This is a genomic window from Sulfobacillus thermosulfidooxidans DSM 9293, from assembly GCF_900176145.1.
Lineage (GTDB): Bacteria > Bacillota > Sulfobacillia > Sulfobacillales > Sulfobacillaceae > Sulfobacillus > Sulfobacillus thermosulfidooxidans.
In genome coordinates this window covers 1,026,707-1,257,392 of the sequence record NZ_FWWY01000001.1, presented here as the reverse complement: position 1 = coordinate 1,257,392, position 230,686 = coordinate 1,026,707, and the positions used below count along the sequence as shown (strand labels likewise).

The window sequence follows — 230,686 nt, the reverse complement described above, 5'->3', positions numbered from 1 at the left end:
TTTTGGCAAGAGCCAAAACAAGTGTGAGAAAACGAAGCGAATTACGAGCCACCAAACCGATATGCTCGCCACTACAGATTCCTATAGAAGTTAAGCCAAAGGCTAGACGATTCACTTCGCGATTCCACTGCGCATAACTCCGCATCTCGTCGCCAAAGTAAACTGCAGTTTTGTCAGGAGAACGACCAGCAACCCGGCGTAATAAATCGCCGAGCGTATTCCGACGAATCTGATTCTGCCACCTCATCATATCATCGAACATCATTAGCTAACCTTCTTTCCCTGCTCTTGCTCACGAAAACGAACGTCAAAATCCTGGAAAGTTTGCAAAAGCAAAATGTTCTCTACCATGTTTTGTACAAATTTTCCAATCATTTAACAACTCTTTTTAGGAATTTTTTATTAAATTGAGATCATCTCACACGACATACCCGTGATGAGGAGACACTGAACAAGTGCAAAACATCTCCTTATCACGTCCACGCTATTCTTTAGAAGGATCAATCGGGGCCACAACAATGCGAGCCTTTCCTGCCGCTTTAGCATCCAACACAGCTAAGTCCGCTTGGTGCATGACTTGAGAGACGTTCGTTCCGTGTACAGGAGCCCAGGCAATTCCAATACTGGTTGAGCCCTGAATTGTCGCGGAATCAAATATCATCGGCTGCGATGTGACAAGAGCGATCCGTTCCGCAATAGACCACAAATATTGGTAAATATCTTTAGAGTCGAGATGAGGGAGAACGACCACAAACTCGTCGCCCCCCAGGCGAATAATATACCGGGGTTCGGGGACAGTGATAGAAATCCGGCGAGCAAGCTCACAAATTGTCAAATCACCAATTCGGTGACCCCATTCATCATTAATTTGCTTCATGTTATCGCCATCAATAAAGACAATCCCCCATGTACTCCCTAGTTCAATCGCATCAAAATGCAGATATTGATCGTAAAACACCCGGTGATAGACACCGGTGAGGGAATCCATGAGCGCAGATTGCTCAATACCTAGCAATACGCCTAACAAATGCGCGACCATCACAATGGTGCGATATTGCTGGTCGCTGAAAACATAAGGCGCATCGTGCACGGCACAGACGGTGCCAAAAATCGTGCCATCGGGGCTCATAATGGGGCTGCCCAGATAAGCTAAGACGGATGAATCTTGCGCTGCACTAAAAAGCGCATGTTCCCGCGTATCGGAAATCATCAAGGTTTGTCCTGTGCGCTGAACTTCTTGGCAATAAATCTGGGCCATCAGCCTCGGATAGCGGTCATCTTTTGTTTTCTCTTTGGCAATATGGGTGGAAAGCATGGTAAAGGGACTCGATGGCGCTAACACAATGAACACATCGCGCGTGGGAACCAAATCATGAAGTTCCATTAACACCTGACGTAGCGCTTGTTGTGTCTTCTCCCATGTTGCTGTCATTGTCCCGGTCCCTTCATTAAACTTCCTGCTTCTCGGCACGATATCTCTTATCTTACCTACTCGGCTTCCGTACGTTCATATTAAGACAATTGTAGCGAAGAAGTGTCAGATGAAATATGCGTAACCCATCTATTCCGCACCTAGGGAAATGATACAACTTTACTGAGTAAACAATATCGCTTGTTAGTTCAAATGTTTACCACCCGTTGCATCATTGAATCCACAACTTTGACAGAAATTTTGTCAATCCCCACAAAACATGTTGACATCTTTTGTCAAGAAATCAATAATTCCTATTAGCTTGATATGAATTATAGGAGTTGAACACCGTGGCTACTATGGCATTTGAAATCAAAACCCAGGGGAAAGGGGCAACAGGCTTTCACCGTACTCACACCGCGGAATTTTGGTCGGTTGAGCAACGTATGGGTGGCGAGCCCGAAAAGCCCAACCCACTGGAATTGCTATTAGGTTCCCTCACCGGGTGTATGAATGTTGTTCTCCAAATGGTTGCTCACGAAAAGGGTTGGACCGAAGTTCGTTCCGAATTTCATGCCCGCGGGGAACTCGATCCCCGTGGATTACGCGGAGATGCGACTGTTCCCCCATATTTTCACACCGTGATATTAGATGTTAGCGTCTTAGGAATTCCGCGTGACGACTTAGATTTTGTCCGCAAGGAAGTGGGAAGACGCTGCCCGGTTCACCGACTTATCGAGCAAGCCGGCATTCCGATACAAGAAACCTGGCATGTTCAATAACCCTCTCTATTCGGGGATAGAAAAACGCCAGATCGTGTGGAACACAATAACATCCTGTTCAGTCTCGAACATCATCGCCTGCCAACGGTATTTCCCGTTGTAAAAACTCAGGGTTCATCAGCAAATTTGCATAAATCTTTGGGACCTTTTTGTAAACGCCTATCCGTAAAGGATTAGGCGTTTATGTTATTGAGATTGCATTCTCAAGAGAAAGAACTGGCCTCAAAGAGTCGTGGCATGCTCTTTAGCATAACAAAAATATTCACGCACCGCATACTCTCAAAACCCATCACACTTGGTCGATCACAACATCCGTCATAGCTGTAGTGAAATCTTCCGTATAGGTGCCAATTTGCACTACGGTCTGCGGGTATATCACATGACTGCGAATCCACCCATTAGGATTTACAACCGAAACCAAGGTATCAATCCCTTCTTCTGAGCCCAAAATACGCGCGGTTATGCTCTCTTGCGCCGTGATATTGCCCCCAATCATTTGCCCACTGATATCCACGGACTCACCCGATTCAATGTCGCATAAGCGCGCGTCTTGCAGCGTGACAGATCCTAAACTGCGAATCATCGTGTGAACAGCGACTTTCAAATATACCCCGGATAGCTGTTCACCTTGCTCCGAGTGCTGAGCTGCATCCATATAGTGCTGAATGCCTTCATGAATACGCTCGAGCAGGGTAACATCCTGAATGTGAAACAATTGCTCTCGCTCAATCAAAGGCAAAATGTCTTCGACCAACAGGCGGAGATCCGGATTTTTTCGGTAGGGAGAACGCGACCGCATTTTCTCTAACCACTGGACCAATGAGCGCCATTCCGGAAATTTTGTTTGAACCAGCCATGCAAAAATTTTACCCGGCACAACCGGGGTCTCAGGCATCCGTTCACACACTTGGTGGTAACCGTGCTCCAATATCCATAAAACTTCATTTAATCGGCGCAATTGTTGCTGGACATCCTGATCACCCACCGCCTTATGACCTGAATAGATGACGGTTCCTTGCGTTTCGCCAAAAATCCAGACTTGTTCCTTGGCCACAATTTCCGCATTCATCACCGATCCCGTGACGATGATCTGTCCAGAAGCCACAACCGTAACTTTTCCTTGGACGTCTCCTGTGAAAAATAGATTCCGGTGAGCACCGCCGGTAGTGTTAGCCCGCCTGCGAGGTCGGCTCCACCCGCACCCGATAACCCAAGGCTTCGAGCCGGCGAATTTCCCGGCGGACCAGGGCCTGCCGATCCCGCTGATCAAAATAGGTAGCGCCCAAATCTTCGTAGACAGCCCCCGGGGTCCGCAAGATCGCATACACCGCGATCAAGATGTGGCGTCCCGTCGCCACAGCCGCGCGTTGCTTCCCGCGGCGGCCGGCGAGGCGGTGATACACCGCCCCCAGATAGGTCCGGGTCTTGCCGGCGGCGTGGCCACTTTGGGTCAAGGCGGCCCGCAGCGCTTTACTGCCCTTGCGGGTGCGCGTCGGTCGGGCTTTCCCCGCACTCTCGTGCTGTCCGGGGCTGAAGCCGGCCCAGGAGACCAGATGCCCGGCGGACGGGAACCGTTGCAAATCGGTCCCAATCTCGGCGATAATGATCTCGGCGGTACGACGCTCGACCCCAGGGATGGTTTGCAAGCGGGCGAGGGCGTCGTCAAAATTTTCGAGGCGCGTGGCGATTTCCTCCGACAGCGCCGCAATCTGGCGATCCAAAAAGGCCACATGCTGGAGCTGTACGCGGAGCATCAAGCGCTGATGGGCCGTCACCAAGCCGGTCAAGGCCTGGATCAGGGTGTCCCGGGAGGCGCGGATCCGGGGATCGGCCAAATCGGCCAGAGCCGTCGGGTCGGTCTCGCCGTCCGCCAAGGCGGCGAGAATCCGCTGGCCGGTAACGCCCAACACATCGCTGATGACGCTCCCGAGTTTGACATTAGCCCCTTCCAACACCTTTTGGATCCGGTTGGCTTCCGTGGCGCGGGCTTGCTGTAGGCTCGTCCGATAGCGCACGATCTCCCGCAGCTCCCGCTGCGGACGCGGCGGAATATAGCTGGCCTTCAACGCGCCAATCCGGAGCAACCCGGCAATCCACTGCGAGTCCTGCACGTCGGTCTTCCGCCCCGGCATGCCCTTAATGTGCTGGGGATTGACGACCATTACGGCCTCAAAGGGATACGCCTCCAACAAGTTGACCACGGGCTTCCAATACACTCCGGTCGCTTCCATCGCCACGTGCGTGACCCCACAGGATTGGAGCCAATCCGCTAACGCCAAGAGATCGGGGGTGAGGGTGCCAAACGACCGCGTCTCGTTCACCGTCGGCGTCAACACCGTGGCGACAATGACCTTCTTGTGGACGTCCAACCCGGCGCCATGAGTGACCACAACCTCTAAGTCCATGCGACTCACCTCAACGCGTGTAGAATAATCAGGCCTCCGGCAGCCTCGGAGCGCTGACGAATTCTCCTGTGCGTGCTACCCGTCGGCGCAAGCCGACGGAGCGCAACAATCGGGGGTGCTCAACGAGGCCGGACTCCGTCTCCTTCGCGAGCTCGCAGCATCAGAGAGAAACCGATCTCGGCCGAAGGCTGTCTTCAGCATAGCGCAACTCACTCCCTTTTTTCATATCCGTGGGTGCCCCGAATTCGGGGCATGGGTGTCTCCTTCAATGATTAAATCCCCATCGTAGGTCAATGTCTTTCGCACAGGGCCTACATGGATTTTTTCAGGAATCACCCGCACACTGCCAGGTTCCCACCGAACCCGACCGCTACGGGTCGCCACCAAGTGCATCCCACGTTCCATCATCTCGACACCATCACCAAGTTTAAACATATTGGGAGGAGGAGGAGTGGGGAGAATAGGCGTACCCCACACGGTAATCCCGGGATGGGAAGCCTCACCCGGAACCAAAATCCCGATAATTTCGCCAATTTCTACAAATTCTGGGCGATCAACAGCCACTCCCCGGTAATACCGAGTCTTTGTCTCTAGCGGCAAGGGTTGATAGGATTCACTGGTGCCGGAAACGGCCGGAATGCCTAGAGCCACAGTGACCGAACCTGACTTTTGTCGATTGACAAAATCCAGGAGTGCTGCATAATCCACACGATCGTTGTGAATGCCTATACGATTTAACTCGCTAAGGACCTCCTCTACGGTGATAGGTCGAGGAGATTCCATCTGAGTTTTTACCGGAATAACCAGACGGGTTGCGGGCTCCGTGGATTCAATCAGACGAGTCAGTCCCATACGATATTCTACGGTCAATACGGCGGACATGCCCGCGTCATCGACATGGACGTCGAAACGGGAAAGGGGTGGCTGGGGAATGGTGTCAATCACAATCTGATCTGAGGCTTGCACAACGATTTCATTCCCTCTGGCCTTTTGTCCATTGACTTCGACAGTAATCCCACTTTCCGCGGGCGGAACCAGGATGACAGGATATAGTCCATGGAGTGCGCGGGGATTTTGCACGTGGACATGACCATCGTCATCAATCCAAATCCGTCCCGATGCCTCGTGGCGCCCAGGCAAAAATCCGGCGAGATGACTCACCTGGTGTAATGACGTATGAAATCCCCGGACCATATTTTTCACCGTGTCCCGAATTCGTGCTATCCATGCTGGCACATAACCCACCTCATTAGCGATACGTCTTCCATTAATCTCCTTAAATCATGTAATCATCATCTAATAGATAAATGCTTCCACGTTCCCAAACGCGCCATTTGTCGATGGCCACCATAATCGCTGGCAAAAATCAAAAGCCTCCTCCATGCCCTTTTTACCGTTTTCTTTCCCCATGCATGTTCTTTGTAATTCTCACGCTGGACACTCCTGACCATAAGCGACTGGTTGATACTCCTCTTCATGGTTCATCCTGCACTCCCCGTTGATGGTCTCTCATTGTACTTGCGAGCGTTGTCCCATTTCATCCCACAACGGTTCTAGGTCCCGAGCCGGTTTCGGAGGGCTAATGAAGTACCCCTGTGCCATGTCACAGCCTTCATCTTGTAAGAAGTCAAGTTGCGCTGCAGTCTCTACTCCTTCCGCAATCACGTATAGATTGAGAACCTTGGCCATCTTAAGAATCGCGATCACAATCGCTCTATCGGTGGCACTATGGGGAAGTTGTTGAATAAAGCTCAGATCGATTTTTAAACCATCCAAGGGGAGATTTTTTAAATAGGCTAGCGATGAGAATCCCGTCCCGAAATCATCCAGGACCACATTGATCCCAACATTTTTCAAATCTCGTAGTACAGCTCGCGTTCGCTCAATATCTTGCATGGCTGTACCTTCTGTAATTTCGAGCTCAATCCACTGCGGATCTAATCCACTCACAGCCAATGCTTCTTCAACCGCCGCCATCAACTGATTGTCGGAAAACTGTTGGGCTGAGACATTCACAGCCATTTTAATGGCCCTTAATCCGGCATTTTGCCAGGTTTTGTTTTGGACACAGGCGGTTTTCATAACCCATGTGCCAAATGCGCCAATCAATCCCATTTGTTCCATAATGGGAATAAACTGACCAGGCGGCACCATCGTGCCTCTTTGCATTTCCCAGCGGGCCAGCGCTTCCATACCAATCAATGTTTTCGTCTGGATGTCAATCTGGGGTTGATAAACCAAGCGAAATTCCTGATTTTCAAGAGCCTTGGGAATTTGACTCTTCAAGCTGACCCGCAGCAAATTGTCTTGATGATATTGCGCATCAAACGAACAAATGGTGTTCCCCACAACCTCTTTGGCCTGGCACAAGGCTTCTAACGCATGGCTGAACAAGGCGTCAACATGGACGCCATCTTCAGGATAGCGCACAACCCCCATAGACACGGTTAAACGGAGAAAATCATCATCGACGAGGTAAGGACGGGTCACCGCATGAAGGATGGTGTGGGCGACCATCAATGCGTCCCGGTCATAAGGGGACCATAACGCAAATTCATCATCGGCAATCCGTGCCATTATGGCGTCACCTTGGAGACTATGTTGCAGCCGCTCGGCGAACATTTTCAGGATGCTATCCCCCATTAAAAAGCCGTGATCCTTGTTGATATCCACAAAATGGGAAATGTCCAACCAAAATAAGGTTCCCTGGGTTGTAGTGCCTAGGCTTTCTTGGATTTTTTGTTGAAAAGCCCAGCGTGTCATCAAGCCAGTTAATGGATCTCGGTCGTATTCCCCTGCCTTTTGAAAAGAAGAGGGAGTACTAGATGCATCCACATTGCCTGTCACTTCTCTAACGAGCACGAACAACAATGATTGATCATGTCCCCAACATGGAGTGGCGTGAATTTCCAGTTTCTTTAACGTTCCGATTTTATGGCGGAACACTCCCTCGCGAATATGCAGGCGACATTTCTTAAAGGCCCGCTGCAGGTAAGAATCAATCCGATCCTTGTCACTCACAATCAGATCGTAGATGGTTAATTCCTTCAGTTCATCCTTTCCATAACCCAGCATTGTTAAAAGGACAGGATTGCCAAAAACCAGACGCTTTGACTCTGGATCTACTAGATAGACACCATCGGTCATATTCATGAGTATTGTCATGGTAAAATCTTCTATCATTGTCAAACTCCTTATCATGTGCCGCTTGGGAATTGTCACCTTAAGACTTCTTCGTCTCCGTCACCGTAATTGGCTCAAATAAAAGAGAGCCAAAATGTGCTGGGTACACCACCTCTTTTCATTCACGTATCTCTAATTCATCTGGTAAATTGCCTAGAGGAAACCTCTTCACAACAAGGTCCGACAACCTCACAAAAAACCCTTTAGGGAGATAACGTTGATAACGAGGACGGAACCGTAGCCTGTTCTAATTCGTCCCATAAAGCGCGGTCGGCATGGGTAAATAAATCTTCGGGAACGTTACCATGATCGGGTGCCAAAGCCATGCCTGTGAGCAAAGACCCAAGCCCCATGTCGGTCTCAGTACGAATTTGTTGTTGTATCATTTTCGTTCGCTCGGATATCACCCGGCGATTAGCCTCGAAAAGCACTAAATAAAATCGCCCCATCCCGTCGTACGCGACGACATCTGAACGCCGAATCTGAGACTGTAAATACTCGGCCAGACGCCGGATAATCAGATAGGTTCGACCAGGTTCCTCATCCATCGTATGGACACTTCGCGGATCCCACGTGAGAGCAATAATGCCTAAGCGTGTTGGTTGCCGTTGCTGCCGCAGTATTTCTTCTTCTAACCGTTCTCGCAAATACGCCAGAGAATAAAGATCCGTATACGGATCCCAAATACTTGATTCCCGGCGTTGATTGACCCGCGCCAAGATCCCAAGAATCTGGGCAGCCATGGACTCAGAACGTTCGTAATCGGTGATAAGTCCATCAATATGACGCAAGAGTTTCGCGGGCAGTTCGCTTTGTTCCGCACGCACATAGAGATAGACTGCGGTTCCGTCTAACCGGCGGTCGTCACGTAAAACAGCACACAATGACTCGAGTTCACGCACAGGGCTGGCAGCGTTTAATAGAATCATGTGAGGACGCATGATTCGTGCTGTGCGCAATACCTGGGTTGGAGAAAACGGCATCGTGAAAATAGAAACCGCATGTTGACGGAGAGCCTTTTCCCACAACAGCGTAGGCTTATTATCCACAACGACAAGGCGATCTCCCCACACCACCTGAGCGGAAGACTCCGGTGCCATTTCTTGACCCGCAATCAGGTGACGGGGTATCTCAAGAAATTGATCCAAGCGTTGTTGAAATTCCTCTCCTCTCATGCTGCCTTGCCTAACGGTTTCTTGAACCCACTCTAAAAATCCGCGGGCTCCTGGAATAATGTCAGAATAGTCTAAGGCCACTCCCGTTCCCGCGAGTTGAAATAAATAAAACCATAATGTTCGGACTTCGCGTTCGGTCATAGGGCCCAAGGTCCAAAGATTTTTCAGTAGGGTTAAATGGTGTAGCAAGATGCGTGCACGCGTTTGAAATCGTGCGCGACTTGGATCCCATAATTTATCGTTCATGACGAGATCACCTCCTGGGATGTCACAAACCGTACCCGCAAGACGTCCGATCGATACCGATAGCCCGTGCCGATAACGGTTTCAATCGGATTAATAGAAAAATGGTCTTGAAGTTTTTTTCGCAAACGGGCAATGGCGACATCAACCGTGCGCACTTCCAAATCTAACGATTCCAAACCCCAGACTTGATCTAAGAGACTCTCCCGGGTCAGAATGACTTTGGGGGCCTTAAAGAGCACTTCCAATAACTTGGTTTCCCGGGCCGACAACGTCAATTCGTGTCCTTTAAATGACACAATTTGTTGGTCCAGATAAACCAGGAACTCATCCGCATCACGTGCCGCATCGGCAATGTGCGGCCCTGCCCGTGCAAGCCGGTAAATGCGCGATAGTAAGCGTCCAATAGCCACAGGTTTGGTCAGATAGTCACTAGCACCCATCCGAAAAGCCGCCACTTCATCCCATTCGTCGAAAGTATCGGCAATCATCACAATCGGTGTAGCAGAATGGCGCCGCATTTCCTGACAGACAATCAGCCCATGCGGATCAGAAATGCGGCGTTCCAAGATGACGACATCAATCCCACCTTGGCGTAATTCGCGAATGCCGTCGTGCCCTGTGGCAACATGGATCACCGTCAGTCCAAAATGCTCCAACGCGGCAGACCAGGTGAGACGGTCACGTTCTCTTTCTGCCACAACTAAAATGTTGATACTTTGTTGTCCCGCCATCTCAACATTCTCCTAACATTCTTGCTTCCTCAAAATAACAAGGAATGATTTCCTCTGTGCTACGGGGGAATGACACACATTTGACAACATGAGTTCGCTAGAAAAAGGGTGAGCCTTATGAATGACGATTTGTCCTTGCGGAAATCGTCGAACCCTGTCACCTATAGGGTAAACGATGGAACAAGATCATCCTCCATGACTGCGTCAAATCCCATGATTTTGAACGCATAAATCTTTGAGTTTTCACTAAAAGAGCTTATCGACTGAGAAAGTTCGCCAGTCACAATACAGAGGCGAATCACGAAATCACATCGTGTGGACTGTCCAGCTGTCTTTTATTCCTTTTCGGCTCACGTAACCTGGGTCTTTGAGACAAACACTGGGTTTTTGCAAAAGACTTCCAAAGGGATATTAATGTCTCTCTTCCCGGGGATTCGGTAGTAAGTCGTTTCCGCACGATAACTGAATGGCTTTTTGGTATCACCATCCACCATGGTGTAACATCTCGCTCAATTATTGTCATAACCATGTAACAAACCCGACATACCCACCGATTATGGTGACAGTAGTGGGAATCATAGCGGAGAGAAATTTTACGAAACGTAGTAAAGAGAAGATCATAGAGAATATGTGAGAACAAAAAATTTCTTGATGTTACAAGCACCCACATAAAAGGGAAGAAACTTATAATTTCACCCATTGTTTCGGGCAATGTCACATACAACAGGGATGTCTTATGAGCGTATATCCGATGCCGTTACAAACGTTATTACTTGAATCCATTGAACAGGTCGAAGAGATTTTAGACCGGATGAAGAGGGAACTAACGACAGCTGCCATGGATCTTTTTACCCATTGTGAAGATAGCCCAGCTTTGGTCAACCATGTAGAAGACCATCACGGTCCAAATCCTACGAATTTATGGGATATGTGGAATGGTCATTTGAGGGACCAATATATTCATGAGGCGGTCGAATTTTGTTACAACACTATCCAAATCGATCATGCAATCAATGCCATGGGCCATGATTTGACACCGTCCGATTTTGAATTCCTTAAAAATCGTCACCGGGACTACTTGCAGCACCTTTTGTCATCCCCATTTCCTTCTTCACCAGGACAAGCTGTAGGACTTCAGCGTGGAAAAGCCTTATTCGTAGAAGGATGGCCTGCACACATTATGCTGAAATTCTTTCAGCTGGAATGGCAAACGTTGCAGCGCATCTTGCCTGACAACTCATGGGAACATCACAGTCTTCGCTTGTTAATCACTAAGCGGTTAATTAGAGGCTTGCATCTTCAGTGGCAAGCCTATCAAGGGATGGACACTTGGCGCTGGGATGTCCTAGCCAGAACTCTTGCCCACATCACCTCTTTTAGTCCGGCGCCAGGGATATCCACAGATCTTCGCGAGATATTCCGTGAACTCCAGCAGCGTGAACAGCTTACTGGCATCGTGTTAGTGGATGAACAAGATTCCTACCACACGGGGCACGTCCTTGCTGGCGCTATACCCCGCCGTGTCCCGGAGTCTTTAGACATTGATTCCCTAATTCACCAAACCCGAAGCGAAGGACAGGTTATATTCCGCAACCTCCCATCTGCCAGTCCCGACAGCGTTCATCGCCCCCCCTTTGTATCCCCCCGTGCGGTGGGGCTATGGCCGATAAATCCTCATCACGTTCTGCATTCCCCTGTGCTCGTGGTCTTTAGTCCCTGGCCCGGCTATTTTTCCGGCGAAAAGACAAAGAATTTCTGGAACATGCTGCGCCTCATACTTAGTCATTATGTGTAAAGACTTCGGCGCTAGAGTTGCGCCACGCGTTTTCGGTCACCCTATTTTTCTAATAAGAGTCTGGGTTAGAATTGCGGTCCATAGCTCCATGTCGAATCCAACAATCGGCATTGCCGCATGGGTTTAAAGAAACTTTCATGGATCATCTGTACATCATCGGATGGCCCCTGAGCGAATATGCTCACACCCCGCCTAATCAATACTAACGTAGTCAAGTTCAAGTGCGGGGAATCGATTACGACAAGGAATTTCCAAGAAAAATAACCTTTTCCTCCTTATTGATTAGAAACGGGTCGTATGAGGTGCCTATAATAGGGCATATACCAATCAAGGGACGGGATATGATGAGCATTTCGTGGAATGAATTCATGGATCGACATGCCGATAAATTTCGCGGGTCAGTGGAGTCTATCAAACAAGTTCAAGAACGCCGCTATAAGGGTAAAGTTCAGGCAATTTATGACTCGTTGCAAAAACCGGTTTTGGATATCGGTTCTGGTCGAGGAGAATGGTTGACAATATTGCATGAAGCCCATATTCCGGCCATTGGCATCGAATTAAACCCTTTGCAAGCTCAACGCCTCATCGAACAAGGCCTTACCGTTCATTGTGAAGACGCGATAAAATATCTTCGAAATCGGCCCGCCGATTCATTATCGGTAGTCACAGCGTTCCAAGTAGTAGAACACTGGTCTGCTCCTTTAGTCTGGGAAGCTATCAATCTCGCGTACAATGCATTAAGTACCGGAGGGCTGTTGATTCTTGAGACGGTCAACGTATCGTCCGTATGGGCATGGAACCATTTTGCATATGACCCAACTCATACATTGCCATTGCCTCCAGATTTATTGAAATTTATGGTTGAGCAAGCGGGTTTTGAACCAGTAACAGTAGAATTCTTCGCGTCTGTTCCTGAGCACATGCAATTGCCCGTGAATTCTCCTCAGGTGCACGCCCTCAATCAATGGCTCTACGGTCCACAAGATTACGCTGTATTTGGAATGAAATAAATGGAATGTCGCAAGAGTCTTAATACGATCTACTCGGTATATCATCTAAAAATCGAAAGAATTCATCCCATTCACAGACGCCAGCTGCAAAAAGGACGAACGGGGAGTGAACACCGTGCCATGAATCCGAACGACATCAGCCCACCTGAGTGCATGGCCTTCTTGATCGTGAGCGAGATGAAAAAGACAGCCGCATGCAGCAAATCCTTGAGGCCCCACAGACTGTAAATGCCGGTCCCCAAACATCGCGTAAACCCGTCGTCAGCCATTGTGTTTCCTCACCATAAAGTTTTAGCTGGTCTCCGCAATGGGTTGATCAACATCGTGAGAAGCTTGAACGATGTTAAATAATTCCTTTTTCCCGGGCAATCGCAATCGCTTCGACGCGATTTTTAGCGGAAAGCTTACTGAAGATTTCCGTCCATAGATTTTTTACCGAGCCTTCCGCTAAAAATAAAGCGGCTGCGATCTGACGATTTGTCGCGCCATTTTGGGCGAGTTGGAGCACCTTCCGTTCCCTTTCAGTCAAGGCGTCTTGCTGAAATAATTCCGACAGGCGGGCTTGCATACTGGGTGTAATCCACATCTTCCCCTCTAAAACCGCTTCGATGGCCCGAACCACTTCGTCAGTGGGCGTGTCCTTTAACACATAACCGGATGCTCCTGCGGCCAGGCCCTGGCGTAAGTACTCATCTTTAGCAAACGTGGTCAAGAGTAAACAGCGGACATCAGGACACAGGCGGCGGATTTCGCGTGTCGCCCAAATCCCGTCTCCGCGTGGCATTTGAATATCCAAGAGCACTACATCGGGCTTGAGGTTTCGGACCAGCTCCACCCCTTCTTGCCCGGAGGCCGCATATCCAATGACCTCAATGGCGGGCTGCAAGGACAGCAAGGCCACCAAGGCGTCACGCACCAGAGATTGGTCTTCGATAATCATAATCCGAATCATAGATGTCTTCGCACGCTCCTTTTGAGACCTCAACAAATTCTCCTGTGATCACAAGGGATGTGCCCTGCTCCGGAAAGCTTATAATATCCACTTTTCCATTCCATTTTGCGGCCCGACTTTTTATTCCTTGAAGTCCGTGCCCATGGGCTTGACTGAACCCTTTCCCATTATCTTCAATGACCAATGTCCAGCCGTTATCATCGCCCCTGAGTTGAATACGAACGGTGCTGGCGTGGGCATGACGCAGAATATTTGTAATCCCTTCTCGCAAAATCAAATCCCAATCCGCCTGAAGTCGAGGACTCGCTGTCACAGGGGGATTCCAATCTAACGTGGTCTCAATCTTAGCCCGCTTCAGTTCATTAACCATATCGAAGACAGGAGTATAACTTGGCAATGTCTCAACCACCTGCCGCACTTCATCCAAAGAACGGCGGGCGATCCCTAATAACGACTCGGTTTCTTCCTGGCCCTTATTCCATTGGGTCCGTTTCAAATCTTACCTTCCGCACGTGGTGAGAACAAAAAATTATTTTTTTGGGGCTGATCGCAAAGGAGATAGTGCCTTGCATGGCGAAGTAATCTCTTATGAACACACCAATGCCTACACCGCTCGTTGTGGGAGCCGGACCGGTCATCCGGGCCCTCTGTGAGGAAATCGGATTAGTCGAGGCCGTGAATCAGACCGTGGCGTGGGATGCGCAGCGTTGCCATCTGTCGCCCGGTGAACGGATTTTCGCGCTTATCGTCAATTTGCTCACCGCTCGTCAACCGCTGTATCGCGTTCACGAGCAATTTCAGTTGACCGATGTGCCCTTATTATTTGGATCCGGCCGCACCGCGGCCGATTTTACCGATGACGCGCTCGGACGCGCTTTGGACAAAGTCGCCGCGGCCGGCGGTGCCACCGTTTTCAGTGCCGTCGCAACGCGAGCCCTCGTGCACGACCACGTGTGGACGCCCGATCATCCGGTGTTTGTCCACTGGGATAGTACGACTCGCTCGGTCTATGGCACGTATCCGGACCCTGACTCGGCAAGCGGAGTGCATCCCACCTATGGCCATTCCAAGGATCATCGTCCCGATCTCCGCCAAATTCTTCTGACGCTATTGGGGACCCGGGAAGGCATTCCCGTGGTGGGCACGGTGCAAGACGGGAATCTGAGTGATAAAACCCTCAATGCCGAGATGATTGCGGCCTTAGACGATTACTTTTCGCCCCAGCAACTCCAACAACTCGTCTATGTGGCCGATTCCGCTCTCGTCACGGGCCCCAACTTAAAGGCGATGGCTGATCGTTCGCTCCGCTTTCTCTCGCGTTGTCCGGATACCTTTCGGGCGGCGCAAGAGGCGAAAACGGCCGCCTTGGCGGCCAACGCCTGGGTTCCCCTCGGCAAAATCGGGGAGCGTACCGATGCCACTTCCTATGCGGCCGCAGAACAGACCGGCCACATTGAGGGTCGATCCTATCGCCTTGTGGTTTATCGTTCCGATCATCTGGCTGAGCGAAAAGCTCACACCATCGCCCGCCAGATCGACCGGGCCTATGATCAGTTAACCCGGGCAGCGACTCGCCTCGCGGGGACCGTGTTTGCCTGTGCTCATGATGCCGAAGCGGCCGTGGCCGCTTGGCAGGCTACCGCGCAATGGCATCATGTCGAAGCGACGGTCGTCGCGGAAACACAAGTCACCCAACGCGCGACTCGCGGGCGTCCTCGCCACGATGCGCCCGATCCGGCCACCACCACGGTATACCGGGTCCGTCCCACCATCGGGGCGGTCGATGCGCAACGCGTGCAGGCCGCACAGGACCGCGCAGCGACCTTTGTGCTCATCACGAATCTGCCCTCCACGCCTTTTGATGCCCGCCGATTGCTCGAAGAATACAAAGGGCAGACGGTCATTGAACAACGCTTTCGCTTTTTAAAAGATCCGACCTTTGTGGATGCGCTCTATGTGCAAAAGCCGGAACGGGTCGAGGCCTTAGGCTATGTGCTCTTGCTCGCCGCATTGGTGCTCAGCCTCATCGAACGCCGGGCTCGGCAGGCCCCGCCCCTTCCCACGCCAACCCGTGGTCTATTGGCGCGGCCCACCGGGCAGGAAGTGTTACATCATCTGCGTGGACTCATTGTCATGCCCCTCGATGCTCAGACCCGTCAACTCTTTGTCCCGGCGGTTCACACCCAGCCGGTAGCGGCCATTTTGGCCGCCTTGGGTTTCACAGACACGATTTACACGCAGGTGCCATCGAGACCCTCGGGATAAATTCCTCTGCTTTCACCCATCACGTGCGGAAGAGGAGTCAAATGTTCCCGGATTAATTCGGCTTTGAGTACGATAAGGGTCAAAGAATGGCCCAAGACATCGTGCAAGTTTTGCGCAATGCGTTCGCGTTCTTGTAATTTAATGAGTTCCTTTTCTTGCTCCCTGGCACGTTGTAAGGCCGTATAGGCTTTGTGCAAAGCACGCGTCTGACGCGTGCTTTGGCTATTGCTCCACATGGCCAAAATAAACACAAGACCAAAGACCGTATCAATCATGAGAGCATCGCGGCTGGGTGAACCCACAGCACTATAGGTAGCGGCAATGCCCAGATACGTATCCACAATGCCCAACACCTTATTGGGCCAAACACTAAAGCCCAGATCACTGGAGATGACAAACGGGGCAAATACGCCAGCTCCTTGCAGATTATAGGAGACGAACGAACCCATAATCACTTCGATGATTAACCACCAGCTCGTATAAGGTTCGTGATCCCAAATGTTAAGAAAGGGTGCCATCGCCATGGCCACACTAAACACCAGGTCCACAACGCCAAAGGGCCAAAAATGGGGCTGACCCATGATTAATGACGCAGACAACGGTAATAATAAGATGGCTAAGCGCATAATCCGCAAGACGGTCAAATTGCCTCTAAACATGTGGCGTTTCCCACCGGAAGAACTTCACCGCCAAAGCCCCTGCTAATAATCCTGTTAAGGCCAGTGCCATCAGATCACTCCCTAAATGACTCAAAGACGTCCCGTGAACCACAACCCCCCGTAAGCCACTCGTTAAAAATCTTAGGGGTAACACATTAGCCAGGGGCCGCACAAAGGACGGCAATTGGCTTACCGGATAAAAGACTCCCGCTAAGAACATCATCGGCAAGCTAATGATATTCGTCAATGCTGTAGCCAGCTCCATGGTATTGGCAACCCCGGCAATCAAGAAACCCACCGTCATAAACGCCAACTCACCTAAAATTAGAAAGGGAATCATGGCCAAGAGATGGCCTGCTGGCTTAAAGTGATATAACCCTTCGGCCACACTCAGAATCAAAAACGCTTGCGCCAGAGCCATGATCATCTGGGTGGTCATCCTCGCCGCAATAAAGGTTGAGGTAGGCAAGGGGGTACCGCGAATCCGCCGCAATATCCCTTGGCTTCGGTAGGTAATGAGGCTGGTACCGGAAAACAGGCCGGTATTCATTAACGTCATCCCTAAAATACCCGGCGCTAAAAAGTCGATATAGGACGTCCCGTGGACGTGGATGTGACGAATCGTCGTGTGAAACATGATAGGAGCGTGTAGAGCCTTAAGATTCATCGTCGTAATCACGCCTTGCAAAACGGATAACGCCGTTTGCGAAGTCGGATCATTGGTAGTCACCAAGGTGAGATGGCGTCGTGAAATCTCCACCAATAAAGCGATTTGTCCCGATTTTAACGCCGCGAGACCTGAGGTCATTAGGCTTACTTTCATTCCTGGCACATGATGCAAAGCAGAAATCAAAGCCCCACGGGCCATGCCCTGCCCTTCAATACCGATATGTGCAGAAAAACTAGGATTTTGACCAAAAGCTGTGCCAATTAACACCATAAACACGATGGGAAATGCAAACGTCCAAAACAATGCATCTCGGGCCCTAAGTAACATCATCGTATTCGCCCACACTAACGCTCCATAGGCTTTCATACCGCAAGTCGCCTCCCCGTCAGCCGCAAAAACACATCCTCAAGTGTCGCTTCACGAATACTGAGGCGGTGAATCACGCCACCCTGCCTTCGAATCAGGTCAAGTAAAGTCCCCATCTGGTCAGCCGCATTCACAACATGCGCGATAAGTTGATCATGATCGTGGTGAAAGTTCCAGGGTGCTTGCATTAAATAATCGAGCCCCTCGCCTTCTAACACCACGGTTTGTTCCGGCGCATAATCGCGCAACAATTGATCAACCGTCCCTTGTACCAAAATCTTGCCATGATCCATAATCACCACCGTATCGGCCAAATAAGCGGCTTCCTCCATGTAATGGGTGGTTAAGAGCACGGTCCGCCCCTCTTGGCGCATAGATTCCACTAGTGTCCAAATATCGCGGCGTGCCGCCGGATCAAGACCTGTAGTGGGCTCATCTAAAAAGACCAGTTCGGGATCATTAATCAACGCTAACGCCAAGGCAACCCGCTGCTGTTGTCCACCGGAAAGTTGGGAAATCCGTTGATGCCGCTTTTCAAACAATCCGACGTGTTTTAACAAACCCTCCACAGACCGGTGATAGGAGAAAAACGCTCCAAACAAGTGCAGTGTTTCCTCAACGGAAAGCCGATCAAAAAACGACGTATTCTGTAAACTGATCCCGATGCGGTTCTTTACATCGCGGGTGTTTTTTCGAATATCTGTGTCCAATACATGAATCTCACCCGCATCAGCTCGCTGTAATCCCTCTAAAATTTCTAGCAAGGTGGTTTTCCCCGCGCCATTGGGCCCTAAAATCGCCACAATTTGACCGCGGGGAATAGACATCGAGACATGATCTAAGGCTAGTACAGACCCGTATTGTTTCACCACACCGGTCATCTCAATCACGTTCATGAGCGAGATAAGCCTCCCTTGCTGCCCACCAAAGTGAAGTATTTGATCCGATCATGACGGAAAGGCAAAAACTCAGCGAGAATCAAAGGTCATAACTTGTGATGACTTTCGTCACCGGAACCGAAATTTGCCCATAAATCAAACTCAGTGGATATGGTATTAGGAAACAGCCCACAAGCAGTATAATAAGCGCTATGAAAACTGATCGCGTCCTATCACCAAAAACACTACGCATGACGGACAAGGCACATGGGTCCGCAGATGACGCTATTCGGCAGTTCGTTTTAGACTTCTACGGCCATTTGCGAGAGCATCGTGCAGTCCAAAGCTTGTGGAACCGGGCAAGTGAAGCCCAAAAAATCGACCTGTTGCACATTCATGAGCGGTATGTAGAAGCTGTTGTGCAAAATTCTACTCTGAAAACCCGGATGATGCGGGCAAAACAATTGGCCTTGCGTTATGAGCGCATGGGACTTCCCTTATGGTGTCTATCGCAGGCTTCATCGCACTTAGCGCAGTGGCTTGCTAAATCCCCAGAGTCTTTAGTGGACACCAAAGAGAACGCTCTGCAATCTCTTCCGGTTATCATGGAAGATTTATCATTTCAGTATGCCGAACTATCCAAAAGACGGGACCATGAATGGAAAATTCTCATGGACGTAACCGCTTTATTGGAGCGGCATGAGGCTTCCATGGGATTACCTGAAGTCTTAGCCTTATTCACCCAGTCTCAAGCCGTAACTGGAATTTGGATCGGATCATGGTCTGAAACAGACGATCAGCTCATTACCCAACACCTTATGGGTATCAAAGAGATATCACCAGACGATCTTCGAAAATGGTTGCAACACTTGCGTAGTCAAGGACAATGGATCATTGGCCGGGGTATTGCTTGTGACAAAGAAAACCGAGCGTGCCATACACGCCACACGCCGGTTTCTCCGCACTGGTGGCAATCTGCTTTTGTTCTTCCCTTGCATACCGAGTCCACAGGATCAAGAGATACCTATACGATTTGTATTTTTTTTAGCCCGATCCCGCGCTACTTTATGCAACAACCGCAAAAAGACCTATGGCAACAAATTGCCCATAAAATCCATACGGTCATGACATCGACAATTAAAACCGCAGTGCCTGCTGAAGCTACGTTACCAGCTGAACGCCTGTATCATGCCTTGCTAAACGCGGTCCAGGCCCTATTTCGCCCGCGCAGCGACCTGGCTCTCTTGCAAGCCGTGTGTGATCACCTGATTTCGAGTGGTCTTTTCTTGGCGGCTTGGATTGCCCGCCCTGATGCCTCAGGAACCTTTCAACTGGTCGCCGCAGCCGGCTGGGGAACTGAACAATTATCGCATTACCCTGTCAGTATTTATGATGATGGACCGTTAATAGCCAAGGTGTGGAAGCAGGGCACCATCCAACTTCATCAGCACCATCACCAGTTGCCGGGAACCGATGACTGGCATGCCTTTTTAAAGGCCCAAGGCTGGGCCGCCGGTGCCGCCGTACCGATTGACCGCGGCAATGAGCGCTATGCGGTATTGTCCTTAACCACCTCAAAACCGCATGTGTTCAACGAAACCGTGGTGGACCTCATTGTGCATATCGGCCGCCTTATCACCCTAAGTTTGGATGCATGGGATAATACCCGCAAGATCCAACAAGAAAAACAACATCATCAATGGTTAGCGCAGCACGATACCCTCACGCAATTATTCAACCGCTCCGCGGTTTATGATCAGTTGCCAGCGTTATTAGCCACGGCTTCAGACACAAAATGGGTCGGCATTGCCTTACTCGATTTGGACAATTTTAAAACCATTAACGACACCTGGGGACATGCCGCAGGCGACGCTGTCTTGCGCATATTGGGACAACGCCTGCAAAAAAGTCTGCGTCCAACCGATCTCGTAGCGCGCTGGGGTGGGGATGAATTTCTCGGATGAATTTCTCATCGTGTTGAGCGACATCCATTCCTATGCGGAGCTCCGTCACCGTCTCAATCGCTTTAAGTTAACTGTGCTCTCCCCTGTCCAAGTCCCTCCTTTGCCCTCTCCCTTTCCCCTTAAAGGAAGCCTAGGATTAACCCTCTATCCCCTCGACGCAGGTCATGCCGAGCCTGAACGCCTCATTTCTCACGCTGATGAAGCCCTTTATATTGCTAAACGGCATAAGCAAGAACGTCGCCCTTGGTGGCACATCTACTCTATGCCATCATCTCCGGCACCATAAGCATGCCAGGCGGCATGTCAGGAGAAACGGGGCAAGGTCAACGTCGTGAAATCGTGTTGTTCCCACGTTTCGGCCTCTTCCGGACGCCCGAGCGCAAAGCCCTGCACCGCATGGACACCCTCATCTTGGAGTTTGTGTATCCATTCGCGGGCTTCAATCCCTTCAGCAATAATCAAGGCGCCATGCAGTTTCGCCCACTTGACCCACTGTCTTAAGCTATCAGGTAAGCCATTAGCCCATTCATGGACAATAGACAAACTAAGTTTAACAATTTGCGGTCGTAGAGCTTCTAAGCGCTGTTTGGTCGAAAACTGTATGCCGGCATCATCAAGGGCTAACACATGTCCATGCTCTTTGAGCCACGAGATGGCCTTTATCCCGTCTTCGGTAAGAGGATGCGTTTCGGTGATTTCCCAGATAATCCGCTCATTTTCAGTATACCGGCTCCATAGAGGAATTTGAGCTGTAGATAACGCGCTGATGTTAACGAATAATTTACCCGGTAGGCGGCTGGCACGCTCAATCGCTTGCGTAATGGCAATGGCATCCAATGCCTCAAGCTCTTTTGCATCTGTCACGGCGGAAAAAACTTGATCGGGAGGACATCCATTCCAAAATCGTGTGAGGGCCTCAAACCCTAACCACTGGCCATCCACATTCCATATGGGCTGAAAAACGGAACGAACCTTATGCGTCGTTAAGGCATGGTTCAATGCTTCGCGGGCACAAGCACTCATGATATGTCCTCCACAAATTTCGACATCCAGTACTACAAAATGTTATTCGCTCATTCGACCAAAAATCCTTTTATCCGACAATTAATTCTTGTGCTAAGAAATTCTGTGGATAACATTCCTGAGAAATCCAGATAGTAGTAGAAGTTATCACTCCATATAGGCGTTCGAGAGCATACATTGTCGGACGTATTTCCCATTCTTGATATCCCTACGGTCTTCTTCCCGCAAAATCTGAACAACAAAAACAGGAAACCCCACCCAGGTGTCGAATTTAATCCCTTGTTACCAAGGCCTAAAAATACGTGACGGGAACGTGAGGAGGGTTTATTGGTGAAAAAATCACTGGGAGTCATGACAGCAGGAGCCATGGTCAGTGTGCTCGCCTTATCCGGAGCCGCTTTTGCACAAAAACATCACGATCAGAAAGATCATCCTAAGCATATGGAAACGATTCACGGAGTTTTTGAATCGGGTAGCTTTACGGGATCAGAAATTACTGTCAAAACATCTTCAGGCAAATTAGTGACCATCGATCTAACAGGATCAACGCGCATCTCATTAGAAGCGCAAGGATCGGTCAGTGCTATTATGACCGCCTTACAAAAACATCAATTGCGGATTACTGCGGAAGTCAAACCGGGAACAAAGGCCTTTATGGCCAGTAAAATTGAGGCCCATTTAAATGTGGAAAAAGATTCCCATCATCAAGACCATAAAGATGCTGCGAAAAAAGAGGCCCACCACAAAGATCATTAAGAACAATCCTGCTGATCTCTAAATGATGATTCACATCTCTAACCCCAAAGATCTTAAGGGGCTTAGAGATGTTTTTGGTTTGGGGTATTTTCTCATTCTGCGTATGATAACCGGGTCCAAACAAATCTCTTGGTTTGGTGATTCCCTGATATTCGTGTACTCTCCTTCTATCTCACCCCTAAGGGTGAATGAGGTGTTTGCCACAAAATTCACCGTTCGCGGTGATAGTCCTATCCCAATTTCTCCTCTACCTTTAAGCATGCGAACATAATCCTGTTGCCTGATTCCTTGGGATTACTCGCACAAAGGGCTCCTCTAGCCGGAGCTTTCCATCCTGATCTCATAAGAAAGAAGGAGTTGTAAAGATGACAGCCAAGACCAAATTGATTGGTGCAGGTGCCGCAATCGCCGCCATGCTCGCTGCGATGGGCGCCTCCAGTTTTGCACAGTTTACCTCAACCTCTACGAGCACCTCACAAAGCTTTACGGCAGGCACAGTAAAAATTACCGTCAGTCAAGGCGCTTTAAAATACATGGAAAGTGAGCACGCCATGGGTCCAAATAGCATCAATATGAACATTGACAGTCCCGCGAACATGGCTCCTGGAGATACCTGGTCTGCTCCTTTGACTGTGACAAATAACGGAAGTCTGACGGAACTGTTTACGATTAGTTCTAGCGGGATGTCCGGGGCATTATTTAGTGGCTCAACGCCTGCTGACGTCACATACAATCTTGCTGGGCCAGGACCCGAAACTCCCCTAACCTCTAGCGACTACGTCGTCTTAGCACCCGGTAAGTCCATCACCGTGATGGTCAATGTTCATCTTCCCTATGGAGTGGGCAACGGCTATCAAGGAGCCCAAGGTGCTTTCACTATCACAGCTTCGGCAGAACAGGCGGACAACACCTCTCTAGCTCCGGGCGATCAGCTCATCAATCCAGGTTCTTCACAACCCAATCCGCCAGCAGGTACCAACAATCCGCCGCCTCAGGCATAAAAAACCATCCTATTTTTGGGAGTAAATAGGATGGCTGAGAATTTCTTCCTCTCTATGGCTATTGTACTGGGTGGCTTATCAAGAAACAAGGGCTAAAGGGGCAAGGGACCATGCCAACCAAATGCACTAAACGTATTTCATTCTCATCCTGGCTTGGGTGGCACCGGTCCCGCACCGCCCTCAAAATCGGTTTCGTAGCGGGTTATTGGGGCATGTGGCTAATTCTCACACGCCAACTTGTCGTCAAACGACCTGAAGTGCTCATAATCACCGGGATCTTACCCATTATTTGGGGCTATGAGATGTACCGGGAAGTGAGACATTTCGATCAAGGCATCATTACGCCAGTAACCGGTATTGTGTGGAGCACGTGGATTCTCCTCGCCCTACTTTTTCTGGTTTATAGCCTCATGCATAAACCTTTGCATTTGCTGTGATATAAAGATTTCTCACCATTGATGTTTGCTACACCATTTAGTTCCAAGAAATCATTGAGTCAACACTCAAATCGGCATACTTGTAAATTTAAAGGAGGCAGGAATATGCAAGCTCTTGATCCATCGAAATTAGGACCCCGACAAAAATTATCGAATAGACATAGGCGGTGGCGTAAGTTAGGAACCTGGTCCCTTGTTGGGGTGTTTTTGATGATATTTGCCTTCTTTCTTGTTCTTGATCTGGGAGACATGGGAGTCAAATCATTCCCCATCACTTATATTGTGCGCTCAGGCAGTATGGCTCCTGCCTTTAATACCGGATCTTTGATCGTCGATACCCGGTTTACCTCCCAAATGCCTTTAAAACCTGGAGAAATTGTGACCTTCGCCAATCCGGTTCAGCAAGGTGTGCTCTTAACTCACCAAATTGTGGGCATCGTCCACAAAAATCATAAGGTTTTCATCAAAACCAAAGGGGAAGCGAATAAATATCCCGATGCCTTCCTCACCCCCGAATCGAACATCGTCGGCGTGTATCATTTTGCCATTCCTCTCTTGGGCTATGTGATTGTCTTCATTAAAACCCGCTGGCTGTGGCTTGCCGAAATGGTCGCCGGATTCGTCGCCATTTATGTCGTCTTAACCAAGGTCATTCGTCCCGCGCGAAAGGAAATTAAGTCATGAAATGGGGAACGGCACTCGGAACTCTAGGCCTACTGACTGCGGCAACCTGCGTTGCACTGCCCCTCATCAGCACTTATGCCTCATTTACGGCACAAGCATCGACACCAAGTTTTGATTTTCAGGCGCTCTCAATGCCCACAGCCCTACCGCTCAGTGGCCACAGTGGGCCCATTTCGCCCCATGGCCTTATCGTATATGGCAGCTTAGCCAATCACACCAGTCGCGTCCTCGCATGCACTGTGGATATCTCCCTTATGTTATCCACAGCTTTTCACCAACCGAAGACCCATTCCCACGGAAAGTCTCCGAAAGATTCTCCTAAAGGTGCCGTGGCCAAGGCGCCTGCTCCCTCGTTTCAGCCCATGCATTGGAACATCCCTCTGACCTTGGGACCAGGCGTGGTCGACACCCTGTCACTCACTGCGCCAGCAAATCTCATTCCGGGGCGATATCAGGCCGCAATCACCGTCTATTTAGGAGGATTTAGCGAGCAAACGACCGATATCTTGACAGTCCCCTTACCTTCGCCACCATCCAAGACGTCTAGCCAATCCTCTTCTTCGTCGTCTTCGTCTACATCGGCCCCATCGTCTTCTTCCTCGACGTCATCGGCATCAACACCGCCGCCCTCATCATCGTCTAATGATTCGCCCTCACCGGGTCCATCAAAAAAGACCCCAGGACACTCGCCATCGACAACGACAAGTTCCCACTCCTCGTCTTCCACCCCATCAAAATCGGGAGCCTCTTCGGCACCAGGGTCCTCATCGGTTACGCCGTCTGATCCCCCAGGCTCATCGTCTTCATCGTCTTCATTACCTCCCCCAGTACTCACCATGCCAAGTCATTCAGCCACTATACCGTCATCTTAGAAAGGCTGGAAATTAGGGTGAGAGGTTAAACCTCAATCATTTGATGATAAGGAGGCGATGACATAAAATGAAAAATTTCCCTCTGACCGAATTTCGCTCGAAAAGACGCCGTTCATCCAGTACAAGTCCTTTAATGTTAAAAGTACTCATCGGTACTCTTCTGATTATGAGCGTGATAATGGGGACGTTACCGAGTTGGCGATCGTCTTTGCATCCCTTCTTTGAACCCGGAACTATTAATTTATTCGTGAAAAGTCCTCAAATGGTCCACGTCATGACCACCCGTAATGGGACCATTGTGGTGACTTTGCGTAAAAACTCCTACCCGTTTACGGCCCATCTGCAATTAATCAATCCCACGGCCATTAATGAACTGGTCAGTATCCATAGCACGGATTATGCGAATACGGTACGCATTGATCGCCACCATCAAAAATGGATAGCTATCCCAGTCGGAAGTAGCCGTGACTTAGTTATCCGCATTCAATACCAGTTAAGTGCCTGATTGTTAACGGTCTTGGCTTTTCCACAAGACGCCGTTTTAAGGCCTCGATATGAATTTCTAAGGAATCTATACTCCTGGCTCACCATGCCCTCAGAAACCCTAGAGGGTTTGCTCCATCTGTACGACCTATCTGGATATAGGTCTTACGAGCCAAGGGCGCAAGCATATCTCAAGATAGGGCACACGACGGATAACCAACAATTCCTGATTATGGCAATATGAATGAACAATCCTAGCACTTAATCGTAGGAAAAGGTAAAAATGTAGGGTCAGAAAGGATGGTACATCGTGACAACCTCTTTGGGATCTCTCGCGATGTATTGGAAGCCATTGTGGCAAAATCACCGCCGTTTTATGTTCTATTCTTGTGCATTGACGGCCTGGTTAAGCGGAACTATCACAGCTTTCACCAAAATTTCGGCCCCTTCCTTATACGCCGGAATTCCCTTCGCCATCACCGCAGCCTTCTTATTCCTCTACCGTCACCGTCTTTTGTCCCCTATTACACGGTTTTTCGGATCTCGGGGTTATTTGATCATCTGGAATCTCTTTCTTGTGGGTGGCTTTTGGCAAGCTCAACATTTATGGTGGCAGCTTCTTTTAGGAATTCTGTCCGTTCCCATCATTAGCCAATGGTTTGACCAGCTGCTCGTTCGCGCTGATGGGCATATGGGAGTCTTGGCTGCAACATGGGCATTTGCCGCGCTATTTGGCCGTGCATTGAGCCTGCCTGAAGCCGCCCTTTGGCAACTGACCCATATGCTGTGGCTACCATTCATCCTGTCCGTGGCGGTAACTGCCCTCTATCATCCCACCATGGTCGCACCTGTTGATGAGGCGAGCACATCCCGAGAAAATCCGGTGCCCATGCACGTTGTTCCCTTTGTGGTTGTTGGGGTCGTGTTAATCATTTCTCAAGCTTTTTCCGAGATTTTGAACCATTCTATCTGGACAAGCCAGGCTCATGTCTACGGACTCAGTGCCCTCATTATTCTGGTAACCTTACTCATTTTGCCGCTGGTATCAGAACCTCTCGATGCCCTCTTACTATATTTCAGCATCACCCTCATTGGGGTTGCTATTATGCTCCTTGAAGCCAAATCGGCGATTTGGTTAAGTTTCCCGTTCTTTCGCCTGGCCAAGGAATTTATCATCTTTTGGTGGACAGCCGAACTCATCCGGCTTCGGCGCACGCATGGCCAATATATTCCCCTAATTTTGAGCGTATCGGTGTTGTTGGCTGTGATGGGCCGAGAAATTGGGGTTTGGTGGCTCAATTCCTCTGGACAATTTCCGATCGAAGAAATTTCCGGAATTGCCCTGTTTATGATCATTCCCACCACCATTCATTTTGTTTTTGGAAAAAGCTCGACACGAAAATTGGTGCCTGAACCTTCTCAAGAATCCCCAACTCCCAAGACATTAGTTGACACGACAACGGTTCAGATGCCGCCCTCACTGTCAGAACAGGACCTGGAAATGTGGGCTGAATCGCTATCTGTCCATCTGACTCCCCAAGAACTCCGCATTTGTCACTACTTGTTATCGGGACTCAGCCATCCCCAAATTGCCGAGCAGTTATATATTTCCCCCAACACACTCAAAACCCATTTACGCAATATCTATCGCAAAACCGCCGTCAAGAACCGGTTCGAGCTGGTCACCTTAATTACCCAGGGCAAGCGTGCTTCACGTCCTCATTCGCTCCCCCAATAACTACTCACACGAAAGACGATAACCGTAGGGGCAGGCCCTTTAGTATTTAGGGGGCTTAATATCCTAACACGACGCGTCTTAAAAATATTAAATAATTATCTTGTAATACTTAATCCTATCTGATATCATGTTTACCAAGGGGGAATGAGATATGGTACAGTTATACAGCACCACCATTAACTTATCACCAACGGTTCGGGACAACGTGAGCACGTTATTAAATCAGCGGGTAGGACTATTCACCGATCTCTTTGTGCAAACCAAACTCGCTCACTGGAATGTTCGGGGTCCTCATTTTATCGCTTACCATGAACTTTTTGATTCCATCGCTAGCCACCTTTTAAACGCGCAAGACATGATGGCCGAACGGGCCGCAACGTTAGGCGGATCGGCTGGCATGACGGTACAAGATGTGAGCGAAAAGAGTACATTGCCCGCATGGCCTATGACGATCCGGCAGGACACGCAGATCATTCGTTTGCTTCAAGAACGCCTTGGACAGGTCGCTAATGAAATTCGTCATGATATCGAAAAGGCCGCCGAGTGGGGTGATGCCGACACGGCCGATTTATTCACCGAAGTATCGCGCCAACTGGATAAGGATTTATGGTTCATTGAGGCCCATTTAGACGTCTAAGTCGCCGCCAAGATTTGGGGAATAATCTTGGGTTAAAGCGTTGACGAGGTTAACTAGAAGGATGCATCAGCCAGTAAGTCATCAAAGTAGGGAAGATAATCGAAACTTGGCAGGCTGTGGGTTTTTTCAGCCTGCCTTACCAGTTTCACCACCAGGTTATTGAAGGGCGTTGGAATCCCTTGTTCCTGTCCAAGACGCGTGACAACACCATTGATATAAGCAATTTCCGTGGGCCGATTCTTTTCTAAATCTTGTAATATGCTCGATTTGACGGCCCGGCCTGGACTTATCACACGCCGAAACATGTCCCTGTATGTGATGACGTCATTCATCTGGTGAATTTCACACGATCCAACGTCGAAGCCAAATAGTGGTGCAAATTGCACGCCACAGGCATGCCCTACTTTCAGAGTTTCATGGGAGAGAAAGACAGCACTTCGAATCACCACCTCATCATCAATAACCTCTCCAAAGGTGGCACCAAGAGCGGCAGATAACCCGCCAAATGTCGCATTCAGCCATAATTTGGACCATTTAGTGCCGACCAGGTTTTGAGAAATATGGGTCCCTCCGACGTGAGCAAGAATTGACGCAACGACGTAAATCCTATCGGTCATTTGACCATTTAATTCACCAATTTGAAAGGCATACTGGCGAAGATGCTCTAAGGAGGTGGTTAAACACGATACACCGGGCTTAGTGCCTGTGGCACCAAATTCAATACTCCCGCCGATAACGCGTTGGGGGCCAACAATAGCTGCTACCTCAGCCTCGGGGATACCATTTTGCAAGGAGCACACGATGCTGTGCGGTCCCAGATATCCTAAAAGATGTGTTAACACCTCACGATTCTGCAATTGTTTCGTCAATAACAAAACCAAATCGTAGGTTCCCAACATGTGTTCGGGTGTTAGTGCGCGGACAGGTACGGTCCATTGGATAGCCCCTGTGATTCTCGCCCCAAATTGGTTTAAGGCATCAACATGGGCCTGATTACGCGTAATGAGTTCGACATCCAAGCCATGGGCACTGAGATAGGCTCCGACAATCGTGCCGATAGATCCCGCACCCATCACCGCAATTCTCATCGTGCACCTCTCCCGTCTTAAAAAACCGAGCAATGTTTCCGTTCTATTGTTTCTTGGTGGTGCCTATGTGGTCATGCCCTCATCCTTCTAAGGCCACGATGAGGATATCCGAGACGGTAAACAGGGTTTCGCACTGATTACCCTCAATCATATTACATCTATTGTATCTCGCATTAGCGTGACGAGTGAGGAATTGTCTTCCATAACTGATTAAATTTATGCAGCACGTACCCGTAGCCCAAATGTGATGGGTGCCTCGTCAGTATAGCGGAAATGGATGTCGACTATGGAATACATCCCCATCGATTTGCAAGACCCCTCCATCATAATCCGCCGCAACATGAGTCGCAACCGGTACGATATGGTTATCATCGTAGGCGGCCAGACAGATCAATCGGCCTATCCCATAGCACCCATTGCCGCACCTGCCGTGTCAATTCCTTCCGCGAATTGATATCCACATCCAGGCACGCTACCATACCCGTTAAACAATGCTGGATGGGATAGACCAGTTACGCCGGTCCCGACTCTCGACTCCCGCGTCGGGTGGCCAGAAGAAATTGGCGCGACTGTATCGGGAAACTTTGAAAGCTCTGATGGATCAGTGCGTTTGATTCGCTACAACTGGCGATTATGCTCGGATATTATACCTTGCCCCTCGATGCCGGCGGGCTCATGAAAGATGAGAGTGTCCAGAGTGCGACACCGTCTTGGGGTTCAAGGATGAGGGAAGATGGGATTTGAGAGGATATGGCAGGAGGCGTTGGGAACAAGACGAAGACAAGACAGAAGCCAAACCACATGCTCAGGACGAGAGTCAGGCATCTCAGGAGATTTGTCATGCGGATATGGATTGCCTTCGACGCCGAAACGTGGTAGACATTGTCTATCTCACAATCACAGAATGCGAATACCCAAAAAATTCCGTAAACGATGTTTTTGCTGAATGCCAATGAGGACTTCCTAATCCTCACCATCCTTCGTCATTTTATTAGGCTTGTTGCAGCCGGCATTCCCTTTGAGCAAGGCGAGTCCTCATTGGCATCAATTTGGCCCTATAAGTCGTCAAGAATGTCTACGTAACGCAAATTTCCTCGCTTTCTTTTGAGGTAAAGCTGATCATAGGGGATGGGCGAAGGATGAATAGCTTAACTATTGTTGATGTCGTCGATGGACACTTCCGTGAAGTCGAGGATATGTTTCACTGTACCGGGTGGGATGATCCGTTAGCTATGGAATGACCGCATAACGTTCATGGAGAATTAAAAGATGACTACCGGTTTGTCGCACACGCACAAAGCCTAATCGTTCGAGTTTCTGCAATAGCTCATGGGCCGTAATGCGGGGCAACGGAGGCCTGGTGTTAATGCACCTCGACTTCCGCAATGGTTTCGATCTGATCAGGAATTGGAAGATGCTGTTCGGTAAGATAGGATTGTGTGAGGCTAATGGCTTCGATGATGTGGTCGAGGGCTTGCCCCGGCGTTTGTCCGGAACTCGTACAGCCTGGTAATGCGGGGACGTACGCAAAATATTCATCATCACTTTTTTCAACAATCACGATATAGCGCGCCATGAGCCATCACTTCTTTTGGAGTATTATACGCTTTGAGAAACATTTTATCCAGCTGCCGCCAGACGCGCAGCGACGTAAATCCTATCGGTCATTTAACCATTTCATTCGCCAATTTGAAAGGCATATTGGCGAAGATGCTCTAGGGAGGTGGTTAAACGCGATACACCGGGCTTAGTGCCTGTGGCACCAAATTCAATACTCCCGCCGATAACGCATTGGGGGCCAACAATAGCTGCTACCTCAGCCTCCGGAATACCATTTTGCAAGGAGCACACGATGGTTTGTGCTCCCAGATATCCTAAAAGATGTGTTAACACCTCACGATTCCGCAATTGTTTCGTCAATAACAAAACCAAATCGTAGGTTCCCGACATGTGATCGGGTGGTAACGCCGGGACAGGTACGGTCCGGATAGCCTCTGTGATTCTCGCCCCAAATTGGTTTAAAGCATCAACCTGGGCCTGATTACGCGTAATGAGTTCGACATCCACGCCATGGGCACTGAGATAGGCTCCGACAATCGTGCCGATAGATCCCGCACCCCTCACCGCAATTCTCATCGTGCACCTCTCCCGTCTTAAAAAACCGAGCAATGTTTCCGTTCTATTGTTTCTTGGTGGTGCCTATGTGGTCATGCCCTCATCCTTCTAAGAATCTAAAATCGTCTGGGCCACGATGAGGAGATCCGACACGGTAAACAGGGGTTCGCATTGATTTCCCTCAATCACATTAGATCTAGTGTATCTCTCGTTATCGTGATGAGTGAGGGATCGTTTTCCATAACTGATTAAATTTATGCAGCAACGGATCCGTGTCAGGGCGGTAGCCGCGAATGCCTTGCCATGTCACGCCAATCACGAGTTCAGCATCATGGTAAACCCGTAAAACAGCCTTGCGCCGCGCCTCAGGACTCGCGCCGAGTTCGCGAATGAGGGTTTGTTTGATGGGATGATTACTGGCAATAAAATGCTCATTACGGGCAATCAGTTTCTCGATATAGACGGCATCAGGTAAGGCATCATTTTTTTGCAAGTTACAGAAACGGTGCGCTAACACGAGATTCCACAGTTCATCATGTTGAACAAGTTGACGGGGAATAACATGATCCACGTGCACTTCATCATTGTCCATGACATCACCGCAATAAAAGCATCGTCCGTGCTGATACCCATTGAGAACGGGGCGCGTATGCGTAATATCCGTTCGCGCATATCCCTTTTCCAGGTAAAATTGCCGGATATCATTAGAGGATTTTTCATAACTCGACGAAGCACGACTGTGGATAACTGTCCCTTCCAATGATGACACCCTTCTCAACGTTCTGACACGGGTTCGGAAAGGATGATTCTCGCGCCATGGCAATACGATGCCCGGCGAACGACCCCGGATCGCTCGCCTCACCGCCGAGGCGTGATAGGAGCGGAATGCTATGAAACGGTGGAAGCCAGCACCGTCGCGGCCAAGGCAATGACTGCGAAGAGATGATGGGTATGCACCTTTCGTCGTCCGCGCACGCGGACGGTGCGGAGATTCAGTTGTTCCTTCAGGTAGCTGAAGGCCCGTTCCACGCTCGTCCGCAAGTTATAGAGGGCATCCCATGTCGCCGTTCCGCGCACGATGCGCCCCACTTCGCGGGGATTGTCAGCAATCGCCATTTTCTGGACATAGCCATAGTTCGAGGGGGAACACCATGCCATGCCCATGGGACACTCGACATGTCCTGTCGCATGGGGACATCGAAACTTTTGGGTCTCCGTGGTCGCATCATAGCCCGCTAACGTCAGCGGGTAACCCATGGAACAGGTTGGACGCCCCAGGGTGTTGCGACCCTCGGGTGCCTCACCCCCGTGGCGATTGAGCGGGATAATGGGAATCAGTCCTTGCGCATGGAGATCCTGATACAGGGTCGCCTGATCGTACCCGGCATCGAAAATCGCCACCTGCTGCCCCATGTTCCGGTCGGTGGTGATCTGGACCAGCGGTCGGGCCATGTTCACGTCATGCACCATGGCTGTCGTGGTCAGCGCAGCCAACGGAAAGAGGCTCCCGGCCGCCACCGACAGATGCAACTTGTAGCCGAACCACCGATATTTCTGGCCCTTGGGCCCGGTCTTCATCCCCCAACTAGCCCGCTCGAGATCTTGCGCGTCGGCATGCCGACGCGTTTTCTCATAGGCGGGGATGTCGGACGCATCATACGCCGCCACGTCATCCGGTACGAGATGGCGTTCCCGTGCCGTCTCAACGAGTTGGGCATGGATGACTTGAAGGCTCGTACAGCGACTCAATTGGTTAAACAGACGCGAGAAGGTCGCCGCCGAGGGGACATCGGATTTCCCGCGATAGCCGACAATCCAGCGGAACACGGGATCGCGGCGCAGGCGAGCCCGTAAGGCTTCGGTGGTGGGAATTTGCTCCACCGCTTTCGCTATATAAGCGCGGATCATGGTCGGTCGATCATGCTGTTCCGGGCGGCCCGTGCGGGCCGGTGGTGGTAATGCCGCCAATGCGGGGCTGAGGGGTACCTGATCTAAAATTCGCTGCAACTGGTCATCCCATTCGGTATCTTTTATCCAATCCTGCAGGGAAAAGAACGATGCTTGGCGAATAGAGTACATGGTGAGTTCCTCCTCTTGGCTTGTTTGGTTGGGTAACTAAAACTTCGCCAGGGATGGTAGGAACTCCTTTTTGCGTCCGATTCAGGGGGAAATATTTTCTCTCAGGCTACAGACCCCTTGGGAGTCGCGGGTTTTGAGTTATGAAAAACCCTCATTAGTTAAGCTCCAACGTTCCCGGCGTAGGCTAAACGCCGCCTCGAGAAGATCCCAACGCGATCCCGTTTCGTCTTTTAAATGTTCACGTTTCGGCCCATTACCAAAGAGCTCAAACAATTCGTCTGTTAAATGCAAGGTACGCCCATCAAAATGATAGAACGAGATGGGTAATGCTTTATCAGACACCGTGTGAAACCGGGGCAAAACATCTCCGAAAGCTTCCCGGGCAACACGTTCGATTGCCTGGGCCTCGTTAATTTTTCCTAATCGTTCGAGTCGAACAATCCGTTCCATGACCGTCAGTCGATCGGGCAATACCAATTGAGGACGGTCCGCTTCTAGCCGTTTTCGATAGAGAACAAAGAAATCTCGCGCCAACACGTCCAAGGGGATATCGGTTTGGTGACCCTCGCCGTAGCTAATCAGGCACTGGGCTAACGCAATTTTATATGTGGCGGTATTTAAACCATAGAGAATGATAGCTCGCCAAAAGTCTTCTGGTTCAAACGGTTCCACCCCGATCACTCCCGGACAATGAGGTTGTAAGAGTCCGCAATATTCCTGTGTTTTTAATCATATCATTTCACGGTTATTGCCGAACACGCAAAAGATGGCCCGAGTCCGTTAGCCGATGCCAAAGACTTGGGTCCTGGTATGAAAAGAGCCAAAGTGTGCTATCATAACAATGATAAGGTAGGGCTAAGCATTTTTACCGGAAAGCGAGAATGTGGCCAAAATGACCGGAGATTGTACATGAGGGTATTAAAGACGGCTGACACCGGGTCTTCTTTAATACCTTCGCCATTTTCTTACCGTATCTCCCCAGCGAAAACTCTGATGTTGGTCACGATGAAAGAAGGTGAGGCCCATGAAAGAAATCATCACGGCAGAATCGTTGCTTCGTGATCGGGGTTTACGGGTCACGCCACAACGTCAAGGGATTTTACAAATCTTTTTGAACGATCCGGGATATCACTGGAGTGCCGATCAAATCCGGGACCGGCTTCTTGGACAAATGCCGGGTCTTGCCCGGGGTACCACCTATAAAGTCCTGAACGAGCTGGTCAATGCCGGCATTTGTGAAGAATTAGCGACGCAAGATGGGATTGCCTTATATGGTCTCCGTTTAAAACCCCATCATCACTTTTTTTGCACCGTGTGCCATGAATGGTCTGATATTGAAATTAGCGGTATCAGCTCGCTCACGATTCAAGGCCATTCTCCTGCGGCTTCCATCGACCACATCGATGTGGTCATCCGCGGCGTCTGCGTTAAGTGTAGCACTCAAGCTTCCAAGCCGTAGACGAAAGATTGTTCTCCTTCCATTATGCGGATCTCAAACATGCTTGTTATCTGCTACACCTGGAAACGCCGGGGGAAGGAGAGGGTCACCGCACCCGTGAATTTTCTTCCGTCCGGACAACGGCAAGCCATTACTATGCGTGCGCGTCATCATGAGTTGGCTCACAATGCTGACCGCCACTTCTTTAGGTGTCTCGGCGCCCAAATCAAGGCCGACTGGCGCATAAAGGGGTCCATCCAAAAAGGTGTGTCCAATATGCGCTAACATCTCGCATGTTCGGTCATAGGGTCCTAATACCCCAACAAATTGGGGATGAGAGTGTAAAGCCAGCTGCAAGGCCTCTTCATCGAGAGCCTGATGGTGATTCATGATCAACCAAAATTGCCAATCTTTCATGTGCCCCAGTAATTCTCGCGGACGCTTCACAAGCCGCGTCAAAGAATCGATGGTCTTGGTGTTCCACTGCGATTTAGGGTCTAAAACCGTGATCTCAAAACCCACCTGGTCTGCTAATTCGGCCACACACCTTGCATCATAGCCAGCACCACAAATCACTAGGGATGCTTCCTGACCTAAAGGATCAATAATGTATTCTCCTGACGCTTCAGCTAGGGAATAAACCTTAGGATCTTTCAGGGCAGCTCGTGCCTGCTCGATAATCTCTGCAGAAAGAGGATGGCCAAAAACATGCGTGTTTGATACCGCCGACAGATTCATCCGGGTTTTTTCATAAACCAGGGCAAAGGGCTGATGATCATGAACAGCCGCGAGAATATCTTGCCAAAAGGCATTGGCGTCGACTGGCACCAGCAACACCTCAATCACCCCTTTGCACCCCACGCCAAGCCCCCATGGGTCATCATTCGCTAAATCGTAAACGACCATCTTCGGCTTCTTAGAGGTCATCACCTCCCTGGACCACTGCCATAAATCACCTTCCAGGCAACCGCCACTTAACGTACCGACCATCTTGCCTGTTTGGTCCATCATCATTTTGGCCCCGGGTCTTTGGTAGGCTGAACCCTGCACCCGAAGAATAGTAGCCAAAACCGTGGCGTGTCCTTGTTGCCACGACTGTTCAATGGCTTCAAACACTTGCTGGGTTTCTTTCCATCGGGAACCTGAGGAAACACTGGAGATTAAAGTCATCAGCATAAACTCCTTTTCGCAAGAGGGGATAGCACTTTGATACGGAGCATGGTCCTGGATAAAAGCAAACCCTCACAGGCTTGAAGCCTCAGAAAACGATGACAATTGCTTTGTAATCAGCGCTTCAATGACCCACCGCCGGTATTCACTGGAAACCTCAACATCGGAAAGCGGATCACAGGCATTTTTCACATATTCCGCAATATCCTTGATGACGGGATCCGTCAGAGTTTGGCCTAACACGCGCTCTGAAATCCTGGGGATTTGAATGGGCACCACCGATACCCCACTTAAGGCAATCTCTAAATCCGCAATCTGATGGGCGGGTGTCATCTGAAGCCGCATTGCCATGCCGACAATCGCTAAATCCCCATCATCGCGTAACGTATATTTATCGTAAGCACTGAAAGTGCCAGGAGGCGTGGGCGGAATAATAAAGCCCGTAATCAGTTCCCCTTCCCGAATATCGGTGGTGAGGTAATCGAGAAAGAAGTCTTTTATCGCCACGAGCCGGGATCTTCCTCCTTCTCCCATCAATTCAACTTGAGCGGAAGACACCATGAGCGCCGCAGGCGGGTCTGCACCGGGTTCCCCGTGGGCAATATTGCCGCCCCATGTTCCAAGATTGCGAATTTGTACCGATGCGACTTTTCTTGCCGTCTCAGCTAATAACGGAGCATGGCGTCCAATCAGAGGATGTGTCGCAATTTGATGATGGGTCAGCATGCTGCCAATAAATAACGAGCCATCCTCTTGGAGTGCTACCCGGTGCAAGTCCTTGACGTGTTTTAAACTGATAATCGCCTCGGGTTCGATGACCTTCTGTCGCATCATGGCCAAAAGTGACTGGCCACCCGCCATCAATTTGCTGTTGGGGCCAAGTCGTGATTGCCATTCTAAAACCTCATCCACCGTTTGTGGCTGCACAAATTGCACCGATCATCCCTCCCTTTACGGCTCGTTTCTTTACGTTGTCGGCTCCGTGACGAGCCCTTTCAGATTCTTGGCAAAATCTTTCATCAAGCTCTTCGCTTTGGGTTGGATCATGCCCCAGCCCAGGGATGCCGCTTTCCCCCGCACATCCACTTGGGCATCGACCACAATGAGACTGCCGTCGCCATCTTCTTTGAGCTGAATGGTCAAATTCATCGTGGTAGACGAGGCCATTTTCGGATCACGGGCCGTACTTTCCATCTGCAAGATTTTGTTTGCGGCATCAATCTGCTTTAACAGGAGTTCGCCGACAAAATTCATGGCCACAGGCCCCACTTTAACGCTCATTTGCATGTGATAACGGTTGTCCTCTTCCCAAGTAAATTCCCAAAGACCGGGCAAACATTGGGCAACCTGTTCAAAGTCTTTGGTTAACATCTCCCAAAGGGCATCAGGCTCTAGGGGAACAGAAATGTGCTCCATAATGTTCATGAGATCGTCTCCTTTGATTGGGCCTTTGATGGGAATTGCCGTTGCGATCTGAGTGCGCGCAAAATCTTTTCCGGAGTTATCGGCAAATCGGTAATGCGGACCCCTATGGCATCATAGACCGCGTTAGCCACAGCTGGGGCAGTGGGGACCATTCCCATTTCAGCGAGTCCTTTCGACCCGTAAAGACCATGGGGATCGTCGGTTTCGACCCATAATGTCTGGATAGGAGGCACGGTCATGACCGTCGGAATCTTGTATTGGCCAAACCGGGTCGAAAGGGGCTGTCCATCGACCACTTAAAATCTTCATACAAGGCGTAACCTAGTCCCTGCATAATACCACCGTGCACTTGCCCTTCAGCACCTAAAGGATTAATGATACGGCCACAGTCCGTTGCGGCCACCACCTTTAAAATTGTGATTTTCCCGGTATCCGGATCCACTTGCAGGACAACTCCATGGGTTCCAAATGAATAACTCATGGCAAAATCTCCGACACCGGTTTCCGGATCCGGTAAAGAACAGGGAGCATCAAAGTGCGCACTAGCCATCACATGAGTGCCCCCACCATCGCGAAAGAGCATGGTATGCACGAGTTCCCCTAAATCGATGCCATGTTCTGGGTCCGAGGCTGCAAAAACCTGCTTGTTGTGAAACTTGACATCTTGTGGGGAACAGCCAAGACGTCCGGCGGCTTCCTTGGTCAATTGGACCTTAATCTTGCGGCACGCTTCTTGTACGGCACGCCCGCCCAAGGTGGTGGCTCGTGACCCAAAAGTGCCCAGGTCCGGCGGTGTCATTTCCGAATCACTTAGGGTAATTTCAATATCACGGAGATCAATCCCCAGTTCTTCAGCCGCAACTTGCGATAACGTGGTGGCACATCCTGTTCCCATTTCCACCACGCCAGCCAAAATGTTTACCGAGCCATCATCATTCACCTTAACCGTCGCTCCGCAAAAATCCGCATTGGCTTCAGGGTGAAACTTCCCGCTGGTAAAATGTGTCCCCACGGCAAAGCCGATTCCCACATAGGGCGGTTTCTTTAACCGGTTATTCGAATCCGGGAAATCATATCCGAGTTCTCGAACCACCCGCTCCAACGTTTCGCGCGCGCCATTGGTGCGCAACACCGGTCCTGAAATCGCCCGATCGCCAGTCTCCGTTAAATTGATTCGGCGAAAGGTTAACGGGTCCATCCCTAAACGGGCGGCGATCATATCAGCTTGACTTTCCGCCGCATAAGTAAATTGTGGGCTGCCAAATCCCCTAAAAGCTCCCCCAATAGGCGTATTGGTATAGACCACATAGCCGTCATAACGGTAATGAGGAATTTTATAAACGGCCCCACCTAACATCGATTGAGTGAGGGACACGCCCGGTCCATAACTGGTATATGCCCCATTATCCACAATCACCCGCGCTTGTCTGGCGGTAATGCGGCCATCTTTTTTAACCCCAGTCTTGAGATAGATGATTTCTTTATGGCGTGTCCGGCTGGCAATAAATTCTTCATCTCGGTCATGCGCCATCTTGACGGGTTTTCCCGTCATTTTGGACAGGATTAAGGCACAGACGTGAATCGCCTGGACCTCACTCTTGCTACCAAATCCGCCGCCAACATAGGGCGCAATGACCCGAATTTTACTGGTTGGCAGATCAAAAATATTGGCCAGATGATAGCGCATGAAATAAGGGGTTTGAGTCGAGTCATACAACGTGATTTTGCCTGACAAATCCCAGTCAGCAATACACACATGGGGTTCTAAACAGGTATGGGCTTGTTTTGAGGTGACAAAACGGTCTTCAAAAATAAAGTCAGCCTCTTTAAACCCTTGCTGGACATCTCCGCCCACGACTTGATTATGGGCGACGATATTGCGCTCCACATCATGAATTTTGGGAGCATTTTCCGCTAAGGCTTCTTCGGGATCCGTCACATACGGTAATTCCTCATATTCTACTTCAATCAAAGATAACGCTCTTCTGGCCGTCTCTTCATCGGTAGCACAGACAGCCGCCACCCCATCTCCCACATAACGCACTTTGTCTACCGCGAGTCCCGTTTCGTCCGCCACAAAAGCGCCAAATCCTTTGGACGGCATATCTTGGCCCGTAATTACGGCCATCACACCCTCTAAGGCTAAACAGGCTTCCGTCTTAATGGACAGGATTCGGCCGTGGGGAATGGGACTGCGCAATATCGCGCCATAGAGCATGCCCGGTAGTGTCATATCGATGACGTAAGAGGCTTGTCCACTGACCTTTTCTTGTCCATCCACCCGCAGCACCCCATGTCCCACTACCTCTTTACCGGCTTCTTCTAAGGCCAGGGGCGAACTGTGGGCCAGGGAAGATGGGGACGAGGTCTCGGCCAGAGCCTTTATCGCTTCGACAATTTTGACATATCCTGTGCAGCGGCATAAATTCCCTTTAATGGCCTCTTTAATGTCATCTTCTGTGGGGTGAGGCTGGTGCAACAATAACGCCTTCGCCGATAAGATCATGCCCGGCGTGCACATCCCGCACTGGGTCGCCCCATGGTCAATAAAGGCTTGTTGCAGGGGATCTAAACGGTGATTGGCGCTTAACCCTTCAATGGTCACAATGTCTTCCCCGTTGACATTAAGCGCCAGAACCAAACAGCTCTTGACCGCTTGTTGATTGAGAAGAACCGTGCAAGCCCCGCAATACCCGTCATTACAGACCTTTTTGGTCCCCGTCATTCCTAAATCCTCACGCAAAACATCTTGCAGTGTGCGCATTTCAGGGATAAGAAGATGATGATGCTTCCCGTTGACAGTGAGGGTCAATTCTTGCAAAGAGATGACCTCCTTTTGTAGATAATCGAAGCAATTCTTGGTGGTCTCGTCATCCGCCAAGGCGATCTAAAGCCACGTATCTCGACCCGAAAGCAATCCCAGGAACGTGCTGATATCCCTTAGGCTCGTCACAGAACAAAACCGTTTAGCGCCGACCCAAGACAGACCCCATAGACCATAGAGATCGAGATTCTCAGCATGATGATCAATCGTTTTAGAAAACACCCTCTCACCAGCCTTGGGGACATGGCAGATATAAAGATGGGGGATTTTTTGAATTCTTTGACGTAAAGCCCCAAAGGTCTTTTCCCCGCGGGTTGGCATCAAATCGCTGACCAAAATCACTTCCAGGTCAGGATCCCGATCGCCTAATTGTGCGGCATAGCGAAGCGCCAGGGATAGATCGGTACTGCGTCCTTCTTCCAGATGTAATAAATGCTCAACCACCTCATCCAGCGTCCGGTAATCGTTCGTGCGTTTAATCTCATGGACCTGTTGATCAAAGACGTATACCCCATAGGCCATCTTTAGCGTATGCGAATAATACGCTAAGACACTAGAAATCGCTAAGGCTACCGCCAATTTCTCCCCGGCCATCGATCCCGAATGATCAACGAGCAAGGCAAAATGACGGGTACCTGGCCTGAGTGCACGCATCATCATCGACGAGAGCCGGTCCCTGGTAGGATCCCGGGCCAAATTGTCCAATGTGGCGGCAACATCTAGTTCTCCAAAAATTCCCTCCCGGAAAGGAACCACGTGATGGCCTTGATATCGCCGGCCATAAGACGTCGAAATGGTGGGCAATAGCGGCGCATAATGGGACGAGCGCAGCTGTTTTAGCATGGCCTCATCCACCCAGGGGGTAGACGGCTTATCCCCCCTTCGTTCTTCTTGCTGGGTGAGGCCAAAATGCAAAGAAGGTGGCAAATCCGGGGATTCGTGCAAAAGAGAGCGTCCCCGGATTCCTCCTGTCTCCCCTTGCCATGCCATGTCAATGCGGGTGGACGAAGACGGGGATTCTTTGCCGTCAAAAGGTGCCTCCGGTAGGGACTCTTGGGTTGTGCTATCACCCGCGTTCTTGCGCCTGGCTTCGCTTCCTAACATGCCCGGTCCATTTGCCGTTTCAGGCGGTTTTGGAAAAGAGGGCCAGTGGGAAAAAGGAGGGGGATTAGGTAAAGGCTGACTTTTCATGATCTCAAGAAGAATGTCCTGCACACGGCGCCCTGCCGAAGGACGCGCGGCTACCTTGCTCGAGAACGCGGTAATCCCCACATCCCAAATGACCGTATCCCCATCCGACGCCACGTGTTCTAAGATTTTAAGGAAGTCAATCGCTCCCCGAACGGAGGAACCATAGAGCAAGTCTTGATGTTGTCTAGTCCGCCGCATCACCTCAACACTGTAATCAATCCACTCAGGGTTAGCTCTTGGCACATGCTGACGCACAATATCTTGTTCTTCGTCCCGGGTTTGATAATCGAGATAGATGGTCACAAAGCGGTCAAGCAGTCCCCGTGACAAACGTTCCGTTCCCACATCATCTAGCGGATTACTTGCTGCCACCACCCCAAAGGACTCCAGGGCCCAGATGCGCCCGCGCCGGGGAATGTCCAAATAGCCATCTGACAAGACGGTTAGTAAAGCATTTAATGTCGAACTTTGAGTCCGGTTAAGCTCTTCAATGTAAAGAATCCCGCCTTGTTCCATGGCCTGGGTTAAGGGGCCTGGGATAAAATATTCGGGCTTGTAGCCATCTTTCATCACCCCCGCCGGATCATAGGTTCCCACCAATGCGGTAATGGATAATTGATCATCCCCCGTGACGGGGTAGACGCCACCAAAATGCGTCATAGTGTGCACGATCCCTTGCAATAGCGTCGTTTTAGAAGTTCCCGGAGCCCCAACCAATAAAACGGGACGCTTCGCCATTAACGCCGCCACAATCAATTGTCTCTCTTTATCTCGCCCAATGACGGTGAATGCCAAATGGTTCTCATCAAAACGCATCAGATTGTCACCCCCTTTTCCCGTAACCCCGTAAGGAGATTTACTCCTGGCTCACCGAAGAAAGTTCACGCCAAATTTTCTCCGCCGTCATGGGTAGGGAGCGCACACGCAAGGATGATCCTAAGGCATTGGCAATCGCATTGGCTACGGCGGGAGCCACCGGGGAAATCGCGGGCTCCCCAATTCCTCTTGCATGAAATGGCCCTTTGCCCTCGTGCGACTCGAGAATAATGGCGGTGATATCAGGCATTTCCTTGGCGGTTGGCACCATATATTGACTGAACAATGTGGTCACACATTGCCCTTCTTGATAGATCACCTCTTCAGACAAGGCATAACCCAGCCCTTGCACGACACCGCCATGAATTTGCCCTTCTACGCTTAAAGGGTTAATGGCTACTCCGACATCGTGACTGGCGACATAGCGCAGGACCTTCACCGCGCCGGTTTCTTCATCGACTTCCACTACTGCACCATGACACCCAAAGGTAAAGTCGGGAAATGTTTTAAACGCCCGGCCCTTGCGGTTGTCATAGCCCTCACCGGTTTCCGCATGAAAAGTGGTATGCACACTAAGAGGGGAATGTAAGGCATTTGCCGCTTCATAAATAGCGGACCGGGATATTTTAAGCCCAGAAGCCGAATGAGCAAACCCATCTTGCCATTGCCATTGGTGTTCGCCCCATGTCATGGTCAGCACCTGTTCGATTTTCTCTTGAAGTGCTAAAGCGGCTTTTACCACGGCATTGCCCGACATATAGAGTTGACGGGTGGCGAATGTTCCCCCAGCCAAAGGCGTCAGCGCACTGTCTCCGTAATAGGGCCGCACATCCTCTAGAGGTACGTGGAGAATTTCAGCAGCAATTTGACACAAAGACGCGGCTTGGCCCCCACCAATATCCGGAACGCCAATTCTTAAGACCACGCTACCATCGGACTCGAGATTGAGCCAGCAAGAAGCATGATCATGAAACCACACCGTACGGCCATAAGGTTGCATGGTGCAGGCAATGCCCCGCCCAATGCGTTTAGAAGAATCTGCCGGAACCGGTGCATCTCCTAGCTCTTCTAAAACTTTATCCAAGGTTTGATTGAGCCACACCGCCGTGTCCTGGATTTCTCCTGTTGCTAACTTGTCGCCTTTGCGGATAAAACAGGTTTTCCGCACCTAAATTTTTCCATTTAGTATTAATTATAGACGGAATGTTCTCGCAAAGGATTTGGCGGTCGCGTGTCGAATATTCTCTTTATGAAACTTGTCGAGTTGCCCAGTCGGGTTGTCGGCGCCGCGCCCGTAATTCGCGGGATCGCGGATGCTATCGGATTCGTGGATCTCTTAAATACCTTATTGGTTTGGGATGCGCAGCAATGTCGGACATCGCCGGGTGAACGCATTTTGGCGATGGTGCTCGACATTTTGACGGGCAAATCCCCTCTGTATCGCGTCCCGGATCGTCTCGCAGAAACGGATGTGCCCTTGTTGCTCGGGCGCGGCCGTACGGCCGCGGATTTTACCGATGATGCGCTGGGGCGGGCGTTGGATAAACTGTTTCAGGCCGGGCCCGCCGCGGTGTTTACGGCGGTAGCCGCGCAGGCTTATGCTCGAGAAGCGATTGAACTGCGTTCGGGGCATTGGGACAGTACCTCCCGATCGTTGCAGGGGGCCTATCGGTCCGCCGAAGACGACACAGAGCCCTGCGACCCCACGGCGGTCGACGATGCCGCCGTCCCTCCCCGTGCGATGCCCCGGCGCGGCCATTCGAAAGATCGGCGCCCCGATCTCAAACAAGTGCTCTTAACGGTGTTTGTGAATGGGGAAGGGGTCTTGCGCTTTGGGTCGGTGGCCTCGGGCAATACCTCGGACAAAACCCTCAATCGCCGGATGATTGAGGAGTTAGTGGCCGCCTTTTCGCCCCAAGAGCTTCACGATGTGATCTATGTCGCCGACTCGTCCTTAGTCACGAAGCCCAATCTCGCCGGCCTGCGTCAGGCCAACCTCCGCTTCATCTCGCGGTGTCCTTCGACATTTGCCGTGGCGCAGACCGCGAAAGAGACGGCGTGGGCTCAAGATGCCTGGACCTTCCTCGGGTCGGTCGCCGCCCGCCGCGACGCGGCGGAGTATTGGGCCTCCGAGCAACAGGCTATGATCGATGACGTGCCCTATCGGCTGGTCGTCTACCGATCTTCCCGGCTGGAGACCCACAAAGAAAAAACCCTGGATCAGCAAATCGCCAACGCCCGCAAAGCCTTGGCCGACGCCGCCCACGTCCTGTCCCAGACGCTCTATGACTGTCGCGAGGACGCCGCTCAGGCGGCCCGCCAGTGGCAAGCCCGCCGCGAAACTGCGTGGTTTGCGGTGGAGACGACCCTCCATGAAGAAGTGCAGCGCCTCCCCCGTAGCCGCCGGGGCCGACCGCCGAAAACGGAGGAACCCCAGACCAAAATCGGGTGGCGCGTCACGGCCACCATCGGCGCGGTGAACGCCGCCCAACGGCAACGCGAATGGGAACGCCAGGCCACCTTCGTGTTGATCACCCCGTTAGATCGCCGCGACTGGGACGCGCGTGCCCTCTTGCAGGAATATAAAGGGCAAGTGCACTGTGAACGCCATTTCCACTTTTTGAAAGATCCGTTGTTTGTGGATGCCTTGTTTGTGAAAAAGCCCGAACGGGTGGAAGCGTTAGGCTATGTGCTCCTGATGGCGTGCTTGTTATATAGTGTGATGGAGCGGCGCGCGCGCCGCAGTGCCGTGTCCATTCCCTCGCCGGCGCGGCGGGTGCTCACGCACCCGACGGGCCACGAAATCATCCGACACCTCCATTCCGTCCAGGTGATTCCGTTGCCGTCAGGGGCGCGGCAAGTCGCCGTACCGCAACGCTTTCAGGCGACATTTTTGGCCATTTTGGAGGCCTTAGCGTTACCCGAGACCGTGTATACGGAGCCCCCCAACCCTCCGAAACGGGAATAAAAAAAATGCCCAAACCACGTACCAAAGGGTGCGAAATACGTGATAAAATGACGCCGCCTGAACTCGACGGCATCAATGCCCAGTTCCTGGGCTATCTCCTCCATAATTTGTTCATAACCAAAAGCCATTTGCATCGCGCCAAACCCGCGAAAAGCACTTGTTGGCACGTTGTGGGTATACACCGCTCGGGATTTGACATCAACATGATCGATCCGGTAAGGACCCGTGGCCACAACCGCCGCAGCAAATAAGACGCGGGGGGATAACATGGCATAGGCCCCCGCATCCCCAGTAATATCGACTTTCATAGCCACAAGCTCCCCCTGTGGCTTGGCCCACACATCATAAGTCATGATAAAGGGATGTCGTTTAGGTCTGGCTAGAAGAGATTCTTGCCGGGACCACACCATTTTGACCGGTTTTTGCGTAATCCATGTTGCAATGGCCAAATACGGTTCGACCGTCATGTCTTCTTTGCCGCCAAATCCGCCACCGACATAGGGACAAATGACCCGGACCCGGTTCTCGGGCAGATTTAACATGCGGGCAATATCCCGGTAATGTTCCAACACTTGTGTGGCACAGCGTAAGGTCACAATCCCATCGTTATCAATCCACCCCACGCCGGATTCCGGTTCCAGATACAGATGATCCACGAACCCGGTACGGTAAGTGCGCTGAATATGAACTAAACCAGGATCTTGAATGACGGCATCCACATCGCCCTTATGCACGTTCCACTCAACCACGGTATTACCGTGGGGATGCACTAAAGGAGCATCTTCTTTTAACGCCTCCAACGGATCATGCACGGAAGGTAATATATCGTAATCGACCCAAATGGCCTCAGCGCCCTTTTCCGCTGCTTCGGGGGTCTTAGCAACGACCAAACAAATGGGTTCGCCCACATACCTCACTTCATCGTCTTGAAACACTTTGTGTTGGGCAATCTTTTCGCCCAATCCGCTCGGATCATCATAAAACTGGTTGACGGGAACATCTTTGGCTTCAATGACCCGCACCACCCCAGGGACCTGGTAAGCACCCTGGCTATCGATTTTCGTGATTTTGGCATGGGGGTATAATGCGCGCACCAATTTTGCATAGAGCATGCCCGGCATCACCCAATCTGCACTATAAAGCACCTCTCCCGCAACCTTCTTGCGAACATCCTCCCGGATCACCTTTTGGCCAATGATCGATGGGGTTGGGGTCAGGACATGACTGGCCATAATGTCATCACCTCCTCGACGGCATCGACAATATGGTGGTAGCCCGTGCACCGGCAAATGTGACCAGACAACGCTTCCCGGATTTGTTGGCGGGTAAGCTTTTCCCCGCGTTGAATTAACGCAAAACAACTTGCCAACAAACCCGGAGAACAAAACCCGCATTGAGCCGCTTCATGAGCAGCAAACCGGTCTTGTAACAAGGCCCACAAGCCCGAAGGATCGGGGGCTTTCACGGTCATAATGTCGGCATTTTCCACACTGGCACACAAAGTTAGGCACGATGCCAACGGTTTGCCGTCCACCAACACCACACAGGCCCCGCATGCGCCTTCTCCACACCCGTATTTGACTTCCGTCACTCCGAGTTGATCGCGCAACACAGCCAGCAACGTTTCATGTCCTGCAATGTGACTCTCCACTGGCTCATCATTGAGTCGGAATTGCACGTGCATCATATCTCCTCCCGGCCGAACGTTCTCCCTCATTTGGCCATCAGCCTTTGCCCTTGAACTCTGTCATCAAAGGCTTGATAAAGAGCTCTTCCCACAAGCGTTGCTGCCAAATGCCGCCTATAGGATGCATCCGCCAAGATATCGGAAGGCGGATCTACCTCGGCTTCAATCGCCCGTTTGACGTCATCGATCAGTCCTAGCGATGGGTATTCATCAGATAGGTTCCTGGTGATAACGGGAAAGGTGACGGGAACGTCTGATATGCCGCTTACAGCAATAGACGCCTTGGCAATCCGGTCCTGATCCCACAGGACAGACACACCGGCGGCTACCAAGGCATAATCCCCTGGTCGTCTTGACATCTCAACGAACCCATAACTGGCCGCCTCCGGTAGGGAAATGTCCACGGCCACAATCAGTTCACCCGGATCCAGTACGGTCATCATCGGTCCCAACAAGTACTCTTGAAAGGGAATTTGGCGTTCCCCTTGGGAAGAGGTGAGAATAACCTTCCCCTCTAGAAGAGTCATCACCAAAAGCCATTCGGCCAACGGATCGGCATGGGCGAGGCTGCCGCCTAAGGTTCCTCTTTGACGAATACGGGGATGGCCAATACAAGCCGCAGCCATGGGAAATAAGGGGCAACGCCGCCCCAACAAGCTCGCATGATGAAGTTCCTCGTGCGTTAAAAACGAACCGAGGACAACGTGATCTTGTTCCCATTCAATAAACTTTAAACGGGGAGCGACCTGTTGGAGATCAATGACTCCTTTAATCTCGGCCACATGCAAGTTCAATAACGGCAACAAACTCTGCCCGCCCGCTAAATACTTCATGCCATCCTCTTGAGCCAAAACCAATGCCTCTTCGAGGGTGTCAGGACGGACATAATCAAAAGGGTAGGGATACACAAAAATCACCTCAAAACGCGATCAGATTTTTTCATGAACAACCCATACACTCGGTCCTCTTTGGCTGATAAATTGCTGCCACACTTTTTCGAATTCCCAGGGCTCTTTGGGAAGTTCCGACTCAAAAACGGGACAGGATAAACCCGCCAAAAGCGGTTGCCAACGAATCGTGGGTCCGCGAATATCGAGCAAGCTATGAGCCCTCGGGTTATCGGGCAACTGATCTTTAAGAATCTGGTATCCGTGGTTATCGTAAATTAACACCCGCACCGGCAACTGGTATTGAGCCGCAGTCCATAAAGCATAAAGTCCAAATAGCGCACTGCCGTCGCCCACAATCGCAATCACCGGCTTTCCCTGGTCAAAGCACATCCCCACCGCTGCACCGATGCCCCAACCCAGTGAACCGCCGGCCTGCGCGTAATAGGTTTTCGGCTCTTGGCGCTGAAGATGGCGCAAAAGCGCATTTTGCCCGGAGATACTTTCATCCACCACAATCATGTCGGGCGAAATCCACGATGCTAAAGAGGACCAGAATTGTTCTGTTCCGTCACGTGTCTCCCATTCCTCAGCTCGTGGACGGGTAAGGTCTTGAATGCCTGAAACCGCACGGGGTTCACATGGTATGCCATCAGGAAGATCATTCGCCACGCCGATAATGAAAGCGTCTAACGAAGAAAGAATACTCGTGGTGCCGGGAGCATAGTGAAAATAGCGCACATCGCTGTCCACTTGTGTGACCTGAGCTTGATCCCACCATGGCAGGTGATCCTCGTCCCGGGTAAAGACCCGAAACATTTCAGTCCCTAGTCCAATAACATGACGATAGGGCGCCAAACGCCTGGCCAAATCCTTTTCCTGCCGGGGAAGACGTCCGTAATAACAACCGTCATTCCAGGGTAAGAACGTCAATTGCGTGGCAAAGGGTTCGCTAAACACATCACAATGTCCATAGTGCGCCACCCGAAAAAGAGCCGGCAACACTTCGGGATTGGTTACCGCCCGGTCTCCTATCACCAGCGCCTTGGGTATCGGTCGGGCTAAGAGGGAGACAAACTCCTCAATAATCTCTTGACTGGGCTGATTGGTGGTCCTCACAGGGACAACAGGAGCTTGCCATAACGGGTCTTCATTGTTCTCAACGGATTGTGACAAAATATTCATGGGAAGAATCAAGGCAACCGGTCCTGAGGGTTCTACCTGTAAACGTGCCCAGGCCTGTCGCAAAGAGCGAAGAAGATGATCCGGGTCGGTAATATCCCACACATCTAAGACTAAGGGCTTTATCCTATCTTTCAAATCGGCTCCAAGAAAAGGGCGCTCATAGGAGAGACGGGTATCTTGCTGCCCAATCAGTAACAGTAACGGACTATGGCTAAAAGCGGCATTGTAAATCATGGCTTCCGCATTGGCTAGGCCCGGAGCAGCATGGAGTGACACCACTTGAATATGGCGGGTCAGTCTTGCTAATCCATCAGCCATGGCACACACGGCTGTTTCATGAAGTCCTAAGACATATTCAATTTGCGACTGCCGTGCTAACGCCTCAATGAGCGGGAGTTCTGTCGTTCCGGGATTTCCGAAAATCCGGGTTACGCCTTGCCTTGTTAACCACATCAATAGATAGTCAGCGTAATTAGCCATAACATTCATCCCGCTTCGATCGGTACCAGGAACTCCCGTCCACGCGGCCTGCTCCTAAAAATCCTCCTTCGATGCCCACACACGCCGTATCAAAGGCCATATGGGGCAAATCCGACGGACACGCTCCACCACGCAAGGGCATCTCTTCACCTGCTAAAACAACGGGGAGATTTTGAGCACACAAAGCCGACCGACCAAATTCTGATGGAGAAAGAGGCGGAACATAGCCTATGTCTTGCCAAAGACCTGGCGCATTGTGAATAATCTGTCCCCCAAATCCCATTACCTCGCACACAAAACTATCGCCGATAATGGGAAGAAAAGATCGCGCCACCTGCCGTCCTGGTACGGCCAATGGGGCGGGAACAAGCTGCCAATGAGCCGGGTCGTCGTGACAGCGGTAGCCCCAAGCAAATCCATTGGCGCCGATGGCTGTAATCATGTTGGCGGGAAACTTTTGCTCTGCCCAGTACTGAAAATAAATTTGGCTCATGGCCATGACAATGTTTAAAAAGGCAAGCGGGTTCCCCCATAAAACCTGAAAGAACATCATTTGATCGGTCAGGCTTAATGCGCCAAACCGTCCCGACGTCAACAAAGGACGCATTAAGAGATTTTGAAACACAAAAGATGCCGCGACAGAGCGCATGTGCAGTTCATCGCCCATATACAGAGCTTGTTGAATAATCGGCCAGAGTTGAATATCGAGAACATGCAATAGTTCTGTCATCACCGGGGCAAAAACCTGGTTGAGCCACTCTTGGCGGTCTAAGATTGCCTTAGACACCTCACCCATTCGAAGACTCGGACCCGTGCCTTCGTTTATTGGCGCATACCCCTTAAAATGGGTGATTGGATCTTCGACAACCCACAACAACATTGATGGCGAAACCCATCCCACTAATGGCGCAGCAATATGAAAATCTTGCGTTGGAAACAACCTGAGAGACTGTTTCAACTCCTTATCATCATCGGACCAATGTTCCCATAAGGCCAAGGCTTTCAGTGTTTTCCGTTGTGCAGGATAAAGGGTATCCAAGGCACGTGATAAAGGGGGACCCGGATGGAGCAGCCAAGGACTCTCATAGGACACGACGTCTTTCGCCTGGATCACACCCACAAGCCGCGGGGACAAATCCTGACTTTTAATCACGCGCATTCCCCCTTTACACCTCCGATTCCTCCATGACCTGAACCGGATAGCGAACCCCTTGGCGTATCGTCAATTCTGGCACCAGCCTCGTCTGGGCGGACACACTGACCCCGAAACGGTCGCGAAACGTGAATGATCCCGATTCCAGACGAAATAAGGTCAAATCGGCTTGATACCCTGGCTCAATCCGGCCTAGTTCCTGATCGAGCCCTAAAATCTTGGCTGGGTGGTCCGTAACCATGGCAATCAAATCGTTTAAAGGAATTCCTAATGCCATCAAGTGCGATAAGGCGCTAAAAAGGCCATAGGTGGCTTGTAAACTGTGCGGTCGATTAAACAATGCGTGAACATCGCTACTGACGAGGTAGGGCATCACGCCCTGGTCTAACACCTTTTGGGCAATGTCAAAGGAGAAATGTTCCCCGTAGCCCACATCGAGATACACACCATTTTGAGTCGCATGTCGCACCGCTTCGTGTACCTCGCCCGTCGTTTTCACAATGCCGCCCGGATGTCCTGTAAAACAGTGGGTTAAAATATCCCCGGGTTCGAGGTATTCCAAAGCCTGGGGCAAAATGGTATCGGGATCGGGCAATTGAAATCCCTCAGCAGGGATCAATTTCCCCGTATGAACATAACAGGGTACGCCAGCTCGCTTTGCCGCCTCTTTGGCTTTTTGGAGAACACGAAAACCCCACCGGGCAACCCCGCCCATTTCGGCATGCGTTTTGATGCCTTTAATAATTTGGGGATATTTTGCAATCAATTCGACCACAGCCCCAACATCCACGGTATCTGGTCCGTGTAAGGCGGGTAGCATGCTGCCTTTGATCGTACCAACTGCCCCAATATTCAAATAGGACAAAACCCGGGTCGCACTGTGTTTTACCATAAATTCGTGGAAGGCGGGAAAGGTTAAATATCCCGCACTTCCTTGATCAACTACGGTCGTCACCCCTGAGCGCACACCAACATCGTCCGGGTAGGTACCATAATCGGTGAAATAAGCAAAACCATGAACATGAAAATCGATAAAACCGGGGCTTAATAGATATCCTCTGCCATCAATTTCTTGTCTGGCGGTTTTCCCTGGCTCAAAGGGACCGACATCATCAATTTGCGTGCCCGTAACACTGACATCTGTCACCACATCAAGCCCATTTGCCGGAGAGAGAACCCGAGCCCCACGGATCACTAAATCAACCATTATGCTTCGCCTTCTTCCTTAATAGCCGCCCACGGTTCGATCGAAACATGGTGAGTAGATAGACGCGTCTGGTACCACTGCCAATACAAAACAAATCCCAAAATGGGCCCCACAAACGCACTCAAATCCATGCCGCCCAACCAGTTTTTCGACACGGGACTCACCCACAAGGTCGAATCCACAAACCAAAAGGCCATGAACGCCGACACCAGAAAAATGATAATAGCCGGCCAGTTCGTCCCCCCCTGAAACCAGTAGCGGCTCTGGGGAGTCTCCATGACCAAACTGGGCGCATCATAGTTCCCTTTTGTCGCAAAGTAATGCGCCAAAAACATACCCGTCCATGGCCCGATCACCAAGACCGCTAAATCTAAAAAGTTTTGGAAAAACGTCAGGAAAGCCGGAGCTAAAAACAGGGCATATAACGTAATGGCCACCGCAATCCCACTGTCGAGCAGGGCGGAGGCTAACCGGTGAATTTTCGCGCCCATAGCTAAAAAGCTCATGGAGGAACTGTAAGAATTAAGGTAGTTGCCGGTCACGAGACCCGCAATCACCACCAGTAAAAAGGGAATGTCATACCATCCCGGCAAGATTTTCACAATCGCTGTCACCGGATTGGCAGCATAGGCCTGGGAGTTCACCAGGGTGCCCACAATACTTCCGAGCCCCAGCATCACAATGGCCGCAATCCCTGATCCTAGCCAGGTGTAGCCCACCACCGCTTTCGCCGACACGTTTTTCGGCAGATAGCGGGAATAGTCGGATCCATAATTGGTCCACGACAGCACCGTGGACATCAGTCCCACTGACAAGCCGAAAATAAAGGTTAAGGTATTATTGGCCGCCCAAGGATGGGCCGAGGCAGCGAAATTCCACGGCACATGCGGCAACACCACGAAGAATAAGCCAAGAGACAACAGGGCCAGCCCGTACGCTAAAATCCGCTGCATGACCACGACAGTTTGGTGACCTAAAATCGGCACAATATAGGTCAACAAGAGACTAATCACGAGGGCGGCAATCGTCACGCCGACACCTTGATGGGGTAATCCGATAAGACCAAAGAGTTCCACCAGGGCAAACACCGTCAGCACCGTGTTCACCGCTTCCCATCCCACCGTATCAATCCAACTAAATAAGGCGGGGAGGCGGTTGCCTTTAATCCCAAAAATCGCCCGCGAAATCGTTAGGGTCGCCGTGCCCGCTTTGGGTCCGGCCAAGCTCATCCATCCTAAAATGACATAGGCCACGGCACAAAAGAGATCAATCGCCAGCGCTTCCCATAAACTGAGACCCATTTGAATAAAGAGATCCCCGATAACAAATTCCCCAAAGGTGAGATTCCCCGCAATCCACACCCAAAATAAATCTTTCGGCGACCCGTGGCGTTGATTTTCGGGAATAATATCAATACCATGGGTCTCCACATGAAACGCTTTATCTTGTTCCACGACCATTTCCTCAACGGCCATTGTCGTCACTCCTTTCATCATGTTAGGAATTGGTGATGAACCGACAAAATATCACGAATGACACAAATACTATTGACATCACACAAAAAACTTTTGGCGGATTACGAGATTTACCCGAGGAATTATGTCGTCTTTCACGTTGATCATAACAGATACCTTACACAAACCATTTGTATTCTGACATAGAAATTGCCGAAAAAATTGTCCTGCTAAACGAAAATAGACAATCTCCTTTTGTGACCGCTCCCGAGATGATTGAAGCTTTTTATCCTGGCAAAATGCCGTAACGAGCTCGCTCTTGTTGTCGCCATGCCAATGCAATAAGAAATGATAAGGCGGGAATGTTATTGGTTTGCCAAGAAGTTATTTGATGGATTTTGATCTGATTCGTGGATGCGCTCGTAAGACCACTGCGGCGCATGGTCGTTATGATGAGTAGGCATAACTTGAGACATCGGTACCCATTTTCATGTACGAGTTTCTTTATTATTTTCTAAAATTTCTGCTTGTTGTATTGATTTTTATTCCTCCCCTTCATATAATTTATTTGTCCGGAATATGGAGGTAAGTGTCCACAATGCGAACAGATTCAAGTCGAATTGCTGTCCTCTCCAAAATGGCGGAAATTCTCGATGTTTTAACCGAGGATTCCTCGATCACACTGCAGGCACTTAGCCAGCAATTAAACTTGCCGCGGCCAACGATTTACCGCATTGTCCAAACCCTTATTGACCTAGGAATTTTAACTCCGTCCAATCAACCTGGTCGCCGGTTAATCCACTGGGCATCTTCATCACGGAACACTCACGCCTTAGAAAATGCCAGTCAGGAAAGTTTACAGCGCCTAGTCAGCAAGTTTCGAGACACTGCTAGTATTTACACCCGTGTTGGCTCTGCCCGGGTCTGCATTGCGCGGGTCGAAGGGGTTGAATCCTTACGTCATACGATTCAAGTAGGGACGCCACTTCCTTTACATGTGGGTTCAGCAGGACGGATTTTACTAGCATGGCTCGACGATGAGACTCGTGACCGTCTCATTCATGAGTCTGTAACCTTCTTTCCCGGACAATCGCCGCCGAGCTTCTCCGGCTGGCAAGAAATTCGTGAAAAACAATGGGCCATATCTTTAGGAGAACGAGAATCGGCTCTCGGCTCCATCAGTGTACCGATTTTCACGGGGACCAACCAGGTTCTCGCGGCGTTAAGTATTTCGGGTCCCAAAGAACGGTTTGTGACAGATCGTCAAGACGCCATCATTTCCGCCTTACAGCAAGAAGCGCACAAGATTACGCAACTTCTCTGTTCGGCAAAAAATGAACACGCCTTGTCCGCGACACCGCAACCACCACAGTCCATAGTAAATAAGGAAGACTAAACCATGGATACCATGAGCTTACAAGGCATTCGCGTATTGGAAATCGGCCAATTGGTAGCCGCCCCATCAGCGGCCCGTATTCTCGCGGATTTTGGAGCCGACGTCATCAAAGTCGAACCCTTAGATGGAGATCCGCTGCGTCATTGGGGTGCTATGAGTCCTTTAGGGCATTCTTGGTGGTGGTCTATGCAATCTCGCAACAAGCGATTAATTGCCGTCAACTTAAAACACCCCACCGGTCAGCACATCATTCGCGAGTTAGCAAAACAAAGCGACGTCCTCATTGCGAACCTACGGCCAGGACGTCTGGCCCAATGGGAATTGGGTTATGAGCATCTCCATTCCCTTAATCCGAAACTCATCTATGTGGACATTTCGGGTTTTGGACTGACAGGTCCATACCGCGACCGCCCGGGTTTTGGGAATATTGCGGAAGCGATGGGAGGTATCCGCTACATTACGGGTTTTCCTGATCGTCCTCCCGTTCGCACGGGGGTCTCGCTCGGCGATGAATTGGCCGCCCTCTATGCTGTAATTGGGATCCTCATCGCTCTGGTTCAACGCGGTCGTGATGGATTAGGGGAGCACATTGATGTTTCGTTGGTCGAATCGGTTTTGGCCATTACGGAGGCGTTGATTCCCGATTATGTCAATGCCGGCATTATTCAAGAACGCACTGGCAATCAACTCCTTCGAGCCGCTCCTTCGAACACGTATCCCACACGTGATCAACAATGGATTGCCATTGGAGCCAATAGTTCGGCGACATTTGAGGCGCTCACCACGGTCATGCAACAACCCCAACTTGTTAACGATCCTCGCTTCAGCTCCAATGAGCAACGGGTTCGTCATGCAACCGAACTCGATACACTGATTGCCGCATGGACCATCGAACACGACTTATCAGATTTGATGCAGCGCTTATTACAGGCAGGCATTCCAGCCGGTCCTGTCATGAGTGCACGAGATATTGCCGAGGATGTCCAAATTCAATTCCGACAAATGATTGCCTATGCTCCCCAGGACAACGGTGAACCCACGGGCATGCTGGGAATTGTTCCCAAGCTCACCCGTCATCCCGGAAAAGTGCGTTGGGCAGGCGGCTCAATAGGACAACACACCGAAGACGTTCTTACAACGCTTCTCCACATTTCCCCAACAGAGCTGGCAGTTTGGCGTGAACAAGGAATCATTCGCTAAAGTACGGGAGGAGGAGAACACAAATGGGTACATGGCAATTTGAGGGCGGACTGAAATTTGACCGCAACGGCTCCCTTGTCATGAACACCCGGTGGACTATTACTACCCAAGACGACGATCAAGAGTTTTCCTTACGTAATACCGATCTTCTGTTGCCCGGTCTAGCTGATTTCCATGATCATATTCACAGGAGTACCCATACTCTTGGGGTATCTCCGCATGCTTTACTGCGTTCGGGGGTATTGGTAGGAGGCGATGCGGGGACCATTGGATGGCGTGACCCGGTTCCCACACGGAAATCCCTGCCCAACCTTAAACTATGGATCTCGCTTCTCCCCCATGGTCTTAAACATCATCCCACCATTGTGGCATTTCCCGGGTTAAACACTTCTGATACACAGCATATTGAACACGTCATTGAACAACATCGCCACGATATCGCCGGGATTAAGATTCGATTAGGGCAGATTGACGCCGCCGACGACCCTCGACTACTTAAAACAGGTATTCTTATTGCCGAGCAGGTTCATGTTCCTTTGATGGTTCATGTCAGTGGATCATTTTTGCCTCCTGAGTCCATCGTCGAATCCTTAAGACCCGGCGATGTGATCACTCATGCCTTTCATGGCTTACGAGGCCACTTTGCACAGAGTTCCTCTGCCATTAAAAGCTTGGAAGATGGCGTAAAACGAGGCATTTGGCTGGATGTTGGACAGGGATCCCGGCATTTTTCATGGCGGACATTTCACCGTCTAACTGCCGCAGGCATCGCTCCTCATAAATAAGCACCGACATAACCCAAGCCACATGGCATCAGCCGCCTGTTTATGACCTCAGTTATGTTTGCTCAAAACTTTACGCCGGAGGATTGCCACTATCGACGATTTATCATGGAGTAGTAACCCATCCCACGCAGTATCTAGAAAGACCACTGCCTCCTCATTCCCTGGTCATTTGGCGCTACCGCTCCTCTTACACGAGATTTCCAGATGCTGAAGGCATGGTTGAAGTGGGACCGGGATACTGGCGTCCCATCGTGGTTGTGGCCCATGGCCACATCGTCAGAAACCTTTTAAAGAAGGGGGTGAAGATTAGATGACTCTGGTCAAGATTGTTGATGTTACGCCCCGCGATGGTCTTCAGGATGCAACGGGTTACGTTCCTGTTGCCGACAAAGTCGCCCTGACCCGTGATCTATTCCAGGCAGGTATTCACGCAATTGAAGTCGCCTCATTTGTACATCCCCGTTGGGTGCCCTTGTTAGCAGATGGCGAGGCCGTTCTCTCCCAGCTGCAAGATCTTCCAGGTGAATTGATCGCCTTGGCTCCCAATCTCAAAGGAGTGGAACGTGCCATTGCCGCAGGTGCAAACACGGTGACGTTGGTCGTATCCGCATCAGAAAGTCACAATAAAGCCAACCTTAATCGTTCTCGCGATGAGACTCTGTCCCAACTCACAGAAGCTACAAGGCGGGCGCACGAAGCTGGTCTAAAAGTCCGGGGGGCAATCAGCACCGCCTTCGAATGTCCTTTTGAAGGGGTTGTGCCCATCAATTCGGTAGCCTTTATTGCGGAGCGGTATTGTGACATGGGGGTTGATGAACTAGGGATTGCAGACACACTAGGAACCGCCACGCCCATTCAGGTCAAAGAACGGGTCTGTGTGGTTCAGTCCATTGCGCCAAAAATCCCCTTAGCCCTCCATCTTCACGACCGTCTGGGGTGGGGATTGGCCAACGTAGCTATGGCCTATGAGCACGGGGTTCGCATTTTTGAATCCGCCGTAGGAGGGCTCGGTGGGTGTCCTTATGCACCAGGAGCGGCTGGGAATCTTGATACCGAAAAACTTGTCACATTCTTTCAGGCTCAAGGCCTTGCCAGCCACATTGACATCAGCCAATTGCCTGGGATTCGGCAGCGCCTGTTGAACGTGATTGCGCAACAACTAGCTCCTCCGAACTAATCGTAATGGACTTTACGGAAGCAGTGACGCATAAAATTATCAGATAAATCTAAATCATGAGAGGAGTGGATGAAGTATGGCAACGCCAGCAAATACCCGCATCACCATAGCTGATCGGATGAATCGCTTGCCACCGGCCCCCTATTTTCAACGCTTGGTCGCAAGAGTATCAACGGGAGGTCTCTTTGAATTTTATGAATTGTTCATGGCCGGTGCCGTAGGGGCAGCTCTCGTTCATGCAAAGGTCATGCCCGTCTCCGGCTTAGCCTATTTTGTTGGAGCGGGATTTTTGGGGATGTTTTTTGGAACATCGATCTTTGGCAATATCAGTGACAAAATTGGTCGCCGCAATGGTTATGTTTATTCGTTGCTCATTTATTCGTTTTTCACGATCCTCATGGCCTTTTCACCCAATGCCGTCTGGATTGATGTGTTTCGTCTTCTTGCTGGGTTTGGGGTCGGCGCTCAGTTAGTTGTCATAGATACCTATGTCAGTGAAATGACTCCCGCCTCACGGCGCGGCTACTATATTGCCTTCAGTCAATTTATCACCTATTGGGCGGTGCCTGTCGTGGCGTTTTTAGCCTATACCCTCGTCCCCACACACGTACTTATGGCTGGATGGCGCTGGGTGGTCTTAATAGGCGCCTTAGGTTCGGTCGCCGTCTGGTGGATCCGCCAGGGGTTACCCGAATCTCCGCGATGGTACGAAAATCATGGCGACATCACTCAAGCCAATGCGGTGATGCAACAAATTGAAACGACGGTAGCAAAAGAAGTCGGATCGCTGCCGCCCGTTCGCCCGGGCACTGAAGAACATGAATCTCGGGGTCACTTTCGTGAAATTTGGGTACCTCCATACCGTTCGCGTACCATCATGTTGCTGATTTTCAATCTATTTCAAACCATTGGTTTTTACGGGTTCGCAGCGTGGGTTCCGACTTTACTGGTTAGTGAAGGCATTACGTTAATTCATTCGTTGCTTTACACGTTTTTAATCGCGTTAGTTAATCCCCTGGGACCAATCATTGGCATGGTGATGTCAGACCGCTGGCAGAGAAAGTGGCAAATTGTTGTCGTGTCCCTTAGCATCGGCATTGCGGGTTTAGTTTTTTCCCAGATGCGCACTCCTGTCGGCATCATTACCATGGGTATCGTAATTACACTCCTCAATAATTGGTTCAGCACGCTGTTTCATTCCTATCAAGCCGAATTGTATCCAACTCGGATTCGGGCTACAGGTGTGGGATTTACGTACAGTTGGAGTCGGTTAAGTTCTGCGCTCGTAGGATTTATCATCGTGGCATTATTGAAATCCTTTGGAGTCCTTGGGGTGTTTGCATTCATCTCTCTTGCGATGGCCATTGTGGCATCTGTAATTGGTATTATGGGTCCACGGACCAACGGACGGAGTTTGGAAGACATCTCATCCGTATGAATCGATCCCTCTCTTTGCCTTGCCGCCACTTCGAAACCCCCAGCATCCTGGGGGTTTCTGTGTCGATGTTTCTTATGGATGTAGAAGGATATTATACCCCGAGCGACAAGGCTTCTTGATAAATGCCGTCATACATGGCAGCTTCCGACCCAGCAATATATTGACCAATCTCCAAAATATGTTGATAGGACTCTGGTGGCGTATGTTCGAGGAGGACAGCCCGGCATAATGCATAATGACGGGGTTCGTCATGGCGGGCATGCACATCCCAAAACGTGGTATTCACGGGAGATTTCGCTTGGTAGTAGGGATGGCGTAATCCTTGACCAATCGTGCCCATAATTTGATCGGCAAAAAATTCCGATCCTAATCCCACAGCAGCCATCGCTTCAAGAGGCGATGCATTGTAAAAGAAATCAATAAAGCTTTTAACCGCTTGAGCGACACTGTATCCGATGGCCGGCCATTTTTGTCGGTCCTCATAAACTATATGGGCACTCGGATCAAGACTTTCTAAAAAGGTACGATATAAGACGGCATGCGAATGTCCTGGGATTCCCCGTCCCGCTTCATCCCATAAATTGTCCGCGAGAGGAATCCACCAATCATCTAGAGGAGCCATGGCGGAGATAGCGGCTCCTAAAACCCTCGGAAAATTGGCGCTATAATGCGCATATTGCCAGGCAAAATAGTGCAACATGCTAGCCGTCCACTCGCCTTTAAGCAGTGTCTTAAAGAAAGGTTGTCCTAAAAACCTTTCGTCAATGAAGTGTTGCATCGATTTTTCAACGTCTTCTAAAGACCGCAATTGCTGTTCATTATTCATACGCGTGTTCTCCCTCATTTTTCGCGAACTCAGTTGAAACCATAACCCAAATCGGTATTTGCTGAAGCCGGTTCATGAGTTCCGCTGTATCCTCGTCTTCCTCAACAAAATAAATGCGCCCGCCTAAATTCACGCCTGCCTCTTTGATTCCTTCGAACCGCCAATAAGTTCCCTTTGTGGCCACAAAGCCCGTCGTATAATCAGGGTCATCTGACCAGCCTAATTCGGCAATGACTCCGGCCCATAAGGTCTTGGTGGCTAAAATCAAGGCATCTTGCGTTCGGGGATGAGGAAATCCCTGCTGAACCAAGGCCCTATGTAGACGGTCCCGGTCTTTGGGATGAACATCTACACGCACTGTCCTGACACCCCGGTCCTTGTCGGGTTCTAAACGCCGTCCGCTATGCTTAGTTAATAAGACAGCCCCACGCATATTGCCACCACTTGCTGCTGGCCCCCGGTCCAAAAGAGAAAAAGCATAATCAATGACATCTGATTGAATTTGAGCGTCCAGCAAAATTTGCCGTGCTTGGGTTCGCACCAAAGACTTGGGAGACTTATTAGGGATCCCGCTGCGAATGCGTAGGACAGGAACCTGGGTAATCTCCTGGTCTATTTTCTCAATGGTGATATGGACATCATGTGGATGATTATGCCAAGCCCGTTGGTACAATTCTTGAACTGTCTTCGCGATGTCATCGTCTAAGACTAAACGCTCCATTCCCGAAAGGTGATGTCCTGTCTCATCGGCCGCTCGCATCCGAACACTATAGATATTCATGCTGTGTTCCTTCATCCGTTCCATCAAAACCGACAAGGTCACTTTTGATGCGGCGAAATGCTGCTAACGTTCTTTCGATATCATCCTCATGATGCGCAGCACTGATGGCTAGACGCAAGCGACTAGTACCAGGCGGCACGGTCGGCGGCTTGATGGCTGGGGCATAAATATCCTGGTGCCATAAAGCCTGAGCCACCTTCAGCGCCTGAGTATTGGACCCGATAAGCACAGGGACAATCGGCGTTCTAAGAATACCGGGGGCCAGAACATGATAGCCCAAGTCCTTAAGCCCTTGGCGCAAGAACTCGGCCTGTCGCGCAATGTGCTCCCGCCGCCATTCTTCGTCTTGAGCAATCTTAATCGCTTCTAAAGCCGCTCCCGCAGCAGCAGGATTGAGACCCGTCGAAAAAATAAAGGCGCGGGCCTTATTGATCAGATAATCGATCAAGGCTCGGGGTCCGGCAACAAATCCCCCTTGGGCCGCTAAGGCCTTACTTAATGTCCCAATTTGCCACACATTATCACTGTGCAGCTGAAAAGCTGACAGCGTTCCCCGGCCTTTGTCCCCCATAACGCCTGTGCCGTGCGCATCATCAAGCACGACAACCGCCTCAAACTCTTCGGCTAAATGAAGCAATTCCGGAAGCGGCGAGACATCACCGTCCATGCTAAATACCCCTTCCGTCACAATAAACCGCCGGTCCGCCCCGACCGATGCGTCTAATAACTGCCGCAAATGATCAAGATCATTGTGCCGGTAAATAAATGTTTTAGCCCGGCTCAAGCGACATCCGTCGATAATACTGGCATGATTGGCGGCATCAGAAAAGATATGGCTCGATTCGGTGGTCACAGCGGCCAACACACTAATATTGACGTGATAGCCGCTAGGAAAGACCAAAGCCGCTTCCGTTCCTTTCCAAGCCGCCAAAGCGCGTTCCAATTCCGCAAGAATCGTTGAATTCCCAGTTAACAGCCTAGAACCCGTCGATCCCGTGCCATGTGTCCTCAGGGCCTCTTCTGCCTGCTCAATCATGGCGGGATGATGGGCTAAGCCCAGGTAGTCATTGCTGGCAAAACTCAATACTGCATGATGAGCATCCCGTATAATGTGTCCAGGCGCCGTACCTTGGCTTGAAGGGAGCGTCCGCCAATTGTCCTTTTCCCGCAATAATTTTTCTTCTTTCGCTACCCACTCTTTCCAATAACTCATGGTCTCTTCCCTTCATGGTATGGATTGTGTAGCGCCTCTCTATGTCTTGTGCACCATTAACCTGTCATGCGCTAAAAGCCTTCTCATTATAAAACCAGTCAAAACGCAGAGGAAAGGATTCGCCTCAAGGGCGGGCACCGCGTCCATTCCCTTTGTTCGCAAAATGCATAGAACCGCCAAATTCACACATCTTAAGAAACAATCGCCTTTAGGGTCGTGATTTTTTTATCCGTGTCTTGTGTTCAGCTTTTTTCTCGCAATGATTTATTTGAGGGTTGACAAATCAAAAATAGTGGTTCACACTGTAAACAAGTACCCCACCGGGGGTGGGGAGGGAGGTAAGCTAATGGACCCGGAATTGAAAAAGGATGCGGCTTTACGGTTGAAAGTTGCCGCCGGGCATTTGGAAAGCATCCGGCGCATGGTGGATCAAGACATCTACTGCGTGAACATCATGAAACAAGTCTCTGCGGTTCAGGCTAGTCTTGAGCAAGTCCAGCGCATTTTATTACGCAATCATCTTTTGACCTGTGTGGCGGATGCGATGCGTGAAGGCATGGGCACACCCATAGTCGATGAACTCATCGGGGCGATGAAATACATGCCATTTACCGCAGGAGAAGCCATTGGACCGGACCACGCCTTGTCCCCATTAATTGAACACCCGCTGTGTCATTGTCACAGTGATCAAACGCCTGAGACGGTCCAAAAAATTATGAAAGAAGGTGAAGAGTGATGGCCACTCATCCGATTGATCAAGACCAATCTGCTCAATCCATCAATTTAGATATTGGCGGCATGACATGTGCGACTTGTGTTAACAGTATTGAAAAAGCGTTGCACCAGTTAGACGGGGTTGATGCCCATGTGAATTTAGCCTTGGAACGTGCCAACATTACCTTTGATCCCAGCCTAGTTACCATGCCACGACTTGTTGAAACCATCACGGAATTAGGTTACAGCGTGCGCAAAGATCATGTGTCGTGGATATTAGCAGGTATGGATGAAGAACCCTTGCGCAAACGCGCGATCGAAGCGGCAGAGTCTGTGACCGGAGTCGAAAATGTTCAAGTGAATGCCGTAACCGGCGTGCTCTCCCTTGACCTTATTCGCGGCGTTGCCGATGCTCAGCAAGTCACAGATGCTCTACAGGCCGCGGGCTTTGCCCCCAAACAGCAAAGCACAGATGAACCTAATCCCCGCTCACATGAAATGCAAGTGGCAAGACGCCGTTTATCCTGGTCAATATTGTTCTCTATCCCGATATGGGTAGATATGGTGCATGTGCTGTTTCATGTCGGACCCTCGTGGCTCGACAACGGCATCATGCTCGCGCTATTTGCCACTGTCGTCGAATGGGGACCCGGATGGGGATTCATTCACCGGGCGTGGATGAATTTGCGTCACAAAAATGCCAACATGGATGTTTTGGTCGCGACGGGTACACTCGCGGCTTGGGGATTGTCCATGTACGATTTAGCCGTTCATGGTCCCTTATATTTCGACTCCTCGGCCACCGTCATCACCCTTGTCCTGGTCGGAAAGTATCTGGAAGCCGTCGCTAAAGGACGCACCAGTCAAGCCATTGAAGAATTGTTAGCCCTGCGTCCACAAGAAACCCGCCGGAAGACGGCCCAAGGAGACTGGGAAACTGTCGCGGTTGACGCAATTCACCCGGGAGACATTTTGCAGGTTTTGGCCGGCGAGCGCTTTCCGGTCGATGGAAAAGTGGTTGCTGGGCAAGGGACGGCCGATGAATCCATGCTAACCGGAGAACCTTTGCCCCAGGATAAAAAGCCTGGTGACATGGTCACAGCCGGAACACTGAATGGTTCCACGACACTCGAGATCGAAGCAGAACGGGTCGGGCATGATACCACATTGGCCCAAATCGTCAAAACTGTCGAGGAGGCGCAAGCCACTAAAGCTCCTGTGCAGCGATTTGCTGATACGATTGCCAATGTGTTCGTTCCCGTGGTCATTGGTATCGCCATTATCACCTTTATCGTCTGGGGAGTGATTACCGGTCACTGGCGAATGGCTGCATTAGATGGGGTGGCTGTTTTGGTGGTCGCGTGTCCCTGCGCTTTAGGATTAGCGACGCCTACTGCGGTGATGGTGGGATCAGGCATTGGAGCCAAGCGGGGTATTCTTTTCCGCAATGGCGCAGCCTTAGAAACCGCAAGCCGCATCAATTTGGTCGCCTTTGACAAAACCGGAACCTTAACCCGCGGAAAGCCTGACATGCAACACGTCATAGCCTATGGTGATTTTACCGAGGAGAACGTGTTAGCCTTGGCGTGGGCCATTGAGCGCGAATCGACCCATCCTCTCGCCCAAGCCGTAGTGCGCGGGGCGAAACTGCAAGGCGTCCCTGAATTCCAGGCCGAAGATGTTTATACCGAAGCCGGCTTGGGAATGGTTGGGTATATCAATGATCAAGAAATCGTCGTCGGGAACTTACGTCTGATGGAACAATATCATGTCAACGTTCCCGAGGATATCCAAAACACTGTCAATACCTGGCAAGAACAAGGAGCCAGCGTGATATGGGTTGGTCAGTCAGAACAATTAGCCGGCGCGATTATTGTGGCGGATACGATTCGCGATGATGCTCCGGCCACAATCAAAGCATTGCACGAACGCGGTATTCAAGTCGCGATGCTGACGGGTGACCAAGAGCGCGCAGCTGAGGCTATTGGCAAAAAGTTAAACGTCGATCGGATCTATGGCGGCCTTCTCCCGGCTGATAAATCCAAGATTGTGAGCAAACTCAAAGAAGAAGGATTTCGGGTACTCATGGTTGGTGACGGGATCAATGATGCCCCGGCATTAGCCACCGCCGATCTCGGTCTCGCTGTGGGCTCAGGTACTGACGCCGCGTTGGAAACTGCAGAGGTCGCCTTATTATCCCCAGAAATCTTCGGGGTGGTTCGGGCGTTAACGTTAGGACGAAAGACGCTCGGAAAAATTCACCAAAACCTGTTCTGGTCTCTCATCTACAATGTGATGATGATTCCCTTGGCTGCTTTTGGCATCATTTCGCCTGTCCTTGCCGGCGCAGCCATGGCGATGAGTTCCGTGTCTGTCGTCTCCAACTCCCTGTTATTAAAGACGGCGAAACTCCCAGCCACACCCCTACCAACGGAAGGAGGTGAAATCACATGGCCCAAGCCGTAGACGTTGTCTGTCAAATGACTGTGGATGTCACTGATACAACGCCCCATGTTGACTATGAGGGTACCCGCTATTACTTTTGCTGTGCCGGATGCGCCAAGAGCTTTCAAGAAAATCCGGCTCAGTATGTGAACCAGAAGTAGGCCTAGATCCACTGCAACATCTTTCCGGGTATGTCTTTCTTAAGCGCATACCCGGAATTCTTAAAGACGACAAATGATAAAAGACCAAAGGAGGACGAATTATGGTTGACCGTTCTGTAGCTGCGCGTAACCCTGTCCAGGCTATTTCTGGGGTCATGGTCGGACTACTCCTTGTTCAATTTGTCTTAGGTATGTACACAAATCTTTATGTCACCCTGCCCTCCATGAATCCGAGATACCTCGGAATCCCAATGGGATTTCACACAATGATTTCCCGAGGTTTTGCTTCTCCCATTTTCATGATTCATATGATGCTCGGTGTGTTTTTAGTCGTGTTATCTCTCATTACCGCATTAAAATCTTTATCCAGCACCAAATCATCTACCAAGCTATGGTCAGGCATTGGATTGGTGGCCGTAGTCGTCGCGGGATATAGCGGGCTGACCTTTTTTATGGATGGGCAACATAATAGTGATTCTTTCACCATGGCTATTGCTTGGCTTATTGCATTGAGTGCTTATCTTCTTACCATGCTTCAAAAGGAAATTTAGTTCGGAGTGCTCCGAAAACGTTTCTTACGATTCCTAAAAGATTTTTACAGTTTATGAGCGAAAAGGAGGGATATGAATTGGGAAGTGTCGTTATACTTTGGGGGATTCTTTCCTTGCTATCCGTCTCGTTTATAATTTTTGACTGGCCCCAGGCCCCGATTGATACGACTATGCACATGGCTTTTCTCCTCGTCACCATATTTATGGGACCTTTAGGGCTCGTACTCTATATATTGACCGTGCGAGAACCTTTACCGGGTACGCACCGGCAATATATTGCACCTTTGTGGAAACAAGCGGTGGGATCCACTTTGCATTGCGTCGCCGGAGACAGCGTTGGTATTATCGGAGCGGCCGTCATCATTGGCCTTTTTCATTCTCAACACATATCGATGATACTTAATCTCTTCATTGAATATGTCGCCGGATTTCTTGTCGGCTGGCTGATTTTTCAATCGCTTTTTATGAAGGATATGGTGGGCGGCAGCTACCTTGTGGCCCTTCGAAAAATGTTTCTACCTGAATGGTTATCGATGAATGGTGTGATGGCCGGAATGATTGCGGTCATGGTTCCTTGGATCCGACTTCATCCGGCAGCGGCATCACCCCATCAGGGTGAGTTTTGGTTTATGATGTCCCTGGCCCTCATAGCGGGCGCCATTCTCGCTTATCCTTTAAATTGGTGGATGGTCGCAGCTCATTTAAAACACGGTTTAATGAGTACAGAACCTCAGACAACATCCTATGAAGAGCACGTTAGCAACCATTCTCAACAACATCAACATCTAGCGCATAATCATGACGCCTCGATGTCACACAACATGAACGGACATCAAACGCAACACCGAAAAATCTGGTATATCACGATGTGGAGCGTAGGAATATTAGCAGCATCTCTGGGTGCTGTTTTCATCTGATTACGTGCAGCACATCCACTCACTTGGGCGCTTAAGGCATTCTACCGCTTCTTTTCCACATGACATCGTTCATCTCTTATTTCCTGAAAATCTTTGATATCTGAGATCAAAATATCCGAGCATTGAATCACCCATCCAAATATGGCGACGGACTCTTTTTTCTGTGACACGAAGGTTATCTCATTAATTATGGCTGACCGACAGGAGTCCGACATCCCCGACAGTGAAATCGAAAAAACCTCTTGACATTCCAGCTAACGGGAGAGTTTACGATCTTCCTGCAATAGACGAAAGGAGTGTTATCCATGATTAAAGTGCAAACATCTTGTATCGTGGGCAGTAAAAAACTCCATCGCACAAGCGGTGCTCAGAGTAGGAAAGGCTTTAAAGCGCATTCCAAATGATCCTATCGAAAACCTCTTCCCAAACAGAAAAAGTGAAAAAGTCGCCACTTGCTGTTCGAAATGCATCTTGTTAAATTTCCTTGTCGCTTGGTTAGGATGAACATAAGAAAGGACGAAAGCCTGATGAAAATCGGTTTAATTGTGCCGCCTGATACCCCCGTTACGGGGGGGAATTTTGTGTCGGCTGAACGCCTGCAACGTGGTCTCAACCACTTAGGTCTTAACGCACACGTCGAACGTTTTCATCCCCATCTCAGGGGACTATGACGTGTATCATGCCTGGAATGCGGTGCAAGTGGGACAACGATTACTCCACCAGGGCATTGACCCTGAAAAAATCGTGGTCACGTGGACCGGAACCGACTTATGGGGAGATTGGGCGAAAGATCCCGGGCCGATTCGCCACACCCTGTCATCCTTGCACCATCAGGTGGTGTTTACGCCCAATGCCCGTAAACGGTTGTTGGCGGATGCTCCCGCGTGGGAGCACCGCGTGCAGGTGATCCCGCCGTCGGTGGATGAAACGATGTTCTGCCCCGCGGATTCGTCTCAAACGCGGGATTGGCCCCCCTTAGTCGTGATGGCTGGCGGTATTCGCCCGGTGAAACGCAGTGCCTGGGCGATCGACCTCGTACAATCCGCCCGTAAGACCCTGGGGATCGATTTTCAGCTCGCCATATTAGGACCGGTGCGTGATGGGGAAGAATGGGAACGGGTAGTGCAAGCCGCCCAGGATAAACCGTGGGTGCAGGTGATGGGCGAAGTGCCGAAGGAGCAGATGGGGACATGGTACCAACGGGCCACCATTGTTTTGAATACGAGCCGGATCGAAGGCGTCTCTAACGCGCTCATGGAGGCCATGAGTTGTGGTGCTTTGATCGTCGCCAGCAATATTCATGGGAACCGGTATCTCATCGAGGATGGGAAAACGGGGTTGTTGTTCGACACCCCGGAAGAATTGATTGCGGCATTCCGTTTGACCCTCGATCATCCCCAAGAGGCCGATGAGATGCGGAAAAATGCGCGTCTGCGGATTTTATCGAGGCATTTGCCCTCTCACGAGGCCCAGGCTTATGCCATGATTTATCATCAAATCGCCTGGTCACTGTGCTCGAAAGGATGTGGCTAGTCGACCAGGCCATTAAGATATCTGTTGGTGTGGGATAGACGTAAAGTTTCTATTGATCGGATTCTTGGAGGGCAACGTCATCTGCGTTGCCTTTCCATACCGCGTTATATCACTCCACTGGCCAATATGCCTGACGGACTCATAATCCTTTGTATCAACGTTCGATGTGGCTATAGTAACCCTATCTAATCTCCTGCCTTACAATCACTTAGCCTCCCGTATTTTTGAGGTAAAACAATCCTACGGTCGTCCGCTCTTTCAGTTATTGTCCAAGAACAGGGTATACCTCCTACCAACGGCTAGACCAAAAGAGTCCGACATACCAAAGAAAACAAAAAGTCCCTTGACATTCCTGTTAACGGGAAGGTTTACGATGTTCCTGCGGTAGAGAAGTCCGACACATCACCGCAAAAATTTAAAGGAGTGATATCCATGGTCAAAGTACAAACCTTTACCGTCGTGGGAGACGAAAAACTTCATTGCGCAAGCTGCGAGGCCCGAGTAGGAAAGGCTTTAAGGCGCATCCCGGGTGTTCATTCCGTCATAGCCGATCACCAAACACAAAAAATTGAAGTGACATTTTCCTTGAATGAGACCGCCGAAGAGGTGATTCAAGACCGTTTAGAAGCTTTAGGTTACCAGGTAAAAGTGGAGGTGTCATCATGACAGAAGACACGCAGCAAGTACAATACAAAGTCGGAGGGATGGCCTGCTCATTTTGTGCAACCAGTATTACCAAAGGCCTTGCTCGCATGCCTGGCATCATCAACGCCAGTGTATCACTCGCCCATGAAGAAGCCCTGATTGAGTTCAATCCCAAAATACTGACAGATGATCAGATTCGGCAAACTTTATTGGATTTAGGTTATACTATCCGCGATCCCCGGCGTGTCAAAGCGTATGAGGAACAGCAAAAAGAAATTGATTGGGAACGCCGACGTTTATGGTTTGCTGGAACCATGACCGCGCTCTCTCTGATCTTAATGAGTGTTTTATGGTTACACCTCGTGTCCCTAAACATCATTCGCCCATTCATGACCATAGTCATGCCTCTTTTCGCTTTAATAACCATATTAGGCCCAGGTTATTATATTCTCAAAATGGCTTGGCATTCGCTGAAACGGGGAATTCTTAACCAGCATGTACTTTTGGAATTTGGAGCATTCAGTGGATTTTTGGGGGGGATATTGGGACTCATTGGACACGCTGCCCATATCCCAGCCCTAGAATTTCCCGCTCCGGACTTCTTTGCCGTCGCGACGTTTATCACGACATACCACATCCTTTCAGGATATGCCTCCCTGTTGGTAAGAACTAAGGCGTCTCGTTCGGTCATGAAACTTCTTGAGTTACAACCCGCAATGGCAACGGTTATCCGTAACGGTCTCGAACAAACCGTACCGATCGACGACATAGCGGTTGGAGAGATTATCCGCATTCGACCGGGGGAGGCAATTCCTTTGGATGGGCGCGTTATTGATGGTTCTTCTACCGTCAATGAAAGTCTTGTCACAGGGGAATCATTGCCCGTAGACAAAACCGTCGGGACTGAGGTGATTGGAGGATCCCTCAATCTTACCGGATCTTTGATGGTCTTGGTGACCCGTGTCGGCGAGGAAAGCTTTCTTCAACAGATCGCACATCAAATTGAAGAAGCACGAGCCAAAAAACCGGGAATTTTGCAACTCGTTGACCGCGTTCTTGCGGTCTATGTCCCCGGCGTGTTGGCGGCTGCCGCATTAGCAATTCTTATCTGGACGCTCGGAGACTATATGGTATCAGGACATATGGATATAACCCGAGGCATCTTTGCCATGCTAGCCGTCTTCGTGATGGGATATCCTTGTGCCTTAGGAATGGCAACACCTTTAGCCATGATCCGAGGAGGAGGCATGGCGGCAGAACACGGGATATTGATTCGCGGCGGCGAAGCTTTCCAAGTCCTTAAAGATATTCAGTGGGTAGCCCTCGACAAAACGGGAACACTGACCGAAGGGCGCCCCTCGGTGACCCAAGTTATTCCTCTTGAAGGAACGTCTGAGCCGTATCTCCTAAAAATTGCCGCTATCGCTGAAAACCCCTCTGAACATCCGTTATCTCGTGCCGTTGTTCAATACGCTGAGCAAGAAGGTCTGGATATTCCCACTGTGGATGATTTCCAATCGTTTCCGGGTAAAGGGTTACAGGCAACATGGGAGGGCCGACACCTCAAAGTCGGATCCCCTCGATTTTTGGAAGACGAGGGGATTAAACTTGATGGTCACGAAAGCCAGATTAAATCGTTGCAAGCACAGGGAAATACCGTGGTAGGCGTCGCCGAAAATGATACCTTGCTAGGTTTTATCGCTATCGCCGACACGATCAAACCTGATGCTCTAGAAGCGGTGAATCATCTTAAGAAACTTGGCATCAAACCGATCATGTTGACAGGCGATAATCAATACACAGCCCGAGCCGTAGCCCAAGCAGTGGGCATCAATGATTTTCGTGCCGAAATATTACCTAGCGAAAAGGCCCATGCGGTTCGAGAACTGCAACAATTCGGCCACCGCGTCATGATGGTAGGAGACGGAATTAATGATGCGCCAGCACTCACGCAAGCTGATGTAGGAGTGGCGATCGGAGCCGGTACCGATATCGCGATGGAATCAGCAGATGTCATTATCATGGGAGATCGTCTCAGCGCAGTGCCGCAAGCCATTATGATTGGCCGCAATTCGTATCACAAAACCGTACAAAATATCGCATTGGCATTTTCTTTTAATGGGATAGGCATTCCTTTGGCGATGACCGGATTAATCGGCCCCTCATGGGCGATGTTGGCAATGGTCATGAGCGTCAGCACGGTGTTGACTAACTCTTTTCTAGGCGGAAAACTCGCGTCCCCTCCTCAGCACCTGATTTCCTCCGTAACCTCTTATCCTATTAAGGCAAAAGGTTAACGACATGATGAAGAATATATCACCAAAAGTCTTAAGGTGTGATCCTTAGCAATATGATCCCTATTCTATTAATCCTTCCTGCTTAAGGGCTTAATGGAAAACCCCTAAGCAGGAAGGATTGGCACATTATCAAAAAACATCCTGTTGACTCTTGTTGTCATGATGCTCAATAATCTCGCAGACGCAGGCTTCACACGACGGCAGTGCTTCGGCTTCTTGTTGCATCACGCGTAGTTCGTCAGCTAACTCTTTCAAATTTTGGATTTGAGAATGAACTTCTTCCAACTTCTGATTAATCAATGCCTTCACATGATCGCACGGTACCTCGCCGTGATTACGTAAAGCCATAATCGAACGAATCTCGCTCAACGAAAATCCGACTGCTTTGGCTTTTTGGATAAACCGCAGTCGATCCAAATCGTTCCACGAATATAAGCGGTATCCCGATTCACTGCGTTGACTGGCCGGCAATAACCCAAAATCTTCGTAATATCGAAGAGTTTTGGGAGTAATTTTGGCTAATTTGGCCAGTTCGCCAATGCGCATGGTGTCGAGACGTTGGCTCATTCTCTCTCCTCCTTTGCTAAAATCCCTATGACCGCATGAATCACGCCCGAATATCCCCATCAATTCTCTTTGTCGGAATATGATATCAAAGTACCGCCATAGGTTGCTGTTTCTAAGAGCTTGAGGGCTTTTTTGACCCGATTCATTTGCTCGTTGGTATCGTGGGGATTTCCCACTAGTTTTCCGAGCGCGGCCCGAATCCACAAGACCCGCGGAGGTTTTACCGTTTCCAACATCGGTTTAAGAGCGCCTATAACAACGGTGGCAATGCCTTCACTTTCCAAATAACGCGCATACAGTCCCACGGACTGATGACACACGGGTCATCCAGGGATTAACAGCACCGCATCCACTCCTTGTGCCCGTAACCCCTCTAAAATCTTCCCAGCCGACTTCTCATAAAACGGACGGGGATCAGGCTGGTATCCCATGAACGTATAATTTTCTGCTGCAAGCGAGCCGATATATCCGTTTTGTGCTAATTGGGTCAGAATATCCAGCGGAAATACGGTATTATAATCGACTTGCGCCGAAGTCGTATCATAGTGTCCATGATTGACCTGCCAGCTTGGCAAGGGAGTTTTTGTATCGATGCCGCGAAAACTATGATCCCCAAAGGGATCCTCGGCATCATAAGGAGGTTGTGTGGTTAACGACACGCCGGCGGAACTAATTAAAGCGATCCGAGACTGGTTTAGTGGTTTAGAAAGAGCAACAAAAGGGCTATCGAAAAAAGAAATCCATGGGTAATCACTAAATGCCGTCTTCCAGTCCTTTTCTAACAAAGAGGGGTAACGACTTTGTTTCCACTGCTCGTATGATGCCTCCCACGATAACGGGATTGGTGAACTAGTCATATGGAATGACCTCTTTTCATCACTTGCATTTTTATAGTTTTTATTATTATGAACTAACGACAATCCCGTTTCAATCATCGAGGTTATCGTTTCTTCAGTCTAAATTTTCTTATTTTATCAAGGATTAAAGGACGAAAATAACCGAGTTGACCAGGTTTTTATCAGAAAGATTCGGCATTGGGAGCAAGCTAATGGGCCGGTGGCAATGGCACCCAAATAATCCATGGATGCCCAGTCTGAGCGTCCACAAAAACAAAGACATGAGAATAGGTTCCAGCGGGTTCTGATAACTTTATCGCCCCTGTTAAACCCACTTTCCAGAAATAGTCGGGGAACAATGGCGACACCGAGCCAATTTCAGCTTCGGCCGTAGTTTTCGACACAAGCACGGCACTGATGACTGTCGGCGAGCCCGAGGGATCTTGCTGCATGACCTGAGTCAAGGCATCGTGAATCGCCTGAGTCTTCGTAACGGCCATTGTAAGTCCCGCAGGGACAGGTTGTCCTGACTTTGGAATCGGCACAGTGATATGCGGAAACGTTCTAGGCGCTGGCTCACCAGCGTGAGGCGGGTAGGGATTTGTAAAATTTGAGGCTGCAAAAACGGCACTGCCACCCGCAAGAACCAATGCAATGCCCGTCACAATTCCCACTTTGGTTGTGAAAAAATTTCGTAGCACGAGTTATCTGCCTCCCATTTACCCTCGTCCACTGCCCTTCCTCAAAAGGATTATGGCCCAGCATAGTACTGATTGACTTACGCGACAGAAGAATTAGACGCCTGCTCAGCGTATCCATCAGATCCATCATACCAACTTCCGTTTGTATAAGGGAAAGTTACAAATCGTTGGTTTTTTTGCTAACCATGGTGTAATCGCCTGAAGCGCTCCCACCATCAATTCCCGCAATTGGACAATAGGGCACCCTTAATGCCATCCGCAATCTGTTTTCTTGTAAGGCACAATAAAGACAGTCCTCTTACCAGATGAGTTGTCAATAGAACGAAAACACTCCCGGAATCTGGCGCCCCGTTAATATAACCATCTTACACCAACGCTTTCCCCCTGACGTTAACGCCAATAAAAGGACCATATCTACCCGAATAAGAAGGGGTGTTGGAATAACGATACCTTCCTTTGATGGTCGTGGTTGAGTCCTCTATGTCCCCGTGTTCGGCCAAGACAAACGTAGGGAACGTTGATAGTCTACCGACAAGGAGTAGACCTATCCCTCACACCAGGACCAAAAGGCCTATATCCATTTTCGTCATTTGGGTCCCCAGTTATGGACCATATGCCCTCTGTTGTCCCGGCACCAAGATGATAGCATTATAAGTGAAATGATTCACAAATAAGAAAGGATGTGCTGCCTTATGAGTAGTCGATTGGAAACGGTTGCTGACGAACGTCTAAACATAGACTCGAAACATCTTCGGATAATCCATACACTGCGTTTGTCACTGGTGTTCTTTGCATTATTAGACGTAGCAGCCCACCTCTTTGCCAGCCCCGGATCGACACCGATTGTCTCGTACTGGATTGACATCGAAACCGCATCGTATGGACTGATTGCGGTCATTTATCTACTCGGACTGCGCTCATATTACGGACCTCCCATTATTTTCACCGCCTATAATATGACGATGTTCTTTATCTCCGGCATCACCGCTTTACCATTCGGCATTAATAAAGCTCCGTTGGTGGGGCACATTCAATTTCTCCAATATTCTTTCGGCCGTGGATTTTCTCTAGCAGCTTGGCTTTATCTTCTTATTGTCGGTATTATGATGCTTAAGCTTGACAAAGGAAGTCGGCTGAATGACTTGCTCAAAAACAGCTAGTCCCCTAAAGTATCAACACAACCACTCATTATTTCTATGCTGTTAACGGTATTTGGCGAGGCTATTCACCACCAAATACCGTCTTCATGCTTTCCATAGCACCTAATAGGTGAGTTTTTTGTGTGAATGCATAGGTGTAAGGCGTGGTAATCGCCATAAAATAGGTCTATTGATTAGTTGAGCGAAACGTTTGAACTCTGTACAATTTTAATAGAATGAATTTATTCGGTGACAAAAAGAGGAGAGCCGCATGTTTTTCACGACAAGTCAGACCCAACACGAAGATTTGTTGGCTTCATTTTGGCAAGCCCTGAGCCATCCCATTCGCCTCCGGATTTTAGAGAGTCTGCGCGAAGAGGGGTCGTTAAATGTCGGTGAGCTCGTCAAACGTCTGGATATCGGTCAGGGCCATTTATCAAACCACCTGGCCTGTCTAAAGAGTTGCGGCTTGGTTCAAGCCCAGTCACAAGGGCGATTCGTCTATTACCGAATTAGCGACGAACGGGTTATCACCTTATTAGATTTGGGCAGTGCCGTCTTGCAAGACCATATTGCCGGCGTTGCTTCTTGTAGTGTCGTTCGGCCCAAAAATAGGTCTGAACAAAACACTCCGTCATAAATCACCAACATAGCGCATAGCCCAGGAATAACTGGCCTAACCGATTATTGGGCCAGTTTATTTTTGTTGCCATGATCCGACAGCAAAAAAGTCTATAAATTTATTTATTCTCTGCCATCCTCCAGGAGTAGAGTCCGATATTGTGTGTAAAAGGGGCTTAAAAATTTCAAAGCCATTGCGTTTCCTTGGTAGATTTGAAAGCGACACAACTCACAAATCTTAGGAGGATCACGCAATGGCTCATTATCAGATTACACTGGATGATCAAACAATCCAAGTCCCTAGTCGGACAAAAGGATCAGGCCTTCGCGCTTTTGTTGCAACAGGTCTTAAATCAGGTGTTAGAAGCCGAAGTGACGGAACATCTTCAAGCCGACCGGTACGAGCGGACCGAAGACCGGCGCGGATATCGCAACGGCTCACGGAGCCGGCAACTCACGACGCGCGTCGGCACGTTGACGCTGGAGGTCCCGCGGACGCGGGACGGGGAGTTCAGTCCCACACTCTTTGAGCGGTACCAGCGGCATGAAAAAGCTCTCGTCCTCACTCTGATGGAAATGGTGGTGAATGGGGTGTCAACCCGCAAAATCCGGCGCGTGACCGAAGAGCTCTGTGGCACCGAATTTTCGAAGTCTACGGTGTCGGACCTGGCGAAAGGCTTAGAGGCGGCCGTCCAGCAATGGCGAACCCGATCCCTCGCGGAGACGCAGTACCCGTTCCTGATTGTGGATGCCTTGGTCTTGAAAATCCGTGAGAACGGGGCCGTGCGGCCCCGGAGCGGGTGTGTGGTGACCGGCATTAATGCGGCGGGGTACCGAGAAATTCTCGGGTTTTGGATCGGGGATAGCGAATCGAAGCAGACGTGGACGGCCGTGTTTACCGACCTCAAGGATCGGGGCTTAACGGGCGTCGACCTGGTGGTGTCGGATGACCACCGCGGGCTGCGGCAGGCTATCGAACAGCAATTCCAAGGGGCGAGTTGGCAGCGCTGCCAAACGCACCTCACGCGGAATATCCTCGATGCCGCGCCCAAAGCGGTGCAGGAGGAGCTGCACGGTCGTCTCCGCGCACTCTTCGAAGCCCCCGACCGGGCCACCGTCGACACCTTGTGGACCAAACTGCTCGAGGACTTTGCCGAGCGGGCTCCCCGCGCCGTGGCGATTCTGGAGAACGGGCTCGAGGACGCGCTGGCGGTGTTGCAACTCCCCGAGTCGCTGCGCCAGCGATTACGCACCACGAATGGCGTCGAGCGGCTCAATGCCGAGATCCGGCGCCGAGAACGGGTGATTCGGATTTTTCCGAACCGGGAGTCGGCGATCCGCCTGGTGGGCGCGCTGTTGCTCGAGCAGCATGAGGTGTGGACCACTGGTAAGCGGTATCTGAATCTCGAGCCTTACTGGCAAGCGAAACGATCTCAAGCGGCGGCGGATGGGCCGCCTCATGCGGGACCAGCGGTTGTCGCCTAACGACTCGCCAACCAAGGGAACGCTTTTACACACAAATTAGGACTTGACCTCCTCCAGGTTTTGGTATAAAATGGACCATTAATAACTGAGACAAAGCTGAGACGGATCACGAAGTTCGAGGTTGTATGCTAAAAAGGGAAAAATATCCACATAATTTTTCGAAATCTATGAAAAAAGGAGGCCTCGTCCGTGAATGTCATGACAATCGGAATTGTTAGCCATTCTCCTATTTTTGCAGCCGGCATTCGCGCGGTATTAGAAAGGGAAGCCGATACCGAGGTCGTTATGCTGGACGAAACGACGAATCACTCAACGGTTCACGCCGTGCTGATAGAGTCGGATAATCTTCTTCATATCCAACATACCCTGAACACATGGAAAAGTATCAATCCCGCAGTGAAATCGGCCGTGTTTTTGTCCCCCATGACGTTTCATTTAACGGGTCCGGTCATGAAATTAGGCATTGATATGCTACTCGATAAAACCCAATGCTGCGATCAGTTAGTGGACTTAATCCGTACGGTCGTATCGTCTCAATGCGTCTTGATTAGTCAATCATTTTGGCAGGGCATTATGAAAGGGAATCTGTCCCAAGCAGAAACAAATCCGCCCGGCTTAACACCGCGGGAACGCGAGGTGTTATGGCTGCTCGATCAAAATTATTCCAATGCTCAAATCGCGGACGCATTACAAATTTCTGTCCATACCGTCAAGCGACATGTGGAACATCTCTTACACAAATTAAATGCTTCGAACCGGCATGATTGCGCTCGTCTCGGTCACCAAATGGGTCTATTACGCATGCCGCGGACAAGTCGGCTCGCGTAAAATACGTCAAATAATATCCCGTAAGATATTAAGGTGCGGCCTAGAATGCCCATAGCTTTTTCCTATAACCAATCCATGAGACTATAGACGCCAGCAAACCGGAAGGTAAAGCTTCTCAAATGGAGACAGCCTTTCGCCGGATTCGCAATAGGGCGAGCCCGGCAAATCTCGCTTGCCACTGACATGGCTTATTGCGGCACTACGAATTATGGTCCTCATGCACTCTTCGTATGGTCATCTGATGATGAGTCATGACCTCCTTCTTCAAATTCATCAAAAACCTTATCGCGATGACATATTGGGCTACCGATCTTTTTCCGCGTATTGAATAGATCGATAGTTTCAGAATCACAGCTTATGATATCATGGATAATAATTCCTTTATCGTGGCAGTTCCGCATGACATGAATGGCTATCCCTGAGTGTATATCTGTCACTGTGCTTCACCGTAATAATGTAGCACCATTCACATTAAAAAATTCAAGAACCACAAGGCATCAAGCTCAACAGATGCATATCCCAGTGGCAGGGAGCGAAAGGGATGAGCCAACTATGGATCAATTAGTCATTTCTCAAGTCCTCTTAGAAGCCAGTCACAAATATCCTCAGCAAGGCATTTGGTATGAGAATCAATTCACGAGCTACGCCAATCTCTTAGAACGCGTATTAAAGCTAGCAAACAGTTTGCAGGAAATGGGTATCGACCAGGGAACAGTGGTGGGCATTTTAGATGCCAACTCGCAAAATTTTCTTGAACTTCATTATGCGCTCGCCTTTGTGGGCGCCATTATGCACCCCTTAAATTTCCGGTTATCCTTAAATGACCTCGAATACACCATCCGGCAAGCTCGGGATACCTGGCTCTTTGTCGGAGCTGAATTTTTATCATTAGCCGACACCTTAAAAAGCTTAATTCCCCAGCAAATTGCCATGCCTACCCAATATGATGGCTTAATACGGCACGGGAAGCCGCATTTTCCGCGTGTAACGATCCACGAGACCGATCCGTTTTCTATAGGATTTACGACGGGCACAACCGGAAGGCCCCATGGTGTCCTGTACCGTCACCGGGATCTCTTGTTAAGTTCATGGCAAATCGTTCACCATCTCGCGTTACAAGATACCCCCGCCCGGTTAGGACCCGATGAAACCTTATTACCCCTCATCCCTTTTTTTCACATTCACGGTTGGGGAATTCCCTTTATTGCACCGTATATTGGCGCATCGTTGGTGTTATCACCGAAACTGAGCCCAAGAGACCAAGTCGAGTTAATCGCTCAACACCATGTGACTTGGGCCAATATGGTTCCCACTCAGCTTTATAGACTCTTAGAGGTCTTATCCGGTCCCTTGGATGATCCCTTAAAAGTCTTGACCGGGGGCAGCGCATTAACCTATGGCTTAGCCAAAAAGGCATCCCATTTCCATGTGGAAATTTCCGTCATTTATGGTGGGACCGATCAACTAGCTTCGGCCATCTCATCCATTCCTCCCCACTCGGTACTATCCTCCCCCGAACGTGAAAAAATCCTAAGTGGCCGTGTCATGCCGCTGCCCATGGTCGAAATCTCCCTTCACGATGACCAAGGTCAAATCCTGGACGCCAATGGCCTCAACATTGGAGAAATTTGGATAAAAAGCCCATGGCTTCCCACAGAATATGTAGGCGATCCCCAAGCCTCAAAACAAGCCTTTCGGGACGGATATTTCGCCAGTGGCGATCTCGGGATTTTATACCCAGATGGTACGTTAGCCATTGTGGACCGCTTAAAAGACGCCATCAAAAGCGGAGGAGAATGGATCGCCGTCAATGTCCTTGAAACCATCCTCTCCGAAATTGACGGCATTGACCAGGTGGCCATCTTAACGGCACCCGATCCCAAGTGGGGAGAGCGGCCCGTGGCCGTTATTCAAACCCGCCAAGCCATTGATCCCGATATGATCCTCGATTACCTGGCCCATCAGGTCAATGCCGGACGAATCCCCAAGTTTTGGATTCCTGACCATATTTTTTACATTAAAGAAATGCCCTTAACGAGCGCTGGCAAAATTCATAAACAGAATCTCGCCGCCAAACTGGATATGCTTCCTCAAGATCCTCACAACTAGGTATCAAAGATCCTCACGCAACAGGTTTTGCTCCGCTAAAAACGCTTTGACCTGATCACGAATTCCATCCCGCACCCGGCGAAACACCGCCATAATTTCCTCTTCAGAGCCTTCAGCTCGGGCGGGATCCTCAAAACCCCAGTGAAGCCGTGTCACCTCTGGGGGAGTGATCGGACAACGATCCCTGGCATCCCCACATAAAGTAATCGCAAAATCCGCTTGGTGCAATAACTCGTTATCAATCAATTTGGAGTGGTGCGTCGAGATATCGATGCCGACTTCTTTCATCACCTGAACGGCACGAGGATTTAAACCATGGGCCTCGATCCCAGCGCTTTCAACCCGAACCCCGTCTTTGGCCATCAGCCGCGCAAATCCCTCCGCAATCTGGGAACGACAGGAATTGCCGGTACACAAAAAGTAGATGAACACGTTTGCTTCGCTCCTTCACTCTCGTCAAATATACTCCCTTAAGGTATCTGCCAAACCTCTCGATAAAACGGCTCAACCGGTCCTTCTATCACATAAGGGGCCAACGCCTTCGCCGCTTCCAAAAATCTCGGATCCGCATGAGAATTTTCGTGATCCCACTCAGAGTGCCACACTCCATGCATTAAGTAGGCTCTCACGCCATCTATGGGGGTTAGGGCGCGAAGAATCTCCGTAGAGAGGGCCTTGCGATAAAATGCGTTATCCGGTCCCCCAGGCAGCCCATCCTGAAAAGAGGACGAAGAGGGCTGAAAGGTTACTTGAGCCACCTTGAGTAATTGACCCACGAGTTGATCAAATACCGTGGTGTCTTTATCGGCCACCAACACGTGATTTAAAACCGTTACTCGTTCGTCCCCATCAATATCATGACCGTCGTCAACGCCTTCGGATATGATCCCGTCGCCCTGGCTCAGAGCATCAATCCCGGCGTGAATGGTCGTAAACAAACCCCGGTAAAAATCCTGGACATGGCACGTCTCTTTGACCAAGGTTTGTACCGACTGATCAATGGTGGATAAGACGCCTGGGTTTACCGGCGATATGAACCGGACCAGCACCAAAAAGAACGCGGGGGTATTGAGAAGGTTCGTCGAAGGAAAATTGTCATAGGCGTGAGCCAGCACCCCTTTATATGGGAGTGGCAAATTTTTGACCATCGTCGAAAGACCGATGAGTCGCTTGACACGGATTTCGCGAATAAAAGATTGCTCTACCCATGGATGTGCCAGAGCATACAGTTTCGCCGTAAACTTTTTTGCGCATAACGCATTTACCTGTAATTCATATACCCGTGTCAAGTTCGAAGCATCGGGAAAGTGGGTTTGCGTTATCCCATCCATTTTCTCGTTCGGAATCTCATCATGCACTAAAGAGCTGAGAAACCCCATATCGCCTAGTCCTAGTCGTATCGGTAACCCTCCTCAGGTAACATCTTCTCTTTCCATTATCATATCACTATATAGTTATGTTATTAAGATGCTGTGGAAATTTACCACGAACATGAGGCCTCTTGCTTCTGTCATTTCCTCAAATCCCTGGTCGTTATGGGGAGATGTCTTATTAGGCACTTTCTCTCATCAAAAACTACCCGCTTGATTGATGGTATGCCACGATTCTTCCGTCTATTGTAGATATTCATGGTGTAGATATTCATGGACCGTCCCATACTTCGATAGGAACGGCTCTATTTTGACATGATCTGTCTTATTTTCTGCCGTGTGAGCAAAAGAGGTCGAACGATTTTTCTATGAAAACTCCAAATATACTAAATAACCAGAAGGATTATTCTTTTTTATTGTGGAATAAAGCGGGACCACACAACTTAGTGCTGGTAAATACATTTTGATTGGAGAAATCGGCATGTCAGTCAAAAAGTATATAGCCCTTGTGGCTATATCTAGTCTTCTGACCTTGGCCGTCCCGCCTTCGGTCCAGGCCCAGTCTTCCAATACCGCATCGTTGGGTCCCAGTATTTTTCAGACACCAACAGAACTGCAATTAGCACACAAACCCAAACATTTTGGCCGAGCGCCCCAGCATATGCAGACACTCTTTCCCACCTCATGGAACCAGCTGCAAGCCAATCAACAGCACGATCCCGTATTTCAAGGTCCAGCAGGATCTCATCTGCCGTCGATTTTAGCGCATGGAGGATTCTGGGTCGCACCACTCACGGGCGACGAGTTTTTGCGCCTTGGCCGTGCTTTTGACCGCTATCCTCAAGACGGGGGACAAGCCTGGGGTGCCGAAGCGGCTCAGTGGTTAGGCAATGTCACGGGAGTCAGTTTGGTGGACGGAATTGTTTATATCGAGGAAAGTAATAACCAAATATTTGCTGTGAACGCGTTAACTGGTGTGCCGATTTGGCGAACCCAGAGTGTCAATTCGGATATGGGGGATGCCATCGCTACCTCCATCAATGGCCGACCCATATTATTTGTCGGTGCGGGGGATGTGGGTTTTACCCTGCAACATGCCGTAGATTTTGCCAACAATGGCAATCCCCCTGGACCTACCGTACGGGGAGCTAACTTCTCGGCGGTCTATGCCATCGACGGTCTCACAGGAAAAGTCCTGTGGCGTTTTGATACGGCCGGTGAAGCCATGCCCACGCCCGTCTACCATAACGGTGTCGTCTTTTTCAATACGGGAGATGGCCATTTATATGCGGTGAATGCCCAAAATGGTCAATTATTATCGGCTTTTAGCAACCCGGGCTTTAGCAGCATGTCTTCTGGTAATTGGTATATTCCGACTCAAGGGCCTTATAAAGGCCAGTTCTTGATGATCTACGGAACCCAAGATCCGAATTATTTAATGGCCGTCGATGAAACAAATCCTCAAGATCCCCACTTGGCTTGGGAATATCAAGTCCCGAACTCGATTAATACCGGACTAGGAGATGTTCCTCCTGTTGTCGATCCCAAACGGGGCATCGTATTAACTGATGCCTTAGTCAATGATGTCGCCGCTGGTGGCACCACCAGCCATCCCATTTTAAACTTGGATATTTTTGCCTTGAACGCCAACACCGGGCAACTTCTGTGGAGCCACTTGGGCGGGAATGGACTCGTAGCAAAACCTGTCGCCTTTAAAGGGAGTGTGCCCATGGTGCATGGGGGAAACCTTTATGTCGGCGATTTGCTCAATGAAACCTACCAGTCTTACAACGAAAAAACAGGGCGCCTCCGCTGGGAGACGTCTATCGCCCAAAGTGGTGAAGTCAATGAACCGCGGGCGGGTGGCGTTTATTATAACCACCGCGTCCTATTTGCTGAAGGGCAGCATATTTACACGCTCAATCCGAAAACAGGGGCGATTGTTAACAAGTTCTCTAGCCATGGCTACTTCTTTGGCGTCTGGGGCATATCAAGCCCTGTCATCGTCGACAATGAATTGTATATTGGCTCCATTTCCGGATGGATTTTTGCCGCCCCCGCCCATTATATTATGACCCACCGAGGGGGCGTTCCCGCCATTCCGAATAATTTTCCGAGCAACCTCTCTGTCCCTGACAAAGCGGCACGTTATGACAACCCACTCGCTTTGCCCACGCCTAATCAGGCTGCCAATTTCCCCTCAGTCTGGGAATATTATGCGGGCGGAACGGATCATGAGGGATATTCATCCATAGGTCCAAGTGGCGTAAAATGGGCGACACCGCTCAATGACGCTTTACCCCTCAATAGTCCTCCCCGAGACACCGCTATTTTCGGACCACAAGTCGCATCAGAAATGACATCGCTCGCTTTTGGCGTCGGCAGTGGAGTTAGTCCCGCTCAGGGCATTGTATACGCAGGCAGTAGCCGCTATTCGGTCAATGCGCTCAATGCCACCACCGGTCAACTCATTTGGCGTTTTGACACGATTAATGCCAATCCCCAATGCCGTTATCGAAAGTTCTGGCGATCCCTGGTTTAATTTTGCTGCGGTCCAGGATTTTGCCAAAAATAGTCCGGCCGTGCATATTGGGGCAAGTTTTCAAAACATCCACGCCTTAAATCCCAAAACCGGCCGGGAAATGTGGACCTTCTATACGCGCGGCACCGATGCCATGACTCCGTTATATTATCAAGGAACTCTGTATTGGGTGGATGGATCGGGCAATGTGTGGGCCATTAACGCACAAAATGGCACGCCAGTGAAACCCTTTGTCGATAGTAGCGGAAATCCGGTGCTCCACTTAACTGGATTCAATACCCAAGATTCTGCAACCTTAGCATTGACACCACAAGGTCCTATCATGGTGGTCGGCACATCGACTCCTGATGTGTTGTACGGAATTAACCTCGACACCGCACAAATTCTCTGGAAACAGACGTTTTCCTCAACCCCCTTGCAGTATTCAGGTTTTGCTTTTGCGACTCCCGTCTATGACGCGGTGGATCACTTGGTGATCTCCGATGTTCTGGTGAATCCCCAAGGTAACCAGGCGACCCTAGAAGCATTTGCCGTGAATCCCTTAACGGGTCACGTGGTATGGAGCCAAACGCTTGGCACCGGCTCAGTACCCGATGGATTTGGGGGATCGACACCGGTTTTTGATCCCCAAACCGATTCGGTCTTTTTCGGCAATCCTCTCACTCACAGTGAAATCGCACTCAATGCCGTAAATGGCCATATTTTGTGGAATACACGCATTGGACAGGACATTTCAGCTCCTGGGGCTGTGGTATCTCGTCATTTAATTGTCGCAGGAGGCCCCGATATCTTTAGCCTTAATCCCCGCACCGGTCGTATTCAACACACGACCGTGATTGGCGGTGACTTCTTGAACAATAATCCGACCATTGAAGGCCAAACCGTGTACATTGGTAATGCCTGGGGTTGGGTGCTCGCTTTACCGCTTAACGAAATTACCGGATAAGCCTTCGTTCGTCTCGCCGTCGAGCTCGGCTCTTCATCTTATAATGAGGAGCCGAGACCACGGCTTCTAACCCAGGGCCATATTCGGGTTCCCATTCATTTATTCACCCGAACGACCCTAGTTTTTGTTCCTTGCTGGGTGGTGAAAATCCACTGCTGGGCATTTCCACTCACCTGAGTAATCATCCCGCCACCAGCCTTTGCCAGGGCCTGTTCCCGAGCAAAGAGAAGCTGCTCCGATAAAGACATTTGAGGCTTTGAGTTTGGAACCTCATGCTGTAGCGGTTCCACGCGTAAAGGTGTTGTCACCTGAACCGGTTTGGCCGGCATTTTCGTACCTGCCACCATGGGCTTGGATGTTGCCAATAAACTTAAAGCTGATACAATAACGACAGCTGATCCGAGTAATTTGAATTTTAATGGGTGATGGGTGATAAACATCCGGATTAACCTCCCTAGGTCAAGAGTAATTTATCGTCGGTAGGTTCAGATTACGTGGTGATTATGATCGCTTCGTGATCACCTCACACTCTAGGAGGTTAATTTCGTGAAAATTTTATTGGTGGAAGACGACAAAAAGCTGGGTAAGCTTTTGCGTCTTGCGTTAATGCGTCATACCCATATTGTCGAATGGAGCCAAAGTGGCCACGACAGTACCCAAAAAATTCACGACAATACCTATGACGCCGTAATTTTAGACGTCTCACTGCCCGATACCGATGGCTTTTCCCTGTGCCGTCTTTGGCGTCAAGAGGACATCAACACCCCGGTTTTATTTCTCACGGCCCGTAATACCGTCAATGATAAGGTTGAAGGCTTGTATAGTGGGGGAGACGATTACGTCACCAAGCCCTTTGCCCTAGAAGAAGTGTTGGCACGCCTTCATTCCCTAACCCGTCGTGGAGAGTTAGCCATTCGTCCTGACAGCTATCAGATCGGCAATTTACGGATTGACCTGACCACCAAATCCTTATTCTGTGGGACGCGTCCGATGTCTTTAGCGCCCAAAGAATGGGCGGTCCTTGAAATTCTTCTCCGCCACCACCGTCAAGTCGTCACCCGCGAGGACCTCTTGGACGGAGCCTGGCCTTCTGAAGTAGATTTTAAAGCGAATGTTGTGGATGCCGTGATCGCACGCCTTCGCAAGCAACTCCATAGCTGCCGAGGCGGGCCAAAACTCCAAACACTTAGGGGACAGGGGTTCATGCTGTCATGACGATCAAAAATCCCCATGTTCTTCCCGAACAGCCGCTGTTAGCCCGGTTACAACGCAATCTTATTGGAATTTTTCTCATCAGTTTTCTGTTGCTTGATGGGTTAACGTTTGCCGTCACCGAAACATTATTTCGCCATGATTTGCTGGTCCATGCCCAAAACAACATGAGCCAGATATGGCACAAACAACAAGATGACGAAACCCAGGAAATTCTCCACAACGATTTCTCATTTCGTCAGACCTCTGACAATTTCATCACAACCTGGGATATCGCTGCCTCCAAGCACATCGTCCAATCAGTCGCCTATGGTCCCGGCATTCCGTTTCCCCTCAAAAACATTTTGCCCTTTTATGCCCATTTAAAACCGACGCACCACGCATCCTTCGTGATTATTAAACGGGGTTCGCTGCAGATTTTAGTGGGTACGGATCCCTTATGGCATAATGGTCAGTTCGTCGGCTGGATCCAATCGGTGTATTCCCTGGGGGAAATGCAAATAGCGACACGGGTGCTGGCAAAAACGTCTCTCATTGTCGCTGGCTTTATGGGTGTTTTAGCCCTCGTCTTGGCTTATGGATTATCGAAAAGAAACATTGTGCCGATTAAACACGCGTTGCAACGCCAGCGTGATTTTGTGCACAATGCCTCCCATGAACTGCGAACCCCTTTGTCAATCATCCAAACCAGCCTGGAATTGGCCCAAGAAGATGCCCAAGGCGAATTAAAAGGCTTTATTGATAGCAGTCTCTCAGAAGTTCATTATCTGACCCGGTTGTTAACCCACCTACAGCGTCTAGCACAACAAGATTCGGGCATCCTGGCCCTTGATTACCAATGGTTTGATTGTGCCCCCATCATTGAAGATGTCATCGACGCCTTCCAGGAACCAGCCAAACAAGCTCAGATGGCAATCAAGTCACAACTCACGAATCCTTTGATGATATATGCCGACCCTACGTTGTTTAAAGAACTGTTGATTATTCTTATCGATAACGCTATCAAATATGGCCAGCATGGGGGTAACCAAATCACGGTGCAATCTCTGTTGTCCGGGCGTACTGTCAGCATCCGCATTACGGATAATGGAAAAGGCATTCCTCCTGCAGTTCAAACCCGGATTTTTGAACGATTCTTCCGGGCTTCCCCGCAAAACGGTCACGGGTTTGGCTTAGGATTAGCGATGGCCGCCTGGATTGTGCACATGCATCAAGCCCATATTCATGTCCAAAGCGAGCCCTATTATCACACCACGTTTACGGTAGACTTCCCGCTTCCTCGCCGGGGATCACCGTAATCCCAATCTGCCCGTTTCGTTTTTCACTTCCTCGCAATGAGAAATCTCGTGTCTTGCAGGTGCCACAGCCCTCATCGCCAACACATGATACCCACTATAGGTCATGACGGCAGAAAAAGTTATGCCAAGAAGCTTTCCCCATAACGCGCCGAAATGGCCCATATTTGCGGTTCCCACGGCCACGCACATCATCTGGGTGACAATGCCCATTATGGTGATGGCATAAAATTCCACCCAAGGTAGTTTTTGACGGTAGGTGATGTGGGAGTGAAGGACGTAACCTATAAGACTAGCCACTCCCCAAGCGAATAAGGATTCTAAGGCAGCCAGTATGCCGTTATGTCCCGGAGTCCAAAAATGAATGAGCACGCCGAATACGCTCACATCCACCAGAGTATTCATAGCGCCCACGACAAAAAATCGCAGCAATTGCGGATAACGGCCTAATAACTGTGTCACAATTCCATATCCCTTCACAAATCAAGACATGACATTCTGGGTCAATGGCAATCACCAGGGTAATTACAGGTTTAAGGGGACCATATCATCCAATGTTCCTTCCTGACAGTTTCATCGCCGGTCGCACATAAGGTCTCACCATTCCATCAGGTTGGCTGCAAAATGGACACGTTCGAGGCCATTGTCTTAGATGTCACAAGAATCTGAGACGCGATTTAAGACGCAATCAGAAACTGTCGATGGCGATGAATCCCGGTACAGTAAACTCAAGCATTCAGCACAGATCCAGCAAACCAGGACAAAGAGGAGAATACCGTGAGTAGTATGACCCGCCTAGCACCAACACCAAAACCTGTCCATCCCATGGTTCCTGATATTGAGCCTAAGACGCGTAGTTGGACCCCCATGCATCTTCTCGCAATAGCGCTATGGCTGATCTACGTGTCTTTAGGGTTTTATCTGACCCTCCATCTCCATTATTATGCGGGAGACGCCGTATCTCGCGTGGCCAATGCCTATTACGTGTTATATGGCCGTAATCCCCATTTAGGAGCCATCGGCTTTATTTGGAATCCCTTACCGAGTTTGTTGGAACTACCTATTGTCAGTCTCTATCCCCTTGTTCCGGCCGTGGTCACTAAAGGTCTTGCCGGTATTTTTGTCAGTGCGCTCTTTGGTGCCTGGGGGGCCGTCCATCTGCACCGCATTCTCACCAATTTTTCCGTGCCCAAGCCGTGGAGTTATATCATTACCCTGATTTTTGCGCTAAATCCTCTCATCGCTCTCTATGGAGCGAATGGCATGTCCGATATCATGCTATTAAGTTGTCTATTAGGCACTTACAGTGGGGTGTTGGATTACCTGACCACTCATGCGCTGCGCCGCCTTGTCAGTGCAGGAATTTGGATGGCATTAGGCCTCGGCATGCGCTATGAGGCGGTGCCTTTTGGTGCCCTGGTGATCATTGGCCTGATGGTCGCGCAGTGGAAAACAACCAAACCCGAAATATGGGCCGGTTCGGCGATGATACTCGGGGCTCCCATTGTCTTTGCGGGAGGGTTATGGATTTACTTTAACTGGGCCATTATGAAAAATCCGGTGTACTTTTTAAATTCGAACTACGGTAATTTAGCGCAAACGCGAACCGGTGCCTATCTCACACCCGCCTTGGATCATGCCTATCACAGTCTTCCGGGCACAATCGAATATGTCGCCCATTTTCTCTTATTAAGTTGGCCGTTAGCTCTCGCCTTAGGAATCATGTTCTTTTTCTTGTGGGGGAGACACTTGGATAATCGGGCTGTGATTTTACTCAGTGGGGCCTTAGGCGCTATCCTTCTCGAGATAGGTTTTGCTTACGTCGGACATTTAGGATCATGGGACCGGTATTTTATCAGTTTCATTGCCGATGGCGTGCTGATGGTCTCCTTTATTGCCTCAAAAATCGGAAAGCGGTTTGCGCACCGTAAACTGCCGGCAATCCTTTGGTGGACGACGATGAGTGTTTTACTCCTTTCAGCAGATGTGGGCACATTCATTGCTGCACAAAATCCCACGATAGGTCATCCCGATGGCATCGTTATGGATTATGCATGGCAAAATCGTTCTATGCAGTATCTCAGCGACACATTTACCCGGGCCGCCCCGGTGATTCAATATCTCGATCACCATCCCCACTTAACGGTTTTGGCGGATGCCTTTAATGCGTGGCCCATCATTATTCGATCGAAAAACTTTAACCGTTTCATTATCACCTCCGATTATGATTTTGCTTCGATTTTGCATAACCCTAAAGGCCGAGTGGCGGCCATTTTAGTTCCAGAACCAACAGGTGTCGCTTCCTTAGATGCCGTCAACCGGGTCTGGCCTCAAATGTGGGCAGGACACGTGCCCTGGGCCACCTTACTCAAATCATTTCCGGGAGGAGCAAACTGGCGACTGTATGAAGTCACCCCGCAAGCTCCGTAGAATCAGAACGGGTATCGTAAGCCGCATGCCAGAAGCCAGGAGGAACGACCATGAGAGGATGGACAAAGCTCATCAAGGGACTCGGTATCACAGCGCTCGCACTGCTTGTGATGTTGGGGCAGTTTTGGATCTTATACCTGGCCCCTTTGTTAATCTTCGTGGGAATGGGAATTACGTATGGATTTTTGTCGTCCAAACAATCCACAAGTCGTCCTTCCATCACACCCGATTCTCACTCCCTGGACCAAACTCCTCATCAGGTTCCCTTTCCTGATTAGAAAAAGAGAGAAGGACACAATCTGACGAGAGATAAACCTCGCCGATGACCACCCTATTCCACCTCTAACGAAAGGCGTATGCGTATTTACCGCAACCCGTCCGCATTGACATGAGAATCAGGTGTGCACCTTTTGTTACTTTTCTAAGAAACCATCAGATCTACCGCGCGTAGTTGTCCCCATTTCTTAAATTCTTTTCATTGGCATGCTTCCCCAATATAACGGGGTTCTGGCTTTTTTCTTTATCCTCTGTCTATTATTCCAAAATTCTTCAAATAAATAGATTTCGCCGGATCGCCAGCATATACTGGAAGTAAAGGTTTAGGCTTGTAAAGGACTTTTGTCCTTCAATCAACCGGAGCTTGGTTGAATAGAGGGCACATCGATAAAGGCAAAACTACCTAAAGGTAGTGACGCAAAACTATAGGGGCTTCCCGTTTAAACGGTTGCCAGCCAGTTGCCGAAGTGGGACTGTCTTGTTGTAAAAGGAGCAGTTTCCCGATTCGGGAATTACTGCTCTTTTTCAACGTCTCCGACAGTCAAAGGATGAGATCAATGACAATAAGACGAACCCTCTCGTCATGGGCCATGACTCTCGGAATCATCATAATGATCTCCGTATGGATGGCCCCATTTCTTATCGCGGCCAATAAGCCGCAGATGACCTTATCCCGGTTTACTTCCGCGCCAATCGTCACACCCGTTAGCCGTACTGATTACGGAATCAATGTCTTTTCCTATGACAATCAATTAAATGCCCCTTCCACAATCCCTACACTGAACACTTTAGATATGGGCATGCAACAATTTCCTAATGCGAATGAATGGAGTTGGACAACGAATACGTTCCGTAATGGCGGAACCGCTCCGGTTTCCCTGGCGGATTGGGGACAAATTCTTACCCAAACCCATAATCAAGGCTTATTCATCTTTAATTATGATGAAAACCCGACATTTACCGGGGGTGGAACGCCGCATGATGCGACAGTCCTTACCCAATATATTGTCCAGCATCATTTGCCCATTTCCGCTATCGTCATCGGTAGCGAAGAATATGGGAGCTGGGACCACTACGCGAATCTCAATCCCTCATTTTCCGCACAATATTACGCTAAACAAGCTCAATTAATTGCCCTCGCCATTCATCAAGTCGATCCCACCATGAAAGTGGGCGTTTCATTTGCCTTGGGTGATGGTCCTCATAGCACCCTGTGGGACCAAACCGTGTTACGAGAAGATGCCCCATATATTAACTTTTTAAGTGTGCATGATTATCCCAATCAGAAACTCTTGTCCAATGCCCAATTACTAGCTGCGCTTCCTCAAGAAATCACATCGGCGATGCAACTCATTCACAATGAAATCACGGCCAATGTTCCTCCAGAAGTCGCACACCACCTTCAGATCTGGGTCACAGAATACAACCCCTATGGGGAACCGGGTCCCCAGTCGCTCCATGCCATCTATGGTGCCGCTATGGTGGAAAGCGCCATCTTATGGCGGGCCGAGGGCGCCAACCGGTTATTTGTCTGGAGTTTTGACGGGCAAGCTCACATAGCGAATGCCACTGCCAGTTCTCAATGGCCCTTAGCCACAAATAGTTCACAGCCTTATGGACTGTTTGCCCTGGCGGGAGACGGGATCGCGCCCGAATTGCCGATGAATCAACTATATCCCTCTGGCATCCTCCTCTCTCATTTTATGCAAGCCATTGGCCAAGGAGCATCGTTGAGCACCTGGGTGAGCCCTTCTGTCATCATTGGCGAAGTCTCTCACCATGCCTTCAGTGACTGGTTTCTCATCAATGACACATCGAACGTCCAAACCATTTCAATTAATACGCAATCGATTGTTCTTCCGCCAGCCAGTTTGACCGAAATGTCCCATCAAAATCCCATTACTCAAACCACGGTGAAATCCATGGTAACCACTCCCTCAACCCTTACGCATTATCAAACCGGAGTGCCCCTGTTTACTGTGCCCAATCAGGCTGTCTATGCGGGAGAAACCGTGACCTTGACGGGAGAACACTTTGCTGCGGCAGGTCCTGGCTCGCGAGTTATTCTTTTCCAAAATGGCACGAGTTACGGAGCCCCGGGCAATGCCTACCAGGTTCAAATTCTTCACTGGACCCCAACCACGATTCAGTTCCTGATGCCTAGTGGCTCAAGCGGACCTCCGCTTTCCCCAGGCTCTGCTCAAATCCAAGTGGAAACAACCAACCAGGTGATTTCTCTCCCAGAGACGTTATCGGTTGGCCCCATTCCCACTTTGCCTATCTTAAACATTAGCCCAGGCCAGGCAGCGCCCGGATCATCCATTACCGTTTCGGGAAATTCCTTTGGCCATGTTCAAGGTACGGGTTATGTCATGGTTAGCCAAAATGGCGTAAATTACGGCGGACCAGGCGATGCTTATCACGTGAACATTACCCACTGGTCCAACCAGCAGATCATATTCACCGTGCCGAATGGATCCTCTGGCCCGGCTTTAGCGCCTGGACCCGCCACCGTAAAGATTGTAAACGCGCAGGGGCTGTCCTCACCCCTTTTGTCGCTAACCATTTCTCCGGCCTCTGAGCCTTCTTTATCTGCCTCTTTTACGCTGGCGCCACTTACACCTTATCCAGGCCAAGAGGTAACGATCACGGGGAACAACTTTGGAAACAGCCAAGGTGCTGGCTACGTCATGATTTCGCAAAACGGTATTAACTATGGTGGCCCAGGCGATGCATATCACGTGGCGATTTCCACGTGGTCGAATCAAAAAATTGTTATCACGTTGCCCAACGGTTCATCCGGTCCCTCTCTCACTCCGGGATCGGCCCAACTTGTTGTCGTCAATAATCAGGGGATGAATCTTGGTACGTTGAATCTACAAGTACAAAAAGCCCCTGAAATACCCGCAACGCTCTTAAACACACCACCCTTTGTCCCTGGCCAGTGGGTCACTGTGAGCGGCCAAGATTTTGGATCCACGCAGGGTCAGGGATATGTTTTCATCACGCAAGATGGGGTTAATTATGGTGCTCCCACTGACTCATATCCGGTTGCCGTAAAACAATGGAGTAATACCCGCATTACATTTCTTGTCCCCACGAGCGCCTATTTGGTCGATGGGCACTATGAACGGTCGTTAAGTCTAGGGCAGGTGGCCACACTCACCATAGTCACGGCATCTGGACTGAAATCCCGCCCCCTTACCGTCACCGTAGGGTCCTAAAATCATCACGCATTGGATGATAAGCCTAAACCATCATCCCTCTTCCACTCCGCAGGTTGCCCTGCGGAGTCGTTGTATTACTGGTTTGGGTATTGCTGGTTTTTCTTGATATCTCACTAGCTTGAGATGCCAAGATCGCGAGATGGCATGACTAAATTCACAACCTCCATAAAAATCTTTATCGGGTGATGCGTAGCGGGTTTAAAGAGACTCTCTTTGAGACAGCTTGAGGGACTGACACCTCAAGGCAAAATCCCTACCATGGAGACCATGAAGAGCTTCTCGCACAAATGGTTTTTCAGAGAACAGAGCTGGCTGGCACGTGTGTGATTTACATGCCCATCAAGAACCGTCATTCATAACATGAGTTGTCCAATAAGGAGTCCGGCAAGTGAGCATAATGGATTTTACGCAATTACACGATCTTGATGACATCAATCTTCTTGATCACTGGGAGAAAGAGAATCCCCTGGCTGATTTCGTCGATCCCGCCGCCGCTTACCTGATCGATCCTCCCATCGCCCGTAAGGCGGGAATTCTTCCATTTGCCTGGAATCAAGGGACCTTGTGTGTTGCGATTTCCAGGCCGTTAAATACCGCGCAAAACTCCCTTTTCGAAAAGCTATTAGAAAATATTGGTCCGGTACGTTTTTACCGCACTCATCCCTTAGATATCGTGCTGGCTCAAGAATATGTCTATCGGCATCCCCACGGGGACAAAAAATTTGGGGAAATTGCTCTTGAACAGCATCGTCTGACGCCAGAGCACCTGAATCACGCATTAATCGTGCAAAATCAATCTGGAGCGAAATTGGGGCAAATCTGCGTTGCTGCCAATCTGCTTACCACCTGGGATGTCTGTGAGATTCTTCATTATCAAACCGGAATAGCTACCATCTCGTTACTGAACACAAGCAAAATGCCACGTGATCCCCAGTTAAAAGGCATTTGGGATCTGATGGATGAAAAAAGCTGGCGACAATATGAGATGGTGCCCATCCGCGTAAGCAATGAGGAACTCGTCGTGGCCGTAACCAATCCCTTTGATGGCCGAGGACGAGCTCATTTAAGTCAGTTGGCCAACAAACGGATAAAGACGCTACTGACAGGACAGCGGGATATTGAATATGCGTTGTCCATTCAGTACCGGGATGATAACTTGGCCCTCAGCAAATCTTATTTGGTTGAACAAGATCCCGATAACTCCGCCATTAAGACGGTGACTAAGCCGCAAATGGGCTGGTTTATTGGGATGGCCGTGGTCATCACCGGTTTTTTAATCTGGCACCTTACCTTGACTTTAACCATCATCAGCAGCCTTTTTATTGTGCTGTATGCGTTTTTAGTGGGATACCGCATATGGATTATCCTTCAAGGCACACGCGATGATAACGAAATGCACATAACAAGCGAGGACATCGCCCAGCTTGACGACAAAACGTTACCTCCCTATACCATATTAATTCCGGCACGGGATGAGGCCCAGGTACTTCCTACATTAATGCAAGCGTTAGACCGCCTCGATTATCCCAAAGACCGCTTGGATGTCAAATTATTACTGGAGGAAGATGATACCGCCACCATCGAAGCGGCTCGTCAAGCCCATTTGCCTCACTTTGTCGAGATCGTCATCGTCCCCGTCAGCGACCCACGCACGAAACCCAAAGCCTGTAATTTTGGGTTACAAAAGGCCCGGGGAGAATTCATTACCATTTTTGATGCCGAGGATGTTCCTGAACCCCAACAACTCAAAAAGGCGTTGCTGGCGTTTCAACGCGCTCCTCAAAACTTAGCCTGCGTGCAGGCAAAGCTCTCCTATTTTAATGCTGAGCAAAACATTTTAACTCGCTGGTTTACGGCAGAATATGGATCATGGTTTGATCTGTTTCTACCAGCCCTGTACCGGAACAATTTGCCCATTCCTCTTGGAGGAACCTCCAATCATTTTCGCACGGCTCTCTTACGCCAAATAGGGGCATGGGATCCTTTTAACGTCACAGAAGATGCGGATTTAGGAATCCGCTTACATAAAGCCGGATACCGCACGGCCGTCATGGATTCCATCACCTATGAAGAGGCGAATTCCGAATTTGTCAATTGGATTCGACAACGTTCCCGGTGGATTAAAGGATATTTACAAACTTGGCTCGTCCATATGCGCCACCCTCGTAAACTGCGCCAAAAACTAGGATGGCGGGGATTTATCGGGTTTCAAATGTCCATTTTAGGAACGCCATTGATGTTCATCTTAAATCCTTTTTATTGGTTTATCACCTCGCTGTGGTTTATGACCCACTGGCAACTTATCCCGCAACTCTTTCCGCCAGGAATTTACTATTTAGGCATGTTGAACTTGTTAGTCGGCAATTTTGTCTTTACCTATCTAAATGCGGTCGGTGCTGCTAAACGGGGCAATTGGCATCTCATCCCTTATACCTTATTTGCCCCCGTTTATTGGGGCATGATGTCCTTGGCTTCATGGAAAGCCTTCATCCAACTGATCACGCGACCCTCACACTGGGAAAAAACCATGCATGGCTTAGTCGATTGGCATAAGGTGGTACCTGAAGATGTGCCTTCACCCGTTGTTGCTATCAACAGCAAATAGACCGGAAACGGCTTATCCCCACCGCCTTGGGAAAACGATCTGGCTAAAAGCGATTAGGGAAGAATCCAGATTTCTCCATGCCATGGCGCTAAATACGGGCGCGCCTGATCCATGGTCGAGAACAAGGTCTGCCGGTTTGATGGCAACCCCCATGCTTTTTGACCGAAATTGATTGTAATACGGACTGTTTGAGATCCGGTCGTTCGTTCATATTCTAAAATATCATGGGCTGTCCATTCATGGTGAATATGCAAATCTCCTGCGCTTAATGCTCTATATTGCTGCCGTAACAAAATTAAACGCTTAACAAATTCAAAGAGATCCGGGTTTGGAGCATCCCATGTCATCCCTCCCCGACACAAGGGATCGCCCTCGCCTGTCATCCCCCATTCATCACCATAATAGATCATGGGAATTCCTCTCCACGTCATTTGAATCAGAAAGAGCAGCTTGAGACGCGAAAGATCTTCTTTTAACAGGGTTAAAATTCTCGGAGTATCGTGCGTCCCCAAAAGATTCCACGACGCGCGTGTGGCGTTGTCTGGATACTTCCACTGCCACCGATCTAGATGTTGGGCCAATTCTGAAACCGACCGCCTTTGTTCGACAAAATAGTCCAATAATGTATGCCGCCACGGATAGTTCATGGTGCCATCGAACTGATCCCCACTTAACCACGGCGTCGCATCATGCCAAACCTCCCCAATGATTAAAGCTCCCGGTTTGAGTGATTTCATTTCTTGCCGAAACCGCCGCCAAAAATCATGATCGACTTCATTGGCGACATCGAGGCGCCATCCATCAATATCGGCATGCTCTATCCAATACCGTCCCACGTTTAACAAATACCTTTGTACTTCAGGGTGTGACACATTGAGTTTCGGCATCGTGGCAATGTGGGTCCCAAAGGTCTCATAATTTGGCGGATCCTCCTGAACCGGGGATCCCTCAACAAAATACCAATCCCAAAAGGGGGAACGGGAAGCGTTCCGGACAATATCTTGAAACGCAAAAAATTCTCGGCTCGTATGGTTGAATACGGCATCTAGAATCAGTTTCATATCATGCTGATGAAGTTTGTGGACGAGTGACTGTAAGTCCGCCATCGTGCCTAATAAAGGATCAATCCGAAAATAATCCACAATATCATAGCGGTGGTTACTCGGTGATAAGAAAATCGGTGTAAGATAAACGACATTGACGCCCAAATCAGCCAAATAGTCTACTTTCTCTTCAATTCCCTTCAATGTTCCCCCAAAGAAACTGGTCGGTGTGGGCTCTGAAGACCAAGAACTCAATGTCACATGACGAGGTCTTCTCGCCCCACGATGACGGAAAAAACGGTCGGGAAAAATCTGATAGCACACCGCCTGGTTGATCCAAGAGAGATCCGATGACCATTCACCTGGCTGAATATAAGCATATTGAAAGGGCTCATCATGATCCACATCCTGACCAAGACCATCAGCGCCAAACGTCCAGGATTGTAACTCCTTGGTTATGATCTCAAAGAGGTATTGAAAACGTCCTGTATGAAGAGGAAGGGTTGCCTGAAAAATATCCTCGCTGGCATTTTGACCAACTTTCGCCAAAGCCGCACGGTAAATTCGCTTGTCGTAACGATCCCCATAGTAAACGCGTACCGCTTTGGCAGCATTTTTCCCAATATAAAGGGTTACCCGGAGTGTGTGTGCATTAAGAGGATACGCCTCAGGTATCCACGGATCATGCCTTGCCCATAATGGATTATTCACGATCATCATCCTTTTTTAACCAAAATAACAGACAATGGCCGGCCAATTACGGCTTTATCTCTCCCGAAATGAAGGAGGCAGTGGACTGTCGAACCACCAAATGGGTTCGTATGACCGCCACTTGTTGAGGTAAAGACGGCTGCGCGATTCTTTTGAGCAGCAAATCCGCTGCCTTAAATCCCAATTCGTGGATGTGAATCCGCATCGATGTCAATGGAGGAATCGTTAGACTGCTGATAGCGAGATCGTTAAAGCCCACAATGGACAACTCGTCGGGCACGCGTAAATGCGCATCATGAGCTGCTTGCATGGCACCAATCGCCATAATATCATCAGATGCTACAATCGCTGTAGGCGGCTTGGATAATCGCAGAAGTTCTTGACAAACTGCATAACCGCTATTTTTTTTGTAGTGACCTGTGCGAATATACGCATCATGAATCGGCATATCATATTCCCGCAAAGCTTTTTGATATCCCAAAATCCGATCTTGGGTTACCACAAGGTGCTTACCACCGCCCATAAAAGCCACACGTTGATGCCCTAATCGAATCAAATGCGTAGTGGCTTGATACGCGGCATCAACATTATCGTTATCCACATAATCAATCGGTTGATTATGTGCTGGTCTACCTAACAAGACAGCAGGAAAGCGCTCTTGCACGACAAGATCAATTGCCGGATCCTCTAAGCGACTACGCAATAAAATAATCCCGTCGACTCGTCCTCCTCGAATCCAATTGGTTAAGACTTCTATTTCATCCGACCCGGATGTGGATAAGAGAACATCATAATGTGCCGATAATGCTTTATGACTGATACCATTAAGAACTTGGGTAAAAAATGGGTTCGAGAAAAATTCACTGATACCCGTTAAAACCATGAGCCCAATAGCTTTGGTCGTCTTCGTCACCAAACCACTAGCAGCAATATTGGGACGGTAGTTTAATTCGGCGATAGCTTGTTGGATTCGTCGACGGGCACTTTCTGAGATATGGGGAAACCCATTCATATACCGAGAAACGGTGGCAACCGAGACTCCAGCTCTTTCCGCAACATCCTTAATTGTATACATAAAAGAGGTTATACAACCTTCTTTCTTGCTTCTTGCTTCTTGCTTCTTCCCCAACTAATCCTTTGGCCTAAATATTGTCATCTTAATTATCCTTTAACGGAACCCGCCATCAGACCTGAAGCGATAAACCGCTGAAGTAATCCGAAAATAATCGTGAGGGGGACTGCAGATAATAACGCAGCAGCAGCAAATTCTCCCCAGTTTTTAGCAAATTGAGCACTGATTAAGCTATACATGCCCAGACCCAAAGTGTAATGATTGGGCGTTTGAAGAATCGTTCCGGCTAAAATATACTCGCTGAAGGCTCCCATCAGCGTAAAGATGAAAATGACAACTAACATTGGCAACGATAAAGGGAGAATAATTCGCGTAAACCGTTGCCATGGTGTAGCCCCATCAACTAAAGCTGCTTCGTCTAACTCTTTAGGAATCGAATCAAAATATCGCTTTAATAACCAGATATTGTAGGCGCTTCCTCCTAATAACACAAGGATATACGCCCATAAATCATTAATCAGATTTAACTTCGCCAAAGCCGAATAAATCGCCGCAATGGCTAGGAAGTTGGGAAACATTTGAAGAATAATAAGCGTCATTAGCCCATACTTTCGCCCCCAAAACCGTAACCGGGAAAAGGCATACGCCGCTAAAGCGGTAATAATAACTTGTCCCATTGCCACTGTAACACTGACAATCAGGCTATTTTTAACCCAGATAAAAAATTGCGTATGATGAAAGAGATATTGGTAATTATACAGGGACGGATGGACCGGAAACAGGCTCACACTAAAATAGGCATTGGACGGATTAAAAGATGCTTCGGCCACAAACCAGAGAGGAATAATGCTTAGTATCATCACAAACCAAATGACAAACCGAGAAATCCAAAGGAAGACACGTTCATGAGAAGATAAAGCCGCATGGTGCTTAAAAGATGTTGTAGATGCCTTATGAAGCCACGACGGAATTGGATGACTCATGAAATGTCACTCTCCTCAAACGCATGGGTATAGTGCATTTGCAACCAGCTCAATATCCCCACGATAATGAATAAGACCACAGAGATCGCAGCAGCCCAATCATACTTGTTGAAGGTTAGTGTCATCTTATACGCAGCTGACGCTAAAATATCCGTATACCCAGCGAATTGATTGGTGGGTCGCGGCGGTCCACCGCCCGTCAACAAATAAACCGCGTTGAAATTATTAAAATTGAAGGCGAAGGATGGAATAACTAATGGCAAGGTCATTTTCCATATGGCAGGGATTGTGATGTAGCGAAATTGTTGGGTCCGATTGGCCCCATCAATCGCCGCGGCTTCATATAATTCCGGTCCAATGGCTTGCAAGGCGCCGAGACACACGGTCATCATATACGGAAAGCCTGCCCACAAATTGACCATTAACACCGAAATTCGCGCCCAAAACGGATTCCCCAACCAATCTACGCCTTGTAATCCTAACAGATGCAAAAATCCATTAATTTGACCATAGGAATGATTCAATAATCCTTGCCAAGCCAATAAGCTGATTAACGATGGAACAGCCCAGGGAATAATTAAGATGGCTCGGTATATAGGGGCTTCTGGCATATTCTTGTTATTTAGTAACACGGCGAGAACTAATCCCACAAAATAGTTAACCAAAGTCGTAATTATGGCAAAGGCAAATGTCCAAATCAATGTCGGAATAAATACACCTGATAAGGGATCATTGGGATTAAACAGCGCAATGAAATTTTGGATACCGACAAATTGATAATGCATAAAATGAAAGGCATCAAAATTCGTAAAGGAAATATAAATGGTATATCCAATAGGTGCCAAACTAATTAATGACATGGTTATTAACGCCGGCGCTAAAAACGCATAGGCCACGGGTTTTTCTCGCATTCTCTGTTTCGATAGATGAAGCTTAGGACGTTCAGAATGCTGGGATGTTATCTCCGCTTGTGCCATTGTCATATTCACCTACTTCTCAAAAAGGATAGCAATGGGGTATCCACATCGTGTAGATACCCTCATTCAGGCCTTAGCGGCGATTTTACGATTGTGCAACCTTAATGCCTTGCTTGATATCTTTGACAAAATCGTTGGCACCCGTGGTGGGAGTCAACTTGCCATTGATAATATCTTCAATAACGCTCATAGCCGACCAGACTGCCTGCATTTGGGGAATGTTCGGCATCGGCACGGCATACCGCACTTCGTCGGAAAACGCTTTGAAACTCGCATTATTTTGAATGGTGGGTGACTCGCGTAAACTCGTTAATGCCGGAATCTGTTGTTCGAGCTGGAAATATTCCATCTGTGCGTTGGATGAACTGAGAGCTTTCGCGAGGCTCCAATCAGCCGCTTGATAAGGGCTTCGCGCATTCACAAAGGTGGTAATTACTCCCAAGAAAGGAGTCATGGGATGCCCATTGGGCAACGTTGGCAACGGTGCCACACCAAAGGGAATTTTAGCGGCCTGAAAACTGGGAATATCCCATGGTCCATTGATCGTCATGCCAATTTTTCCAGCGGTAAATTTTGACAGAGATACCGCGCTGTCAGTACTAGGAGTCATCCAGTGATACTTTGAATCCATTTCTCGCATTAAGGTAAACCCTTGAATCGCCCCCGGTGTATTTAAGCCGATATTTTGGGGATCCAATTTGCCATTTTGATATTTGAAAACATATCCCCCCATACCACCGATGACCGCAAAGTTGAAATATAGATTGTGTTGGGGATACATAAAACCGTATTTATTCGCATCTTGCACAAATTGTGCCCACGTTTTGGGAGGAGTCTTAATCATGGACTTGTTATAATATAACGCTGTCGTTTGAACAAAATCGGGCAGTGAATAGACTTTATCGTTAATGGTTACAGCTTCATCCACCGATGCATTATAATCAGCCGGATTAAAATCACCTTGTGGTACAGGAGAAATGAGGCCTTCTTCAGCAAAAAGTCCATTGTTATCATGTGGCATACCAAAGACGACATCGGGCCCCTTACCACTGCGAGCCGCCGTAGCATAAAATTGGAATCCATTTGGATTATTACTCTGATTCACTACTTTTACGGTGTCGCCATGCGCTTTAGCCCATGCATTAGCAATCTTTACGACTTGGTTATAAATTGGTCCCCCTTGCCATGACCATACGGTAATAGTTTGTCCTTTGGGAATGGCCGTGGAAGATGAAGATGATGCACTCGTTGTTGTAGGTGCTGAGCCACAACCAGCTAATGAAGCTGTTAAAAAACTCATCGCCGCTCCGACAACAATAATCTTATTTTTCATCATGACTCCTCCTGAAAACGTTTTCAATAACAGGCATAAAAGTCTTAAAAAATTACGCTTTGATTATACGTAAATTTTTCTGTTTTTTGTGGGATTAACGAAAAAAATTAAATTATCAGATATCCTAGGAACTTGATGAGGTTCTCTGCTAACAGGTTTTTATTCTTTCCGAAGAATCACAATATGTTCTTCGGTCATGGTCGCAACTTTCTGACCGATGCGATTTGTAGGACTGTTTTCTTTGGGCATCCGTTTATTGGGAATTCGCCGCCTAATTGTGGCCACATGAGACATCCCGTAGCGTTCCGACAATTCACAAATCATCGCATCGGTTCGTAATTGTACTTGCTTGACCCGGCGGTTTCCTACCACCCAGCATTGATACCCTCCAGGGCGCATCACCCGAGCAATTTCCTTCAGGCTACGATCTAAATCGAGATAAAAAGCCAAGACATCACGAGCCCGGCGGGAATCCTTCTGGGCAATCACCGCTAGTGCTTGATTTAATGTCGGGGAAGGCAATATGGACCAAGACCCCACATCTTTTACGCTTTTCCCTCCTAACAATGATTGATCTACCCGGTGAGGTTCCAAAGAAGTTGTGGACAAGTTCAGCCATTGTAAGGATAACCGTGAAAATTGCCCATAGGCAACGGTTGTTCGACTATCGCCATATGGGGGCGATGTTAACATCAGATCCACACTGCCGTCCTGTACTGACCGCAAATCCATCGCGTTATCTTGCAGTAGCCGAACAGAAGGTAGGGGATGCCGTTGCCATAGCGCTTCATTGCCTGGCAGATTGCGCTGCACGATTCGGGTAAATGTTTCTCGAACATCTGGATTCCACAAAGCCAATCGTTTGTCGTCCAAACGGTACAGTTTAAATTCCTGATTACGGCTGTTAGAAACATGGCGCACCGTTGCCGAAAAGGCCACCCAGAAAAAGGGACGAAGCTCCTGGTCACACTGTTCAATGCTTTTTTTCAAACGGGTTAGATCATCAATCACTTGAGGCTTAAACCAGTACAATAGGTTTTCAAATTGAGGCCAATCCGCTTCCCTCACACTAAGAGACCGGTAATCAGCGAGAATTTTGGCAAAAGCTGTTTGCAGAACATCAGGTGGCCAGGCCCTAGTTTTCACAGACGCTAGCAAATGGGATAAAGGATTTAAATCGGATCCACTTACCTCAAGACCTGCCACAAGTCCTTCCACTAAACTGGTACCACTTCCCATAAAGGGATCGAACAGACGTTTTGTACGAGGCTGATGTTTGAGGATTAAATGAATCAACGATCTTGCCACTTGTGGGATCATCATCGCAGGATAAGGATGATAGCCATGTGTCCATTCTTTGGTATTGGCTGACGCAAAGTCCCAATAATTTTCCTCTAACTGGGCAATGTCCCGCCGAATCGCGTCATCTGGCGTCAAGCACACAAAGGCTGCCACTGGGATCCCTCCAACAACAATGTCGTCTCCAGTGTATTCGCTAAATCCGCTGGCGTCCACCGTGAGCGTCTGGTTTTGGGGATTTTAGAGGTTTTGCACGGTCACCTTATCCAAATATAATTCATGCTGGATAATCGTGATCCGCCACGTTATGGCGACATGGTGAGTGTCCACCAACACATTGGGCGCATTGACCGTCACTGCTGTGGCGACTCCTTGTGCATTTAAGGTGATCTGATAATTCACGCGGTCAATATATTGGACCAACGTCATTTTCCAAAAAGGGTTTAATCCTGGGGATTGACCCGGGAGAAACAAGCTCTGCAACAAATGTTCTTGTCCGTGCTGACTGGTATCTTGATAAGCCAAAATCATGTGAACCGCTTGCGATAGAAGCTCGAGCGGTTTTTCCGAGGTCACAAACTGCCTAAAGACATGGGGCGCGGCATGATTATGATAGGTTAAAGTTCCTTGCGGTAGGTTATTATCCGCTAAATGGAGATTGTATTGTTGTGCAATCACCGAATCCATATGCGCGGAATAAGACCCCGTTGTTAACGTCTTGGGCGAGACAAAAGCGCGAGCGGGCCGTTCCTTCACGAGTTGGGCAAAAACAATATCCCGTTGTGAGGTCAGATATAAAGCATTCAGAGGATAACACGCTTCTAAGGCCAATGTGGGCGCCGAGGAATCCGGTAAATTCGCATTAGCAGGCCAAATCGCTTGCGAGGTTTCCTTAAAGATAAATTGGCCTTGTTGTGTTGTGACAATAATCGAGTCTTTGGGGGTCAAACGGTTTAGAAAATGAAAATAGGTTGCGTTATGGGCTGCAATCACACTGAGACCACTTTCACCAGGTAATACCGATCCCATAAAATGGCCAGGAGCTCCTAACAACAGGCTATCCGTTGTACCTTGAACGACGGCCGCATTCACATGAATAGCCGGAATATCAATCGTCCCAATCACGGTACCCAAAGGGGGCTCAGGTTCTAAAGCGGCGGGTTTAAGATCAACGTGGCGACTCTTGACCAAAGCGGGATGCGGCGCTTCAACCAGTAACGCGTTTTGGGTCACCATGTCATAAGCGTGAAGAAGGAGGGGGCTCAGTAGCAAGAGCCCCCCGACAACGATGAGTCCCGCGCCCCAAAGACGCTGCCTCATTTTAGTGGACAGCACCTTTCCGGACAACCAGGTATAATCCCGCAAGCACCATCACCGCTCCTCCGCCAAGAATCGGCGCAATCGGCAATCCCGTGACGGGACTGGTGGCTTGGTGCACGGCCGGCGACGTGATAACCCAACCCACAGCGGCCGCGTCAATGGGATGACTTAAGGTATCTCCCGTTATGGTTGGAGCAATCGGGTTGGCTTGGTAAGTGCCACTTGGAGTAATATCCCAGTATTTCGAAGCACTATTAATTTGACTGTTAGTAATCTTCGCTATAACCGCCGCGTTGAACTTGCCAACTAAAGCCCCTGTTTGATTATTAATCACTTTAAACGCAAAATCCGTGACAGGCGCCTGAGAACTCGGGGCGTTCGCCGTGAAATTGGCAATGGGACCTTGGAGTAATTCGAAAGTCACTGGGGTACTAAAGGTATTGGCCGGAATATCCACGGTAATGCCATTGGCTGATACACTGGTGGCTTGCCCTGGGGTGAATGTGGTTTTCGCGATCACATTGGGAAACCCATGTTGCGTAAAATCAGGAACCGTGGGATCTGCTACCGCCCAAGCCACCGTGTCTGCCTTAATCGCGTGAGATAAGGTCGTTCCACTAATCGTTGCGGGAATGGGATTTAAGGCATATTGGCCGGACGGGCTAATGTCATAGTACTCCGTATCTGCATTCACGGCCGGATTGGTAATCGAGAAAATTACCGGCTTGTTAAAGGTTGTCACTAACGTGTTGTTCGATGTCTCGGTGACCTTAAAGGCAAAGTCGGCAAAAGTTTGCATGCCAGCGGGTTCATTCATCGCAATTTTGGATACCGGACCTTCTAATAAGCTGAAGTTGACCGGTTGTGAAAAGGTTCCGGCGGGAATTGAAATCGTAATATCTCCGGCTTTAATCGTCGCGGCCGCAGTTGGGATACGGTAATCGTCTTCACTACCGTAGGAAACCCATCTTGAGTAAAATCTGGTGCGGACGCTGCAAAACTTAAACCGGTGGGAACCGTTAAAGCCAATAGGGTTGCCGCAGCACTCAATGCCACAACATGTTTTGTCTGCATAGATCTTCACCTTCACCTCTAAAGTCTCTTCATAATGCTTTGCATAAGGAAATACGTGAGTCAGTACAGGGTTGGATGCAATCTCTTGATAAGATTTTCGCGAGATGATGTTTTCGGGGGAAAACCATGCAGTTCTCACTAGTCTGTCATTAACAGATAATCCACAGATTTGGTCGTTTTGTGGATTAATTGTGGATTTCTATCCTTGATTTCACGCGCGTTTTGTGAATTCGACAAGATTGTTCACGATTTGTCACCATGTTATCCACAAATTGTGAACAAGTCTGAGGATAAATCACAATTGTCGTCTATTCGACAGATTCATTCATTGTCGCCAAAAACTTTCCTCATCGTCGTCAATCAGTCGGGATATAGTGGCACTTTTCTTTAAAACCGGTACGAGATGATCAAGAGATTTGCCGCGCGATCTCACAGTTTAGGCACGAGATTCAAAAGAGCGTCATGACAAAGTCAACAGGTTATCCCCAATTTTTCCTAGGTAGGCTAGAGTTTTAAGACTTGTATTACGGGGGAGTATCGATCTTTACACGTCCATCTTCTGTGAAACGGCCATGTCTTTTACAAAGTTTTGGTATCATGAGAAAGACACAATAATTGATCCGGCATTAACATAACGAGGACCTATTCAAATGGAGAGAACGTTATGATATTTGCCGTAAGGGAGCTTATCCGTGACGGATTCATCATTTCACACATTATTTACCATAATGCATACCCTATTCGATGAGCATGCTACGCAAATAGTTATCGCCGAACTTCAAGAACATAGCGGGCGCATACGCGCATGGAACCAGCGTCAACGCGGGATTTCCTATGATTTAGGGCCTGGCGAATGGCATGGGCAACTCTGGCGGTCATGGTGGCAAGCACCCAATTTGTGGCGACACGAATGTGTATCTATCGACCATCCCACGCAGGTCATTAGTGGTTTATTAATCCACGACAACCAGTGGTGGTCCTACCGATCGCTGCCGCAAAATCACAAGGAACAATCCAAGTCCCCGGTGGTCATTACCCACGCCCAGGATTTCAGCACAAAAGTTCCCCTATTAAGTGGCATAGGTGGAGAAGACGCCCGTGACAATGCGGCAAAGTGGCCATGGATTGATCCGCTAACGGCTATTAAAACGGTGAATTGGACCTATTTTGATGACATCTTCATTGATGCTCACCCCTTTTGGCATGGACGCGCGATACCTATTGTGGATAACTCCACGCATCTATCCACAACCGTCTTTTCCTTATTTCACACCGGTGAGATGTTGGAATGCTGGATTGATAGGGAAAGCGGGTGGCCTTGGCGTTTTGCAGGATTTGCCGAGGGACAACCCCTTTGGAAATTGACCGTTACCGAACGACACCTGGCTCAAGACATTGCCCCGGAAGTGTTTCAACCATCATGGATTTTTTCCTAAAAGGTCCCCAGCCTATTGAAAATGGTATGGCTGAGTCTTGTGTCTTAAATCTCAGGATGGACTTGGGCTAAAAGCAAATGATCGTGCCATACGCCATGGATTTTCAAATATTGGGGAGACAATCCAATCAGACGAAATCCCGTTTTCTCCGCTACCCGTAATGACGGCGTATTGGTCGGTATAATGGCAACTTGGATGCGGTGAAGTTTGATGTCATTAAAGACAAAATCTATGGCTTCTGTGACAGCGGCCGTCATAATGCCCTGGTTTCTTAGATCATAATCCATCGCGTAACCCATATCACAATTTTGAAAAACGCCCCGGATGACATTATTGAGATTGACATAACCGAGTAAAGGCCCCGCATCCGAATTCCCGGCGGGAAATATCCCTAAGAGATAACGTCGGTCCTCTTGCATATCGTGATAACCCTTGGTCAGCACCTCTAATTGATGGGCCAAGGTGAAATCGGACTCGTTCATTAACGGCATATAGGGCTCGAGAAAGGACCGGTTTTTTAAGAAAAATGCGAGTCTTTGTGACGCATCCCTGGGTGTCAAGGGCCGTAACGCATAGCGGTTATGGAAAAAATAACGAATCCATTGCAACGATCTCTATCCTCTTTTCTTCAAGGAGGCCCAGTGAAGCCGTCCTATATCCTAAGCACCGCATTTTGAGCAAAATGATTAGTCCAGGCCAACCATCAAAATAATAACCAACGCATCAAAGCCCAAAACAGCAAAAATTCCTAGATTATGAGCAATTAGTCCAGCAATAAGCAGAAGCGGAATGGATAAGGCCATAATCGCCGATACATTGCCTAATAGCGAATGTTTTCGTTTAACAAAGGGGCGAAGAAGCTTTTTGCGTTCATTGGCAGGCAACTGCTGCAAATACTGCGTAAGAGCCTCTGGGGTCAATTCTCTAGTCCCTGCAGTTTTTTGAAACAACTCATAAATTTGATCGGCCGTGTGTTCATCATAATCTGCTCCCAAGGCTCGATTCGCTTGAATAATGGCCAGAATCTCATTTTTATTGATCGGATGTTTGATGGGCGGCATATATCCTCCATTTCTGGATGACAACAAAACCGTACCGATAGATGTCTCCTTCTTTGTAGAGCTTATCATATTGCATCACGCCGGACTCGGGTTAAAAGATATGCATCTCACTTTCTTCCGGAATTTTGCATTCTGCCTGGGATTAAACATCCTGTCAAAATTTAAATTCGTTTCATGTACGTCGAATATTGTAATATGGAGGACATTATGTGATTTTTATGAAACATGCCTAAAGGAGTCGGTCAGTGTGCCATTGATTAGTGCGGTCATTTTGGGTTTGATCCAAGGATTTGCTGAACTATTCCCGTTTTCGTCATTGGGACTGTTAGTCATCTTGCCCCATGTTGTCCATCTTCACGTTCCCACACAAGGTTCGCGTTATTTGCCGTTCTTAGTGGCCTTGCATGCCGGAACGGCCATCGCCTTGTTGCTACTTTTTCGTCACGAGTGGATTCGCATCGTGCGTGGCTGGTTTTTATGGCTCAGAGGCACGCACACAGATGATGGACGTTTAGCCTGGCTGTTAATTTGGGGGACTATACCCACAGGTCTGGTCGGTTTGATTTTGAAACATCCCTTAGAACATCTCTTTTCCAAGCCGCTACTCGCTGCCATTTTTCTCATTGTCAATGGTCTCATTATGTTTGGAGGAGACCGGTGGTATCAAAATCGCCGCAGCCGGAAGGTTCCATTGCACCGATTAAGCGTGGGATCTGCTTTTAAAATAGGATTGTTCCAGATTTTAGCCTTAATTCCCGGCTTGTCACGTTCCGGCTCGACGATGACGGGCGGTGTGGGCCAAGGGTTATCCTTTGAAGATGCTGCCCACTTTAGCTTTTTGCTAGCTACTCCCATTATCTTAGCTGCGAGCGTATTAGAATTGCCCAAATTACACGGGGGGCTCCATGGATTACTGGTTCCATCCTTAGTGGGTGGTATCTTGGCAGGAATTACCGCCTGGTTATCGGCAAAATTCTTGCTGCGGTATTTTCGCCTACACAATCTTTCCCAGTTTGCTTGGATTTCCATTGCCGTGGGAGTCTTAGGCGTTATCCTCATACACTAAAATGCGCTGGATTTAAGATTTTGTCTCATGTCACAACGCTGTAAGGGTATGATAAAAGAAGGCGGCCAAAGGGGTGACCATAAACGGTGGGTATGCACGGATTTGGCGGGGGTCCCATGCATTCCATTTGGGAACAACGTCATTCTTTGGATTATATGAAAGATGGCGAAAAACCGGGTCTTGAGACAGCAAAACGGTTGTGGCGAACACTTCGACCGCACCGGGGAAAGCTCTATATTGTCCTCGGCTTAACGGCTTTAGGCGTCATCTTATCCTTGATTCCGCCTCTAATTATCCGTGCCATTATTGACCAGGCCCTAGCCCATCACCATCTTCATTTACTCATTGGCCTGGCCAGCCTGCTTGTTATCGTTCCCGCTGCACGAGCGATCCTCACTGTGGCGCAAAATTATCTCAATACGGTCGTGGCCCAAGGGATCATTTTCGACTTGCGTACAGCACTGTACGAGCACGCACAAGACTTGGGCCTCGATTTTTATACCCAGACCATGGCAGGCGACATTCACTCACGTCTCATCAATGATCTCAATGCCGTTCAACGTGTCCTAAGCCGTACGTTAAATGGCTTATTCATTAATGTCTTAACGATTGTCTTGACCCTGGGAACCATGTTCTATTTAAATGCTCGTTTGGCGATTATTGCGCTTTTTATTCTGCCTGCCTTTGCCTGGCCGGTCATGGCCTATGGACAGAAATCCTACCGCGTGATAACCAAAGCGCAACGTGCGCTGAGTCAATTGACAGCCCATCTAGAAGAAACGTTAACCCTATCAGGAATTTTAGTGGTTAAAAGTTTTGGCACTAAAGAGCGCGAAGCCACCCAGTTTCGCACTCTGAGTGATGTGGTGCGCCACACCCAAATTCAACAAAGTCTGGTGGGGCAATGGTTGGGTTTAGTGGTCCAAATTCTCTCCGCCTTTGGTCCGGCTTTACTTTATGGCTATGGTGGCTATCTTGTCTTAACGCATCAAGCTGAATTAGGCACGATTGTTGCGTTTGCCACCTATCTCGGTCAATTATTCGCTCCCGCCTCCTCATTGGCAGGAGCCAACACCACGCTTATCGGTGGATTAGCTGTATTTGATCGTATTTTTCGCTTTCTTGATCTCAAAATTTCCGTGCCCGAGCCCTTAGTGTCGGCTCCTGAACCCGGCCCCACGCCCCAAAGTCCGGTAGGCCTTATTTTCGACCACGTGTCCTTTTCCTACCCGTCGTTAGCTTCCCGTTCTTCGGACTTTGATGCAAGATCTCCCGAACGTGTCTTAAGAGATATCCATTTTGAGGCACCAGCGGGCCAATTAACGGCCTTAGTCGGTCCAAGCGGCGCAGGTAAAAGCACGATTTTGGCCTTGGCCGCACGGTTCTATGATCCGGATGAAGGCCAAGTGCTCTTAGCTCATCATCCTCTATCCCAGTACCGAGAAGACGTGTTGCGCCGGGTCATAGCCGTGGTAACCCAGGAAGTCTTTTTATTTCATACCACGTTAGAAGACAATATCCGCTATGGTCTTCCCACAGCCAGTGCCCGTGATGTGCAAGAAGCCATTGAAGCGGCACAATTGGGAGATTTGGTCCAAAGCCTTCCGCAAGGACTCAAGACGATAGTGGGTGAGCGTGGATATCGTTTATCTGGAGGCGAAAAACAGCGCGTCGCCATTGCCCGCGCCATATTGCGTAATCCTCGCATTTTGCTATTAGATGAGGCGACCAGCTCACTCGACAGTCACGCTGAACGACTCATTGGAGAAGCCTTGATCCGACTCTTTCAGGGGCGCACCGTTATCGCTATTGCCCACAGATTATCCACAATTTTGGCAGCTGACCAAATTCTTGTGATCCACCAGGGTCAAATTGTCGAACGGGGGACACACCATGAATTGTTAGCCCATAGACCTCGGGGCTTATATGCCCAGTTATACCATGAACAATTTGATCCACAAATGCCCGTAAACACGGCACCATAAGCCGGATCTTGAGAATTAGTCCGGTAGTCCGACATCTACACTCTCTAATAAGGAAGCGGCTTCGCCAAGAGGGACGGCTTCAACATTTCGTAATTTGCGGGCAATGGTGCGCGAGCGAGCTGCTGCCGTATCAATGGTATTACTGGCTTCTTGCAGTTTCTTTTGCGTTTTCTCCAAGATGTCACCGAATTTGCCAAATTCGGTTTTAACCGCTCCAAGAAGTTTCCACACTTCACTGGAACGCTTTTGAATGGCCAACGTGCGAAAACCCATCTGCAAGCTGTTTAACAGCGCCGTAATTGTCGTGGGACCGGTCACCACAACCCGGTACTCCCGTTGAAGCATTTCCCACAGTCCAGGCCTTCGTAAGACTTCGGCAAACAAGCCTTCAATGGGTAAAAACATTAAAGCAAAGTCCGTGGTGTGAGGAGGATTAATATATTTCTCCTGAATACTTTTCGCTTCCGCCTTGATGCGGTTTTCTAACATTTTGGCGGATTCCATGGCTAAAGCCAAATCACCGGATTCTTCTGCCTCCACCAAACGCTGGTAATCTTCCAGCGGAAATTTTGCGTCAATGGGTAGAAACACCGTATCATGAATATCTTCTTTACCAGGGAGACGAATGGCAAAATCCACCCGTTCGAGGCTTCCCTTTTTCACAGCAACTTTTTGCTCATACTGCTCCGGTGTGAGAATCTGCTCCAAAAGGTTATCTAGTTGAATTTCTCCCAAGGTTCCCCGGGTTTTCACATTACTTAAGACCTTTTTCAAGTCACCGACACCAGACGCAAGACTCTGCATTTCCCCTAATCCTTTTTGAACTTGTTCCAACCTCTCACTAACCAGCTTAAAAGATTCTCCCAGGCGTTGTTCTAAGGTTTGGTGAAGCTTTTCATCGACTGTCGCCCGCATTTGTTCCAGCTTTTCGCTATTGTCCTTTTGTAACGTGACCAGTTGGGTCTCAACCGTTTCGCGAACTTGCTCCAATTTGGTGGCATTCATCTGGGTCAATTCGCTCAGTTGTTTCATAAATGAATCGAGCTGATTCTTTTGTTGAGTGGCCATTTCTTGAAGCTGGGAGCGCAAATATTTATCCTGCTGGTTGGATAATTGCAGCGCTTCTCGGGCAAAGTTCTCGAACCGTTCCTTTTCCGCATCGCTCATGTGCGTCAAAGTGTTTCTCAGCAAATCACGCAAATTTTCTAACTGGGTTTGTTGGGTCTTAGCTTGGTGTCCCAAGTCCGTCACGATTCTCGCACTCAACGCGTTGAAATTATTCGTCACTTCATCTCGTAACATTTTATGCGCCTTAAACGATTCTTCCCGGGTTAGGGCCATTTCCTCGCGCAAGGTTTTTTCAAGACGTTCCTGTCCTTTTTCCAGTGCGGTCATCTGATGGGCTATAAAGTCTTGGACATTTTTGGCCAAATTGCCGGTCAACAATAAAATGAGCATGACTAAATTTAATAGCAGCGACAATGAGACCATAATGTCGAGAACCATTGGCAATCCCCCATGTTTCTTCAATAAATTTCATCCGGAAAATTTTCCCTCTCAAATCCACTAACTCTTCCCATTATACAGAGAGATCGATTCACTGGTCGCTTAAGCCCTATGAATCTCTTCATCACACAGGCATCGGCATAAGGCGATCCCCAAGATATCAATGACGCTACGAAGGGAGAAAACGCAATCGTCTGCCGCAATGTATTTTGTCTGAATGGATTCGGGCCTGTGACGGCCTGGTTGGCGACGGCGATTTCCGGGGAACGCAAGAGTTGTCCCTGAAGATGGCGGTCCCCAGGGAGCAATAAACCGTCTTTTTGTTGATGATCAGTCCTTGCTCTCGCGGGAGCCACGTCATCGTTACGATATCTATCGCCGTCAATAATAAATTCACTGAACCATTCCAAAACTTTCCCTTCGGCCTTTGTTGTGTCGTTTGTAATTCATTCAAGCCCCGGCGAGCTCGGCACCACTGCGTTTCGGCCTCCATGATGCTCGACGCGGGCATCGCGCGCACCCTGCATAATACGTCGTGTGGGCGGCACTGGCCAAGCGGCAAACGCGTTTGGCGTGTATTCCCGCTGAATCCACCAATAGACACCTTCACATCGGTAAAGTGGCCATCGCCGTCTTCGCCCTAGTTCAGAATCCATCTCCAACGCAAAGTGGATCTTGTTTGATGCTTACATAATCTGCTTGTTGGAGTAGGATATAATAAACAAGAGTGACCTTCGGCAAAAGGAGGGAGTCTCCATCATGTTGCATCCCGTGATTGTTCAACATCTGGACGCGTTGCGGGCATTGTGCGAGCAGGAACAGATTAGTCAATGCGTCATTTTTGGTTCGGCCACGCGCACAGACTTTCGTGCCGGAATCAGTGATGTGGATATCATCGTAACATTTGAACCCGATCAAGTGGTCACCGCATTTCGATTAAGTCGCCTGGCTCAAACGATATCACAAATTGTAGGACACTCCGTTGATCTTCACACATGGTCTGAAATCCACCCCAAAATCCAATCAATCATTAAACGAAATGGGGTGACAATTTTTGAGCGCCGAGCGGGATGACGGATTAGTGATTCAGTTCATGGTGGATGCTATCACGACAATTTTTTATTATACGGCCGATCAAACCCTCGATACATTTTTGGCGAATCGCATGATGAGAGATGCTGTAGCCAAAAATTTGGAAGTGCTTGGTGAGTCCGCCAATAATCTGAGTCCCGCGTTAATCGTTCAAGAGTCACAAATTCCCTGGAGTGACGTGATTGGATTGCGTCATCGTCTTGTCCATCATTATGGCGGCACAGATTGGGCTGTAGTGTGGGAAACCATTCGGATTGATTTACCACCATTGTTAGATCGTTTAATCGAACTGCAAACTAGACTTTGACCGAGTTTCAGATGTAAGTTGGGCATTCGTGCTATTTTTCGACTGCCACTGCAGGAACTCCTTTTGATCCAACATTTGCTACCGACCAGTAGCTAATTGATCACAGATAATAATCCTTCCGGTGCTAACAATAGTCCATGCACAGGAAAAAAAGTTGCCGATGTGCATGAGACCATCTCTTAAGGAGATGATTCAATATCTAATCTCGTGGATGCACTTCGAACAATGTTCGGTCCAATATATTCGGGGGTTCGTTGTGGTGAATGCAGCAAAGAACTGTTTTTGCGTCCGATGTTACAACCTTTTCACTTTAACCGGATTGCCATTGGGTGATTCTTAGGAGCCGGATTTGGAAAAAAGTTGAAATACTCTGGATAGGAAGCGTCCCAGACAAGATGCTTCTAAATCAGACGAATGCAGCAAATCAGCAATATAAAAAAAAACCGGCTCACTTAATGATCCGGAGTAAGGCTTTATGGTCATTGGATATGAAACCGTGTTAAAAAATTTATGGTGCGCCCGTGAGGATTTGAACCTCAGGCCTCCTGATTCGTAGTCAGGCGCTCTATCCACTGAGCTACGGGCGCAACATTCTTATTATACTCAACAAGTGAGTTTTTCACAAGTGGCGGAGGGAGTGGGATTCGAACCCACGCTAGGCTTGATAGCCTACTAACGGTTTAGCAAACCGCCCTCTTCGGCCAACTTGAGTATCCCTCCACATGCAAACGCTATAATATCATATTCCCAATCGGCCAAGCAAGCCTGGATTAATGGGATCCATTGCCATTCAAAAAAATGGCGGAGGGGACAGGACTCGAACCTGCAAGCCCGAAGGCGGTGGTTTTCAAGACCACTGCGTTACCAATTACGCTACCCCTCCAAGGACACGTAATATTTTACTCTAAAAATGACCAGAAATAAAGAGGCAATGTCTAGAAAGACATGCCTCCTGGGTTCCTAAATTTGCTCATCCCCGCCCAAATACGGCACTAATACGTCTGGAACTTGGACATGTCCATTAGGCAATTGATAATTCTCTAAGATCGCTGCGATAGTTCGGCCGACTGCTAAGGCACTACCATTCAAAGTATGCACCAATTCCGTTTTTTTAGCCCCTTTGGGACGGTAACGAATATTAGCGCGCCGTGCTTGAAAATCAGTCATATTACTCACCGAGGAGATCTCCACATATTTCCCATAACTCGGCATCCATACCTCAATGTCATAGGTTAAAGCTTGACCAAATCCCATGTCTCCGCCACACAACATGACCGTGCGATAGGGTAAGTTTAGATCTTCTAAAACTGTTTCCGCATCCCGCAACATCTCTTCCAGGGCTGCTTGAGAATTGTTGGGTTCTTCAAAACGAACAAGTTCCACCTTATCAAATTGATGTTGACGAATGAGCCCTCGCGTGTCTCGTCCAGCAGCCCCTGCTTCCGCCCGAAAAGATGCCGTATATGCGGTAAACTTCAATGGCAAAGCATCTTGAATAATCTCGTCCCGGAATAAGTTGGTTAAAGGGACTTCTGCCGTTGGGATCAAATAATAATCGTGGGGAACAACATGAAAAACGTCTTCGACAAATTTGGGAAATTGGCCAGTACCAAACATGGAGGCTTCATTCACCAAATAGGGCGTTGCCATCTCCATATAGCCCCGGTTCCGAGCGTGATCGAGCATAAAATTAATGAGTGCACGGCTTAAGCGAGCTCCCATACCCGCCAACACGTTGAAGCGTGACCCACTAATTTTACGCGCACGTTCAAAATCGATGATGCCCAGATTTTCACCGATATCCCAGTGGGCTTTGGCACGGAAGGAGAAATGAGGAACATGGCCAAACTTGTGTATTTCGACATTGTCATCAGCTGATTCTCCATCGGGCACTTGCGGTAAGGGAGTATTAGGCACAGTCAATAAGAAGTCTTGCAGTTCCTGGTCAATAGGAGCCACAGAAGCCTCTAATTCTTTGATTTGTTCTCCAACTCGGCGCGTTTCTGCTATTAAGTCCGAGGCATCTTCTCCCCGCTTCTTGCGTTGCGATACTTCTTCCGATGCCTGGTTCCGGCGCGCTTTCAGACGCTCTATTTCCAAGGTAATTTCCCGCTTCTTAGCATCTAACCGCTTGACGATATCGAGATCTACATGGACGTGCTTTTTTGCCAAGAGTTGTGCAACCACTTCAGGTTCTTGCCGAATTCTGCGTATGTCGAGCATAATGCTCTCCTGCCTTTCACTGAGAAAATATGTTCTAAAAAAGAGTAATCTTTTCGAATCAAGTTACGGGGCGTTCCCGCTTACCATGTCCCGGATGGTCTTGTCAAAGGGTGGACGTATCACACCTTTTTCCGTGATAAACGCGGTGATGAGGCGTCCTGGGGTTATGTCAAAAGCGGGATTATAGGTTTCAATTTCTTCCGGCGCAATATTCACCCCACGGAGCTTGCGAATCTCATCGGGATTGCGCATTTCAATAGGAATATCTGCCCCAGACAAAGCATTGGCATCAAAAGTGCTCAAAGGAGCGGCAACGTAAAAGGGAATCTGATGATAATGCGCTAATACGGCGACACTATAGGTTCCAATTTTGTTGGCCGTATCGCCATTCAGGGCAATCCGGTCTGCGCCCACGATCACTCCATCTACTAGGTGTTGAGCCATGACACTACCAGCCATACTATCGGTGATGAGACGGGCCGGTATTTTTTCTTGGCTGAGTTCCCAGGCTGTAAGTCGCGCACCCTGCAGTAACGGGCGGGTTTCATCCACAAAGACCTCCCTAAGGCGGTGTTCGCGAAATAAGGACCGGATCACGCCAAGGGCCGTCCCATATCCACCTGTAGCAAGGCTACCGGTATTACAATGAGTTAGAAGACTCACCTTACCATCAAACAACGATAAGCCCCAGTCACCGATTTGACGATTTAATGCAACATCTTCAGCCAGTAGCTGATCGGCAATCTGCTTTAACGTTTTTATCGTGTCGTCAACACCTAGGCTTTGGACATGACTCAATGCATAACGAACTGCCCATGAAAGATTGACCGCCGTCGGACGTGCAGATTGAATCTGCTCGGCACTTTTTTTTAATTCGTCGTGAAAATTTGGGGTATCCCGAAGGCGCCTGGATTCAAGCCATAGCCCATAAGCGCCCGCGATGCCAATCGCCGGGGCACCCCGAACTGCTAAGACTTGAATGGCTTGAATCACATCCTGACCGGTCGTACAGGGTAAATAGTCGACAATATCCGGTAATTGCCGTTGGTCTAGAAGATATACCGCATTATCCGTCGCGCGTATGGCCTCCACTAATTCGAAAGTGGGATCCACCTTGTTATCCTCCTACCTCAATGTTTTGTCCTGTTTCCTAACCCTTTCACAATCTTTCAAGGGATTTCGCTTCGGTTCCCTCTCGAACGGTCTTTCATTACCGTGACCACGTTAGCGAACCCTACCATGTCTCACAGGGTCTATGCCCGACCAATCCTTCGTTCAGCTTGACGTGCGGTAGTAATGACGTGGGAGCCGGACTCGTATACGGGGTCATTTCACCGAGTGAAAGCCCAACAGGAGGGAGACGACTTCCCACGCCCGAGACAGAACCGAAGCCCCTCCATCGTTACGCGGCGGTCGACACCTCCCCCAGGGGGAACAGTCGCGCCGCATCATACGCCTGTCCGTGCTTCATGCACGCCCAGGCCACCCGGAGGAGCTTCGTCGCGACCGCCACCATGGCGGCTTTCGGGGCGAGCGGATGCGCCGCCCGTCGGGTGAGCGACTGATACCAGGCCTTCCACTGGGGATCCTTGGCCACCGCGACGCACGCGGCCTGATACAGCACGGCACGCGCGGCGGGACGTCCCCGTTTGGCAATATGCGTTGGGCCTTGGCGGTGTCCCGAGCTGGTTTGGGTGAGATTGAGTCCCGCCATTTTCTGCGCTTGGCGCGCATCGGCGAATCGGGACAAGTCCCCCAACTCGCCCAACACCGTGGCAATGACCTGGGGCCCGAATCCCGGAATGCTGAATAACGGCTGAGCAGGAGTCCAGTCCTCTAAAATGGCGGCTTGCGCGGCTTCAATGGCCGTTTGCGCGGCGAGCGCCGCGCGCCAACTCCGAAGATAGGAGGCGAGTTGGAGACGCGCAGTCGCCCGGCCTACGGGAATCCCAATGGAGTCCACGGCGGCCTGGTGCAAGGCGTGGGCGCGTTTAGCGCCGACGCGATGTGTGGTGGCGGCCTTAAACTGGTCCGCTATCGCATCCACGGACTGCGCTAACACCAAGTCCGGCGTCGGGAGCGTATCCAGCGTCGTCAGCGCCGCTTTCCCATCCCACGCCTTGAAGACCGTGAAGAATTCCGGAAAGTATTGATGGATCCAGCCGGCAATGCGCGCTCGCCATCGCATGACGTCCTGGTGGTGCTGCCGACGCGTCACCGCCAACGTGGCCAGCTGGGCCAGCGCGCCGCCGCGCGGCTCCCACCGGAACCACCGGCCATCATAGACGAGTCGGGCGATAACCCGGGCATCCTTGGCGTCGGTCTTGGTCGGGGTATTGTCATCCAATTCCTTGAGTCGATGGACGTGAGCCGGCTGCACCAGCACCACCTCCGCGCCGTGCGCACGGAGCCAATGGGCCAACCCAACCCAATAGTGCCCGGTGGACTCCATGCCAACGCGGACCTCCTCGGACGGCCGCCGCTCCCACATCGCCTCAAATCCCGCACGGGTATTGGCGAACCGAAAGGCTTTACCGACAGGCCGCCCGTTCGTGTCCAGCCATTGCACATAATGCCAGTCCTTCGCCACGTCGATGCCGCCCACCCCCAGTCCTTGCTTTCTTCCGTCGCTCTGCTCTACACTGTGCTTAGCCATTGAACTGTGCCCCCCTGAATTTGGTTGTTGTTCGCTACTCCAACCCTATCAGAGGGGCCATTCTTTACTCAATCCCTAAATACGCCCCGGACACTTTATTACAGGATTCTCGTATAAAGAAATTGATTCTGCTACCCTGAGGCTTTATCTTGAGGCCTGCCTCGCGGCCAGCAGCAATCGGCATTCGGGATGATCAGGCTTGCCAGATCGGGTTTCGTCGGCGATGCTCGAAGAAGATCGGGACGATTCAAGACTGCATTCCTCCTGCCGGATTGACGGCTTCGAAAGTCTGTGAGTCGGCGACGCCGCTTCGTCACAGTTAACGCGCGGGATGCCGCTCCCCCGTGGAGACCCGTGGCACCGGTCTATCGCACACCGCGGGTGGCGATGACGGCTTATAAGCGAGGTTGCGGCGAAGGCGTCGGCGCGTCGGCGAAATCCCGTTCCCGATGCATTCCTCCGGGAAGGGAGGTGAAATCCCATGGATAGCGTGTTGTACGTCGGTATTGACACCAGTCTCGGGGCTCACGTCGTCTGCGCGATGGCGGCGGATGGCCAGGTCGTCGCGCGGACGACCGTCCCCAACGATCAGGCGGGGGCCGAGCAATTCGTCGCCTGGCTGCACCCCCACGCCGCGCCGTACGCGCGGCTGGCCATTGGCGTCGAGGCCACGTCCGTGTACCATGTGCCGCTGATGGAATGGCTGACGCAAACCCCCGACTTGCAGCGGTGGCAACCCACCTGGTACGTCCTCAATCCGAAAGTCGTCCAGAAATTCCGAGAGACCTATGTGGATCGGGGCAAAACCGACCGAGCGGATGCCGCCCTGATTGCGGATGTCATGCGGTTTGGGCGCGTCACGCCCTGGACCCCGCCGGATCCGCGCTATGCGGCGTTGCAGGTCTTGACCCGCCATCGTCGGCAGCTGAGCCACCTCATCACCCAAGAAAAAAATCGCGCGTTGGTGCAATTGTTTTGTGTCTGGGGGCAGTATGCCCATACGGAGGAGCCGTTTTTCTCGAACGTCTTTGGGGTAGCGTCGCAAACCGTGTTGGAACGCTACACGCCCGATACGCTGGCAGCCATCCCGCTGGCGGATCTGGTGGCGGAAATCGCGGCGGCCGGTCGCCAACGGCTGAAAGCGCCCGATGACATTGCGCAGACCTTGCACCGCTTGGCGCGGCGCGCCTTTCGGTTGCATCCGGACGAGCAGGACGCGCGGCACCAAAGCTTGGTCCTGCATTTGGACACCATCCGGGCCTTGGAACATCAACAACAGGCGCTGGACAAAGTGATTGCCCGTGACATGCAGGCGTTTCGCCAAACCCTGACCACGATTCCGGGGATTGGTCCGGTCTATGGCGCGGGCCTCTTGGCCGAAATCGGTCCCATCGAACGATTTCCGTCGGAAAATGCCTTGGCCAAATATGCGGGGCTGACCTGGCGCCCGCATCAATCGGGGAATTTTGATGCCGACATCCGTCCGCTGACGCGGACGGGGAACGTCTATTTGCGGTACTACTTCATCGAAGCGGCGGAGAGGGTCCGGGTGCGGGACCCGCAGTTCAAAGCCTTTTACGAGAAGAAGTACCACGAAGCCACGCACCACGCGCATAAGCGGGCGTTGGTCTTGACGGCACGCAGTGGGTCGGCGTGGTCTACGGGATGCTGACCCGGGGCCAAATCTACGACGAAAGGAAGTTGATGCCGCACTAAAGGGATTGACAACTGATTTGCCATTATCTACCACCTCCTTTTAGGCAGGTTTATGTTGACCTGGCCCTGTTCGTCGTTGTCCTAAGCTGATCGGTTCTTGACATTTAACCGCGGGACTTCGGTAAATTGCGCAAATAAAAAACTCCTCCCACATCGGGGACGAGTTATTACCCGCGGTGCCACCCCAGTTGACGCTGACGCGTCCGGCTTGAATCCCTGTTAACGGAGGGATCCGCCGACTCTTCGCCGGGATCTTGGAAAGCGGAAAACGGAAAACCATCCCGTGCCGAATTTCCACCTCCATCGGCTCTCTGATGAAACGGCGACTTCCGTATGTTCTTTCCACGCATGAAAAACCTGACAAAATATTATTCTATGTCGATTTTGCCGTACCCATATGCCCTTGTCAATAAAAAATCAGAGGCTTGTCCGCATGCCCAAGCCTCTGATGTGAACACGCTTACACGTTAAGAGTTTTCCTCACTTTATTGACAAAATACTCGTGAATGCGGACGTCTCCACTCATTTCCGGATGAAAAGCGGAGACCAACAACGGCCCCTCTTCGGCCATGACCACTTGTCCATCATAGGTCGCCAAGGGAATAACCTGGGGGCCATATTGACGAATTTGTGGAGCCCGAATAAAGACCGCTGGAAACTCGGGGCCTTCCGTAAGGATCTTGATAGGGATTTTGGTTTCAAAAGAAGCCAGTTGTCGCCCGTAAGCGTTGCGATCCGCGGTAATGTCCATCAACCCAAGACGCGCCGGGGAGGGTCCGATGACTTCTTTAGCTAGTAAAATCAATCCCGCACAAGTCCCGTAAACCGGAAATTGTTCTTCCGTGACCCGCTTGCGAATAGCGTCAATAAGACCCTCTTCCGCCATGAGCATGCCGATTGTCGTACTTTCCCCACCGGGAATGATGAGACCTTGCACTTTTTCTAAATCACTTAAGGTGCGTACTTCGACGGGATTTGCCCCGACTTTTGCCAAGTGATTTTTATGTTCGCGGACATCCCCTTGAATGGCTAAGACACCGATGTTCAGAGTCATTTAAATCCCCCGGTCCTGCATCCGGTCTGCTGGCGTTAAGGTGGCCATTTCTAATCCCGGCATCGCCTCTCCGATATTTTCAGAGACTTCAGCAATCACCTTAGGATCATTGTAGTGTAAGGTGGCTCGGACAATAGCACGGGCAAAGGCCTCAGGATTTTGCGACTTAAAGATACCGGAACCCACAAAGATGCCATCAGCCCCTAATTGCATCATCAATGCCGCATCCGCTGGACTGGCAATTCCTCCCGCACTGAAATTCACGACGGGTAACCGTCCTAATTCCTTAACTTTCCGTACCAGTTCTAACGGTGCCCGCAGTTCTTTGGCCAAGTCTGGTAATTCATCATCCGGCGTATTCACTAAGCGCCGCACTTGGGCATTCACAGCCCGCAGATGCCTGACCGCTTCCACCACATTTCCGGTTCCCGGTTCCCCTTTCGTCCGGAGCATGGCCGCTCCTTCTGCAATCCGGCGCAAGGCTTCTCCTAAATCCCGGGCTCCACAGACAAAGGGGACTTTAAACGCCCATTTATCAATATGATACTGTTCATCAGCCGGGGTTAAGACTTCGCTTTCATCAATATAGTCCACTTCCAACGCTTCCAAGACTTGTGCTTCGACAAAGTGTCCAATCCGAACTTTGGCCATAACGGGAATCGAAACGGCTTGCTGAATGCTTTTCACAATGTGTGGATCCGCCATTCGCGCCACACCACCCGCAGCACGAATATCCGCAGGTACTCGTTCGAGCGCCATCACGGCCACTGCGCCAGCTTTTTCCGCAATCACGGCTTGTTCAGGCGTTGTAACATCCATAATGACGCCGCCTTTTAGCATTTCTGCTAATCCAGCCTTCACGTTAAACGTTCCCACTTGTCTTTCTTCCATCTTTCAGTAAATCCTCCCTTGCCATAATGCGATCAGTCCAAGGTGGCTGGATCGTTAATTTTAAGTTTAGCTACTTTCTTCGTTCTCGTCATCAGCTGACACGCGAGTAAATGCCGCGACAGTCTGCCCTTCTTCGAGTCTCATCACAAGGACTCCTCGGGAATCCCGTCCCTGTTTCGAGACACTGGATACATCCATCCGAATTAATGTGCCATCGCTGGAAATAACCATGCATTGTTCGTTACCCTCTACAGGCACAATGCCTACCAGTTGTCCAGTTTTTGCGGTAATGCGCAAGCCTAACACACCTTGGCCACCACGGCCGGTAACCCGAAATTGATCGGTTGAGGTGCGTTTGCCATAACCATTTTCCGTAAGTAAGAGCAACTCCCCTTGATCACTGACGACCGCTAATGACACGACACGGTCCCCAGGACGCAAGTGAATGCCTCGCACTCCGCGGGCAGAACGGCCCATCGCGCGCACTAACTCCTCGTTAAAGCGAATGACTTGTCCATGAGCTGTGGCCAAAAGAATATCGCTTTGACCGCTAGTTTGCTCAACCCCAATGAGTTCATCACCGGGATCGAGGTTTATGGCGATAATGCCACCTCCACGCCATGAACTGTAATCAGATAACGCGGTACGCTTGACGACACCTTGCTTGGTGGCAAAAACCCAATAAGAGTCCTCCGCAACCGTTTGTGGCAAGGTTTGAACAGCGGCAATCCGTTCATCAGCTTCCATTGCAATCAGATTGGCCACGGAAATCCCTTTGGCTTGTCGGCTAGCTTCAGGAACTTCGTGGACCTTCACCCGGTAAATCCGTCCTTTATTGGTAAAGAAACATAAATAGGCATGGGTGGAGGCAATGAAAAGATGATTAATAAAATCATCTTCGCGAACGGTACTGCCCGTTACTCCCCGGCCACCACGCTTCTGCGCACGATACACCGATGTCTGCGAGCGTTTGATATAGCCCCGGTGTGTTAAAGTAACGACCATGTCCTCTTCAGGGATCAAATCCTCGTCACTCATATCTTTGACCGCGGGACCAATCTTGGTTCGGCGTTCATCTCCGTATTTATCCCGGATTTCAACAAGGTCATCTTTAATGATTTGATAGACGAGCCGTTCATCCGCCAAAATTTCCCGCAAATGCGCAATTAACGCTTGAATTTGTTGGTATTCCTCTTCAATTTTGGCTTGTTCCAACTGGGTTAGACGCTGCAAGCGCATTTCCAATATCGCATTGGCTTGCAGCTCGCTGAGCCCAAAGCGTTCCATAAGACCAGAACGCGCCTGATCGACACTGGAAGAACCGCGAATTAACGCAATCACTTCATCGAGGAATTGCAAAGCAATTCGTAAGCCTTCTAGAATGTGCGCCCGGGCTTCAGCCTTTTTGAGATCATATTGCGTACGCCGGACGATAATTTCTTTTCGGTGCGCGATAAAGTAATGGAGAATCTCCTTCAACGATAAAACTTGCGGACGATTATCCACCAGGGCCAATAAGATGATGCCAAAGGTTTGCTGTAATGGTGTGTATTTGTACAGCTTGTTTAAGATCACCTTAGGGACCCCGTCCCGTTTCAAATCAATAACAATACGCACGCCATGACGGTCCGATTCATCCCGCAAATCAGCGATTCCTTCAATTTTGTGCTCGTGCACTAATTCCGCGATTTTCTCTAACAACCGCGCCTTGTTCACCTGGTAAGGGATTTCGCTAATGATGATGCGCGATCGCCCCGTATCGGATTCATCAACTTTAGCAATCCCCCGCATGACGATAATGCCCCGTCCGGTAGCGTAGGCCTGATGAATTCCTTCGCGCCCCATAATCATGCCACCAGTGGGGAAATCGGGGCCAGGGATATGCTTTAGCAGATCTTCTAACGTCGCTTCCGGATGATCGATGAGGTAGACTGCCGCATGCGCAACCTCTGTTAAATTGTGAGGAGGAATGTTTGTTGCCATCCCGACAGCAATTCCTGAGGATCCATTAATGAGCAAATTCGGAATGCGGGCTGGCAATACCACAGGTTCTTCCGTGGTTTCATCAAAGTTTGGTATGAAATCCACGGTTTCTTTGTCGATATCTACCAGCATTTCCATAGCAATGGGCGATAGCCTGACCTCGGTATAACGCATGGCAGCTGGGGAATCCCCATCCATCGATCCAAAGTTTCCATGCCCGTCAACCAGTGGATAGCGTATCGAAAAATCTTGAGCCATGCGGACCATGGCATCATAAACAGCCACGTCGCCATGGGGATGGTAACGACCGAGAACTTCTCCAACAATACGCGCGGATTTTTTATAGGGGTGGTTCGGTGTATTACTCAGTTCGTTCATCGCATAAAGAATCCGGCGGTGAACGGGTTTTAGACCATCCCGAACATCGGGTAATGCCCGGCTTACGATAACGCTCATGGCATAGTCGATGTAGGATTTCTTCATTTCGTCTTGGATATCAATGGGCAAAACATGCCCGACATTAGCCATTTATCGTTTCCTCGCTTTATCCTACGGTGTCAAGATTTCTCACTAAGTGGGCGTTTTCTTGGATAAATTCACGCCGGGATTCCACTTTTTCTCCCATCAGCACACTAAAAATCCAGTCGGCCGCGACTGCATCTTCAAGTTCGACCTGTAAAAGCGTGCGAGTTTCGGGATTCATGGTCGTCTCCCATAACTGCTCAGCATTCATCTCTCCAAGCCCTTTATAGCGCTGAATATTGACTTCTTTGCCGTGCCCTAACTCATTTAATACCCGTTCTAATTGGGCATCATCATACACATATTGTTCCACTTTACCCTTTTTAACCAGGTAGAGAGGCGGTTGGGCAATGTAAACATATCCGGCCTCAATTAACGGCGTCATGTAGCGATAAAAGAACGTGAGCAATAAGGTTCGAATATGCGAACCGTCGACATCAGCATCTGTCATAATCACAATCCGGTGATAGCGCGCTTTATCGAGAACAAATTCATCGCCAATGCCTGTACCAATAGCCGTAATCATGGCGCGAATTTCTTCATTCGCCAAGATTTTATCCACGCGAGCTCGTTCTACGTTCAAAATTTTTCCACGCAACGGCAATATGGCTTGGTAACGCCGATCGCGTCCTTGCTTTGCGGACCCTCCTGCAGAATCGCCCTCCACCAGATAGAGTTCCGATTCTTTGGGATCACGGGAGCTACAATCCGTCAATTTGCCTGGCAATGCTGAAGATTCCAGCACGCTTTTTCGCCGGGTTAATTCCCTGGCTTTCCGGGCTGCTTCGCGAGCTCTAGCAGCCTGGACCGATTTTTCCAAAATGCGTTTGGCTACCGACGGATTTTCCTCGAAAAAGGTGGCCAAACCATCGGCGGTAATTCCTTCGGTAATTCCCCGCACTTCGGAATTGCCTAATTTCGTTTTGGTCTGACCTTCAAACTGGGGCTCAGGCAATTTAACCGAAACAATCGCCGTGATCCCTTCTCGCACATCTTCTCCTGATAAGTTAGCATCTTGGTCTTTGAGAAGACCGAGTTTTCTGGCGTAATCGTTACAAACGCGAGTTAATGCCGACTTAAAACCGGCTTCGTGCGATCCCCCTTCATGCGTGCGGATCGTATTCGCAAAAGTAAAAATCGTCTCGTTGTAGGTATCGTTGTATTGTAAGGCTACATCCACCATGACCCCGTCTTTAGACCCCGAAAAGGCAATAGGTTTGGGATGCAGCACATCTCGACTTAAATTCAAATATTCAACAAAAGATTCAACGCCGCCTTGAAACTCAAATTGGATGGAACGTCCGGTCGCTTCTTCGTATAAGGACAAAAATACCCCGGCATTTAAAAACGCTTGTTCGCGCATCCGGTTAGCTAAGGTATCAAAGGAGAAATGAACATCTTCAAAAATTTCCGCATCAGGCCGGAATATCACTTCAAATCCCGTTTCTGTCGTCGTTCCGACCTGGGTTACCGCATCTAGCGGTTTGCCTTTAGCATAGTGCTGAACAAACACGCCGCCATTGAAACGGCTCGTGGCTGTTAGTTCAGAAGATAGAGCATTGACAACTGAAAGACCGACCCCGTGAAGTCCTCCTGAAACCTTATATCCGCCACCGCCAAATTTGCCTCCGGCATGCAAGATAGTCAGTACCACTTGGAGTGTGGGGATTCCTGCTTTGGGATGAATTCCGGTGGGCACCCCTCGACCGTTATCCCGCACGCCCACGCGCCCATCTTTATAGAGAGTTACCCAGATGTGATCGCAGACCCCGGCTAACGCTTCATCGATGGAGTTATCGACGATTTCATAGACCAAATGATGGAGACCCCTGGGACCTGTGGAACCAATATACATTCCCGGGCGTTTTCGGACGGCCTCAAGGCCTTCTAATACCTGAATATCACTCTCGTTATAACTTCCCGGTTGGGTGTCTTCCGTCATATACAATGGTCCTCCTTGGAAAACTAGTCAAAGGCAAAAAAGCCCTATATTTCAGTATACCACACCGAGCCGGTCCCCTCTTTGGACGAGGTCCGACCGGCTCGCTTGTAGAGAGTAGCCGGCGAGATATTCGATAAAATTACACCATTTGAAGTAAAGATAAGGGATTTGGCGTCATTCAAATCGCCTTGTAGTTGGCCTTCTGCATAAAAGCGGTGGATCATTTGCCGCACTTCAGGAGAATAATCCATCAAATTTTTGTTTAATATCGCAATAATGGCTTCGGCATCGATCATCATATCGTGGCCAATATGTAAATACACCGAGGTCTCCTCTCCTCAACTCATCAGATATTTTACGATTTCTTCTCGCAAACACTACAGAGACGATAGGGTTTTAAGGTGGGGCTTCCACATGATAAACATGGTTGATAGCCCTCGTTTAACCATTGCTTAACAGCCAAATGGTAATTTGTCTCGACTTGGTTAACCAGATCCTTGAGATTATCCGTTCGCGGTTTTACACGGCCGATGCGAACAGAAACTTCTCCCGTGCCCATACGATAAACCGGTGGCCGGAATGCCTTCCAAAAAATGCGCGTGTGAATATCCTCAACGAAAACGGAGCCTAAGAGTTCATTAATTTTTTGCTTTAACTCAGGAATAAAAAATTGTAGTTCTTGAGCCCATGACGACGATTTGACGGCGACCGTCAATATTTTCGGCTTGTATCCGATGACACGCGTATTTTTTGCAATATACTCGCCAGCCACATCATTCCAGCTTGTTTCCAAAATCCATAAAGATTTCGCAGGTTGCCACGAGTATGTTTCCACCAGTCTATCCAGAATATGTTGCAGATGTTCGTCCTTGTTCATCGGATCTCCTGTTGACGTAAAATTCCCTGATCGACGTGATAAATAACGGGTTCCAAGTTTTCATAATTACGGGCCTCGGTATCGGTGATTACCGTCTGGGGTCGACTTAAGGCGATAAACTTGAGTAATCGCGAACGTTTAATGGGATCCAATTCGGATAATACGTCATCTAACAACACCATGGGTGTCATTCCGGTTTCCTGTTCCAAAATCTCGAAACTGGCCAATTTTAGACTTAAAGCAATTGCCCGGTGCTGTCCTTGGGATGCATAATCGATGGCAGGAAAGCCATCGATAGTCAATATCAGATCATCCCGGTGTGGTCCTATTAAAGTCATTCCGCGTTGTTGATCGTTTTTTTGATGAATCCTTAGCATCTCCTCATAATTCCCAGGATCTGTCATAGCATTATGGGTTCCCCCAGGAGCCAATTGGATTCCTAAGCGAAGTCCTGTTAAATCCGCAAAGATTTTTTGGGCAACGGGAATAATGTCCCTTAAAATTTGTAACCGTCGATTCCACAAATAACTGCCCGATTGTGCCAACAACGGATTAAAGCTGGTCACTGTTGATGTCATGCGTGGATCTTTAAGAGCCTTATTCCGCTGTACCAAGGCGCGGTGGTATTGCCGGAAAAGCCTTAAGTAACGAGAATCTATTGGAGCAATAAGCCAATCCAGAAATCTCCGGCGGCCTTGCGGAGAACCTTTTGACAACTGCACATCATCCGGCGAAAAAACGACAACAGGTAATACCGGGCCTTCATGTTTTTTTCGCAGCGGGTTAAGTTGCATACGGTGGTGCAATGTCAGAATTCGGTCGGGGTCTTGGTGCACGACCCCATCAAGACTCATGATGTCTACTCCCCAGTTTGATCCCTCGGGAGAAGTTTGTGGGCTCTTCCCGCAGGCTGACATGATAAGTTCTTGATCTTTAGACGACCGAAATGAGGTTCCCGTTAGGAGCACGTGGACCGCTTCCAATGTATTCGTTTTGCCTTGCCCGTTATCTCCCACCAACAAAGTTAGCTGCGGAGAAAACTCAATCGATGCCTGGGCAATATTACGAAATTTTACAATGGTGATTCGATCAAGCCGCATTTCAGACCAATTGCCTTAAGGGCAAGAGAATGTGAAAATAGGACGAGTTGTCGGCTGACCGAATTTTCGCCGGGGACTGGACTCCGGAAAACTCAATAATCACCTCTTCGCCATCCAACGACTTAATGGCTTCTAGAATATATGTGGGATTGAACAGAATGTCCAAATTTTGCCCTTCTGTAGGACAATCAATAATTTCTTCAGCCTGACCAATTTCTGCTGCTTGAGTAGATAATTCGATGCTTCCGGATTCGATCCGAATGCGTAAAGGCGTGGACCGTTCCTTAGCCGCGATTAAACTGACGCGTTCCACCGCACCCCGAAAATCTCCGGTCGCAGCCCGACACTGACTGATGTATTCTGTGGGAATAACGCGATCATAGTCGGGATATTGGCCATCTAACAAGCGGCTAGTAAACGTCATCCCTGGTGCGGATAGTTCGATCAACCCCTGGCCCATCGTCAGCGTTACAGCTTGATTCGCGTTAATACGCGCGCCCTCCGCCAACACTTTAGGTGAGATCACCACCGATTCTTCGATTCCCCGGTAATCCGGAACAGGAAGCCAGGTATGAGATAGTCGGCTTCCATCCGTGGCGACCATGACTAAACGACCGTTAGCGAGTTTGATATAGACGCCTTTTAATATGGGCCGGGTGTCATCTTTGGAACACGCGAATAAAAGTTGTCGGCTTAAGGTGGCTAAAGTGCCGGCCGGCAATTCAATGGTCTGTTTATCGGTGTTCATAGCTGGAAAATTAGGGAGCATTTCCCGACCAAATCCATTGATCACCGCTTTATTGCGTCCATAGCGAATAGTTGCACGTCCACTGGATTCTTCAGTCGACAATTCGAATGTGGCTGTCGGCAGACGGTGAATTAAATCACTCAATGTGGAAGCGGGAAGAACGACATAACCAGGTTCTGACACATCACAGGGAATTTCTGCCACAATGTGACTTGATAAGTCGGTGGCCGATAGCCGTAAGACGCCCCGATCAGCCTGGAGTTGCACGCCTGTCAAAATGGCCATGGTATTTTGCGGTTGAATTACGCGAATAACTTGTTGCAAAGCTGACGCTGTTTGATCTTGTGCAGCACTAAACCGCATTGGTTGCTGTCCTCCTTCGTGTTCGTCGCCCAGTTTTCCCCATGCTTATGATGATCATGATTTTGATCGATCAAATCCGTAGTCGTAATAAGGGCTGGGGATAACGGGGATAAGTCCCATAAGTCCTTATAAATCGCGCTGATCCGACACCAAAAAACAGTGAATAACTCGTGTATCAAAACGGGGATAAATGGGGACAGATGGCAGAAAAATTCTAGGCCTGTGTATGACTCGACATTGTTCCACAAAGAGTCCCCTGTTTATCCAGACTTTATCCCCACCTTTTCAACGTGATTTGATCCGTTTTGTCAAAGCTTCCAATAATTGGGCAAGTTGTGTATCCGTATGTCGTTCTTGCTCGATTTTTTCACAGGCATGAATGACCGTTGTGTGGTCTCGTCCCCCAAATTCCTCACCAATCCGAGGAAGACTGGAGTCGGTCAATTGCCTTGCCATATACATCGCGACTTGTCTGGGAAAGGCTACCGTTCGGGTTCGTTTTTTGGCCTTGAGATCTTCGACCCGGAGATCAAAGTGTTTCGCGACCTCTTCTTGAATCAGGCGAATCGTAATCGGTTTCGGTCGCGAATTGGGAATGACGTCCTTTAAGGCTTCCATGGCGAGTTCTGCTGTCAATGGTTGACGCGTGATCGAACCATAGGCCATGACGCGGATTAAGGCCCCTTCTAGTTCCCGAATGTTGGTATCAATGCGAGTCGCGATAAACTGCAACACCGAATCGGGCACGGATAAGTCTTCGAGCTGTGCCTTTTTGGCCAAAATCGCAATGCGCGTTTCCAGATCGGGTGGTTGAATATCCGTGATGAGGCCCCATTCGAAGCGTGAACGTAAACGCTCTTCGAGAGTGGGAATGTCTTTTGGAGGACGATCGCTCGAAATAACAATTTGTTTATGGGCTCCGTGTAGCGCTTCGAACGTGTGGAAAAATTCTTCCTGGGTTCGTTCTTTTCCAGCCACGAATTGAATATCATCGATTAGCAAAACATCAATATTGCGGTACCGTTGGCGAAAACGCACCATTTTATCGTCACGGATAGCGTTGATCATCTCATTGGTAAAATTTTCAGATGATACGTATAATACGCGCGCTTTGGGCGACCCCGCTAAGACATGGTGGCCGATGGCGTGCATCAAGTGAGTTTTCCCAAGACCTACACCACCGTATAGGAATAACGGGTTGTAGGCTCTAGCGGGCATTTCTGCCACCGCTTGACATGCCGCATGGGCGAAGCGGTTAGAGACCCCGACAACAAAAGCCTCGAAAACATATTTGGGATTAAGACGGGTATGAAATTCTGATTCTGTGGTTTCGGAGGGCTCTTTGTTCACCGGCGGTCGGGATTCTTGAGTGACAGAAATCGGTACCGGTACGGGTTTTTCGTTATAGACTGTCTCCGATGATTTAGGAGTGAGGATTAAATGGACATCAATAGGACGCCCGGCGGATTTTGCCAAGACATCACGCAGCAAGCCTGTGTAGCGGCTGGCGATAATTTGGCGCACAAAATCACTCGGTACGGCCAGTTCCAGCACACCATCCTCCAAAGACAGTGGGAATACTTGCCTCACCCAAGTCTCAATGCTGGGTGTGGATAATTCGCTTTCGAGTCGTGCAACCGTGTCTGCCCACAGGCTTTCCAAGCCGACCTCAAGCATGAAACAATTCCCCCTAATATACACAAGAAATCCACAAAGTTATCCACAAATTGTTGATAACTCACCTATAAATAATGAATGCCCCCGCCGCGCGGAGGAGTGGGTTTATGATAACAAATTCGGACAAGGCTCTCAATGAACTAAGGAAGAAAATCTAAGGGTTAAATAAGCGGTCGGTTCCTTGACCCCCAAACAGGAAGTGGATATAATTAAAGCACATTTGCGCTAGAGTCGGGAGGTGACTAATGTGAAGCGCACGTACCAACCGAACCGTCGTCACCGGGCAAAAGTCCATGGTTTTAGAAAACGTATGTCCACGAAAGCTGGCCGTATGGTCCTCAAAAGGCGCCGACTTAAGGGTCGTAAACGTTTAGCTGGATAAGATCATGGCACAATTTCAGCGTCTTAAAAGGCGCGCCGATTTTGGTCGGGTTTTCCGATTTGGACGCACCGTAGGGGACCGTTATATGGTCCTTTTCATTCTGTCTAATGATGGTGTAGCATCGCGAATAGGTTTTACGACGCAGCGCTCTGCGGGTTCGGCCGTTAAACGGAACCGTATTCGCCGTAGGCTCCGAGCACTTTTTTCTCTTTTTGCGGAAAATGTGACGCCGTGCGGAGATTTAATTATTTTGGGCAAGAAACCTGTCTTAACTGAGGATTGGGACCGGCTTGTTCACTCCTTGCACAAATTATTAGTGAGAGCGGGATGTCTGAAAAAGCAGCTGTAAGATGTTATGAGGTAGGCGAAGACGGATGAGAAAGATTGTGATTGGGTTAATTCACCTGTATCAGAGATATATCTCTCCGATGACCCCGCCGAGCTGCCGTTACATGCCGACCTGTTCGCAATATGCTGTAGAAGCTGTCGCGAAGTATGGGGTGCCAAAAGGCGGGTATTTAGCTGTTCGACGAATTTTACGGTGTCACCCTTTACACGAGGGCGGCTATGACCCAGTTCCATAGATCGTTAAGGAGGCTATAAATGGGTATTTGGGGCGGGTTTTTAAGCCTAATCCGGGATGCCTTTGTGGTATTCACGGGATGGACCCATAATTACGTGTTAGGGATCATCCTTTTGACACTGATGGTGCGGTTGATTCTGTTGCCACTCGGTATTTATCAGGCCCGGTCAATGCAAAAGATGGCCAAAGTGGGACCGAAGCAGCGGGAAATTCAGCAGCGTCATAAGGGCAATCCACAGGCTATGCAAGCGGAATTAGCCAAACTATACAAGGAAGAAGGGGTCAATCCGGCATCGGGATGTTTGCCCCTTTTACTACAGATTCCTGTCATGTATGGCCTCTTTGATGTTTTGGAACGCTTTAAATACGTCCATCACAATTATGGGTTTTGGGTATGGCAGAATTTGGCCAAGCCTGACCCCACGTACATCCTTCCGCTTCTGGTTGCGGTCAGCACATTTTTCATGCAAAAACAAACTATGATGATGACTCCGCAGCAACCGGAAATGCAACAAAGTCAAAAGCTCATGTTGTGGATGATGCCGATTGTGTTTGGATATGTGGCGTCCCGGTTTCCTGCGGGTCTGTCAGTGTACTATGTTGTCTCTAACTTGTTCCAATTGGGTCAAACCATGTGGCTGTTGCGAAGACCTGTAGACGGGGCAACCGGCGGAGGCGCTCAAGCGACACGGTAATGAAAAATGTGGTGACCGCGCATAAGCGCGGTCATTTTCGTAAGACATGAATTGCATTGATGGGAGGCATTATGATACAAAAGCCATCATGGCTTAATGGGGATCTGGTGGGGCAGCTTGAGGAAGACAGTATTCGTGAGCGTCTTGAGGCATTAGTCAAACTCGTTCATGAAGCGCCATTTAACATAACGGGATTTAGGACACCTGAGGAGTTATGGGTCCATGGAGTGTTTGATGCGGTGCAAACCGTTCAGGGCGTGAGGCTATCAGAAATACATACAGCCATTGATATCGGCAGTGGTGGCGGTTTTCCCGGTTTAGTGTTAGCTATTTTGATGACTTCGACGTCATGGCTCTTAATTGAAGCGCGACAAAAACGTGCCGAATATTTGGGCTACATGGCTGAACGCTTGAACCTCAGCAATACGCAGGTTATCCGTGAGCGGGCTGAAGAGTTCATTCGTCATCAAGAGGAATACAGGGAATGGGCCGAGATTGTGACGGCCCGTGCAGTGGGGTCATTAAAGACAACCTTAGAGTTAAGTTTGCCGTTTTTAAAAATTGGTGGACGCGGTCTTTTTCCCAAGGGCCGGACGCATGTACGCGCTGAAGTTGAAGAAGCCAGGGAATTATGCCAGAAACTTGGTGGAAATATTGAGGAAATTTCAGTGCCCTATGGCGATAATGGAACCTCCCAGGTAGTGCGTGTTGTCAAAGTCCGCGCTACGCCGCCACAATTTCCTCGCCGGGCCAAATGGTTAGGGATGGATATCACCAAAGAATAACAGATTGATCGAGACTACAAGCCATTGTGCATGAGAAATCGTTTATAATTCGGTTTAGAGTCGCTAGGACAAGCAGCTTCAAGGACGGAAGATAAAAAATTCTCCGTTGCATCCTTTTGGGCTTGAGCATTACCTTCGAGAATGAATCAACAGGAGGCACTGACGAATGGGCCGAATTATCGCAGTGGCCAACCAAAAGGGCGGAGTTGGCAAAACAACCACCGTGATTAATCTTGGCGCGTATCTCGCAGATTCTGGAAAACGGGTCTTGGCCGTAGACATTGATCCCCAAGGCAACACGACGACCGGCTTGGGTATTGATAAGCAAGGGATGGATGTGTCGATTTATGATGTTCTGTTAGAATCACAACCGGTTATGGAGGCGTTGGTGCCTACGGATGTCGTCGGACTTCATCTAATTCCAGCTACTTTGGATTTAGCTGGAGCGGAAGTGGATTTATCTCAAGCCGTAGAGAGGGAATTGCGCTTAAAGAAGGCATTACAACCTGTCAAAGATCGTTACGATTACATTTTTGTCGACTGTCCACCATCCTTGGGTTTATTAACCATTAATGCCTTATGTGCAGCTGACCGTGTTATGATTCCTATGCAGTGCGAATTTTTTGCGTTGGAAGGGTTATCGCAATTATTGTCGACAATTGATTTAGTCACGGCACGGTTGAATCCCCACTTGGAATTGGAAGGCATTGTTTTGACAATGTATGATGGACGAACGAATTTGGCGGGACAAGTCGCGCACGAAGTTCGACAACATTTTGCTTCCAAAGTGTATCAGGCTGTGATTCCGAGAACCGTGCGTCTCAGTGAAGCTCCCAGTCATGGGCTGCCTATTATGCGATATGATCCGAAGTCACGGGGCGCAGAAGGATATCGGGCATTGGCAGAGGAGGTGATGGCAAATGGCTAAAAGCCGCGGTCTTGGTCGGGGATTGTCGTCTTTAATTCCTGAAGGGTCGCATAATGGGGGCAATATTGGCGGCGATATGACATCTGGAGTCGAACAAATTCCGATTGAGCGTATTCATTCCAGTCCGTTTCAACCCCGGCGTCATTTTGCGGAAAACGAGCTAAATGAACTGTCGGCATCAATCCGAGTTCATGGCGTCATTCAACCCATTGTGGTGCGTCCATCCAGTACAGGTGGTGGCTATGAATTAGTAGCCGGAGAAAGGCGATACCGGGCAGCCAAAAGCGCACAAATGGATAAGATACCGGCCATTATTCGTTCCATGTCGGATCAAGAAGCCATGGAGATTGCCTTGGTGGAAAACCTCCAGCGCAGTGATTTAAATCCGATGGAAGAATCATGGGCTTATCATAAGTTAACCCAAGAGTTGGGGTGGACACAGGAACAAATTGGTGAACGGGTGGGTAAATCCCGGTCTCATATTGCGAATTATTTACGGTTGTTGAGTTTAGAACCCGAGATTCAACAATGGGTGGCTGAACAAAAATTAACGGTGGCCCATGCCAAATTTTTATTATCACTAGACCCCGGTAAGCGGTTGGAACTGGCGGAGCGGGCAGTGAAAGAAGAGTGGACTCTTCGCCAGCTAGAAACCCATGCGGCCATGCTAACCGTGACAAAAGCACCTCAAATCAAAAAACCGGATGTTCACATTGCCGTGACAGAAGAACAATTGCGACGTCGGTTTGGAACAAAAGTCCGCGTAAAAGGCGATCTCAATAAAGGACGGATCGAAATTCCGTACCATACCGTTGAAGAATTGGAACGGATTTTGGAAATTCTTGAAGAACATCCTCAAGCAGCGTCTGGGGATTTTGTCGTTTAATGTTCCTTGAGGAACATTATTAATGAGGAACAAGACATCAGGTGAATTCGAGAGGAGTGTTCCTTGAGGAACAATGCAGCAAGTTGCTGGCTCGTTAATGAATGGTTTGGGTATTATTGTCGGATCGTTGATTGGCATTTTCGGAGGACGTAATCTCAGCGAGCAATTTCGCGATCAGGCGCTACGGATTATCGGGGTTGTCGTAATTTTGATTGGTCTGAAAATGGCGTGGCCACTACCTGATGCGATAAACACCTTGTTGTCCATGGTGTTGGGACTGTGGCTCGGATCATGGCTTCGCATTGACGATCGTCTTCAACAATTTGGTCAATGGGCTGAATCACGTGTAGGTCGTTCCGGTTTCGCCAAAGGCTTTATCGCCGGCACTTTAATCTTTAATATCGGGGCCATGTCGATATTAGGTTCCTTACAAAATGGATTGACGGGAACATATAGCATCCTTGCGACTAAAGCAGTACTCGATGGGACCACCGCTATGATTTTAACCTCGGTGGCAGGTTGGGGTGTTATCGCAGCTTCAGTGGTGACTGTGGTCTATGAAGGGTCCTTATCGTTGTTGGCATCGGACCTGGAACCCGTTCTCAAAGGGATCTTGTTAACCGATATCACGGTTGTTGGAGGATTAATGATTGCAGCTATCGGGATCAATTTCATTTTGAACAACAACACGATTAAAATCGGTAATTTGTTGCCGGCTTTATTCTTTCCCGTGTTGCTTTTGTGGCTAAAAAACCATGGCATATATTTTCTATGATTGGAGGAACATTGATGCTGTCGACCATACCCGCGGAATGGATTGCACTCGGTAGTGCCGCTATCGCCATCTTAGCCCTCCTTATAGCATTTTTCTCATGGGCATCCGCTGCACGCCTTAAAAAAAGACTAAACCGGGTATTGCGGGGCGGTGGAATTAATCTCGAGGAATCCTTGGCAAAAACCTATGGGGAAGCCATGGACGCGAAACACGTTGCCGCACAATTTGACGAACGCATTGCCCTGTTAGAAACAAAACATGCTCAAACTCTCACCAAATTTGGCCTGGTACGCTTTAATCCGTTTGATGATACCGGGGCGGACTTATCCTTTTCTTTAGCGCTATTAAATGATTTTGGTGATGGAATTGTTTTAACCAGCTTATGGGCCCGCAATGAAGTCCGTTTATATGCTAAGCCGATCAAGGAACGTGACAGCCGTTATGCCTTAAGTCAAGAAGAACGCCGTGCCATCGATTTAGCGATGACGACGCGCTTGGCTAAGGGATCAGATGATATCCGCAACGCATCTTCCTCTGTTTCCTCAACTTAATCCCAAACTCTGCACAAAGGCCTCCGCAATACAGGAGGCCATTTTCATGACCACATTAAGACGAGTGTTTTGTAACACAAAAAACTCCATAAACCCTCCGACATTGACCGTTCCGGTTAAATGATAGCGTCCTAATGCAGGAAGCTGTTTATTTACTCCGGCGCCAGGTTTCAGAGGTCCTAAGGCCGCGGTCAAGGTTCCGACATCAGGGAGACGACCTAACGAGGCGTCAATGGCGAATACCCGGCTTGTGAGCAAAGATGGATAAGCACGAATATAGTCGGTGAGATTCGCTGCATGGACGGGATCTTCTAATGTCCCGAAAACGCGGATAGGTCCGAGCCGTTTTTGACTTAATGTCGTTCCGACCAGGGGACCTAGAGCATCTCCTGTGGATCGATCTGTTCCGATGCATAAGACCGTTTCGGGAATGCCTTCTCGTCGCCATAACCATTTGAGGGCTGCGCTTAATTCAAGCACCGCACCTGGTGCATCGTATTGAACCCGTTTTTCCTGATATCCCCCCGAGGCCCGGTTTACCCCAACAATATCCGCCACACAGATTCCCCCCAACTCTCTATGACTATTTTATCCAACTCACGTCATAGATGTACTAAAAAGGAGGAAATCTATGCGACTTACTGTGGTTCTAAGTGTGGCATTAGCATACGTCGGTACCGTTGTGGGAGCAGGGTTTGCAAGTGGACAAGAAATCTGGCAGTTTTTTAGTCGTTTTGGTCCTCATGGCATGATGGGGATCATCATCTCCTCAGCAGTTTTTAGCATCGTGGGGGCTATTGCGCTAGAAAAAGGCCGGCATGGCATCACGGATTTCGGACATCTTCTCACTAATGTCTATTCTCCGGCTATGGCTCGTATGGGCGAAGGAATGACCGATGTGTTTTTGCTCTTGGGCTTGACCGTCGTGGTTGCCGGGGGTGGCAGCACGCTGGCAAGTTTTCATGTGAATCCCTGGATAGGCAAAATCTTTACCCTTGGTCTTATCCTCTATGTGGGATATTGGGGTGTAGAAGGTATTACCAAAGCCAATAGCGTGATCGTGCCCTATCTTATCCTTATTACCCTGCTCACGAGTCTGTTATCTCCCTCATCATCCCCCCTTGCGCTGACTATCAGACAACCCGGTGCTTGGCTTTTGTCAGCGGTCCTTTATGTGTCGTATAATTTATTCACAGCGGTGATGGTATTGCTAGGTTTGGGATCCAAGATGCACTCAAGTCGGGAAGCATGGTATGCTGCCACTTTGGGAGGTATCATTCTCGGATTATTACTCACTTTAGAACACCATGTCCTAGTAGGACTGTCACACGTTAATGATTTACCGATGTTATGGGTTGCCTACCGCATCAACACGCATCTCGGGATTCTCTATGGCGCAAGCTTGTGGTTGGCACTTTTAACAACGGGTATTGGGATCGTCTTTGTGTTTCGCGAACGTTACGGAAAACGGAATCTCATTTTATTGTGGATTGTATTAGCGTTAACTCAATGGAGTTTTCAAGCACTTGTGAAAAACCTCTATCCGGTCATGGGATCATTAGCGATAATGTTGTGGTTACCATTGTTTGTGTCTTCAAGAGGGGCGGATAATAGGCATTGAATAACTCAAATGATACGGGCCCGAAAGCATGGGATGAAGAGGGTCAATTATGGTTAGCACAAGGGACCAAGGCTTGGGAATCGGGCGACCGCGATGAAGCGATGAAAATTTTTAATCGGATTATGGATGTCTATCCGGAGCGTCCTGAAGGATACAACAAGCTCGGGGTCATTTATGCGGAAACCGGACAGCTCGATCATGCGGAAAAGTATTTTCTTTATGCCTTATCCAAGGAAAAACTGCATGTGCCGTCGCTAACCAATTTGGGCAATATTTATTTGGAACGGGGGCAGATTGACGAAGCTATCAAACATTATACCTTGGCATTACAAAGTGACCCGGAATATCCTCCAGCGCACCGAAACCTGGCAATCGCTTATCGCCGGATGGGGCGTATCGGACAGTCTGTCGCTCACTTGAAGCGCTCACAAAGATTAGAAACACGGCAATTGGCGAAAGATCGACCGTTGATGCCAATGGGAAAACTAGGGAAAAAGGAATGGTTTCCATTGGGCGTGTTCGTGCGTCAATGGATCTGGGTTATTCTCGGCATCATCCTCGCCATTTGGTTGTTAGGACGGGGGAAACTGTGAGACATAAAAGATCCAAACGCCTAATCAGTATTTTGGGTGTCGCCATATCCATCTTACTGCCCATTGTCGTCCTAGAGGTGTGGACGTCTCACGTCACTTCTGGCGTTATGGTAGCGCGCTTTATAGCCGAATTTATTTTGGCGGTTCTGGCCGTTCAGGTGGGGATCGTGTTGTGGAAACCCCGGTCGAGCAAGATGATTATCGAAGACGTTCTGATAGCCACGGCCTCGGGGATCGGCGCCTTTATCGCCGCAAAATTATCGCTTGCTCAAGGCGGCGCGCCCGTGGATCCCGGATTGTTAGCTCTTTTGACAGCTTATATATTATGGTTGTGGCCGCATCCTCACCGCCGGTTATAAATGCCGAAGATAGGGGGAACTTGGGAGTGCATTGGATAGACCTAGCAATCCTCTTGTATATCGCAATTGGTGCCGTCAGTGGTCTAAGACGGGGACTCGTGACGGTCCTCTTTAGTTTGGCGGGATATATTGTGGGGATTATCATTGCCACTCAATACCAAGCTGCGCTGACCCAATCCTTGATGACCACCTTACCGATTGCCCGGTGGACCAGGCATTTATTACCGGGACCCGCATCCACGGTGCCTGGCTATACCATTCAAGCTGACAATCTCATTCACATGCTGGTCGCCCTCCTCGTGTTTCTGGTCATTGTTGGCGCCGTAGAATTTATCGGCCGTTTAATAGGGGAATTTTTGACGCGGGTTGTTAAGACCTTGCGCATTACCGGTTTTCTTAACAAATTAGGGGGCGCCATTGCTGGATTAGCCGAGCACGGCATCTTGATCGGCTTATTAGTGACTTTAATTTTTGCTTTACCACTTTTAAATCATAGTCCACTAACGGTGGCGTTACGCCATGATCGATTGGTCATGACCCTCGCAGGGTTATTTGGCCACATCGCCAAATTACCAGGAGGGACATTTCTCTAATGCATTTACCCCATCATTTTCTTTCGGATTCGATTGAAGCCGCTGTCATTATTATTGTCGCCAGTATTTTTATTCGGGTGGTCGGTAGGCTTTTCAAACGTTTGGAGCACGGCAAAAGTGCACACAGCCAACGCCGCATTACCCTTTACCGTTTATTAACCTCAGTGGTTCGTTATGTGACCGATTTTGTTGTGGTCGTGATGGTCTTAGCCCGGTTTCACGTCCAGACGACCTCGTTAATTGCGGGTGCTGGGATTTTCGGCTTAGCCATCAGTTTTGGCGCGCAAGGATTTGTCCAGGATGTCGTCACCGGCATGTTTTTACTCTACGAAGACCAATTTGGGGTAGGCGATTACGTGACCTTTCCTGCTCTTAATCTATCCGGCTTAGTGCAAGAGGTCGGTATTCGTATTACACGGTTAACGGGTTCGACTGGGGAAACCGTCATCATCCCTAACCGCCTCATCTTGGAAGTGAAAAATCATAGCCGGGGAACCTTGTCAGTGACCGTTCCCATACCGGTTGATGCGGGCGAAGATCCCAAAACAGTTCAACGAGCTCTAGAGGAAGCGGTGGATACGGCGCAATCCCAAGTACCTGGTGCTTCTTTAGCCGGCATTACCGCTTTCACCAGTGGTACCATATCATGGAGCATTACGGCACCGGCCACCTTGAGTACACAAAGCCACGTCGATCATTGGATTCGACAATGTGTCGTGGAATCCTTTTACCGTCATTCGATACGATTTGCAGGAACAGGGAAAGGATTGGCGAGCAATGGGACCAATACAGTATCATCTTAATGATGTCGTTGAGTTGAAAAAACCTCATCCATGTGGGAATAAATTGTGGATAATCACCCGCACCGGGATTGATTTTGGCTTGAAATGCCAAAAATGCGGGCACCGGATTATGATTCCCCGTAAGACGTTTGAACGTGCGGTAAAGCGCATCGTAAGTGTCGCGGAGAATGTCGCAGATCCGAATCACTGAAGCATGGGGTTTGCGCATAAATATAATAAGACAATGTGCCCAACACACAGTTATTGACGGAACTGAATCAAGGAGGCATTTTAATGACAAAACCGCACGTGATGGTCTTAATGGGTGGACCCTCGGCTGAGTACAGCGTATCGATGTCGAGCGGGCGCATGGTGTTTAATGCTTTAGCTAGTTTAGATGATTTTTGTGTGGATGCCATTGTGATTCATGAAAATGGCGACTGGGAAAAAACTCGAACCATTCCTGAAGACGCGATGCATCCATCAGCATTAGTCCACTCAGCTCCACCGCGCCAAGCCACCTTACGAGGGATTCAATTGCTAGAAGATGCCGATGTGGTGTTTATCGCGCTGCATGGTGCCTTTGGCGAAGACGGGACAATTCAAGCGGTGCTCGACACCTTACATATTCCGTATACCGGAAGTGGTCCTTTAGCTTCGGCCTTGGCGATGAACAAGCACCGGGCCAAAGAGTTGTTCCAATTCCACCGCTTACCTACGGCTCCTGAATTTTATATTCCCCCCACTAAGGCCGAATCGATTGAGCGGCTGATTCCGCAAATTGAAACGCGTCTAGGTTATCCCTTGGTGGTGAAACCCAACGAAGGGGGATCAAGCGTGGGCATCCATATGACCGATAACCGCGATGCCTTACGTCAAGCCTTGGAAGAGCATGCGGACGTTGGGGTACCCCTCTTAGTGGAGAAAAAATTAGTTGGCCGGGAATTGACGTGTGCCGTCCTGGAGGATTATGACGGTTCTGTAACGGCGTTACCTCTGATTGAAATTGTTCCCCATGCTGGCAACTTCTTCGATTTTACGTCCAAGTATGCCGATGGCGGCTCGGATGAAATCTGTCCGGCCCAAATCGATCACAAAAGTGCCCGCCGGATTCAAGACCTCGCCGTCCGGGCTCATCAAATTCTCGGATGCCGCGGCTTTTCTCGTAGCGATTTTATTTTAACCACGGAAGGACCCATCCTCTTGGAAGTCAACACCATTCCTGGGATGACGCCCAATTCCTTGTTACCCAAAGCGGCTAAAGCTTATGGCTTGGAATTTCCGCAGTTAATGAGAAGGCTGATTTACCTGGCCATGGGCATTACTCCTCAAGCCATGAATGCCTAAAGGATGTATCGCGATCTCACATCCGTTGAAAAGAATGGCCTTGCTGGATTTTCTCTCTCGATAACGGGACTTCAGAGACAAACGGCAGGCTTTTTCTTTTTGACCCGCGCTCGCTACGTGGCATGGCATAAAATTGTTTCTTGGCAGTAGATAGGGCTTGTTCATTGCCAATATGATGAATAGCTGTTACACTATGTCTGTTTGAGCGAATGCTCACACCACCCTGCTCCGGTGGAATACGGAGCCCCCGCGAGGGCGGGTGACCGTGGAGGAGGTGAAAAGTTTGGCTCATTATGAGCTCATGTACATTTTGAAACCGGATTTAGGCGAAGAGCAAACCCAAGCCGATATTGATCGGTTCAACGATGTGATTACCCAACAACAGGGGACAATCACAAAAGTAGACAAATGGGGTCGCCGCAAGCTAGCCTACGAGATTAACGGACTGACCGAAGGTTTCTACATGGTCGTCGACTTCGATTATGACGGTTCCGAAGATATTGCGAACGAAATTACCCGTGTGCTGAAAATCCATGATGATGTGGTGCGATCCATCATTGTACGCCTTGACGATTAGAAGGGGAGGAGCCGAATGCTAAACCGCATTATTCTCATCGGTCGCTTAACCCGCGATCCCGAATTGCGCTACACGCCTCAGGGAGTCCCTGTGGCCTCGTTCACTCTTGCAGTCGATCGCCCGTTCGCCAATCAACAAGGACAACGGGAAGCCGATTTTATTGATTGTGTCGCGTGGCGAAAATTAGGGGAAACCGTGGGTAACCATTTAACCAAAGGCCGACTTATTGCCTTGGAAGGCCGCCTACAAATTCGAAGCTACGAAGCGCAAGACGGAAGTAAGCGGCGGGTGGCCGAAGTGATTGCGGATAGCGTGCGGTTTTTGGATCGGCCCAAAGATGGTCAAGGTTCTCCCTCTAATCCCATGCCAGACGTGGCAATGACGGACGACGTAGCATTTCCAGATGATCTCCCGTTCTAGACAAAACAGCTAACGGAGCCATACGAATGGGCTGTGGAAGAACGCAAGAAAAGCAAGAACGAACGAAAGGAGGTTTTGCCTATGCGTAAAGAGCGAGGTCGGCGACCTAAGAAAAAGGTCTGTGGATTTTGTGTGGATAAAGTGGAGTACGTCGATTTTAAGGAAGCATCTCGACTAAGACGGTATATCACCGAACGTGGCAAGATTCTTCCCCGGCGTATTTCTGGAAACTGTGCCAAGCACCAACGGCAAATGACGGTAGCCATTAAGCGTGCTCGGAATATGGCGCTCTTGCCCTTCACCATCGAATAAACAGACAAAAGAGCACGCCGCGCGTGCTCTTTTATTCTTCATCGACCCTTGTTATATCGGTACAAGATTGCTTGCCAGGGTATTGTAGGGTATAACAAGGGTTATGAAGATCATGTTGCCATGGAATGCACAATTTGCGAGACGATTCCTGTTACGATGATTGTTACCATTGCTTTCATATCGTCTTAGGGACTCATTACGTGATGAGCAGTTACTACCGTAAAGGCAGGAGTGTCAGGCATGATCTGGAGTCCGGAACCGATTGAGACGGCTTTACAAACCGTAGAAGGTCAACGCCGGATGACGGCCTATTTAAGGCGGCTCGAACTCATCAGTGAAATCGCCTTTTTATCCTCTCTGGCCGTCATGCTCAGTGGATGGCTAGTCATTGCCCCCGAATGGCAGCCGTTAGTCCGCGCCATCATGCCGCTGGGATTAAGTCTGACCGTGATGCGCCGGGCATGGCGGTTTACCTTTCTGATGATCTTGCTTGAAATTGCAGCCATTCCCTTATTTCCCGGCGGGTCAACGTGGGATGTCTTCTTTGTTTTAGCCGCGGTACCCGTGACGGTGGCTACGGGCTGGGCGTACCGCACGCACAAGAAAGCGGCGTGGCGGTGGGTAGGCACCGTGCTCGCGATGGGGCTAAGTCAATATCTCATTGCTCAAACGTACTATCCTCAACCACTTCATACCTTAATGATCTGGAGCATAAGACCTATGAGGTTATTGGCACCCTGGCTCGGATTGAATGCGTGGCTTGGCTGGATTCCTCAGTACTGGTTTTTGGGATTTATCGCTGATCAAGTTTTTTGGGGTACCGGAATCTTTTTGGTACTAGCGTTTTTTGCAGAGTTAGCGGAATTGCCGATTGCCCAAGTGCCTTTTTTTGGACGCTGGTGCATGCCGAAGTGGGTCTTATGGATTACCGCCGCGGATTTGGCGGCACTCGTTATCAGTCAAGTGGTGGCCCACCATGTTCCTGTCGCTATCGTGGAAATTTTTATCGTTGCCATGGCGTCTTATCTCGTTTTGGGGGTTAATGTGCTATGGCGAATTGGTGAGTTATCCGGATTACCTAAATTTTACCGAGTTGGCCTATTAGGACTGTGGTCTTTAGGGTCTTGGGTTGGCATGGCACTGTTGAGTCTCTTAGGCCTATATGAAAGCATTTGGAATTTACGTGATTATCTGTTGACGTTAAGGAGGCCCATGTAATGCGAGTGATTCTGTTGCAAGATGTGCGAGGCAGTGGTAACAAGGGGGACGTTATTGAAGTCAAAGATGGGTATGCCAGGAACTTCTTGATACCCAAAGGGTTGGCTGCTGAAGCAACAAAGTCCCGGGAAGAGCAGATAAAGCGCGAACAAGCCCGGCAACAAGCCCAGCATCAAAAAGAGCTGGATCAATATCGTCGGCTTGCGAAAGAGCTCAAAGGGCAAAGTTTCATTCTGCGCGCGAAAAGCGGGGATCAAGGACGGTTGTTTGGCGCCATTACCACGCAAGATGTGGCGGACTTACTCAATAGCCGGGGATATCACATTGACAAAAAGAAGCTAGAAATCGAGCCCATTCGTCATGTGGGCACGTATACCGTACATTGTCACTTTTACCAGGATATTAGCGCAGAGTTTACTTTGCAGGTACTCCCGGAATAAGTGTCGAGCAGGGTAAGGAGGGTGAGTATGGCAGATAACGCAAAGAAACCAGAACCCAAAGCACGAAAACAGGCAAATACTCTAGAACGCCGGGTCGCGGCCTTGCATGAAATTTTGATGCAAATTTATGGACCGGAACGGTTAATATTGCGGGCCGGGAAATTGCAGGCTCTTAAATACCTGCGCTCTGACGATCTAGGGTTAAGGACCCTGGCTTTGGCAAAATTAGTCCGGGAAGATCCATCGTTTAACGAAGTGCCAACCAAAAAAGAAATCGGACCTTTACTGGACGAGTTGGAAGATGAGCTCGCCGATATTTTAGCCCGCCGAACCCTGGAAGACGACCTCGAAAAACGGATTGCCGAAAAAATGCAAGAACGGCATGAGGATTACGTACGGGACATTCGCAATCAAATTCTGAAAGAAGATGGCGGTCCTGAAACACCCGAAACCTTAAAGAAATTTGCCCAGTTAGTGAAACTTGACCAGAGCGGGTTGACGCAATCGGCCTTAGAGGTGATGCGACCCGAACGACTCGAAGAAGTCATCGGCCAAGAAGACGCTATTGATAGTCTTTTAGCCAAATTGGCTTCCCCCTATCCGCAGCATGTGTTGTTGTACGGCCCGCCTGGTGTCGGAAAGACAACGGTGGCCCGCTTGGTGTTACAAGTGGCTCGAACGGTTCCGCAGAGTCCTTTTAGCGAGGAGGCGCCGTTTGTGGAAGCGGATGGCACCACTCTCCGGTGGGATCCTCGTGAGATTACGAATCCCTTGCTAGGCTCGGTTCATGATCCGATATACCAGGGCGCACGCCGGGACCTTGCGGAAAGCGGCATACCTGAACCGAAGACGGGGTTGGTCACCGATAGTCATGGAGGCGTGCTCTTCATCGACGAAATAGGGGAAATGGATCCGATTTTGCAAAATAAACTCCTAAAAGTATTGGAGGATAAACGGGTTTATTTTGATTCCCCGTACTACGATCCGACGGATCCCAATGTTCCGAAATATGTGCACAAACTCTTTTCGGAAGGCGCACCTGCTGACTTTATTCTCATTGGGGCGACCACACGGAGTCCCGAGGAAATCTCTCCGGCCTTGCGTTCGCGTTGTGCCGAAATTTATTTTGATCCGTTGACGCCTGATGACATTAAACGGATTGTCATGCAAGCAGCCGAGAAGTTACAGGTGACGATCACGCCTGAAGCGGCCAATTTAATTGGTCAATATACTCTGGAAGGGCGCAAAGCCGTAGGGCTTTTGGCGGATGCCTTTTCGGTAGCGTATCTGCGCCGCAATGAACGGCCTCAAATCATCGATGTCGACGTCATGAAAGATGTCATTAGTCGCTCTAGACTCGTTCCCGTGCGTCCGGCCATTTCCCTAGAACCGATTGTGGGACGATCTTTAGGGCTAGCAGTCGCCGGATTTCAAGGATTAGTTTTAGAAATCGAAGCCACGGTCTTTCCTCGTGAAAAAGACGGCGAAGGGCGCTGGCGATTCAATGACACGGCGGGATCGATGGCCAAAGACTCCGTCTTTAACGCGGCGACTGTTCTCAGGCAATTGACGGGGCGGGACCTCACCCAATATGATGTTCATGTTAATGTCGTGGGTGGGGGCAATATTGATGGTCCTTCGGCCGGAGTGGCCATTTTTACGGCCATTTACAGTGCCCTAACCCAAATTCCTATCCGGCCCACGGTGGCGATTACTGGCGAATTGTCGTTATCCGGACGGATAAAACCCGTAGGGGGAATCCCCGAAAAGATTTTTGGGGCCCGTCAACAAGGGTTGTCGACAGTGTTGGTTCCCAAAGACAATGCCGGCGATGTTCCTCCCGGCATTGGGGATATGAAAATTCTTTTTGTCAGTACGGTCGAAGAGGTATTAGCTGAGGTGTTAGTGTGAGTATTGATGCTGTTAGGACGCCGCCGCACAATCCGGATGCCGAAATTTCGGTCTTAGGCTCTATGCTCATTCATCCCGAAGCGGCGGCCAAGGCTGTAGAAATTTTACAGCCTGGGGATTTTTATCATGAACCTCACCGCAAAATCTTTGAGGCGGCCATGGAGCTCTTTAACCAAGCCAAGCCCTTGGATGTCGTCGTGGTGGGGGAACAACTCCGGCAAAAGGGACAACTCGAAGCCGTAGGCGGTTTAGCGTATCTTATGGAGCTCGCCTCGGCGGTTCCCACGGCAGCTCATGTTGAATATTATGCACGGATTGTTAAAGAATCGTCGATCACTCGCCGCATTATTTCGGTTTCTACCAAACTCGTGGCGGATGCCTACCAAAATGAGCTTCCGGCGCAAGAGTTAGTCGATCGGGCGCAAAAAGAACTATTTGCGTTGGCACAAACGGGACAGCGGGATTATGTGAGTTTACATCAAGTGCTCTTAGAGACATTTACCCGTCTCGAGGTGCTTTACGCTAATAAAGGAAAACTGGTGGGGTTACCCACTGGATTTCATGACTTAGACCGGATGACGGCGGGTCTCCAAAAATCCGATCTCATCATTGTAGCGGCTCGCCCGTCAATGGGAAAAACCATGCTGTGTTTGAATTTAGCCCGCTATGTCGCTCTTCATGACCATACTCCAGTGGCTATTTTTAGCCTGGAAATGTCGCGGGAACAGCTGGCGCTACGGTTATTAAGCGCTGAAGCGGAATTGCCATCGCAAAGATTGCGGACGGGTGAAATGGATGACAATATGTGGGCCGTCGTCAGTCATGCGCTGGGGCGCTTAGGCGAAGCCCCCATATATATTGATGACACGCCCGGCATTTCCGCCTTGGAACTGCGGGCCAAGGCGCGACAAATGAAGGCACAGCATAACATTGGTTTGATTATTATAGACTATATGCAGCTTATGTCCGGACGGCGGGCTGAAAACCGGCAACAGGAAATTTCTGATATATCGCGGTCGTTAAAAGCTCTGGCACGCGAACTCGATGTGCCGGTGATGGCGTTATCCCAGTTGTCTCGGGCCGTTGAAAGCCGACAGGATAAACGCCCAATGTTATCAGACCTTCGCGAATCGGGTGCTATCGAACAAGATGCCGACATCGTAGCATTTTTATACCGGGAAGATTACTATACGAAGGACGCAGCCAATCCCGATATTACCGAATTGATCGTAGCTAAACAGCGCAATGGTCCGACAGGTACTGTCAATCTTTTGTTCAAAAAAGATATTGGTAAATTCTTTAATACGACGCCTGTCGAAGTGTAGACGTATTTTAGTCAGAAGGGACGAGAGAAATGGCAGCAGTGGTCGTGGTGGGGACCCAATGGGGCGATGAGGGTAAAGGCAAAATTATTGATTATTTAGCCCAACAAGCAGATATGGTGGTTCGCCATCAAGGAGGAAACAACGCCGGGCATACCGTCGTCGTCGGTGATGAGGAATACCGTTTACACCTAATACCGTCCGGGATTTTTTATCCCGATACGCTTTGTGTCATTGCTAACGGTGTGGTGGTCGATCCTCGCGTTTTGTTTGAGGAAATTGACTATCTTCATCGCCGCGGAATCCAAACGGATCGGTTGCGCATTTCATCGCAAGCACATTTGATTATGCCCTATCACGGCCGCATGGATGCTTTAGCCGAAGACCGTCTAGGTGTGAATAAGTTGGGGACAACCTTGCGCGGCATTGGACCCGCTTATATGGACAAAGCCGCCCGTACAGGCCTTAGAGTGGGAGATCTCCTACATCCGGCGCAATTTGCGATGCGACTTAAACGAGTCTTAGACGAAAAGAACCGAGTATTTTCTAAGGCTTACGATGTCGAAGGCTTTGATTATGACGAACTGCTGCAACAATATTTGTCGTATGGGGAACGGATGCGGCCCTATATTGCGAATACGTCCGTTGTCATCAACGATGCCATCGACAATGGTGACCGAGTCTTGTTTGAAGGCGCCCAAGGAACCATGCTGGACATTGATCACGGGACTTACCCGTTTGTGACATCCTCGCACCCGATTGCTGGCGGAGCCTGTATTGGGGCGGGTGTGGGTCCGACCAAAATTACCCAGGTTTATGGCGTGGTCAAAGCGTATACCAGTCGTGTTGGGGATGGACCATTCCCTACGGAATTGCAAGACCAATTAGGGCATGAAATTCGGGAACGAGGGCATGAATATGGGACCACGACGGGGCGTCCCCGCCGGGTAGGCTGGATTGATGCCGTGGTCCTGCGTCATGCCGCACGCGTCAACGGGTTAACGGGCTTAGCCGTGACACGCCTAGATGTCCTTGATGATTTGCCGGAGGTAAAAATCGCTACGGCCTATCGTTATCATGGGGAACTCATTCATGAACTGCCTGATTCCGTGGAAGTTTTGGCCGAAGTGGAACCCGAATATGAAACCTTTCCGGGATGGAAAGGCAAGATTACGCAAGCGAAACGGCTCGAAGACTTGCCCAAGGAAGCACGGGCCTACCTAGAGCGCATTGCCGAACTTATCAACGTGCCGTTGGTCTTGGTATCGGTAGGGCGCGAGCGTACCAATACCATTGTACTCAAGGAGCTCTTTTAAGCCTGTTGAAATCCGAGGGGATATTCTAAGGGAGCGTCACATGAGGACTTATTCTTCATCAAATGAGGAACAAGTCCTCATTTTTTTATTAATGCCCGGGACAAGATTCGCAAAAGGCCTAAGCGTCAGGCAGTGCTCAGATAACGCAAAGATAAAATGTTTCAAAGGGATGCGGGCAGACAACCATATCAAACAAAACGGCTGACGGGAAGAGGAAGACTCATTTATTGCCGTCTGGCATTCATTATGCACTGAAATCCGGTTGGTTTTGCGTCCATTCCTGGAAAAATTGGGGCCACCGCTCCCATTGACGGAAGGCGAGGAACCGATCTCCATGTCCGGCCAAGGCCAGTGCCAAATTGGAGGAAAGGCTCATGACCACCCGGGCGCGTAGTACCCACCAAAAAGTCTCGGGATCGTTTGACACGTCGTGGAGTTGTTGAGCATGAACAACGATCGGATGATCGATGCCTTCTAACAAGGCGGTATTGGCCACAAAGGTCGCCAAATCCCAAAATCGCGGCATCAGTGATACGTCTTCAAAGTCAATCCACCGGTAACCGTTGTGAGTCGGTAAGAGATTTCCCGGATGGGCATCGCCATGGGCGGGAAACAATGGTTCGTCTTTCATCCGTTGTTCAACGACCTCGACCTCCCTCAAGACGTTTTTCACACGCGGATTCCGTACAGCCAGAGGGCGAAGGTGTTCAACTGCTTCCCGTACGTGGATCCATGCCCCCCAGAACGGCAACGTCTCACGGAAAGACTCCATTGCCAGCGTCAATTTACGAACCATAGCAATGCCGTCTAAGCCGAGAGGAGGGCGTTTAACGGATTCCGCATAGTCCCACAGTGTCATCCAACTTCCTGCTACCTGGTGAGGACCCGGAGGAACCACGGAGGTAGGAGGGACTATAGGAATGTTATGCCGCATCAAATGCTCAGCAACTTGTAGTTCCCGGCGCCACACAGCACCCCAAAAATCTGCGTTGTCGCCGGCAAACAGGGTGGCGACGCGAGCGACGATGGGATACGGTCGCAACCACAAAATTAAGTTACCCGCATCTCTTAAGATGATGGGGTCATCAAGCCGCATGCTCCAGCCGGAGAATAATTTCTTCGTGTCGTCGACAACATGGCGGATCTGAGTAATCCGTTGCAAATGATGTTTGGCTCCTTTTCAGTCCTGCCCCGTAAACTGGTGGCACAGATGGTACACCAATTCATTAACACGGTCAGATTCAGAATACACAAAATTCATCGTGACGGGTGACTGAAAGAGCATTTTCCCATTTGTTTTGCCCTATGCCGACTCAATTCAATCCATCCTAAAACCTGAGGTGATTTTCTAATCAACCCCTCAGAATATCCAAATTCCCATGCTGTTTTAAGGGGGTCTTAGGATCACATCGAGGTAAAAGCGCGAAATTTTCTTTTAGTAATGGATAGTCAATAAAGCCGCGCTCGCTCAGATGGGCAAGGAGGGCGGCTTTAGAGGCTAACGGAGGAAGACTAGCGAATTTGTGAACGGGGAACGAAGTATACGGTTTGAGTATAGACATTCCCTAATATGGGATCATGAACGGGATGCCCGGCCTTTTGGTCGTACCACGGGTTCCAACCATATTTGGCAGGTACAGCCATGATGCCACCAACGACTTTTTCATGGCGACTTAGAATAATTCGCAAAGCGGGCCCATCAGGTCCCCAGATGGACCCCACTCCGGGTTGAAATTTTTTGATTTGAAAATAGGGAATCACATGAGACCCATTCACTTTCTTAAATTGATCAAAGCTTGTGAGATCTGAAGGAACATTAGCGGACATTGTGGGGGTAATCTGGCTCGGGGGCACAAACATCAGGTGTTGACTGTAGAAAGCCCGGCCTGCATTGTATTCTGTGGTTTTGGGGTCCATCCAACTATGATAGGGGAGCGTAGAGGGAAACGTTTGTTCCATTCCTACCACTTGATGATGATTATTAATCATTAACACTAAGGATGGAGCCAAACGTCCTTCATGAATCCCCATGCCCGGGACCCACATGCTCAATTTTTTATAATCCTTAACATCCGAATTGAGATGTTGAATGGTGGAAAACGACGGTAATTTACTCGAGGCCTGGGCATTGGCAACTTGAACAGGTAATACCGTAAGTAACGCAGCGGCACTAAAGACCTTAACGAATCCCATATTTTCAATCCTCCACATTTTCCAGGGTCACTCCGTGAGCAGAGTGTAATGGCTAAAGTATGTGTGAGGGCAAAAATTTTATACGGCTTGGATTCTCTAAGGGCGCTCGGCGAACTTAAGAAAACGATGATGTGAGAGCCGGGTTCTTGCGTGTCTTGATTTCACGCACGGAACGTGTTATCGTTAACACGTGAACGCGGAAGTAGTTCAGTTGGTAGAACGTCGGCTTCCCAAGCCGAAAGTCGCGGGTTCGAGTCCCGTCTTCCGCTCCATTAAATCTCGCCAAGATGGCGATCTATTTTTTATGATTTTCCTCATGGAGGCAGCACATGACTGCGGTAAATGATCTTATAACGTATGCCCACCGGATGATAACCGATCACCTCGCTTTTGGTACCACTGGCAATTTGAGTGTGCGTGAAAAAGACGTGTTGTGGATTACCCCATCCGGGGTGCCTTTTGAAGAGGTTGACAGGGATAATATCGTCGGAGTCGACATAGCGTCGGGCAACGTTATTGAAGGTCATGCCCGTCCCTCATCAGAACTGCCCTTACACCTGACGCTGTATGGAAGGCGGCCGGATATTGGCGCGATTGTGCATACCCATTCGGAATACGCCACCATTTTTGCTGCCTTAGGAGAGCCGATTGTGCCCATTCACTACCAAATGGCTTTATCCGCCTATCAAGTGAATTGTGCGGAATACGCTACATACGGGACTGAGCAACTGGCGCATAATGCCTTGGCGGCTTTGGGCCCTAACGACCGCGCTGTTTTGCTCAAGAACCATGGGTTAGTGGCAGTGGGTCCAAAGCTATCATCGGCTTATCAAACCGCTCTCGATGTGGAATGGATGGCGCGGTTATTGTTCCGGGCTCGCTGTGTTGGCAATCCTCGTGTATTGACTCCTGAGGAAGTTGACCACGTCCGCGAACAATTCCGCCACTACGGACAAAACCCCCAAGATTAAACGGTCCCGGAAATCTTCGTGCCTCTTTGAACCCAAGAGGCTATAATAAAGCCCATCGTTCCGTAGAATAATCCACCACTGATCATAACCACATAGGGCCACCATAAAAACAGCATTTCAAAACGGTAACACAATGCGCCCCAATTTCCGTAGCCGGCAAATAGAGGTAGTAAAGACGCAACGATGGGCTTAAGATGCCAGAAAATCTGCGTAATGCTCGCCCCCATCTCCTCTTCCGCACGTGATGGGTGAAAGCAGAGGAATTTATCCCGAGGGTCTCGATGGCACCTGCGTGTAAATCGTGTCTGTGAAACCCAAGGCGGCCAAAATGGCCGCTACCGGCTGGGTGTGAACCGCCGGGACAAAGAGTTGACGGGTCTGAGCATCGAGGGGCATGACAATGAGTCCACGCAGATGATGTAACACTTCCTGCCCGGTGGGCCGCGCCAATAGACCACGGGTTGGCGTGGGAAGGGGCGGGGCCTGCCGAGCCCGGCGTTCGATGAGGCTGAGCACCAATGCGGCGAGCAAGAGCACATAGCCTAAGGCCTCGACCCGTTCCGGCTTTTGCACATAGAGCGCATCCACAAAGGTCGGATCTTTTAAAAAGCGAAAGCGTTGTTCAATGACCGTCTGCCCTTTGTATTCTTCGAGCAATCGGCGGGCATCAAAAGGCGTGGAGGGCAGATTCGTGATGAGCACAAAGGTCGCTGCGCGGTCCTGTGCGGCCTGCACGCGTTGCGCATCGACCGCCCCGATGGTGGGACGGACCCGGTATACCGTGGTGGTGGCCGGATCGGGCGCATCGTGGCGAGGACGCCCGCGAGTCGCGCGTTGGGTGACTTGTGTTTCCGCGACGACCGTCGCTTCGACATGATGCCATTGCGCGGTAGCCTGCCAAGCGGCCACGGCCGCTTCGGCATCATGAGCACAGGCAAACACGGTCCCCGCGAGGCGAGTCGCTGCCCGGGTTAACTGATCATAGGCCCGGTCGATCTGGCGGGCGATGGTGTGAGCTTTTCGCTCAGCCAGATGATCGGAACGATAAACCACAAGGCGATAGGATCGACCCTCAATGTGGCCGGTCTGTTCTGCGGCCGCATAGGAAGTGGCATCGGTACGCTCCCCGATTTTGCCGAGGGGAACCCAGGCGTTGGCCGCCAAGGCGGCCGTTTTCGCCTCTTGCGCCGCCCGAAAGGTATCCGGACAACGCGAGAGAAAGCGGAGCGAACGATCAGCCATCGCCTTTAAGTTGGGGCCCGTGACGAGAGCGGAATCGGCCACATAGACGAGTTGTTGGAGTTGCTGGGGCGAAAAGTAATCGTCTAAGGCCGCAATCATCTCGGCATTGAGGGTTTTATCACTCAGATTCCCGTCTTGCACCGTGCCCACCACGGGAATGCCTTCCCGGGTCCCCAATAGCGTCAGAAGAATTTGGCGGAGATCGGGACGATGATCCTTGGAATGGCCATAGGTGGGATGCACTCCGCTTGCCGAGTCAGGGTCCGGATACGTGCCATAGACCGAGCGAGTCGTACTATCCCAGTGGACAAACACCGGATGATCGGGCGTCCACACGTGGTCGTGCACGAGGGCTCGCGTTGCGACGGCACTGAAAACGGTGGCACCGCCGGCCGCGGCGACTTTGTCCAAAGCGCGTCCGAGCGCATCATCGGTAAAATCGGCCGCGGTGCGGCCGGATCCAAATAATAAGGGCACATCGGTCAACTGAAATTGCTCGTGAACGCGATACAGCGGTTGACGAGCGGTGAGCAAATTGACGATAAGCGCGAAAATCCGTTCACCGGGCGACAGATGGCAACGCTGCGCATCCCACGCCACGGTCTGATTCACGGCCTCGACTAATCCGATTTCCTCACAGAGGGCCCGGATGACCGGTCCGGCTCCCACAACGAGCGGTGTAGGCATTGGTGTGTTCATAAGAGATTACTTCGCCATGCAAGGCACTATCTCCTTTGCGATCAGCCCCAAAAAAATAATTTTTTTGTTCTCACCACGTGCGGAAGGTAAGCCCCATCATTCCCGAAAACATTCCGACTCAGAACGTACAGGTGCGATCTGGGCGAAAAGTCGCCACGACAAAAAGTAAACGGGCCATCAAAAGGCATGAAGTGATGTGCAAGATACGGACAAGTTGACTCTGGGCGCCTAGAGCCCAAAACAGGGTCGGAGTGGATAAAATTACGCTTCCTATGACAATCATGACCGTAAGGGGTGTGGGCACATTGCATTACCCTCCATTATTCTTCGTCTAGGCGAACCGACATCTTATGCGATATGCTCACCGTCTTAAAGTTATGCCTGGCGTTCTTGTCTTTTATATCGTTTTGAGACTTCCTGTCATAGACAAAGCCTTGGCGACATAGGGTGAATCGAGGTGGCTTGTCATGATACGGAAAGTAGCGATAATCGTATCCTCGTTTTTGATGGTCTTGGGCTTAGTTATCCTGAGTTGGGGATTTCGGGACTTGCCCATTGATGAACGACCGGAGTGGATGGCCTGGCAAATGGTGTTATGGCCTGTCATTGTGCTCGGTTTGGCTGAAGTGAGTCGTCTTGTAGGATATGTGAAGAAGGGATTGAGCGTACGCGCTGACCGCTTCAAAATCATTACGCATGGGCTTCCGGCTTTAGTCGTTGCGATGGCGCCTGCCGGAACTTTCACCAATCTATTTGGACCACAAAGTCTATGGTCCTTACTGGATTTTCCCACGGCCAAGGTGATGGCAGCGGTATGGCTAGCCTTTACCTTGTGGACAGCGTGGGAGGTGGACACGCCATGAAAGTTACAGGCAGGTCGTCTTTTAGGTGGCCGTGGTTTTTAATCCTGACGGGGATATTGCTGGTGGGCATTTATGGGGGCCTTATTTGGAGCATGCCGCACCGCGCCGTGAAGGCTGCCGCGGAGAAGGTGCCCACGAAAATCGTGATTAATGTGGTTCAACGGAAATTATATCTTTACCGCAATAACAAATTGTTTAACGTCTACCCCGTCGCTGTCGGTAAGCCGGAAACGCCCAGTCCCCGCGGCGAATTTGTGGTGACCCAAAAAGCGATTTGGGGAGACGGATTTGGTACTCGTTGGATACGGTTTTCGGCACCGTGGGGCATTTACGGGATTCACGGCACGAATAAACCCTGGTCGGTCGGAACGGTGGCATCTCACGGATGTTTTCGGATGTATAATCATGATGTTGAGCAAGTCTATGCATTGATTAGTTTAGGAACTCCGGTGATTGTGGAAGGTATTACACCCTATGTCAAAATTCGCCGTGCCATAAATCCCGGTCAAATTGGGCAAGATGTTGTTGAGCTTCAGCGCTTATTGCGGCTGGCTAAGGTGTATTCCGGATCCTTGAGTGGAGTCTATACTCCTGAGGTGAAAAAGGCCATCGAACGTTTTCAAGTCATGGTCCATTTGCCAGTTACCGGAGTGGCGTCACTCGAAACAACACAAAAACTTTTAGAGTATACCAACCAGGCGGGTGAAAAGCCGGGGTATTTATCACGGGAATAAATTGCGAGTTGTCAAATGCAATAAATCCGTGTATAATGCCCTATGGATCGCTAACGTAGCTCAGTTGGTAGAGCAACGGTTTCGTAAACCGTAGGTCGTGGGTTCGAGTCCCACCGCTAGCTCCATTGTATTTTGCGCACAACGGAGTCTAACATGGACATCTTAATTGCCCCAACAAGGTTTTTGCCGAATGTCGGGTCCCAAGCGGTAGCGGATGCCTTAGAACGGGGAATTCGCCAATGTCGTTGTGCATCCCGGGTGATTGTGCGTCCGGTGCCCGAAGGTGGACGTGGTACGATTGACATCGTAGTTCGTGCGCTTTCGGGACGGATTCGCCGCTCACACACATGGAATGCTGCGGGGCGTGAAGTGGATAGCCGCTGGGCGCTATTACCTGATGGTAGCGCCATGATTGATGCGGCTGAAATACTGGGAGCCAGTGAAATCCAAGACGTGATGCGGGCAAGTTCTTGGGGATTAGGCCCGTTGATTATGGATGTGATGCGCTATCATCCTCGCCAAATCATCATTACACTAGGCGACGTGATGGTGCATGATGGGGGCATGGGCTTACTCGAGTACTTTGGGTTACGCTTTGTCGATGAACAGGGTGCTGATGTTCCCCGGGGATTACGAGGGTTAGAACGAGTCCATCACATTACACAAACCGAATTGCATATTCCTCCTGTTCCCCTGGTGATGTTATATCTGCGGGCCTTACCGTTAACAGGTAAAGAGGGCGTGACATTTACCGATGGCAGTGTCAAAGGATTATCCCCGTATCAATTACCCGTTATCGATATGCAGATGCAGCATTATGCACAGCTGCTGGAAGAATTCTTTTCGACCCCCTTATTGGATCAGTCCGGCGCTGGCGAAGGGGGCGGACTCGGATTAGCACTTCTCGGAATGGGTGCTCAAAGTAGAGCCGCTGCCGACTATTTGCTAGATCTTTTACATTTAGATACGTACTGGGCTAATGTGCAGTGGGTATTAACAGCCCAAATGACGCTTGACAAGACCCAAAATCTCAGTTTGGTTGCGACTTTATCGAGGCGCTTAGCCCCTTTGGCCGTACCCTTAGTCGCTATTGTTGAACGGTTGGGCGATCAGTATATGCAATTTTATAATCAAGCATTAAAAGGCATCTATCCCTTAGTCGATAAACCCCGCAGTGCCCGTGAAGTAGAACGGATGCGCATCCACTTGCTCGAACAAGCGGCTTTTCGCATTGCCATGTGGATGGCCTCTTAAACAACTAGCGTACGGCCAAATATAGGCCATGGGTCTTGGCATCTTCAAACATAATCTGGTGGCGTCGTCGCAAATATTCTAAATGGGCCAAGGTTTCACTGACAGCGAATCGCCACTGGAAGCGTGTCAGCGGCCGGGTAAAGAGACGCTGGGCGACCTCAAAAGCGGTTTGCGGCGTGGTCAACAATTCGACGATGCGCCTGGCTCTGTCCTCATGATGGGCTAAGAGTTCCTGAATGCGCTGGGGAACATCCTCTATGAGTGCTTCATGGGCAGCGAGTCCCAAGCTGACCGGTAAGGCGTCGAGTTGTTGAAGGGATTGTAAATAGGAGGCGAGTGGATCAGGATCAGCATCTGGCCAATAGCTAATATTGGGCGTAATGCGTGATAGCACTTGATCGCCTGTAAACAACAGCTTGCGTTCGGGCCAATACAATAACAATTGATGATCGGTATGTCCGGCTTGGTCAAGTAACTGGAAAGGGCCCCAGGTTTGAGCGGGATCAAGGGGTTGAATCGGGGGATTATGGGGTAACTTTACCACCCACCGAGTTAGCCACCGTTCTTGATCTAGATATTCAGCCAGATCCCCAGGCATACCGTGGTAGGTGAAAAACGGCGTGAGAGGGGCCGGCGATTGGTCGAAAACTTGATAAACGGTTTGCAGTTCCTTTTCCCACATAAAAATGGGGGTATCCCACGACTGACTAGCAAACTGGGCTAAACCAACATGGTCGGGATGAAAGTGGGTGATAAAGACGGCTTTGACGCGCCCGGGTTTGAGGCCAAGATATTGACTCGCGTTCTTCCATGCCTGTTGGGCCTCTTCCGTATCCATGCCTAAATCGAGAATGAGATATTCAGAACCTAGGGTGATGGCATAACTATAGACATATTTTAAGGGCAAGGGTACGGGAATCGGAATGCGAAAGACGCCTTCTACCGGTTCCGTTATTTGTTCCATGTTGGTATTATCCATAAGGCGCTTCCTCCTCTTCCTTATTACCCTACTTGAAAAATTTGAACAACGCAAGTATTTCGGATCCATTGCAACCATCATTATCAATAAGTGCGGGATGCAGATAACGGAAACGATTTTTAAATGCTCTTCCTCGTCAACGCGTCAAGGCGAAGCCAAGGGACGCTTCATTTCGGCATGTGTGAAGAGGGAATATGCACCATGGCAGCACAAGGATCTTTCACTGGGGCTAGAGTCAGGAAATTTGTTAACCTCAAGCAATTCACCTGAACCATCATTTGACCGAGCATCAAGCCCTACGACAACGCGAGGCGTCGTCTCATGCTAAGATTGGCATTTGCGTAATGACGGTGGGGAGATACAGTATGGAGCGTTTCAGAGTACACATCGCGAAAAATAAGGCGGCACGAAAGGGAATCTTTTTGTCTCTTAGGGAATATTGTCCTTACGATGGAGAAACGCAAGATATCAAGACATAGCGAGGGATTCATTGAAACTCGCAGAGGCACGGAGACTGATTCGTGAGTAGGGTTTATGTCAAAATGCTTTGACGAGAAATCTTCATTAAACGCATTGTGACCCAAATGGGCGCGAATATTTCAAGAATCAAAAACGGAATGCCTATCACTAGGGGAAGATGAAATCCCGAGGTGCTGGTCACACAATGAACGGTCCCGTTGGGTAAACCGGCACATGATTGGGTGGTGGCACCAGCTGGTAATGCTAGCTCTACGAAAACGGTCGCAAGACCTCCAGGCCAAATCAGTGTGCCCAGGATTTTATCACGTGTTCGCCAAGTAGGCGATCGCCACAGGAGGATCAACCCGGTAACCCATCCGATCAAAAATAAAAATCCGCCAAACAATAAGAGCCAGGGCACCCACTGGTCAAAGCCATTGGAAGAGCGAGAGGAGGGGAGCATAGCTTCGTGGCGAATCATTTCAGGATCGCCTAGATTCTCGAGGATTTGGCGAATGCTTACTTCGTTTTCCTCAGGGAGTTGCATGCGTGCGCTGCGAATGTGTTCAGCAATATCCTCTAAAATTTGTTGTCGCCGAGACGGAGGTAAATCTTTCAGCGCGCGCCTCATTTGGTCCATATATTGCTGAATAAGTTGATCATTTTGGTTCGTGGTGGTCATGGTGTTCCTCCTGGGTTTCACCGAGAAAATGGTCAACAGCTTCTTTGAACTGTTGCCATTGGTTGCGAAATTGCTGTAAAGATTCCTTTCCGGCTACTGTCAAAACATAATAACGCCGCGGGGGACCTTCTGGCGATTCACGCCATAGAGTTTCCACTAATCCATCTCGCCGGAGACGACCTAATAAGGGATAGATAGTTCCTTCACTGGCAATCAGATTGGCCGCTGACAGTGTTTTAGCCAACTCAAAACCATATCTTTCGTGCTGTTGTAGCAGGGCTAACACGCACCATTCAACAACCCCACGCCGCAATTGTCCTAATCCCCATGGATCGTCTTTTTCTATCATATTCTACATGGTACCATGCGAAACAAGATACCAGCAAGAGTGGTTAGGGATACATTAGGAATTCAAAAGCTATAGATCCCCTTTCTTTTTGGTTTCAAAGGGGGAGGGAGTGGATATTTTAGAGAAATACGGTCACTAAAGGGTTCACTGCTGTAACCTGATGGGTTCTAAGGACGTTATTAGGGATAGGTATTTCGGTTTCAGGCTGCGCATTTTTAGGAGGCGACATGGTGAGGCATCAGCTTCGACTTATGGGTATCACCGGGATTTTGGTCGGGTTGTTAGCAGGGTGTGGAATGAGCTTGTCTACATCCGGTGTATCACCCAAAAGTCATGGGTCGCCCTTGCCGAGCGCCCAATCACCGGTTGCGCCCTCCAGTTCCATTCCAACTCCTTCGAGCCCGGCAGCCAAGAAGACGTCGTCGTCCGGCAATTATACGGATCAGGCGCCGATCATTGTTGGGACACCCGGTGCCATCGCAAGCAATGAGGCATGGCCGATAAGGGGAAGTCAGATATCACACACGGGAACATCTTTTTCAACCGAACAGTTTACGCGACAAGGATTTGTCATTGACGGCGTGCATTGGCTTTGGCCCCAAGGCGATACGCATCCGAACGATTACCTGGTTGTTCCTACTGTTATATCCGGTCGGCCCTATCTTATCTGGGCTCATTTGGGCCATTATACGGGAAATGGCGTTTCGCGATATCCTGAGGCTCCGGCTCAACTGTGGATGACGCCGTGGCGCTCTCAGGGCGGGTTATTGTCGAGAGGGGCTCAGTTATTGACGAGCGACATTCCTCCCATTTGGAGTACGACGGGTCAATCGATCTTTGCCAAGAGAATGAATGTGGCGAGTATGGCGGAGACGGCGTGGATAAAGTGGTTTCATTGGGGTCTGGTATCTCATCCTTACAACCCAGGTCCTGTTCGAGAGGGTCAATTCCCTACTGTCGCGTGGCCTGAAACTCTCTATCCAGCATATAACGGGATCATCTTGGTCATTGAGACGCATCTGTTCAATGCGGCTCAAGGAGTCGCGTTTAACGTCTATTATCTCAATCTCCAACAGAGAACCATTACGGGACTCGCCAGTCTTAGTAATGGGGGAGGTCTGTTCATGGGGGTTGCCGTGTGGAATGGTCTTGTTTTAGATGGGGAGGCGAGTTTGGGTGTCAATGGAAAGATCTCTGCCAGTGTGGTGACATACAACGAAGTCACCGGACAACGGACGATGTTGCCATCGTCGGCGACTATCCCGAATTTTTATGGATATGAATTGGTCGGGCAAAACATCCTCAACAATAACGGGGATAAGGTCACTAAAGTTTCTATTCCGCTGCCGATTCTTTACAGTCCGTCATCTCAAGCATTTTGATTCGTTAACAGGTGATACAGCCCTCGCGGGGGTTTTTCTGCAGTAAGGGATTCGCGTTTTTGATTGTTAGTAGCGCAATCGGTTTCCCTTACAAAAGCCCAGGTGACGGGATTGTCTGCAGTGGCTTATGCACCACGATCTTTTATGTAACGGGGTCTCAAAATTTTGCCCGTTAATTCATCGTCGTTCCCCACAATGCCGGATCGTCACTGACTATGCCATCAGCGCATCTGGGAGTCACGAAGGGATTAGTAAGTTTTAAATATGTTATCTCAGTGTCACTGATGTAACGGCACCAGCCAATTTAAAAGTTGGGGATTACATCCTACCTCCGTCTTTGGATAGAGTCGGTACGAGAGCTATCAGATATTGGTAGACATTGTTTCTCTTTTGCGCTGACAGCCGATCCAATCAGGATAATCACGCCACTGAGTATGGGTAAAATATCAGCTTGCCATTCCTGGATGACGAAACTCCCCATAGCGGAACCCAGAGCAATGCCGATATATAAGGCGCTATTATTCCACGCCAAAATGGTGGTTCGATGTCCGGGATAATCGTGAGATAACTTGGATTGATAGGATGGAAAAAATGCATATCCCATGAGGGCGTAGAGAAACAAATTAACGATGAGCAAAATGGGGATGAACAAACTGAACGGGATAACAAGAAGGGTTGCACCAAGGAGTATGAGACTTGTGGTCGCGATCCGGCGTGCTCCGAACCGGTCAGCGAATTTACCCCCACTCAAACTTCCACTGACTGCGCCGAGTCCGTAGGCTACCAAGGCCATCGCCAATTGGGATGCGCTATAATGATAAAGGTGCAATATGACTCCTAGATACGTATAAAAACCGTAAACTCCGGCTCCCCAAAAAACCGTTGGTCCCACGGCAGTGATTAGTTGGCACCATTCTACCGTCGATCGAGACGAAGATGCCGATACTTGATGCGGCCAAGCCCGTTCATTGAGAAATGCTAACGCCAAAGCCGAACCGCTGAGAATCCCAAACACACTCGGCCATCCCCAGCGCTGAGCGAGTAACGTTCCCACGGGTGCCCCAATCCATAAAGCTGTTAACAAGCCCGAACCCACAATGGCGAGCCATGATCCCCGGCGACCCTCAGGGGCAGTGTCCCCGGCGATGGCATACACAGAGGGAGTTACGGCTGCCGCAGCTAAGCCAGCAAACGCTCGACTCACGAGCAACAAAATGAAAGACGAGGCTATACTAGTCAAAAAATTCGCTGTGGAAAAAAGAAGCAATCCCCCGACTATGATACGTCTTCGTCCTAGTATGTCAGATAGCGCACCGATTTTAGGAGCTGCAATCACATAGATAACGGCAAAGATAGTGACCATCCATCCGGCTGCCGCGGGGCTGATCCGGATAGTTCTTGCAATCAGAGACAAAAGAGGAGAGATGACGAATAAATCCGTTCCGATAACAAACAATGTGAACCATCCGGTCATTAAGCGAGAGCGTTCCGTGTTTTTATATTGCACTACCATACCTCCCATGTCATTTCGCTACGATGACAATGGCTTCAAATTTCTTTTCAAAACACACCAAAGCATTTATAATCGTGCGCCCACATGACTCCAAAATCGTAATCTTATTCTAGGTGGTCATCCATCTTTCCTTTTTGCGTAGGTCAATCAAGTGAACTAATAATGTCGGCCTAATCCTCTGCGATGCATGGCGTGACGGTGAGGCAATTACCTTACCAAGTGCGCGTTGTGAATCGCGCAGCATAAATGTTAAGGGAAAGGCGCTTGGATAATGCATCTATGGCCTTGAGGATCCAATGCCTAACGCCCGTGGAAAATGCTTTTGCGCAATACTGCGGACAGCGATAATGTACTTCTTTCAAGGTATGAGACGCATTCAGCAGAGGCATTTTGCAACTTTTTTGTGCCCATGCCATTGATACAAGTCTAAATTCGCTCCCGATAATTATGCGACGTAATGACCAGCGCGACGTTACTCTCCAATCATGCGGCGGACTAATTTGGCAGCGCAGTGCGTTACTTGACGTCAGTTTTGATTTTCGCGAGAGCTATTTTGTAGACATCGGGTGTGTATTCTGAGATGTTTTCCGTCGATTACCAAGGAGTACCATGGTTCCCATTAAGAACAATGCCAAGCCTATTGTCCCATACACGCTGACCCATTGTCCGTGTGCCATTAACCAACCAGCCAAGGGAAACAGGATTATCATTCCCAAACTGAAACCTGTTCCTGGCAACGACAAGATAGTGGCGCGATATTTCTCTGGCGCCTTCTCGTTCAACTCCGCTGCATAGATTGGATCAATTATCCCATCGACACCATTACCCAGCAAGTATCCTGACACCACTTTTGTTACCGGTAAGACGCCAAAGCCCACCAGTGCCAAACCGTAGACGGTTAATCCCAAACCAAAACGTTGACGACGATGGCGATAAGCTAGGTGCCCGCCAATGATATTGCCCACTGCCGCGATTCCTGTGGCTACCCCCCCGCCGCCTGGTATTCGCCCCTCCCGGCACCGGACCCCGATTGACGGGAAGAAAACCCGTGGAGATGTTGGCCAGGGATTCAGGTCAGACCCGACAGACAGCCCTTCGGGCTGGGCCTCCCGTTTGGCGGCGGGCCAATAAGCGGCCCCCGCCAAACGGGAGGGTAAAGTCCCCTATGATAACCAAAAGGGAAGGAGGCCAGTCTCACACTTTGGGGGTCAAAAATCTGTCTTGACAGAGGGGTCCACCTTAACGTCACATCCTGACTCGTAATACGGCCGGCCTGCTGTATCGCTGTCAAAACACGGGTTTCGGATTTCGGCTCCTTAGGTTCAGGCTCCGGTATACTCAGAATTGGTATCACCGCTATGAGATTCGTCGCTGGTGTGAGCAGATAAGGATATATCCAGCCACCATGACTCACAAGAAACCCTCCTGCAGTAATCGCGATAGCTGTCGCGCTTAAGGACAGTGCAGTCAAACGACCATAGATCCGCGCGTAGCTCAGTGGTTGCGATTGGGTCAATCCATAAAGCAATGCCTGATCAGCACCGCCAATAAATGTCCAACTGAGTGCTCCAAGAGATATGCTAAACACCCCGAAAACAACACTGAGCGGTGCAAATACGAACGTCATCACGGGAGCCGTGGTCCAAATTAGCAAACCAAGCACGAGACTCTGACGTCGACCGAACCGATCGGCAAAAGCTCCGGTCGGTACATCAGACAGCAGCGACACCAGATGAAATCCTGCTTCCGCCATACCAATTTGAAATAAGGACCAGTGGCAGTGGACCAAGTAGAGAATCCACAGGCCATTAGTCGCATCGAAAGACCAGAGACCGGTAAAGAAGTAAAACGCGATCAACGCATTATTTGGCTTTTGGGCCACGATCAGTCTCCCCCCAAAAGAAAGAATCTCGGGTTGAGGTCGCCCGAGATTCCGATGAGGAGCTATCGCATATGGATGCGAGGAGGCCTCCCGTGGCGGTCCGACGAGCCTAAACCCGGAAAAGGACACTCTATCCCGTTACCAGGCTCTAGGACATGTCCTTGGTCATAAGGAAAGGAAATATTTCCCATCAATATCACCATGTCATAGGCCTCCTTTCGATTAAATCTTACATCAAGTATATCAAACTATTTCTTGATCTTTGTGCAAAAAGGGCCAAGATTACTGCGTGCCGCGATTCGCCTCTTGGCTTACGCTGAGTCGGTCGGCTTTCGTAAAGACTCGTAGGCAGCGTTCGTTGAGCGAAATCTTTTTGACGGTGAGATGTCGCGGTGTTGATTCCTGTCAGGAAACTGAAGAGTAGGCACCTTTTCAATTGAGACTCTTTGGATATGTCTGGAGATATTATCCTATATCAGATCGAAACTTCTATAGAAAAACCGTCCAAATACAGCCCCCTCATAAGACACCTAAAAGATTTTATTAATGGACAATCAGAATGTGGTGGCCAGTAATCTGTATTTCCATATCATGGATCACAAAAAGGATGTGATCTCTATGGGAGGTGTATCGACTTTAACGGGTCTAGTGCTGAATATGCACAGTCCTGGTTACGATGATGCACGTCAAGACTATAACCGGCGATTTCCGCCATTTACCCCCCGGTATATAAATTTTTGTCAGGACGAAGATGATGTACAACGAGCCGTAAAATGGGCCATCGATCACCAAATTCCCATCCGCACCCGCAGCGGCCGTCACAGTTATGAAGCCTATTCGTTGGTTGATGGTGGCCTCATTATTGATGTTAGTCAAATCGATGCGGTGGTTTTGGATCAGCAAACCGGAATTGCAAAGATAGGGGCTGGCGTTCCATTATTGAAAGTCTATCAAGAACTGTGGAATCAAGGCAGAGTCACAATTCCAGCGGGGACTTGCCCGACTGTCGGTATTGCGGGTCTGACGTTGGGTGGTGGATTTGGTTTGACTAGTCGACTGTTTGGATTGACCTGCGATAATGTTATGGGATTGGATATGGTGCTGGCGGATGGACAAGTGCGGCATGTCGACGACCAAAACCATCCAGATTTAATGTGGGCCTGTCGTGGTGGCGGAGGTGGAAACTTCGGGATTGTTACCCATTTTTATTTTAAAACCCATAAAGTCGCCGATGTCACCATCTTTTATTTACAGTGGCCATGGGCTGAACTTCCCAGGGTGGTTAAGGCATTTCAAAACTGGGCCGAGCCCGAAAAGCTTGATTTTCGTTGTGTGCCGCTGCTGAAACTGACATCAAAAGAGGTAGGTCAGGTTGTCGTAGTCGGGCAGTTTACCGGTCCTCAAGAAGCGTTTGCTCCAGTTCTTTCTCCGCTGATTGCAGAAGTCACTCCGGTCGACATCATTATCCGTACGGTTCCCTTCATAGAAGCCGTCTATTATTTTGGGGGAGTTAAACCGGATATGCCACAATTTTTAGCTCATGGATCTGAAATAACCAAGTTTAAAAATACGTCGGCGTTCCAATATCAACCCTTTAGCGATGACGCCTTAAAGGTTATCGTCGATCATCTCTCACAGACTCCGGGTCCTGCGACTCTGGTGCAATTTGATGGATACGGCGGAGCTGTCAGTTTGATTTCCAATCATGGCACTGCCGATCCGCATCGACGGGGAGTACGGGCTAGTGTGCAATATCAGGCCTATTGGACCGAGGATAGTCAAGCAGAGGCGCACATCAATTGGGTTGAGTCATTTCGGCAGGCGATGCTGCCTTATACCCGAGGAGCATATGTGAATTATTGCGATGCCAATATTGTGGATTGGCCCAGGGCCTACTACGATGACAATATTGCTCGGTTAATGGACGTCAAGCAACACTACGACCCGTTAAATGTTTTCGATTATCCGCAAGGGATCGGCCGCATTCCACAAGCCCTGAAGTTTTTAGGGGGACCGACTCCAAAATCTTGAAGGAAAACGCTACAGATGGGTCTGAAACTCATGAAGAACGTTTCCGTATCTTGGATCACCTTGTTGATACTCCTTAATAATATTTGGTTACGGTCATCACGCCGGTTGGAGTACAGTCAATCGTAGTTAGCTGAAGTCGAACCGGATGGTCGATTACTCTTAATTATTCTTATTTAGGATGCTCCGTAGTGACGACGAATGTATCGTATCCGGTTGAGAAACCAGAGTTGCCAAGTTGCTTGCACTACAACTCCAAGGGCCATTATTCCGAGACTCCATACGGTTCTTACGGGTACTTGGTGATGGAATAGCCAAAGACCGTTGATGACGACAACTAGTGCCAGGGACGCGCTCCATTGAATGGTCCGGTAGAGCCATCGTTCAAGACGTTTCGTGGCCTCCAAGACAGGCTGTCGGGCATGACGTAAGGCATCGGGACTTCCCGTTCGCAGCAGCCGACGAATAAGCTCTGGCTAAGACTGAGGAATCGAAGGCGATCTAAGTATTGCAAACCACGAATGGCCGGGAACTGCAGGCCAATGCTCCGCGAGTACGGCCCAAATGAAGAATGCCGAGATACATCCCATACTGGCCGGCACGGCGGATATTCCAATCAGCGTGAGTACATAGGCGACAGCGCCTGCGGTTATTAAACCCACGGAGATTAGGCGTAGGCGATCGATGTAGGCACCCATGGACACTCCTTCGTTGCACGCGTACGAGTTAACGCCAACTAACCTCAATTTTAAAAATAACACAAGATAATGATAGAAAACGTCAACGTTCAGTGTGAGTCAGTAATGACTTAAAACAGCGAGATGGTCCCCGAAAACTCGACCATACCCCCATGAATGAATCCTTTCTGCAGCCAATTGTGATGCATGACCTTCGGCAGATCTTTTCCCCTAATCATGTCTTTCGCATTCATTTTGTACCCACCGGGTTCATGAATTGTGGGTCGCGTGCGTAGCCTCTTGTACCGTACGTAACATTATAGACAGATCATAGACAGATTGAGTGGATGACGGCGTGCAGCCCATTGCCTTTTTATGTATCTAGCTTCTTGGACACTGTTGTTTGCATGCATTTCAATGCATTGCCGACTCATCGAACCATCTTTCCTCTTAACCCATGAGAGGTTTAGCAGTCTCAAGAATCTTTCATGGTGATTATGAAAACATAGAGTATTTCTCGCTGGTTTCTTTTGGAACCGCCGCCAGTCCCGTGATCATTGTCACAATGATCACGGCATGAACAAGATAGACTGAGGGCATGAAGGGAGGAAAGGTCCCATGGAACCGATAGTGATTGAAGTAAAAAGTCTCCTTAAGCAAGGGCTAGGATTATTTAGTGCAGTGATGACAGCGGTCGACACGTTACAACCTGGACAATCTTTGGTAGTGCGGTCGACATTCAGTCCGCGACCACTAATCTCCCAAATGAAGCGGCGTGGTTATACAGTCCGTCAGGAGCATGCCAGCAGAATGATTATCACAATCTTTACCCCGGATGTATCGGCGCCGATGACAGAAATGCCACCAAGCCAAGAATGTGATACCGTCGTACCCGTTGTAGGACCAGAAGAGTTTTTAGACAATAGAGGTTTTTTGCCACCTGAACCGATGCAGCGGACATGGGAAGCGTTGGCGGCTATACCCACAGGGTCCGTCCTTGTGATTCACAACGACCGCGTACCGATATTCTTGCTGGGTCAGCTTGATGAGGAGGGATTTCCTTACGAAATCATTGCAGGACCTGATGATTCAGTCATTGTTAAAATTTTGAAAGTCAAATAGGAGGAAACGGGGATGGACTTGTCCGAAACAGCGCGTTATAAACCGAGTATCAATATCGCGCAGGCCCCGCGAATTACGGCGCCGTTGCTTTACATGGGCACGGGATATGGATTTTTCATCTTGGCGGCGATAGGCGTTATCGTACTGGGGCGGCCTATTGCTCTGGGACGTGCAGGTGATCCGCACGTGATTATGGCCATTCACTTTTTTACGCTAGGATTTTTGTCCATGACGGCTCAAGGCATCTTGACACAGTGGATTCCGGTGGTGTTTGATGTGCCACCCCTATCTTTTCGCCGTACTGTCTTCCATTTTCTTGTGTATCTCACCGGTGTCATCGTTTTTGCGTGGGGATTGATGTTCGATGACTGGCGTGTGTTGGCGCTAAGTGGAGGCATCTTAGCCGTTGCCATTGTGTTGTGGTCGATGGCGCTATGGGGACAAATGACGCGATCCGAGAAAGTCCAGGTCAGTGTGTATCGAGGCATTCAAGGTGCCATTTTGGGGTTTAACGCGACGTGGGTGCTGGGTTTGTTTATGGCTTTGTCTTTCTTGGGATGGTGGCCTGAATATCAAGTGCTGCGTGTACATATCGCGACAGCTCTAGGGTCTTGGCTGGGTCTTTTAGTGTTGAGTGTGCAATTAAAGCTGAACCCAATGTTTTCGATGTCTAAATCCGAACGCACCCGATCAGTTATTCCGATTGTTTTAGGGGGAGTAGGAACACTGATGGTATGGGCGTCGCTTTTGACCTCTTCGCTGGTCATGCGGTTTGGGGCCGTAGTCTGGATGGGGGCGGTGTTGGGATCTATCGCGCAGCTTGTACGTACGGTACGGCGGGGGAAGGCATTTGATTGGGTGTTTGTGGGGGTGGGAACCGCTTGGGTTCTATTGCTCGTGTCTTCCGTATTAGAGATATGGCTTAACCCTTTGGCTGTGATTATGGCGTTTTGGGGGTTTCTTATTCTAATCTTTAGTTATCAATCCCGGATAATTCCCTTTATGGTGGCTTTAGTCGTATCGAATAAACTGCCTGGTCCTGCGTTTAAGGCTTTCTTTTTGGCTCAAATGATGTATTCTCCTCGCCAACCCATTGTGGTCGCTGTTCTAGGGGTTACGGGAGCGCTGTTAAGCCTGATCGGATGGGACGGCCACTATAGCGCTATGGTGTCAGCGAGCGGCGTTGTGGCGCTGGGGTTGCTTGCTACGCAGGTGATTAATATAGTTGTGGCAATAGGACACGCTTCCAAGGCACGTGAAGCAAAGGCGTAAGGGTGTCCACGGATCGCCTTTGCTAACACAATCGGCCATGGGCACGCGCACAAGGGACGGGATGTTGAGCCTATACAGATTGCCACTCGCTTTATGACGCGTATAATATCGGGCATAGGGAGGGACGCCATGACTGGTAAGTGCGCTGATGTGCCCCTACTTCAATTAATTCCGGAATCGACATTGTCCGAGATCCTTGTGATGCGTCATTATCAGGCGGGCAACCGTGTTTTTGAACAAGGCGAGCCGACGTCAGGATTGTGGTTTGTCCTCGAAGGGCGGGTGGCGATGGAGCGCGTCGGATTCGAAGGTCAATTAACCACGACGGGTGTGTGGATTTTGGGCGATATTGTCGGGATTGCAGGTCTTTGGGATCAAAGCGGCTATCCTGCGTCGGCACGGGCGTTATCAACACCCACCGTGATGGGCTGGATTGCACGCAATACGGTGCTGCGGCTGCATCAAGAGATCCCGTCATTTGGCCTTGAAATTAGTCGGGTGTTGGCCGAACGTCTGCGATTCATCCAAGAGTCCATCGCCGATCGTAAAGGATTACCAATGGTTAACCAAGTCGCTTCGGTTATATGGACCTTGTTTATCCGCATGGGACGCATGATTAATTTGACCCATGAAGATGTCGCCCGGTTGATTGGAACCCGTCGGGAAACCGTGACACGGGCGATTCACGCACTTGCCCGCGATGGCGTTATCCATTCGCACCATGGGATGCTTGAAGTGACCGATGCGGCCAAGCTGCAGCAATGGATTGCCGTAGTGGATAAAGATCGAGATTAGAGTCCCAAAAGACTTTTCGCGTCTTAGGTCATCATGGAGGGATCCCAAGGTGGAGACCAGACAATATCGACTGTCACAGCGTTAACCTCGGGTGGTAAGGCTAACAAACATTGGCGGGCACCTTCTTGGATAAATTGACTCGTGGGGCATCCAGGCGTTGTCATCGTCATCTTTACATGAACGGTTGCCTCTCAATGGTTACCGCATAGACTAACCCCAGATCGACAATATTGTATCCCAGTTCCGGATCATTCACCGTTTTTAAGGCTTCGAGGATGATGGCAGGAGTCAAAGACATGTCGAGTTCTCCTTCGCGATAAGGTCGTCGTGCTCTCTTTCGTCTTGGATTTCATTATGTCAAGGTCTGAATGACGTGCTTGTGATCGTGATCACGGTGCGCGTGCTGCTCTTGAATTACTTTAAATTCAAGGGCAACGCCCCAGTGGGTGTCGACCCATTGAACATACGAAAGAAGGCAAGCTATGCGACGAGTTCAAGGATCGCGGTGGATTATGCAATATTTTGCTGTGGCAGTGGCATCATTAGTTTTAGCCGAGGGAATTTTGACCACAAAGTGGGCCAGTCCTCTTGCGAATATCGGCAATGCGGGTGTGTTAGTCGCGGTGCACTTGACGACCATAGGTTTTTTAACACTCGTGATGTTAGGCGCTTTGCACCAATTCGTCCCAGTTTTAACTAAAAAAGATTTGGCATATCCGGTGTTATCCGGTTTTACACTAATTTTGGTCAGTCTTGGGCTGTTCGGCATGATTGCGGGATTTTTAGCATTGCCGGGAACCGTGCCTGGCGGAATTTTTCCACCCATTCCATGGATTTTACCTATGGGTGGGGCGCTTGTCGTGGTGGGTGTGGTTTTGGCCGTGATGAATATGTGGGTCACAATGGGGCGGGCTTGGCCGTGGACGCTTTCGACATGGTTTGTCGCATCGGGCCTCTTTTTTGTAATGCTTACGGTGCTGGCCGGTCTGTTTTTGGCTTTATCCTTAGCGGTGCCGACATGGTTTACGCCGCAACAAGTACAAGTCATGGGCGGCAGAGGACTGGCGGCGCACGTCGTGGGTGGCGTGGCAGGCTGGCTGACGCTCACGGCTATGGGCGTGTCTTATAAACTGTTTGCCATGTTTACGCTCTCCGAAGAGCGCCAAGGGCTTTGGGGATGGACGGCGTATGTGGCGACGAGCATTGGCATAATGACCGTGTGGGTGGCGCGGTGGCTTGGGACTAATGTGGTTGCCCAGGTCGGATGGTTTCTGATTCTACTGGGCTTAGTATCCTATTTGTGGGATATGCGTGTATTATTTCGTCAGCGCAAGCGGCGCCATTTGGAACTCAATACCCGCTACGCCGTGATTCCGCTGGGATTTCTTGTGCTGGTCGTGTTGGGGGGGCTTTTAGTCCGTTTGGGTGGCATGGTCACACGCTGGGATATAGCACTGGCCTTTCTCGCCGTTTATGGATGGCTTGGTGGGCTGGTTCTCACCCAACTCTATAAAATTGTGCCCTTTTTAACATGGCTCACCCACTTTGGGACGCGACTTGGTACCGGCCGCCCGCCTCGTGTGCAAGAATTGGTCAACGAATCCCGAGATCATTACGCCTTTCTCCTCTATTTTGCTGCTATCGCTGTTGGGACGGTGAGTTTAGGTTGGGGCTGGACCGGTGTGTTTCGGGGAGCCATGTTCGCAGCGGAGGTCGCAACGTGTGATATTGGGCGTGCGTTATACCATGGGGCTCATCCTCGTAAAGACCAAAAATCGTTCGCTGTTTTTTAGATTTTGGGAGAAGTCAGCCAAACTAATCGGATTTCAGGAAGAGCTTCGTCCTCGCTTAGGAAACAAATATTTTCCTAATCAATGGGGATATTGTCCTTTTCTCCACAATTCTTCCAACATTTTGGCTGTTGTTCAAGCACTATGGTCTTCACTAATTCGGTTGATCAAGCCAACCGCATGCCTTCCAAATGCACGTAGGTAAGCACTCTCGAAACTAGGAAGAACTGGCCGGTATTCATCCGCACTTCAGTGCTACTGATGGCCCCCGGTATGTGTGAATGAGTCATCGATCTTTGATGTCATACTGGAGGATCATGTAATCCGAGATATGCCGACCCGCGGTATAATTATGAGTGTTAGAGAATATGTGCTTCGAAGGTTTGTATGACCAGAAAGCGTGGACTAGTGAGTTGGGTTGACTTCAAGCGTCTTCTTTGGGCTTCGGAAAGTTACCCAGTGCATCCCGTGGGTCATAACCTGTCCGGCTTAGGCATAATCCCGAGAATTGACCCGTTGTCAGTATTACCAAGAAACTGAATCCTTCGGTTGTCATTGTCGTAAACCAGCAAAGTAATTAGGCCCAATGACAAACCCATGGCATCGGTTTCGGTATCATCCTGAATCGTCAAGGCGATATTGTCACCAATTATCATGACGAGTTGGTATAGAACGGTTTAATGCAGCGTCGAGATTTAAAAGCTACGAATTTCTAGGGTCCATTCTAGTGACACAAGTCCATACTTCTTTGTCCCACACCGTACCGTCATAACCTGTCCGGCTAAGACATAGTCTGTCGTGACGGGAGGAATGGGCATGTGGCGGCGGAAAGAGTGGACGCCTTTTCTATTTGGTCTTTTTGGGGTTTTTTTGGGAGCTCTGATTGTATATCAGACCTTAAACCGTACTCCGAGAGCGTTGAACTGGCCCGTGGTGAGTATTGCCAAGAAAGTGGATCCTTCGGTGGTCATTGTCTTAAACAAGCAAAACGATCAGGGACAATTACAGACCAAGGGCATCGGTTCCGGAGTTATCCTGAATCGTCAAGGCGACATTGTCACCAATTATCATGTGGTGGCCAATGCACATGCGTTAATCGTCGTGTTATCGAATGGGCAACGGTATCACGCCCAAATCGTGGGTGAAGATCCGCCCACGGATTTAGCGGTCATCCGTATTCATGCGAACCATTTGAGGCCGATTGAATTTGCCTCGTCACGCACCATTGAACCGGGCGAGCTGGTGGTCGCCATAGGCAACGCCTTAGGATTATCCCATACCGTGACCACAGGCATCATTTCGGCTAAAGATCGGGTGATGTTTCGCGACGGATGGGAGTATCATCTGATCCAAACCGATGCGGCAATAAATCCCGGGAACAGTGGCGGTGCGTTGGTGAATGCCCAAGGGCAACTCATTGGCATAAACGCTAGCAAAATTGCTCAAACAGGAGTGGAAGGAATCGGATTTGCTATTCCCAGTGATACCGTCAAAAGCATTACGCAACAGCTTATTGCATACGGTCATGTGCGCCGTCCATGGCTTGGCGCCACCGTGCAGTCAGCGGGTTCACAATCGGTGGGGCTACTGGTGGTTCGGGTTATTCCGGGAAGTCCTGCTGCAAAAGCAGGGATTCGAGCTGGCGACTTTATCGTTTCTGTCAACGGAATTCGTGTGCACCAACTGCAAGACATGATCCCTGTGATTCAAAGGGCTGGGGTTGGAACAATAATCCGCGTTGGCTTATTGCGCGGTACCGAGAATCTCACAGTCTCATTAAGGCTTGGTGAGCTTCCAGTAACGCACCGGGCGTTGGCCGCGGGATAATCGGGTGTAAGTTATTCTTAGTATAGAAAAGGCAACGATGAATGATGTGTTCACGCTTGATATATGGCCCTATCCGCTTCTTTCAACAGTTCTTGCCAGAGATGGGCCATATTCGAAGTCGTGGCCACGCCGGTGGTAATCTCTATCGATATGTCTTCTCCATTGGGAGCGAGTATAGAGGAATGGTGAAGGCGTTAACTAATATACATGGCTAAAGATTGGGCGTCGTCCGAACCGCATTGCGGTAAGAACGCCACAAATTCATCGCCACCAATCCGGCAAACACATGATTGTTCGGTAATGCGGCACGGATGTGTTTGATAACGTGAGAAATGGCCTCATCTCCGATATGGTGCCCCCACGTATCGTTAATGAGTTTGAGACTGTCGACATCTCCTTGTACGCAGCTCACTTCAGTTGCACAACATGCTCCAACAATCTAGCCATCATGTTCAATAGCTCTTGTTGAGATAACGGAGTTTGAAGAATGGTGATGGTGCGTTTTGTGAAGAGTATCGGTAGTTTTGGGATCCATTAGAGAGTGTCTTGTCTTTTCAAGAGGCAAGATGGTGGATAGAGCAAACGTTTAATCAACTTACCTCTTTGATTTATTCAGAATGAAGGACCGTAGTCGCATTTACAGAAATCGTGCGGATACCGTATCATCCTAGGCACTAGAGGGCGCAAGTAAATGGGTAGGGACAGCCTTTTTCAAATTGTGGAATTCTAACGGCACACCATCTAATTTCCGCGTGCGCGTATTTATTCACCCATGCTAACTGCACGAGACGCGCTTATGATTTTGCTGTGGCAAATGATCCCACATCAATACTAGTATGCACCGCGTTGCGTTTTATAGACAGTCTAGAGGAAAGAGTGGGCTTGATTCCTCATATAACTGTTCTGGGTCGATATCAGCCCCGTTAGGCCATACAATCGTGCCATCCTCTACGCGTACTTGGTTAAACAAGTCTTTAGCACGTAATGGTTCAAACATTTCTCCCCACAGCATTGGTTTCATATCAAAAACACGAAGGTCTCCATCTTTAAACTTCAAGACTAGTAGATATTCCGGAAAAGGCCTCACAGCAATCACCTGAGGTAAATTCCCGTTTGAGCCTTCGGGAGGGCGACTAAAGCCATTTGGCATCAACACCCTCTTCACCTTCTTTCTAGGGATATGGAATAGAGTTCAAATTTCTATGATTCTGCGCTCGTGTACAGTTTTCCTGTAATTCTTTTTGATGGTTGTTAATCCAGTTCATCACATTCTTCCATTCGCTAGTAGAAAAGCAAATTGAAATCCCTTTCAAAATATTTCCTAAAAAGTCTACTGAAACTTCACACCCTATCCCTTTAATATGTATATGACAGGGTGGGTGTTCCTTAGGAGGGTAATACATATAAATCCTTATTCGGCCCCACTCAGCTATTTTCGGCATAAACGGCTCCATTATACCTTTCGCGACTCTTGATGGCCGCATAGGCGTATACTTCAATTGGCTGTATTGAAGCGGACGGATAAACTCACTCATTATGTTATACGAATATCATCCCGGACGCCATAAACGCTATGGGTGAAAATTTATTACCGGATTTCACACTTATTTGCAATGCTTGGCTACCGCGACGTCACATCTTTCCGAAGTGCCCCTTGAGCAAGACGGTGACCTATCGTCTGAATTAATGGAAACCTCTCACGCGGTTTCTCGAAAAATGGGCCGCTGAAGGTGGAGAGCAACCCGAGGGGGACGCAAGGCAGTGCGATTGCCTTGAATGTGATTCAATGTGATTCGGGCCTATCCAATATCTGTCCGAACAATTACCGCGGCGCGACCTGAGCCGATTGCTTACCCTGGTTGCCCGCTTGACCGGCCCGCGTGAAAGAGCTGCCCCGACCGTCTCCTATCTAAACCAAACTCATTCCCAGCGCAAGGTGGATATTATTTGACACTTACTTTGACAATATAGTTGGTATTCTCATCATTGAAAGCTACAAAGAGGGTATTGATCCCCATGAATTCCGAAATCACTGACAGAATACGATTGGCTTCTTGTTCAATATGGGACGATGCCTTGCGTAAAAAGAATTGTAAGGAAATTATGGGTAATCTCCTTGGGGGTATTTTTCTGTCATTGTTCGACAACAAAAATCCTTCTATAGAAAATATGAGGAATACATGGGTACACGCGTCTGAAAAGATAACCGTTTTGTTTAGGACATTATGATCAAAATCAAAACCCCGAAATACACGTTCCCGTGATTTCAGGGTTTTTTGTGGCCAATTATGGAAATCGGAAGGTGTTTTATGCGTGTTTGGAGAGGACGGGTGGCTCGGAGCTACTGACATCTTCAAGTGTTTGCCGACTGGGTTCTGGTAACAGCATAGTTAAAAGGATACCCAACATCGAGAAACCGGCGGTAATGAGGAGGGTCCCATTTAATCCTAAGTCTTTACTCATAACCGGGAAGATAAACACACCGATAAAGGCTCCCACCTTCGCCAGCCCTGCTGAAATGCCGTGACCGGTGGTCCTGACACTGGTCGGGTAGACCTCACTCGCCATGACAAATGTGGTGGTGTTCGGACCAAATTCGGCGAAGAAGTAGCTTAATCCGAAGATGAGAAGAAAGGGTAGGACATCGTGGGTGATGTTGGGAACCAGACCTAAGGTGGCAAAGGCCAATCCCATAACCAAAAAGCCGATCCACTGTAATTTTTTGTGACCAATCGCATCGATAGTCAAGAAGGCTAAAATATAACCAGGCACTGCAGCGACGGCAAAGATGATTAATGACCAGGCAATCGATGTCATGGCCGAACTATGGGGAGCCACCATTTTCAGCACCAGAGGCAAGGAAATGGAATTACCATAGTATGCGTAGTCGAAAACAGCCCAACTGCCGGCGGTACCGAGAAGAAGGAGCCAGTAGCGCCCTTGTGACAACATTTGTCCCAAACTGAGTTTTTGACGAGGATTGATCTCATCGATGGCTTGAGCTTCTTGACCCGTGTAGCCTTTGAGACTCACGATGGCCTCTTTGGTTTTGCCTTTGACTTGAGCCACATACCTAGGAGATTCAGGCATGCGCCGCCGTAAAATAATCACGGCTAAGGCCGGCACAGCACCCAAGCCTAACATCAACCGCCAAGCAATATCCGCTTGGATACCTGAAGCGAGTAAAGTCAAAGCCACGATAGGACCGGCAATTAATCCTAAGGCTTGCATGGAAAAGACTAAACTGACCAGTTTACCCCGGTCTTTGGCATTGGCATATTCACTCATTAAGACGGCCGATACCGGGTAATCGCCTCCAATACCAATCCCCATAATGAAACGAAACACAATGAGCCAAAAAATATTGGGGGAGAATGCCGACAGAATAGCCCCTAATGCCATTAAGCCAGCTTCTAATCCATAGATACTTTTCCGTCCGAAAACGTCTGCTAAGCGACCAAAAACAAAGGCCCCGACAAAAGCTGCAATAAGAGCGGTAGATCCGAGAAGACCAGTCATTGTGGCCGATGGATGCCATTGTTCTTTAATCAGAATGAGAGCGGCTCCAATGATGAACAAGTCATAAGCATCGGTAAAAAAGCCCATACCGGCGGTAAGAACCGCACGTAAATGAAATAAATTGAGCGGCGCTTCATTGAGTGTTTCACTAACAGTTTTGGTGGACATAAAAACCTCCCTGGCGAGTTAGCTATCCTATTTACACAAAGGTGACATGATTAGTATGAGTAGAGTCCGATATTGTGTGTAAAAGGGGCTTAAAAATTTCAAAGCCATTGCGTTTCCTTGGTAGATTTGAAAGCGACACAACTGACAAATCTTAGGAGGATCACGCAATGGCTCATTATCAGATTACACTGGATGATCAAACAATCCAAGCCCTGGTCGGACAAAAGGATCAGGCCTTCGCGCTCTTGTTGCAACAGGTCTTAAATCAGGTGTTAGAAGCCGAAGTGACGGAACATCTTCAAGCCGACCGGTACGAGCGGACCGAAGACCGGCGCGGATATCGCAACGGCTCACGGAGCCGGCAGCTCACGACGCGCGTCGGCACGTTGACGCTGGAGGTCCCGCGGACGCGGGACGGGGAGTTCAGTCCGACACTCTTTGAGCGGTACCAGCGGCATGAAAAAGCCCTCGTCCTCACGTTGATGGAAATGGTGGTGAATGGGGTGTCAACCCGCAAAATTCGGCGCGTGACCGAAGAACTCTGTGGCACCGAATTTTCGAAGTCCACGGTGTCGGACCTCGCGAAAGGCTTAGAGGCGGCCGTCCAGCAATGGCGAACCCGATCCCTCGCGGAGACGCCGTACCCGTTCCTGATTGTCGATGCCTTGGTCTTGAAAATCCGCGAGAACGGGGCCGTCCGGTCCCGGAGCGGGTGTGTGGTGACCGGCATTAATGCGGCGGGGTACCGAGAAATTCTCGGGTTTTGGATCGGGGATAGCGAATCGAAGCAGACGTGGACGGCCGTGTTTACCGACCTCAAGGATCGAGGCTTAACGGGCGTCGACCTGGTGGTGTCGGATGACCACCGCGGGCTGCGGCAGGCTATCGAACAGCAATTCCAAGGGGCGAGTTGGCAGCGCTGCCAAACGCACCTCACGCGGAATATCCTCGATGCCGCGCCCAAAGCGGTGCAGGAGGAGCTGCACGGCCGCCTCCGCGCGCTCTTCGAAGCCCCCGACCGGGCCACCGTCGACACCTTGTGGACCAAACTGCTCGAGGACTTTGCCGAGCGGGCTCCCCGCGCCGTGGCGATTCTGGAGAACGGGCTCGAGGACGCGCTAGCGGTGTTGCAACTCCCCGAGTCGCTGCGCCAGCGATTACGCACCACGAATGGCGTCGAGCGGCTCAATGCTGAGATCCGGCGCCGAGAACGGGTGATTCGGATTTTTCCGAACCGGGAGTCGGCGATCCGCCTGGTGGGCGCGCTGTTGCTCGAGCAGCATGAGGTGTGGACCACGGGTAAGCGGTATCTGAATCTCGAGCCTTACTGGCAAGCGAAACGGTCTCAAGCGGCGACGGATGAGCCGCCTCATGCGGGACCCGCGGTCGTCGCCTAACGCCTCGCAAACCAAGGGAACGCTTTTACACACAAATTAGGACTTGACCTTAGTATGCGAAAAGGACGTTAAGACAGTGGGAAGATTGTATGAACGACGTGTTAATCCTGTGTTAACGTCTTGTTAAAAAAGAGGCCAGGTTTTCCTGACACTTCCCAGGGAGAACTGTCAGGCGATAGAGCCCTTATCATGCCAAAAGGTCTTTGGAGTAAAAATGATGGCGAGCGTGGGAGGAGAACAAGAACGGGGAGGGAGATGGTCGTTACGTACTTAATAGCCAGAAGGGAAGGCCCAGTGCCAGAATATGGGCCAGATTGTGGTGGCAAAAATGGTTGTTGCGACCGCCAACACCGAAATCCAGAGAATGTGGCGGTTAAGAGACCAGGTCTTTTCGGGACGGCCGGACCAAATCACCGATAACAATAAAATGCTGGCTAAAGCCGTCAACACAAAGGTAATCACCTCGGAAAGAGGAAGAGATTTGTGCCATAAAGCCGCGCGAATTAAATGAAGGGCTGCTCCGCCGCCAAAGGTGGTGGCTAGTGCAAAAAATAAGGCATGACCTGCAGTTTGCCGGTTTTCAATCGGATTATCATCATGCATCATACATACCTTCTTTCCCTGTTTCCGTCTTTCCGTCTTTTCGTCGTCCCGACTTTTTAGATGTTGTTTCAAGGGACCAAACTTGTTGCTGTGATAAGGGACCCTCATCTGTGTCTTTTGCAATCTGGAAGTCTCTGGTTTCCCATACTGTCCCTGACTTCCCATGTACTTCATATTTATTTCCCCAAAGCTCGCAATAGTACAAGCCAAATGGGGGCATCTGGTTCTTGATCGAGAAAATCGGTACACTAATATGGGTGGGGAATTCATTTTGAAGAAAGGCAGCAAGTGATGGCACAACATTGGCGCCTTTTGACGGTGGGCCGGCCCAAAGACCGTGCAATTTCCCAGATGATTGATGAATACCGGATGCGTTTAGGATCATGGCAGCCGCTTGATTGGGTGGTCGCACCTGAAATTGGCTATAAAAATGGTCAGGAAAGCGAGACCCTGGAACGCGAAGCCAAAGCGATTAGCAAACATTTGGATCCCACGGACTTTGTTATTCTCTTGGATATTGATGGTCAACAAGTAACATCTGAATTCTTGAGCCGGCAATTAGCCCGGTATCAGGAACAAAGTTTGGCGGTAGTTTTTGTGATCGGCGGCAGCCTTGGAGTCGCTTCGCGAATTCGAGAGCGAGCTAATTGGCGCTGGTCTCTTTCATCTTTGACGTTACCGCATGCTTTGGCTCAATTAATTACGGTCGAACAGATTTACCGGGCCTTTAGCATTATTCATCATCACCCCTATCACAAAGCCTGATGCGGGATTACATGTCCGCCCAAGGGACTTTCCCTGAGGAGAAATTGCGGATTTACAACAAGCGTAAACATCGTAGCGAGAAAGGCAGGCAGATCATATGGCAAAATTGTTTGAACCGTTTACCCTCAAAGACTTAACGTTAAAGAACCGGATTATGATGTCGCCCATGTGTCAATACTCTGTGTGGGATGAAGATGGCAAACCCAATGAGTGGCATTATGTCCATTACATATCGCGCGCTGTCGGGGGCAGTGCTCTCATTATGATAGAAATGACCGATGTGGATCCCAATGGCCGTATTACCGTAAGAGATTTAGGGTTATGGTCTGATGATCAAATTCCCGCCTTTCGCCGGATTATTGATCAGGTTCATCAGTATGGTGCCAAAATTGGGATACAAATTGCACATGCCGGTCGCAAAACGGAATCGCCCAGTTTGCAGCCCGTGGCCCCATCAGCCATTGCATTTTCTGATCGCTACCGGGTTCCTAAGGCTTTGAGCATCGATGAGATTCACCGCTTAATCGACAATTTTGGGCTCGCCGCGAAGCGTGCGATAAAAGCGGGAGTCGATACCATCGAACTTCATGGGGCGCATGGGTATTTGATTCACCAGTTTATGTCGCCTTTATCCAATCACCGGAGCGATGTCTATGGGGAACCGACCCGTTTTGGGGTCGAGGTGATTGAGTCGGTCAAAAGTCACATGCCCCAAGGGATGCCTCTGATCATGCGACTGTCCGCGACCGAGTATGTGGACGGGGGTTATGATTTCCCAGCACTTGAGAAAATGGCTCAGGTCTACCGCGATCACGGTGTCGATATGTTTGATGTGTCTTCTGGGGGAAATGCTCCCGTTGTGCCCAAGATGTACCCAGGGTACCAAGTTTCCTATGCCGCCACATTGCGTAAGCATCTGAATGTGCCGGTGATTGCGGTCGGCATGTTGGAAACGCCGGAACTCGCCGAATTTGTGTTAGAGCAACAGCAAGCCGACGTGATTGCGATTGCGCGGGGCATGTTGCGCAATCCTTACTGGGCCAATACCGCAGCGCAAGTACTGGGTGGAACCATTCAAGTGCCTCCTGAATATGACCGTGCGTTTCCCAAAGACTTTGTGCAACGGGCCCACGAGTGAGATGGCGCTATGACGATCCAAGAAATGCAGCAACAAGTGGATGCCTGGATTAGCCAGTTTGAAGAAGGATATTTTGCCCCATCGACGATGATTTTGCGCTTGGCCGAAGAATTAGGTGAACTGGCGCGTGAAGTCAACCATGTTTATGGGGAAAAACCGAAAAAGCCCACAGAGCCCGACGGATCCATTGCGATGGAACTGGGGGATATGCTGTTTGTTTTAGTGTCCTTCGCCAATTCCTTGCACTTGGATTTAACTGACGTTTTTCAAGCCGTGATGACCAAATTTCAAACGCGAGATCAAAACCGGTGGACGAAAAAATCTTCCGAAAGTCTAGACTGCAGTCATTCTGATGCCCAGAAAGGTGGGTAGATTATGGATTTATCCTCGCTACTGCCCATTCCTGATTTATTGCAAGCGAAAAGACTCATGGCTTTTGCTCCCCACCCCGATGACAACGAGGTGGGGGCAGGGGCCACCGTTGCGCGCTTAAGGCGGCAAGGGTGTGAAGTCATTTATGTCATTGCCACGAAGGGAGATGCAGGCAGTGACGATCCCCAATTGACAGCGGATGAGCTCGTGCGATTACGGCAGCAAGAACAACAGCGTGCTTTACAAATCTTGGGGGATGGCCCTATTGTTTTTTGGGACTATCCCGATACGTTGCTCAAAGATCATGAAAAAGCCCTCCAACAAGACGTGTTAAAAGTGATTCGCGAATATCAACCCGATTTCGTGATGGCCCCCGATCCGTGGTTGCCTTATGAAGCCCATCCTGATCACCGCACCTTGGGCCATGCTGTGGCCACGGGTGTGATTATGGCGCCTTTTGCCCGCGCCTTTGGGCAAAGCGCGACGCCAGTGCCCTCCCCGGCCATTGCATTTTATGGCAGCGCCTGGCCCAATACATTTATCGATGTGACCGAGACCTTTGATCTGAAATTAGCCGCTTTGGCAGCGCATAAAAGCCAGTTCGGCCCCCCGTTAGGGCCTCAGCTGATGATGTATTTGACATTATACGCCGAAGAAAATGGACAAAAGATTGGAGTCAAACGCGCGGAACCATTTAAAGTGCTAACGCCCCATCATTTGCACTTTAATGCCTATACCTGGCACTGTTAAAATACCAGAATGGGGAAAATATTTTGTAAAATAACCAGGCTTGCCAGGGGTAGAGCAAAGCGGTAGGCTACTAATAGTCTGAAAGGATGGAGAGTATGAATGTAAAGGCTCAGTGTCCGAACGCCAGTGTATGGGCCTCTCATGCTATGGTGGCATCAGGGCATCCCTTGGCTAGTCAAGCCGGGCTACAGATGCTGCATCAAGGTGGTAATGCGGTGGATGCCGCTATTGCCATGGCCTTTGCTACCGGCGTATTAATGCCGGATATGGCGGGGCTCGGAGGGGAAGCATTCGTTCTCTATCAGGCTCCTCATCGAGAGATCACAGCCTATTTAGGGAGTGGACGATTGCCCCAAGGCTATGATGAATCGAAACTCCCCAAGTCGCTCACATTACCGCTCCATCAAGGGGCATCAGTTTCTGTCCCGGGAGCCCTCGATTTATATTGGCGCTTGCATCAAGACGGGGGTCGCCTTCCGTGGGCCCGGGTTATCGAACCGGCCCAACGATTGGCGGAAGAGGGGTTTCCGGTCGATGCCCGCTTAGCGGAGTCCCTCCAAGAGATGACGGTGTTGCAAGAAGAGGCGCCGTCCTGTCAAGAAGTCTTTTTCCCTCAGGGACAACCGCTGGTTGAAGGAGAATTACTGAAGCAGCCCGCGTTGGCCAATACGTTGAAGCTTCTTCAGGAACAAGGTCGAGACGGTTTTTACCGAGGCGAGGTTGCTCATGATATTGTCAAGGCTGTCACAAGAGCCGGTGGCTTTCTTGATGACGACGATCTCCGTGCGCATGAAACCGAAACGACCAAACCGCTTTCCCTGTCTTTCGGACCTTATACCATCTATCAGACACCGCCTCCCTCGCAAGGAGTTGTTATGTTAGAGGCACTCGCTATGCTGGGACCAGATTTTCCCAAGGATTGGCGCCAAACGGGGGCAAACGTTCACCAGGTGATTGAATCCCTCAGATGGGCTTTTTATGACCGCCGTGAATACCTGGGAGATCCGCTCTGGCAGCATTTTGATCCGACTCAGTTATTAACCGAACAGTGGATTGAGAAACGACGGGCGGGCATCTTACCCCGGGCCTCGTTGATTGACACTACGTTAAAAGAGGGGGATACCACCTCCTTATTAGCCGTAGACGACGAGGGACACGTGGTCTCATTTATTCATAGTTTGGCGTTGTCCTTTGGGTCATATGTTTTCGTGCCCGAACGCGGCTTCTTTTTAAATAATCGTGCCGGTCGGTCCTTTAACCGGATTGTCGGTCACCCCAATCAAGCGACTCCAGGGAAACGGCCTATGCACACCTTAAACACCTATATGGTGACCTACGGCGACCAATTCTATCTGGCTGGCAATACGCCAGGCGGGGACGGACAGCCGCAATGGAATTTGATGATTCTACTCGATTTGTTGCAAGCACAGGCCTTACCCCATGAGGCGGTGAGCGCTCCGAGGCTCACGATTGGACCGGCGACTGATGCTCATACCCTGAGTCAACAATCCTATGTGGTCCTGGAATCACGTTTTGCTCCTCACGTGATTGACGATTTGCGAAAGCGCGGTCACAATGTGCGCGTTATTGGACCTTTAAGCGGGGGCGGATCGGCCCAAGTAATTATGCGACGATTGGGAAATTGGGTCGGCGCATCGGATCCCCGCGGAATTGGCCAAACCTTAGGGTATTAAGGGCAATAGACACAGACGAAAATGAGGAGGACCTCAATCATCATGGCAGAAACGCAATTTGATCTCATTGTATTGGGTGGGGGCACTGGCGGATATGTTGCCGCCATTCGTGCAGCCCAACTCGGACTCAAAACCGCTTTGGTTGATAAAGCGAAGGTGGGAGGAACCTGCCTGCACCAGGGATGTATTCCCACTAAAGCCCTGTTGAACACGGCAGAAGTGCTACATACCTTTAAACATGCGGGCGATTATGGGCTTGTGGCGCAAGAGGTGGCGTTAGATTATCCTAAAGCGGTAGCTAGGAAGAACAAAGTTGTCGATCAACTGTACCGGGGTGTACAGTTTTTGTTGAAAAAGAATAAAGTGAGCGTGTTCGAAGGCTACGGACGGCTTAAAGGCGCTCAGCATGTCGAAGTGTCAGCTCAAGACGGCTCGACCACCCTCTTAGAGGCCAAAGATATTCTCATTGCCACAGGCTCTGTCCCGCGCCAATTACCAAATGTACCCTTTGATGGTCAACGGGTGTTAAGCTCGGATGATGTTTTAAGTCGTGCCGATATTCCGTCCTCGGTGGTGATTTTAGGTGGAGGCGCTATTGGCGTGGAGTTTGCTTCCATGTACAATGATTTTGGGTCTCAGGTCACCATCGTGGAAATGTTACCGCATATTTTACCGCAAGATGATGAAGAAGTGGCCGAGCAATTAACCAAGCTGTTAACTCGGCGCGGCATTAAGATTTACACCTCTGCAAGTTTTGATCCATCTTCGTTGAAGATTGACGACAACAAGATTCATGCAGACGTCGTAAAAGCCGATCAAAGTCGAGTCCCGGTAGAGGGCGATGTCTTATTAGTGGCTATTGGCCGTAAAGCCGTCACCGAAAATCTGGGATTGGAAGAAGTCGGTGTCGAGATTCAGCGCGGTTTTATTGTGGTGGATGATCACTACCGCACCAATGTCCCTCACGTGTATGCCATCGGCGATGTGATTGGAGGATATTTGTTAGCGCACGTGGCAGCTCATGAAGGCATGATTGCCGTCGAGACGATTGCTGGTAAAAATCCAGAATTGCTGAATCCACACCGGATCCCACGGGTCACTTATTCACGCCCCGAAGTGGCATCGGTGGGCCTCAGTGAGAAAGAAGCCAAGGCACAAGGTTATGACGTGAAAGTGGGCATATTCCCATTTCGCGCCAATGGTAAATCCCTGATTTTGGGAGAGGCCGATGGCATGGTAAAATTAGTCGCTGACAAAAAAACGGATGCACTGCTTGGGGCACACATTGTGGGTCCCCACGCGTCGGACCTCATTAATGAGATGGCCCTGGCCAAGTTTTTGGAAGCGACAGCATGGGAAGTGGCTGAAAGCGTGCATGCTCATCCGACCGTTTCGGAAGTGCTTCATGAAGCGGCTTTGGCAGTGGATGGCATGGCCATTCATATCTAATAAACAAAGATGGATGCGTGCGGTTTGGGAGGGAGGCATACGCCATGGCGCAGAGAGAGACACTCTCTGGGCTCCACATTGACTGGCAAAAATTAAAGACCATGTACTATTACATGGTACTAAGTCGGAAGCTTGACGAACGCATGTGGATTTTGAACCGGCAGGGGAAAGCGCCGTTTGTGATTTCTTGTCAAGGACAAGAGGGCGCGCAAGCCGGCGTGGCTATGGCATTAGATCCATCGGTGGATTGGATTGCGCCATATTATCGCGATTTGGGTGTGGTGTTGGCTTTTGGTATGACGCCCAGAGAAGTGATGTTAGGGCTTTTGGCGAAAAAGGACGACCCGAGCTCGGGAGGCCGTCAAATGCCCGCGCATTATGGTCACCGTGCCAAGCGAATTTTTACCGGTTCCTCACCCGTTACAACCCAGGTGACCCACGCCGCAGGACTGGCCTTGGCGATTAAATTACGCCACCAACCAGGGATTGCCGCGGTGTTTTTAGGCGAAGGCTCAACCAGCCAGGGGGAATTTCATGAAGCCTTAAATTTTGCGGCGGTGCACAAATTGCCCTTGATTGTCGTGGTAGAAAATAATGGATATGCCATATCGGTGCCCCAAGCCCATCAAATGGCGGTATTAAATGTGGCCGATAAGGCGCAAGGATATGGGATTCCGGGTGTCGTCGTTCAAGGGTCGGATCCCCTTGCTGTATATGAAGCGACGTTGGCTGCGCGCGAAAGAGCACTGCGCGGGGAAGGGCCGACACTGATTGAAGCGAAGACACACCGTTATACGCCCCATTCCAGTGACGACGATGACAAGACGTATCGTCCCGAAGGCGAATTAGCCCGGGAAAAAGCCGATGATCCCGTGGTGGTTTTTCGGCAGTGGCTCACAGACCAGGGGCAGTGGGATGACCAGCAAGAACAAGAGCTTCTTCACCAGGTGCGTCAAATCGTGGATGATGCCACGGATTACGCGTTAAATGCGGAAGATCCCGATCCCAAGACGTTGATGGATCATGTCTATTTTTCACCGCCATCATCCTAAAAAGGAAAAGAGCTGTGCGGGGATTGCGAAAGGAGTGGGACTGTTGTGGCAAGTATTAATTTAACTCCCGAACTGTTGAAGGAAATGTATTATTATATGGCGTTATCACGGGCCTTGGATGATCGGATGTGGATTTTAAACCGCCAAGGACGGGCGCCAGTGGTTTACTCGGCGAATGGCCATGAAGCGGCCCAAGTGGGGTCGGTGATGGCGTTAAATCGCGGCGAAGACTGGATTGTTCCCTATTACCGAGATTTAGCTATGGTCCTAGCTTATGGGGAGACACCGCGGGAAGTCATGTTGCACTTGTTGGGACGTGCGGATGATCCCAACTCCGGAGGGCGGCAAATGCCCGCTCACTGGGGACTCAAACGGCGGCACATTTTTACGACTGGGTCTGTGGTGGCAACCCAGGATGTGCATGCGACGGGTTTGGCACTGGCTTCGAAAATACTCAAAGATGGACGGGTATCCCTCGCCTCCTTTGGCGAAGGCTCAACCAGTCAAGGTGAATTCCACGAAGCGTTGAATTTTGCGGCAGTTCACAAACTTCCCGTCATTTTCCTCAATGAAAATAATGGGTACGCCATTTCGGTTCCGGCGCGTAAGCAAATGGCCATTATGGATGTGGCCGCCCGGGCCCAAGGCTATGGCATGCCCGGAGTCATCGTCGACGGCAATGATCCGGTCAAGGTCTATGAAGTCACGGCTGAGGCCGTGGAACGGGCACGACGCGGGGAAGGGCCGACGTTAATTGAGGCCAAAACTTACCGGTTTGTGCCGCACTCGAGTGATGACGACGACCGGGCTTATAGGTCCCGGGAAGAAGTGGCGGAATGGAAGAAGCGTGATCCGGTTATTACCTTTGAAAAACGGCTGCTAGACGAAAAGATTATGACGCCCGATGAACTTAAAGCCATGCAGCAACGGATTAAGGACGAAGTCAATGATGCCACAGACTTTGCCGAAAAGGCACCATTACCCGATCCGAGTACGCTAGGACGGTATGTTTACGCCGAATAAATTTTCACTCATTTCCCTTGGATGCTCATACGAGCAATCACCAGAAGGAGGGTAGCCCCGGCGAAATAGGGAAATGGGTTCATGATGCCGGGAGTCACAATGGCAGTGATGAGTTATTTAGAAGCAATCCGGGAAACGTTACGACAAGAAATGCGTCGGGACAGCCGCATTATCATTTATGGAGAAGATGTGGGTATACGCGGTGGCGTGTTTCGAGTTACCGAAGGATTGCAAAAAGAATTTGGAGAAGACCGGGTTATCGACTCTCCGCTGGCGGAAGCGGCTATCGTCGGAACGGCTATTGGCGCCGCGGTCAACGGGTTGAGACCTATCCCTGAGATTCAGTTTGCCGACTTTATTTTTCCTGCCATGAACCAAATTGTTCAGGAAGCAGCGCGTATTCGTTACCGCTCGAATGGAGCCTTTGGAGTGCCCATGGTCATTCGTGCGCCTTTTGGAGGCGGAGTGCACGGTGCCTTATACCATTCGCAGAGTGTCGAAGCCTTTTTTGCGCATGTGCCGGGACTAAAAGTAGTCATCCCGAGCACCCCCTATGATGCTAAAGGTTTGTTAGCGGCAGCGATTGAAGATGAAGATCCCGTGCTCTACTTTGAGCACAAGGCCGCCTACCGCTCGCTAAAAGGGGAAGTGCCCGAGGAACGATATTTAATTCCTATTGGCAAGGCCGATCTCAAACGAACAGGAAAAGATCTGTCCATCATTACCTACGGGTTAACCGTCACCTATGCTTTGAAAGCAGCGGAAACCCTAGAGCAGGAAGGCATTTCGGTCGAAGTCCTCGATTTGCGCACGATCCGACCTTTGGACGTGGAAATGATATTGGATACGGCCAAGAAAACAGGAAAAGTGCTCATTGTTCATGAAGACAATTTAACCGGGGGCGTCGGCGGTGAAGTGAGTGCGCTGATCGCCGAGCATGCCTTGTTCTATCTGGACGCACCCATCAGACGGCTAGCGGGTCCCGATGTACCAGCCATGCCCTATAGTCCGCCGTTAGAGCACGCCTTTATGGTGACGACTGATAAAATTACCGAGGCCGCGAGAGATTTAGCGAAATTTTAACCAGGATCGGACTCACGACCTTGGAATGCAAGGAGGAGAACAATGGCAGAAGTCGTATTGATGCCGCAATTAGGGGAGTCTGTAACTGAAGGGACGATCGGACGGTGGTTAAAAAAAGTGGGGGATCCGGTCGAAAAATACGAGTCGTTGCTTGAAGTATTGACGGACAAAGTCAATGCCGAGGTTCCGGCTCCCGTTGGCGGCACCGTCAGCAAAATTTTGGTGGAAGAGGGTCAAACCGTTGCCGTAGGGACGCCCATTTGTGAAATTACGGTCGAGGGAGAAGAGACAGGCGATCATAGCGCTACGGCAAACACCCAGCCAGCAGCATCTCCATCTCAAGAGGATAGCACACCAAAGAAGGCCGTTTTGTCCGCTGCGACCACTGTGGAGAATACGGAGGGTGCTAGTGAATCATTACGGGGACGGTATTCTCCTGCGGTGCGTCGGCTGGCGATGGAAAATCACATTAATCCCGATACCATTACCGGTTCAGGGGCCAAAGGCCGGGTCACTCGTCAAGATATCTTAAATGCGGTGGCCAAACAAGCTGAGGCGCCCAAGGTAACCCCCAGTGAACACGAAGAACCCAGGGCCCAGAAGCCTGCATCGCCACCGCCTGCACCCGCTCCGGGAACCGTTTCCGTCGTCAATGGCGCTCCCGCCGTCATAGATCCGGAAGATGAGATTGTCCCACTCTCCTCTATCCGCAAGGTCATTGCCGAGCGAATGGTGCGGTCCAAGACAACCGTTCCCCATGCCTGGTTGATGATGGAGGTCGATGTGAGTGGCCTCGTGGCTTTGCGCGAGCAGTTGAAGGAGGAATTCAAGGCTAAAGAAGGGGTATCCTTAACCTACATGCCATTTATGCTGCGCGCCGTGGTCCAAGCGCTTAAAGCGGTTCCGGAAATGAATGCGCAATGGAATGGCGACAGCATTGTGATGAAAAAGCGGATTAACATCGGCATGGCTACCGCCACGGACCGCGGTTTAGTGGTTCCGGTGATTAAGGATGCGGACCAAAAGAATATTGTGGGATTAGCTAAAGCGTCGCAAGATCTCGTCAAGCGGGCCCGGGCTGGGCGCCTGACCATGGATGATTTGACAGGGGGCACTTTTACTGTCGACAATACCGGAGCGATTGGGACCGTCTTAACCTATCCTATTATTAACGCACCGGAAGTCGGAATCATTACTATGGAATCGATTGTCAAACGCCCGGTGGTGATTCAGGACATGGTGGCGATTCGCCCCATGATGAATATCTGCATCTCCTTTGACCACCGGGTTGTGGATGGGGCTGAAGCTGGAAAATTTGTCCGATTGGTCAAAGAAAACCTCGAGGCCATTGGCCCATCCACATCGATATATTAAGATGAGCAGGTAGACACTGGCTGGAAGACGAGGGATTTACGGAAAGGAGGTCCGAAGACATGGAACCATTACCGTTACACTCGGACCGCAAAGCGCCATCGAAACCTTTGCCACCGTGGCTGAAAGTCCGGTTGACACAGGGAAAAAATTATCTCGATTTGAAAAACCTGATGCGCGAACAGACACTGCACACGGTCTGTGAAGAAGCGTTATGCCCCAATATTTACGAATGCTGGGAAAGCCGAACGGCAACATTCTTGATTCTCGGGGATATTTGTACCCGTAACTGCGGATTTTGTGCCATTACCACAGGCCGACCTACTCATCTCGACTGGGAAGAACCGAAGCGGGTGGCTGATACGGTGGAACACATGGGACTTCGACATGTGGTGATTACCTCGGTGACCCGTGATGATGTAGAAGATGGGGGTGCTGCCATTTTTGCAGCAACCATCGAGGCGATTCGGGAGCGGGTGCCAGGCTGCAGTATCGAGGTTCTGACCCCCGACTTTATGGGAAATTGGGATGCGTTACAAACGGTGGTCAAAGCGCGTCCGGAAATCTTTAACCATAATACGGAAACTGTTCCCCGTTTATACCGACATGTCCGTCCCAAAGCCCAGTATGAACGAACCATGGAATTCTTACGCCGGATTAAAGACCAGGACCCGACCATTGTCACCAAGTCCGGAATAATGGTGGGACTTGGAGAGACACGTGAAGAAATCCATCAAGTGTTTGTGGATATGCGTGCCAATCACGTCGACGTACTGACGGTGGGGCAATATTTAAGGCCGGATATGAAGCATTTGCCCGTAGAGCGTTACTACACGCCGGAAGAATTTGCCGAGATTAAAGAGGAAGCCTTAGCATTAGGATTTGCGCATGTGGAATCGGGACCTTTGGTTCGTAGTTCCTACCATGCCGCATCTCAAGTTCCTGAGGTCAGTCGATGAATTCCGGAGTTCTGGTTGATCTCGGCAAGATGGAATATCTGAAGGCGTGGGATGTGCAGCGCCGTATCGGCCAAGCGCTGTTTCAAAACCAAATCCCCGATGTCCTCTTGCTTGTTGAGCATCCTCCGGTCTATACGCTCGGCAAAGGCGCTCACGGATCGTATCAAAACTTGGTCTGGGATGAAGCCAAACGCGCCCAGGAAGGCATTACGTTTGTCGAGGTCGACCGTGGAGGGGATATCACCTACCACGGCCCAGGCCAATTGGTCGGGTATCCGATTTTAAATCTGACCCGCTACGGCCGTGACCTCCACCAGTATTTACGCAATCTGGAAGAAGCGTTGATTAGGGCTCTAGGAGACTTTGGCATCACGGCGGGGAGATTTCCGCCTAATACGGGTGTTTGGGTAGGCGACGAAAAAATTGCAGCGATTGGTGTCAAAGCGAGCCGTTGGATTACGCAGCATGGTTTCGCCTTAAATGTTGCGCCTAATCTTGAACATTTTTCTGGCATCATTCCCTGTGGTATCCAGGATAAGGGTGTGACGTCTATGGAAAAAGTATTGGGCAAACATGTCACATTAGATGAGGTGAAACCCATCGTCGTTCAACATCTCTCTTCGGTCTTTCAGATTGATTTTGACCCGGTGTCGTTATCCTCACTCATCGATTATGCCTCCTAATTATTGAAGAGAGTGAATAAACCGCCTGTTGATTACGACAGGCGGTTTTTATATGCCGGGGGCCCGAGCGCTCTTGAGCCGGTATGAGGCTGAAGATAAGAAGCCATAACGAAGATGGGAAAGACTGCGTTACACCGTGGATTGTTACCATGATATGAAAAAAATGGAGACGGTCATTGGGAATCGAACCCAACCAATCTCTACCCGAGACTGCCAACCGGTTTGCAGCCGGTGGGGAACCCAGTTCCATGACCGTCATTCATAATCTGTATTACGAGTATTATAATATGCATGAATAGAATAACACGAGATGAGACCAGAAAAAATAGCCCAACCGTATGACGGTGGGCTTTGAAAATTTCTCCGGCAGTTTAGGATAATTTGAGATGTTCTTTGAGACTACGAATTTGAAAGCCGATTACGACATGTTGCTGTCCGTCATCGTCTTCAATGACCGTGGTCGGAGTCGCTTGTGAACCTAAGGCCACGACTTCATCGATGTAGGACACATTATGGCGAATGTTGCGCTCTTCAAACTCAACATGCTGTTGGGAAAGCCACGCTTTCTCCTCGGTACACGCGTGTCAGCCCGGTTGCGTATAAACAATCACTTTCATCATGGATCCTCCTTATAAGTTCCCCATATTATAAAAAAAGATAACGTGTAAACGCGAGATACTTGCACGATACCGTGTTTTTCATAAAATGTCGATGCCCTGGGCCAGAAACATCTCAGCACCTTGTCTTGACACAAACAGTGAGGCCCGGTAATATTAATCGTTGTGCAAGGTCAAGAATCTGCGCCCGTAGCTCAGGGGATAGAGCAGAGGTTTCCTAAACCTTGTGTCGGTGGTTCGAGTCCTCCCGGGCGCACCAAAAAATGGGGATTGTGTCACGCTAGATTATGAACCCTTTATGGAGCTGGCCCTACAGGAAGCCAAAAACGCCGCTCAATCGGGGGAAGTCCCGGTTGGAGCGGTCTTAATTCGCGAAGACGGTACGGTTCTAGCAAAAAACCATAACCGTCGAGAACAGGACCACGATCCCACGGCGCATGCCGAGTTATTGGTCATTCGCGAAGCGGCCCAAAAATTGGGTGGATGGCGACTTAATGGAACCACATTGCTGGTTACCCTTGAGCCTTGTATAATGTGTGCAGGAGCGATTATCTTGAGCCGGATTGACCGGCTGATTTATGCCACACCTGATCCGAAAGGTGGGGCGGTGCATAGCTTATATCAGACGTTAAGTGATGCGCGATTAAATCATCAAGTTGAAGTGATTTCAGGTCTTCAACAAGAAGCGGCACAAAATCTTTTGCGAGAATTTTTTCGTGCCCGGCGGTAACCAGATCGCCAACGCAAATTGAATAGAGCGTGGAGAGGTGTCTGAGTTGGTCGAAGGAGCCCGACTCGAAATCGGGTAGGCGGTTTAACCCCGTCTCGTGGGTTCGAATCCCACCCTCTCCGCCACGAATTATTTAACCTGGAGGGGTGGCCGAGCGGTTTAAGGCGCACGCCTGGAAAGCGTGTTGGTGGGCCAAATCCTGCCTCGAGGGTTCGAATCCCTCCTCCTCCGCCATTAATCACATGAGAAATTGGGAATGGTATTTGCGTAGGCCATGGAGCCGCATCGATTGGGTCCCGCGCGGACAACACCTGTGAACCCCGTCAGGCCCGGAAGGGAGCAGCGGTAAGCGGGAACGTTGTGGTGCCGCGGAGTCGCCTGATCGGTGCCGCCCTGTGGCCTCAATCTTTTCATTCGGGGAAGGGGGCTCTTGGTGGCACACCAAGCACTATACCGAATTTATCGGCCTCGGTCATTTGACGAGGTAATCGGGCAAAGTCGGGTGGTTGAGACTTTGCGTCAAGCGGTGCGCCAGTCTCGCCTTACCCACGCCTATTTATTTGCTGGCCCCCGCGGAACGGGCAAGACGAGTGTCGCCCGTATTTTAGCCAAGGCGATTCAATGTGAAGCCTTGACCGAGGAGGGAGAACCGTGTCTTCAGTGTTCGGCATGTATAGCCGTCGAAAAGGGCCAGCACTTGGATGTTCTGGAAATTGACGCGGCTTCTAATCGTGGAATTGATGAAATTCGGGAAATTAAAGAGCGCATTGATCAATCGCCGGTTATGGGACGCTACCGGATTTATATTATTGACGAAGTCCATATGCTCACGACCGAAGCGTTTAACGCCTTACTCAAGACGCTGGAAGAACCACCTCCGCATGTGATTTTTGTCTTGGCGACGACTGAGCCCCAAAAGCTTCCGGTAACCGTCTTGTCCCGCTGCCAACGCTATGAATTTCAGCGCTTGACGGTGGGGTTAATCGAGGAGCGGATTAGGCAAGTTATTGCAGAAGAACACGTGCAGGTTGAACCGGCAGCACTCGAACTCATTGCGGAATATGCCGATGGCGCCATGCGAGATGCCTTGAGTTTGCTTGATCAAACCATTGCGGTAAGCGGCAAAAACATTACCTACCAAACCGTCAGCGAACTGGTGGGTACTGTGGAACCGATCATGATGGAACAGATTATGACGGCTTTAACATCGCCGACGGATTTAGGCGATGTGATGCGGACATTGGATGACATTTACCGCCAAGGTAAAGATTACCGCACTGTGTTACGCAGTATTGCGCAACAGATTCGTGACATCGTTATTTGGCGCCAGGCGGGAAAAGATCTCTTTCCTCAATACCGCCGGGAATGGCTTGAACAACTGGACGCGAGGCTGCCTGCCAAAATTTCGGCTGCGTCGTGGTTTCATGCTTTAGAACTGTTAGCAGAAGCGGATACCCGTCTGCGTAGTGGATTTCCTGCGCAGTTATCGGTGGAATTGGCGCTATTGAAAATTCGAGAAGAATTAGCTTATCCGACAGAGCCCTCTTCCGTGCAAGAGGAAAGAGAGAGGGCGCATCGTGTGACCTCGCCACCCAAAGCTGCACCGGTTGTTTATGCGGAAGAAGCGGTCCATAATCCCGAACGAGTTTCGAGCGCTCCGAAGTCGTCAGCCGACAAAAACCATGACAATGACGTCGCTCCCATCGATTCTCAAGACATGAGTCAAGATGAGCGTCTAAAGCTGTTTTTGGAAGCGATTCGTCAAGAACGGCCGTCCACCTATGCTTTATTACAAGAAGCCCGCCTTCAAGTGACGCCAAAGGCGCTCGAAGTGATCTTTTCCTTTCCGGCCCATCGTGATTTAATGATGGCATCACATCATAAAGCGTTATTAGAGCAAGTGTTGCACAAGGTTTATGGGCCCGAAATGCAGTATTATTTATTGGTAGGCAATGAGCGTCCTGTGATGGTGTCTAAACCCACTGCACCACCATTATCGCAAAATGATCGTGCAGCTCTTGTCGATGAAATTCGATCATGGTTCGGTGCCGAACTTCCGGTAAAGAATATCGAGGAATCCAACGAAGGAGGACAATAACATGGGATTTAATGCCAATAACATGCAGAAGATGATGAAGCAAGTGCAGAAAATGCAACAAGATATGGCGCGGGTCCAAGAAGAGTTACAGCATGAAATGGTGGAAGTGGAGACAGGCGGAGTGGTCAAAGCGGTCTTTAACGGACATGGGGAAATTCAATCGATCACCATCCAACCGGAGGCTGTGGATCCGAGCGATGTAGAAATGCTGCAAGATTTAATATTGGCGGCTGTGCGGGAAGGGCAGAAAAAGTCTCAAGAACTGGCCAGCAGCCGGTTAAACGATGTGACTAAGGGTATGAATCTACCGAATATTCCCGGGCTCATGTAGAGATGATTTATCCAGAACCTATTCAAGATCTTATCAGCCAATTAGCCAAATTGCCCGGGGTAGGTCCCAAGACCGCCCAGCGTTTGGCTTTTTTTCTGTTAAATATGCCTCAAGGTGAGGCCGAATTATTAGCCACCGCGATTGTGAATGCTCGGACCAAAATTCGGTACTGTTCTGTCTGTTTTAATTTTACCGACACCGATCCCTGTGCTATTTGTCGAAATAATGCTCGCGATAACCGGATTATTATGGTCGTGGAACAGCCCAAAGACGTCGTGGCAATGGAGAAAACACGGGAATTTAAAGGGCGCTATCACGTGCTCCATGGGGCCATTTCTCCGATGGAGGGCATAGGACCTGACGATCTGCGCATCAAAGAATTGTTGATGCGCATCCAGGCAACTCCCCCGCAGGAAATTGTGTTGGCTACTAGCTCTAGTTTGGAAGGGGAAGCGACGGCCCTATATTTGGGACGCTTGTTAAAGCCGATGGGGTTTAAAGTAACCCGTATTGCCCGCGGGTTGCCGATGGGTGGCGACCTTGACTATACCGACGAAGTGACATTGCTCAAAGCCTTAGAAGGACGACAAGAAGTCTAATTGTGAGACACCCCCCGCAGATTTTTGGCATATTATGCCGTATGGGGGCGATGTTATGGGTGATGTCTTTCTGACCTTGTTTGAGTGGGTAGATTTAGGTGTCGAAACGATGGTCCTGATCATCTTGGTGCAAGGGTACCGCAAGAAATATTTAATTGTGCGCACACTGTGGTGGATTCGCGCTCGCTACCGGCAATTATGGATAGAAAAGTTTATTCATGCTGCGCAAGCTGCGGGCGTGGAACATCCTGTGGACCGGTTAAAAGAGGTCATCCAACAAGTGGGTCAACCCCTGTCCCAAGCGGAACTCACGTATGCGGAGCTTGTGGCTCAATCCAAAGATTGATGTTAATGACTGCCAAATTTGAATGGTGACGCATACCCTAGCACAGGGGGCAATCATCATGATGAGACGAAATCGACAGGATTTCACGCATCCCGGTTGGGACGAAAACGAATTACGGGATGTGTCCAAAAAGTGGGGATGGGATGTGCTTGGCCACACCAAAGAGTTCCAAGGTTTGTCCTTGCCAAACCCTGAGGATTATTACCCATCTGAGGTCAAGAAATATCATCATTATTGCCGGCGCGCTAAATCCTAAGGGCCGTTCTCTTCTCGTCGGCAGCTAAGATATAATTCCTCAGGCCAGGTCATGTCATCCCCCAAAATTTTGAGAGGACCTGTGCTAGGAACTGGGGGTTCTAAGCATGTCCTTTTAGGCATATCTATAATGTTAGCCAAATAACCCGGCGTTATGGTCTCCTGCGATTCTTAAATAAAAAGGGGCTAGAGATATGCAAGGACTGTTGGCCACAGGTTTTATTCTTCTCGTTCTCGTCATATTAGGACGAGCTATCTGGGCGATTTTGACCAGAGGCTTTTTGAAGCCGTCGTGGCGCCGATTTGCTATACGGGGAGTGGCAGGGGCTTCACTGATCGGGGCGTGGAATGTCATCGCGTCGTGGACGGGACTTGGGCATATTGGTTTCAATATCCTGACCTTGGCGGTCACAGGAGTTCTTGGCGTGCCGGGATTACTTTCATTAGTGACAATCCGGTACGGACTTTCTTGACCCGCTGTAAGTCCTTAGCTACACTTAACGCATGTCATAATTATCAAGAGAGCGGCTTGTTCTTAGCAAAGCTTTTCAGGAGGGACACACGTGGTTAGGGTACGTTATGCGCCGAGTCCCACTGGTACCTTACATATCGGTGGGGCCAGAACGGCGCTCTTTAATTATTTATTTGCGAAGCATCATCATGGACGCTTTATCTTGCGAGTGGAAGATACCGACCGGGCACGTTTAGTGCCGGGCTCCGAAGAGGCCATGATGAAAGGTCTTCGTTCCTTGGGAATTGTTTGGGATGAGGGACCCGATGTGGGAGGCGATTATGGGCCTTACCGGCAATCGGAACGGGTTAAACGGCATCAACAAGCCTTAGAACAACTGCTGGCCCAAGGCTTAGCGTACCGCTGTTATTGTACACCAGAGGAACTCGAGGCGGAGAAAAAACGGCTGGCGACACTCAAATTACCACCCCGGTATAGCGGAAAATGCCGGTTACGCCCGCCTGATGATCCGATTTACCAATCGGATAAACCGTTTGTCGTGCGGATGAAGGTACCAACCGAGGGAGAGACGGTTGTTCACGATTTGATTCGTGGCACCGTCGTCTTTGAGAATCGCATTTTAGATGATTTTGTGTTGGCCAAATCCGATGGAACCCCGGTCTATAATTTTGCGGTGGTCTTAGATGATCATGACATGGGGATTACGCACGTGATCCGGGGAGAAGAACATCTCTCCAATACTCCCAAACAAATTCTTATTTACCAGGCGTTAAATCTGCCCACGCCACAATTTGCGCATGTGCCCATGATTTTAGCTCCAGACCGGTCCAAGTTGTCCAAACGCCACGGCGCGACATCGGTGGAAGAATACCGGCAGCAAGGCATTTTGCCTGAAGCCTTGGTGAATTATCTTTTGCTGTTGGGGTGGTCTGCGCCTGATGAAACAGAAATCATGACGCTCGATCAAGCGGCAAAATGGTTTGATCTTGACCGGGTGCAGCATACGGCCGCCATTTACGATTATAAAAAGCTGGAATGGATGAACAGCCAATACTTGCGGTTGTTACCGATTGACCAGGTTATTGAGTATTTAATGCCTTTTCTTGAAGACCTCCATCTGGATCTGTCTAAGGGCCCAGCCTTACCCGTCGCTGTCGAATTGGTCCGCGAACGCGCTCATACCCTAAAGGAGCTTGCGGAAAGTTTGGTCTTTCTCTATCAACGGCCGACGAGTTTTGATCCCAAAGGAATGGCTAAGCATTTTCACGTCGAGAGCACGCCTGCCCGTTTAAGAACATTGGCAGAGCGCTTACAAGAACTGACGGTATGGGATCACGATCATTTGGTGGCCTTATACGATGAGGAAGCGGCACGCGAAAATATTAAACGGGCCGAACTCATTCATCCCACCCGTTTGGCTGTTACGGGTAAGACGGTAGGACCGGGATTATTTGAACTGCTTGAGGTCTTAGGGCAAAAAGAAACCGTGGCTCGCCTCAAAGAGGTGGCCACGGCTATTGAAGAAGAACGCCTTATCCCAACACCCTAACTTGGGCCGGACCCGGTAACACGCGTCCGATGCGGTAGAGTGGGACGTGCTGATCAGAAAACGTCGCTTCGAACGAGGCGGCGTTTTCTTCTTTGACTGTGAAGAGCAGTCCGCCTGAGGTCACCGCATCGGCCAATAAGGTCAGAATATTGTGATCGAAGCCAGGATCCACCTCAAGATGAGGCGCCACATATTCCAAGTTGCGCCGGCTTCCTGAGGGGAACTTGCCTTGTTGCGCCAATTCCTTGGCCCCCGGAAGGGTCGGCACTGAGGACGCATAAAGTTCAATGGCCACATTGGCACCTTGGGCCATTTCCCACGAGTGTCCGAGCAGTCCAAACCCCGTGACATCGGTGCAAGCCGTGGGATCGCCGACACGTTTGATGGTTTCGCTGGCCTTTTTGTTCAGCGTTAACATCATGGCAATCACCCCATCAATCATTTCTTGGCTGGCTTCCCCGTCTTTGATCGCTTTAATCACCACTCCACTCCCAATGGGTTTGGAAAGATAAAGCACATCACCAGGATGGGCCGTGCTATTGCGCCAAATATGATCGGGATGCACCAAACCCGTCACGGAATACCCCATTTTAGGTTCATTGTCGTCGATAGAATGCCCGCCTAAAAGACGGCATTCGGCTTCATCTAAAATACTCTGTCCCCCGCGCAACATCGCTCCGACTTCTTCTGCTGATAAGACGCCTTCGGGAACCGCCAATAAGTTCAACGCGGTGATCGGAATTCCACCCATGGCATAGACATCGGATAAGGAATTGGCCGCCGCCACTTTCCCAAATAATTCGGGATCGTCCACAACCGGAGTTAAAAAGTCTACGGTTTGAACGAGAGCTTGATCCGGACTTAACCGGTAGATTCCCGCATCATCGTGTGTCTCATTGCCGACCAGGACGTCTTCATCCCGAAACTTGGTAGGCGGGATAAAGCTTAAAGCGCTCGTTAGGTCCTCCGGACCTAATTTGCACCCTCACCCGGATTTGCTCGTCATTTGCGTTAATCGTGGGTGCACCCGGATCACCTCCTCTAAAACCCGCAATTTACCATTGCGGTGAAAATTTTTATAAAGCGGGTTTCCCGCGGCTGAGAAAGAGATTACCTCGCGGAAATGCGCTTCCCGAGTATGATAGCACATCTGACAAGTTTTAGGAGAATCGCTATGGTAAAAGGGTATTTCAATGCTTTCCAAAGATACCAAATCGCGTAAAATATGGCACTTCGGAGGAAATGGAATGAAGATTTTCCCGTTCGTCGCGACCTTGTCCACGGCTTGCTCCTTATTACTCCTGTCTTCTCCCGCCCGTGCCGCATCACAAAGCCCCTCTTTCCTACAGCAAGGCAGTGTGGGCTGGTCGGTGAGTGTTTTGCAGCAAGAACTGCAAGATTTAGGATACAATCCTGGGCCTAGCCGGGGATATTTTAATGCGCAGACTACCTTCGCCCTGGAAGAATTTCAATCACAGGCCCATCTGCAAGTGGATGGGATTCTAGGCCCTTTAACACATAGGGCGTTAATCCGTGCCCTAAAAAGACACTATGACGATATCCAAGCACCGCTCGGTCAAACGGATTTGACATATGGCGATTACGGGCCTGGGGTCGTCACCCTGCAAGGGGATTTAAGCCAGTTGGGCTATAATCCAGGACCCGCGGATGGCGTGTTTAACCGGCAAACAGGACAAGCTGTCATGGCTTTTCAATCGCATGAAGGCCTAGTAGTCGATGAAATTGTGGGTCCCAAAACCTATCAGGCTCTTTGTCAGGCATTAGGTTATTCCTCTGGGTCTAACGCTTCTGGGCCTGTTGCGCCCACGCCTGTCTCTTCGCCTTCATCCCAGGTATCCTCCAGTCCTTGGGTATTAGGCTATTACACGCAATATACACAGACGTCCACCAGTTCTCAAAATAGTTTAGCGCAGCATCTTCATACGATTTCGGCTATTGCTCCCTTATGGTATACGTACCGTGCAAATGGCGAATTAATCAAGCATGGATATCACCGGGCATGGGTCAGAGCGTATGCGCGTGAACATCATATTGCGCTTTATCCTGTTGTCACCAATGCCTACGGCAACGACCGGATTTTAACTAATCAGACTTTGCGTCAACAGATTGTGAATCAATTGGCTGTAATGGCCAGGGAAGATGGATATCAAGGTTACAATATTGATTTTGAAGGATTAAACTACTGGGACGAAGGGCCTTTGACCGCATTTGTCAAAGCGTTATCCGAAAAATTGACGCCGCTGGGCAAAACGGTGACTATTGCGGTGATCCCAAGAACAGCCCAAGATCCGTATAATCGCGCCTATAATTACCAGGCTTTAGCCCCATACGTCAGCAAGATTGTGTTGATGACATATGACTATCACGATATTGGCAGTGCACCAGGACCTGTTGCCCCCATTAATTGGGTGAATCAAGCGATTCAGTATGCAATCGCCCGCGTGAATCCCGAAAAAATTGTACTCGGCTTAGCTGTCTATGGATACAACTGGGCCAGTAATGGACAAACTGTGGAGATTCATGCCAATCAAGCTAGGTCTTTAGCAGCCCAATATGGTGTGCCCATTAAGTGGAATCCCCTCAGCGATGAACCGGACTTTACCTATCAAAGTCAGGGGATTACCCATACCGTCTATTTTGAAAATGGATATAGTGACGCTTTTAAATTGCAATTGGTGAAAAAATATCACTTGGGTGGGGTAGCCATCTGGCGCCTCGGTGATGAAGATCCCCATTTGTGGACGGTTTTATCCCGCATGGGATTTAGCCATTAACGGCTGATCGTTGCCAACGCTCGGAGAAAGCTTCTTCGTCTCCGGGCGTTTTTGTTGTTTGGTGAGGCTAAACGCAAGTGGGCACATGATCCGTGATATGGTCAAAATTGTCCATTTAGGCCTATACTAGCCAAAGATGAATGGAGGCGCTTGATGTGACAGATGTTTTACGGTTAAAACCGGGACCTCACCGGATATTGGAGGGCGCCCCTTGGGCATATCGGGGCGAATTGTATCATTCAAATCTTCAACCGGGTTCGATTGTTGCGCTAGAGGAGTCTAATGGTCGCTTTGTCGGCCGCGGTTTTTTTAATCCCGCATCGCTGATTGCGTTTCGTTTATTGACCCGCAATGTCCATGACGTCATTGATGATCACTGGTTTCAAGCGCGGGTAGGGGAAGCCGCACGGTTGCGTTTTGAGTTATTAAAGGACCGCGAAGCCTACCGGGTGGTAAATTCCGAAGCTGACCAATTGCCTGGGCTTATTGTCGACAAATATGGGCCCATGTTGGTTATGGAAATTTTAAGTCTAGGACTTCAACCCTTTCGCCAAGCGATTGTTGAAGCCCTGGTGGACATCTATCATCCTCAAGGGATTTATGAACGTGGCGATGTGGCGGTGCGCGCTAAAGAAGGCTTACCGCGCGAAGACCAACTCCTGTATGGTACGCTGGTAAGCCCGGTGACAATTCAGGAAAATGGGGTCAGCTTAACGATTGATGTGGCAGGGGGGCAAAAAACCGGTCACTTTCTTGACCAATATGCGAACCGTAAGCGTACGGCTGAATTGGCTGGGGGCAAAGAGGTCTTTGATGCTTTTTGCCACACCGGAGCTTTTGGCTTACTTTGTGCAAAATATGGGGCAAAGCATGTGATCGGAATTGATATCGACGAAAGGGCTATCGCCCGGGCTCAAGAAAATGCCCGGCAAAACGGTTTGGAACAACACATGGAATTTGTGACGGCTAATGCCTTTGATTGGCTCCGTCAGGAAAGTGATAAGGGGCCGCAATATGATCTTGGGATTTTGGATCCGCCCGCCTTTACCAAATCCAAAGATGCCGTGGCTGGAGCACTTAGAGGATATAAAGAAATTAACCTACGAGGCATGAAGTTGATTAAACCGGGAGGCATCTTAGTCACATCCAGTTGTTCCTATCATATTTCTGAAACCCAGTTTATAGAGGTGATCCGGGATGCGGCCAAAGACGCCAAGCGTCCGGTGAAAATCTTGGAAATTCGTGGTCAAGGACTTGATCATCCGATGGCGCCGGGACTGCCAGAATCGCGTTATCTCAAGTGCCTTGTCTGTGCTGTGGATTAATTGCAAATAGTCTGGGTTTTGTTAATGCAACCTTAACAAGGGCTTAAACCACTCATAATGTGACGGTGGCATGATAAAGCTAAAGAAAATAATTCGTTGACGCCAAGAAGGCGGCAGGAGGAGCTTGAAATGCCATCTGAGTCTACAGGTTTCCAGTCGGCCCTAGATCATGCGAAGTTAAAAGGGGTGCATTGGAAGGTTTGGTTTTTGTCGGCAATGGGGGTTTTTCTCGACGGATTTGATTTGTTTATTATCGGTGTCGCCCTTCCTCTTATTGCTCATCAAATGCACGTGACAAAAACCGGAATTGGACTAATCGGAGCGGCAGCTCCTCTTGGTGCCATGATTGGTGCATTTACTTTGGGACGGTTTACGGATAAGTTGGGTCGAAAAGCGATGTATCTTTTTGACCTGCTTTTTTTTGTCGTCTTTGCTGGGTTATCCGCGTTGTCATGGAATCCCACCTCGTTACTCGTATTTCGGTTCTTGTTAGGCATTGGTATCGGCGCAGACTATCCAATCAGTTCGACGTATGTTTCGGAGTTAATGCCAAAAAAGATTCGTGGACGTATGCTATCGGGAGCCTTTAGTTTTCAGGCGCTCGGTGCGTTATTTGGTGCTGCGGTAGGACTATCGATTCTCATGCTAAACCCCGCACCCGATGCATGGCGGATTATGTTGGCCATCGGGGTCGTGCCAGCTGTGGCGGTGATGATTCTTCGTACCAGTGTTCCCGAAAGTCCCCGGTGGAAGATGGAACACGGGGATGCCGAAGGCGCCCGGGCTTTAGCCGAGGAAATCACTGGACAGAGTATTACCACGGAGAAAACGCATTCGCGAAAAATGGTTTATAAAGATTTGTTTCGTGGTCGTTATTTGACCCGGACAATTTTAGTTACGGTACCATGGTTTTTGATGGATATTGGCCTTTATGGCATCGGAATTTTTACTCCCACCATTTTGTCCGTTATGGCGTTTGCTGGTCATGGGAATTTCATTCACAAAGATATCTTGTCGACACAAGGGGCGATTTTTCTCGACGTCTTCTTGGTGATTGGATTTGCTTTGAGTATCTTGCTGATTGAAAAATTGGGTCGTATCCGGCTTCAGCTTCTCGGCTTTGCGGGTATGGGTATTGCCATGACATTATTGGCTTTTGTAGGGGTTCCTAAGGGTGCTACCGGTTCTTTGACCACGGTGATATTCATTGCTTTTGCCCTCTTTAATCTGGCGGTCAACACCGGACCTAACGCGACCACATGGATTTTACCCACCGAAGTATTTCCCACAAGCCTCAGGGCATCGGGACATGGATTAGCTGCCGCATCGGGAAAATTCGGGGCAGCGGTCGGTATCTTTCTCTTGCCGGTGATTGAGCAAGCGTGGGGATTAGGCTTGACCTTAGGGATGATTGCAGCAGCCTCGTTTTTAGGATTTTTGGTGACGTGGGCCTTTGGATTTGAAACCGCGGGTAAATCCTTGGAGGAAGCGGGCGAGGGTGGTTCAGACCCTCAGTCGCATCAAGTGACCGCGTAGACGAAAAGCCTAGTGAGAAAAAAGCTCACTAGGCTTTTCATCGGGTCTTTTTAGGGACGACCAAAAGGAAAAAAGCCTTCGGATTCCGAAGGCTTTTTTACTATCCTTAGGTTAATGGCTGCACGAGTTGGCTGCTCCCGCATCGTCCTTGGTTCGGAAGGAGTGACCGCAACCACAAGAGGATACGGCGTTGGGGTTTGTGATCGAAAAACCGCCACCCATCATGGAATTGACATAATCGACTTCAATGCCTTCAAGATAAGGCGCACTCTGCGGGTCAATAACAACCTTAATCCCATTGAATTCATACACATTGTCATCTTCTTGAGCCGCATCAAGAGCCATTCCATAGCTAAATCCGCTGCAGCCGCCTTTGCTGACGTAAATTCTTAGCGCCAGATCGGGGTGATCCTTCGATGCCATAAACTCTTTAACCTTGTCCGCTGCCGTCTCAGTCAGGGTAATCAAATGCGTCACCTCCACAACATCAATACAAATTGAGATAGTAATACTGTACCATATTCTTAAAAATTTGATGCGGTCAATTTCGCTAGAACCGGATTTTTATTAAACCGGGTAAAAACCCTTTGTCAACCTATGCCTGAATGGCATGGCCAATTATCTCGCAGATTCGGACGTTAGAGAGGAACGAGGGGTCCTCTATTTCTTTTGGGCTTTTGATTCTTGTTCAAGGCGTTGAAACACGTCGAGCAAATCCGATAGGCCGCGGATGAGGGCGTCGCGCGAGTCCTGGGGTAAGCGTTCAGCAAATCGGGTCACTTGGGCTTGGCGGCGTTCAAACACGAGTTCGGCAAGTTGTTTACCATAAGAGGACAAACGCACGCGGACGACCCGCCTGTCTTGATCGTCGCGCTCGCGCCTCACTAAGTTCATATTGATGAGCCGGTCGACTAAGCGCGTGGCGGCACTTTCCGTTAACCCAAGTTGGTCTGCTAATTCGCCCATTGGCATATTTTTGACCCCATAGAGAGCAAACAGCGCATTCATTTGGGACGGTGTCACCTCAAGGCCTATTAGTTCGCGACTAGCTTCAGCTTCTAGATATTGCATAATGCGCGGAAAGAGTTTTTGAATCTCATCAATAAAGGCCTGAAGCTGACTGTCCATTAAAGTCCCCCCTATATCCTTTCCATTTATTTCATCATAGCAAAGATTTCGCTTATCGATAATAAACTTGCCATTGACAAATATTGCATATAGGCGATATACTGGTCCTGCGCAATGCTATACCTCAAAGGAATGATTGCCATGATCCCGAATTGTCGGAAATATGGGATTTCTAAAACGACACACCGGGACCTTGGCATGTTTTTATACTGAAAGTGGTGACCTGATATTGGGAAATGGGCCACAACAATATCGAGCGGATAGGGCGCTTATCCAAACAATGAGGATGGCAGATAGCCGCTCGTGAAAATATCGCGAAAGGCAGGGCTTTTCATGTACGTGAAAAAAGTTGCCGTGGTGGGGGCAGGAACCATGGGGGCAGATATTGCTTATAGCCTGGCGATGGCCAACATTCCTGTGGTTTTACGAGATGTCGATGAAAATGCTTTGCAAAGGGCTCAAGAACATATTCGCCATGTGATGCAGGGCCGCGTTGACAAAGGGCGGCTCAGTCCCCAAGAAGCGGAGAAACGTTTCGCCCAAATCCGCTTTAGCGCCCAGGACAAGGATCTTTATGATGTGTCAGTGGCGATTGAAGCTGTGCCAGAAAAAATGGCATTAAAACAGCAAGTCTTTCGCGAATTAGACCGGATTTTACCGCCCTTAGCGATTTTAGCGAGTAATACATCAGCACTCAGTATATCAGAAATGGCCAATGCCACCACAAGACCCGAGCGCGTGGCAGGCATGCACTTTTTCTATCCCGCACATACCATGAAGCTCGTCGAAATTATTGCCGGTGACAGTACCGATCAAGATGTCCTGGATACGTTAACCCGTCTGAGTGAAGAATTGCGGAAGATCCCTGTGGTCGTCAAAGAGTGTCCGGGATTTGTCGTCAACCGGATTTTAACGGCATCGATGGCTGAAGTCATGCGCTTTAAAGCGGAGCACCATGTCTCAGCTCACGATATTGATGCCGTGATTACCAAAAATCACTTAGCACCGATGGGACCTTTTGTTTTAGCCGACGCTTTGGGACTCGACATTGCATGGGACGTTGCCAATACCCTGCAAAAGGCGTATGGAGACCGTTTTTATCCCGGACCTGAATTAGGAGAATTAGTCCAACAACATCATTTAGGGGTTAAAACGGGTCAAGGCTTTTACTCCTATACCACGCCTGAGGCTAATGCTTCACTTAAGAGCGCCCCCTTTACTCCCGAACAAGAACACGACCTGATTGACCAATTTACCATGGCCACCTTTATGGAAGCGGCACGGGTGTTTGAAGAAGGGATTGCTAGCGCACGTTCTATAGACATTGCCATGCGAGCAGGCGCGGGTCTTCCCACAGGTCCTTTAGCCCTCGCAGATTCTATGGGTTTAGATGTGGTCTATGAGAAGCTCACAAAAATGACCAAGCGGCTCGGGGAACGCTTTACACCGCCAGCGTCGCTTAAAGAGCGTGTAGAGCGCGGACAACTCGGTGTAAAAACTTCCCGCGGGTACTTTAATTATTAGGTGACAAGCCGAAAGAGGTGAAAAAAATGGCTCTTGTTTCACAAGAACAACGTGATCATGTCATGCTTTTCGAACTCAATCATCCTCCTGTCAATTCGTTAAGTTTTCCCCTTCTTCAAGAATTATCTGAGGCTTTAGATATGGCCCTGGCCAATGATGACATTCGGGCCATGGTCATTACCGGCCATGGTTCATTTTTTGCCGCGGGAGCGGACATCCCGAGCTTTTTGCAATTAGGCAACGACGTGAATGAATTTCTACGCTATGGGGTTAAGTTATTTGATCGCATTGAACAGAGTGCCAAACCCATCATTGCCGCCATTAATGGACCCGCTTTGGGCGGGGGAAATGAAATGGCCATGGCTTGCGATTTGCGGATTGCCTGTCCCGATGCGCGCTTTGGCCAGCCCGAAGTCAATCTAGGCATTATTCCTGGCTGGGGAGGTAGTGTTCGTCTGCCGAAATTAATTGGTCGCTCTCAGGCCACGCGCCTATTGTTAACGGGGGATGCGATTGATGCCGATGAGGCATTACGGATTGGATTGATTCATCATATTGTCCCAAGTCACTTACTCGTGGAATATGCGTTGAACCAGGCTGATCGATTGGCCAGTCTTCCCCCTTTAGCGCTCCAAGCCATCAAAGAATTATTAGCGAATCCCGAATTAGGGCAAGCCGGGGAAAGTGAAAAAATGGCCCAGCTCATGCGCACGGACGATGCCACAGAAGGCATCACAGCCTTTTTGCAAAAAAGGCGACCACAATTTCGGGGGCGGTAATGATGTCCGTATATGATCAAAAACCATGGGTCCATCACTACGGTACGGTGCCGGAAGAGATCGATTGCCAGCCCGTACCCCTGTACGATATTATTGCGCGCTGGAAAAACTGTGATGACCGCATTGCGATCGTGTTAGAGGACAAAGACGTCACGTATCAAGCGTTATGGAATATGGTGCAGCGCGTGGCGGAAGGTCTTCGCCGACTGGGAGTCAAACCGCGTGACCGGGTGGCATTAATTTTGCCCAACAGTTTAGCTTTTGTTCAAGCGTATTTTGCAACGTTACTCGTGGGGGCAACAGTGGTGGCATTAAATCCGTTGTATACACTGCCCGAGTTAACCAAGCTTTTGCAAGATGCCGAACCCACAGCGTTAATTGTGCCTCCCGAAATGGTTGCAAAAGTGCCGCCCACGCTATTACCCCTGCCCTGGCCTGTGGTGATGGCATCGGCTAATAATGACCCTAAATCAGAGCAGGAAGCCAAAAATGTATATCCCACGGCCTCAATGCTTACACAATGGCTTGATTTGCCGCCTATTGAAGATGACGATGTGCCCGCCATCGATCCCCAAAAAGATTTAGCCCTACTCCAATACACGGGAGGCACGACAGGATGGCCCAAAGGGGCCATGCTGACACACTGGAACCTATTGGCCAACGCGGAACAATCCCGTTTATGGATGGCAAATCTCTTGTCCCCGACGCAAGATACCGTGTTGATTGCTTTGCCCTTGTTTCACGCCTATGCCATGACGGTGGGGATGAATTTAGGCTTGCTCATTGGTGCCCGCCTGGTCTTAATGCCGCGGTTTAATCCCGAACAAGCGGCCTTATGGATTGCTCGTACGAAACCGACGTTATTCCCGGGGGCGCCGACCATGTACGTGGCACTCACGCAGTATGCTCTAGCCCATGATTTGGATCTGACTTCGATTAAAGGGTGCATTAGCGGTTCGGCGCCCTTGCCGCGGTCTGTGCAAGAAAATTTTGAGAAATTGACGCATGGCCGCATTGTCGAAGGATATGGGCTAACCGAAGCGTCTCCGGTAACCCACTGTCAGCCTTTGTGGCCGGTCGATTATCAAGCGCCTGGCATTGGATTACCCTATCCTTCAACCGCGGTGCGGATTGTGGATAATATGGGAAAGGATGTGGAACCCGGGGAAGTGGGCGAACTCATTATTCAAGGCCCCCAAGTCATGCAAGGATACTGGCGACGTCCTGAGGAGACAAGTGAGGTCTTAAAAGAGGGATGGCTTTATACAGGGGACTTGGCCACAATGGATCAGGAAGGTTTCTTTGCCATTCAAGACCGCAAAAAAGACTTAATCATCTATTCCGGGTTTAACGTCTATCCCCGGGAAGTGGAAGAAGTCTTATATCACCACCCAGCGGTCAAGGAGGCGTGCGTCGTCGGAGTGCCCGATGCCTACCACGGGGAACGAGTTAAAGCCTATATTGTCCCCAAAGCCGGTGTCACGCCCGATCTTGAGGACATTGACCGCTTTTGCCAGCAAAACTTGGCGTCCTATAAACGGCCCCGGTCCTATCAAGTCGTCGATCAGCTGCCGAAATCGGCGATCGGGAAAATCTTGCGCCGGGAACTAGCCCGCCAAGCGGCGGAAGACCAAGGCGAAATAGCTCACGAACAATAATGCCATGGGAACAATCCCATAGAGAAACGGGATAATGCCCACGTGCACAAAGGCTAAAAAGATCAGGCCGATCGATCCCAACCATGGACCAATCGGCCTCATGTTGTTTCCGCTTAGGGTAATGAGGACGGCTGTGAGAAGGGAAAAACCAATCCACCACGACAAGCCGTGTCCTAACGCTAACAGCGCGAAAACCACGGCCACGATTAATAACCGTAAGAGACCGTAAGGATTGACGCGCCGAGCCGATTTGCGCCGGATGCCTGTTAACACGATTTTTTCCGGTGTCATAGCTGGGTAACCTCCTGGGGGTTGGGCCATTGGCCGTGAATAGAAATTTTTCCTATAATGGCGGATGCTACTGCTCCAAATGCCCCGAGCTGGGTATCAAAGTTGGTTAAACCTGTGGCATCACGGGGCAGCAAAAATAGATCAGCCGGGTGATGCATGGCTACGCCAAGGGGTCTTGGCTGGCACAAGGGAAATAGTAAGGATTGGTTTAAATGGTGCCAGGCATCATTGAGATGAATGACAAGCTGTACGGAGTTCTTTTGACTTTGCAGATGAATCTGAAATAGATCCCTCACATCGGGATCGATATCAAGACAGTGATAAAAAGCCAGATGACGTTGCAACAAGGATTTTAACGGCGACGGTTTACCAAATTCAATCAGCCCCAATTCTTGAGTGCCGACCTTCGGAGAATAGACAGGGCCGGTGTGGACGAGGGCATGATTCCAAATATTTTGCGCCCATTCATTAATAGGCCGCTGGCTGACCTCAAGACTCCATGAGAAGAGCGGCTTGGGTTCCTTCAGCATCCGGATGCGCGTGAGTGCCGAATAGATTTTCCGTTTCGATAAATGATGACGGTTCATTTCCACGAGTAATGCCCGGTATGATTCATCCATATCGGCATCGGATGGCAAAATAATCATATCAAGCCCATTGGCAATGCTAGCGGGGATAAGATTCACATCAAAATGTGTAAACCGGAAATCTTGGACTAAAAGTCCGCGAAAATTCAAGGAGTCCCGCCACAATGACGCATTTACCGGCTCGTGTCCGTCGAGGATGGCTGCGCCTAAGCCGCTATCAATGGTAGCAATGAGGGCATCACTGACGTCCGGTGCGGAAGGCGTTGGGACAATGCGGATAAAGGGTTGGAGACCTGCTTGACGCAGCTCTCGGACCCATAACTGCAAATATTTCGTACGCTTGTCTGTCCAAGGGCTGGGTGTCTTGTCTCCGACACCCAGTGTGGGCGACAAGATGCCGGTTATGCCCATTTGCCGCCAAATCAAAGCCATGGTGTTTAATAGACGATGCACATCATCGGTTAAGCCGGCCACGGCCATCGACCGCAATGACGGCAACGGCCATAATGAGGATACTGAATCGGTGGTGTCAAGAAGGATCACAGGTGAGGGCTGGTTGCCCAATTTGGCGGTATCATGAAGAAGCCAAATAATGTCTTGTAAGGACTCAGCACTCGGAAGGACAGCGGGATTGAGTACAATGCCCCCAACATATCCCAAGCGAATGGCTGCTAGGAGAGATGGTGACACCTGAGGTTCTTCACATGTCATCAGCAATAATTGCCCCAGATGCTTCACCGGTGACTTAACCCCTTTGAGTTAATCAACAAAACTGCACACAACTAGTGTAACCAATTGCGATGAAAATGGTCAATTTATTATGAATAGAATGTCTCGGTATTTCCCTCTTTTGGTGGTATAAGCTGCGGAGTCTTGCGATCTTTTGCGACTTTGGCGGGACGTTTTTCTCATAAAAGGGTCAGCTAATCCGCCCGAGAATTTCCTAAAAAGATCTTCTGTGGCATGGGAAGACACGCCAGATTCTTTGTAAGATAGCTATTGATTTCATCAAGCTGATCCGCTCCTCTTTTCGAAGCGTGGTAGAGCCTCTAGACGAATGACGCCTAACCCCGATACACTAAACATGGGATAATCACGTTCGGTTGATCACTTAGGTTTGTGCTGAGCATTGGTGACGAGAAGACAAGGAGCGGTGCATGCCGACGATTTTATTGGCAGAAGATGATCAGACCTTGCGCGTGGCACTTTGTGACATGTTGCAAGCGGAGCATTATGATGTGTATACTTGTTCCCACGGCGACGATGCACTAGACCAGGCCTTGAATGGATCGTATGACCTTATCCTGTTAGATGTCCTTCTGCCTGGGCTTAATGGCTATGATATTGCGGCTCAGGTTAGACAGCACAAAATCCCCACTCCGATTATTATGATTACGGCCAAAGACCGGGTCGATGACCGTGTACAAGGTCTTGATGCCGGGGCTGATGATTATTTAGTCAAACCTTTCGCCTTGACCGAGCTCCATGCCCGAATTCGAGCACAACTGCGGCGAAGTGCTTTAGGGTATCAGGAAAGCGACGTCTTAGAGTTTGATAATATGCGCTACCGGTTTGCAACCCGTGAGCTGACTATTGGGTCCCAAACTTTAGCATTATCTCCTAAAGAGGCATTGCTAATGGAACTGTTCTTGCGTTATCCTCACTGGGTTTTAACACGGCAGCAGTTAATGGACCGGTTATGGGGAGAAGGAACAGAAATTCTGGACAATGCGTTGGAAGCCCATATTTCCAAGCTCAGGAGGCGCCTTGTGGCGTGTGGGGGGCCGGATATTGTTGCGGTTCGTGGATTAGGGTACCGCTTAGGTGAGACGGTATGAATACCCGGCAGTGGTTGAAATTTAAGCGGGTCGAAGAACGCGAGATTATTCGCCAGCGGATATCTGTGGCGTTCATTAACATGGCGGTACTGGCCGTGATTTGGACGGTGTTAGCTGGGTTTGTCTACAGTATGGATCAAAGACAATATCTTCAGGCGGTCGATCATCAACTCGAGAATCTTGCTTGGCATATGAGCCGTTCCTGCCCACATTGTCAAAAGGCCGTGGTGGCTGAAATGGAGCATGAACCGTTAACCCAGGTTCCCGATGTGCACCTCCTGTTATGGGATTCCTCAAATCCGCCACATGTGGTAGCCTCCTATCACCCCTTTCCCCAGACCAGCAAATCCGAAATCCAATCGCTATTGGATGCGCATTTGTCTAGCCACCCCGTATATTATTCGGTGCGAATCCTCAACGTATCCTACCGGGTCATGCAGTGGCCCATTCGTCCGGGTTTAACAGGCCAAGTATTTGAAAACATTCAAGATGATGAATCCCGTTTGGCCCGGTTGCTCACCCTATTAGTGTGGGGAGGTGCCCTGGGGCTCATTTTGTCGGTCCTAGGGGGATTTCTCATGGGACTATGGACTCTTCGACCGATCTTAGCGGTGAGACGCCGCGAACAAGAATTTCTCTCGGATGTGTCGCATGAACTGCGAACACCCCTTTTTGCCATGACTGCGCATGTCGAGTTGCTCCTGTCCCATTCCCACGACCGGATTGAAGAACACCTTCCCTGGATTGAGGCGCTTTATAGTGAGACCCAGCGCATGGCCAATTTGGTCAAGGATTTGTTAGAGATAGGGCATTTGGAGGAAGGGGCTGGATCTTTAAATCTCAGTACCGTCTCATTGCAAGAGATTTGTGAGGAGGTTTTTGCGATTTATCAGCCGGTTTGTGAGCTCTCGGGACTTAATTTGGCGCTGGACATTGCTGACGATGCCCTCGTTCGTGCCGATCCCCAGCGCCTTCGTCAATTACTCCTCATTTTTTTGGATAACGCGCACAAATATACTCACCAAGGCGGATGCACGATTCGGATCAGAGTGCGCAAACATCACGCCGAAATTCATCTAGAAGATACCGGCAGCGGAATGTCAGCGGCCGTGTTACCCAAAGCGACCCGGCGGTTTGTCCGCGGGGATGAGGGAGAGGGAGTATCCCCTAAAGGTTCGGGGCTCGGTTTAGCTATTGCCCAAAAGATTGTTCAAGCCCACCGCGCCAAATTGATTCTATCTAGTGTCCCGGGACAAGGAACCCATGTCACGGTGATTTTTCGCCGGATTCACCGGGAACACGGGATTTCGCCGAGGAAATCCTAATCAAAAACGCTACCGTGCCTCATTTAGGGTGCTAGGCTTGTTTGGATTGAGCGGGAAGGACTCGCGGCTTTTTGCGTCCCATCCACATGGTCCAACTATTGCCCACCAGAAGCCCAATGAAAAGGTAGGCCAGTCCGCCAAACACCGCAAAGATCGCTACGGCAATACTGGCAACGATCACGCTAAATTGGATTTGGCGCCCAAGGGAGGATGGGGTCGTCGGTGGATCTGTTAACATAAAAAAGGCCATAAAGAGAGCGGAATTGACAAATGGCGCCCGCAAAGCGTCACCTGGGGTATCTGAGGCAAGCCCCATGTGGAACAGGGCCATAACGAGTAAGAGGCTAAAGTAGGTTCCCAAAAATGCCAGAACCTGCACATATTTTTTGACGCGAACGGCCACAACAATTCCCGCGATTAATAGAATGAGCACGAAGTAGGGCGGAAGCAGGCTCAAAGCCGCCCACCAACTTTGTGGGGTTTGAAATACCAGCAGAGAAACCAGTAAGCCAAATGCTGCCGGATTAAACAGGGGTTTTCGTCCGCGCTTTAAGACATGTTTGGATGCCAGGGCTATAACGGTGGTCAACATCACCAGATAAAGCGGGGTCACAACACTGACAATGTCACTAATGATGAGTGCGGTAATGAGCAGTGGATAGAGTGATGCTGCGGTGAAGGAACCATGCGATCCCCGCTTCCGTGATCACTGCGGTTGCACTGGCTGTGATGAGCAAAAGCCATTCCTTGGGTCCTGGGGAAAAGATACCAGCGATCATGCTGAGGACGACCAAAGCAACTAATACGTAACCTTTCGGGGTTTTGAAAAACCGCGTCCAAGACGGCTGTGGAATCTTTTTTGCAGAACGAGTCACGGCAAATACTCCTTTATTGGCATGAGTGGTGTAAGAAGGCGTTCCATGTGTTCTGTGATGAATAAACCAGCAAATCCCATATCCGTCAAAAAGGTTAAGCCGTCTTGCGGACCGAGCAAAAAGGCGGCTGTTGCATGACTATCGGCGACAACGGCTAAAGGTGCCATAACTGTACAGCTTAAGAGCCCAGTCGCGACCTGAGCTGTTAAAGGATTGTACAGGTGATGAACAAGAGGATTCCTGGGACTTTTCCGTTTATAACTTCCTGATGTGCAGATGGCCATATTGGTGACCTGAACCGTTCCGATAAGGGCATGCGGACTCAGGGGATTTTCGATACCGATAGTCCAGGCATCTCCTTGGGGATCGATGCCAAAGACGTAAATGTCCCCGCCGGCATTAATCGCGAATCCCTCATATTCTGCGAGTTCTTTGGCGGCGAGATCGATGGCGAGTCCTTTCGCGATGCCCCCGAGATCGAGCTGCATCGGTTTGTTGAGACAAACGGATAAATCGTCTTCGAATAATGTAATATCACGGTAACTCGCGCCTTCATCATACGACTGAGGATGTGCATGGACGATTTGGCCCGTTAAATAATGCTGGTTAAATCCCAACTGCTCCAATTGGGAACCGACAGTGGGATCGAAGACGCCGTTCGTTATGGAAGCCAGTTCGCAACTCATGCGCAAGACATGAAAGAGAATCGGGGATACCGCGACTTTCTTTCCGGGCTGCTGACATAACTGGTTTAGTGCGCTGCTTTCATCGAACCGGCTGCAAATCTGTTCCACGGCGGTCATCGCCGTGAGTGCTCGCTGGATACTTTTTTGGATATCATGGATAGGCTTGTGACCCACGACCTGAAATGTGACGGTGGTGCCCATTAATAGGAAAGATTCGGTGACGTGGGATAAAGCATAATGGCTAGAATGTTTCATGATTCCTCTACCCTTTCGCTTTTTGTAAGGCGTTATAGACGGCTTCGGCAAAGTTATAGGTGCTGGCTGTAGCACCCGTGACAACATAAATACGCCATGTTTGCATCGATATCACTTCCTTTGGGAGTATGGGATCGATAATCGACTCGGGATAGTGCATGTTGTATTGCGTAATTTGTACCCGGGCAATCCTGCCATGCACGATTTCGACGGCTACGGATAAGGTGCCATAGGGATTCGCTCCAGAACCGGTATAAGTCCCGTCTTTATAAACGGGGGCCGAACTCGGTGTTGATGGGGACATAGAAGATGGACCCTTGGTGCTGGACGTACTGTGAGATGAAACAGACGTAGCGGACAATCCCGGGCGAGATGACTTCGAAGTGCTGATAGGGGCTTTGGCGCTTAAGGGATTAGCCTGGGCCAAAGGTTCCGTGTAGACATAGCCGGCCGCATAAATCGCTCCGACGGCCACCGTGCATAAGCTCAAAAATTTTGCACCCGTAAGATTAGGCAAAACATGATCCTCCTCGCGGTGTTCATTAGCGATGTTATCGTGTAGTCAAGGTTAGCAATGGAAGCTGACGTTATCCTGACGGGTTTTCACAGACGCATGAGGTGACCAAATGAAACCCAGGCATTGCATGAAAGGGCCCCAATTCACTCTCGCTAGAGGAGATAGGGATTACCATGTGCAGCCAGCGTGTTGGCAAAAGCCAGAAGGCAGGGGACAATAACCAGGAAGATACCATGTTTTTTGGTTCCAGCAGAATATTACGTTTTAAAATTGTAGATGGTATAATACTGGAGAATTTAGTGCGACGGGGGTAATTGCCATGCAAGTCACCGATGCAGCCTATGAAGTTCTTAAGGAACATGGACAACCCATGGAGGTTCAAGATTTACTTGATGAAACTCTCCGCAAATTGGGACTGGATCGGGAACCCAAGCGGGCAGCGAGAATTTATACGGACATCAATCTCGACGTTCGATTTCAGTACCGCGGCAATGCGATGTGGGGCCTCAAGGAGTGGCTACCGAAATCGGTAGCAAAAGGATCCACATCGCGTGGCAATGAGCTGTCTTACGACGACGACAATGGTGACAGTGAGGAGGACGAAGGGTAACCTTCGGACCTCCTTCTCCTTTTAGCATTACGACTTCGGTAAATTCATACAACGGCTATCTGTGAACATTAAGGGGAGGACATTGTGGCAAAGTTTGTGTTTATTACGGGTGGCGTGGTTTCATCATTAGGAAAGGGAATCACGGCCGCATCTTTGGGACGTATTTTAAAAAGCCGGGGGGTCAAGGTGACGGCTTTGAAATTGGATCCCTATATTAATGTGGATCCCGGCACGATGAGCCCTCTTCAACATGGTGAGGTCTTTGTCACCCAAGATGGCGCCGAGACCGATTTGGATTTGGGCCATTATGAACGATTTATGGATGTGAACTTGGGTCAAGCCAATAATGTGACCACAGGACGCATTTATTGGTCCATCCTGACCAAAGAACGCCGGGGTGATTTTCTGGGTGGAACCATTCAAGTTATTCCCCATATCACGAACGAAATCAAAGAGCGCATCCACCGGGTTGCCGAGGCATCAGGGGCCGATGTGATTATCCTGGAAATTGGGGGTACGGTTGGCGATATTGAGAGTCTCCCCTTCTTAGAAGCCATCCGTCAAATGCGATCGGATGTTGGTCGAGATTCGGTGATGTATCTCCACGTGACCCTCGTACCGTACTTAAATGCGGCCGGGGAAGCTAAAACCAAGCCGACCCAGCACTCCGTTAAGGAGTTGCGATCGATTGGGATTCAGCCAGATGTTATTGTGTGCCGAACGCAAAAACCGTTATCGCGGGATTTACGGGACAAAATTGCCTTAATGTGTGATGTTGACAGGCGTGCAGTCATTCAAAACGTGGACGCGGAATCGATTTATCAACTTCCGGTCATGTTAGCGGAAGAAGGGCTGGACGACATTGTGTTAGATCGACTGAAAATCGAAGCGCCGCCGGCGGATTTGGAAGAGTGGGCGCAGGTGGCTAAACGGGCGACAAAGCTTCAAGGCGATGTCACGATTGCGGTCGTAGGGAAATATGTGGCGTTACATGATGCTTATATGAGTGTGGCTGAAGGGCTTTTTCATGGGGGGTTGACACATCAAGTCCATGTGAATATTCGCTGGGTTGACTCCGAAGATATTGAACTACACGGGGCAGAACAAGCTTTAGAAGGTGTAGATGGAGTATTAGTGCCAGGCAGTTTTGGTTACCGTGGTGTCGAAGGAAAAATTCAAGCGATTACCTGGGCGCGTGAGACGAAAACCCCGTATTTTGGGATTTGTATGGGCATGCAAGCTGCCGCCATTGAAATTGCCCGCAATGTGGCCGGCCTCAAAGAAGCGAACTCGACGGAATTTGTTCCCGATACGCCTTATCCCGTTATCGACTTGATGCCCGAGCAACAAGGAGTGGTCGATATGGGAGGGACCATGCGCTTAGGAAGTTATCCGTGTGCCTTGCGTGTGGGAACCAAAACTCAAGCGATTTATCAAGACACTTTAATTTTTGAACGGCACCGTCACCGCTTTGAATTAAATAACCAGTACCGGGATGTGTTAGAACAAGCCGGATTTATTGCCTCGGGATTATCACCGGATGAACGCCTGGTGGAAATTATGGAATTAAAAGACCATCCCTGGTTTGTGGGCACTCAATTCCATCCTGAGTTTCAATCCCGGCCCAACCGTCCCCATCCCTTATTTGCCAGCTTTGTGGGAGCGGCGGTGGAAGCCAAATCCCGAAAAATGGAAGACGAGCTAGTGAAAGAAAATACGGGTCCGGTCGCACATTCCTAAGATTTGTTGAGCATAGTCTATGGGGAACCTTTTGACAACGATTTCGCCAACAGAATATACTGAAAGTAAACAGGAGAGGAGGCTCGACACATGGGTCTGATTGCACGGGTGTCTACCATATTTAAATCGAAAGTCAATAATTTGCTGGATAAAGCTGAAGACCCCCGCGAAACCTTGGAATATTCCTATCAAAAACAGGTAGAGCAATTGCAGCAGGTACGGCGTGGTGTGGCCGAGGTTGTCACGGCGAAAAAACGGATTGAACTGCAATTAAATAAGCTGCAGCAAATGGCCAACCAGTGGGATCAGGATGCCCGTGATGCCGTCGCAGCAGGTCGTGACGATCTGGCGCAAGAAGCATTGACACGTAAGCAGAGTGTTCTGAGTCAAATGCAGAGTTTGCAGACGCAGATCGCAGATCTGGAAAAAGAGGAGCACCGGCTGCAAGATGCCCAACAAAAACTCTCACTGAAAGTGGAAACTTTCCGGACCCAAAAAGAAGTCATTAAGGCGCAATATTCCGCGGCGCAAGCTCAAGTGAAAATTGGGGAAGCTTTCTCCGGCCTGGGGGAAGACATGGCTGATGTCAATATGGCATTGCAACGAGCACAAGACAAAACGGCGGCGCTGCAAGCCCGGGCTCAGGCCATTGATTCTCTCACGGAAGACTCGCCTCTTTTGCAGTTAAATGAGCCGTCGACGGGTGATGCCATTCGTGATGAATTGAATCGGTTAAAAGGAAGCACATCGGTATCCGATGAGTTGGCACGGCTCAAAGCGGAAATGGGAAAGACTGACCCGTCTTGATTGCCTCCCAAGCGTTGCGTAATTTTTACAAATTATGTTGATCGCGTATCTTTGTCTATCTGTAAGCTCCATATTCTTCAGGCTCCACGGCGTGGGGAAGAGGGCAAAAAGAAATCCCACCGCGGTATCGCGGCGGGACAATTCCTGTAGGAGTCAAAAAGGTTCGCAAAACATTAACTTCGACAAAAGACCAAATTAATTGCCCAAAAGACATTAAAACGGAGGGTCCCAGAGCGCATACCAACGCTCCGGGTCTTTTTCTATGGGCATATAAGGCTTGAGGGTTTGGGCAATGCGAAACTCCCGGGCAGAATCCCTGGTATGCGATAATTTGGGAACAAAGGGATAAAAAGCTGCGCGCCGATACGTATAAATTAGATACCAGGGAGGATCAAAGGCAAACATCGCCGCCAGAAGGCTGTCTCCGTAGCCGGCCTCTTTTAGCATATCCGCCGTAAGATGGAGCGCATTGATGACATCTTCAGGGTCTTTGCCGGTAAAAATGATCCACCGATACCCTTGGTTATCATCGATATGCTCTGCGGTGACCGGCATATCCTTGCCTCCCAAGGTCAGGATTTGCTGCACATCGCGTTCTAATGCATCATACGATGAGTTATCAACCGTCCGAAGAATAATGGCTGCCTTGCCCGCAAACGTGCTAGACAACCGGGTTTGAATGTCGAGCAACGCCGTGGACAGGGCAAAAAGTTGATCGGTTTTGCCTTCCGGTATTTTAGTCCGCCCAAACAACGCATCGAAAAATCCCATCATGACCTCCTTATAGCCTTAAGACCCTGTCTATTTTTCCATCTCTTCCTGCAATTTCTCGAGGCGATCGATCCGGTGCTCCAACGAGGGATGGGTTGCAAAGAGTTCCATGATGCTGTCCTTGCGGATAGCTGGCATAATGAAGAACGCGTTGAAATTTTCCGCCTGCCGCAAATCTCTTTGCGGAGTCCGGTTTATGTTGGCGCTGATACGCCGTAACGCGCTCGCTAAATATCCCGGGTGACCAGTGAGAATGGCCGAACCACGGTCGGCTGCATATTCGCGGTACCTCGATAGGGTTCGTATTAACACATAACTTAACGCCCATACCACTAACGAAGCGAACCACACGAATATAATGGCCTGACCTCCGCGCCGGTCGCGGTCATCTTCCGCCATTAACCCAAAGAAGAAAAATTGTTGCACGATGAATGAAGCAATCATCGCAAAAAAGCTGGCAATCGTGATGACGGCCACGTCACGATTCTTAATATGCGTCAGTTCGTGCGCCAATACAGCTTCCAGTTCCTGGTCCGATAATTGGTCCACCAATCCTTGCGTTACCGTAATGACAGCATGTTTAGGATTACGCCCTGTAGCAAAGGCATTGGGCATCCGTGTTGGCATGACGGCCAAACGCGGGACAGGCACATCGGCCAGTTGGGCTAGGCGCTCGACCATACTGGTTAATCGCGGCGCTTGCTGCGGCGTTAAAATTTGAGAACCTGTGGAGAGGAGAACTAAGTCATCCGAAAAATAATATTGGCTCAGAGCTAATCCACCAATGATCAGGATCAATAAAAAGAGACTCACATGCAATTGCCATAGAACCACGATGAACGCGAGATATAAGGCGGCCAATAGGAACATGGTGATAAACATCCTAAACGATAGACCAAAATCATGACCGTACCAGGCCGCATTCTTTTTTGCCATGGACAATGCACTCCTTTCCTATTATCATAGTCTACGTCGATATGATTCGTGTCACAAGCCTTTTTGGTCTAGTGTCTGTGTCTGGTACTGGAAATATCCACACATTGAAATCTCTTGCAATGATATGATCGGGCGAGTATAATAAATGCTGCTGCTGGGGGATGATGTAGCGGTAGCATAGGTGACTCTGGATCACCTCGCCTAGGTTCGAATCCTGGTCCCCCAGCCAAATTTGTGGCCCCATAGTCTAGAGGCCTAGGACGCCGGACCCTCATTCCGGAAACAGCGGTTCGAATCCGCTTGGGGCTACCACTTGTTTACGAATAGAAGAAAAATATTATACCGCGATGGTCGCGGTTTTTTTATTATGATTTTGACCGATTCCCATTTAAACGGGGGTTTATTATGCTGATATGGAGAACTCAGGTACGCTGGGCCGAGTGCGATGTGGCCGGGATTATCTATCATGCTCATCTTTTTGATTGGTTTTCCGAAAGTCGAATTCAATGGCTTATGGCTCATGATTTGGACTATTATAAGATCTTGAGACCGCGTGGTATTGAGTTGTTAGTTAGACATGCTGAAGCACAGTTTTTTCATGCGATGCATCCTGGGGATTTGGTGGCGGTGGACGTGGAATTGACGGGATTAAGTCCAACGAGAGCTCGATTTACTTATCGCGTACTAAGGGATGACATAACGCAACAAGAAACGAGCCGAGGCATGACGGAGCACATTTTTGTCCAACAAGGCCATGCGTCTCGCGTTGATCGTCACAACCCGGACCTCTTTGCCCGGTTTCAAGCAGCATATAGTCAATCTCAATAGGAGGAAACCTAATTATGGCGATTAAACCTTATCATTATGAGCCATTGACAGACTTTTCTGTCCCAGAAAATCGCAAGGCCATGGAAGAGGCATTACGTGAGGTACGGTCGCAATTTGGATTATCCTATCCGCTAGTCATTGGCGCGGATCGAATAGATACCGAAAAGAAAATTGTATCGGTGAATCCATCAAATCCCCAGCAAGTCATCGGGTCGGTCTCTAAAGCGGACACGAGCCATATTGATATGGCTCTTGAAACCGGATGGAAAGCATTTGCCCAATGGAAAAAAGTGCCGGGGCCGATGCGTGCTCGCTACCTCTATAAAGCGGCAGCGATAATGCGGCGGCGTAAATTGTTTTTATCCGCATTAGAAGTATATGAAGCGGGGAAAACATGGACAGAAGCGGAAGCTGACGTAGCTGAGGCCATTGATTTCTTGGAGTATTATGGACGGCAAATGGAAAGACTGTCTGAACCGGTCCCCCTAATTCCCTTAGACGATGAAGAAGACCGTGCGTTTTATGTGCCGTTGGGTGTGGGGGCGATTATTCCTCCGTGGAACTTTCCACTCGCTATCTTGACGGGTATGACCTCAGCGGCGATTGTCACGGGGAATTGCGTCATTTTAAAGCCGGCAAGCGCGACGCCTATCATCGGAGCCCATTTTGCAGAGATTATGCGGGAAGCAGGCTTACCATCAGGGGTTTTGAACTTTGTTCCCGGTGATGGAGGCACAATTGGTGATTATATTGTGACACATCCCTTGACCCGGTTTATTAGTTTTACGGGTTCTCGTGAAGTGGGATTACGCATTAATCAGCTAGCGGCTCAGGTATCCCCCGGTCAAAAATGGATTAAGCGGGTGGTCGCCGAAATGGGCGGTAAAGATGCCATTGTCGTCGATGAAACGGCTGACCTGGATGCCGCAGCAGAAGGCATTGTCACCTCAGCATTTGGATTTCAAGGGCAAAAATGCTCCGCGTGTTCTCGTGCCATTATTGTCGATGATGTTTATGATTTGCTCTTATCCAAGATTGTAGAGCGGACGAAAAAATTGCGGGTGGGTCCTGCAGATAACTTGAATAATCACATGGGGCCCGTCATCGATGAAAAAGCGTACGAAAAAATCTTTGGCTATATCCAGTGGGGAAAAGAAAACGCCAAGTTACAAACAGGTGGAACGACATTAGATGGTGAGGGATATTTCATTCCCCCGACGATTTTCTCTGATGTCGCCCCAGGCAGTAAGCTCGAACAAGAAGAAGTCTTTGGGCCGGTTCTCGCCGTTATTCGGGCCAAAGACTGGTCCGATGCCTTAAAAATCGCGAACGATACAGAATATGGCTTAACCGGTTCGGTCTACACAGCCCGAAGAGAGCGCATTGAACAAGCCGCTGACGAATTTGAAGTCGGTAACTTATACATTAACCGCAAATGTACAGGAGCCATTGTGGGCGCCCATCCCTTTGGGGGATTCAATATGTCAGGGACCGATTCGAAAACCGGAAGTCCCGACTATTTGTTGCTCTTTATGCAAATGAAAGTGGTTGCGGAACGATTTTAATGACGTTTCTTGGTAAACGGGATCATGAAAAAGCGCTGCTAAAAGCGGCGCTTTTTTCATGCATGCGGGGAGAGAGGGTAGGGAGAAAAATTGACAATAGAGTTAAACATAGTATAATGACATTGTGCCTAGAATAATAAATCCTGGGTACTGAAAAATTTAGGATAAAGGGATGATTCAATGGCCACACAGAGGATTATTGACATGCGAAATCGCCCCACCTTCTTACACCCCTTTTATGGCAAAAATGGCCAAGGCCCAGAGGTAGAAGTTGTTCGCTGGCTCGGCAAACGGGTCGGTGCCCATGACATCGATCATTTTCTCGCCCACCAAGATGTGAATGCCTACCTGTCTGCCTTGGATGATGCGGGAATTACGCATGCCGTGATTACGGGACGAAGCACACCCGCGGTGCGCATTCCCAATGATGAGGTGCGTGCCCTTGTGCAAACGGCTCCTACCCGACTCATTGGGATTGGAGCAGTGGATCCGTTAGCACTCGGGGTGGCCGGAGCGGTAGATGAAGTACGGCACATTAAAGACTTGGGGTTACAGGGCGTCAATATGGATCCCGCGTTTTTAGCAGAGCCGCTTCAAGCGGATGATGCCCGGTTATTTCCGGTGTACGAAGAATGCCAGCGCTTATCTTTACCCGTCTTCCTGATGACAGGGCCAACCTCTGTTGATTTGCGATTTGCCCATCCTGCCAATATTGGCGCGGTGGCAAATGCTTTTCCCCGGTTGAAAATTGTGGTCTCTCACGGCGGCTATCCATTTGTCGACGAAATGATTGGTGTCGCCTTTAAACATGAAAATGTTTTGGTATCACCAGATTTCTATCTCTTTGTGGCCGGTTCCAAGACGTTTGTTGAAGCCGCGAATGGTTTTATGCGTCACCAGCTATTATTTGGTACAGGCTACCCGTTTCGTCCGATGAAACAAACCGTAGAAGACTTCTTGCGGTTAGGATTTTTGGACGAAGTCTTGCCTGACGTGCTCTATAACAATGCGGCACACCTTTTGGGACTGGCGAATTAAAGACTTTACAGATATCGTATGGCTCCCTACGGGGAGCCATTTTGGGTTATTGGGACTGCGGAATACTGCGTCCCACTTGATACGATTCTTTATCCCAGATAAATTCTTGTCCCGTGGACCATAGGGTGTGCGTGCTGGTAGCTTGCAAAAACGCTCGGTCATGACTCGCGATAATCACGGAGCCGGGATAATCTTGAATCAAAGATTCCAAAGCTAAACGCATAGTAATATCCAAATGGTTGGTGGGTTCGTCTAAGAGAAGCAAGTGACTAGGCACCATTAAAGTTTCGAGCAGTTTCAAGCGGATTCGTTCGCCACCTGACCAATTATCCAGCGAAGTTTCTAGCAATTCCCGGGGTAAACCAAAGTGATGACCGACAAAGTAGATTTCCTCGCGTTCGAACCCTTGCTGGTACAAATAGTCGATAGCCGTAATTCCTTCGGGCAATTGCAACACGGCGTCTTGCTTGAGATAGGCGATCTGAACGTCTTGGTGCCAATGGATTTCGGCGGGTGATTGATAAATGGTGTCCATTAACGAGGATTTCCCCGTTCCATTGGCTCCGACTAAGGCAATTTTAGCGCCTTGTGGAATTTTAAAGGTTAATGGTTGCCACGTGCGGTGAGGGCGTCTGATGACGAGGTTTTGTATGGTGGCTAAAGGCTCTCGACTACTTTTGGCGAGACTGTTGTGTAATAACTGGGGACTACGGCGTTCAGTAGGAGCTGGTTTGATGACTTCCATCTTATCTAACTTATCTAAGCGCTTCATCCGGCTTTGGGCCAGTTTGGCACGACTGCCACTGCGGTAACGGGCAATATAATCTTCTAGCCGTTTTTGTTCTTCTAATAGCCGTTGATACCGATTGATTTCATTACGTAGGCGTTCTTCGCGTAAATGATGATATTTGCTCCAGGTTCCGGATATCGACCAAAAGAAACCATCTTCCCACGAGATAATCCGCGTGGTCGTATGGTCAAGAAAGGCGCGGTCATGGGATACCAAGATGACAGCTCCTTGAAAGGCGCGTATTTGTTGTTCTAACCATTCTATTGTGGTGATATCGAGATGATTATTGGGTTCGTCTAAGAGCCAGATATCAGCACCGGACAATAACACCTGCAAGAGCGCTAGACGGTGTTTTTCCCCTCCCGATAAGTGGTTGGGTGAATCACTCCAGCGACTTTCAAAAAAGCCCATCGCTAAGAGATGCGATTTGACGCGGGCTTCCCATTCGTAGCCCCCTAAATCGGTGAACCGTTCGGACAAGGCGCCCCAGCGTTCCATTAAATCATTGAGCTGGTCAACACCTAGGTCCGTTTGGGTCATGGCCGTTTCGATTTGCTGCAATTGGTCTGCCAAGTGGTGGATTTCCTGGTTAGAGAAATATGCACAGTCCCAAATGGTTGGGCATGACACCGGCTGCCATTGACTCAGCTGCGCGATTTTGGGTTCTCCGAAGAGTTTCCTAGTTCCCGCATCGGGTTCCAGTGTCCCGGCTACTATTGATAAGAAGGTTGTTTTACCCATACCATTGGGTCCGACAATGCCGATGCGATCACCGGCACTGATATTTAAGGTGATATCGGTCACAAGCGTTTTGCCGCCCACGGTAATGCGTAATGACTGTAAAGACATCCATGCCATAATCGTTTGTGACCTCCAAAAGGTTTTTCCCATTATCTTTTGATGGTAACATAACGCAGTGTAAAAAGGGAAAAGATAGTGTTGCATCAACTCATAAAAGGTGTTATTATATCAAAGCTGTCCGACAGGGCAGCACGGCCACGAGGTCAAGACCTCGGGCAGTCGGTCCTTGAAAACTATATCGTCATGTTGAAGTGAAAGTTATCGAATCACGTCAGAAGACAGAAATGAGTCATGGAGAGTTTGATCCTGGCTCAGGACGAACGCTGGCGGCGTGCGTAATACATGCAAGTCGAGCGGACCTTCGGGTCAGCGGCGGACGGGTGAGGAACACGTGAGTGATCGGGCTGTGAGTGGGGGATATCGGGCCGAAAGGCGCGGCAATCCCGCATACGTTCCGGGGAACCGGAAGAAAGCTTGGCAACAGGCGCTCACAGGGGAGCTCGCGGCCCATTAGCTAGTTGGGGGGGTAAGGGCCTCCCAAGGCGACGATGGGTAGCCGGCCTGAGAGGGTGAACGGCCACACTGGGACTGAGACACGGCCCAGACTCCTACGGGAGGCAGCAGTAGGGAATCTTCCACAATGGGCGCAAGCCTGATGGAGCAACGCCGCGTGAGTGAAGACGGCCTTCGGGTTGTAAAGCTCTGTCTGTCGGGACGAAGACCGGCCCGGAAGGGCCGGGGAGCCGGTACCGACGGAGGAAGCCCCTGCAAACTACGTGCCAGCAGCCGCGGTAAGACGTAGGGGGCAAGCGTTGTCCGGAATTACTGGGCGTAAAGGGCGTGTAGGCGGTGCGATACGTAGCGGTTTTAAGCCTCCGGCTCACCCGGAGGAGGGCGGCTAAACGGTCGCGCTAGAGGGCAGGAGAGGTGCGTGGAATTCCTGGTGGAGCGGTGAAATGCGTAGAGATCAGGAAGAACACCCGTGGCGAAGGCGGCGCACTGGCCTGGCCCTGACGCTGAGGCGCGACAGCGTGGGGAGCGAACGGGATTAGATACCCCGGTAGTCCACGCCGTAAACGATGGGTACTAGGTGTCGCCCGGGTCCACCGGGCGGTGCCGGAGCTAACGCACTAAGTACCCCGCCTGGGGAGTACGGCCGCAAGGTTGAAACTCAAAGGAATTGACGGGGGCCCGCACAAGCAGTGGAGCATGTGGTTTAATTCGACGCAACGCGCAGAACCTTACCAGGACTGGACACGCTCGTGAGCGCCGCGAAAGCGGCGGGCCCTTCGGGGAGCGAGCGCAGGTGCTGCATGGTTGTCGTCAGCTCGTGTCGTGAGATGTTGGGTTAAGTCCCGCAACGAGCGCAACCCTTGTCGTGTGTTGCCAGCGGTTCGGCCGGGCACTCACACGAGACTGCCGGTGACAAACCGGAGGAAGGTGGGGATGACGTCAAATCCGCATGGCCTTGATGTTCTGGGCTACACACGTGCTACAATGGTCCCGACAACGGGATGCGACGGCGCGAGCCGGAGCCAATCCTTCAAACGGGATCTCAGTTCGGATTGCAGGCTGCAACTCGCCTGCATGAAGCCGGAATTGCTAGTAATCGCCCATCAGCATGGGGCGGTGAATTCGTTCCCGGGCCTTGTACACACCGCCCGTCACACCACGAGAGTCGGCCACACCCGAAGCCGGGCGATCCAACCGCATCCGCGGAGGGTCCCGTCGACGGTGGGGTCGGTGATTGGGGTGAAGTCGTAACAAGGTAGCCGTATCGGAAGGTGCGGCTGGATCACCTCCTTTCTAGGGAGCTTCACATGACGATATGGTTTCCGAGGACCGACGGCGGCGCAGAGCGCCGCGGCCGGCGGACCTTGACAACTTTACAGGAGAAAGAGACAACCAGCACACGGGGGATGCCTCGGGTGCGGATGGGGCGAAGAAGGTCGTGGCACGCCACGAAAGGCCTCGGGGAGCGGCGTCGCACGCAACGATCCGAGGGTCACCGAATGGGGAAACCCCCAGACCGGCAGGTCTGGACGGTTCGCCACAGGGCGAAACCGAGTCCAAAGCGGGGAACTGAAACATCTCAGTACCTGCGTCGAGAAAGCGTCAGCGAATCCCGTAGTAGCGGCGAGCGAACCGGGACGAGTCCAAACGTTCGAGGCGTGACCGGACATACCGGCGCCTCGGGCGGGTTGCGGGCCTGTCTTGTCGGCGTATGTCGACCGACACCGGCTCTGCGCCGTCGATCCGAAGCTGTTGGAATGCAGCGCCCTAGCGGGTGAGAGCCCCGTCGGAGCAGACGCGCGCAGACCGGGACAGGTTCCAGAGTACCACGGTCCTCGTGGAAGACCGTGGGAAGCCGGGCGGCCCACCGCCCAAGACTCCCGACCATCCGTCACCGATAGCGCAGAGTACCGTGAGGGAACGGTGAAAAGCCCCCCGGGAGGGGAGTGAAAGAGATCCTGAAACCGTGTGCTGTCAAGCCGTCAGAGTGGGGTTCGCCTCATGATGGCGTGCCTATTGAAGAATGAACCGGCGAGTGACCGGCAGGCCGCGAGGTTAACGACCGGGAGGTCGGGAGCCGCAGCGCAAGCGAGTCTGAAGAGGGCGGCCAGTGGCCGCCGGTCGACCCGAAACCGTGTGATCTAGCCGGCGCCAGGCTGCAATCCCCTTAAGCCGGGATGAAGGGCCGCACCCGTGTCCGTTGAAAAGGGCTGGGACGAGCGGCGGCTAGGGGTGAAATGCCAATCGAACACGGAGATAGCTGGTTCTCCCCGAAATCGCTTGAGGGCGAGCCTCCCCGACCAATACCGACGGGGTAGCGCTCTGTGAATGGAAGGGGTCCGTGAAGGATTACTGCCTGTTCGCAAACGACAAAGTCGTCGGTAGGCGGGAGAGAGTCAGACGTTGGGGGATAAGCTCCAAGGTCAAAAGGGTAAGAGCCCAGATCGTCCGCTAAGGTCCCCAAATGACCACTGAGTGGCAAAGGTCGTCGCGTGATCGAGACAGCCAGGAGGTTGGCTTAGAAGCAGCCATCCTTGAAAGAGTGCGTAATAGCTCACTGGTCGCAGTCGCGCGGCGCCGAGAATGTGCGGGGCTAAGTGGTCTACCGAAGCGGCGAATCGGCCTCCTTGCGGAGGCCGGTGGTAGGGGAGCGTCCGCCGGGGGGCGAAGCGTGCGGGGAACCGTGCGTGGACCGCGGCGGAGTGCGAATGCCGGTATGAGTAGCGAAAAGGCCCGTGAGAATCGGGCCCGCCGAAAGCCGCAGGGTTCCGGAGGCAGGATCGTCCGCTCCGGGTTAGTCGGGCCTAAGGCGAGGCCGTTGAGGCGTAGTCGATGGAGACACGGTGGAGATTCCGTGACCAGCCGATCACGGCGAAGGGAGCAGGACGTGGTCCGCGGGGGTCTGCGCCCCGTTGGTCGTGGGCGTCCCGCAAGGGGGACGGAACCGCAAGTACGGAAGAGAGCTCGGCGGACCACCGAGAAAAGTGCAACTGGAGTGATCGGGTGTCCGTACCCGAAACCGACACAGGTAGGCGAGGCGAGGAGCCTCAGGCGCGCGAGTGACCTCTCGTTAAGGAACTCGGCAAATTACCCCCGTAACTTCGGGAGAAGGGGGCCCGGCCGCAGCCGCGGCCGGGGGCACTACAGCGGCCCAAGCGACTGTTTACCAAAAACACAGGTCCCTGCGAAGTCGTAAGACGCCGTATAGGGGCTGACGCCTGCCCGGTGCTGGAAGGTTAAGGTGAGGGGTGCAAGCTCCGACCCGAAGCCCCAGTCAACGGCGGCCGTAACTATAACGGTCCTAAGGTAGCGAAATTCCTTGTCGGGTAAGTTCCGACCCGCACGAAAGGCGTAACGACTTGGGCACTGTCTCAACGAGAGACTCGGTGAAATTGCAAGTCCTGTGAAGATGCAGGATACTTACGACTGGACAGAAAGACCCCGTGGAGCTTTACTGTAGC

218 protein-coding genes, 10 tRNA genes, 2 rRNA genes, 1 other RNA gene, 1 pseudogene and 1 riboswitch (2 of these 233 cut by a window edge) are annotated in these 230,686 nt (G+C 49.8%); of the genes and pseudogenes, 128 read left to right on the top strand and 104 right to left on the bottom strand.

Annotation, left to right across the window (positions count from 1 at the left end; genetic code table 11):
- A protein-coding gene (locus B8987_RS06525; RefSeq protein WP_242940632.1) for a fatty acyl-CoA synthetase crosses the window boundary here: on the bottom strand, positions 1-265 show its 5' portion. The gene continues 1,313 nt to the left of window position 1, outside the view; only the first 265 of its 1,578 coding nucleotides appear in the window; the start codon lies at positions 263-265; the stop codon falls past the left edge of the window.
- A 219-nt stretch (positions 266-484) separates the two neighbouring features.
- Positions 485-1,432 carry a sensor domain-containing diguanylate cyclase gene (locus tag B8987_RS06520; RefSeq protein ID WP_084661029.1) on the bottom strand — a complete coding sequence of 316 codons (948 nt, stop codon included), beginning with the start codon at positions 1,430-1,432 and terminating at the stop codon, positions 485-487.
- A 338-nt stretch (positions 1,433-1,770) separates the two neighbouring features.
- Between B8987_RS06520 and B8987_RS06515 the strand changes: the two genes are divergently transcribed.
- Positions 1,771-2,193, top strand: coding sequence for an OsmC family protein (locus B8987_RS06515; RefSeq protein WP_242940692.1), 423 nt, complete (start codon positions 1,771-1,773; stop codon positions 2,191-2,193).
- A gap of 289 nt (positions 2,194-2,482) precedes the next feature.
- Here B8987_RS06515 and B8987_RS06510 read toward each other — a convergent pair whose 3' ends face one another.
- The 6 genes from B8987_RS06510 to B8987_RS06485 all read right to left on the bottom strand — a co-directional run bounded on the left by B8987_RS06510 (position 2,483) and on the right by B8987_RS06485 (position 9,933).
- Entirely contained in the window at positions 2,483-3,298 is an 816-nt protein-coding gene (locus tag B8987_RS06510; RefSeq protein ID WP_084661027.1) for a hypothetical protein, read from the bottom strand.
- A gap of 64 nt (positions 3,299-3,362) precedes the next feature.
- Complete coding sequence (locus tag B8987_RS06505; protein ID WP_084661026.1) at positions 3,363-4,598, bottom strand: IS110 family RNA-guided transposase; 1,236 nt, start codon at positions 4,596-4,598, stop codon at positions 3,363-3,365.
- A 222-nt stretch (positions 4,599-4,820) separates the two neighbouring features.
- Entirely contained in the window at positions 4,821-5,834 is a 1,014-nt protein-coding gene (locus B8987_RS06500; RefSeq protein WP_084661025.1) for a flagellar assembly protein A, read from the bottom strand.
- 273 nt (positions 5,835-6,107) lie between these two features.
- Positions 6,108-7,781, bottom strand: coding sequence for a sensor domain-containing protein (locus B8987_RS06495; RefSeq protein WP_176213170.1), 1,674 nt, complete (start codon positions 7,779-7,781; stop codon positions 6,108-6,110).
- Positions 7,782-7,984: 203 nt separating this feature from the next.
- Positions 7,985-9,202: a diguanylate cyclase domain-containing protein gene (locus tag B8987_RS06490; RefSeq protein WP_084661023.1), complete on the bottom strand. Its 1,218-nt coding sequence runs from the start codon at positions 9,200-9,202 to the stop codon at positions 7,985-7,987.
- The gene (locus B8987_RS06485) at positions 9,199-9,933 is read right to left on the bottom strand and encodes a response regulator transcription factor (protein ID WP_084661022.1); all 735 of its coding nucleotides are present in this window, start codon (positions 9,931-9,933) and stop codon (positions 9,199-9,201) included. The genes B8987_RS06490 and B8987_RS06485 overlap by 4 nt, the downstream gene beginning before the upstream one ends.
- Before the next feature lie 736 nt (positions 9,934-10,669).
- On the opposite strand from B8987_RS06485, the gene B8987_RS06480 reads away from it, so the two are divergent.
- Both B8987_RS06480 and B8987_RS06475 read left to right on the top strand, forming a co-directional pair.
- Entirely contained in the window at positions 10,670-11,728 is a 1,059-nt protein-coding gene (locus tag B8987_RS06480; protein ID WP_139793477.1) for a hypothetical protein, read from the top strand.
- Positions 11,729-12,069: 341 nt separating this feature from the next.
- Positions 12,070-12,738, top strand: coding sequence for a class I SAM-dependent methyltransferase (locus B8987_RS06475; RefSeq protein ID WP_242940631.1), 669 nt, complete (start codon positions 12,070-12,072; stop codon positions 12,736-12,738).
- A gap of 343 nt (positions 12,739-13,081) precedes the next feature.
- On the opposite strand, the gene B8987_RS06465 is transcribed toward B8987_RS06475, so the two are convergent.
- Together B8987_RS06465 and B8987_RS06460 are read right to left on the bottom strand one after the other, a co-directional pair.
- Positions 13,082-13,690, bottom strand: a complete 609-nt coding sequence (locus B8987_RS06465) for a response regulator transcription factor (protein ID WP_020375297.1) — start codon at positions 13,688-13,690, stop codon at positions 13,082-13,084.
- Positions 13,647-14,186, bottom strand: a complete 540-nt coding sequence (locus B8987_RS06460) for a sensor histidine kinase (RefSeq protein WP_084661019.1) — start codon at positions 14,184-14,186, stop codon at positions 13,647-13,649. Before B8987_RS06460 ends, B8987_RS06465 begins: the two co-directional genes overlap by 44 nt.
- Before the next feature lie 104 nt (positions 14,187-14,290).
- Between B8987_RS06460 and B8987_RS06455 the strand changes: the two genes are divergently transcribed.
- Positions 14,291-15,955, top strand: a complete 1,665-nt coding sequence (locus B8987_RS06455; protein ID WP_176213264.1) for an IS1634 family transposase — start codon at positions 14,291-14,293, stop codon at positions 15,953-15,955.
- Here B8987_RS06455 and B8987_RS06450 read toward each other — a convergent pair.
- The 3 genes from B8987_RS06450 to B8987_RS06440 are packed head-to-tail and all read right to left on the bottom strand — an operon-like array spanning position 15,922 to position 18,546.
- Positions 15,922-16,614 carry a histidine kinase gene (locus tag B8987_RS06450; RefSeq protein WP_084661018.1) on the bottom strand — a complete coding sequence of 231 codons (693 nt, stop codon included), beginning with the start codon at positions 16,612-16,614 and terminating at the stop codon, positions 15,922-15,924. The genes B8987_RS06455 and B8987_RS06450 overlap by 34 nt on opposite strands.
- A complete protein-coding gene (locus tag B8987_RS06445) occupies positions 16,607-17,650 on the bottom strand; it encodes an ABC transporter permease (RefSeq protein WP_028962626.1) in 1,044 nt (347 codons plus the stop codon). Before B8987_RS06445 ends, B8987_RS06450 begins: the two co-directional genes overlap by 8 nt.
- Positions 17,647-18,546 (bottom strand): ABC transporter ATP-binding protein, encoded by a 900-nt coding sequence (locus tag B8987_RS06440; protein WP_020375294.1) that lies wholly within the window; start codon positions 18,544-18,546, stop codon positions 17,647-17,649. The genes B8987_RS06445 and B8987_RS06440 overlap by 4 nt, the downstream gene beginning before the upstream one ends.
- Positions 18,547-18,740: 194 nt before the next feature.
- Between B8987_RS06440 and B8987_RS06435 the strand changes: the two genes are divergently transcribed.
- Both B8987_RS06435 and B8987_RS06430 read left to right on the top strand, forming a co-directional pair.
- Positions 18,741-20,492: a sensor domain-containing diguanylate cyclase gene (locus tag B8987_RS06435; protein WP_084661017.1), complete on the top strand. Its 1,752-nt coding sequence runs from the start codon at positions 18,741-18,743 to the stop codon at positions 20,490-20,492.
- Positions 20,476-20,778 carry a diguanylate cyclase domain-containing protein gene (locus tag B8987_RS06430; protein WP_084661016.1) on the top strand — a complete coding sequence of 101 codons (303 nt, stop codon included), beginning with the start codon at positions 20,476-20,478 and terminating at the stop codon, positions 20,776-20,778. The genes B8987_RS06435 and B8987_RS06430 overlap by 17 nt, the downstream gene beginning before the upstream one ends.
- 17 nt (positions 20,779-20,795) lie before the next feature.
- Here B8987_RS06430 and B8987_RS06425 read toward each other — a convergent pair whose 3' ends face one another.
- Positions 20,796-21,515, bottom strand: a complete 720-nt coding sequence (locus B8987_RS06425; protein WP_051351110.1) for an EAL domain-containing protein — start codon at positions 21,513-21,515, stop codon at positions 20,796-20,798.
- Positions 21,516-21,845: 330 nt separating this feature from the next.
- On the opposite strand from B8987_RS06425, the gene B8987_RS06420 reads away from it, so the two are divergent.
- The 4 genes from B8987_RS06420 (at position 21,846) to B8987_RS06405 (ending at position 24,393) form a co-directional block, all read left to right on the top strand.
- On the top strand, positions 21,846-22,271 hold the full coding sequence (locus B8987_RS06420) for a hypothetical protein (protein ID WP_242823801.1): 426 nt from the start codon (positions 21,846-21,848) through the stop codon (positions 22,269-22,271).
- A 365-nt stretch (positions 22,272-22,636) separates the two neighbouring features.
- Positions 22,637-23,272 (top strand): hypothetical protein, encoded by a 636-nt coding sequence (locus tag B8987_RS06415; protein WP_028962623.1) that lies wholly within the window; start codon positions 22,637-22,639, stop codon positions 23,270-23,272.
- Between the two features lie 110 nt (positions 23,273-23,382).
- Entirely contained in the window at positions 23,383-23,709 is a 327-nt protein-coding gene (locus B8987_RS06410) for a hypothetical protein (protein ID WP_084661015.1), read from the top strand.
- 105 nt (positions 23,710-23,814) lie between these two features.
- The gene (locus tag B8987_RS06405; protein WP_176213169.1) at positions 23,815-24,393 is read left to right on the top strand and encodes a signal peptidase I; all 579 of its coding nucleotides are present in this window, start codon (positions 23,815-23,817) and stop codon (positions 24,391-24,393) included.
- 469 nt (positions 24,394-24,862) lie between these two features.
- Here B8987_RS06405 and B8987_RS06400 read toward each other — a convergent pair whose 3' ends face one another.
- On the bottom strand, positions 24,863-25,231 hold the full coding sequence (locus tag B8987_RS06400; protein ID WP_084661013.1) for a hypothetical protein: 369 nt from the start codon (positions 25,229-25,231) through the stop codon (positions 24,863-24,865).
- 101 nt (positions 25,232-25,332) lie between these two features.
- Between B8987_RS06400 and B8987_RS06395 the strand changes: the two genes are divergently transcribed.
- From B8987_RS06395 to dps, 3 genes are all read left to right on the top strand, one after another.
- Positions 25,333-25,770: a hypothetical protein gene (locus B8987_RS06395; RefSeq protein ID WP_084661012.1), complete on the top strand. Its 438-nt coding sequence runs from the start codon at positions 25,333-25,335 to the stop codon at positions 25,768-25,770.
- A 288-nt stretch (positions 25,771-26,058) separates the two neighbouring features.
- Positions 26,059-27,486, top strand: coding sequence for a response regulator transcription factor (locus tag B8987_RS06390; protein ID WP_084661011.1), 1,428 nt, complete (start codon positions 26,059-26,061; stop codon positions 27,484-27,486).
- 151 nt (positions 27,487-27,637) lie between these two features.
- Positions 27,638-28,123, top strand: a complete 486-nt coding sequence (gene dps / locus B8987_RS06385; RefSeq protein ID WP_020375283.1) for a DNA starvation/stationary phase protection protein Dps — start codon at positions 27,638-27,640, stop codon at positions 28,121-28,123.
- Between the two features lie 53 nt (positions 28,124-28,176).
- Here dps and B8987_RS06380 read toward each other — a convergent pair whose 3' ends face one another.
- The 6 genes from B8987_RS06380 to B8987_RS06355 form a co-directional block, all read right to left on the bottom strand.
- Entirely contained in the window at positions 28,177-29,211 is a 1,035-nt protein-coding gene (locus B8987_RS06380) for a ketopantoate reductase family protein (RefSeq protein ID WP_084661010.1), read from the bottom strand.
- A 1,363-nt stretch (positions 29,212-30,574) separates the two neighbouring features.
- A complete protein-coding gene (locus B8987_RS06375) occupies positions 30,575-30,787 on the bottom strand; it encodes a type II toxin-antitoxin system HicB family antitoxin (RefSeq protein ID WP_084661009.1) in 213 nt (70 codons plus the stop codon).
- A 101-nt stretch (positions 30,788-30,888) separates the two neighbouring features.
- Positions 30,889-31,347, bottom strand: a complete 459-nt coding sequence (locus tag B8987_RS06370; RefSeq protein ID WP_084661008.1) for a ketopantoate reductase family protein — start codon at positions 31,345-31,347, stop codon at positions 30,889-30,891.
- Positions 31,348-31,537: 190 nt separating this feature from the next.
- Entirely contained in the window at positions 31,538-32,086 is a 549-nt protein-coding gene (locus tag B8987_RS06365) for an HNH endonuclease (protein WP_242940630.1), read from the bottom strand.
- 128 nt (positions 32,087-32,214) lie between these two features.
- Positions 32,215-33,405, bottom strand: a complete 1,191-nt coding sequence (locus B8987_RS06360; RefSeq protein ID WP_020375712.1) for a transposase — start codon at positions 33,403-33,405, stop codon at positions 32,215-32,217.
- Positions 33,406-33,543: 138 nt separating this feature from the next.
- Entirely contained in the window at positions 33,544-34,077 is a 534-nt protein-coding gene (locus B8987_RS06355) for a hypothetical protein (protein WP_176213168.1), read from the bottom strand.
- 352 nt (positions 34,078-34,429) lie between these two features.
- Here B8987_RS06355 and B8987_RS06350 point away from each other — a divergent pair, with 352 nt between their 5' ends.
- On the top strand, positions 34,430-34,864 hold the full coding sequence (locus tag B8987_RS06350; protein WP_020375277.1) for a Fur family transcriptional regulator: 435 nt from the start codon (positions 34,430-34,432) through the stop codon (positions 34,862-34,864).
- Between the two features lie 33 nt (positions 34,865-34,897).
- On the opposite strand, the gene B8987_RS06345 is transcribed toward B8987_RS06350, so the two are convergent.
- From B8987_RS06345 to B8987_RS06320, 7 genes are all read right to left on the bottom strand, one after another.
- Entirely contained in the window at positions 34,898-36,013 is a 1,116-nt protein-coding gene (locus tag B8987_RS06345) for an XdhC family protein (protein ID WP_176213167.1), read from the bottom strand.
- A 72-nt stretch (positions 36,014-36,085) separates the two neighbouring features.
- Complete coding sequence (locus B8987_RS06340; protein ID WP_084661006.1) at positions 36,086-36,949, bottom strand: FAD binding domain-containing protein; 864 nt, start codon at positions 36,947-36,949, stop codon at positions 36,086-36,088.
- A 30-nt stretch (positions 36,950-36,979) separates the two neighbouring features.
- Positions 36,980-37,438, bottom strand: a complete 459-nt coding sequence (locus tag B8987_RS06335; RefSeq protein WP_020375274.1) for an SRPBCC family protein — start codon at positions 37,436-37,438, stop codon at positions 36,980-36,982.
- Positions 37,435-37,677, bottom strand: a complete 243-nt coding sequence (locus B8987_RS19935) for a hypothetical protein (RefSeq protein WP_242940629.1) — start codon at positions 37,675-37,677, stop codon at positions 37,435-37,437. Before B8987_RS19935 ends, B8987_RS06335 begins: the two co-directional genes overlap by 4 nt.
- Positions 37,674-40,259: a molybdopterin-dependent oxidoreductase gene (locus B8987_RS06330; RefSeq protein WP_242940628.1), complete on the bottom strand. Its 2,586-nt coding sequence runs from the start codon at positions 40,257-40,259 to the stop codon at positions 37,674-37,676. Before B8987_RS06330 ends, B8987_RS19935 begins: the two co-directional genes overlap by 4 nt.
- 66 nt (positions 40,260-40,325) lie before the next feature.
- Positions 40,326-42,269: an AAA family ATPase gene (locus tag B8987_RS06325; RefSeq protein WP_084661005.1), complete on the bottom strand. Its 1,944-nt coding sequence runs from the start codon at positions 42,267-42,269 to the stop codon at positions 40,326-40,328.
- A gap of 40 nt (positions 42,270-42,309) precedes the next feature.
- Positions 42,310-43,437 carry a xanthine dehydrogenase family protein molybdopterin-binding subunit gene (locus B8987_RS06320; protein WP_242940627.1) on the bottom strand — a complete coding sequence of 376 codons (1,128 nt, stop codon included), beginning with the start codon at positions 43,435-43,437 and terminating at the stop codon, positions 42,310-42,312.
- Positions 43,438-43,500: 63 nt separating this feature from the next.
- Between B8987_RS06320 and B8987_RS06315 the strand changes: the two genes are divergently transcribed.
- A complete protein-coding gene (locus B8987_RS06315) occupies positions 43,501-45,237 on the top strand; it encodes an IS1634 family transposase (RefSeq protein ID WP_242940626.1) in 1,737 nt (578 codons plus the stop codon).
- Here the strand turns inward: B8987_RS06315 and B8987_RS06310 are convergent.
- Genes B8987_RS06310 through B8987_RS06280 form a run of 7 tightly spaced genes read right to left on the bottom strand, consistent with a single transcriptional unit; the run spans position 45,150 to position 53,311 of the window.
- Entirely contained in the window at positions 45,150-46,469 is a 1,320-nt protein-coding gene (locus tag B8987_RS06310) for a xanthine dehydrogenase family protein molybdopterin-binding subunit (protein WP_242940625.1), read from the bottom strand. The genes B8987_RS06315 and B8987_RS06310 overlap by 88 nt on opposite strands.
- On the bottom strand, positions 46,451-46,924 hold the full coding sequence (locus B8987_RS06305; RefSeq protein ID WP_242823800.1) for a (2Fe-2S)-binding protein: 474 nt from the start codon (positions 46,922-46,924) through the stop codon (positions 46,451-46,453). Before B8987_RS06305 ends, B8987_RS06310 begins: the two co-directional genes overlap by 19 nt.
- A 26-nt stretch (positions 46,925-46,950) precedes the next feature.
- Entirely contained in the window at positions 46,951-47,832 is an 882-nt protein-coding gene (locus tag B8987_RS06300; RefSeq protein WP_020375269.1) for an FAD binding domain-containing protein, read from the bottom strand.
- A 21-nt stretch (positions 47,833-47,853) separates the two neighbouring features.
- Positions 47,854-49,476 carry a thiamine pyrophosphate-binding protein gene (locus B8987_RS06295; RefSeq protein WP_176213166.1) on the bottom strand — a complete coding sequence of 541 codons (1,623 nt, stop codon included), beginning with the start codon at positions 49,474-49,476 and terminating at the stop codon, positions 47,854-47,856.
- Positions 49,469-50,629, bottom strand: a complete 1,161-nt coding sequence (locus tag B8987_RS06290) for an oxamate carbamoyltransferase subunit AllG family protein (RefSeq protein WP_176213165.1) — start codon at positions 50,627-50,629, stop codon at positions 49,469-49,471. Before B8987_RS06290 ends, B8987_RS06295 begins: the two co-directional genes overlap by 8 nt.
- 13 nt (positions 50,630-50,642) lie before the next feature.
- Positions 50,643-51,836 (bottom strand): amidohydrolase/deacetylase family metallohydrolase, encoded by a 1,194-nt coding sequence (locus B8987_RS06285; RefSeq protein ID WP_084661002.1) that lies wholly within the window; start codon positions 51,834-51,836, stop codon positions 50,643-50,645.
- Positions 51,836-53,311 (bottom strand): purine-cytosine permease family protein, encoded by a 1,476-nt coding sequence (locus B8987_RS06280; RefSeq protein ID WP_020375265.1) that lies wholly within the window; start codon positions 53,309-53,311, stop codon positions 51,836-51,838. The genes B8987_RS06285 and B8987_RS06280 overlap by 1 nt, the downstream gene beginning before the upstream one ends.
- Before the next feature lie 577 nt (positions 53,312-53,888).
- Between B8987_RS06280 and B8987_RS06275 the strand changes: the two genes are divergently transcribed.
- The 5 genes from B8987_RS06275 (at position 53,889) to B8987_RS06255 (ending at position 59,286) form a co-directional block, all read left to right on the top strand.
- Positions 53,889-54,686: an IclR family transcriptional regulator gene (locus tag B8987_RS06275; RefSeq protein WP_242940624.1), complete on the top strand. Its 798-nt coding sequence runs from the start codon at positions 53,889-53,891 to the stop codon at positions 54,684-54,686.
- 3 nt (positions 54,687-54,689) lie between these two features.
- Positions 54,690-55,886 (top strand): CaiB/BaiF CoA transferase family protein, encoded by a 1,197-nt coding sequence (locus tag B8987_RS06270; protein WP_020375263.1) that lies wholly within the window; start codon positions 54,690-54,692, stop codon positions 55,884-55,886.
- 23 nt (positions 55,887-55,909) lie between these two features.
- Positions 55,910-56,671 carry an amidohydrolase family protein gene (locus B8987_RS06265; RefSeq protein ID WP_084661000.1) on the top strand — a complete coding sequence of 254 codons (762 nt, stop codon included), beginning with the start codon at positions 55,910-55,912 and terminating at the stop codon, positions 56,669-56,671.
- Between the two features lie 310 nt (positions 56,672-56,981).
- Positions 56,982-57,848, top strand: coding sequence for a hydroxymethylglutaryl-CoA lyase (locus tag B8987_RS06260; RefSeq protein ID WP_084660999.1), 867 nt, complete (start codon positions 56,982-56,984; stop codon positions 57,846-57,848).
- A 76-nt stretch (positions 57,849-57,924) separates the two neighbouring features.
- A complete protein-coding gene (locus B8987_RS06255) occupies positions 57,925-59,286 on the top strand; it encodes an MFS transporter (RefSeq protein WP_020375260.1) in 1,362 nt (453 codons plus the stop codon).
- 91 nt (positions 59,287-59,377) lie between these two features.
- Here B8987_RS06255 and B8987_RS06250 read toward each other — a convergent pair whose 3' ends face one another.
- From B8987_RS06250 to bioF, 3 genes are read right to left on the bottom strand one after another with little or no spacing between them, the layout of a single operon-like run.
- Complete coding sequence (locus B8987_RS06250) at positions 59,378-60,112, bottom strand: iron-containing redox enzyme family protein (RefSeq protein ID WP_084660998.1); 735 nt, start codon at positions 60,110-60,112, stop codon at positions 59,378-59,380.
- Entirely contained in the window at positions 60,105-60,893 is a 789-nt protein-coding gene (locus B8987_RS06245; RefSeq protein WP_020375258.1) for a 6-carboxyhexanoate--CoA ligase, read from the bottom strand. The genes B8987_RS06250 and B8987_RS06245 overlap by 8 nt, the downstream gene beginning before the upstream one ends.
- Positions 60,880-62,106, bottom strand: a complete 1,227-nt coding sequence (gene bioF / locus B8987_RS06240; RefSeq protein ID WP_084660997.1) for an 8-amino-7-oxononanoate synthase — start codon at positions 62,104-62,106, stop codon at positions 60,880-60,882. The genes B8987_RS06245 and bioF overlap by 14 nt, the downstream gene beginning before the upstream one ends.
- A gap of 346 nt (positions 62,107-62,452) precedes the next feature.
- On the opposite strand from bioF, the gene B8987_RS06235 reads away from it, so the two are divergent.
- From B8987_RS06235 to B8987_RS06200, 9 genes are all read left to right on the top strand, one after another.
- On the top strand, positions 62,453-62,842 hold the full coding sequence (locus B8987_RS06235) for a metal-sensitive transcriptional regulator (protein ID WP_084660996.1): 390 nt from the start codon (positions 62,453-62,455) through the stop codon (positions 62,840-62,842).
- Complete coding sequence (locus B8987_RS06230; RefSeq protein ID WP_084660995.1) at positions 62,842-65,286, top strand: heavy metal translocating P-type ATPase; 2,445 nt, start codon at positions 62,842-62,844, stop codon at positions 65,284-65,286. Before B8987_RS06235 ends, B8987_RS06230 begins: the two co-directional genes overlap by 1 nt.
- Complete coding sequence (locus B8987_RS06225; protein ID WP_084660994.1) at positions 65,271-65,426, top strand: YHS domain-containing protein; 156 nt, start codon at positions 65,271-65,273, stop codon at positions 65,424-65,426. The genes B8987_RS06230 and B8987_RS06225 overlap by 16 nt, the downstream gene beginning before the upstream one ends.
- A 101-nt stretch (positions 65,427-65,527) precedes the next feature.
- Positions 65,528-65,977 (top strand): hypothetical protein, encoded by a 450-nt coding sequence (locus B8987_RS06220; RefSeq protein ID WP_084660993.1) that lies wholly within the window; start codon positions 65,528-65,530, stop codon positions 65,975-65,977.
- Positions 65,978-66,054: 77 nt separating this feature from the next.
- On the top strand, positions 66,055-66,894 hold the full coding sequence (locus B8987_RS06215) for a DUF4396 domain-containing protein (protein ID WP_176213164.1): 840 nt from the start codon (positions 66,055-66,057) through the stop codon (positions 66,892-66,894).
- Between the two features lie 527 nt (positions 66,895-67,421).
- The gene (locus tag B8987_RS19930; RefSeq protein WP_242940623.1) at positions 67,422-67,565 is read left to right on the top strand and encodes a hypothetical protein; all 144 of its coding nucleotides are present in this window, start codon (positions 67,422-67,424) and stop codon (positions 67,563-67,565) included.
- A gap of 1 nt (position 67,566) precedes the next feature.
- Positions 67,567-68,427 (top strand): glycosyltransferase, encoded by an 861-nt coding sequence (locus B8987_RS06210; protein WP_242940622.1) that lies wholly within the window; start codon positions 67,567-67,569, stop codon positions 68,425-68,427.
- A gap of 432 nt (positions 68,428-68,859) precedes the next feature.
- Positions 68,860-69,093 (top strand): heavy-metal-associated domain-containing protein, encoded by a 234-nt coding sequence (locus tag B8987_RS06205; RefSeq protein ID WP_084660991.1) that lies wholly within the window; start codon positions 68,860-68,862, stop codon positions 69,091-69,093.
- Positions 69,090-71,369, top strand: coding sequence for a heavy metal translocating P-type ATPase (locus B8987_RS06200; protein ID WP_084660990.1), 2,280 nt, complete (start codon positions 69,090-69,092; stop codon positions 71,367-71,369). Before B8987_RS06205 ends, B8987_RS06200 begins: the two co-directional genes overlap by 4 nt.
- A 129-nt stretch (positions 71,370-71,498) precedes the next feature.
- Here B8987_RS06200 and B8987_RS06195 read toward each other — a convergent pair whose 3' ends face one another.
- The 4 genes from B8987_RS06195 to B8987_RS06180 form a co-directional block, all read right to left on the bottom strand.
- On the bottom strand, positions 71,499-71,936 hold the full coding sequence (locus B8987_RS06195) for a heavy metal-responsive transcriptional regulator (protein WP_176213163.1): 438 nt from the start codon (positions 71,934-71,936) through the stop codon (positions 71,499-71,501).
- Between the two features lie 59 nt (positions 71,937-71,995).
- The gene (locus tag B8987_RS06190; protein WP_076006806.1) at positions 71,996-72,256 is read right to left on the bottom strand and encodes a hypothetical protein; all 261 of its coding nucleotides are present in this window, start codon (positions 72,254-72,256) and stop codon (positions 71,996-71,998) included.
- Between the two features lie 3 nt (positions 72,257-72,259).
- Positions 72,260-72,793: a glycine/sarcosine/betaine reductase selenoprotein B family protein gene (locus tag B8987_RS06185; RefSeq protein WP_176213162.1), complete on the bottom strand. Its 534-nt coding sequence runs from the start codon at positions 72,791-72,793 to the stop codon at positions 72,260-72,262.
- 188 nt (positions 72,794-72,981) lie between these two features.
- Entirely contained in the window at positions 72,982-73,473 is a 492-nt protein-coding gene (locus B8987_RS06180) for a hypothetical protein (RefSeq protein WP_084660987.1), read from the bottom strand.
- A gap of 692 nt (positions 73,474-74,165) precedes the next feature.
- On the opposite strand from B8987_RS06180, the gene B8987_RS06175 reads away from it, so the two are divergent.
- From B8987_RS06175 to B8987_RS06155, 5 genes and pseudogenes are all read left to right on the top strand, one after another.
- Positions 74,166-74,633 (top strand): hypothetical protein, encoded by a 468-nt coding sequence (locus B8987_RS06175; RefSeq protein WP_020375243.1) that lies wholly within the window; start codon positions 74,166-74,168, stop codon positions 74,631-74,633.
- 250 nt (positions 74,634-74,883) lie between these two features.
- Positions 74,884-75,252 (top strand): ArsR/SmtB family transcription factor, encoded by a 369-nt coding sequence (locus tag B8987_RS06170; protein ID WP_020375242.1) that lies wholly within the window; start codon positions 74,884-74,886, stop codon positions 75,250-75,252.
- Between the two features lie 235 nt (positions 75,253-75,487).
- A pseudogene (locus tag B8987_RS06165) lies at positions 75,488-76,718 on the top strand (IS256 family transposase).
- A 198-nt stretch (positions 76,719-76,916) separates the two neighbouring features.
- Positions 76,917-77,546, top strand: a complete 630-nt coding sequence (locus B8987_RS06160) for a response regulator transcription factor (protein ID WP_242823995.1) — start codon at positions 76,917-76,919, stop codon at positions 77,544-77,546.
- Positions 77,547-78,098: 552 nt separating this feature from the next.
- Entirely contained in the window at positions 78,099-79,655 is a 1,557-nt protein-coding gene (locus tag B8987_RS06155) for an AMP-binding protein (protein ID WP_176213161.1), read from the top strand.
- A gap of 3 nt (positions 79,656-79,658) precedes the next feature.
- Here the strand turns inward: B8987_RS06155 and arsC are convergent, their stop codons facing one another.
- Both arsC and B8987_RS06145 read right to left on the bottom strand, forming a co-directional pair.
- Entirely contained in the window at positions 79,659-80,087 is a 429-nt protein-coding gene (gene arsC / locus B8987_RS06150) for an arsenate reductase (thioredoxin) (protein WP_028962131.1), read from the bottom strand.
- A 38-nt stretch (positions 80,088-80,125) separates the two neighbouring features.
- On the bottom strand, positions 80,126-81,034 hold the full coding sequence (locus tag B8987_RS06145) for a hypothetical protein (protein WP_084660985.1): 909 nt from the start codon (positions 81,032-81,034) through the stop codon (positions 80,126-80,128).
- A 472-nt stretch (positions 81,035-81,506) separates the two neighbouring features.
- Between B8987_RS06145 and B8987_RS06140 the strand changes: the two genes are divergently transcribed.
- Both B8987_RS06140 and B8987_RS06135 read left to right on the top strand, forming a co-directional pair.
- On the top strand, positions 81,507-83,567 hold the full coding sequence (locus B8987_RS06140; RefSeq protein ID WP_084660984.1) for an outer membrane protein assembly factor BamB family protein: 2,061 nt from the start codon (positions 81,507-81,509) through the stop codon (positions 83,565-83,567).
- Entirely contained in the window at positions 83,518-84,513 is a 996-nt protein-coding gene (locus B8987_RS06135; RefSeq protein ID WP_176213160.1) for an outer membrane protein assembly factor BamB family protein, read from the top strand. The genes B8987_RS06140 and B8987_RS06135 overlap by 50 nt, the downstream gene beginning before the upstream one ends.
- Before the next feature lie 95 nt (positions 84,514-84,608).
- On the opposite strand, the gene B8987_RS06130 is transcribed toward B8987_RS06135, so the two are convergent.
- On the bottom strand, positions 84,609-84,953 hold the full coding sequence (locus tag B8987_RS06130) for a hypothetical protein (protein WP_084660982.1): 345 nt from the start codon (positions 84,951-84,953) through the stop codon (positions 84,609-84,611).
- A gap of 106 nt (positions 84,954-85,059) precedes the next feature.
- Here B8987_RS06130 and B8987_RS06125 point away from each other — a divergent pair, with 106 nt between their 5' ends.
- Both B8987_RS06125 and B8987_RS06120 read left to right on the top strand, forming a co-directional pair.
- Positions 85,060-85,728 carry a response regulator transcription factor gene (locus B8987_RS06125; RefSeq protein ID WP_084660981.1) on the top strand — a complete coding sequence of 223 codons (669 nt, stop codon included), beginning with the start codon at positions 85,060-85,062 and terminating at the stop codon, positions 85,726-85,728.
- Positions 85,725-87,023, top strand: coding sequence for a sensor histidine kinase (locus tag B8987_RS06120; RefSeq protein WP_084660980.1), 1,299 nt, complete (start codon positions 85,725-85,727; stop codon positions 87,021-87,023). The genes B8987_RS06125 and B8987_RS06120 overlap by 4 nt, the downstream gene beginning before the upstream one ends.
- Here the strand turns inward: B8987_RS06120 and B8987_RS06115 are convergent.
- Positions 87,015-87,482: a GtrA family protein gene (locus tag B8987_RS06115; protein WP_139793476.1), complete on the bottom strand. Its 468-nt coding sequence runs from the start codon at positions 87,480-87,482 to the stop codon at positions 87,015-87,017. The genes B8987_RS06120 and B8987_RS06115 overlap by 9 nt on opposite strands.
- A 324-nt stretch (positions 87,483-87,806) precedes the next feature.
- Here B8987_RS06115 and B8987_RS06110 point away from each other — a divergent pair, with 324 nt between their 5' ends.
- The 4 genes from B8987_RS06110 (at position 87,807) to B8987_RS06095 (ending at position 95,558) form a co-directional block, all read left to right on the top strand.
- Positions 87,807-89,450: a glycosyltransferase family 39 protein gene (locus B8987_RS06110; protein ID WP_084660978.1), complete on the top strand. Its 1,644-nt coding sequence runs from the start codon at positions 87,807-87,809 to the stop codon at positions 89,448-89,450.
- Positions 89,451-89,500: 50 nt separating this feature from the next.
- Positions 89,501-89,728, top strand: coding sequence for a hypothetical protein (locus B8987_RS06105; RefSeq protein WP_084660977.1), 228 nt, complete (start codon positions 89,501-89,503; stop codon positions 89,726-89,728).
- 380 nt (positions 89,729-90,108) lie between these two features.
- Positions 90,109-90,193, top strand: a riboswitch (cyclic di-GMP riboswitch).
- A 90-nt stretch (positions 90,194-90,283) separates the two neighbouring features.
- Entirely contained in the window at positions 90,284-92,950 is a 2,667-nt protein-coding gene (locus B8987_RS06100; protein WP_084660976.1) for an IPT/TIG domain-containing protein, read from the top strand.
- A gap of 400 nt (positions 92,951-93,350) precedes the next feature.
- Positions 93,351-95,558 (top strand): glycosyltransferase, encoded by a 2,208-nt coding sequence (locus tag B8987_RS06095; protein WP_242940691.1) that lies wholly within the window; start codon positions 93,351-93,353, stop codon positions 95,556-95,558.
- 53 nt (positions 95,559-95,611) lie between these two features.
- On the opposite strand, the gene B8987_RS06090 is transcribed toward B8987_RS06095, so the two are convergent.
- The 9 genes from B8987_RS06090 to B8987_RS19925 all read right to left on the bottom strand — a co-directional run bounded on the left by B8987_RS06090 (position 95,612) and on the right by B8987_RS19925 (position 105,370).
- Positions 95,612-97,312, bottom strand: a complete 1,701-nt coding sequence (locus B8987_RS06090) for a glycoside hydrolase family 13 protein (RefSeq protein WP_176213159.1) — start codon at positions 97,310-97,312, stop codon at positions 95,612-95,614.
- Between the two features lie 46 nt (positions 97,313-97,358).
- Complete coding sequence (locus B8987_RS06085) at positions 97,359-98,387, bottom strand: LacI family DNA-binding transcriptional regulator (RefSeq protein ID WP_084660973.1); 1,029 nt, start codon at positions 98,385-98,387, stop codon at positions 97,359-97,361.
- Between the two features lie 86 nt (positions 98,388-98,473).
- Positions 98,474-99,367 carry a sugar ABC transporter permease gene (locus B8987_RS06080; RefSeq protein WP_084660972.1) on the bottom strand — a complete coding sequence of 298 codons (894 nt, stop codon included), beginning with the start codon at positions 99,365-99,367 and terminating at the stop codon, positions 98,474-98,476.
- Entirely contained in the window at positions 99,364-100,344 is a 981-nt protein-coding gene (locus tag B8987_RS06075; RefSeq protein ID WP_084660971.1) for a carbohydrate ABC transporter permease, read from the bottom strand. The genes B8987_RS06080 and B8987_RS06075 overlap by 4 nt, the downstream gene beginning before the upstream one ends.
- Before the next feature lie 85 nt (positions 100,345-100,429).
- Positions 100,430-101,680: a sugar ABC transporter substrate-binding protein gene (locus B8987_RS06070; RefSeq protein ID WP_084660970.1), complete on the bottom strand. Its 1,251-nt coding sequence runs from the start codon at positions 101,678-101,680 to the stop codon at positions 100,430-100,432.
- A 156-nt stretch (positions 101,681-101,836) separates the two neighbouring features.
- On the bottom strand, positions 101,837-103,132 hold the full coding sequence (locus tag B8987_RS06065) for a hypothetical protein (RefSeq protein WP_084660969.1): 1,296 nt from the start codon (positions 103,130-103,132) through the stop codon (positions 101,837-101,839).
- 84 nt (positions 103,133-103,216) lie between these two features.
- A complete protein-coding gene (locus tag B8987_RS06060) occupies positions 103,217-104,296 on the bottom strand; it encodes a class D sortase (protein ID WP_084660968.1) in 1,080 nt (359 codons plus the stop codon).
- A 1-nt stretch (position 104,297) separates the two neighbouring features.
- On the bottom strand, positions 104,298-105,095 hold the full coding sequence (locus B8987_RS06055; RefSeq protein ID WP_242940621.1) for a hypothetical protein: 798 nt from the start codon (positions 105,093-105,095) through the stop codon (positions 104,298-104,300).
- A 41-nt stretch (positions 105,096-105,136) separates the two neighbouring features.
- Positions 105,137-105,370, bottom strand: a complete 234-nt coding sequence (locus tag B8987_RS19925; protein ID WP_242940620.1) for a hypothetical protein — start codon at positions 105,368-105,370, stop codon at positions 105,137-105,139.
- A 692-nt stretch (positions 105,371-106,062) separates the two neighbouring features.
- Here B8987_RS19925 and B8987_RS06050 point away from each other — a divergent pair.
- Positions 106,063-106,806 (top strand): hypothetical protein, encoded by a 744-nt coding sequence (locus B8987_RS06050; protein ID WP_020375222.1) that lies wholly within the window; start codon positions 106,063-106,065, stop codon positions 106,804-106,806.
- Between the two features lie 44 nt (positions 106,807-106,850).
- Here B8987_RS06050 and B8987_RS06045 read toward each other — a convergent pair whose 3' ends face one another.
- Both B8987_RS06045 and B8987_RS06040 read right to left on the bottom strand, forming a co-directional pair.
- Positions 106,851-107,414: a GNAT family N-acetyltransferase gene (locus B8987_RS06045; RefSeq protein ID WP_020375221.1), complete on the bottom strand. Its 564-nt coding sequence runs from the start codon at positions 107,412-107,414 to the stop codon at positions 106,851-106,853.
- A 78-nt stretch (positions 107,415-107,492) separates the two neighbouring features.
- Complete coding sequence (locus tag B8987_RS06040; protein WP_020375220.1) at positions 107,493-107,867, bottom strand: hypothetical protein; 375 nt, start codon at positions 107,865-107,867, stop codon at positions 107,493-107,495.
- 247 nt (positions 107,868-108,114) lie between these two features.
- Here B8987_RS06040 and B8987_RS06035 point away from each other — a divergent pair, with 247 nt between their 5' ends.
- On the top strand, positions 108,115-108,933 hold the full coding sequence (locus tag B8987_RS06035; protein WP_020375219.1) for an undecaprenyl-diphosphate phosphatase: 819 nt from the start codon (positions 108,115-108,117) through the stop codon (positions 108,931-108,933).
- A gap of 116 nt (positions 108,934-109,049) precedes the next feature.
- The gene (locus B8987_RS06030; RefSeq protein WP_242940619.1) at positions 109,050-110,918 is read left to right on the top strand and encodes an ABC transporter ATP-binding protein; all 1,869 of its coding nucleotides are present in this window, start codon (positions 109,050-109,052) and stop codon (positions 110,916-110,918) included.
- 15 nt (positions 110,919-110,933) lie between these two features.
- Here the strand turns inward: B8987_RS06030 and B8987_RS06025 are convergent, their stop codons facing one another.
- Positions 110,934-112,424, bottom strand: coding sequence for a DNA recombination protein RmuC (locus B8987_RS06025; RefSeq protein WP_020375217.1), 1,491 nt, complete (start codon positions 112,422-112,424; stop codon positions 110,934-110,936).
- Between the two features lie 759 nt (positions 112,425-113,183).
- Here B8987_RS06025 and B8987_RS06015 point away from each other — a divergent pair.
- Together B8987_RS06015 and B8987_RS06010 are read left to right on the top strand one after the other, a co-directional pair.
- Complete coding sequence (locus B8987_RS06015; protein ID WP_020375215.1) at positions 113,184-113,498, top strand: nucleotidyltransferase family protein; 315 nt, start codon at positions 113,184-113,186, stop codon at positions 113,496-113,498.
- On the top strand, positions 113,479-113,823 hold the full coding sequence (locus B8987_RS06010; RefSeq protein ID WP_143570150.1) for a HepT-like ribonuclease domain-containing protein: 345 nt from the start codon (positions 113,479-113,481) through the stop codon (positions 113,821-113,823). The genes B8987_RS06015 and B8987_RS06010 overlap by 20 nt, the downstream gene beginning before the upstream one ends.
- A gap of 511 nt (positions 113,824-114,334) precedes the next feature.
- Here the strand turns inward: B8987_RS06010 and B8987_RS06005 are convergent.
- From B8987_RS06005 to B8987_RS05980, 6 genes are all read right to left on the bottom strand, one after another.
- Positions 114,335-114,410: transfer RNA gene (locus B8987_RS06005), tRNA-Arg, on the bottom strand.
- 39 nt (positions 114,411-114,449) lie between these two features.
- A tRNA-Ser gene (locus B8987_RS06000) sits at positions 114,450-114,543 on the bottom strand.
- A 79-nt stretch (positions 114,544-114,622) separates the two neighbouring features.
- Positions 114,623-114,706, bottom strand: a tRNA-Ser gene (locus tag B8987_RS05995).
- A gap of 77 nt (positions 114,707-114,783) precedes the next feature.
- The gene (gene serS, locus B8987_RS05990) at positions 114,784-116,046 is read right to left on the bottom strand and encodes a serine--tRNA ligase (protein ID WP_020375213.1); all 1,263 of its coding nucleotides are present in this window, start codon (positions 116,044-116,046) and stop codon (positions 114,784-114,786) included.
- 63 nt (positions 116,047-116,109) lie between these two features.
- Positions 116,110-117,159 carry an S-methyl-5-thioribose-1-phosphate isomerase gene (mtnA, locus tag B8987_RS05985; RefSeq protein ID WP_020375212.1) on the bottom strand — a complete coding sequence of 350 codons (1,050 nt, stop codon included), beginning with the start codon at positions 117,157-117,159 and terminating at the stop codon, positions 116,110-116,112.
- A 289-nt stretch (positions 117,160-117,448) separates the two neighbouring features.
- Entirely contained in the window at positions 117,449-118,702 is a 1,254-nt protein-coding gene (locus B8987_RS05980) for an IS110 family RNA-guided transposase (protein WP_084660932.1), read from the bottom strand.
- A 481-nt stretch (positions 118,703-119,183) separates the two neighbouring features.
- Here B8987_RS05980 and B8987_RS05975 point away from each other — a divergent pair, with 481 nt between their 5' ends.
- Entirely contained in the window at positions 119,184-120,374 is a 1,191-nt protein-coding gene (locus B8987_RS05975) for an IS110 family RNA-guided transposase (protein WP_084660965.1), read from the top strand.
- Positions 120,375-120,878: 504 nt separating this feature from the next.
- On the opposite strand, the gene pdxT is transcribed toward B8987_RS05975, so the two are convergent.
- The 9 genes from pdxT to dnaA form a co-directional block, all read right to left on the bottom strand.
- Positions 120,879-121,472: a pyridoxal 5'-phosphate synthase glutaminase subunit PdxT gene (pdxT, locus tag B8987_RS05965; protein WP_020375209.1), complete on the bottom strand. Its 594-nt coding sequence runs from the start codon at positions 121,470-121,472 to the stop codon at positions 120,879-120,881.
- Entirely contained in the window at positions 121,473-122,363 is an 891-nt protein-coding gene (pdxS, locus tag B8987_RS05960; protein WP_020375208.1) for a pyridoxal 5'-phosphate synthase lyase subunit PdxS, read from the bottom strand.
- 66 nt (positions 122,364-122,429) lie between these two features.
- Complete coding sequence (gene gyrA / locus B8987_RS05955) at positions 122,430-124,874, bottom strand: DNA gyrase subunit A (RefSeq protein ID WP_084660964.1); 2,445 nt, start codon at positions 124,872-124,874, stop codon at positions 122,430-122,432.
- 16 nt (positions 124,875-124,890) lie between these two features.
- A complete protein-coding gene (gyrB, locus tag B8987_RS05950) occupies positions 124,891-126,810 on the bottom strand; it encodes a DNA topoisomerase (ATP-hydrolyzing) subunit B (RefSeq protein WP_076006777.1) in 1,920 nt (639 codons plus the stop codon).
- A gap of 44 nt (positions 126,811-126,854) precedes the next feature.
- Entirely contained in the window at positions 126,855-127,133 is a 279-nt protein-coding gene (gene remB / locus B8987_RS05945; RefSeq protein WP_084660963.1) for an extracellular matrix regulator RemB, read from the bottom strand.
- A gap of 32 nt (positions 127,134-127,165) precedes the next feature.
- Complete coding sequence (locus B8987_RS05940) at positions 127,166-127,687, bottom strand: DciA family protein (protein WP_084660962.1); 522 nt, start codon at positions 127,685-127,687, stop codon at positions 127,166-127,168.
- Positions 127,684-128,787, bottom strand: a complete 1,104-nt coding sequence (recF, locus tag B8987_RS05935) for a DNA replication/repair protein RecF (protein WP_020375203.1) — start codon at positions 128,785-128,787, stop codon at positions 127,684-127,686. Before recF ends, B8987_RS05940 begins: the two co-directional genes overlap by 4 nt.
- A gap of 1 nt (position 128,788) precedes the next feature.
- Positions 128,789-129,898, bottom strand: a complete 1,110-nt coding sequence (gene dnaN, locus B8987_RS05930) for a DNA polymerase III subunit beta (RefSeq protein ID WP_020375202.1) — start codon at positions 129,896-129,898, stop codon at positions 128,789-128,791.
- A 285-nt stretch (positions 129,899-130,183) separates the two neighbouring features.
- Complete coding sequence (dnaA, locus tag B8987_RS05925; RefSeq protein WP_020375201.1) at positions 130,184-131,575, bottom strand: chromosomal replication initiator protein DnaA; 1,392 nt, start codon at positions 131,573-131,575, stop codon at positions 130,184-130,186.
- A gap of 247 nt (positions 131,576-131,822) precedes the next feature.
- Here dnaA and rpmH point away from each other — a divergent pair, with 247 nt between their 5' ends.
- The 9 genes from rpmH to B8987_RS05880 all read left to right on the top strand — a co-directional run bounded on the left by rpmH (position 131,823) and on the right by B8987_RS05880 (position 137,160).
- Positions 131,823-131,957, top strand: a complete 135-nt coding sequence (gene rpmH, locus B8987_RS05920; protein WP_076006773.1) for a 50S ribosomal protein L34 — start codon at positions 131,823-131,825, stop codon at positions 131,955-131,957.
- Positions 131,958-131,961: 4 nt separating this feature from the next.
- Complete coding sequence (rnpA, locus tag B8987_RS05915; protein ID WP_020375200.1) at positions 131,962-132,306, top strand: ribonuclease P protein component; 345 nt, start codon at positions 131,962-131,964, stop codon at positions 132,304-132,306.
- Positions 132,307-132,331: 25 nt separating this feature from the next.
- Positions 132,332-132,541, top strand: a complete 210-nt coding sequence (gene yidD / locus B8987_RS05910; RefSeq protein WP_076006772.1) for a membrane protein insertion efficiency factor YidD — start codon at positions 132,332-132,334, stop codon at positions 132,539-132,541.
- A gap of 19 nt (positions 132,542-132,560) precedes the next feature.
- Positions 132,561-133,235 carry a YidC/Oxa1 family membrane protein insertase gene (locus B8987_RS05905; protein ID WP_020375199.1) on the top strand — a complete coding sequence of 225 codons (675 nt, stop codon included), beginning with the start codon at positions 132,561-132,563 and terminating at the stop codon, positions 133,233-133,235.
- 71 nt (positions 133,236-133,306) lie between these two features.
- Complete coding sequence (gene rsmG, locus B8987_RS05900) at positions 133,307-134,020, top strand: 16S rRNA (guanine(527)-N(7))-methyltransferase RsmG (protein ID WP_176213158.1); 714 nt, start codon at positions 133,307-133,309, stop codon at positions 134,018-134,020.
- Between the two features lie 166 nt (positions 134,021-134,186).
- A complete protein-coding gene (locus B8987_RS05895) occupies positions 134,187-134,948 on the top strand; it encodes a ParA family protein (RefSeq protein WP_084660960.1) in 762 nt (253 codons plus the stop codon).
- Positions 134,941-135,834: a ParB/RepB/Spo0J family partition protein gene (locus B8987_RS05890; protein ID WP_020375196.1), complete on the top strand. Its 894-nt coding sequence runs from the start codon at positions 134,941-134,943 to the stop codon at positions 135,832-135,834. The genes B8987_RS05895 and B8987_RS05890 overlap by 8 nt, the downstream gene beginning before the upstream one ends.
- Before the next feature lie 73 nt (positions 135,835-135,907).
- Entirely contained in the window at positions 135,908-136,609 is a 702-nt protein-coding gene (locus B8987_RS05885) for a DUF554 domain-containing protein (RefSeq protein WP_084660959.1), read from the top strand.
- 14 nt (positions 136,610-136,623) lie between these two features.
- A complete protein-coding gene (locus B8987_RS05880; protein WP_020375194.1) occupies positions 136,624-137,160 on the top strand; it encodes a DUF4446 family protein in 537 nt (178 codons plus the stop codon).
- Here B8987_RS05880 and yyaC read toward each other — a convergent pair.
- On the bottom strand, positions 137,152-137,718 hold the full coding sequence (gene yyaC, locus B8987_RS05875; protein ID WP_020375193.1) for a spore protease YyaC: 567 nt from the start codon (positions 137,716-137,718) through the stop codon (positions 137,152-137,154). The genes B8987_RS05880 and yyaC overlap by 9 nt on opposite strands.
- 73 nt (positions 137,719-137,791) lie before the next feature.
- Here yyaC and B8987_RS05870 point away from each other — a divergent pair, with 73 nt between their 5' ends.
- From B8987_RS05870 to B8987_RS05800, 15 genes are all read left to right on the top strand, one after another.
- Positions 137,792-138,781 (top strand): YkvI family membrane protein, encoded by a 990-nt coding sequence (locus B8987_RS05870; RefSeq protein ID WP_020375192.1) that lies wholly within the window; start codon positions 137,792-137,794, stop codon positions 138,779-138,781.
- A complete protein-coding gene (locus tag B8987_RS05865; protein ID WP_020375191.1) occupies positions 138,778-139,374 on the top strand; it encodes a tetratricopeptide repeat protein in 597 nt (198 codons plus the stop codon). The genes B8987_RS05870 and B8987_RS05865 overlap by 4 nt, the downstream gene beginning before the upstream one ends.
- The gene (locus tag B8987_RS05860; RefSeq protein WP_020375190.1) at positions 139,371-139,733 is read left to right on the top strand and encodes a hypothetical protein; all 363 of its coding nucleotides are present in this window, start codon (positions 139,371-139,373) and stop codon (positions 139,731-139,733) included. Before B8987_RS05865 ends, B8987_RS05860 begins: the two co-directional genes overlap by 4 nt.
- Before the next feature lie 26 nt (positions 139,734-139,759).
- A complete protein-coding gene (locus B8987_RS05855; RefSeq protein ID WP_176213157.1) occupies positions 139,760-140,326 on the top strand; it encodes a CvpA family protein in 567 nt (188 codons plus the stop codon).
- Positions 140,326-141,129, top strand: coding sequence for a mechanosensitive ion channel family protein (locus tag B8987_RS05850; RefSeq protein WP_020375188.1), 804 nt, complete (start codon positions 140,326-140,328; stop codon positions 141,127-141,129). The genes B8987_RS05855 and B8987_RS05850 overlap by 1 nt, the downstream gene beginning before the upstream one ends.
- Positions 141,104-141,319, top strand: a complete 216-nt coding sequence (locus tag B8987_RS05845; RefSeq protein WP_020375187.1) for a DUF951 domain-containing protein — start codon at positions 141,104-141,106, stop codon at positions 141,317-141,319. The genes B8987_RS05850 and B8987_RS05845 overlap by 26 nt, the downstream gene beginning before the upstream one ends.
- Positions 141,320-141,402: 83 nt before the next feature.
- Complete coding sequence (locus B8987_RS05840) at positions 141,403-142,455, top strand: D-alanine--D-alanine ligase family protein (protein ID WP_084660957.1); 1,053 nt, start codon at positions 141,403-141,405, stop codon at positions 142,453-142,455.
- Positions 142,456-142,738: 283 nt separating this feature from the next.
- A complete protein-coding gene (gene rpsF, locus B8987_RS05835; protein ID WP_020375185.1) occupies positions 142,739-143,032 on the top strand; it encodes a 30S ribosomal protein S6 in 294 nt (97 codons plus the stop codon).
- Positions 143,033-143,047: 15 nt separating this feature from the next.
- The gene (locus B8987_RS05830; RefSeq protein ID WP_020375184.1) at positions 143,048-143,452 is read left to right on the top strand and encodes a single-stranded DNA-binding protein; all 405 of its coding nucleotides are present in this window, start codon (positions 143,048-143,050) and stop codon (positions 143,450-143,452) included.
- Between the two features lie 81 nt (positions 143,453-143,533).
- Positions 143,534-143,764, top strand: coding sequence for a 30S ribosomal protein S18 (gene rpsR / locus B8987_RS05825; protein WP_020375183.1), 231 nt, complete (start codon positions 143,534-143,536; stop codon positions 143,762-143,764).
- A gap of 240 nt (positions 143,765-144,004) precedes the next feature.
- Positions 144,005-144,982 carry a hypothetical protein gene (locus B8987_RS05820; protein WP_084660956.1) on the top strand — a complete coding sequence of 326 codons (978 nt, stop codon included), beginning with the start codon at positions 144,005-144,007 and terminating at the stop codon, positions 144,980-144,982.
- Positions 144,982-145,422 (top strand): 50S ribosomal protein L9, encoded by a 441-nt coding sequence (rplI, locus tag B8987_RS05815; RefSeq protein ID WP_020375181.1) that lies wholly within the window; start codon positions 144,982-144,984, stop codon positions 145,420-145,422. Before B8987_RS05820 ends, rplI begins: the two co-directional genes overlap by 1 nt.
- 27 nt (positions 145,423-145,449) lie before the next feature.
- Complete coding sequence (gene lonC / locus B8987_RS05810; protein WP_020375180.1) at positions 145,450-147,333, top strand: Lon family ATP-dependent protease; 1,884 nt, start codon at positions 145,450-145,452, stop codon at positions 147,331-147,333.
- Complete coding sequence (gene dnaB / locus B8987_RS05805; RefSeq protein WP_020375179.1) at positions 147,330-148,658, top strand: replicative DNA helicase; 1,329 nt, start codon at positions 147,330-147,332, stop codon at positions 148,656-148,658. The genes lonC and dnaB overlap by 4 nt, the downstream gene beginning before the upstream one ends.
- Positions 148,659-148,687: 29 nt before the next feature.
- Positions 148,688-149,971 carry an adenylosuccinate synthase gene (locus B8987_RS05800; protein WP_020375178.1) on the top strand — a complete coding sequence of 428 codons (1,284 nt, stop codon included), beginning with the start codon at positions 148,688-148,690 and terminating at the stop codon, positions 149,969-149,971.
- 244 nt (positions 149,972-150,215) lie between these two features.
- Here the strand turns inward: B8987_RS05800 and B8987_RS05795 are convergent, their stop codons facing one another.
- Positions 150,216-151,133 (bottom strand): phosphotransferase, encoded by a 918-nt coding sequence (locus B8987_RS05795; RefSeq protein ID WP_020375177.1) that lies wholly within the window; start codon positions 151,131-151,133, stop codon positions 150,216-150,218.
- Between the two features lie 350 nt (positions 151,134-151,483).
- Positions 151,484-152,164 (bottom strand): hypothetical protein, encoded by a 681-nt coding sequence (locus B8987_RS05790; RefSeq protein WP_020375176.1) that lies wholly within the window; start codon positions 152,162-152,164, stop codon positions 151,484-151,486.
- Between the two features lie 196 nt (positions 152,165-152,360).
- Between B8987_RS05790 and B8987_RS05785 the strand changes: the two genes are divergently transcribed.
- Positions 152,361-152,436: transfer RNA gene (locus tag B8987_RS05785), tRNA-Gly, on the top strand.
- Between the two features lie 57 nt (positions 152,437-152,493).
- Positions 152,494-153,135, top strand: a complete 642-nt coding sequence (locus tag B8987_RS05780; protein WP_020375175.1) for a class II aldolase/adducin family protein — start codon at positions 152,494-152,496, stop codon at positions 153,133-153,135.
- On the opposite strand, the gene B8987_RS05775 is transcribed toward B8987_RS05780, so the two are convergent.
- Both B8987_RS05775 and B8987_RS05770 read right to left on the bottom strand, forming a co-directional pair.
- Positions 153,132-153,362 carry a hypothetical protein gene (locus tag B8987_RS05775; RefSeq protein ID WP_084660955.1) on the bottom strand — a complete coding sequence of 77 codons (231 nt, stop codon included), beginning with the start codon at positions 153,360-153,362 and terminating at the stop codon, positions 153,132-153,134. The genes B8987_RS05780 and B8987_RS05775 overlap by 4 nt on opposite strands.
- A 37-nt stretch (positions 153,363-153,399) precedes the next feature.
- Positions 153,400-155,064: an IS1634 family transposase gene (locus B8987_RS05770; protein WP_176213264.1), complete on the bottom strand. Its 1,665-nt coding sequence runs from the start codon at positions 155,062-155,064 to the stop codon at positions 153,400-153,402.
- Between the two features lie 479 nt (positions 155,065-155,543).
- Between B8987_RS05770 and B8987_RS05760 the strand changes: the two genes are divergently transcribed.
- The 4 genes from B8987_RS05760 to B8987_RS05745 all read left to right on the top strand — a co-directional run bounded on the left by B8987_RS05760 (position 155,544) and on the right by B8987_RS05745 (position 157,927).
- Positions 155,544-155,939 (top strand): hypothetical protein, encoded by a 396-nt coding sequence (locus B8987_RS05760; protein ID WP_020375172.1) that lies wholly within the window; start codon positions 155,544-155,546, stop codon positions 155,937-155,939.
- Complete coding sequence (locus tag B8987_RS05755) at positions 155,936-156,673, top strand: L,D-transpeptidase family protein (RefSeq protein WP_020375171.1); 738 nt, start codon at positions 155,936-155,938, stop codon at positions 156,671-156,673. The genes B8987_RS05760 and B8987_RS05755 overlap by 4 nt, the downstream gene beginning before the upstream one ends.
- A 49-nt stretch (positions 156,674-156,722) precedes the next feature.
- Positions 156,723-156,798, top strand: a tRNA-Thr gene (locus B8987_RS05750).
- A 28-nt stretch (positions 156,799-156,826) separates the two neighbouring features.
- Complete coding sequence (locus B8987_RS05745; RefSeq protein ID WP_084660953.1) at positions 156,827-157,927, top strand: glycerate kinase; 1,101 nt, start codon at positions 156,827-156,829, stop codon at positions 157,925-157,927.
- A 4-nt stretch (positions 157,928-157,931) separates the two neighbouring features.
- Here the strand turns inward: B8987_RS05745 and B8987_RS05740 are convergent, their stop codons facing one another.
- From B8987_RS05740 to B8987_RS05730, 3 genes are all read right to left on the bottom strand, one after another.
- On the bottom strand, positions 157,932-158,906 hold the full coding sequence (locus tag B8987_RS05740; protein ID WP_176213156.1) for an MBL fold metallo-hydrolase: 975 nt from the start codon (positions 158,904-158,906) through the stop codon (positions 157,932-157,934).
- Positions 158,907-159,438: 532 nt separating this feature from the next.
- Positions 159,439-160,047: an HAAS signaling domain-containing protein gene (locus B8987_RS05735; protein ID WP_020375168.1), complete on the bottom strand. Its 609-nt coding sequence runs from the start codon at positions 160,045-160,047 to the stop codon at positions 159,439-159,441.
- Positions 160,025-160,396: a PadR family transcriptional regulator gene (locus B8987_RS05730; protein ID WP_020375167.1), complete on the bottom strand. Its 372-nt coding sequence runs from the start codon at positions 160,394-160,396 to the stop codon at positions 160,025-160,027. The genes B8987_RS05735 and B8987_RS05730 overlap by 23 nt, the downstream gene beginning before the upstream one ends.
- Before the next feature lie 227 nt (positions 160,397-160,623).
- Here B8987_RS05730 and B8987_RS05725 point away from each other — a divergent pair, with 227 nt between their 5' ends.
- On the top strand, positions 160,624-161,778 hold the full coding sequence (locus B8987_RS05725; RefSeq protein WP_139793473.1) for a hypothetical protein: 1,155 nt from the start codon (positions 160,624-160,626) through the stop codon (positions 161,776-161,778).
- A 325-nt stretch (positions 161,779-162,103) separates the two neighbouring features.
- Here the strand turns inward: B8987_RS05725 and B8987_RS05720 are convergent, their stop codons facing one another.
- From B8987_RS05720 to B8987_RS05710, 3 genes are all read right to left on the bottom strand, one after another.
- Complete coding sequence (locus tag B8987_RS05720) at positions 162,104-163,285, bottom strand: MFS transporter (protein WP_020375165.1); 1,182 nt, start codon at positions 163,283-163,285, stop codon at positions 162,104-162,106.
- A gap of 554 nt (positions 163,286-163,839) precedes the next feature.
- Positions 163,840-164,256, bottom strand: a complete 417-nt coding sequence (locus B8987_RS05715; RefSeq protein WP_020375164.1) for an MFS transporter — start codon at positions 164,254-164,256, stop codon at positions 163,840-163,842.
- A 104-nt stretch (positions 164,257-164,360) separates the two neighbouring features.
- Complete coding sequence (locus B8987_RS05710; RefSeq protein ID WP_176213154.1) at positions 164,361-165,173, bottom strand: MFS transporter; 813 nt, start codon at positions 165,171-165,173, stop codon at positions 164,361-164,363.
- A gap of 618 nt (positions 165,174-165,791) precedes the next feature.
- Here B8987_RS05710 and B8987_RS05705 point away from each other — a divergent pair.
- The 4 genes from B8987_RS05705 to B8987_RS05690 all read left to right on the top strand — a co-directional run bounded on the left by B8987_RS05705 (position 165,792) and on the right by B8987_RS05690 (position 171,067).
- Positions 165,792-167,204 (top strand): FAD-binding oxidoreductase, encoded by a 1,413-nt coding sequence (locus B8987_RS05705; protein WP_051005442.1) that lies wholly within the window; start codon positions 165,792-165,794, stop codon positions 167,202-167,204.
- A gap of 1,292 nt (positions 167,205-168,496) precedes the next feature.
- Positions 168,497-169,000, top strand: coding sequence for a DUF2249 domain-containing protein (locus B8987_RS05700; RefSeq protein ID WP_020375159.1), 504 nt, complete (start codon positions 168,497-168,499; stop codon positions 168,998-169,000).
- Positions 169,001-169,012: 12 nt separating this feature from the next.
- Positions 169,013-170,272 (top strand): hypothetical protein, encoded by a 1,260-nt coding sequence (locus B8987_RS05695; RefSeq protein WP_084660949.1) that lies wholly within the window; start codon positions 169,013-169,015, stop codon positions 170,270-170,272.
- Positions 170,273-170,401: 129 nt separating this feature from the next.
- Entirely contained in the window at positions 170,402-171,067 is a 666-nt protein-coding gene (locus B8987_RS05690; protein ID WP_020375157.1) for a Crp/Fnr family transcriptional regulator, read from the top strand.
- A 23-nt stretch (positions 171,068-171,090) separates the two neighbouring features.
- Here B8987_RS05690 and B8987_RS20120 read toward each other — a convergent pair whose 3' ends face one another.
- Together B8987_RS20120 and B8987_RS20115 are read right to left on the bottom strand one after the other, a co-directional pair.
- Positions 171,091-171,231 (bottom strand): metal-sulfur cluster assembly factor, encoded by a 141-nt coding sequence (locus tag B8987_RS20120; RefSeq protein WP_278281269.1) that lies wholly within the window; start codon positions 171,229-171,231, stop codon positions 171,091-171,093.
- Positions 171,232-171,239: 8 nt separating this feature from the next.
- A complete protein-coding gene (locus B8987_RS20115) occupies positions 171,240-171,365 on the bottom strand; it encodes an iron-sulfur cluster assembly protein (protein WP_020375155.1) in 126 nt (41 codons plus the stop codon).
- 184 nt (positions 171,366-171,549) lie between these two features.
- Here B8987_RS20115 and B8987_RS05680 point away from each other — a divergent pair, with 184 nt between their 5' ends.
- Positions 171,550-172,860 carry a hypothetical protein gene (locus tag B8987_RS05680; protein WP_020375154.1) on the top strand — a complete coding sequence of 437 codons (1,311 nt, stop codon included), beginning with the start codon at positions 171,550-171,552 and terminating at the stop codon, positions 172,858-172,860.
- An 813-nt stretch (positions 172,861-173,673) separates the two neighbouring features.
- Positions 173,674-174,684, top strand: coding sequence for a S1C family serine protease (locus B8987_RS05675; protein ID WP_084660948.1), 1,011 nt, complete (start codon positions 173,674-173,676; stop codon positions 174,682-174,684).
- 211 nt (positions 174,685-174,895) lie between these two features.
- On the opposite strand, the gene B8987_RS05670 is transcribed toward B8987_RS05675, so the two are convergent.
- The 4 genes from B8987_RS05670 to B8987_RS05650 all read right to left on the bottom strand — a co-directional run bounded on the left by B8987_RS05670 (position 174,896) and on the right by B8987_RS05650 (position 178,371).
- On the bottom strand, positions 174,896-175,096 hold the full coding sequence (locus B8987_RS05670) for a diguanylate cyclase domain-containing protein (protein WP_026040666.1): 201 nt from the start codon (positions 175,094-175,096) through the stop codon (positions 174,896-174,898).
- A 441-nt stretch (positions 175,097-175,537) separates the two neighbouring features.
- A complete protein-coding gene (locus tag B8987_RS05665) occupies positions 175,538-175,834 on the bottom strand; it encodes a DUF2442 domain-containing protein (protein ID WP_020374969.1) in 297 nt (98 codons plus the stop codon).
- Positions 175,835-175,856: 22 nt separating this feature from the next.
- On the bottom strand, positions 175,857-176,087 hold the full coding sequence (locus B8987_RS20220; protein ID WP_423219116.1) for a DUF4160 domain-containing protein: 231 nt from the start codon (positions 176,085-176,087) through the stop codon (positions 175,857-175,859).
- 904 nt (positions 176,088-176,991) lie between these two features.
- Entirely contained in the window at positions 176,992-178,371 is a 1,380-nt protein-coding gene (locus B8987_RS05650) for an MFS transporter (protein ID WP_020374967.1), read from the bottom strand.
- A 167-nt stretch (positions 178,372-178,538) separates the two neighbouring features.
- On the opposite strand from B8987_RS05650, the gene B8987_RS05645 reads away from it, so the two are divergent.
- Positions 178,539-179,768 carry an IS256 family transposase gene (locus B8987_RS05645; protein WP_084660945.1) on the top strand — a complete coding sequence of 410 codons (1,230 nt, stop codon included), beginning with the start codon at positions 178,539-178,541 and terminating at the stop codon, positions 179,766-179,768.
- A 270-nt stretch (positions 179,769-180,038) separates the two neighbouring features.
- On the opposite strand, the gene B8987_RS05640 is transcribed toward B8987_RS05645, so the two are convergent.
- The gene (locus B8987_RS05640) at positions 180,039-180,374 is read right to left on the bottom strand and encodes a hypothetical protein (RefSeq protein ID WP_139793471.1); all 336 of its coding nucleotides are present in this window, start codon (positions 180,372-180,374) and stop codon (positions 180,039-180,041) included.
- 288 nt (positions 180,375-180,662) lie between these two features.
- On the opposite strand from B8987_RS05640, the gene B8987_RS05630 reads away from it, so the two are divergent.
- The 12 genes from B8987_RS05630 to lipB all read left to right on the top strand — a co-directional run bounded on the left by B8987_RS05630 (position 180,663) and on the right by lipB (position 192,710).
- The gene (locus B8987_RS05630; protein WP_020374964.1) at positions 180,663-181,136 is read left to right on the top strand and encodes a 23S rRNA (pseudouridine(1915)-N(3))-methyltransferase RlmH; all 474 of its coding nucleotides are present in this window, start codon (positions 180,663-180,665) and stop codon (positions 181,134-181,136) included.
- 97 nt (positions 181,137-181,233) lie between these two features.
- Positions 181,234-182,274 (top strand): NADH:flavin oxidoreductase/NADH oxidase, encoded by a 1,041-nt coding sequence (locus tag B8987_RS05625; RefSeq protein ID WP_084660943.1) that lies wholly within the window; start codon positions 181,234-181,236, stop codon positions 182,272-182,274.
- A 9-nt stretch (positions 182,275-182,283) separates the two neighbouring features.
- On the top strand, positions 182,284-182,646 hold the full coding sequence (locus B8987_RS05620) for a nucleotide pyrophosphohydrolase (RefSeq protein ID WP_020374962.1): 363 nt from the start codon (positions 182,284-182,286) through the stop codon (positions 182,644-182,646).
- Between the two features lie 3 nt (positions 182,647-182,649).
- A complete protein-coding gene (locus tag B8987_RS05615; protein ID WP_020374961.1) occupies positions 182,650-183,396 on the top strand; it encodes a PIG-L deacetylase family protein in 747 nt (248 codons plus the stop codon).
- Positions 183,397-183,491: 95 nt separating this feature from the next.
- Positions 183,492-185,090: a gamma-glutamyltransferase family protein gene (locus tag B8987_RS05610; protein ID WP_084660942.1), complete on the top strand. Its 1,599-nt coding sequence runs from the start codon at positions 183,492-183,494 to the stop codon at positions 185,088-185,090.
- Positions 185,091-185,132: 42 nt separating this feature from the next.
- On the top strand, positions 185,133-186,539 hold the full coding sequence (gene lpdA / locus B8987_RS05605; RefSeq protein WP_020374959.1) for a dihydrolipoyl dehydrogenase: 1,407 nt from the start codon (positions 185,133-185,135) through the stop codon (positions 186,537-186,539).
- Positions 186,540-186,583: 44 nt separating this feature from the next.
- Positions 186,584-187,591, top strand: coding sequence for a thiamine pyrophosphate-dependent dehydrogenase E1 component subunit alpha (locus B8987_RS05600; RefSeq protein WP_028961972.1), 1,008 nt, complete (start codon positions 186,584-186,586; stop codon positions 187,589-187,591).
- A gap of 45 nt (positions 187,592-187,636) precedes the next feature.
- On the top strand, positions 187,637-188,614 hold the full coding sequence (locus B8987_RS05595; RefSeq protein WP_020374957.1) for a thiamine pyrophosphate-dependent dehydrogenase E1 component subunit alpha: 978 nt from the start codon (positions 187,637-187,639) through the stop codon (positions 188,612-188,614).
- A 99-nt stretch (positions 188,615-188,713) separates the two neighbouring features.
- Positions 188,714-189,697, top strand: coding sequence for an alpha-ketoacid dehydrogenase subunit beta (locus tag B8987_RS05590; RefSeq protein ID WP_084661878.1), 984 nt, complete (start codon positions 188,714-188,716; stop codon positions 189,695-189,697).
- 42 nt (positions 189,698-189,739) lie between these two features.
- The gene (locus tag B8987_RS05585) at positions 189,740-191,071 is read left to right on the top strand and encodes a dihydrolipoamide acetyltransferase family protein (RefSeq protein WP_084660941.1); all 1,332 of its coding nucleotides are present in this window, start codon (positions 189,740-189,742) and stop codon (positions 191,069-191,071) included.
- Between the two features lie 59 nt (positions 191,072-191,130).
- Positions 191,131-192,027, top strand: a complete 897-nt coding sequence (gene lipA / locus B8987_RS05580) for a lipoyl synthase (RefSeq protein ID WP_020374954.1) — start codon at positions 191,131-191,133, stop codon at positions 192,025-192,027.
- Positions 192,024-192,710, top strand: coding sequence for a lipoyl(octanoyl) transferase LipB (gene lipB / locus B8987_RS05575; protein ID WP_020374953.1), 687 nt, complete (start codon positions 192,024-192,026; stop codon positions 192,708-192,710). Before lipA ends, lipB begins: the two co-directional genes overlap by 4 nt.
- Before the next feature lie 371 nt (positions 192,711-193,081).
- Here the strand turns inward: lipB and B8987_RS19840 are convergent, their stop codons facing one another.
- A complete protein-coding gene (locus B8987_RS19840; RefSeq protein ID WP_020374951.1) occupies positions 193,082-193,219 on the bottom strand; it encodes a hypothetical protein in 138 nt (45 codons plus the stop codon).
- A gap of 291 nt (positions 193,220-193,510) precedes the next feature.
- Between B8987_RS19840 and B8987_RS05565 the strand changes: the two genes are divergently transcribed.
- The 12 genes from B8987_RS05565 (at position 193,511) to gltX (ending at position 199,707) form a co-directional block, all read left to right on the top strand.
- Positions 193,511-193,586 (top strand) — tRNA-Arg (locus tag B8987_RS05565).
- On the top strand, positions 193,554-194,057 hold the full coding sequence (gene tadA, locus B8987_RS05560) for a tRNA adenosine(34) deaminase TadA (RefSeq protein ID WP_242823765.1): 504 nt from the start codon (positions 193,554-193,556) through the stop codon (positions 194,055-194,057). Before B8987_RS05565 ends, tadA begins: the two co-directional genes overlap by 33 nt.
- A 31-nt stretch (positions 194,058-194,088) precedes the next feature.
- Positions 194,089-194,182 (top strand) — tRNA-Ser (locus tag B8987_RS05555).
- Between the two features lie 15 nt (positions 194,183-194,197).
- A tRNA-Ser gene (locus B8987_RS05550) sits at positions 194,198-194,291 on the top strand.
- A 53-nt stretch (positions 194,292-194,344) separates the two neighbouring features.
- Positions 194,345-194,444, top strand: an RNA gene (gene ffs / locus B8987_RS05545) — signal recognition particle sRNA small type.
- 46 nt (positions 194,445-194,490) lie between these two features.
- Positions 194,491-196,155 (top strand): DNA polymerase III subunit gamma/tau, encoded by a 1,665-nt coding sequence (dnaX, locus tag B8987_RS05540; protein ID WP_020374950.1) that lies wholly within the window; start codon positions 194,491-194,493, stop codon positions 196,153-196,155.
- A gap of 1 nt (position 196,156) precedes the next feature.
- Positions 196,157-196,486 carry a YbaB/EbfC family nucleoid-associated protein gene (locus B8987_RS05535; RefSeq protein WP_020374949.1) on the top strand — a complete coding sequence of 110 codons (330 nt, stop codon included), beginning with the start codon at positions 196,157-196,159 and terminating at the stop codon, positions 196,484-196,486.
- A 2-nt stretch (positions 196,487-196,488) separates the two neighbouring features.
- Positions 196,489-197,085, top strand: a complete 597-nt coding sequence (gene recR / locus B8987_RS05530) for a recombination mediator RecR (protein WP_020374948.1) — start codon at positions 196,489-196,491, stop codon at positions 197,083-197,085.
- Positions 197,086-197,140: 55 nt separating this feature from the next.
- Positions 197,141-197,431, top strand: coding sequence for a hypothetical protein (locus tag B8987_RS05525; protein WP_020374947.1), 291 nt, complete (start codon positions 197,141-197,143; stop codon positions 197,429-197,431).
- A gap of 58 nt (positions 197,432-197,489) precedes the next feature.
- The gene (locus tag B8987_RS05520) at positions 197,490-197,687 is read left to right on the top strand and encodes a hypothetical protein (RefSeq protein ID WP_020374946.1); all 198 of its coding nucleotides are present in this window, start codon (positions 197,490-197,492) and stop codon (positions 197,685-197,687) included.
- A gap of 193 nt (positions 197,688-197,880) precedes the next feature.
- Positions 197,881-198,159, top strand: coding sequence for a pro-sigmaK processing inhibitor BofA family protein (locus tag B8987_RS05515; protein ID WP_020374945.1), 279 nt, complete (start codon positions 197,881-197,883; stop codon positions 198,157-198,159).
- A gap of 90 nt (positions 198,160-198,249) precedes the next feature.
- Complete coding sequence (gene gltX / locus B8987_RS05510) at positions 198,250-199,707, top strand: glutamate--tRNA ligase (RefSeq protein WP_020374944.1); 1,458 nt, start codon at positions 198,250-198,252, stop codon at positions 199,705-199,707.
- Here gltX and selD read toward each other — a convergent pair.
- Complete coding sequence (selD, locus tag B8987_RS05505) at positions 199,691-200,713, bottom strand: selenide, water dikinase SelD (RefSeq protein ID WP_081503300.1); 1,023 nt, start codon at positions 200,711-200,713, stop codon at positions 199,691-199,693. The genes gltX and selD overlap by 17 nt on opposite strands.
- A gap of 241 nt (positions 200,714-200,954) precedes the next feature.
- Between selD and B8987_RS05500 the strand changes: the two genes are divergently transcribed.
- The 3 genes from B8987_RS05500 (at position 200,955) to B8987_RS05490 (ending at position 205,363) form a co-directional block, all read left to right on the top strand.
- A complete protein-coding gene (locus tag B8987_RS05500) occupies positions 200,955-202,502 on the top strand; it encodes a peptidoglycan-binding protein (RefSeq protein ID WP_020374942.1) in 1,548 nt (515 codons plus the stop codon).
- 155 nt (positions 202,503-202,657) lie between these two features.
- Positions 202,658-203,827, top strand: a complete 1,170-nt coding sequence (locus tag B8987_RS05495; RefSeq protein WP_020374941.1) for a class I SAM-dependent rRNA methyltransferase — start codon at positions 202,658-202,660, stop codon at positions 203,825-203,827.
- Between the two features lie 129 nt (positions 203,828-203,956).
- Entirely contained in the window at positions 203,957-205,363 is a 1,407-nt protein-coding gene (locus tag B8987_RS05490; RefSeq protein ID WP_020374940.1) for an MFS transporter, read from the top strand.
- Between the two features lie 111 nt (positions 205,364-205,474).
- Here the strand turns inward: B8987_RS05490 and erpA are convergent, their stop codons facing one another.
- Together erpA and B8987_RS05480 are read right to left on the bottom strand one after the other, a co-directional pair.
- A complete protein-coding gene (gene erpA, locus B8987_RS05485) occupies positions 205,475-205,840 on the bottom strand; it encodes an iron-sulfur cluster insertion protein ErpA (protein WP_242823764.1) in 366 nt (121 codons plus the stop codon).
- Between the two features lie 183 nt (positions 205,841-206,023).
- Complete coding sequence (locus B8987_RS05480; RefSeq protein ID WP_020374938.1) at positions 206,024-206,491, bottom strand: MarR family winged helix-turn-helix transcriptional regulator; 468 nt, start codon at positions 206,489-206,491, stop codon at positions 206,024-206,026.
- A 333-nt stretch (positions 206,492-206,824) separates the two neighbouring features.
- Between B8987_RS05480 and B8987_RS05475 the strand changes: the two genes are divergently transcribed.
- From B8987_RS05475 to B8987_RS05465, 3 genes are read left to right on the top strand one after another with little or no spacing between them, the layout of a single operon-like run.
- Entirely contained in the window at positions 206,825-208,015 is a 1,191-nt protein-coding gene (locus tag B8987_RS05475) for a 3-hydroxyacyl-CoA dehydrogenase (RefSeq protein ID WP_084660940.1), read from the top strand.
- A gap of 26 nt (positions 208,016-208,041) precedes the next feature.
- Positions 208,042-208,794, top strand: a complete 753-nt coding sequence (locus B8987_RS05470) for an enoyl-CoA hydratase/isomerase family protein (protein WP_020374936.1) — start codon at positions 208,042-208,044, stop codon at positions 208,792-208,794.
- On the top strand, positions 208,794-210,452 hold the full coding sequence (locus B8987_RS05465) for a long-chain-fatty-acid--CoA ligase (RefSeq protein WP_020374935.1): 1,659 nt from the start codon (positions 208,794-208,796) through the stop codon (positions 210,450-210,452). Before B8987_RS05470 ends, B8987_RS05465 begins: the two co-directional genes overlap by 1 nt.
- On the opposite strand, the gene B8987_RS05460 is transcribed toward B8987_RS05465, so the two are convergent.
- Together B8987_RS05460 and B8987_RS05455 are read right to left on the bottom strand one after the other, a co-directional pair.
- Positions 210,402-210,743, bottom strand: a complete 342-nt coding sequence (locus B8987_RS05460; RefSeq protein ID WP_020374934.1) for a hypothetical protein — start codon at positions 210,741-210,743, stop codon at positions 210,402-210,404. The two genes, B8987_RS05465 and B8987_RS05460, sit on opposite strands and share 51 nt — an antisense overlap.
- A complete protein-coding gene (locus B8987_RS05455; RefSeq protein ID WP_020374933.1) occupies positions 210,740-212,068 on the bottom strand; it encodes a hypothetical protein in 1,329 nt (442 codons plus the stop codon). The genes B8987_RS05460 and B8987_RS05455 overlap by 4 nt, the downstream gene beginning before the upstream one ends.
- 419 nt (positions 212,069-212,487) lie before the next feature.
- Between B8987_RS05455 and B8987_RS05450 the strand changes: the two genes are divergently transcribed.
- Both B8987_RS05450 and B8987_RS05445 read left to right on the top strand, forming a co-directional pair.
- On the top strand, positions 212,488-213,168 hold the full coding sequence (locus tag B8987_RS05450; protein ID WP_020374932.1) for a response regulator transcription factor: 681 nt from the start codon (positions 212,488-212,490) through the stop codon (positions 213,166-213,168).
- Complete coding sequence (locus B8987_RS05445) at positions 213,165-214,493, top strand: sensor histidine kinase (RefSeq protein WP_084660939.1); 1,329 nt, start codon at positions 213,165-213,167, stop codon at positions 214,491-214,493. Before B8987_RS05450 ends, B8987_RS05445 begins: the two co-directional genes overlap by 4 nt.
- Before the next feature lie 31 nt (positions 214,494-214,524).
- Here the strand turns inward: B8987_RS05445 and B8987_RS05440 are convergent, their stop codons facing one another.
- From B8987_RS05440 to B8987_RS05425, 4 genes are read right to left on the bottom strand one after another with little or no spacing between them, the layout of a single operon-like run.
- Positions 214,525-215,106, bottom strand: coding sequence for an RnfABCDGE type electron transport complex subunit D (locus tag B8987_RS05440; RefSeq protein ID WP_020374930.1), 582 nt, complete (start codon positions 215,104-215,106; stop codon positions 214,525-214,527).
- Between the two features lie 16 nt (positions 215,107-215,122).
- Positions 215,123-215,368, bottom strand: coding sequence for a hypothetical protein (locus tag B8987_RS05435; RefSeq protein ID WP_020374929.1), 246 nt, complete (start codon positions 215,366-215,368; stop codon positions 215,123-215,125).
- The gene (locus tag B8987_RS05430; protein WP_176213153.1) at positions 215,365-216,309 is read right to left on the bottom strand and encodes an FAD:protein FMN transferase; all 945 of its coding nucleotides are present in this window, start codon (positions 216,307-216,309) and stop codon (positions 215,365-215,367) included. The genes B8987_RS05435 and B8987_RS05430 overlap by 4 nt, the downstream gene beginning before the upstream one ends.
- Positions 216,310-216,316: 7 nt before the next feature.
- Positions 216,317-216,826: an FMN-binding protein gene (locus B8987_RS05425; protein WP_020372958.1), complete on the bottom strand. Its 510-nt coding sequence runs from the start codon at positions 216,824-216,826 to the stop codon at positions 216,317-216,319.
- A 319-nt stretch (positions 216,827-217,145) separates the two neighbouring features.
- Here B8987_RS05425 and rpoE point away from each other — a divergent pair, with 319 nt between their 5' ends.
- From rpoE to B8987_RS05410, 3 genes are all read left to right on the top strand, one after another.
- Entirely contained in the window at positions 217,146-217,436 is a 291-nt protein-coding gene (gene rpoE / locus B8987_RS05420) for a DNA-directed RNA polymerase subunit delta (RefSeq protein ID WP_020372956.1), read from the top strand.
- 84 nt (positions 217,437-217,520) lie between these two features.
- On the top strand, positions 217,521-219,176 hold the full coding sequence (locus B8987_RS05415; RefSeq protein WP_084660937.1) for a CTP synthase: 1,656 nt from the start codon (positions 217,521-217,523) through the stop codon (positions 219,174-219,176).
- Positions 219,177-219,266: 90 nt separating this feature from the next.
- Entirely contained in the window at positions 219,267-219,983 is a 717-nt protein-coding gene (locus B8987_RS05410; RefSeq protein WP_020372954.1) for a PspA/IM30 family protein, read from the top strand.
- A 213-nt stretch (positions 219,984-220,196) separates the two neighbouring features.
- Here the strand turns inward: B8987_RS05410 and pspAB are convergent, their stop codons facing one another.
- Positions 220,197-220,757, bottom strand: coding sequence for a PspA-associated protein PspAB (gene pspAB, locus B8987_RS05405; RefSeq protein WP_242823896.1), 561 nt, complete (start codon positions 220,755-220,757; stop codon positions 220,197-220,199).
- Positions 220,758-220,784: 27 nt separating this feature from the next.
- On the bottom strand, positions 220,785-221,690 hold the full coding sequence (gene htpX / locus B8987_RS05400) for a zinc metalloprotease HtpX (protein ID WP_028961955.1): 906 nt from the start codon (positions 221,688-221,690) through the stop codon (positions 220,785-220,787).
- Positions 221,691-221,845: 155 nt separating this feature from the next.
- On the opposite strand from htpX, the gene B8987_RS05395 reads away from it, so the two are divergent.
- The 5 genes from B8987_RS05395 to B8987_RS05375 all read left to right on the top strand — a co-directional run bounded on the left by B8987_RS05395 (position 221,846) and on the right by B8987_RS05375 (position 225,121).
- Positions 221,846-221,919, top strand: a tRNA-Gln gene (locus B8987_RS05395).
- A 7-nt stretch (positions 221,920-221,926) separates the two neighbouring features.
- Positions 221,927-222,002: transfer RNA gene (locus B8987_RS05390), tRNA-Glu, on the top strand.
- Between the two features lie 93 nt (positions 222,003-222,095).
- Positions 222,096-222,518, top strand: coding sequence for an acyl-CoA thioesterase (locus B8987_RS05385; protein WP_020372952.1), 423 nt, complete (start codon positions 222,096-222,098; stop codon positions 222,516-222,518).
- Between the two features lie 14 nt (positions 222,519-222,532).
- On the top strand, positions 222,533-224,083 hold the full coding sequence (gene pruA / locus B8987_RS05380) for an L-glutamate gamma-semialdehyde dehydrogenase (RefSeq protein WP_020372951.1): 1,551 nt from the start codon (positions 222,533-222,535) through the stop codon (positions 224,081-224,083).
- Positions 224,084-224,263: 180 nt separating this feature from the next.
- A complete protein-coding gene (locus B8987_RS05375) occupies positions 224,264-225,121 on the top strand; it encodes an amidohydrolase family protein (RefSeq protein ID WP_020372950.1) in 858 nt (285 codons plus the stop codon).
- A gap of 46 nt (positions 225,122-225,167) precedes the next feature.
- Here B8987_RS05375 and B8987_RS05370 read toward each other — a convergent pair whose 3' ends face one another.
- A complete protein-coding gene (locus B8987_RS05370; RefSeq protein ID WP_020372949.1) occupies positions 225,168-226,769 on the bottom strand; it encodes an ABC-F family ATP-binding cassette domain-containing protein in 1,602 nt (533 codons plus the stop codon).
- A gap of 231 nt (positions 226,770-227,000) precedes the next feature.
- Between B8987_RS05370 and B8987_RS05365 the strand changes: the two genes are divergently transcribed.
- Both B8987_RS05365 and B8987_RS05360 read left to right on the top strand, forming a co-directional pair.
- A 16S ribosomal RNA gene (locus B8987_RS05365) occupies positions 227,001-228,518 on the top strand.
- An 86-nt stretch (positions 228,519-228,604) separates the two neighbouring features.
- Positions 228,605-230,686: ribosomal RNA gene (locus tag B8987_RS05360) — 23S ribosomal RNA — on the top strand (it continues 820 nt past the right edge of the window).
- The 16S and 23S rRNA genes sit together here, the layout of an rRNA operon.

What these genes read in the sequence shown, in the direction of transcription:
- rpsR (WP_020375183.1), top strand. Translation starts at nt 143,534, where the DNA reads ATGCGTAAAGAGCGAGGTCGGCGACCTAAGAAAAAGGTCTGTGGATTT.
- B8987_RS06305 (WP_242823800.1), bottom strand. Translation starts at nt 46,924, where the DNA reads ATGATGCACGTGCAATTCCGACTCAATGATGAGCCAGTGGAGAGTCAC.
- B8987_RS06025 (WP_020375217.1), bottom strand. Translation starts at nt 112,424, where the DNA reads ATGGTTCTCGACATTATGGTCTCATTGTCGCTGCTATTAAATTTAGTC.
- B8987_RS05490 (WP_020374940.1), top strand. Translation starts at nt 203,957, where the DNA reads ATGCCATCTGAGTCTACAGGTTTCCAGTCGGCCCTAGATCATGCGAAG.
- recF (WP_020375203.1), bottom strand. Translation starts at nt 128,787, where the DNA reads ATGCGGCTTGATCGAATCACCATTGTAAAATTTCGTAATATTGCCCAG.
- B8987_RS05905 (WP_020375199.1), top strand. Translation starts at nt 132,561, where the DNA reads ATGGGTATTTGGGGCGGGTTTTTAAGCCTAATCCGGGATGCCTTTGTG.
- B8987_RS06255 (WP_020375260.1), top strand. Translation starts at nt 57,925, where the DNA reads ATGGCAACGCCAGCAAATACCCGCATCACCATAGCTGATCGGATGAAT.
- B8987_RS06520 (WP_084661029.1), bottom strand. Translation starts at nt 1,432, where the DNA reads ATGACAGCAACATGGGAGAAGACACAACAAGCGCTACGTCAGGTGTTA.
- lonC (WP_020375180.1), top strand. Translation starts at nt 145,450, where the DNA reads ATGGCAGATAACGCAAAGAAACCAGAACCCAAAGCACGAAAACAGGCA.
- B8987_RS06235 (WP_084660996.1), top strand. Translation starts at nt 62,453, where the DNA reads ATGGACCCGGAATTGAAAAAGGATGCGGCTTTACGGTTGAAAGTTGCC.
- B8987_RS06350 (WP_020375277.1), top strand. Translation starts at nt 34,430, where the DNA reads ATGAAAGAAATCATCACGGCAGAATCGTTGCTTCGTGATCGGGGTTTA.
- B8987_RS05850 (WP_020375188.1), top strand. Translation starts at nt 140,326, where the DNA reads ATGCATTTACCCCATCATTTTCTTTCGGATTCGATTGAAGCCGCTGTC.
- B8987_RS05890 (WP_020375196.1), top strand. Translation starts at nt 134,941, where the DNA reads ATGGCTAAAAGCCGCGGTCTTGGTCGGGGATTGTCGTCTTTAATTCCT.
- lpdA (WP_020374959.1), top strand. Translation starts at nt 185,133, where the DNA reads ATGGCAGAAACGCAATTTGATCTCATTGTATTGGGTGGGGGCACTGGC.
- B8987_RS06085 (WP_084660973.1), bottom strand. Translation starts at nt 98,387, where the DNA reads ATGTATACAATTAAGGATGTTGCGGAAAGAGCTGGAGTCTCGGTTGCC.
- B8987_RS06135 (WP_176213160.1), top strand. Translation starts at nt 83,518, where the DNA reads ATGCCAATCCCCAATGCCGTTATCGAAAGTTCTGGCGATCCCTGGTTT.
- B8987_RS05745 (WP_084660953.1), top strand. Translation starts at nt 156,827, where the DNA reads ATGGACATCTTAATTGCCCCAACAAGGTTTTTGCCGAATGTCGGGTCC.
- B8987_RS06095 (WP_242940691.1), top strand. Translation starts at nt 93,351, where the DNA reads ATGGATTTTACGCAATTACACGATCTTGATGACATCAATCTTCTTGAT.
- rsmG (WP_176213158.1), top strand. Translation starts at nt 133,307, where the DNA reads ATGATACAAAAGCCATCATGGCTTAATGGGGATCTGGTGGGGCAGCTT.
- B8987_RS06335 (WP_020375274.1), bottom strand. Translation starts at nt 37,438, where the DNA reads ATGAACATTATGGAGCACATTTCTGTTCCCCTAGAGCCTGATGCCCTT.
- B8987_RS05760 (WP_020375172.1), top strand. Translation starts at nt 155,544, where the DNA reads ATGATACGGAAAGTAGCGATAATCGTATCCTCGTTTTTGATGGTCTTG.
- B8987_RS05600 (WP_028961972.1), top strand. Translation starts at nt 186,584, where the DNA reads ATGGCGCAGAGAGAGACACTCTCTGGGCTCCACATTGACTGGCAAAAA.
- B8987_RS06145 (WP_084660985.1), bottom strand. Translation starts at nt 81,034, where the DNA reads ATGGGGTTTCTCAGCTCTTTAGTGCATGATGAGATTCCGAACGAGAAA.
- B8987_RS05475 (WP_084660940.1), top strand. Translation starts at nt 206,825, where the DNA reads ATGTACGTGAAAAAAGTTGCCGTGGTGGGGGCAGGAACCATGGGGGCA.
- B8987_RS06195 (WP_176213163.1), bottom strand. Translation starts at nt 71,936, where the DNA reads ATGAGCCAACGTCTCGACACCATGCGCATTGGCGAACTGGCCAAATTA.
- B8987_RS06455 (WP_176213264.1), top strand. Translation starts at nt 14,291, where the DNA reads ATGCCTACACCGCTCGTTGTGGGAGCCGGACCGGTCATCCGGGCCCTC.
- B8987_RS06495 (WP_176213170.1), bottom strand. Translation starts at nt 7,781, where the DNA reads ATGATAGAAGATTTTACCATGACAATACTCATGAATATGACCGATGGT.
- B8987_RS06505 (WP_084661026.1), bottom strand. Translation starts at nt 4,598, where the DNA reads ATGGACTTAGAGGTTGTGGTCACTCATGGCGCCGGGTTGGACGTCCAC.
- B8987_RS05450 (WP_020374932.1), top strand. Translation starts at nt 212,488, where the DNA reads ATGCCGACGATTTTATTGGCAGAAGATGATCAGACCTTGCGCGTGGCA.
- B8987_RS05535 (WP_020374949.1), top strand. Translation starts at nt 196,157, where the DNA reads ATGGGATTTAATGCCAATAACATGCAGAAGATGATGAAGCAAGTGCAG.
- htpX (WP_028961955.1), bottom strand. Translation starts at nt 221,690, where the DNA reads ATGGCAAAAAAGAATGCGGCCTGGTACGGTCATGATTTTGGTCTATCG.
- B8987_RS05375 (WP_020372950.1), top strand. Translation starts at nt 224,264, where the DNA reads ATGGCCACACAGAGGATTATTGACATGCGAAATCGCCCCACCTTCTTA.
- B8987_RS05610 (WP_084660942.1), top strand. Translation starts at nt 183,492, where the DNA reads ATGAATGTAAAGGCTCAGTGTCCGAACGCCAGTGTATGGGCCTCTCAT.
- B8987_RS05705 (WP_051005442.1), top strand. Translation starts at nt 165,792, where the DNA reads ATGGGAGGTGTATCGACTTTAACGGGTCTAGTGCTGAATATGCACAGT.
- B8987_RS06170 (WP_020375242.1), top strand. Translation starts at nt 74,884, where the DNA reads ATGTTTTTCACGACAAGTCAGACCCAACACGAAGATTTGTTGGCTTCA.
- B8987_RS05880 (WP_020375194.1), top strand. Translation starts at nt 136,624, where the DNA reads ATGCTGTCGACCATACCCGCGGAATGGATTGCACTCGGTAGTGCCGCT.
- B8987_RS06295 (WP_176213166.1), bottom strand. Translation starts at nt 49,476, where the DNA reads ATGGCTAATTACGCTGACTATCTATTGATGTGGTTAACAAGGCAAGGC.
- yidD (WP_076006772.1), top strand. Translation starts at nt 132,332, where the DNA reads ATGAGAAAGATTGTGATTGGGTTAATTCACCTGTATCAGAGATATATC.
- B8987_RS06345 (WP_176213167.1), bottom strand. Translation starts at nt 36,013, where the DNA reads ATGACTTTAATCTCCAGTGTTTCCTCAGGTTCCCGATGGAAAGAAACC.
- dps (WP_020375283.1), top strand. Translation starts at nt 27,638, where the DNA reads ATGGTACAGTTATACAGCACCACCATTAACTTATCACCAACGGTTCGG.
- B8987_RS05820 (WP_084660956.1), top strand. Translation starts at nt 144,005, where the DNA reads ATGATCTGGAGTCCGGAACCGATTGAGACGGCTTTACAAACCGTAGAA.
- B8987_RS06105 (WP_084660977.1), top strand. Translation starts at nt 89,501, where the DNA reads ATGAGAGGATGGACAAAGCTCATCAAGGGACTCGGTATCACAGCGCTC.
- B8987_RS06140 (WP_084660984.1), top strand. Translation starts at nt 81,507, where the DNA reads ATGTCAGTCAAAAAGTATATAGCCCTTGTGGCTATATCTAGTCTTCTG.
- B8987_RS05940 (WP_084660962.1), bottom strand. Translation starts at nt 127,687, where the DNA reads ATGAACAAGGACGAACATCTGCAACATATTCTGGATAGACTGGTGGAA.
- B8987_RS05775 (WP_084660955.1), bottom strand. Translation starts at nt 153,362, where the DNA reads ATGGGGGCGAGCATTACGCAGATTTTCTGGCATCTTAAGCCCATCGTT.
- B8987_RS05465 (WP_020374935.1), top strand. Translation starts at nt 208,794, where the DNA reads ATGATGTCCGTATATGATCAAAAACCATGGGTCCATCACTACGGTACG.
- serS (WP_020375213.1), bottom strand. Translation starts at nt 116,046, where the DNA reads ATGCTCGACATACGCAGAATTCGGCAAGAACCTGAAGTGGTTGCACAA.
- lipB (WP_020374953.1), top strand. Translation starts at nt 192,024, where the DNA reads ATGAATTCCGGAGTTCTGGTTGATCTCGGCAAGATGGAATATCTGAAG.
- B8987_RS06080 (WP_084660972.1), bottom strand. Translation starts at nt 99,367, where the DNA reads ATGAGTCATCCAATTCCGTCGTGGCTTCATAAGGCATCTACAACATCT.
- B8987_RS05480 (WP_020374938.1), bottom strand. Translation starts at nt 206,491, where the DNA reads ATGGACAGTCAGCTTCAGGCCTTTATTGATGAGATTCAAAAACTCTTT.
- B8987_RS06425 (WP_051351110.1), bottom strand. Translation starts at nt 21,515, where the DNA reads ATGAGTGCTTGTGCCCGCGAAGCATTGAACCATGCCTTAACGACGCAT.
- recR (WP_020374948.1), top strand. Translation starts at nt 196,489, where the DNA reads ATGATTTATCCAGAACCTATTCAAGATCTTATCAGCCAATTAGCCAAA.
- B8987_RS05780 (WP_020375175.1), top strand. Translation starts at nt 152,494, where the DNA reads ATGACTGCGGTAAATGATCTTATAACGTATGCCCACCGGATGATAACC.
- B8987_RS06360 (WP_020375712.1), bottom strand. Translation starts at nt 33,405, where the DNA reads ATGTACTCTATTCGCCAAGCATCGTTCTTTTCCCTGCAGGATTGGATA.
- B8987_RS05975 (WP_084660965.1), top strand. Translation starts at nt 119,184, where the DNA reads ATGGATAGCGTGTTGTACGTCGGTATTGACACCAGTCTCGGGGCTCAC.
- B8987_RS06075 (WP_084660971.1), bottom strand. Translation starts at nt 100,344, where the DNA reads ATGGCACAAGCGGAGATAACATCCCAGCATTCTGAACGTCCTAAGCTT.
- B8987_RS20120 (WP_278281269.1), bottom strand. Translation starts at nt 171,231, where the DNA reads ATGACAACGCCTGGATGCCCCACGAGTCAATTTATCCAAGAAGGTGCC.
- B8987_RS06120 (WP_084660980.1), top strand. Translation starts at nt 85,725, where the DNA reads ATGACGATCAAAAATCCCCATGTTCTTCCCGAACAGCCGCTGTTAGCC.
- B8987_RS05520 (WP_020374946.1), top strand. Translation starts at nt 197,490, where the DNA reads ATGATGAGACGAAATCGACAGGATTTCACGCATCCCGGTTGGGACGAA.
- B8987_RS06200 (WP_084660990.1), top strand. Translation starts at nt 69,090, where the DNA reads ATGACAGAAGACACGCAGCAAGTACAATACAAAGTCGGAGGGATGGCC.
- B8987_RS06185 (WP_176213162.1), bottom strand. Translation starts at nt 72,793, where the DNA reads ATGACTAGTTCACCAATCCCGTTATCGTGGGAGGCATCATACGAGCAG.
- B8987_RS05980 (WP_084660932.1), bottom strand. Translation starts at nt 118,702, where the DNA reads ATGGCTAAGCACAGTGTAGAGCAGAGCGACGGAAGAAAGCAAGGACTG.
- B8987_RS05650 (WP_020374967.1), bottom strand. Translation starts at nt 178,371, where the DNA reads ATGTCCACCAAAACTGTTAGTGAAACACTCAATGAAGCGCCGCTCAAT.
- B8987_RS05800 (WP_020375178.1), top strand. Translation starts at nt 148,688, where the DNA reads ATGGCAGCAGTGGTCGTGGTGGGGACCCAATGGGGCGATGAGGGTAAA.
- B8987_RS05695 (WP_084660949.1), top strand. Translation starts at nt 169,013, where the DNA reads ATGGACTTGTCCGAAACAGCGCGTTATAAACCGAGTATCAATATCGCG.
- B8987_RS06485 (WP_084661022.1), bottom strand. Translation starts at nt 9,933, where the DNA reads ATGGCGGGACAACAAAGTATCAACATTTTAGTTGTGGCAGAAAGAGAA.
- B8987_RS05410 (WP_020372954.1), top strand. Translation starts at nt 219,267, where the DNA reads ATGGGTCTGATTGCACGGGTGTCTACCATATTTAAATCGAAAGTCAAT.
- dnaA (WP_020375201.1), bottom strand. Translation starts at nt 131,575, where the DNA reads ATGCTTGAGGTCGGCTTGGAAAGCCTGTGGGCAGACACGGTTGCACGA.
- B8987_RS05470 (WP_020374936.1), top strand. Translation starts at nt 208,042, where the DNA reads ATGGCTCTTGTTTCACAAGAACAACGTGATCATGTCATGCTTTTCGAA.
- lipA (WP_020374954.1), top strand. Translation starts at nt 191,131, where the DNA reads ATGGAACCATTACCGTTACACTCGGACCGCAAAGCGCCATCGAAACCT.
- pdxT (WP_020375209.1), bottom strand. Translation starts at nt 121,472, where the DNA reads ATGACTCTGAACATCGGTGTCTTAGCCATTCAAGGGGATGTCCGCGAA.
- B8987_RS20115 (WP_020375155.1), bottom strand. Translation starts at nt 171,365, where the DNA reads ATGTCTTTGACTCCTGCCATCATCCTCGAAGCCTTAAAAACGGTGAAT.
- B8987_RS19925 (WP_242940620.1), bottom strand. Translation starts at nt 105,370, where the DNA reads ATGCAGACAAAACATGTTGTGGCATTGAGTGCTGCGGCAACCCTATTG.
- B8987_RS06475 (WP_242940631.1), top strand. Translation starts at nt 12,070, where the DNA reads ATGATGAGCATTTCGTGGAATGAATTCATGGATCGACATGCCGATAAA.
- B8987_RS06400 (WP_084661013.1), bottom strand. Translation starts at nt 25,231, where the DNA reads ATGGTGAGTACTGGGGGAGGTAATGAAGACGATGAAGACGATGAGCCT.
- B8987_RS06110 (WP_084660978.1), top strand. Translation starts at nt 87,807, where the DNA reads ATGACCCGCCTAGCACCAACACCAAAACCTGTCCATCCCATGGTTCCT.
- pdxS (WP_020375208.1), bottom strand. Translation starts at nt 122,363, where the DNA reads ATGGAAGAAAGACAAGTGGGAACGTTTAACGTGAAGGCTGGATTAGCA.
- B8987_RS06070 (WP_084660970.1), bottom strand. Translation starts at nt 101,680, where the DNA reads ATGATGAAAAATAAGATTATTGTTGTCGGAGCGGCGATGAGTTTTTTA.
- B8987_RS06325 (WP_084661005.1), bottom strand. Translation starts at nt 42,269, where the DNA reads ATGCGTTTTGATGAGAACCATTTGGCATTCACCGTCATTGGGCGAGAT.
- B8987_RS19930 (WP_242940623.1), top strand. Translation starts at nt 67,422, where the DNA reads ATGAAAATCGGTTTAATTGTGCCGCCTGATACCCCCGTTACGGGGGGG.
- B8987_RS05770 (WP_176213264.1), bottom strand. Translation starts at nt 155,064, where the DNA reads ATGCCTACACCGCTCGTTGTGGGAGCCGGACCGGTCATCCGGGCCCTC.
- B8987_RS05620 (WP_020374962.1), top strand. Translation starts at nt 182,284, where the DNA reads ATGACGATCCAAGAAATGCAGCAACAAGTGGATGCCTGGATTAGCCAG.
- B8987_RS06160 (WP_242823995.1), top strand. Translation starts at nt 76,917, where the DNA reads ATGACAATCGGAATTGTTAGCCATTCTCCTATTTTTGCAGCCGGCATT.
- bioF (WP_084660997.1), bottom strand. Translation starts at nt 62,106, where the DNA reads ATGAGTTATTGGAAAGAGTGGGTAGCGAAAGAAGAAAAATTATTGCGG.
- B8987_RS06280 (WP_020375265.1), bottom strand. Translation starts at nt 53,311, where the DNA reads ATGGCCGTTGAGGAAATGGTCGTGGAACAAGATAAAGCGTTTCATGTG.
- pspAB (WP_242823896.1), bottom strand. Translation starts at nt 220,757, where the DNA reads ATGATGGGATTTTTCGATGCGTTGTTTGGGCGGACTAAAATACCGGAA.
- B8987_RS06405 (WP_176213169.1), top strand. Translation starts at nt 23,815, where the DNA reads ATGCAAGCTCTTGATCCATCGAAATTAGGACCCCGACAAAAATTATCG.
- B8987_RS05675 (WP_084660948.1), top strand. Translation starts at nt 173,674, where the DNA reads ATGTGGCGGCGGAAAGAGTGGACGCCTTTTCTATTTGGTCTTTTTGGG.
- B8987_RS06270 (WP_020375263.1), top strand. Translation starts at nt 54,690, where the DNA reads ATGGATACCATGAGCTTACAAGGCATTCGCGTATTGGAAATCGGCCAA.
- B8987_RS06265 (WP_084661000.1), top strand. Translation starts at nt 55,910, where the DNA reads ATGGGTACATGGCAATTTGAGGGCGGACTGAAATTTGACCGCAACGGC.
- B8987_RS06155 (WP_176213161.1), top strand. Translation starts at nt 78,099, where the DNA reads ATGGATCAATTAGTCATTTCTCAAGTCCTCTTAGAAGCCAGTCACAAA.
- B8987_RS06515 (WP_242940692.1), top strand. Translation starts at nt 1,771, where the DNA reads ATGGCATTTGAAATCAAAACCCAGGGGAAAGGGGCAACAGGCTTTCAC.
- B8987_RS05585 (WP_084660941.1), top strand. Translation starts at nt 189,740, where the DNA reads ATGGCAGAAGTCGTATTGATGCCGCAATTAGGGGAGTCTGTAACTGAA.
- B8987_RS19935 (WP_242940629.1), bottom strand. Translation starts at nt 37,677, where the DNA reads ATGACCGTGCCTCCTATCCAGACATTATGGGTCGAAACCGACGATCCC.
- B8987_RS06055 (WP_242940621.1), bottom strand. Translation starts at nt 105,095, where the DNA reads ATGCAAACTTTTGCCGACTTTGCCTTTAAGGTCACCGAGACATCGAAC.
- B8987_RS05525 (WP_020374947.1), top strand. Translation starts at nt 197,141, where the DNA reads ATGGGTGATGTCTTTCTGACCTTGTTTGAGTGGGTAGATTTAGGTGTC.
- B8987_RS06175 (WP_020375243.1), top strand. Translation starts at nt 74,166, where the DNA reads ATGAGTAGTCGATTGGAAACGGTTGCTGACGAACGTCTAAACATAGAC.
- B8987_RS05870 (WP_020375192.1), top strand. Translation starts at nt 137,792, where the DNA reads ATGCGACTTACTGTGGTTCTAAGTGTGGCATTAGCATACGTCGGTACC.
- B8987_RS06490 (WP_084661023.1), bottom strand. Translation starts at nt 9,202, where the DNA reads ATGAACGATAAATTATGGGATCCAAGTCGCGCACGATTTCAAACGCGT.
- B8987_RS06450 (WP_084661018.1), bottom strand. Translation starts at nt 16,614, where the DNA reads ATGTTTAGAGGCAATTTGACCGTCTTGCGGATTATGCGCTTAGCCATC.
- B8987_RS05640 (WP_139793471.1), bottom strand. Translation starts at nt 180,374, where the DNA reads ATGATGCATGATGATAATCCGATTGAAAACCGGCAAACTGCAGGTCAT.
- B8987_RS05700 (WP_020375159.1), top strand. Translation starts at nt 168,497, where the DNA reads ATGGAACCGATAGTGATTGAAGTAAAAAGTCTCCTTAAGCAAGGGCTA.
- B8987_RS06440 (WP_020375294.1), bottom strand. Translation starts at nt 18,546, where the DNA reads ATGAACGTGATTGAGATGACCGGTGTGGTGAAACAATACGGGTCTGTA.
- B8987_RS05735 (WP_020375168.1), bottom strand. Translation starts at nt 160,047, where the DNA reads ATGACCACCACGAACCAAAATGATCAACTTATTCAGCAATATATGGAC.
- B8987_RS06230 (WP_084660995.1), top strand. Translation starts at nt 62,842, where the DNA reads ATGGCCACTCATCCGATTGATCAAGACCAATCTGCTCAATCCATCAAT.
- B8987_RS06430 (WP_084661016.1), top strand. Translation starts at nt 20,476, where the DNA reads ATGAATTTCTCGGATGAATTTCTCATCGTGTTGAGCGACATCCATTCC.
- B8987_RS05385 (WP_020372952.1), top strand. Translation starts at nt 222,096, where the DNA reads ATGCTGATATGGAGAACTCAGGTACGCTGGGCCGAGTGCGATGTGGCC.
- B8987_RS06435 (WP_084661017.1), top strand. Translation starts at nt 18,741, where the DNA reads ATGAAAACTGATCGCGTCCTATCACCAAAAACACTACGCATGACGGAC.
- B8987_RS06380 (WP_084661010.1), bottom strand. Translation starts at nt 29,211, where the DNA reads ATGAGAATTGCGGTGATGGGTGCGGGATCTATCGGCACGATTGTCGGA.
- B8987_RS06015 (WP_020375215.1), top strand. Translation starts at nt 113,184, where the DNA reads ATGTTGCATCCCGTGATTGTTCAACATCTGGACGCGTTGCGGGCATTG.
- B8987_RS05500 (WP_020374942.1), top strand. Translation starts at nt 200,955, where the DNA reads ATGAAGATTTTCCCGTTCGTCGCGACCTTGTCCACGGCTTGCTCCTTA.
- B8987_RS05840 (WP_084660957.1), top strand. Translation starts at nt 141,403, where the DNA reads ATGACAAAACCGCACGTGATGGTCTTAATGGGTGGACCCTCGGCTGAG.
- rplI (WP_020375181.1), top strand. Translation starts at nt 144,982, where the DNA reads ATGCGAGTGATTCTGTTGCAAGATGTGCGAGGCAGTGGTAACAAGGGG.
- B8987_RS05830 (WP_020375184.1), top strand. Translation starts at nt 143,048, where the DNA reads ATGCTAAACCGCATTATTCTCATCGGTCGCTTAACCCGCGATCCCGAA.
- B8987_RS06285 (WP_084661002.1), bottom strand. Translation starts at nt 51,836, where the DNA reads ATGGTTGATTTAGTGATCCGTGGGGCTCGGGTTCTCTCTCCGGCAAAT.
- B8987_RS05645 (WP_084660945.1), top strand. Translation starts at nt 178,539, where the DNA reads ATGGCTCATTATCAGATTACACTGGATGATCAAACAATCCAAGCCCTG.
- rpoE (WP_020372956.1), top strand. Translation starts at nt 217,146, where the DNA reads ATGCAAGTCACCGATGCAGCCTATGAAGTTCTTAAGGAACATGGACAA.
- B8987_RS06205 (WP_084660991.1), top strand. Translation starts at nt 68,860, where the DNA reads ATGGTCAAAGTACAAACCTTTACCGTCGTGGGAGACGAAAAACTTCAT.
- B8987_RS05630 (WP_020374964.1), top strand. Translation starts at nt 180,663, where the DNA reads ATGGCACAACATTGGCGCCTTTTGACGGTGGGCCGGCCCAAAGACCGT.
- B8987_RS05680 (WP_020375154.1), top strand. Translation starts at nt 171,550, where the DNA reads ATGCGACGAGTTCAAGGATCGCGGTGGATTATGCAATATTTTGCTGTG.
- B8987_RS06310 (WP_242940625.1), bottom strand. Translation starts at nt 46,469, where the DNA reads ATGGCCAGTCATGTCCTGACCCCAACCCCATCGATCATTGGCCAAAAG.
- gyrB (WP_076006777.1), bottom strand. Translation starts at nt 126,810, where the DNA reads ATGACGGAAGACACCCAACCGGGAAGTTATAACGAGAGTGATATTCAG.
- B8987_RS05615 (WP_020374961.1), top strand. Translation starts at nt 182,650, where the DNA reads ATGGATTTATCCTCGCTACTGCCCATTCCTGATTTATTGCAAGCGAAA.
- B8987_RS06100 (WP_084660976.1), top strand. Translation starts at nt 90,284, where the DNA reads ATGACAATAAGACGAACCCTCTCGTCATGGGCCATGACTCTCGGAATC.
- B8987_RS05725 (WP_139793473.1), top strand. Translation starts at nt 160,624, where the DNA reads ATGGTGAGGCATCAGCTTCGACTTATGGGTATCACCGGGATTTTGGTC.
- B8987_RS05755 (WP_020375171.1), top strand. Translation starts at nt 155,936, where the DNA reads ATGAAAGTTACAGGCAGGTCGTCTTTTAGGTGGCCGTGGTTTTTAATC.
- B8987_RS05430 (WP_176213153.1), bottom strand. Translation starts at nt 216,309, where the DNA reads ATGAAACATTCTAGCCATTATGCTTTATCCCACGTCACCGAATCTTTC.
- pruA (WP_020372951.1), top strand. Translation starts at nt 222,533, where the DNA reads ATGGCGATTAAACCTTATCATTATGAGCCATTGACAGACTTTTCTGTC.
- rnpA (WP_020375200.1), top strand. Translation starts at nt 131,962, where the DNA reads ATGGCACAATTTCAGCGTCTTAAAAGGCGCGCCGATTTTGGTCGGGTT.
- B8987_RS05740 (WP_176213156.1), bottom strand. Translation starts at nt 158,906, where the DNA reads ATGGATAATACCAACATGGAACAAATAACGGAACCGGTAGAAGGCGTC.
- B8987_RS06260 (WP_084660999.1), top strand. Translation starts at nt 56,982, where the DNA reads ATGACTCTGGTCAAGATTGTTGATGTTACGCCCCGCGATGGTCTTCAG.
- B8987_RS06410 (WP_084661015.1), top strand. Translation starts at nt 23,383, where the DNA reads ATGCCAACCAAATGCACTAAACGTATTTCATTCTCATCCTGGCTTGGG.
- gyrA (WP_084660964.1), bottom strand. Translation starts at nt 124,874, where the DNA reads ATGGCTAATGTCGGGCATGTTTTGCCCATTGATATCCAAGACGAAATG.
- B8987_RS05460 (WP_020374934.1), bottom strand. Translation starts at nt 210,743, where the DNA reads ATGACACCGGAAAAAATCGTGTTAACAGGCATCCGGCGCAAATCGGCT.
- B8987_RS05370 (WP_020372949.1), bottom strand. Translation starts at nt 226,769, where the DNA reads ATGGCATGGATGTCTTTACAGTCATTACGCATTACCGTGGGCGGCAAA.
- B8987_RS05895 (WP_084660960.1), top strand. Translation starts at nt 134,187, where the DNA reads ATGGGCCGAATTATCGCAGTGGCCAACCAAAAGGGCGGAGTTGGCAAA.
- B8987_RS06225 (WP_084660994.1), top strand. Translation starts at nt 65,271, where the DNA reads ATGGCCCAAGCCGTAGACGTTGTCTGTCAAATGACTGTGGATGTCACT.
- B8987_RS06275 (WP_242940624.1), top strand. Translation starts at nt 53,889, where the DNA reads ATGCGAACAGATTCAAGTCGAATTGCTGTCCTCTCCAAAATGGCGGAA.
- B8987_RS06415 (WP_028962623.1), top strand. Translation starts at nt 22,637, where the DNA reads ATGACAGCCAAGACCAAATTGATTGGTGCAGGTGCCGCAATCGCCGCC.
- B8987_RS06220 (WP_084660993.1), top strand. Translation starts at nt 65,528, where the DNA reads ATGGTTGACCGTTCTGTAGCTGCGCGTAACCCTGTCCAGGCTATTTCT.
- B8987_RS05515 (WP_020374945.1), top strand. Translation starts at nt 197,881, where the DNA reads ATGCAAGGACTGTTGGCCACAGGTTTTATTCTTCTCGTTCTCGTCATA.
- B8987_RS06060 (WP_084660968.1), bottom strand. Translation starts at nt 104,296, where the DNA reads ATGAGGCAGCGTCTTTGGGGCGCGGGACTCATCGTTGTCGGGGGGCTC.
- B8987_RS05730 (WP_020375167.1), bottom strand. Translation starts at nt 160,396, where the DNA reads ATGATAGAAAAAGACGATCCATGGGGATTAGGACAATTGCGGCGTGGG.
- B8987_RS05625 (WP_084660943.1), top strand. Translation starts at nt 181,234, where the DNA reads ATGGCAAAATTGTTTGAACCGTTTACCCTCAAAGACTTAACGTTAAAG.
- B8987_RS06370 (WP_084661008.1), bottom strand. Translation starts at nt 31,347, where the DNA reads ATGAGAATTGCGGTGAGGGGTGCGGGATCTATCGGCACGATTGTCGGA.
- B8987_RS20220 (WP_423219116.1), bottom strand. Translation starts at nt 176,087, where the DNA reads ATGTATTACCCTCCTAAGGAACACCCACCCTGTCATATACATATTAAA.
- B8987_RS06030 (WP_242940619.1), top strand. Translation starts at nt 109,050, where the DNA reads ATGCATTCCATTTGGGAACAACGTCATTCTTTGGATTATATGAAAGAT.
- B8987_RS05885 (WP_084660959.1), top strand. Translation starts at nt 135,908, where the DNA reads ATGCAGCAAGTTGCTGGCTCGTTAATGAATGGTTTGGGTATTATTGTC.
- B8987_RS05690 (WP_020375157.1), top strand. Translation starts at nt 170,402, where the DNA reads ATGACTGGTAAGTGCGCTGATGTGCCCCTACTTCAATTAATTCCGGAA.
- dnaN (WP_020375202.1), bottom strand. Translation starts at nt 129,898, where the DNA reads ATGCGGTTTAGTGCTGCACAAGATCAAACAGCGTCAGCTTTGCAACAA.
- B8987_RS05665 (WP_020374969.1), bottom strand. Translation starts at nt 175,834, where the DNA reads ATGCCAAATGGCTTTAGTCGCCCTCCCGAAGGCTCAAACGGGAATTTA.
- B8987_RS06375 (WP_084661009.1), bottom strand. Translation starts at nt 30,787, where the DNA reads ATGGCGCGCTATATCGTGATTGTTGAAAAAAGTGATGATGAATATTTT.
- B8987_RS06250 (WP_084660998.1), bottom strand. Translation starts at nt 60,112, where the DNA reads ATGAATAATGAACAGCAATTGCGGTCTTTAGAAGACGTTGAAAAATCG.
- B8987_RS06245 (WP_020375258.1), bottom strand. Translation starts at nt 60,893, where the DNA reads ATGAATATCTATAGTGTTCGGATGCGAGCGGCCGATGAGACAGGACAT.
- B8987_RS05845 (WP_020375187.1), top strand. Translation starts at nt 141,104, where the DNA reads ATGGGACCAATACAGTATCATCTTAATGATGTCGTTGAGTTGAAAAAA.
- B8987_RS05445 (WP_084660939.1), top strand. Translation starts at nt 213,165, where the DNA reads ATGAATACCCGGCAGTGGTTGAAATTTAAGCGGGTCGAAGAACGCGAG.
- B8987_RS06130 (WP_084660982.1), bottom strand. Translation starts at nt 84,953, where the DNA reads ATGTTTATCACCCATCACCCATTAAAATTCAAATTACTCGGATCAGCT.
- B8987_RS05590 (WP_084661878.1), top strand. Translation starts at nt 188,714, where the DNA reads ATGGCAGTGATGAGTTATTTAGAAGCAATCCGGGAAACGTTACGACAA.
- B8987_RS06040 (WP_020375220.1), bottom strand. Translation starts at nt 107,867, where the DNA reads ATGCCGCCCATCAAACATCCGATCAATAAAAATGAGATTCTGGCCATT.
- B8987_RS05790 (WP_020375176.1), bottom strand. Translation starts at nt 152,164, where the DNA reads ATGGGATTCGTTAAGGTCTTTAGTGCCGCTGCGTTACTTACGGTATTA.
- B8987_RS06445 (WP_028962626.1), bottom strand. Translation starts at nt 17,650, where the DNA reads ATGAAAGCCTATGGAGCGTTAGTGTGGGCGAATACGATGATGTTACTT.
- B8987_RS06465 (WP_020375297.1), bottom strand. Translation starts at nt 13,690, where the DNA reads ATGATTCGGATTATGATTATCGAAGACCAATCTCTGGTGCGTGACGCC.
- B8987_RS06395 (WP_084661012.1), top strand. Translation starts at nt 25,333, where the DNA reads ATGAAAAATTTCCCTCTGACCGAATTTCGCTCGAAAAGACGCCGTTCA.
- B8987_RS06480 (WP_139793477.1), top strand. Translation starts at nt 10,670, where the DNA reads ATGAGCGTATATCCGATGCCGTTACAAACGTTATTACTTGAATCCATT.